At 67.7% G+C, this 228,886-nt stretch carries 205 protein-coding genes, 3 tRNA genes and 3 pseudogenes (1 of these 211 cut by a window edge); 101 read left to right on the forward strand and 110 right to left on the reverse strand.

All coding sequences use genetic code 11. The features are described 5' to 3' along the window. Positions 1-446: 446 nt before the first annotated feature. The 4 genes from U5A56_RS08555 (at position 447) to U5A56_RS08570 (ending at position 4,250) form a co-directional block, all read left to right on the forward strand. Positions 447-1,664, forward strand: a complete 1,218-nt coding sequence (locus U5A56_RS08555; protein ID WP_044844642.1) for a DUF2863 family protein — start codon at positions 447-449, stop codon at positions 1,662-1,664. 209 nt (positions 1,665-1,873) lie between these two features. After that, complete coding sequence (locus U5A56_RS08560) at positions 1,874-2,710, forward strand: response regulator transcription factor (protein ID WP_044844643.1); 837 nt, start codon at positions 1,874-1,876, stop codon at positions 2,708-2,710. 75 nt (positions 2,711-2,785) lie between these two features. Then, positions 2,786-3,460: an energy-coupling factor ABC transporter permease gene (locus U5A56_RS08565; RefSeq protein WP_044844644.1), complete on the forward strand. Its 675-nt coding sequence runs from the start codon at positions 2,786-2,788 to the stop codon at positions 3,458-3,460. Positions 3,461-3,596: 136 nt separating this feature from the next. After that, a complete protein-coding gene (locus U5A56_RS08570; RefSeq protein WP_321921863.1) occupies positions 3,597-4,250 on the forward strand; it encodes a BspC domain-containing protein in 654 nt (217 codons plus the stop codon). Between the two features lie 83 nt (positions 4,251-4,333). Here U5A56_RS08570 and U5A56_RS08575 read toward each other — a convergent pair whose 3' ends face one another. Both U5A56_RS08575 and yaaA read right to left on the reverse strand, forming a co-directional pair. Beyond that, positions 4,334-5,488: a M14-type cytosolic carboxypeptidase gene (locus U5A56_RS08575; protein ID WP_321921865.1), complete on the reverse strand. Its 1,155-nt coding sequence runs from the start codon at positions 5,486-5,488 to the stop codon at positions 4,334-4,336. Between the two features lie 88 nt (positions 5,489-5,576). Continuing rightward, positions 5,577-6,359 (reverse strand): peroxide stress protein YaaA, encoded by a 783-nt coding sequence (gene yaaA, locus U5A56_RS08580; protein WP_321810983.1) that lies wholly within the window; start codon positions 6,357-6,359, stop codon positions 5,577-5,579. Positions 6,360-6,416: 57 nt separating this feature from the next. Here yaaA and U5A56_RS08585 point away from each other — a divergent pair, with 57 nt between their 5' ends. Together U5A56_RS08585 and U5A56_RS08590 are read left to right on the forward strand one after the other, a co-directional pair. Beyond that, positions 6,417-6,914: a putative toxin-antitoxin system toxin component, PIN family gene (locus tag U5A56_RS08585; protein ID WP_321921867.1), complete on the forward strand. Its 498-nt coding sequence runs from the start codon at positions 6,417-6,419 to the stop codon at positions 6,912-6,914. Between the two features lie 33 nt (positions 6,915-6,947). Then, entirely contained in the window at positions 6,948-8,120 is a 1,173-nt protein-coding gene (locus U5A56_RS08590; RefSeq protein ID WP_044844649.1) for a pyridoxal phosphate-dependent aminotransferase, read from the forward strand. Positions 8,121-8,169: 49 nt separating this feature from the next. Here the strand turns inward: U5A56_RS08590 and U5A56_RS08595 are convergent, their stop codons facing one another. Continuing rightward, positions 8,170-8,826, reverse strand: a complete 657-nt coding sequence (locus U5A56_RS08595) for a glutathione S-transferase (RefSeq protein WP_044844650.1) — start codon at positions 8,824-8,826, stop codon at positions 8,170-8,172. A gap of 211 nt (positions 8,827-9,037) precedes the next feature. On the opposite strand from U5A56_RS08595, the gene U5A56_RS08600 reads away from it, so the two are divergent. Both U5A56_RS08600 and U5A56_RS08605 read left to right on the forward strand, forming a co-directional pair. Continuing rightward, positions 9,038-9,829: an oxepin-CoA hydrolase, alternative type gene (locus tag U5A56_RS08600; RefSeq protein ID WP_044844651.1), complete on the forward strand. Its 792-nt coding sequence runs from the start codon at positions 9,038-9,040 to the stop codon at positions 9,827-9,829. Positions 9,830-10,003: 174 nt separating this feature from the next. Continuing rightward, a complete protein-coding gene (locus U5A56_RS08605) occupies positions 10,004-10,696 on the forward strand; it encodes a glutathione binding-like protein (RefSeq protein ID WP_321802129.1) in 693 nt (230 codons plus the stop codon). Between the two features lie 51 nt (positions 10,697-10,747). Here the strand turns inward: U5A56_RS08605 and U5A56_RS08610 are convergent, their stop codons facing one another. From U5A56_RS08610 to U5A56_RS08745, 28 genes are all read right to left on the reverse strand, one after another. Then, on the reverse strand, positions 10,748-11,224 hold the full coding sequence (locus tag U5A56_RS08610; RefSeq protein WP_044844652.1) for a MaoC family dehydratase: 477 nt from the start codon (positions 11,222-11,224) through the stop codon (positions 10,748-10,750). Beyond that, complete coding sequence (locus U5A56_RS08615; RefSeq protein WP_321921872.1) at positions 11,221-11,682, reverse strand: MaoC family dehydratase; 462 nt, start codon at positions 11,680-11,682, stop codon at positions 11,221-11,223. Before U5A56_RS08615 ends, U5A56_RS08610 begins: the two co-directional genes overlap by 4 nt. A 34-nt stretch (positions 11,683-11,716) precedes the next feature. After that, complete coding sequence (locus U5A56_RS08620) at positions 11,717-12,850, reverse strand: acyl-CoA dehydrogenase family protein (RefSeq protein ID WP_044844654.1); 1,134 nt, start codon at positions 12,848-12,850, stop codon at positions 11,717-11,719. A gap of 19 nt (positions 12,851-12,869) precedes the next feature. Beyond that, positions 12,870-14,066 carry an acyl-CoA dehydrogenase family protein gene (locus U5A56_RS08625; protein WP_044844732.1) on the reverse strand — a complete coding sequence of 399 codons (1,197 nt, stop codon included), beginning with the start codon at positions 14,064-14,066 and terminating at the stop codon, positions 12,870-12,872. 54 nt (positions 14,067-14,120) lie between these two features. Further along, the gene (locus U5A56_RS08630) at positions 14,121-14,543 is read right to left on the reverse strand and encodes a DUF1178 family protein (RefSeq protein WP_006756910.1); all 423 of its coding nucleotides are present in this window, start codon (positions 14,541-14,543) and stop codon (positions 14,121-14,123) included. A 136-nt stretch (positions 14,544-14,679) separates the two neighbouring features. Then, a complete protein-coding gene (locus U5A56_RS08635) occupies positions 14,680-15,270 on the reverse strand; it encodes an NUDIX domain-containing protein (protein WP_044844655.1) in 591 nt (196 codons plus the stop codon). Between the two features lie 36 nt (positions 15,271-15,306). Further along, positions 15,307-15,603, reverse strand: a complete 297-nt coding sequence (locus U5A56_RS08640; RefSeq protein ID WP_044844656.1) for a DUF2818 family protein — start codon at positions 15,601-15,603, stop codon at positions 15,307-15,309. Then, the gene (nuoN, locus tag U5A56_RS08645; protein WP_193759852.1) at positions 15,603-17,057 is read right to left on the reverse strand and encodes an NADH-quinone oxidoreductase subunit NuoN; all 1,455 of its coding nucleotides are present in this window, start codon (positions 17,055-17,057) and stop codon (positions 15,603-15,605) included. The genes U5A56_RS08640 and nuoN overlap by 1 nt, the downstream gene beginning before the upstream one ends. A 36-nt stretch (positions 17,058-17,093) precedes the next feature. Then, positions 17,094-18,584 (reverse strand): NADH-quinone oxidoreductase subunit M, encoded by a 1,491-nt coding sequence (locus U5A56_RS08650; protein WP_321921875.1) that lies wholly within the window; start codon positions 18,582-18,584, stop codon positions 17,094-17,096. An 18-nt stretch (positions 18,585-18,602) separates the two neighbouring features. Next, positions 18,603-20,660 (reverse strand): NADH-quinone oxidoreductase subunit L, encoded by a 2,058-nt coding sequence (nuoL, locus tag U5A56_RS08655; protein ID WP_321921877.1) that lies wholly within the window; start codon positions 20,658-20,660, stop codon positions 18,603-18,605. A 17-nt stretch (positions 20,661-20,677) separates the two neighbouring features. Further along, positions 20,678-20,983, reverse strand: coding sequence for an NADH-quinone oxidoreductase subunit NuoK (gene nuoK, locus U5A56_RS08660; protein ID WP_004185739.1), 306 nt, complete (start codon positions 20,981-20,983; stop codon positions 20,678-20,680). An 18-nt stretch (positions 20,984-21,001) separates the two neighbouring features. Next, on the reverse strand, positions 21,002-21,652 hold the full coding sequence (locus tag U5A56_RS08665) for an NADH-quinone oxidoreductase subunit J (protein ID WP_044844660.1): 651 nt from the start codon (positions 21,650-21,652) through the stop codon (positions 21,002-21,004). 114 nt (positions 21,653-21,766) lie between these two features. Further along, complete coding sequence (gene nuoI / locus U5A56_RS08670; RefSeq protein WP_011885529.1) at positions 21,767-22,255, reverse strand: NADH-quinone oxidoreductase subunit NuoI; 489 nt, start codon at positions 22,253-22,255, stop codon at positions 21,767-21,769. 15 nt (positions 22,256-22,270) lie between these two features. After that, positions 22,271-23,338 (reverse strand): NADH-quinone oxidoreductase subunit NuoH, encoded by a 1,068-nt coding sequence (gene nuoH / locus U5A56_RS08675; protein ID WP_044844661.1) that lies wholly within the window; start codon positions 23,336-23,338, stop codon positions 22,271-22,273. Further along, entirely contained in the window at positions 23,339-25,669 is a 2,331-nt protein-coding gene (gene nuoG, locus U5A56_RS08680; RefSeq protein ID WP_321921880.1) for an NADH-quinone oxidoreductase subunit NuoG, read from the reverse strand. An 84-nt stretch (positions 25,670-25,753) separates the two neighbouring features. Then, on the reverse strand, positions 25,754-27,064 hold the full coding sequence (gene nuoF, locus U5A56_RS08685; protein ID WP_006756904.1) for an NADH-quinone oxidoreductase subunit NuoF: 1,311 nt from the start codon (positions 27,062-27,064) through the stop codon (positions 25,754-25,756). Then, positions 27,061-27,546, reverse strand: a complete 486-nt coding sequence (gene nuoE, locus U5A56_RS08690; RefSeq protein ID WP_006478266.1) for an NADH-quinone oxidoreductase subunit NuoE — start codon at positions 27,544-27,546, stop codon at positions 27,061-27,063. Before nuoE ends, nuoF begins: the two co-directional genes overlap by 4 nt. Positions 27,547-27,726: 180 nt before the next feature. Beyond that, positions 27,727-28,980 (reverse strand): NADH-quinone oxidoreductase subunit D, encoded by a 1,254-nt coding sequence (locus U5A56_RS08695; protein WP_044844663.1) that lies wholly within the window; start codon positions 28,978-28,980, stop codon positions 27,727-27,729. Positions 28,981-28,989: 9 nt separating this feature from the next. Beyond that, positions 28,990-29,592, reverse strand: a complete 603-nt coding sequence (locus U5A56_RS08700) for an NADH-quinone oxidoreductase subunit C (protein WP_044844664.1) — start codon at positions 29,590-29,592, stop codon at positions 28,990-28,992. Between the two features lie 21 nt (positions 29,593-29,613). After that, positions 29,614-30,093, reverse strand: a complete 480-nt coding sequence (locus tag U5A56_RS08705) for a NuoB/complex I 20 kDa subunit family protein (RefSeq protein WP_006398799.1) — start codon at positions 30,091-30,093, stop codon at positions 29,614-29,616. A gap of 62 nt (positions 30,094-30,155) precedes the next feature. Further along, positions 30,156-30,515, reverse strand: coding sequence for an NADH-quinone oxidoreductase subunit A (locus U5A56_RS08710; protein ID WP_006398798.1), 360 nt, complete (start codon positions 30,513-30,515; stop codon positions 30,156-30,158). A gap of 154 nt (positions 30,516-30,669) precedes the next feature. After that, positions 30,670-30,754, reverse strand: a tRNA-Leu gene (locus U5A56_RS08715). A gap of 111 nt (positions 30,755-30,865) precedes the next feature. Beyond that, positions 30,866-31,246 (reverse strand): preprotein translocase subunit SecG, encoded by a 381-nt coding sequence (secG, locus tag U5A56_RS08720; protein ID WP_042977371.1) that lies wholly within the window; start codon positions 31,244-31,246, stop codon positions 30,866-30,868. A gap of 72 nt (positions 31,247-31,318) precedes the next feature. Continuing rightward, positions 31,319-32,074, reverse strand: coding sequence for a triose-phosphate isomerase (gene tpiA / locus U5A56_RS08725; protein ID WP_321921882.1), 756 nt, complete (start codon positions 32,072-32,074; stop codon positions 31,319-31,321). A 140-nt stretch (positions 32,075-32,214) separates the two neighbouring features. Then, positions 32,215-33,234, reverse strand: coding sequence for an NAD(P)H-quinone oxidoreductase (locus U5A56_RS08730; protein WP_321921884.1), 1,020 nt, complete (start codon positions 33,232-33,234; stop codon positions 32,215-32,217). Between the two features lie 143 nt (positions 33,235-33,377). Beyond that, entirely contained in the window at positions 33,378-35,525 is a 2,148-nt protein-coding gene (gene pnp / locus U5A56_RS08735) for a polyribonucleotide nucleotidyltransferase (protein ID WP_044844667.1), read from the reverse strand. Between the two features lie 291 nt (positions 35,526-35,816). Next, the gene (gene rpsO, locus U5A56_RS08740; RefSeq protein ID WP_006398792.1) at positions 35,817-36,086 is read right to left on the reverse strand and encodes a 30S ribosomal protein S15; all 270 of its coding nucleotides are present in this window, start codon (positions 36,084-36,086) and stop codon (positions 35,817-35,819) included. A 117-nt stretch (positions 36,087-36,203) separates the two neighbouring features. Next, positions 36,204-37,463 (reverse strand): branched-chain amino acid ABC transporter substrate-binding protein, encoded by a 1,260-nt coding sequence (locus U5A56_RS08745; RefSeq protein WP_321922180.1) that lies wholly within the window; start codon positions 37,461-37,463, stop codon positions 36,204-36,206. A gap of 190 nt (positions 37,464-37,653) precedes the next feature. Between U5A56_RS08745 and U5A56_RS08750 the strand changes: the two genes are divergently transcribed. The 3 genes from U5A56_RS08750 to U5A56_RS08760 all read left to right on the forward strand — a co-directional run bounded on the left by U5A56_RS08750 (position 37,654) and on the right by U5A56_RS08760 (position 40,781). Next, entirely contained in the window at positions 37,654-38,166 is a 513-nt protein-coding gene (locus U5A56_RS08750) for a hypothetical protein (protein WP_321921886.1), read from the forward strand. Between the two features lie 386 nt (positions 38,167-38,552). Then, entirely contained in the window at positions 38,553-39,194 is a 642-nt protein-coding gene (locus U5A56_RS08755) for a carbonic anhydrase (RefSeq protein WP_044844669.1), read from the forward strand. Between the two features lie 36 nt (positions 39,195-39,230). Next, a complete protein-coding gene (locus U5A56_RS08760) occupies positions 39,231-40,781 on the forward strand; it encodes a SulP family inorganic anion transporter (RefSeq protein WP_321802124.1) in 1,551 nt (516 codons plus the stop codon). Positions 40,782-40,860: 79 nt separating this feature from the next. Here U5A56_RS08760 and U5A56_RS08765 read toward each other — a convergent pair whose 3' ends face one another. The 6 genes from U5A56_RS08765 to U5A56_RS08790 all read right to left on the reverse strand — a co-directional run bounded on the left by U5A56_RS08765 (position 40,861) and on the right by U5A56_RS08790 (position 47,878). After that, positions 40,861-42,405: a 2-isopropylmalate synthase gene (locus U5A56_RS08765; protein ID WP_044844671.1), complete on the reverse strand. Its 1,545-nt coding sequence runs from the start codon at positions 42,403-42,405 to the stop codon at positions 40,861-40,863. A 324-nt stretch (positions 42,406-42,729) separates the two neighbouring features. Continuing rightward, positions 42,730-43,602: a CDP-diacylglycerol--serine O-phosphatidyltransferase gene (pssA, locus tag U5A56_RS08770; protein WP_044844672.1), complete on the reverse strand. Its 873-nt coding sequence runs from the start codon at positions 43,600-43,602 to the stop codon at positions 42,730-42,732. A gap of 15 nt (positions 43,603-43,617) precedes the next feature. Then, complete coding sequence (locus tag U5A56_RS08775) at positions 43,618-44,262, reverse strand: phosphatidylserine decarboxylase (protein WP_039370565.1); 645 nt, start codon at positions 44,260-44,262, stop codon at positions 43,618-43,620. A gap of 127 nt (positions 44,263-44,389) precedes the next feature. Further along, positions 44,390-45,406: a ketol-acid reductoisomerase gene (ilvC, locus tag U5A56_RS08780; protein ID WP_044844673.1), complete on the reverse strand. Its 1,017-nt coding sequence runs from the start codon at positions 45,404-45,406 to the stop codon at positions 44,390-44,392. A gap of 104 nt (positions 45,407-45,510) precedes the next feature. Then, positions 45,511-46,002 (reverse strand): acetolactate synthase small subunit, encoded by a 492-nt coding sequence (ilvN, locus tag U5A56_RS08785; protein WP_034207977.1) that lies wholly within the window; start codon positions 46,000-46,002, stop codon positions 45,511-45,513. A gap of 112 nt (positions 46,003-46,114) precedes the next feature. Beyond that, entirely contained in the window at positions 46,115-47,878 is a 1,764-nt protein-coding gene (locus U5A56_RS08790) for an acetolactate synthase 3 catalytic subunit (RefSeq protein WP_044844674.1), read from the reverse strand. A gap of 352 nt (positions 47,879-48,230) precedes the next feature. On the opposite strand from U5A56_RS08790, the gene U5A56_RS08795 reads away from it, so the two are divergent. The 11 genes from U5A56_RS08795 to U5A56_RS08845 all read left to right on the forward strand — a co-directional run bounded on the left by U5A56_RS08795 (position 48,231) and on the right by U5A56_RS08845 (position 57,758). Next, a complete protein-coding gene (locus tag U5A56_RS08795; RefSeq protein ID WP_040144687.1) occupies positions 48,231-48,794 on the forward strand; it encodes an RNA polymerase sigma factor in 564 nt (187 codons plus the stop codon). Continuing rightward, positions 48,791-49,216: a DUF3619 family protein gene (locus tag U5A56_RS08800; RefSeq protein ID WP_044844675.1), complete on the forward strand. Its 426-nt coding sequence runs from the start codon at positions 48,791-48,793 to the stop codon at positions 49,214-49,216. Before U5A56_RS08795 ends, U5A56_RS08800 begins: the two co-directional genes overlap by 4 nt. Before the next feature lie 30 nt (positions 49,217-49,246). After that, positions 49,247-50,008: a DUF3106 domain-containing protein gene (locus tag U5A56_RS08805; protein ID WP_321921890.1), complete on the forward strand. Its 762-nt coding sequence runs from the start codon at positions 49,247-49,249 to the stop codon at positions 50,006-50,008. A 6-nt stretch (positions 50,009-50,014) separates the two neighbouring features. Then, entirely contained in the window at positions 50,015-50,527 is a 513-nt protein-coding gene (locus U5A56_RS08810) for an RDD family protein (protein WP_321921892.1), read from the forward strand. 260 nt (positions 50,528-50,787) lie between these two features. Then, on the forward strand, positions 50,788-51,726 hold the full coding sequence (locus U5A56_RS08815) for a UDP-2,3-diacylglucosamine diphosphatase (protein ID WP_044844678.1): 939 nt from the start codon (positions 50,788-50,790) through the stop codon (positions 51,724-51,726). Between the two features lie 30 nt (positions 51,727-51,756). Beyond that, entirely contained in the window at positions 51,757-52,791 is a 1,035-nt protein-coding gene (locus U5A56_RS08820; protein ID WP_044844679.1) for a glycosyltransferase family 4 protein, read from the forward strand. Further along, positions 52,788-53,324, forward strand: coding sequence for a diacylglycerol kinase (locus tag U5A56_RS08825; RefSeq protein ID WP_044844680.1), 537 nt, complete (start codon positions 52,788-52,790; stop codon positions 53,322-53,324). The genes U5A56_RS08820 and U5A56_RS08825 overlap by 4 nt, the downstream gene beginning before the upstream one ends. Positions 53,325-53,516: 192 nt before the next feature. Continuing rightward, positions 53,517-54,272 carry a TetR/AcrR family transcriptional regulator gene (locus tag U5A56_RS08830; RefSeq protein WP_044844681.1) on the forward strand — a complete coding sequence of 252 codons (756 nt, stop codon included), beginning with the start codon at positions 53,517-53,519 and terminating at the stop codon, positions 54,270-54,272. After that, on the forward strand, positions 54,269-54,850 hold the full coding sequence (locus tag U5A56_RS08835) for a TIGR00730 family Rossman fold protein (protein ID WP_321921895.1): 582 nt from the start codon (positions 54,269-54,271) through the stop codon (positions 54,848-54,850). Before U5A56_RS08830 ends, U5A56_RS08835 begins: the two co-directional genes overlap by 4 nt. Positions 54,851-54,872: 22 nt before the next feature. Next, the gene (locus U5A56_RS08840; RefSeq protein ID WP_124522480.1) at positions 54,873-55,634 is read left to right on the forward strand and encodes an SDR family oxidoreductase; all 762 of its coding nucleotides are present in this window, start codon (positions 54,873-54,875) and stop codon (positions 55,632-55,634) included. Between the two features lie 228 nt (positions 55,635-55,862). Next, positions 55,863-57,758 (forward strand): glycosyl transferase, encoded by a 1,896-nt coding sequence (locus tag U5A56_RS08845; RefSeq protein ID WP_321921897.1) that lies wholly within the window; start codon positions 55,863-55,865, stop codon positions 57,756-57,758. 101 nt (positions 57,759-57,859) lie between these two features. Here U5A56_RS08845 and U5A56_RS08850 read toward each other — a convergent pair whose 3' ends face one another. From U5A56_RS08850 to U5A56_RS08925, 16 genes are all read right to left on the reverse strand, one after another. Further along, complete coding sequence (locus U5A56_RS08850) at positions 57,860-58,477, reverse strand: DUF924 family protein (protein WP_321921899.1); 618 nt, start codon at positions 58,475-58,477, stop codon at positions 57,860-57,862. Then, entirely contained in the window at positions 58,474-59,205 is a 732-nt protein-coding gene (locus tag U5A56_RS08855) for an alanyl-tRNA editing protein (protein WP_321807912.1), read from the reverse strand. The genes U5A56_RS08850 and U5A56_RS08855 overlap by 4 nt, the downstream gene beginning before the upstream one ends. A 104-nt stretch (positions 59,206-59,309) precedes the next feature. Next, positions 59,310-59,720 carry a group II truncated hemoglobin gene (locus U5A56_RS08860; RefSeq protein WP_044844686.1) on the reverse strand — a complete coding sequence of 137 codons (411 nt, stop codon included), beginning with the start codon at positions 59,718-59,720 and terminating at the stop codon, positions 59,310-59,312. Positions 59,721-59,762: 42 nt separating this feature from the next. Continuing rightward, positions 59,763-62,267 (reverse strand): ABC transporter permease, encoded by a 2,505-nt coding sequence (locus tag U5A56_RS08865; RefSeq protein WP_321922181.1) that lies wholly within the window; start codon positions 62,265-62,267, stop codon positions 59,763-59,765. A gap of 107 nt (positions 62,268-62,374) precedes the next feature. After that, positions 62,375-62,992: a DUF4126 domain-containing protein gene (locus tag U5A56_RS08870; protein ID WP_044844688.1), complete on the reverse strand. Its 618-nt coding sequence runs from the start codon at positions 62,990-62,992 to the stop codon at positions 62,375-62,377. Between the two features lie 215 nt (positions 62,993-63,207). Then, positions 63,208-63,528, reverse strand: a complete 321-nt coding sequence (gene sugE / locus U5A56_RS08875; protein WP_044844689.1) for a quaternary ammonium compound efflux SMR transporter SugE — start codon at positions 63,526-63,528, stop codon at positions 63,208-63,210. 177 nt (positions 63,529-63,705) lie between these two features. Beyond that, positions 63,706-63,990, reverse strand: coding sequence for a DUF333 domain-containing protein (locus U5A56_RS08880; protein WP_044844690.1), 285 nt, complete (start codon positions 63,988-63,990; stop codon positions 63,706-63,708). A gap of 157 nt (positions 63,991-64,147) precedes the next feature. Then, on the reverse strand, positions 64,148-64,846 hold the full coding sequence (kdpE, locus tag U5A56_RS08885) for a two-component system response regulator KdpE (protein WP_040127870.1): 699 nt from the start codon (positions 64,844-64,846) through the stop codon (positions 64,148-64,150). Next, positions 64,839-67,682, reverse strand: coding sequence for a sensor histidine kinase KdpD (locus tag U5A56_RS08890; RefSeq protein ID WP_321820500.1), 2,844 nt, complete (start codon positions 67,680-67,682; stop codon positions 64,839-64,841). The genes kdpE and U5A56_RS08890 overlap by 8 nt, the downstream gene beginning before the upstream one ends. A 162-nt stretch (positions 67,683-67,844) precedes the next feature. Continuing rightward, complete coding sequence (gene kdpC / locus U5A56_RS08895; RefSeq protein WP_321921903.1) at positions 67,845-68,426, reverse strand: potassium-transporting ATPase subunit KdpC; 582 nt, start codon at positions 68,424-68,426, stop codon at positions 67,845-67,847. A 24-nt stretch (positions 68,427-68,450) separates the two neighbouring features. Beyond that, positions 68,451-70,535, reverse strand: a complete 2,085-nt coding sequence (gene kdpB / locus U5A56_RS08900; protein WP_321802118.1) for a potassium-transporting ATPase subunit KdpB — start codon at positions 70,533-70,535, stop codon at positions 68,451-68,453. 54 nt (positions 70,536-70,589) lie between these two features. Next, on the reverse strand, positions 70,590-72,395 hold the full coding sequence (gene kdpA / locus U5A56_RS08905; RefSeq protein ID WP_321921904.1) for a potassium-transporting ATPase subunit KdpA: 1,806 nt from the start codon (positions 72,393-72,395) through the stop codon (positions 70,590-70,592). Beyond that, the gene (gene kdpF / locus U5A56_RS08910; RefSeq protein ID WP_006752209.1) at positions 72,392-72,484 is read right to left on the reverse strand and encodes a K(+)-transporting ATPase subunit F; all 93 of its coding nucleotides are present in this window, start codon (positions 72,482-72,484) and stop codon (positions 72,392-72,394) included. Before kdpF ends, kdpA begins: the two co-directional genes overlap by 4 nt. Positions 72,485-72,863: 379 nt before the next feature. Further along, a complete protein-coding gene (locus U5A56_RS08915; protein WP_321921905.1) occupies positions 72,864-73,838 on the reverse strand; it encodes a quinone oxidoreductase in 975 nt (324 codons plus the stop codon). A gap of 182 nt (positions 73,839-74,020) precedes the next feature. Next, on the reverse strand, positions 74,021-74,413 hold the full coding sequence (locus U5A56_RS08920; RefSeq protein ID WP_044844698.1) for a methylglyoxal synthase: 393 nt from the start codon (positions 74,411-74,413) through the stop codon (positions 74,021-74,023). 55 nt (positions 74,414-74,468) lie between these two features. Continuing rightward, positions 74,469-75,248, reverse strand: a complete 780-nt coding sequence (locus U5A56_RS08925) for an SDR family oxidoreductase (RefSeq protein WP_321921908.1) — start codon at positions 75,246-75,248, stop codon at positions 74,469-74,471. 245 nt (positions 75,249-75,493) lie between these two features. On the opposite strand from U5A56_RS08925, the gene upp reads away from it, so the two are divergent. The 10 genes from upp to U5A56_RS08975 all read left to right on the forward strand — a co-directional run bounded on the left by upp (position 75,494) and on the right by U5A56_RS08975 (position 83,643). Next, the gene (upp, locus tag U5A56_RS08930; protein WP_006478229.1) at positions 75,494-76,144 is read left to right on the forward strand and encodes a uracil phosphoribosyltransferase; all 651 of its coding nucleotides are present in this window, start codon (positions 75,494-75,496) and stop codon (positions 76,142-76,144) included. Between the two features lie 218 nt (positions 76,145-76,362). Continuing rightward, positions 76,363-77,091, forward strand: coding sequence for a YebC/PmpR family DNA-binding transcriptional regulator (locus U5A56_RS08935; protein ID WP_044844700.1), 729 nt, complete (start codon positions 76,363-76,365; stop codon positions 77,089-77,091). Between the two features lie 105 nt (positions 77,092-77,196). After that, positions 77,197-78,474 carry a phosphoribosylamine--glycine ligase gene (purD, locus tag U5A56_RS08940; protein ID WP_321921910.1) on the forward strand — a complete coding sequence of 426 codons (1,278 nt, stop codon included), beginning with the start codon at positions 77,197-77,199 and terminating at the stop codon, positions 78,472-78,474. 118 nt (positions 78,475-78,592) lie between these two features. Continuing rightward, positions 78,593-79,513: an oxygen-dependent coproporphyrinogen oxidase gene (gene hemF / locus U5A56_RS08945; protein WP_321921912.1), complete on the forward strand. Its 921-nt coding sequence runs from the start codon at positions 78,593-78,595 to the stop codon at positions 79,511-79,513. Between the two features lie 41 nt (positions 79,514-79,554). Beyond that, positions 79,555-80,262, forward strand: a complete 708-nt coding sequence (locus tag U5A56_RS08950; protein WP_321922183.1) for a nicotinate-nucleotide adenylyltransferase — start codon at positions 79,555-79,557, stop codon at positions 80,260-80,262. Positions 80,263-80,266: 4 nt separating this feature from the next. Next, entirely contained in the window at positions 80,267-80,713 is a 447-nt protein-coding gene (gene rsfS / locus U5A56_RS08955; protein ID WP_044844704.1) for a ribosome silencing factor, read from the forward strand. 19 nt (positions 80,714-80,732) lie between these two features. Next, positions 80,733-81,203, forward strand: coding sequence for a 23S rRNA (pseudouridine(1915)-N(3))-methyltransferase RlmH (rlmH, locus tag U5A56_RS08960; protein WP_044844705.1), 471 nt, complete (start codon positions 80,733-80,735; stop codon positions 81,201-81,203). A gap of 51 nt (positions 81,204-81,254) precedes the next feature. Then, positions 81,255-81,887 (forward strand): Maf family protein, encoded by a 633-nt coding sequence (locus U5A56_RS08965; RefSeq protein WP_321921915.1) that lies wholly within the window; start codon positions 81,255-81,257, stop codon positions 81,885-81,887. 8 nt (positions 81,888-81,895) lie between these two features. Then, on the forward strand, positions 81,896-83,365 hold the full coding sequence (rng, locus tag U5A56_RS08970) for a ribonuclease G (RefSeq protein WP_044844707.1): 1,470 nt from the start codon (positions 81,896-81,898) through the stop codon (positions 83,363-83,365). A gap of 201 nt (positions 83,366-83,566) precedes the next feature. After that, positions 83,567-83,643: transfer RNA gene (locus U5A56_RS08975), tRNA-Met, on the forward strand. A gap of 60 nt (positions 83,644-83,703) precedes the next feature. On the opposite strand, the gene U5A56_RS08980 is transcribed toward U5A56_RS08975, so the two are convergent. Together U5A56_RS08980 and U5A56_RS37135 are read right to left on the reverse strand one after the other, a co-directional pair. Beyond that, positions 83,704-84,087, reverse strand: a complete 384-nt coding sequence (locus tag U5A56_RS08980) for a DUF1493 family protein (protein ID WP_044844708.1) — start codon at positions 84,085-84,087, stop codon at positions 83,704-83,706. Between the two features lie 2 nt (positions 84,088-84,089). Further along, positions 84,090-84,520: pseudogene (locus U5A56_RS37135) on the reverse strand (STM2901 family protein). A gap of 294 nt (positions 84,521-84,814) precedes the next feature. On the opposite strand from U5A56_RS37135, the gene U5A56_RS08995 reads away from it, so the two are divergent. The 5 genes from U5A56_RS08995 (at position 84,815) to U5A56_RS09015 (ending at position 89,940) form a co-directional block, all read left to right on the forward strand. Further along, positions 84,815-85,150: a YggL family protein gene (locus U5A56_RS08995; RefSeq protein WP_044844709.1), complete on the forward strand. Its 336-nt coding sequence runs from the start codon at positions 84,815-84,817 to the stop codon at positions 85,148-85,150. 465 nt (positions 85,151-85,615) lie between these two features. Then, positions 85,616-86,758 carry a collagen-like triple helix repeat-containing protein gene (locus tag U5A56_RS09000; RefSeq protein ID WP_321921921.1) on the forward strand — a complete coding sequence of 381 codons (1,143 nt, stop codon included), beginning with the start codon at positions 85,616-85,618 and terminating at the stop codon, positions 86,756-86,758. 346 nt (positions 86,759-87,104) lie between these two features. Continuing rightward, positions 87,105-88,070: a PRC-barrel domain-containing protein gene (locus tag U5A56_RS09005; protein WP_321921923.1), complete on the forward strand. Its 966-nt coding sequence runs from the start codon at positions 87,105-87,107 to the stop codon at positions 88,068-88,070. After that, positions 88,067-89,326, forward strand: a complete 1,260-nt coding sequence (locus U5A56_RS09010; RefSeq protein ID WP_321820509.1) for an MFS transporter — start codon at positions 88,067-88,069, stop codon at positions 89,324-89,326. The genes U5A56_RS09005 and U5A56_RS09010 overlap by 4 nt, the downstream gene beginning before the upstream one ends. Before the next feature lie 35 nt (positions 89,327-89,361). Next, positions 89,362-89,940 carry an FUSC family protein gene (locus tag U5A56_RS09015; RefSeq protein WP_321921926.1) on the forward strand — a complete coding sequence of 193 codons (579 nt, stop codon included), beginning with the start codon at positions 89,362-89,364 and terminating at the stop codon, positions 89,938-89,940. Positions 89,941-90,007: 67 nt separating this feature from the next. Here the strand turns inward: U5A56_RS09015 and U5A56_RS09020 are convergent, their stop codons facing one another. Both U5A56_RS09020 and msbA read right to left on the reverse strand, forming a co-directional pair. Next, positions 90,008-90,400 (reverse strand): RcnB family protein, encoded by a 393-nt coding sequence (locus U5A56_RS09020; RefSeq protein WP_321802112.1) that lies wholly within the window; start codon positions 90,398-90,400, stop codon positions 90,008-90,010. Positions 90,401-90,488: 88 nt separating this feature from the next. After that, positions 90,489-92,240 carry a lipid A export permease/ATP-binding protein MsbA gene (gene msbA, locus U5A56_RS09025; protein WP_260426288.1) on the reverse strand — a complete coding sequence of 584 codons (1,752 nt, stop codon included), beginning with the start codon at positions 92,238-92,240 and terminating at the stop codon, positions 90,489-90,491. A gap of 223 nt (positions 92,241-92,463) precedes the next feature. On the opposite strand from msbA, the gene U5A56_RS09030 reads away from it, so the two are divergent. The 3 genes from U5A56_RS09030 (at position 92,464) to U5A56_RS09040 (ending at position 95,618) form a co-directional block, all read left to right on the forward strand. Beyond that, positions 92,464-93,216: a glycosyltransferase family 2 protein gene (locus U5A56_RS09030; RefSeq protein WP_044844716.1), complete on the forward strand. Its 753-nt coding sequence runs from the start codon at positions 92,464-92,466 to the stop codon at positions 93,214-93,216. 144 nt (positions 93,217-93,360) lie between these two features. Beyond that, positions 93,361-94,203 (forward strand): glycosyltransferase family 2 protein, encoded by an 843-nt coding sequence (locus U5A56_RS09035; RefSeq protein ID WP_044844717.1) that lies wholly within the window; start codon positions 93,361-93,363, stop codon positions 94,201-94,203. A 134-nt stretch (positions 94,204-94,337) separates the two neighbouring features. Further along, positions 94,338-95,618, forward strand: a complete 1,281-nt coding sequence (locus tag U5A56_RS09040) for an O-antigen ligase family protein (RefSeq protein WP_321921929.1) — start codon at positions 94,338-94,340, stop codon at positions 95,616-95,618. A gap of 179 nt (positions 95,619-95,797) precedes the next feature. Here U5A56_RS09040 and U5A56_RS09045 read toward each other — a convergent pair whose 3' ends face one another. From U5A56_RS09045 to dnaE, 3 genes are all read right to left on the reverse strand, one after another. Continuing rightward, positions 95,798-96,976, reverse strand: coding sequence for a glycosyltransferase family 9 protein (locus U5A56_RS09045; protein ID WP_321921931.1), 1,179 nt, complete (start codon positions 96,974-96,976; stop codon positions 95,798-95,800). A gap of 380 nt (positions 96,977-97,356) precedes the next feature. After that, the gene (locus tag U5A56_RS09050) at positions 97,357-98,460 is read right to left on the reverse strand and encodes a glycosyltransferase family 9 protein (protein ID WP_321921933.1); all 1,104 of its coding nucleotides are present in this window, start codon (positions 98,458-98,460) and stop codon (positions 97,357-97,359) included. A 323-nt stretch (positions 98,461-98,783) separates the two neighbouring features. Further along, entirely contained in the window at positions 98,784-102,314 is a 3,531-nt protein-coding gene (dnaE, locus tag U5A56_RS09055) for a DNA polymerase III subunit alpha (RefSeq protein ID WP_044844722.1), read from the reverse strand. Between the two features lie 222 nt (positions 102,315-102,536). Between dnaE and U5A56_RS09060 the strand changes: the two genes are divergently transcribed. Together U5A56_RS09060 and gluQRS are read left to right on the forward strand one after the other, a co-directional pair. Continuing rightward, entirely contained in the window at positions 102,537-103,391 is an 855-nt protein-coding gene (locus U5A56_RS09060) for a sulfurtransferase (protein ID WP_044844723.1), read from the forward strand. Positions 103,392-103,413: 22 nt separating this feature from the next. Beyond that, positions 103,414-104,307, forward strand: a complete 894-nt coding sequence (gene gluQRS, locus U5A56_RS09065) for a tRNA glutamyl-Q(34) synthetase GluQRS (RefSeq protein WP_321921935.1) — start codon at positions 103,414-103,416, stop codon at positions 104,305-104,307. Positions 104,308-104,590: 283 nt separating this feature from the next. Here gluQRS and U5A56_RS09070 read toward each other — a convergent pair whose 3' ends face one another. From U5A56_RS09070 to purT, 4 genes are all read right to left on the reverse strand, one after another. Next, entirely contained in the window at positions 104,591-106,141 is a 1,551-nt protein-coding gene (locus U5A56_RS09070; RefSeq protein ID WP_321802105.1) for a DEAD/DEAH box helicase, read from the reverse strand. Positions 106,142-106,587: 446 nt separating this feature from the next. Continuing rightward, positions 106,588-106,971 (reverse strand): MliC family protein, encoded by a 384-nt coding sequence (locus tag U5A56_RS09075; protein ID WP_124487197.1) that lies wholly within the window; start codon positions 106,969-106,971, stop codon positions 106,588-106,590. A 91-nt stretch (positions 106,972-107,062) separates the two neighbouring features. Next, positions 107,063-107,257 (reverse strand): DUF6726 family protein, encoded by a 195-nt coding sequence (locus tag U5A56_RS09080; protein ID WP_044844727.1) that lies wholly within the window; start codon positions 107,255-107,257, stop codon positions 107,063-107,065. 18 nt (positions 107,258-107,275) lie between these two features. Then, positions 107,276-108,490, reverse strand: coding sequence for a formate-dependent phosphoribosylglycinamide formyltransferase (gene purT / locus U5A56_RS09085; protein WP_257772901.1), 1,215 nt, complete (start codon positions 108,488-108,490; stop codon positions 107,276-107,278). 237 nt (positions 108,491-108,727) lie between these two features. Here purT and U5A56_RS09090 point away from each other — a divergent pair, with 237 nt between their 5' ends. Beyond that, entirely contained in the window at positions 108,728-109,273 is a 546-nt protein-coding gene (locus U5A56_RS09090; RefSeq protein ID WP_321921938.1) for an META domain-containing protein, read from the forward strand. A 180-nt stretch (positions 109,274-109,453) separates the two neighbouring features. Then, entirely contained in the window at positions 109,454-114,511 is a 5,058-nt protein-coding gene (locus U5A56_RS09095) for a DNA translocase FtsK (RefSeq protein ID WP_321921940.1), read from the forward strand. 110 nt (positions 114,512-114,621) lie between these two features. Here U5A56_RS09095 and U5A56_RS09100 read toward each other — a convergent pair whose 3' ends face one another. Continuing rightward, positions 114,622-115,869 (reverse strand): lactonase family protein, encoded by a 1,248-nt coding sequence (locus U5A56_RS09100; protein ID WP_415749106.1) that lies wholly within the window; start codon positions 115,867-115,869, stop codon positions 114,622-114,624. A gap of 166 nt (positions 115,870-116,035) precedes the next feature. On the opposite strand from U5A56_RS09100, the gene U5A56_RS09105 reads away from it, so the two are divergent. Next, complete coding sequence (locus U5A56_RS09105) at positions 116,036-117,865, forward strand: glycoside hydrolase family 15 protein (RefSeq protein ID WP_044849192.1); 1,830 nt, start codon at positions 116,036-116,038, stop codon at positions 117,863-117,865. Positions 117,866-118,073: 208 nt separating this feature from the next. Beyond that, positions 118,074-119,561 carry a polyhydroxyalkanoate depolymerase gene (locus U5A56_RS09110; protein WP_124571307.1) on the forward strand — a complete coding sequence of 496 codons (1,488 nt, stop codon included), beginning with the start codon at positions 118,074-118,076 and terminating at the stop codon, positions 119,559-119,561. A gap of 138 nt (positions 119,562-119,699) precedes the next feature. Here U5A56_RS09110 and U5A56_RS09115 read toward each other — a convergent pair whose 3' ends face one another. Then, positions 119,700-120,332: a TetR family transcriptional regulator gene (locus U5A56_RS09115; RefSeq protein ID WP_044849194.1), complete on the reverse strand. Its 633-nt coding sequence runs from the start codon at positions 120,330-120,332 to the stop codon at positions 119,700-119,702. A 162-nt stretch (positions 120,333-120,494) separates the two neighbouring features. On the opposite strand from U5A56_RS09115, the gene rsxB reads away from it, so the two are divergent. After that, positions 120,495-121,490, forward strand: coding sequence for an electron transport complex subunit RsxB (rsxB, locus tag U5A56_RS09120; RefSeq protein ID WP_124521603.1), 996 nt, complete (start codon positions 120,495-120,497; stop codon positions 121,488-121,490). After that, positions 121,487-122,131: an endonuclease III gene (nth, locus tag U5A56_RS09125; RefSeq protein WP_321921945.1), complete on the forward strand. Its 645-nt coding sequence runs from the start codon at positions 121,487-121,489 to the stop codon at positions 122,129-122,131. The genes rsxB and nth overlap by 4 nt, the downstream gene beginning before the upstream one ends. Before the next feature lie 114 nt (positions 122,132-122,245). Here nth and U5A56_RS09130 read toward each other — a convergent pair whose 3' ends face one another. Then, positions 122,246-123,175: a DMT family transporter gene (locus tag U5A56_RS09130; protein WP_321811018.1), complete on the reverse strand. Its 930-nt coding sequence runs from the start codon at positions 123,173-123,175 to the stop codon at positions 122,246-122,248. Between the two features lie 134 nt (positions 123,176-123,309). Between U5A56_RS09130 and U5A56_RS09135 the strand changes: the two genes are divergently transcribed. Further along, entirely contained in the window at positions 123,310-123,777 is a 468-nt protein-coding gene (locus tag U5A56_RS09135) for a DUF1841 family protein (RefSeq protein ID WP_374692714.1), read from the forward strand. 72 nt (positions 123,778-123,849) lie between these two features. On the opposite strand, the gene U5A56_RS09140 is transcribed toward U5A56_RS09135, so the two are convergent. Both U5A56_RS09140 and U5A56_RS09145 read right to left on the reverse strand, forming a co-directional pair. Then, positions 123,850-124,209: a c-type cytochrome gene (locus tag U5A56_RS09140; protein ID WP_011885615.1), complete on the reverse strand. Its 360-nt coding sequence runs from the start codon at positions 124,207-124,209 to the stop codon at positions 123,850-123,852. Positions 124,210-124,249: 40 nt separating this feature from the next. Beyond that, complete coding sequence (locus U5A56_RS09145) at positions 124,250-124,609, reverse strand: c-type cytochrome (protein WP_011352793.1); 360 nt, start codon at positions 124,607-124,609, stop codon at positions 124,250-124,252. Between the two features lie 244 nt (positions 124,610-124,853). Here U5A56_RS09145 and U5A56_RS09150 point away from each other — a divergent pair, with 244 nt between their 5' ends. The 5 genes from U5A56_RS09150 to U5A56_RS09170 all read left to right on the forward strand — a co-directional run bounded on the left by U5A56_RS09150 (position 124,854) and on the right by U5A56_RS09170 (position 129,986). Further along, positions 124,854-125,696: an AAA family ATPase gene (locus U5A56_RS09150; protein ID WP_044846443.1), complete on the forward strand. Its 843-nt coding sequence runs from the start codon at positions 124,854-124,856 to the stop codon at positions 125,694-125,696. 21 nt (positions 125,697-125,717) lie between these two features. Then, positions 125,718-126,893, forward strand: a complete 1,176-nt coding sequence (locus U5A56_RS09155) for a vWA domain-containing protein (RefSeq protein ID WP_044846442.1) — start codon at positions 125,718-125,720, stop codon at positions 126,891-126,893. 56 nt (positions 126,894-126,949) lie between these two features. Further along, positions 126,950-128,161, forward strand: a complete 1,212-nt coding sequence (locus U5A56_RS09160; protein WP_044846441.1) for a benzoate/H(+) symporter BenE family transporter — start codon at positions 126,950-126,952, stop codon at positions 128,159-128,161. Between the two features lie 168 nt (positions 128,162-128,329). Further along, positions 128,330-129,283, forward strand: coding sequence for a transaldolase (gene tal, locus U5A56_RS09165; protein WP_321921948.1), 954 nt, complete (start codon positions 128,330-128,332; stop codon positions 129,281-129,283). 250 nt (positions 129,284-129,533) lie between these two features. Beyond that, positions 129,534-129,986: a VOC family protein gene (locus tag U5A56_RS09170; protein ID WP_321811020.1), complete on the forward strand. Its 453-nt coding sequence runs from the start codon at positions 129,534-129,536 to the stop codon at positions 129,984-129,986. Between the two features lie 90 nt (positions 129,987-130,076). Here U5A56_RS09170 and mctP read toward each other — a convergent pair whose 3' ends face one another. From mctP to U5A56_RS09185, 3 genes are all read right to left on the reverse strand, one after another. Beyond that, a complete protein-coding gene (mctP, locus tag U5A56_RS09175) occupies positions 130,077-131,627 on the reverse strand; it encodes a monocarboxylate uptake permease MctP (protein WP_044846438.1) in 1,551 nt (516 codons plus the stop codon). Next, the gene (locus U5A56_RS09180; protein ID WP_321921951.1) at positions 131,624-131,866 is read right to left on the reverse strand and encodes a DUF3311 domain-containing protein; all 243 of its coding nucleotides are present in this window, start codon (positions 131,864-131,866) and stop codon (positions 131,624-131,626) included. The genes mctP and U5A56_RS09180 overlap by 4 nt, the downstream gene beginning before the upstream one ends. Before the next feature lie 198 nt (positions 131,867-132,064). Continuing rightward, positions 132,065-132,982: a spermidine synthase gene (locus U5A56_RS09185; RefSeq protein WP_124487185.1), complete on the reverse strand. Its 918-nt coding sequence runs from the start codon at positions 132,980-132,982 to the stop codon at positions 132,065-132,067. Positions 132,983-133,130: 148 nt separating this feature from the next. Here U5A56_RS09185 and U5A56_RS09190 point away from each other — a divergent pair, with 148 nt between their 5' ends. The 6 genes from U5A56_RS09190 (at position 133,131) to U5A56_RS09215 (ending at position 138,071) form a co-directional block, all read left to right on the forward strand. Beyond that, positions 133,131-133,385 carry a hypothetical protein gene (locus U5A56_RS09190; protein ID WP_321921953.1) on the forward strand — a complete coding sequence of 85 codons (255 nt, stop codon included), beginning with the start codon at positions 133,131-133,133 and terminating at the stop codon, positions 133,383-133,385. Positions 133,386-133,712: 327 nt separating this feature from the next. Continuing rightward, complete coding sequence (locus U5A56_RS09195; protein ID WP_321921954.1) at positions 133,713-134,075, forward strand: type II toxin-antitoxin system RelE/ParE family toxin; 363 nt, start codon at positions 133,713-133,715, stop codon at positions 134,073-134,075. Next, entirely contained in the window at positions 134,072-134,395 is a 324-nt protein-coding gene (locus tag U5A56_RS09200; RefSeq protein ID WP_039319579.1) for a helix-turn-helix domain-containing protein, read from the forward strand. The genes U5A56_RS09195 and U5A56_RS09200 overlap by 4 nt, the downstream gene beginning before the upstream one ends. 110 nt (positions 134,396-134,505) lie before the next feature. Next, positions 134,506-136,308 (forward strand): alkaline phosphatase D family protein, encoded by a 1,803-nt coding sequence (locus U5A56_RS09205; RefSeq protein WP_321921956.1) that lies wholly within the window; start codon positions 134,506-134,508, stop codon positions 136,306-136,308. Positions 136,309-136,496: 188 nt separating this feature from the next. After that, a complete protein-coding gene (locus U5A56_RS09210) occupies positions 136,497-137,192 on the forward strand; it encodes a mobilization protein (RefSeq protein WP_321921958.1) in 696 nt (231 codons plus the stop codon). A gap of 75 nt (positions 137,193-137,267) precedes the next feature. Continuing rightward, complete coding sequence (locus tag U5A56_RS09215; protein ID WP_321921960.1) at positions 137,268-138,071, forward strand: hypothetical protein; 804 nt, start codon at positions 137,268-137,270, stop codon at positions 138,069-138,071. Positions 138,072-138,106: 35 nt separating this feature from the next. Here U5A56_RS09215 and U5A56_RS09220 read toward each other — a convergent pair whose 3' ends face one another. The 4 genes from U5A56_RS09220 to U5A56_RS09235 form a co-directional block, all read right to left on the reverse strand. Then, entirely contained in the window at positions 138,107-138,583 is a 477-nt protein-coding gene (locus tag U5A56_RS09220; RefSeq protein ID WP_044846432.1) for a DNA-deoxyinosine glycosylase, read from the reverse strand. Beyond that, positions 138,583-139,182, reverse strand: coding sequence for a chorismate--pyruvate lyase family protein (locus tag U5A56_RS09225; protein ID WP_044846453.1), 600 nt, complete (start codon positions 139,180-139,182; stop codon positions 138,583-138,585). Before U5A56_RS09225 ends, U5A56_RS09220 begins: the two co-directional genes overlap by 1 nt. 8 nt (positions 139,183-139,190) lie before the next feature. Then, a complete protein-coding gene (gene htpG, locus U5A56_RS09230; RefSeq protein ID WP_044846431.1) occupies positions 139,191-141,089 on the reverse strand; it encodes a molecular chaperone HtpG in 1,899 nt (632 codons plus the stop codon). Positions 141,090-141,247: 158 nt separating this feature from the next. Then, a complete protein-coding gene (locus U5A56_RS09235) occupies positions 141,248-142,708 on the reverse strand; it encodes a PLP-dependent aminotransferase family protein (RefSeq protein WP_124487178.1) in 1,461 nt (486 codons plus the stop codon). Between the two features lie 230 nt (positions 142,709-142,938). Between U5A56_RS09235 and U5A56_RS09240 the strand changes: the two genes are divergently transcribed. The 7 genes from U5A56_RS09240 to U5A56_RS09270 all read left to right on the forward strand — a co-directional run bounded on the left by U5A56_RS09240 (position 142,939) and on the right by U5A56_RS09270 (position 151,309). Next, a complete protein-coding gene (locus U5A56_RS09240) occupies positions 142,939-143,631 on the forward strand; it encodes a VOC family protein (protein ID WP_257772920.1) in 693 nt (230 codons plus the stop codon). 55 nt (positions 143,632-143,686) lie between these two features. Next, positions 143,687-144,595 carry a DMT family transporter gene (locus tag U5A56_RS09245; protein WP_321921962.1) on the forward strand — a complete coding sequence of 303 codons (909 nt, stop codon included), beginning with the start codon at positions 143,687-143,689 and terminating at the stop codon, positions 144,593-144,595. Between the two features lie 152 nt (positions 144,596-144,747). After that, positions 144,748-145,929, forward strand: coding sequence for a PLP-dependent aminotransferase family protein (locus U5A56_RS09250; protein ID WP_257772921.1), 1,182 nt, complete (start codon positions 144,748-144,750; stop codon positions 145,927-145,929). 50 nt (positions 145,930-145,979) lie between these two features. Then, positions 145,980-146,438, forward strand: a complete 459-nt coding sequence (locus tag U5A56_RS09255) for a RidA family protein (RefSeq protein WP_034190720.1) — start codon at positions 145,980-145,982, stop codon at positions 146,436-146,438. A 13-nt stretch (positions 146,439-146,451) separates the two neighbouring features. After that, positions 146,452-147,333: a PhzF family phenazine biosynthesis protein gene (locus U5A56_RS09260; protein WP_321820530.1), complete on the forward strand. Its 882-nt coding sequence runs from the start codon at positions 146,452-146,454 to the stop codon at positions 147,331-147,333. Positions 147,334-147,553: 220 nt separating this feature from the next. Then, positions 147,554-149,893, forward strand: a complete 2,340-nt coding sequence (locus U5A56_RS09265) for an EAL domain-containing protein (protein WP_321802092.1) — start codon at positions 147,554-147,556, stop codon at positions 149,891-149,893. 207 nt (positions 149,894-150,100) lie between these two features. Next, a complete protein-coding gene (locus U5A56_RS09270) occupies positions 150,101-151,309 on the forward strand; it encodes a chromate transporter (RefSeq protein ID WP_321802091.1) in 1,209 nt (402 codons plus the stop codon). 43 nt (positions 151,310-151,352) lie between these two features. Here the strand turns inward: U5A56_RS09270 and U5A56_RS09275 are convergent, their stop codons facing one another. Next, positions 151,353-151,799, reverse strand: coding sequence for a multidrug/biocide efflux PACE transporter (locus U5A56_RS09275; RefSeq protein WP_124487172.1), 447 nt, complete (start codon positions 151,797-151,799; stop codon positions 151,353-151,355). A gap of 113 nt (positions 151,800-151,912) precedes the next feature. Here U5A56_RS09275 and U5A56_RS09280 point away from each other — a divergent pair, with 113 nt between their 5' ends. Next, positions 151,913-152,797 (forward strand): LysR family transcriptional regulator, encoded by an 885-nt coding sequence (locus U5A56_RS09280; protein ID WP_044846425.1) that lies wholly within the window; start codon positions 151,913-151,915, stop codon positions 152,795-152,797. 67 nt (positions 152,798-152,864) lie between these two features. Here the strand turns inward: U5A56_RS09280 and U5A56_RS09285 are convergent, their stop codons facing one another. From U5A56_RS09285 to U5A56_RS09305, 5 genes are all read right to left on the reverse strand, one after another. Next, a complete protein-coding gene (locus U5A56_RS09285; protein ID WP_044846424.1) occupies positions 152,865-153,323 on the reverse strand; it encodes a CopD family protein in 459 nt (152 codons plus the stop codon). Positions 153,324-153,569: 246 nt separating this feature from the next. Next, the gene (parC, locus tag U5A56_RS09290; protein ID WP_044846423.1) at positions 153,570-155,891 is read right to left on the reverse strand and encodes a DNA topoisomerase IV subunit A; all 2,322 of its coding nucleotides are present in this window, start codon (positions 155,889-155,891) and stop codon (positions 153,570-153,572) included. Between the two features lie 62 nt (positions 155,892-155,953). After that, the gene (locus U5A56_RS09295) at positions 155,954-157,936 is read right to left on the reverse strand and encodes a DNA topoisomerase IV subunit B (protein ID WP_044846422.1); all 1,983 of its coding nucleotides are present in this window, start codon (positions 157,934-157,936) and stop codon (positions 155,954-155,956) included. Positions 157,937-158,202: 266 nt separating this feature from the next. After that, positions 158,203-160,188: an ATP-binding cassette domain-containing protein gene (locus U5A56_RS09300; protein WP_321921965.1), complete on the reverse strand. Its 1,986-nt coding sequence runs from the start codon at positions 160,186-160,188 to the stop codon at positions 158,203-158,205. A gap of 228 nt (positions 160,189-160,416) precedes the next feature. Beyond that, on the reverse strand, positions 160,417-160,824 hold the full coding sequence (locus tag U5A56_RS09305; RefSeq protein WP_124487169.1) for a DUF4399 domain-containing protein: 408 nt from the start codon (positions 160,822-160,824) through the stop codon (positions 160,417-160,419). Between the two features lie 199 nt (positions 160,825-161,023). Here U5A56_RS09305 and U5A56_RS09310 point away from each other — a divergent pair, with 199 nt between their 5' ends. Continuing rightward, the gene (locus U5A56_RS09310) at positions 161,024-161,206 is read left to right on the forward strand and encodes a rubredoxin (RefSeq protein ID WP_006478164.1); all 183 of its coding nucleotides are present in this window, start codon (positions 161,024-161,026) and stop codon (positions 161,204-161,206) included. Positions 161,207-161,354: 148 nt separating this feature from the next. Beyond that, positions 161,355-161,429 (forward strand) — tRNA-Arg (locus tag U5A56_RS09315). Positions 161,430-161,593: 164 nt separating this feature from the next. Here the strand turns inward: U5A56_RS09315 and U5A56_RS09320 are convergent. Beyond that, a complete protein-coding gene (locus U5A56_RS09320; RefSeq protein WP_415749107.1) occupies positions 161,594-162,712 on the reverse strand; it encodes a right-handed parallel beta-helix repeat-containing protein in 1,119 nt (372 codons plus the stop codon). A gap of 445 nt (positions 162,713-163,157) precedes the next feature. On the opposite strand from U5A56_RS09320, the pseudogene U5A56_RS09325 reads away from it, so the two are divergent. Beyond that, positions 163,158-163,422: pseudogene (locus U5A56_RS09325) on the forward strand (TetR/AcrR family transcriptional regulator); the annotation flags it as partial. A gap of 86 nt (positions 163,423-163,508) precedes the next feature. On the opposite strand, the gene eco reads toward U5A56_RS09325, so the two are convergent. Further along, positions 163,509-164,009, reverse strand: coding sequence for a serine protease inhibitor ecotin (gene eco / locus U5A56_RS09330; RefSeq protein ID WP_044846395.1), 501 nt, complete (start codon positions 164,007-164,009; stop codon positions 163,509-163,511). 143 nt (positions 164,010-164,152) lie between these two features. On the opposite strand from eco, the gene U5A56_RS09335 reads away from it, so the two are divergent. Beyond that, positions 164,153-164,527: a hypothetical protein gene (locus U5A56_RS09335; RefSeq protein WP_044846394.1), complete on the forward strand. Its 375-nt coding sequence runs from the start codon at positions 164,153-164,155 to the stop codon at positions 164,525-164,527. Positions 164,528-164,710: 183 nt separating this feature from the next. Here the strand turns inward: U5A56_RS09335 and U5A56_RS09340 are convergent, their stop codons facing one another. After that, entirely contained in the window at positions 164,711-165,112 is a 402-nt protein-coding gene (locus U5A56_RS09340) for a hypothetical protein (protein WP_044846393.1), read from the reverse strand. Between the two features lie 117 nt (positions 165,113-165,229). Between U5A56_RS09340 and U5A56_RS09345 the strand changes: the two genes are divergently transcribed. Both U5A56_RS09345 and U5A56_RS09350 read left to right on the forward strand, forming a co-directional pair. Beyond that, positions 165,230-165,610, forward strand: coding sequence for a DUF5594 family protein (locus U5A56_RS09345; protein ID WP_257772929.1), 381 nt, complete (start codon positions 165,230-165,232; stop codon positions 165,608-165,610). A 179-nt stretch (positions 165,611-165,789) separates the two neighbouring features. Beyond that, positions 165,790-167,157, forward strand: coding sequence for an MFS transporter (locus U5A56_RS09350; protein ID WP_321921967.1), 1,368 nt, complete (start codon positions 165,790-165,792; stop codon positions 167,155-167,157). A gap of 51 nt (positions 167,158-167,208) precedes the next feature. On the opposite strand, the gene U5A56_RS09355 is transcribed toward U5A56_RS09350, so the two are convergent. From U5A56_RS09355 to U5A56_RS09365, 3 genes are all read right to left on the reverse strand, one after another. Next, the gene (locus U5A56_RS09355) at positions 167,209-167,790 is read right to left on the reverse strand and encodes an AAA family ATPase (RefSeq protein ID WP_321922188.1); all 582 of its coding nucleotides are present in this window, start codon (positions 167,788-167,790) and stop codon (positions 167,209-167,211) included. A 4-nt stretch (positions 167,791-167,794) separates the two neighbouring features. After that, complete coding sequence (gene otsA / locus U5A56_RS09360) at positions 167,795-169,216, reverse strand: alpha,alpha-trehalose-phosphate synthase (UDP-forming) (RefSeq protein ID WP_321921969.1); 1,422 nt, start codon at positions 169,214-169,216, stop codon at positions 167,795-167,797. A 150-nt stretch (positions 169,217-169,366) separates the two neighbouring features. Beyond that, a complete protein-coding gene (locus tag U5A56_RS09365) occupies positions 169,367-169,552 on the reverse strand; it encodes a hypothetical protein (protein ID WP_059527452.1) in 186 nt (61 codons plus the stop codon). Positions 169,553-169,839: 287 nt separating this feature from the next. On the opposite strand from U5A56_RS09365, the gene U5A56_RS09370 reads away from it, so the two are divergent. Next, entirely contained in the window at positions 169,840-170,391 is a 552-nt protein-coding gene (locus U5A56_RS09370; protein ID WP_044846387.1) for a hypothetical protein, read from the forward strand. Further along, a complete protein-coding gene (locus U5A56_RS09375) occupies positions 170,388-170,882 on the forward strand; it encodes a hypothetical protein (RefSeq protein ID WP_321921971.1) in 495 nt (164 codons plus the stop codon). The genes U5A56_RS09370 and U5A56_RS09375 overlap by 4 nt, the downstream gene beginning before the upstream one ends. Before the next feature lie 70 nt (positions 170,883-170,952). On the opposite strand, the gene U5A56_RS09380 is transcribed toward U5A56_RS09375, so the two are convergent. Next, positions 170,953-172,290, reverse strand: coding sequence for an AAA-associated domain-containing protein (locus tag U5A56_RS09380; protein WP_044846385.1), 1,338 nt, complete (start codon positions 172,288-172,290; stop codon positions 170,953-170,955). Positions 172,291-172,312: 22 nt separating this feature from the next. Beyond that, positions 172,313-174,070, reverse strand: coding sequence for an ABC transporter permease (locus U5A56_RS09385; protein ID WP_124488434.1), 1,758 nt, complete (start codon positions 174,068-174,070; stop codon positions 172,313-172,315). A 495-nt stretch (positions 174,071-174,565) separates the two neighbouring features. Here U5A56_RS09385 and U5A56_RS09390 point away from each other — a divergent pair, with 495 nt between their 5' ends. After that, a complete protein-coding gene (locus tag U5A56_RS09390) occupies positions 174,566-174,832 on the forward strand; it encodes a hypothetical protein (protein WP_027786765.1) in 267 nt (88 codons plus the stop codon). Between the two features lie 40 nt (positions 174,833-174,872). Here U5A56_RS09390 and U5A56_RS09395 read toward each other — a convergent pair whose 3' ends face one another. Then, entirely contained in the window at positions 174,873-176,189 is a 1,317-nt protein-coding gene (locus U5A56_RS09395; protein ID WP_124488435.1) for an ATP-binding protein, read from the reverse strand. Then, on the reverse strand, positions 176,173-176,898 hold the full coding sequence (locus tag U5A56_RS09400; RefSeq protein ID WP_006755678.1) for a response regulator: 726 nt from the start codon (positions 176,896-176,898) through the stop codon (positions 176,173-176,175). The genes U5A56_RS09395 and U5A56_RS09400 overlap by 17 nt, the downstream gene beginning before the upstream one ends. A 225-nt stretch (positions 176,899-177,123) precedes the next feature. On the opposite strand from U5A56_RS09400, the gene U5A56_RS09405 reads away from it, so the two are divergent. Next, entirely contained in the window at positions 177,124-177,675 is a 552-nt protein-coding gene (locus U5A56_RS09405) for a Spy/CpxP family protein refolding chaperone (protein ID WP_044847746.1), read from the forward strand. Positions 177,676-177,745: 70 nt separating this feature from the next. Here the strand turns inward: U5A56_RS09405 and U5A56_RS09410 are convergent, their stop codons facing one another. Further along, positions 177,746-178,444 (reverse strand): pirin family protein, encoded by a 699-nt coding sequence (locus tag U5A56_RS09410; RefSeq protein WP_321922190.1) that lies wholly within the window; start codon positions 178,442-178,444, stop codon positions 177,746-177,748. A 368-nt stretch (positions 178,445-178,812) separates the two neighbouring features. On the opposite strand from U5A56_RS09410, the gene U5A56_RS09415 reads away from it, so the two are divergent. From U5A56_RS09415 to U5A56_RS09430, 4 genes are all read left to right on the forward strand, one after another. Beyond that, positions 178,813-179,589 carry an ABC transporter substrate-binding protein gene (locus tag U5A56_RS09415; protein WP_044847744.1) on the forward strand — a complete coding sequence of 259 codons (777 nt, stop codon included), beginning with the start codon at positions 178,813-178,815 and terminating at the stop codon, positions 179,587-179,589. Positions 179,590-179,817: 228 nt separating this feature from the next. Next, positions 179,818-180,507 carry an ABC transporter permease gene (locus U5A56_RS09420; protein ID WP_044847743.1) on the forward strand — a complete coding sequence of 230 codons (690 nt, stop codon included), beginning with the start codon at positions 179,818-179,820 and terminating at the stop codon, positions 180,505-180,507. Next, positions 180,504-181,217, forward strand: a complete 714-nt coding sequence (locus U5A56_RS09425) for an ABC transporter permease (RefSeq protein WP_044847742.1) — start codon at positions 180,504-180,506, stop codon at positions 181,215-181,217. The genes U5A56_RS09420 and U5A56_RS09425 overlap by 4 nt, the downstream gene beginning before the upstream one ends. An 18-nt stretch (positions 181,218-181,235) precedes the next feature. Then, positions 181,236-182,015, forward strand: coding sequence for an ABC transporter ATP-binding protein (locus U5A56_RS09430; protein WP_044847741.1), 780 nt, complete (start codon positions 181,236-181,238; stop codon positions 182,013-182,015). A gap of 58 nt (positions 182,016-182,073) precedes the next feature. Here the strand turns inward: U5A56_RS09430 and U5A56_RS09435 are convergent, their stop codons facing one another. Then, positions 182,074-182,571: a GNAT family N-acetyltransferase gene (locus U5A56_RS09435; RefSeq protein ID WP_044847740.1), complete on the reverse strand. Its 498-nt coding sequence runs from the start codon at positions 182,569-182,571 to the stop codon at positions 182,074-182,076. A gap of 143 nt (positions 182,572-182,714) precedes the next feature. Here U5A56_RS09435 and U5A56_RS09440 point away from each other — a divergent pair, with 143 nt between their 5' ends. Then, positions 182,715-183,641 (forward strand): LysR family transcriptional regulator, encoded by a 927-nt coding sequence (locus tag U5A56_RS09440; protein WP_321921975.1) that lies wholly within the window; start codon positions 182,715-182,717, stop codon positions 183,639-183,641. A gap of 569 nt (positions 183,642-184,210) precedes the next feature. Then, positions 184,211-185,296: a porin gene (locus tag U5A56_RS09445; protein WP_043174467.1), complete on the forward strand. Its 1,086-nt coding sequence runs from the start codon at positions 184,211-184,213 to the stop codon at positions 185,294-185,296. A gap of 168 nt (positions 185,297-185,464) precedes the next feature. On the opposite strand, the gene U5A56_RS09450 is transcribed toward U5A56_RS09445, so the two are convergent. Together U5A56_RS09450 and U5A56_RS09455 are read right to left on the reverse strand one after the other, a co-directional pair. Next, positions 185,465-185,803, reverse strand: a complete 339-nt coding sequence (locus U5A56_RS09450; RefSeq protein WP_006398637.1) for a P-II family nitrogen regulator — start codon at positions 185,801-185,803, stop codon at positions 185,465-185,467. Positions 185,804-185,906: 103 nt separating this feature from the next. Further along, a complete protein-coding gene (locus U5A56_RS09455) occupies positions 185,907-187,628 on the reverse strand; it encodes an NAD+ synthase (RefSeq protein ID WP_321921980.1) in 1,722 nt (573 codons plus the stop codon). Between the two features lie 109 nt (positions 187,629-187,737). Between U5A56_RS09455 and U5A56_RS09460 the strand changes: the two genes are divergently transcribed. Both U5A56_RS09460 and U5A56_RS37140 read left to right on the forward strand, forming a co-directional pair. Continuing rightward, on the forward strand, positions 187,738-188,916 hold the full coding sequence (locus tag U5A56_RS09460; RefSeq protein WP_321921982.1) for a GNAT family N-acetyltransferase: 1,179 nt from the start codon (positions 187,738-187,740) through the stop codon (positions 188,914-188,916). Between the two features lie 80 nt (positions 188,917-188,996). Beyond that, a pseudogene (locus tag U5A56_RS37140) lies at positions 188,997-189,158 on the forward strand (GIY-YIG nuclease family protein); the annotation flags it as partial. On the opposite strand, the gene U5A56_RS37145 reads toward U5A56_RS37140, so the two are convergent. Next, positions 189,107-189,937, reverse strand: coding sequence for a hypothetical protein (locus U5A56_RS37145; RefSeq protein ID WP_415749108.1), 831 nt, complete (start codon positions 189,935-189,937; stop codon positions 189,107-189,109). The pseudogene U5A56_RS37140 and the gene U5A56_RS37145 sit on opposite strands and share 52 nt — an antisense overlap. Before the next feature lie 48 nt (positions 189,938-189,985). Continuing rightward, positions 189,986-190,513 carry an inorganic diphosphatase gene (ppa, locus tag U5A56_RS09470; protein ID WP_011885693.1) on the reverse strand — a complete coding sequence of 176 codons (528 nt, stop codon included), beginning with the start codon at positions 190,511-190,513 and terminating at the stop codon, positions 189,986-189,988. A 322-nt stretch (positions 190,514-190,835) separates the two neighbouring features. On the opposite strand from ppa, the gene U5A56_RS09475 reads away from it, so the two are divergent. The 3 genes from U5A56_RS09475 to U5A56_RS09485 all read left to right on the forward strand — a co-directional run bounded on the left by U5A56_RS09475 (position 190,836) and on the right by U5A56_RS09485 (position 194,549). Further along, positions 190,836-192,275, forward strand: a complete 1,440-nt coding sequence (locus U5A56_RS09475) for an aldehyde dehydrogenase family protein (protein WP_044847737.1) — start codon at positions 190,836-190,838, stop codon at positions 192,273-192,275. A gap of 76 nt (positions 192,276-192,351) precedes the next feature. Next, positions 192,352-193,110 (forward strand): SDR family oxidoreductase, encoded by a 759-nt coding sequence (locus tag U5A56_RS09480; protein ID WP_044847736.1) that lies wholly within the window; start codon positions 192,352-192,354, stop codon positions 193,108-193,110. A 134-nt stretch (positions 193,111-193,244) separates the two neighbouring features. Beyond that, on the forward strand, positions 193,245-194,549 hold the full coding sequence (locus tag U5A56_RS09485) for an MFS transporter (protein ID WP_124488442.1): 1,305 nt from the start codon (positions 193,245-193,247) through the stop codon (positions 194,547-194,549). Positions 194,550-194,716: 167 nt separating this feature from the next. On the opposite strand, the gene U5A56_RS09490 is transcribed toward U5A56_RS09485, so the two are convergent. From U5A56_RS09490 to hemC, 3 genes are read right to left on the reverse strand one after another with little or no spacing between them, the layout of a single operon-like run. After that, positions 194,717-195,904, reverse strand: a complete 1,188-nt coding sequence (locus tag U5A56_RS09490; RefSeq protein ID WP_044847734.1) for a heme biosynthesis protein HemY — start codon at positions 195,902-195,904, stop codon at positions 194,717-194,719. 2 nt (positions 195,905-195,906) lie between these two features. Beyond that, entirely contained in the window at positions 195,907-197,877 is a 1,971-nt protein-coding gene (hemDX, locus tag U5A56_RS09495) for a fused uroporphyrinogen-III synthase HemD/membrane protein HemX (protein WP_321921986.1), read from the reverse strand. After that, positions 197,877-198,863, reverse strand: a complete 987-nt coding sequence (gene hemC, locus U5A56_RS09500; protein WP_044847732.1) for a hydroxymethylbilane synthase — start codon at positions 198,861-198,863, stop codon at positions 197,877-197,879. Before hemC ends, hemDX begins: the two co-directional genes overlap by 1 nt. Positions 198,864-199,080: 217 nt before the next feature. Between hemC and ppc the strand changes: the two genes are divergently transcribed. Beyond that, positions 199,081-202,086, forward strand: coding sequence for a phosphoenolpyruvate carboxylase (ppc, locus tag U5A56_RS09505; protein WP_124488446.1), 3,006 nt, complete (start codon positions 199,081-199,083; stop codon positions 202,084-202,086). A gap of 147 nt (positions 202,087-202,233) precedes the next feature. Here ppc and U5A56_RS09510 read toward each other — a convergent pair whose 3' ends face one another. Continuing rightward, positions 202,234-202,986, reverse strand: coding sequence for a class I SAM-dependent methyltransferase (locus U5A56_RS09510; RefSeq protein WP_321921989.1), 753 nt, complete (start codon positions 202,984-202,986; stop codon positions 202,234-202,236). Positions 202,987-203,148: 162 nt separating this feature from the next. Here U5A56_RS09510 and U5A56_RS09515 point away from each other — a divergent pair, with 162 nt between their 5' ends. Next, positions 203,149-203,958 carry a helix-turn-helix transcriptional regulator gene (locus tag U5A56_RS09515; RefSeq protein WP_044847729.1) on the forward strand — a complete coding sequence of 270 codons (810 nt, stop codon included), beginning with the start codon at positions 203,149-203,151 and terminating at the stop codon, positions 203,956-203,958. Between the two features lie 6 nt (positions 203,959-203,964). Here U5A56_RS09515 and U5A56_RS09520 read toward each other — a convergent pair whose 3' ends face one another. Beyond that, a complete protein-coding gene (locus U5A56_RS09520; protein ID WP_321921992.1) occupies positions 203,965-204,963 on the reverse strand; it encodes a spore coat U domain-containing protein in 999 nt (332 codons plus the stop codon). A gap of 299 nt (positions 204,964-205,262) precedes the next feature. Here U5A56_RS09520 and U5A56_RS09525 point away from each other — a divergent pair, with 299 nt between their 5' ends. The 5 genes from U5A56_RS09525 to U5A56_RS09545 all read left to right on the forward strand — a co-directional run bounded on the left by U5A56_RS09525 (position 205,263) and on the right by U5A56_RS09545 (position 211,246). Continuing rightward, positions 205,263-205,799 (forward strand): spore coat U domain-containing protein, encoded by a 537-nt coding sequence (locus U5A56_RS09525; protein WP_321921994.1) that lies wholly within the window; start codon positions 205,263-205,265, stop codon positions 205,797-205,799. A gap of 6 nt (positions 205,800-205,805) precedes the next feature. Then, a complete protein-coding gene (locus U5A56_RS09530; RefSeq protein WP_124894215.1) occupies positions 205,806-206,519 on the forward strand; it encodes a molecular chaperone in 714 nt (237 codons plus the stop codon). 24 nt (positions 206,520-206,543) lie between these two features. Next, positions 206,544-208,931 carry a fimbria/pilus outer membrane usher protein gene (locus U5A56_RS09535; protein ID WP_321921996.1) on the forward strand — a complete coding sequence of 796 codons (2,388 nt, stop codon included), beginning with the start codon at positions 206,544-206,546 and terminating at the stop codon, positions 208,929-208,931. A gap of 111 nt (positions 208,932-209,042) precedes the next feature. After that, entirely contained in the window at positions 209,043-210,452 is a 1,410-nt protein-coding gene (argH, locus tag U5A56_RS09540; RefSeq protein WP_044847728.1) for an argininosuccinate lyase, read from the forward strand. A 110-nt stretch (positions 210,453-210,562) separates the two neighbouring features. Next, complete coding sequence (locus U5A56_RS09545) at positions 210,563-211,246, forward strand: HAD family hydrolase (protein WP_044847727.1); 684 nt, start codon at positions 210,563-210,565, stop codon at positions 211,244-211,246. Positions 211,247-211,333: 87 nt separating this feature from the next. Here U5A56_RS09545 and U5A56_RS09550 read toward each other — a convergent pair whose 3' ends face one another. The 5 genes from U5A56_RS09550 to apbC form a co-directional block, all read right to left on the reverse strand. Continuing rightward, the gene (locus tag U5A56_RS09550) at positions 211,334-212,167 is read right to left on the reverse strand and encodes a lysozyme inhibitor LprI family protein (RefSeq protein WP_321921999.1); all 834 of its coding nucleotides are present in this window, start codon (positions 212,165-212,167) and stop codon (positions 211,334-211,336) included. After that, positions 212,167-214,446, reverse strand: a complete 2,280-nt coding sequence (locus U5A56_RS09555) for an arginine/lysine/ornithine decarboxylase (RefSeq protein WP_044847725.1) — start codon at positions 214,444-214,446, stop codon at positions 212,167-212,169. The genes U5A56_RS09550 and U5A56_RS09555 overlap by 1 nt, the downstream gene beginning before the upstream one ends. Before the next feature lie 81 nt (positions 214,447-214,527). Beyond that, positions 214,528-215,097, reverse strand: a complete 570-nt coding sequence (dcd, locus tag U5A56_RS09560; protein WP_006398615.1) for a dCTP deaminase — start codon at positions 215,095-215,097, stop codon at positions 214,528-214,530. A 193-nt stretch (positions 215,098-215,290) separates the two neighbouring features. Further along, positions 215,291-215,827: a superoxide dismutase [Cu-Zn] gene (gene sodC / locus U5A56_RS09565; RefSeq protein WP_321802870.1), complete on the reverse strand. Its 537-nt coding sequence runs from the start codon at positions 215,825-215,827 to the stop codon at positions 215,291-215,293. A gap of 133 nt (positions 215,828-215,960) precedes the next feature. After that, positions 215,961-217,052 (reverse strand): iron-sulfur cluster carrier protein ApbC, encoded by a 1,092-nt coding sequence (apbC, locus tag U5A56_RS09570; protein WP_044847723.1) that lies wholly within the window; start codon positions 217,050-217,052, stop codon positions 215,961-215,963. Positions 217,053-217,404: 352 nt separating this feature from the next. On the opposite strand from apbC, the gene U5A56_RS09575 reads away from it, so the two are divergent. Both U5A56_RS09575 and metG read left to right on the forward strand, forming a co-directional pair. Then, positions 217,405-218,046 (forward strand): OmpA family protein, encoded by a 642-nt coding sequence (locus U5A56_RS09575; RefSeq protein ID WP_044847722.1) that lies wholly within the window; start codon positions 217,405-217,407, stop codon positions 218,044-218,046. Positions 218,047-218,422: 376 nt separating this feature from the next. Then, a complete protein-coding gene (metG, locus tag U5A56_RS09580) occupies positions 218,423-220,585 on the forward strand; it encodes a methionine--tRNA ligase (RefSeq protein ID WP_321922001.1) in 2,163 nt (720 codons plus the stop codon). A gap of 195 nt (positions 220,586-220,780) precedes the next feature. Here the strand turns inward: metG and U5A56_RS09585 are convergent, their stop codons facing one another. After that, positions 220,781-224,866 (reverse strand): translocation/assembly module TamB domain-containing protein, encoded by a 4,086-nt coding sequence (locus U5A56_RS09585; RefSeq protein WP_321922003.1) that lies wholly within the window; start codon positions 224,864-224,866, stop codon positions 220,781-220,783. Positions 224,867-224,894: 28 nt separating this feature from the next. Then, positions 224,895-226,721 (reverse strand): autotransporter assembly complex family protein, encoded by a 1,827-nt coding sequence (locus U5A56_RS09590; protein WP_321922192.1) that lies wholly within the window; start codon positions 226,719-226,721, stop codon positions 224,895-224,897. A gap of 254 nt (positions 226,722-226,975) precedes the next feature. Here U5A56_RS09590 and U5A56_RS09595 point away from each other — a divergent pair, with 254 nt between their 5' ends. The 3 genes from U5A56_RS09595 to panC form a co-directional block, all read left to right on the forward strand. Further along, positions 226,976-227,164: a DUF3460 family protein gene (locus tag U5A56_RS09595; protein WP_044849219.1), complete on the forward strand. Its 189-nt coding sequence runs from the start codon at positions 226,976-226,978 to the stop codon at positions 227,162-227,164. Positions 227,165-227,168: 4 nt separating this feature from the next. Continuing rightward, the gene (locus U5A56_RS09600) at positions 227,169-228,041 is read left to right on the forward strand and encodes a segregation and condensation protein A (RefSeq protein ID WP_044849220.1); all 873 of its coding nucleotides are present in this window, start codon (positions 227,169-227,171) and stop codon (positions 228,039-228,041) included. A gap of 256 nt (positions 228,042-228,297) precedes the next feature. After that, positions 228,298-228,886: the 5' portion of a pantoate--beta-alanine ligase gene (panC, locus tag U5A56_RS09605; protein WP_044849221.1), read on the forward strand. Its footprint extends 251 nt past the window's final position; 589 of the gene's 840 nt are visible here — the first part of the coding sequence; its start codon is at positions 228,298-228,300; its stop codon lies beyond the right edge, outside the window.

The raw sequence follows: 228,886 nt of genomic DNA on the forward strand, positions 1-228,886 counted from the left end.
TTTCTGATCCGAGGATCAGCTCGCTACCATCAAGCGCCCACACTTATCGGCTGTTAATTTTTAAAGAGCATGTCTGCGAGAAACTTCGTGTTTCTCAGCAGCGCCGCGTTTTCAGCAGCAGAGAAGCGAGATTATGAACCGTCTTTTTCAGTTCGTCAACAACTTTTTAACTGCTTCGTTGTGACGGCTGGGGTTCAACTTCCTGCACCGCCGAGGCCGCTACGACCAGCCCGACAGCACCGCTTCCCTTCTTCCCCCGCGCCGCGTTTCCGTTAGCGCGAAAGAGGCGTGATTCTAAGCACCTGCCGGCAATCGCGCAAGGGGTTCGATGGATTTTTCTTTCATCCCCGCCGATTCGGCCTTCCGGCCATGCCGGAGCACGAGACCGCTTATGGCGCAAAGAACGGACTAGAATGTGAGGTTCTTCGCCTCTTTCTATACGTAATATGCGCCAGCGAATCGCCAAACGCCTCCCCCCCGACGCCGACAAACTGGTCGGCCTGTCGCTTGCGCTCTTCGCCTCGGGCAGTCGCATCGAGGATCGCTTCTGGGAAGCGAAGCTCGATGCGCTGCTTGCCAAGATTGTTCGCAACGGCAACCAGACCACGCTCGACGCAGCACTCGACCATCTGCAGCAGAACCACCCCGACGCCTATGGCGCGCTCGCCGACATGGCCGAGACGCATAGCGAATCGATGGTGATCGAACACGACGGCCAGCCGTACGATGCGCTGCTGGTCGCCGTTCCCGTTCTCGCCTGGACGCGCTACATGATTCCGTCGGGCCCGCTGAAAGGCGACGTCGCCGACGCACTGCGCACGCACCTGCAGGCGCACGTGCTCGCCACCGGCACGCTCGTCGGGCTGGCCCCGTTCCTGTACAGCATCGACCAGTTGCCGCGCCACCACGTCGAGACCTATCGGCTCGCCCAGCAGCTCGCGCACGCGGCGCTCGGCCAGCACGCCGCCAAGCTCAGCTTCGGCGACCTGCCCGAAACCTCACCGATCCTGGCCGACCCGCGCTTCCTGCTCGCCGTCGTCGCCGCGCCGGCCGGCGCACCGCTGTTTCGCTGGCAGGAGGAAGAACACGGCAACCGGATCGAACGCGGCCAGTGTCTCGAGCAATGGACTGCCCAGGGCGGCCCGAACCTGTCGGCTGCCCTGCCAGGCTGCGAGTTCGAATGCCTGCTTCCGGACGCGTACTACTCGGCCTGCCGCGATGCGGACGAGCGCATCCGTCCGCACACGGTCCGAACGGCCATCCGTTATCTTTTCGACACACTTGGTGCGGCACCGCAAGAGCTGCGCGCGGTGGTCGCGGGCTTTGGCGAGCGCCGGATCGACGAGTATCGCGTCGGCTTCACGCGACGTGCCAGCAACGACGTGATCTATGGCGTCGTGTGGCCGCTGTACGGTCGCGAGAACGGCGACGTGTCGATCGACAGCGCGACGCTCGAAGGCGAAGCACCGATCGAAGGGCCGCTCGAGGAGATCGTGAGTCTGTTGAAGGAATGCGGCGTAACCGACGTCCGCCGGCACGCAGGCCGCTTCGAGCCCGAGTACTGCGACGACTGCGGCGTGCCGCTCTATGCGGATCCGCTCGGCGAGATCGTCCACGCGGAAATGCCGGAAGACGCATCGCCCGCCCAGCCGCACTTTCACTGATCGTGCACGGCAGGCCCGCTGAGCCTGCCCAACGAAGCCGTTCCCGGTTCCTGCCGGAGCGGCTTTTTTTTCGTCCGCATTTCCCTCACGAGAAATTTCAGACTTTTCCTAATCCTTTCAGCCAAGCAGACATCGTGTAAGGTTTTTGTCATTATCGGAGCCACCCCATGCCGACGGCAGCTCAATGACTCACCTTACGGAGGTTGAATATGCGGTTCCTGGTGCTTAACTCAGACGCCGAACGGCGTGACGGACTGAAAGCCCTGCTGCGGCAGATCGACCGTCACGCCCGCATCAACGATGCGCCCGATGGTTTCCAGGCGCGCCGGCTGCTGCGCACCCAGCGTTTCGACCTCGTTGCCATCGACTGGCTGGACGTCGGGCGGCACAGCGAACTCCAGGCGCTCTGCAGCGCCTGCTCGCCGACGCCCGCCGCGGTGCTGATCGACGAATCCACGCCGGAGGCCATCCAGCGCTTCTACAACTACGGTGTCGCGGGCGTGATCCCGCACTCCACACGGCCGCACCTGATCGTGCGGGCGCTCGAAATGGTTCTGCTGGGCGGCCATTACATCCCGCCGATCGCGCTCAGCCTGCTGCCTTCCGCCGCCGCGGCGCGTCACGATGCCCATTTCCAGACGCTCGCCGGATCGCTGCCGCGCCGCCCGCCAAGCAGCCTCCTGTCGCCTAGACAGGCGCAGATCATGCGCTTCGTCCATATGGGCAGCACCAACAAGATGATCGCCCGCACGCTCGGCATCAGCGAAGGCACCGTGAAGATCCACCTCGCCAGCATCTTCCAGCAGCTGGGCGCGGCAAACCGCGCTGCCGCAGTCGCGATCTACAACGGCTGGCTGTCGCCCCATCTCGAGGTGCTGCTGGCGAACCGCGATCGTGCAAGCAAGCCCGTCATCGGCGAACGCGGCCCGGTCCCCCTGCGCAAGCAACGGAACGACCGTCCATACCCGCTGCCTGCCGCGGACACCAGCACTCGCGACCTGCCGCTCGCGGCCGAACCGCGGGCGCGGTTTCGGCGCGACCGCTGATCGGACAGTCTCGATATTGCGACGGTCGACATGTCCGGATTCCCACCTTTGATGCTCAACGAGTAATATGGACCCATGGGTTTTCTTTTCACACCGCTTCCGCTCTGGGTTGGCATCGGTGGCTGGATCGCCGCCGTGGCGCTGCTCGTGCTCGCGCTCTGGAATCGTCCCTTCGTCCGGCTGCAGGACGCAACGCTCCAGCACGTGTGGCTCGCGCTCGTCACTGCGATCACGGTGCTGTGGGCCTCGAATGCGTGGCTCGAAGATGGCATCGTCATGCACCTGCTCGGCGCGACGCTGCTCGTCACGCTGTTCGACTGGACGCTTGCGCTGATCGCGATGGGTGCCGTCACGGCCGTCGCCGCGATCGTCTTCGATGCGCCGTGGCAAGGCATCGGTCTCACCTATCTGATCTACGGTGCGCTACCGGTCGCCGTGTCCGCGTTGCTGCAACGCGCCGCGATCGCGTGGCTCCCGCACAACCTCGCATCGTTCATCATCGGCCAGGGGTTCCTGTCACCGGCCATCGCGATCGTCTCGGTCGCCGCGGCCGCGGCCGGTGTCCAGCTCGCGCTCGCGGACGGCGTGCCCGTCGTGATTCCCGCCGGCTATCTGCTGAACACCGCGCTGCTCGCGCTCGGCGAAGCGTGGTTCACCGGCATGGCCACCGCGCTCATCGCTGTCTATCGTCCGGCGTGGGTCACGACGTTCGACGTTCGGCGCTATCGCCTCGGCGGCCCGCGCGCCTGAACGCGGCGGCCCCGATGCGAGCGGTGCGCGCGGCGATCCGTTTGCGCAGCGCGGGAGAGTGCAACGCCTACTGCCGCACAACTTTTTTACGCTAAGATTGAACTCCTGATCTTCATCGGGCATCTATACGTGCCCGATGCCTCATTTGCTCCTCACCAATAACCAGATGGACAGCTCACCTGCCTCGCTCCGGATTTTCCGGGCGCTCGGCAAGCTGGCGGCCTGTGTCGCGGGCCTGTCGCTTGCGCTTCCGGCACCGGTATTCGCCGACCTCCTCGACCAGCGCTCCGAACTGATCAACAAATTCGTCAACGAGATGCACGCCGATCCGATCGTCGCCGATTGTGCGGCGCACGGCAGCTTCATCGCCAGCACGTCGTCGGCCTTCGATCGCGTCGACTTCGCGCCGAACGCGTTCGAAAGCGGCAAGGCGACGATCACGCCGTGGAACGATTCGTTCGATCAGGGCAAGCAGCGCGTGAAGGTCGACAACATCGTTACCGTGGATGGCCTCGGCGTCCACAGCGACGGCAGCGACCCGACACCGCTGAAATTCCGCTGCGGCTACGTCGGTCAGCAAATGCTTGCGTTCAGCTGGAACGATCCCGTGCCGCCGCTGAAGCCGCGCGTCGAGCGGCCGTCGTCGTCGACGAAGAAGTTCAACGGCAAGTCACACCGCGGCAAGGTGAAGGCCAAGGCATCCGGCCGCACCGGCAAGAAAGCCGTCGCAACGAAAAAATCCAGCGGCCAGAAGAGTGCCGTGAAGAAGAAAACCGCGAAGAAGTCCTGATACGACGGAGCGGCAACGACAGAAACCGAAAAGCCGGCACATCATGCGATGCGCCGGCTTTTTTCATATCGACGACGATGCGCTTACGCGAACGTCTCGACGTGCGCCAGGATTGCCGCCAGCATCGCAGCGCCAAGCGCCGCGCTCCGCTCACCATTCCAGCCGACCCGCTCGTCGGGCAGGTTCGCGTTGTCCTTGAACGGCATCTCGAGCGTCAGCGACAGGCAGCCGAACTGATGGCCGATGTACTTCGACGCGAGCTTGAGCGCGTCTTCCTTGTACTTGCTCGCCGCATAGCCGTGCTCGGTCTGGAAATCCGGGCTCGCGACCTTGAACGCCTCGATGAACGCGGTCTGCTCCCTGCCCTGCTGCTCGGTAAAGCTCGGCAGCATCTCCGAACCCGCAACGAACACGTACGGCAGATCCTCGTCGCCGTGAATGTCGAAGAACATGTCGCAGCCGATCGCATGGATCGCATCGCGCACGGCCAGCACTTCGGGGCTGCGCTCGGCATCGGGCTCCATCCACTCGCGATTCAGGTTCGCGCCCGCCGCGTTGGTGCGCAAGTTGCCGTGCACGCTGCCGTCCGGATTCATGTTCGGGACGATGTAGAACGTCGCGCGGTCGTACAGCTTGCGCGCCACCGGATCGCCCGCCCAGTCGCCCCATCCGGCGAGCCGCTTGACGAGCCCTTCGACGAACCACTCGGCCATCGTCTCGCCCGGGTGCTGGCGCGCGATGATCCATACCTTCTTCTTCGGTGCCCCGTCGACTTCCGGCGTACCGAGCGTCAGCAGCGACATCGGACGGCCTTCGACCGTGCGGCCGAGCTCGACGACGCTCGCCTGCGGCAATTGCTGAACCGCGCCGAGGAACGCCGCATGGCGCTCTTCCGAGTACGGCTCGAAATACGCGTAGTAGATGCTGTCGAACTCGGGCGTATGGTCGATGGTCATCGTCTTGCCGTCGAATGTCGTCGGCACGCGGAACCAGTCGACCCGGTCGTAGCTCGCGACTGCACTGTAGTTGCGCCATCCCGACGGATACGCGCATTCGGCTGCATTCTCGAACGACATCACGCACCGCTCGCCGCGCGCGCCCGTCAGGCGAAAGTAGAACCATTGCGCGAATTCCGAGCGGTTGTCGCCGCGTATGCGCAGCCGGATCGCGTCCGGGCTGTCGCACGACACGACGTCGACGGCGCCTGCGTCGAAATTGCTGGTGATCGAAAGGGTCATCTGTCTCTCCAATTGCGACCGGAGCGGGCGGTCTGCCACGTGTCCGGCCTCATGCATGCACCGGCCGTCTCGTGAACGGCCGGCTCGGTCACTCGCCGATTCGCCGGCGATATACGTAAGTCGAATCGTTCGACGCAGCGGCATCGAACGCGTAGTCTTCCACCGCGAAATCCTTCAGCGCGGCCGGCTCGGCGATGCGGTTCTCGACGATATAGCGCGCCATCAGGCCACGGGCGCGCTTCGCATGGAAGCTGATGATCTTGTAGCGGCCGCCCTTCCAGTCCTCGAACACCGGCGTGACGATCGGCGCGGCCAGCAGTTTCGGCTTGACCGACTTGAAGTACTCGGTCGACGCGCAGTTGACCAGCACACGTGCCGCGCCGCTGCGCGTCTCGAGCTGCTCGTTCAGTGCCCGCGTGATGCGGTCGCCCCAGAACGCATACAGATCCTTGCCGCGCGCGTTCGCGAAACGGGTGCCCATCTCGAGCCGGTACGGCTGCAGCAGGTCGAGCGGGCGCAGCAGCCCGTACAGGCCCGACAGCACGCGCACGTGCTGCTGCGCATAGTCGAGATCGGCGGCCGACAGCGATCTGGCATCGAACCCTTCGTACACGTCGCCGTTGAACGCGAGCACCGCCTGCTTCGCATTGGCCGTCGTGAAGGTCGGCGACCAGTCCGCGTAGCGCTGGAAGTTCAGCCGCGCGAGCGGATCGGAGATGTCCATCAGCGTCGAGATGTCCTGCGGCGACAGCTTGCGCAGGCCGTCGATCAGTTCCGACGCATCGTCGACGAATGCAGGCTTCGTGTAAGACGGGACGTGGGCGGGCGTATCGTAGTCGAGGGATTTGGCTGGGGAGAGAACGATTATCATAGAGGCTCGCTGGCACGCCGTGCCTTGCGGTCAGACGAAAACCACCGATTGTAACGAATGACCCGCTCCCTCGCCCCGCATGCCGCACATCGCGTCGTGCTCGACTCGAACGTCTGGATCGACATACTCGTATTCGACGACCCCGCCACCCGCCCGATCCGGGCGGCGCTCGAACGCGGCACGCTGGCCGCCGTGATCGACGGCCGCTGCCTGAACGAACTCGAGCTCGTGCTCGACTATCCGCAGTTCCAGGCGCGCGGAATCGACAAGGCCGAAGCGCTCGCGACCGTCGCCCGCCTGACGCGCCTCGTCGAGCCGCCGCCCGTCGACGCCGACGCGCCGCCGCTGCCGAAGTGCAAGGACCGCGACGATCAGAAGTTTCTCGAGCTCGCGCGCGCCGCGCAGGCCGACTGGCTCGTGTCGAAGGACCGTGCGCTGCTCAAGCTCGCGAAGCGCACCGCACGCGACTTCGGCTTCCGGATCGCGCAGCCCGCGCCATTTACCGAAGCCTGCGCGCTCGATGCCGCGTCGGCCACCCCCACCACGCCGGCCTGACGAGCCCGGCGCCACCCGCTTGCGACCGTATCGATGAACGCTCCTACCGACATGCCTACGACTCCCGTTTTCCCCTCGCGCCTGCCGAACGTCGGCACGACGATCTTCACGGTGATGAGCGCGCTCGCCGCCGAGAAAGGCGCCGTGAACCTCGGCCAGGGCTTCCCGGATTTCGACTGCGACCCGCGCATCGTCGACGCGGTCGCGGCCGCGATGCGCAACGGTCACAACCAGTATCCGCCGATGGCCGGCGTCGCGCCGTTGCGCGATGCGATCGCCGACAAGATCGCGCAGGTCTACGGCCGGCGCTACGATCCGGCCACCGAGATCACGGTCACGGCCGGCGCGACGCAGGCCCTGCTGACGGCGATCCTGTGCGCGGTGCATCCCGGCGACGAAGTGATCGTCGTCGAACCGACCTACGACAGCTATCTGCCTTCGATCGAACTGGCCGGCGGCAAACCCGTGTTCGTCACGCTGGAAGCGCCCGACTATGCGATCCCGTTCGATCGCCTGGCCGCCGCGATCACGCCGAAGACGCGGATGATCATGATCAACACGCCGCACAACCCGACCGGCACCGTGTGGCGCGAGGCCGACATGCGCAGGCTCGAGGAGATCGTGCGCGGCACCAACGTGCTGATCCTGTCGGACGAAGTGTACGAACACATGGTCTACGACGGCGCGCGGCACGAGAGCGTCGCACGCTACCCGGACCTGGCCGCGCGCAGCTTCATCGTGTCGAGCTTCGGGAAGACCTACCACGTGACGGGCTGGAAGGTCGGCTACGTCGCGGCGCCTGCCGCGCTGACCGCGGAGTTCCGCAAGGTCCATCAGTTCAACGTGTTCACGGTGAACACGCCGATGCAGATCGGGCTCGCCGACTACCTGCGCGATCCGGCGCCGTACCTGACGCTGGCCGGCTTCTACCAGAACAAGCGCGACTTCTTCCGCGCCGGCCTCGAGCGCACGCGCTTCAAACTGCTGCCGTGCACCGGCACGTACTTCCAGTGCGTCGACTATTCGGCGATCAGCGATCTGCCCGAAGCGGAATTCTCGAAGTGGCTCACGTCGGAGATCGGCGTGGCGGCGATTCCGGTGTCGGCGTTCTACCACGAGCCGCACGAGTCGGGCGTCGTGCGCTTCTGCTTTGCAAAGCAGGAAAGCACGCTCGCATCCGCACTCGAACGGCTCGCGCGCCTGTAAGGCTTGCCTCGGCGGCCGGGCGCGGCATGACACCGCGCCCGCACCGCGCTTACGAACGCGCGGCGCTCGCCGCCTCGACGTAGGCTTTGCGATCGGCCGCCACGCGCTGCGCGGCCGGCCGCTCGCCGACCAGCTTCACGTGCGCCTTCCAGTCGATGCCGGCGTCGAGCAGGAAATCGCGGCCGAAGACGGCCTTCGTCGCCATCCCGATCACCGGCAGATGGATCGCTGCCGCAATGTCCGCAAGACCGAACGTGTCACCGAGCACGTACGGCGAGAACTGCGTCATCCGCTTGAACGCATCGATCGCGCGCGGCAGGCGCTTCTCGACGTGCGCCTTCATCCCGTCGCTGACCTTGCCGCCGAAAAACGCTTCCGTATAGACCTCGCGCGCGGTCCATTCGAGATACAGCTCGAGCGTCTCGACGAGTTCGCGCACCTTCGCGGCCGCGAACGGCCCGGCCGGGAAAATGGCCTTGTCGGGATAACGCGCCGCCAGATACTCGATGATCACCTGCGACTCGAACAGCGCGCCCTCTTCCGTCTTCAGGAACGGAATCTTGCCGAGCGGCGAATCGGCAAGCAGTGCCGGATCGTTGATCGGCAGACCGCATGCCGATTCCTCGAACGGGATGCCATGCTCGAGCAGGACAAACTTCACCTTGTTGTAATAGTTGGACAACGGAATACCGCACAGCTGTAGCATCGGAGTCTCCTTCGTTGCTGAGGCGCGGCCGCAGTGATGCCGGCCGCATCGGGATGCGTCGCGCTGAAAAGCACGTTCGTGCTAGTCTAAAGCAGTTTCGCGTCCGTCAAGACAACGATACATCCGCTGCGGCATCATCCTCACGGGTAGGCGCGCAAGCCCGCACAACATGCGACGCCGCAACCCCGCCATTCGATGGAGACACACTCGCATGAGTGCTGAACTGCTGGCCTCGCGTCCGCCCGAAAGCGAATCGACGCTCGTCCTCACGCTGTCCAATCCCGGCGCGCGCAACGCGCTGCATCCCGACATGTATGCGGCCGGCGTCGAAGCGCTCGCCACCGCCGAGCGCGATCCCGCGATTCGCGCGGTCGTGCTCACGGGGGCCGATCGCTTCTTTTGCGCGGGCGGCAACCTGAACCGGCTGCTCGACAACCGCTCGAAGGATCCGTCCTACCAGGCCGACAGCATCGATCAGCTCGGCGCGTGGATCACGGCGCTGCGCGCAACGACGAAGCCCGTGATCGCGGCCGTCGAAGGCGCCGCGGCCGGCGCGGGCTTCTCGCTCGCGCTCGCGTGCGACCTGATCGTTGCCGCGCACGATGCGAAGTTCGTGATGTCGTACGCACGCGTCGGCCTCACGCCCGACGGCGGCGGCTCGTGGTTCCTCGCACGTGCGCTGCCGCGTGCGCTCGCCGCCGAAATCCTGTTCGAGGGCAAGCCTGTCGCGGCCGAACGCCTGCATGCGCTCGGCGTCGTCAACCGGCTCGCCGCGCCCGGTGCCGTGCTGTCCGACGCGCTCGCGTGGGCCGACTCGCTTGCCGGCATCTCGCCGAACGCGCTGACACGCATCAAGTCATTGCTCGACGATGCGACCGCGCAGCCGCTCGATGCGCACCTCGGCACCGAGCGCGATCACTTCGTCGCGTCACTGCATCACGCGGACGCGTTCGAAGGCATTACCGCATTCCTCGAGAAACGCCAGCCGCGCTACAAGCGCTGATCCGGCGCGCGGCCACCGCTCGAACGCCGGTTCCGCTGCCTCGGCGACACGCGCGCGCAGGCGCGTGGCCGCACGTTGCCGTCGCCTGCAGCCCGCATCGATCCATGCTCTAATGACCGCCTGTCGCGGCGCCCTGTCGGCGCCGTTTTCGCGCATGCAATAAAGGAGTTGACGATGATCGACGTCTACAGCTGGGCGACCCCGAACGGCCACAAGGTACACATCATGCTCGAGGAAACAGGCCTCGCGTATCGTGCGCATCCGGTCGATATCGGTGCGGGCGACCAGTTCGAGCCCGAATTCCTGAAGATCAGCCCGAACAACAAGATCCCCGCGATCGTCGACGCGGACGGCCCCGGCGGCAAGCCGATCTCGCTGTTCGAATCCGGCGCGATCCTCGTTTACCTGGCGGAAAAGACCGGCAAGTTCCTGCCGACCGAGCCGGCCGCGCGCTACGCGACGCTCGAATGGCTGATGTTCCAGATGGGCGGCGTCGGCCCGATGCTCGGCCAGGCGCATCACTTCCGGCTGTATGCGCCGGAGAAGATCGAGTACGCGGTCAATCGCTACACGAACGAAGCGAAGCGCCTGTACAACGTGATGGAAAAGCGCCTCGGCGAATCCGCCTATCTCGCGGGCGACACGTACACGATCGCGGACATTGCGACGTTCCCGTGGACGCGTTCGTGGCAAAACCAGGGCATCGTGCTCGACGAACTGCCGAACGTGAAGCGCTGGCATGAAGCCATTGCCGCGCGTGCCGCCGTGCAGCGCGGCGTCGAAGTACTCGCGTCGCTGCGCAAGCCGCTGCAGGACGACAAGGCACGCGAGATGCTGTTCGGCGCGACGCAATACGCGAAGCACTGAAGCACCGCGCGCCGTGCGACGCAGCGGCATCCGTCGCTGCCGCCGCGCGCATCAGAAGTAGTGCAGCGTAATGAATTCCGCCGAACAAACGGGCAACGGCGCATCCGGACGCTCGACCTGCATCGACACCGACCACGTCACCTGCACGCCGCCCCGCGCGGCCTGCGCGGCTTCCTTCACCGCGAACAGCGCGCGCACGCGTGCGCCGACCGGCACCGGCTTCAGGAACCGCACGCGGTTCAGTCCGTAGTTCACGCCCATCTTCTGCTCGAAGCGCATCGCATCGGTCATCAGCGCGGGAATCAGCGACAGCGTCAGGAAGCCGTGCGCGATCGGGCCGCCGAACGGCGACTCGCGCCGCGCACGCTCGGGATCGACGTGAATCCACTGGTGATCGCCGGTCGCGTCGGCGAACCCGTCGACCCGGCGCTGGTCGATCTCGACCCAGCCGCTCGCGAGCGGTTCCGCGCCGACTCGCTCGAGCAACGCTTGCGTCGACGCGATCAGCGGCAATGTCACGTCCGTCATGCACGCGCTCCTTGCGGATGGCGCAGCCCGAAGATCACCTTGGTATGCACGGTGATCACCGTGTCGCCGGCACCGTTGAGGCCGATCCACTCCGTCGACACGATGCCGCGATCGGGCTTGCTCGCCGACACGCGCTTGTCGTGGACCTTCTGGTACATCGTGATCGTGTCGCCGGCACGCACGGGCTTGAGCCAGCGGATCGAATCGATGCCGGGCGAGCCCATGCTGGTCGAATCCGGCCCGAGCTTCTTGATGAGCAGGCTCATGAACACCGAACACGTATGCCAGCCGCTCGCGACCAGTCCACCGAACGGCGAGGCCTTGCCGGCTTCCTCGTCGAGGTGGAACGGCTGCGGATCGTAGCGTTGCGCGAACGCCTTGATGTCGTCCGGTTCGAACGTATAGCGGCCGATTTCGGTCGTACTGCCGACTTCCAGATCTTCGTAACTGATACCCACTGTCTATCTCCTGTAGCGCGCTCGCACGTCGCCGTCATGCCGCGTCGGTCTGCGCGAAATCCGGCAGGGCCGCGATGCGCGCAAGGTGATGATCGGTGTCGCCGAGGGTCGTCTCGATGATCGACAGCCGCTTGAACAGGTGTGCGGCGGCGACCTCGTTGGTCACGCCCATGCCGCCGTGCAGTTGCACGGCCTGCTGGCCGACGAAGCGCGCGGCCGCGCCGACCCGCGCCTTCGCGGCCGACACCGCCTTGCGCCGCGCGTCGGCGTCGCCGCCCGCGTAACGAACGGCGGCCAGGTAGGTCAGCGAGCGCGCCTGCTCCGCGTGAATCAGCATGTCGACCATCCGGTGCTGCAGCGCCTGGAAGCGCGCGATCGGCACGCCGAACTGTTCGCGCGTCTTCGTGTATTCGACCGTCGCGCGGTTCAGTTCGTCGAGTGCGCCGACCGCTTCCGCGCAGAGCAGGAAGGTCGCGTAATCGGCAATCTGCTCGAGTGCGGCCGCATCGCGTGCGCCGCCCGTCAACTGCCGCGCGGGCGTTTCCTTGAACTCGATCGTCGCGGCGCGCTGGCCGTCGATCGTCCGGTAGTCGACGAGCTTCACGCCCGCGGCATCGCGATCGACGACGAACAGGCCGATGCCGCCGCCGTCGACGCGCGCGGGCACGATCCACACATGGGCCTGTGCGCCGTGCTGAACGATCGACTTGATGCCGGTCAGCCGGTACGTGCCGCCCTGCTCGCGCGCATGCGTTTCGAGTTCGTACAGGTCGTAGCGCGCCCGCGGTTCGTGGAATGCAACGGCAACGCGCTTCTGCCCTTGTGCGATCGCTTCCAGCAGCGCGGCATCGTCGCCCGTGCCGGACCCGGCGATGCGCAGCGCCTCGATACCGACCGCCGTCGCCCAATACGGCTCGACCACGAGTGCGCGGCCGAGCTCCTGCATCGCGACCAGCATGTCGACCGGGCCGCCGCCGAATCCGCCCTGTGCGTCCGGCACGGGCAGCGCGGTCAGGCCCAACTCCGCGAATGCGCTCCATTGTGCGTCCGACACGCCCGCCTCGCTGCGCACGATGGCCTGGCGCGCGTCGAAACCGTATTGCTCGCCGAGATAACGGCGCAGCGCGTCGGCGAACTGTTGCTGCTCATCGGTAAAGCTGAAATCCATGGTTGTCTCCGTTCCCTGATCACAGCCCCAGGATCATCTGCGCGATGATGTTCTTCTGAATCTCGTTCGAACCACCGTAGATCGACGTCTTCCGGTAATTGAAGTAGTACGCGGCGAGCGGCGCCGCATCGTCGTCGCCCGCGCTGCTGTGTTCGCGCTCGCCCTCGAGGAACGGGACATCGAACGGCGCGGCGAGCGGCCCGATCGCCTCGAACATCAGCTCGGTGAGCGCCTGCTGCACCTCGGTGCCCTTGATCTTCAGCATCGATGCCTCGGGGCCCGGCCCCTTGCCGCTCGTCTCGCGGCTCACGACGCGCAGCACCGTCACCTCGAGCGCCATCAGCTCGACCTCGAGCGCCGCGACCTTCGCGGCGAACACGGGATCGGCGAGCAACGGCTTGCCGTTCTTGCGCTGGTTCGATGCCACGCGCTTCAGGAATGCGAGCTCGCGCTTCGACGCGCCGACGCGTGCAATGCCGGTGCGCTCGTGGCCCAACAGGTATTTCGCGTAGGTCCAGCCGCGGTTTTCATCGCCGACGAGATTCTCGACGGGCACCTTCACGTCCTCGAAGAACACTTCGTTGACTTCGTGATCCTCGTCGAGCGTGATGATCGGACGCACGGTGATGCCGGGCGTCTTCATGTCGATCAGCAGGAACGAGATGCCCTCCTGCTTCTTCGCCGCCGGATCGGTGCGCACGAGACAGAACATCATGTCCGCATACTGGCCGAGTGTCGTCCAGGTCTTCTGGCCGTTGACGACGTAGTGATCGCCGTGGCGTTCGGCGCGCGTGCGCAGCGATGCGAGGTCCGACCCGGAGCCCGGCTCCGAATAGCCCTGGCACCACCAGTCGGTGCCGTCGAGAATGCGCGGCAGATAATGGCGCTTCTGCGCTTCGCTGCCGTATTTCATCAGCACCGGCGCGACCATCGACACGCCGAACGGCAGTACGGTCGGCGCGCCGATGCGTGCGCACTCCTCATCCCAGATGTGCCGCTGCGTCGCGTTCCAGTCCGGGCCGCCGTATTCGGCCGGCCATGCGGGCGCGGACCAGCCGCGCTGGCCGAGAATCCGGTGCCAGCTCGCGAAATCCTCGCGGTCGAGTCGTTTGTGATCGAGTACCTTGGCGCGCAGTGCGTGAGGCAGATTGGCCTCGAGCCAGGCGCGGACGTCGACGCGGAACGCGTCGTCGGCGGGGGAATAATCCAGATCCATGCGCAGTGTCTCCTGGCCGCGGCCGTCCGGGCCGCCAAGGACACACTGCATACGTCATTGCAGCGGTTCTTTCAGCGCGGCAGGAATCGGCAGCGGCATCACGTCGATGCCTTCTTCGGCCAAGGATTGCGCATCCTCCGGCGTCGTGACGCCACGAATGCTGCGTGCCGGCGCCTCGTTGTAATGGATGCGCCGCGCTTCCTCGGCGAAGCGCTCGCCCACGTTCTCGGTCTTCTCCAGCACCTCGCGCAGCGCGCGCATCACCTGCGCCTGCAGCGCACGCGGATCGGCCGGCTGGGCCTGCGTCGCGCCCGACAGGTTCAGGCGAGGCGCCGACGGCATCCGGTTGATCTCGGTCGTCCCGCACACCGGACATTCGACCAGCTTGCGGGACAACTGCGCTTCGAACTCATCGGCGGAAGCGAACCAGCCTTCGAACCGATGGCCGTGCGGGCACTGTAAATCGAGGACCTTCATGCTGAATCAGGGCGTGTGACGAGTGTAGCGCAAAACGCGCTTTTGTGAACGATCGTGCTAAACCAGGATCGCGCGGCCGGCCAGCAACCGCGTCACCCGATTGTAACGCGGCGCCCCACCCGCCGCTGACGCGTCGTCAGGGCTGCTCGACCGGACCCAGCGGCCAGGCGCCGGACAGCACCTTGTCGAGCCACATCGTGCCGATGATCGTCTTCACGTCGGTGATCTGGCCCGTGCGCACCCACTCCTGCAGGTCGGGCAGCGTCGCCGTGAAGGTTTCGAGGAATTCGCCTTCGTCGAGCTTGCGCTCGCCGGCCGTCAGGCCGCGCGCGAGATACAGGTCGATGAATTCGGTCGAATAGGAAATGATCGGGTGAATCCGGGCCAGGAACACGTATTCGCGTGCCGTGTAGCCGGTTTCCTCGCGCAGTTCGCGCACCGCGCAGGCGAGCGCGCCTTCGTTCGGATCCAGCTTGCCGGCCGGGAATTCGGCCATGACCTTGCCGATCGGATAGCGGTACTGGCTTTCCATCAGCACGCGGCCGTCGTCGAACAGCGGGATCACCATCACCGCGCCCGGGTGCTGGACGTATTCGCGCGTGGCCTGCTTGCCGTCCGGCAGACGGACGGTATCGCGCTTCAGCTTGAGGAACGAGCCTTCGAAAATCGCCTCGCTCTCGAGACAGGTTTCGGTCAGTGCGGCGTCGTGATTGGGTAGTTCGGCCATCGGCGGCTCCAAGAATGAGCGCGACGGCCGAAGCCGTCAGCGTCGTTTGACGAGATACTGGAACGTGAAGCCGGGGAACGCGAACACGACAAAGAGACTGAACGTGATCGCGTAAAACTGCCAGCCCTGTTCGAAGCGGTTGCCGGCGCGCGACTCGAGCCAGAAGCCGAGCGCGCCGACGACGAAATACAGCACGATCAGCTCGCCGATCCGAACCCACGCGTTCTTCTTCGTCGCACCGATCGGCACGACGGCGAAGAGGCGTTGGTTCAGGAACGGCAGGTTGGCGCAGACGAGCGCCAACAGCACGATGAACCAGCCGGCTGCCGACATTACAGCGGCAGCGTGTGACGAATCGCCTGCAGGCAGGCCGTCAGCAGCGGGCTCGGGATCAGGCCGAGCACGACGACCGCGAGGCCGTTCAGCACGAGGATCGTGCGCTTGCAGAAATCGCCGGTGACCGGAGCCGTATCCTGCGGTGCATCGAAGTACATCAGCTTGACGATGCGCAGGTAGTAGAACGCGCCGAACAGCGACGTGATCACGGCCAGCACGGCCAGCCACGTAAGACCCGCATTGACGGTCGCCTCGAGCACCGCGAGCTTCGCGTAGAAGCCGACGGTCGGCGGGATACCTGCCAGCGAGAACATCATGACCATCATCACGAACGCGAACACCGGGCTGCGCTTGTTGAGGCCCTTGAAGTCGTCGATCGTTTCCGCTTCGAAATCGCGGCGTGCGAGCAGCATCACCACGCCGAACGAGCCGAGCGTCGTGATCAGGTAGACGATCGCGTAGAACATCGCCGAGCTGTACGCGTTTGCCGGTGCGGCCGCGTCGCCCTTCACGATGCCGGCGAGCAGGCCGAGCAGCACGAAGCCCATGTTCGAGATCGCCGAATACGCGAGCATCCGCTTGATGTTGCGCTGGACGATACCGGTGATGTTACCGACGATCAGCGACAGCGCGGCGAGGATCACGAGCGCGGTCTGCCAGTTCTGTGCGAGCGGCAGCAGGCCCATCACCAGGAAACGCAGGCCCCACGCGAACGCGGCAACCTTCGGGCCGCCGCCGACGAACAGCGTCATCGCGGTCGGTGCGCCCTGGTAGACGTCCGGCACCCACATGTGGAACGGCACGGCGCCGAGCTTGAACGCGATACCGGCGACGATGAAGATCACGCCGAACATCAGCACGGCTGCGTCGGTGTTGCCGCCGACCGCCTTGTACACCTCGCCCAGCTCGAGCGAGCCGGTCGCGCCGTAGAGCATCGAGATGCCGTACAGCACGAAGCCCGACGCGAGCGCGCCCAGCACGTAGTACTTCATCGCGGCTTCGCTCGACTGCGCGGCATCGCGGCGCAGCGCGATGACGGCGTACAGCGACAGCGACATCAGTTCGAGGCCGAGGTACAGCGTCAGGAAGTTGTTGCCCGACACCATCACCAGCTGACCGAGCAGCGAGAACATGCCCAGCAGGAACACGTCGCCGCGGAACATGTCGCGGTCTTCGAGGTACTTGCGCGAATAGACGAGCGAGACCGCGAAGCCGATCGACACGACGGCCTTCATCATGCTCGCGAACGAGTCGACGACGACCATCCGCGAGAAGAAGTAGTACGGCTGCGGGTCGAGCGCCTGCACCGCGAACCACACGCCGGCGACGACCGACGAAACCACCGCGATCAGATAGGTCAGGCGGCGGCCAGCGGCACCGGTAAAGGTGTCGTTCAGCCATGCGACGACGATGGCGACCATCACCAGCGCGTCAGGCAACAGGACATTCATAGGAGCGTTCATGATCTTGAGTTCCTCCGCTCGCGATTACTGGGCCAGCGGCAGCTTCGACTGCGCGACTTGGGAGAGGAGGTTTTCCACGGAAACGTGCATCACGTCGGTGAAAGGCTTCGGATACAGGCCCATCAGCATCGTGAACGCGGCGAGCACGGCCAGCATCACGAATTCGCGACGGCCGATGTCCTTCAGCTTGGCAACGTGATCGTTCGCGACCGCGCCGAAGTACACGCGCTTGTACATCCACAGCGTGTAGGCCGCGCCGAGGATCAGCGTGAATGCCGCGCCGAATGCGATCCAGAAGTTGTACTGGACGGCCGCGAGAATCACCATGAACTCGCCGACGAAACCCGAGGTGCCCGGCAGGCCGCAGTTGGCCATCGAGAACAGCATCGCGAATGCCGCGAACTTCGGCATCACGTTCACGACGCCGCCGTAATCGGCGATCTGGCGCGAGTGTACGCGGTCGTACAGCACGCCGATGCACAGGAACATCGCGCCCGACACGAAGCCGTGCGAGATCATCTGGACGATCGCGCCTTCGACGCCGAGCTGGTTGAAGATGAAGAAGCCGAGCGTGACGAAGCCCATGTGCGCGATCGACGAATACGCGACCAGCTTCTTCATGTCGGCCTGCACCATCGCGACGAGACCGATGTAGATCACCGCGATCAGCGACAGCGTGATCACGACCGGTGCCAGGAAGTGGCTTGCGTCAGGCGTGATCGGCAGCGAGAAGCGCAGGAAACCGTATGCGCCGAGCTTCAGCATGATCGCCGCCAGCACGACCGAACCGCCCGTCGGCGCTTCCACGTGCGCGTCCGGCAGCCAGGTGTGCACCGGCCACATCGGCACCTTCACCGCGAACGCGAGGAAGAAGGCGATGAACAGCAGGATCTGCGGCGTCATCGCGATCTTGGCGCCCTGCCACGTCGCGAGGTCGAACGAATGCGTCTGCGTGTACAGGTAGATCAGCGCGACCAGCATCAGCAGCGAGCCGGCCAGCGTGTACAGGAAGAACTTGAATGCCGCATACACGCGGTTCGGGCCGCCCCACACGCCGATGATGATGTACATCGGGATCAGGGTCGCCTCGAAGAACACGTAGAACAGCAGGCCGTCAGCGGCCGAGAACACGCCGATCATGATCCCGGACAGGATCAGGAAGGCCGCCAGGTACTGCGCGACGTTCTCGGTGATCACTTCCCACGCGGCGATCACGACGATCACCGTGATCAGCGCGGTCAGCACGACGAACCACATCGAGATGCCGTCGACGCCGAGGTGGTACGAGATCTTGAAGCGTTCGATCCAGGTCGACTGCTCGACGAACTGCAGCGCAGCCGTGCTCGAGTCGAAGCCCGTGATCAGCGGGATCGTGACCGCGAGACCGAGCAGCGAGCCGATCAGCGCGACCCAGCGGGCCGTCCCCGGATTTTTGTCGTTACCTACCGCGAGTACCAGGAGGCCGAAAACGATCGGCAACCAGATCGCGGTACTGAGAATCGGAAAAGCGTGCATTGTTCTTGTCCCCTCGCCTTATTTGCCGCCGAGCGTTACAAACAGGGTCAGGAGCCCCAGCATGCCGATGATCATGGCGAACGCGTAGTGATAGATGTAACCGGATTGGAGGAAGCGGATCACGCCGGCGAACCAGCCGATGAACTTGGCGCTGCCGTTGACGAGCCCGTCGATCACGACGACGTCGCCTTCCTTCCACAGGCCGCGGCCGATCGCCACCGAACCACGGGCGAACACCACTTCGTTGATCTTGTCCATGTAGTACTTGTTGTCGAGCAGCGTGTAGATCGGGCCGAACGCGCGGCGGATCACGGCAGGCAGCTCAGGACGCTTCAGGTACAGGAACCACGCGACCACGACGCCGGCAATCGCGAGCCACAACGGCAGCGTCGTCAGCGAGTGCAGGCCCATCGCGGCCCAGCCGTGGAATTCCTTGCCCAGCTCTTCGAGGCCCGGGTGGTTTTCGCCGATGAAGATCACCTTGTCGAAGGCCACGCCATGTTCGAAGAAGCTGCCGTACAGCATCGGGCCGATCGCGATCGCACCGATGATGACCGACGGAATCGCGAGCAGCACGAGCGGCAGCCACACGACCCACGGGGTCTCGTGCGGTTCGTGCGCGTGGTCGTCGTGACCATGGCCGTGGCCGTGATCGTCGTGGCCGTGCGCGGCCGCCATGCCCATCGGCGATTCAGGATGCTTCGGGTTGCGGAAGCGCTCTTCGCCGTGGAACACGAGGAAGTACATGCGGAACGAGTACAGCGCCGTCACGAACACGCTTGCGACCACGGCGAAGTACGCGAAGCCCGAACCCGCGAGATGCGATTCCTTCACGGCCTCGATGATCGAATCCTTCGAGTAGAAGCCGGAGAAGAACGGCGTGCCGATCAGTGCGAGCGAGCCGATCAACGACGTGATCCACGTGATCGGCATGTACTTGCGCAGGCCGCCCATGTTGCGGATGTCCTGGTCGTGGTGCATGCCGATGATCACCGAGCCCGCGCCGAGGAACAGCAGCGCCTTGAAGAACGCGTGCGTCATCAGGTGGAACAGCGCGACCGGGTACGCGGATACGCCGAGCGCGACAGTCATGTAGCCGAGCTGCGACAGCGTCGAATACGCGACCACGCGCTTGATGTCGTTCTGGATGATGCCGAGGAAACCCATGAACAGCGCCGTGATCGCGCCGATCACCGTGATGAACGACAGCGCGGTATCCGACAGTTCGAACAGCGGCGACATGCGCGACACCATGAAGATGCCGGCGGTCACCATCGTCGCCGCGTGAATCAGCGCGGAGATCGGGGTCGGGCCTTCCATCGAGTCGGGCAGCCACACGTGCAGCGGGAACTGTGCCGATTTACCCATCGCGCCGATGAACAGGCAGATACAGGCGACGGTCAGCAGGCCCCAATCGGTGCCCGGGAAGTGCAGGCTGGCGAGCTCGGCACGCTTCGCGAACACTTCGCCGTAGTTCATCGAACCCGCGAACGCGAGCAGCAGGCCGATGCCGAGCAGGAAGCCGAAGTCGCCCACGCGGTTCACGAGGAACGCCTTCATGTTCGCGTAGATCGCGCTCTCACGCGTGAAGTAGAAGCCGATCAGCAGGTACGACACCAGACCCACCGCTTCCCAGCCGAAGAACAGCTGCAGGAAGTTGTTGCTCATCACGAGCATCAGCATCGAGAACGTGAACAGCGAGATGTACGAGAAGAAGCGCTGGTAGCCGTCCTCTTCCTGCATGTAGCCGATCGTGTAGATGTGCACCATCAGCGACACGAAGGTCACGACGACCATCATCATCGCCGTCATCGAATCGACGAGGAAGCCGACTTCGAGCTTCAGCGAGCCGACCCGCATCCATTCGTAGACGGTCGCGTTGAAGCTCGCGCCGCCCATCACGACGTCGGCGAAGACTTTCGCCGACAGGAGGAACGCGATCATTACGCCGAGGATCGTGATCCGGTGTGCGCCCTTGCGCCCGACTGCGTTCCCGAACAGCCCCGCAATCAGCGAGCCGGCCAGCGGAGCGAGCGGAATCGCCAGCAGCAGGTTTTCATTGAGTGTCGTTGACATAACAGCGTTGCCTGAAATTAACCTTTGAGCTGATCGAGATCCTCGACATTGATCGTGTCGAGCTTACGGAACAGGGTCACCAGAATCGCGAGACCGATCGCGGCTTCCGCTGCGGCGACGGTCAGCACGAAGAACACGAAGATCTGGCCGTGCACGTCGCCGAGGTAGTGCGAGAACGCGACGAAGTTGGTGTTCACCGCCAGCAGCATCAGTTCGATCGCCATCAGGATGATGATGATGTTGCGGCGGTTCAGGAAGATCCCGACGATCGCGATCGCAAAGAGGATCGCGCCGAGCACGAGGTAATGAGCAAGAGTCAGCATGGTTTTCCTTTCCTCCGCTTAGCCGTTGGTGCTCGTACCGGCTTCGCTCTGCGCCGTTTCCGGCTGCGGCTTGTCCGCTTCCATCTTCACGAGGCGCACGCGGTCGTCGCGGCGCACCTTGACCTGATCCGACACGCGCTGGCGCTTGCTGTCCTTGCCCTTGCGCTCGGTCAGCCCGATCGCGGCGATGATCGCGACCAGCAGCACCAGGCCGGCGATTTCAAACGCGAAGATGTAGTCGGTGTAGATCACCTTGCCGATCAGACGCGTGTTCGACCAGTCGGCCATCGCGCCCGTCGCCATCGCGTGCACGGTGTGCGTGTCGCCGTAGCCACGCCACAGGATCAGCGCGGTCTCGACCACGATGATCGCGCCGACGACCGTCGCCATCGGCACGAAGCGCTTGAAGTCGCGGCGCAGGTAATCGATGTTGATGTCCAGCATCATCACGACGAACAGGAACAGCACCATCACGGCGCCCACGTACACCAGCACCAGCAGGATCGCGAGGAACTCCGCTTCCAGCAGCATCCAGATCGCGGCGGCGTTGAAGAACGCCAGCACAAGGAAAAGCGCAGACGCCACCGGGTTGCGCGAAGTGATCACCTTCAGCCCTGATACCACCAGGAGCAGCGCGAAGATGTAGAACAGTACGGTCGTGAATTCCATGATTACCGGTTCATCGTTAGGCCATAGTCAGGCGCGGCTTGCGGGACGCTCTCGCGTGCCGCACCCGTCGCGGCGGCTCGGCCCGTTCATGCCGGGCCGGCACTGCAAACACAATCAACGATACGGCGCGTCGGCGGCCTTCGCCGCAGCGATGTCCTTCTCGTAGCGATCGCCCACCGCGAGCAGCATTTCCTTCGTGAAATACAGGTCGCCGCGCTTTTCGCCGTGATATTCGAGAATCTGCGTCTCGACGATCGAATCGACCGGGCAGCTTTCTTCGCAGAAACCGCAGAAGATGCACTTCGTCAGGTCGATGTCGTAGCGCGTCGTGCGGCGCGTGTTGTCCGCGCGCGTTTCCGATTCGATCGTGATCGCCATCGCGGGGCACACGGCCTCGCAGAGCTTGCACGCGATGCAGCGCTCTTCGCCGTTTTCGTAGCGGCGCAGCGCATGCAGCCCGCGGAAACGCGGCGAAATCGGGGTCTTCTCTTCCGGGAACTGCACGGTGAACTTGCGCCGGAACGTGTAACGACCGGTCAGCGCGAGCCCCTTCAGCAGCTCCGTCAGGAAGAAGGTCTTAAAGAAGTGTTGGATTGCCGTCATGATTTCGTCCGATCTTTACTTCACCCAGATGTTGAGCGGCGACATCATCCAGAAGCCGACCACGACCACCCAGATCACCGTGACGGGCAGGAACACCTTCCAGCCCAGACGCATGATCTGGTCGTAACGGTAGCGCGGGAACGTCGCGCGCACCCAGATGAACACCGACAGCAGCGCGAATACCTTCAGCACCAGCCAGAAGATGCCCGGAATGAACGACAGGAATTCGAACGGTGCGTCCCAGCCGCCGAGGAACAGCGTCGAGGCCAGTGCCGAGATCACGATCATGTTGATGTACTCGGCGAGGAAGAACAGCGCGAACGCCATGCCCGAGTAATCGATCATGTGACCCGCGACGATCTCCGACTCCCCTTCCACCACGTCGAACGGGTGACGGTTCGTTTCGGCGATGCCGGACACGAAGTAGACGACGAACGCCGGCAGCAGCGGCAGCCAGTTCCACGACAGGAAGTTCACGCCGTGGCCGGCGAAGAAACCGTGCTGCTGCGAGCCGACGATTTCCGACAGGTTCAGGCTGCCGGCCGTCATCAGCACGAGCACCAGCGCGAAGCCCATCGAGATTTCGTACGAGACCATCTGCGCCGCGGCGCGCATCGCGCCGAGGAACGCGTACTTCGAGTTCGATGCCCAGCCGGCGAGAATCACCGCGTACACGCCGATCGACGAGATCGCCATCGCGTACAGCAGGCCCGCGTTCACGTTCGCGAGCACGGCTTCGGCCTGGAACGGGATCACCGCCCACACGGCGAACGCCGGCACGACGGTCATGACCGGTGCGATCAGGTACAGCCAGCGGCTGGCGGCGCTCGGCTGAATCACTTCCTTCAGCAGCAGCTTCAGCACGTCGGCGATCGGCTGCAACAGGCCGGCGGGGCCGACGCGGTTCGGGCCGAGACGCACGTGCATCCAGCCGATCAGCTTGCGTTCCCACAGAATCAGGTACGCGACGCACAGCAGGATGACGACGGAGACGACGAGGATGCGCACGATTGCCCACACCGTCGGCCACGCGACGCCGAGAACCTGGGCGCCGCCCGCGTTGATCGTATCGAACAAGCTCATTTACGCCTTCTCCACCACCAGTTCACCGGACAGGCTGCCGAGCGCTGCGCCGGCAGGCGTAGCCGCCGACACGCGAACGACCGTCTCCGCAAGATTCGCGTCGCGCACGGCCGGCAACTGCACCGCACGCTCGCCCTGGCGCACGCGCACCGCGTCGCCTTCCTTCAAGCCCAGCTTGTCGAACAGCGCGGCCGGCAGGGCTGCGGCGTTCGCTACCTTCGCGGCGGCCGTCAGGTGCAGCGCACCTGCGCGGCGCACGAGTGCGTCGGCATGATAGATCGGCACGTCGGCGAGGCGCTCGAAGCCGCCGTTCGCGGCAGTTGCCGCGACGCGGGCCGGTGCGGCCGACGCCTGGTTCGACAGACGCTTCGCGACACCTGCGTCGCCGAGCGCCGCGAGACGCACTTCTTCCGCCGTTTCGTATTCGAAGTTCGGCAGGCCGAGCAGGCTGCCGAGCACGCGCAGCACCTTCCATGCCGGACGCGTGTCGCCGAGCGGGCGCACGACGCCGTTGAAGCTCTGCACCGAGCCTTCCGCGTTCACGTACGTACCGGCCGTTTCCGTGAACGGCGCGATCGGCAGCAGCACGTCGGCGTAATCGAGGCCGTGCTTGAACGGCGACATCACGACGACCATCTCGGCCTGGTTCAGCGCGGCAAGCGCCTGCGCCGGATCGGCCGTGTCGAATTCCGGTTCGACGTTCAGCAGCACGTAACCCTTGCGCGGCTGCGCGAACGCTTCGCGTGCGTTCAGGCCGCCTTCGCCCGGCAGTGCGCCGACGACGTGCGCGCCGACCGTGTTCGCCGCTTCCGTCAGGAAGCCGAACGTGGCGCCGGTGTTGTCGGCGATCCACTGTGCGACGGCGTGCAGCTTCGCGAATTGCGGATGACGGACGGATGCGTTGCCGAGCAGCACCGCGCGGCGCTCGCCGTTCACGAGCGACTGGGCGACCGCTTGCGCAGCCGGCGATGCGGCGACGCCCGCGAGCGCGTCCGGCAGCGCGACGCCGCGCAGTTGCGCGACGGCTGCGGCCACGCCGGCCAGTTCGTCGAGCCATGCCGACGGCGCGGCGACGATGCGCTTCGCGGTCGGGATCAGCGAGTCGTCGGCGGTCGCGTGCAGGAAGTGCAGCTTCGCGCCGTTCTTCGCGGCCTGTCGCAGGCGTGCGGCGAACAGCGGGTGGTCACGGCGCAGGAACGAACCGACGACGAACGCGGCATCCACGTTCGACAGGTCGGCGATCGGCATGCCAAGCCACGGTGCGCCCTGGACCGGCGCCGAGAAATCCTGCTGACGCAGACGGAAGTCGACGTTCGGCGTCTTCAGTTCGTTGGCGAGCTGCTTCACGAGGAACAGCTCTTCAGCGGTGCTGTGCGCGCTCGCGAGCATCGCCAGCGCATTCGCGCCGTGATCCGCGGCGATGCCCTTCAGGCCCTTCGCGACGTATTCGAGCGCGGTCTGCCAGTCGGTTTCGATCCACTGGCCGCCCTGCTTCAGCATCGGCTTCGTCAGGCGCTCTTCGCTGTTCAGGCCTTCGTACGAGAAACGATCCTTGTCCGAAATCCAGCATTCGTTGATCGCTTCGTTCTCGAACGGCAGCACGCGCATCACGCGGTTGTTCTTCACCTGCACGACGAGGTTCGCGCCGACGGAATCGTGCGGGCTCACCGACTTGCGGCGCGACAGTTCCCACGTACGGGCGCTGTAGCGGAACGGCTTGCTGGTCAGCGCGCCGACCGGGCACAGGTCGATCATGTTGCCCGACAGTTCGGAGTCGACCGTCTTGCCGACGAACGTCGTGATTTCCGAGTGCTCGCCGCGGCCCAGCATGCCGAGCTCCATCACGCCGGCGACTTCCTGGCCGAAGCGGACGCAGCGCGTGCAGTGGATGCAGCGCGACATTTCTTCCATCGAGATCAGCGGGCCCACGTTCTTGTGGAACACCACGCGCTTTTCTTCCGAGTAGCGCGACGACGACTTGCCGTAGCCGACCGCCAGATCCTGCAGCTGGCATTCGCCGCCCTGATCGCAGATCGGGCAGTCGAGCGGATGGTTGATGAGGAGGAATTCCATCACCGACTGCTGCGCCTTCACGGCCTTGTCGGACTGCGTGTGCACGATCATGCCGGCCGACACGGGCGTCGCGCAGGCAGGCACGGCCTTCGGCATCTTCTCGACTTCGACGAGACACATCCGGCAGTTGGCCGCGACCGACAGTTTCTTGTGATAGCAGAAGTGAGGAATGTACGTATCCGCCTTGTGCGCAGCCTGGATCACCATGCTGCCTTCGGGCACCTCGACCTTCTTGCCGTCTATTTCAAGTTCAACCATGATGGTGAATGGTCCTTAACCTATTTCCGCCCGTTCGCGCCTTCGCCCGACCGTGCGCTCAAATTCCGCAACCGGTGCTTCGCTTCAGGCTGCCGCCGCGTGCGCGTGGCCGCCGACCATGCAGTGCTTGTGCTCGACGTGGTACGCGAATTCGTCCCAGTAATGCTTGAGCATCCCGCGAACCGGCATCGCCGCCGCATCGCCGAGCGCGCAGATCGTGCGGCCCATGATGTTCTCGGCAACCGAGTTCAGCAGGTCCAGATCTTCCTGGCGGCCTTCGCCGTGCTCGATACGATTCACGACGCGATACAGCCAGCCGGTGCCTTCACGGCACGGCGTGCACTGGCCGCACGATTCCTCGTAGTAGAAATACGACAGGCGCAGCAGCGAACGCACCATGCAGCGCGTCTCGTCCATCACGATCACCGCGCCGGAGCCGAGCATCGAGCCCGCCTTTGCGATCGAGTCGTAATCGAGATCGGTCTGCATCATGATGTCGCCCGGGATCACCGGCGCCGACGAGCCGCCCGGAATCACGGCCTTGATCTTGCGGCCGCCGCGCATCCCGCCGGCGAGCTCCATCAGCGTCGCGAACGGCGTGCCGAGCGGCACTTCATAGTTGCCCGGACGCTCGACGTCGCCCGACACCGAGAAAATCTTCGTGCCGCCGTTGTTCGGCTTGCCGATCTCGAGGTAATTCTGCGGCCCGATGGACAGCAGGAACGGCACCGCGGCGAACGTCTCGGTGTTGTTGATCGTGGTCGGCTTGCCGTACACGCCGAAGCTCGCCGGGAACGGCGGCTTGAAGCGCGGCTGGCCCTTCTTGCCTTCGAGCGACTCGAGCAGCGCCGTTTCCTCGCCGCAGATGTACGCGCCGTAACCGTGGTGCGCGTGCAGCTGGAACGAGAATTCCGAGCCCATGATGTTGTCGCCGAGGAAACCCGCGGCACGCGCTTCATCGAGCGCGGCCTCGAAGCGTCGATACACTTCGAAGATTTCGCCGTGGATGTAGTTGTAGCCGACGGTGATGCCCATCGCGTACGCGCCGATGGCCATGCCTTCGATCAGCGCATGCGGGTTCCAGCGCAGGATGTCGCGATCCTTGAACGTGCCCGGCTCGCCTTCGTCCGAGTTGCAGACGAGGTACTTCTGTCCCGGGAACTGGCGCGGCATGAAGCTCCACTTCAGGCCGGTCGGGAAGCCCGCACCGCCACGGCCACGCAGGCCCGACGCCTTCACGTCGGCAATCACCTGCTCCGGCGGAATCTTTTCTTCGAGAATGCGGCGCAGCTGCTTGTAGCCGCCGCGTGCAACGTAGTCTTCGAGATGCCAGTTCTCGCCGTTCAGACCAGCGAGGATCAGCGGTTTGATGTGACGGTCGTGGAGGGACGTCATTTCGAGAGCTCCTCAAGCAGCTGGTCGATCTTCTCGCGGCTCATGAAGCTGCACATTCTGTGATTGTTCACCAGCAGCACCGGCGCATCGCCGCACGAGCCCATGCATTCGCCTTCCTTCAGCGTGAACTTGCCGTCGGGCGTGGTCTCGCCGAAGCCGATGCCCAGCTTCTGTTTCAGGTAGTCGGCAGTCGCTTCCGCGCCGCCGTGCGGGCCAAGCTGGCACGGCAGGTTCGTGCAGAGCGTGATCTTGTGCTTGCCGACCGGTTTGAGCTCGTACATCGTGTAGAACGTCGCGACTTCCTGCACGGCGACGGCCGGCATGCCGAGATAGTCCGCGACGAACTGCATCAGTTCGGGCGACAGCCAGCCGTGCTCTTCCTGAGCGACGGCCAACGCCGACATCACGGCGGACTGTTTCTGATCGGCGGGATACTTCGTCAACGCTCGATCGATTTCCTTCAGGCCTTCAGCTGAGATCATTTTCAGACACGACTCTTTCAATTCCTACCGAACGAACAACCTGCCGCACTGCTGTGCATGGACGGCAGACCTGGCGCTCACTGTTGACAGCTTGCGAAGCCGCGCCGGCTCGGCGCATACCGCATGTGACTTCGCGTGTGACTGACTGCTCGCCGCCCGCTCGCGCAGGCGGCGCAACCATTAGCGATCGATTTCGCCGAACACGATGTCCTGCGTACCGATGATCGTGACGGCGTCGGCAATCATGTGACCGCGCGCCATTTCGTCGAGCGACGCGAGGTGCGCGAAGCCCGGTGCGCGGATCTTGAGGCGATACGGCTTGTTGGCACCGTCCGACACGAGGTAGATGCCGAATTCACCCTTCGGATGCTCGACTGCCGCGTACGCTTCGCCTTCCGGCACGTGAAAACCTTCGGTGAAGAGCTTGAAGTGGTGAATCAAGTCTTCCATGTTGGTCTTCATGCCGACGCGCGACGGCGGCGCAACCTTGTGATTGTCGGTCATCACCGGGCCCGGATTCTTGCGGAGCCACTCAATACACTGTTTCGCGATACGGACCGACTGGCGCATTTCTTCCACGCGCACCAGATAGCGGTCGTAGCAATCGCCGTTCACGCCGACCGGCACGTCGAAATCCATGCGGTCGTACACTTCGTACGGCTGCTTCTTGCGCAGGTCCCAGGCGATGCCCGAGCCGCGCAGCATCGGGCCCGTCAGGCCCATCTGCAGCGCACGCTCCGGGCTGACGACGCCGATCCCGACCAGACGCTGTTTCCAGATCCGGTTGTCGGTCAGCAGCGTTTCGTATTCGTCGACGCACTTCGGGAAGCGCGTGAAGAAGTCGTCGATGAAGTCGAGCACCGAGCCGCTGCGCGCTTCGTTCATCTTCGCGAGCGCCTTCTCGTTGCGAATCTTCGACGCCTTGTATTGCGGCATTGCGTCAGGCAGGTCGCGATAGACGCCGCCCGGACGGTAGTACGCCGCGTGCATCCGGGCACCGGACACCGCTTCGTACACGTCCATCAGGTCTTCGCGCTCGCGGAATGCATACAGGAACACGGCCATCGCGCCGACGTCGAGTGCGTGCGCGCCGATCCACATCAGGTGGTTCAGCACGCGGGTGATCTCGTCGAACAGCACGCGGATGTACTGCGCGCGCTCCGGCACGTCGATGCCGAGCAGGCGCTCGATCGCGAGCACGTAGCCGTGCTCGTTGACCATCATCGACACGTAGTCGAGACGATCCATGTACGGCACGGACTGGATGAAGGTCTTGCTTTCCGCGAGCTTTTCGGTCGCGCGGTGCAGCAGACCGATGTGCGGATCGGCACGCTGGATGACTTCGCCGTCGAGCTCGAGCACCAGGCGCAGCACGCCGTGCGCTGCCGGGTGCTGCGGGCCGAAGTTGAGGGTGTAGTTCTTGATTTCTGCCATGACGCCCCCTTAATGTTTCAGACCGCCATAGCGATCCTCGCGGATCACGCGCGGCGTGATTTCGCGCGGCTCGATCGTCACCGGCTGGTAGACGACCCGCTTCTCTTCCGGGTCGTAACGCATTTCGACATAGCCCGACACCGGGAAGTCCTTGCGGAACGGATGGCCGATGAAGCCGTAGTCGGTGAGGATGCGGCGCAGGTCGGGGTGACCCTCGAACACGAGGCCGTACAGGTCGAACGCTTCGCGCTCGTACCAGTTTGCGGAGGTCCAGATGTCGACGAGCGACGCCACGATCGGCAGATCGTCGTCCGGCGCGAACACGCGCAGGCGCAGGCGCCAGTTGTTCGTGACCGACAGCAACTGCGACACGGCCGCGAAACGCGGGCCGTCGTAGGCGCCGTCGCCGTACGTTTGATAGTCGATGCCGCACAGGTCGATCAGCTGCTCGAAACGGAGCTTCGGATCGTCGCGCAGCGTCTTTGCGACTTCGAGGTAATCGCTCGCCTTCACGACGAGCGTCAGTTCACCGATCGCTTCGGTGAGGCTCACCACGCGCGCGCCGAGCGCGGCTTCGAGGTTGGCCTTGAGGGTCTCGATTTTGCTTGCCATATTGAGGGGACGCTCGGGGCTTTATTGACGGGCGATGGTGTTGGTGCGGCGGATCTTCGCCTGAAGCTGGATCACGCCGTAGACCAGCGCCTCGGCCGTGGGCGGACAGCCCGGCACGTAGACGTCGACCGGCACGATCCGGTCGCAACCGCGGACCACCGAGTACGAGTAGTGGTAGTAGCCACCACCGTTCGCGCACGACCCCATCGAGATCACCCAGCGCGGCTCGGCCATCTGGTCGTACACGCGGCGCAGTGCGGGCGCCATCTTGTTGCACAGCGTGCCGGCGACGATCATCACGTCCGACTGACGCGGGCTCGGACGGAACACGACCCCGAACCGGTCCAGGTCGTAACGGGCCGCGCCCGCATGCATCATCTCGACGGCGCAACACGCGAGCCCGAACGTCATCGGCCACAGCGAGCCGGTACGCGTCCAGTTGATCAGCTTGTCAGCCGTCGTGGTGACAAACCCTTCCTTCAAGACCCCTTCGATACTCATTTGCTTTCCACTCCAGACGAGCGGCCCAGCGTGGCCGCCCATGCAAACCGGCGATTAACCCATCACTCCCAGTCGAGGCCGCCTTTCTTCCAGATATAGGCAAAGCCCAGCAGGAATTCGAGCAGAAAAATCATCATTGCGATGAAACCCGGCCAGCCGATGTCCCGGAGCGCGACGCCCCACGGAAACAGGAATGCGGTTTCGAGATCGAAGATGATGAACAGGATGGCGACGAGGTAGTACCGGACGTCGAATTTCATCCGGGCGTCTTCAAAGGCTTCGAAGCCGCACTCGTACGGTGCGTTCTTCTCGACGTCCGGCTTGTTGGGACCAAGGAGCTTGCCGATGCTGACCAGCGCTATACCTAAACCAGTGCCCACGAGGAGGAACAACAAGACGGGGTAATAGGCTGCGAGGTTCAAGGCAATCCTCTATCGGTTGGTTCTGAGCGTCCGGAGAATACCACTTCCGGCGGAAGGAATCATTTCGGAGTGCGTGCAATCACAAGACAATCGCAAGGCACACCCCACAAATGAAAAATGCCAGCCACTAGAAGCGGCTGGCATTGAGTAACTTTGGTGCCGACGGCGAGACTCGAACTCGCACAGCTTTCGCCACTACCCCCTCAAGATAGCGTGTCTACCAATTTCACCACGTCGGCACTGCATGCAACTCGGGTTGTACTGCTTGTTTCCCGCGAATCGCTTCAAGAATTAAATTCTAACCCGAGTTCCAGATTTGTTCAACGCACAACCGCAAAAAATTTAACTTTTTATTTCGGGACGTCCTGGCCCGGCGCGCTTGCGGCCGACCCCGCAACCGCGGCGGACGCCGCGACTGCCGGTGCCGATGCTGCAGGCGCCGATGCCGGCGCGGTCGCTGCCGTGCCGAGCACGCCGGCCGACGGCGTCGACTTGTACGAACCGAGATACGTCAGTGCGAGCGTCGCGACGAAAAAGATCGTCGCGAGAATGCCCGTCGTGCGCGACAGAAAGTTCGCGGAGCCCGTCGCACCGAACAGGCTGCCCGACGCGCCGCTGCCGAATGCAGCGCCCATGTCGGCACCCTTGCCGTGCTGGAGCAGCACCAGCCCGATCACACCCAGTGCAGACAGCACCTGCACGACAATAATCAGCGTCTTGAATAACAGCATCACACCCACCCAATTGGATCAGGCGACCGGACCGACCGGCCGCCATCATGGTTCAATTCGACCCCGGACCGCTCAACGTGCGGCCCGGCAGATCGCCAGGAAATCTTCCGCCTTCAGCGACGCGCCGCCGATCAGGCCGCCGTCGATGTCCGGCTGCGCGAACAGCTCTTCCGCGTTGTCCGGCTTCACGCTGCCGCCGTACAGCACCGATACGTCCGCCGCCCCCTTCGCCGCGAGACGCGCACGCAGGAATGCGTGCACGTCCTGCGCCTGCGCCGACGTCGCGCTCTTGCCCGTGCCGATCGCCCAGACCGGCTCGTACGCGACGACGATGCGCGCCGCCTCCTCGGCCGTCAGCACGCCCAGCACGGCGTCGAGCTGCGCACCGACCACCTGCTCGGTCGCACCGGCTTCGCGCTCGTCGAGCGTTTCACCGACGCACACGACGGGCGTGAGGCCTGCCGCGAGCGCGCGCCGCGTCTTCGCAGCGACGGTTTCGCTGCGCTCGCCGTGATACGCGCGACGCTCCGAGTGACCGACGATCGCATACTGCGCGCCGAACTCCGCCACCATCGCGGCCGCCACTTCACCGGTGAACGCGCCCTGCTCGTGCGCGGACACGTCCTGCGCGCCGAACGCGACACGGCCGCCGGCGAGCTGCGCCTGAACCTGCGCGAGATACGGGAACGGCACGCACACGCCGATCGACGTCTCGGCCGCCACCGCGCCTGCGCCCTGCACCACTTCGTTCAGCAATGCCTGGTTGCCGGCCAGCCGGCCGTGCATCTTCCAGTTGCCGATCACTCGCTTCGTTCGTTGTTTCGACATCGTGTCTGTCTCGTCACTATCTTGTCATTAACGCACCGGAAACCGGCCGTCAGGTTGGATCTGGCGAAGCAAACCCGCGATTTTACTGCGCACGGCTTGAACCGGTCAAACCGCGCATGTCAAGTCCGGCCGCACGGCCGTCAGGCGGTCGTACCCCAATCGAGCACGATCTTGCCGATGTGCTCGCCGCTTTCCATCAGCGCATGCGCCTGCGCGGCCTCGCCGGCCGGCAGCACGCGGTAGATCACGGGCTTGATGCGGCCGTCCGCGAGCAGCGGCCAGACGCGCGCCTTCAGCTGCGCGGCGATGCGCGCCTTGAACTCGACCGGACGCGGACGCAGTGTCGAGCCCGTCACCGTCAGCCGGCGGCGCAGGATCTCGTTCAGATTGACCTCGGCCTTCGCCCCGCCGAGCAGCGCAATCAGCACGAGGCGGCCGCCATCCGCGAGCGCGGACAGTTCGCGCGGCACGTACGAGCCCGCGACCATGTCGAGGATCACGTCGACACCGCGATCGTGCGTCAGCGACTTGACGACCTCGACGAAGTCCTCGGTCTTGTAGTTGATCGCGCGCTCGGCGCCGAGCGCCTCGCATGCCCGGCATTTGTCGGCATTCCCGGCCGTCGCGAACACGCGATAGCCGAGCGCGTGCGCGATCTGGATCGCCGTCACGCCGATCCCGCTCGAGCCGCCTTGCACGAGCAGCGTTTCCTGCTCGCCGCCCTCGCCCGCGCCGAGCAGCGCGCGGTCGAACACGTTGCTCCACACCGTGAAGAACGTTTCGGGCAGCGATGCGGCTTCGATGTCGGTCAGCCCGTCGGGAACCGGCAGGCATTGCGGCAGCGGCGCGACCGCGTACTCGGCGTAGCCGCCGCCCGCGAGCAGCGCGCAGACGCGATCGCCCAGCTTCAGGCCGAACGGGTTCAGCGCCGCATCCGACAGATCGCCGCCGACGATCTCGCCCGCGACCTCGAGGCCCGGCAGATCCGATGCCCCCGGCGGCGGCGCATAGGCGCCCTTGCGCTGGAATACGTCGGGCCGGTTCACGCCGGAAGCCGCCACCTTGATCAGCACTTCGCCGCGCTTCGGTTCGGGGCGCGGACGCTCCGCGAGCTTCAGCACGTCGGGGGCGCCGAATTCGGTGATTTCGATGGCTTGCATGGTGGTCGCTCCAGGATCGGAATCGGGTGGCGCACCCGTGCGCGGCACGGGCGCCTCGCCGGCGCTGCTGCGCCGCACAACGATGCTACAGAAAAAACGGCCGGCACGCTTTCGCACTGCCGGCCGTTCTCACGCCTGTCCGCTTACTGCTGCGGCGGCGTATCCGAATGCGACGCCGCCGCTGCTTCGTTCAGCAGCGCCTTCGCCGACAGACGCACGCGACCCTTCTCGTCCGTCTGGATCACCTTGACCTTCACCTGCTGGCCTTCCTTCAGGTAGTCGTTGATGTCCTTCACGCGCTCGTTGACGATTTCCGAGATGTGCAGCAGGCCGTCCTTGCCCGGCAGCAGGTTCACGATCGCGCCGAAATCGAGCAGCTTGAGCACCGTGCCTTCGTACACCTGGCCGACTTCGATCTCGGCCGTGATTTGCTCGATGCGCTTCTTCGCTTCGGCCATGCCTTCGCTGTTCGTGCTCGCGATCGTCACGACGCCGTCATCGGAGATGTCGATGGTCGTGCCGGTTTCTTCGGTCAGCGCGCGGATCACCGAACCGCCCTTGCCGATCACGTCGCGGATCTTTTCCGGGTTGATCTTGATCGTGATCATGCGCGGCGCGAATTCCGACAGTTGCGTGTTCGCACCCGAGACCGCCGAGGTCATCTTGCCGAGGATGTGCATGCGGCCTTCCTTCGCCTGCGCGAGCGCGACCTGCATGATTTCCTTCGTGATGCCCTGGATCTTGATGTCCATCTGCAGCGCCGTCACGCCTTGCTCCGTGCCGGCCACCTTGAAGTCCATGTCGCCGAGGTGATCTTCGTCGCCGAGGATGTCGGTCAGCACCGCGAACTTGTTGCCTTCGAGGATCAGGCCCATCGCGATGCCCGCGACGTGCGCCTTCATCGGCACGCCGGCGTCCATCAGCGCGAGGCAGCCGCCGCACACCGATGCCATCGACGACGAACCGTTCGATTCGGTGATTTCCGACACGACGCGGATCGAATAGCCGAATTCGTCGGCGCTCGGCAGGCACTTGACCAGCGCGCGCTTCGCGAGACGGCCGTGGCCGATTTCACGACGCTTCGGCGAGCCGACGCGGCCCGTTTCGCCGGTCGCGAACGGGGGCATGTTGTAGTGGAGCATGAAGCGCTCGCGGTATTCGCCTTCGAGCGCGTCGATGATCTGCTCGTCACCCTTCGTGCCGAGCGTCGCGACGACGAGCGCCTGCGTTTCGCCACGCGTGAACAGCGCCGAACCGTGGGTGCGCGGCAGCACGCCGGTGCGGATCTCGATCGGACGCACGGTGCGCGTGTCGCGACCGTCGATGCGCGGCTCGCCGTTCAGGATCTGCGAACGGACGATCTTCGCTTCGATGTCGAACAGGATGTTGCCGACGGTCGCCTTGTCGGCCGCGACCGTGCCGGCCGCCAGCGCGTCTTCCTCGAGCTTCGCCGAGGTTGCCGCGTAGACTTCCTTCAGCTTCGTCGAACGCGCTTGCTTGTCGCGCAGCTGGTAAGCGGCGAGCAGGTCGCCGTGCGCCAGTTCCGTCACGCGCGCGATCAGCGCTTCGTTCTTCGGTGCCGGCTGCCAGTCCCACTCGGGCTTGCCGCCTTCGCGCACGAGTTCGTGGATCGCGTCGATCGCCGTCTGCATCTGCTCGTGGCCGAACACGACCGCGCCCAGCATCACGTCTTCCGGCAGCTGGTCGGCTTCCGATTCGACCATCAGCACCGCGCGCTCCGTACCGGCGACGACGAGGTCGAGGCTCGATGCCTTGATCTGGTCACGCGTCGGGTTCAGCACGTAGGCGTTGTCGATGTACGCGACGCGCGCGGCACCGACCGGACCGTTGAACGGCAGGCCCGACACGGCGAGCGCGGCCGATGCGCCGATCAGCGCGGGGATGTCCGCCGGGATTTCCGGGTTCACGGACAGCACGTGGATCACGACCTGGACTTCGTTGTAGAAGCCTTCCGGGAACAGCGGGCGCAGCGGACGGTCGATCAGGCGCGACGTCAGCGTCTCGTGTTCCGACGGACGGCCTTCGCGACGGAAGAAGCCGCCCGGGATCTTGCCGGCCGAGTAGGTCTTCTCGAGGTAGTCGACGGTCAGCGGGAAGAAGTCCTGACCCGGCTTCGCCGACTTCGCGCCGACGACGGTGGCCAGCACGACGGTGTCTTCCACGTCGACGATCACGGCACCGCTCGCCTGGCGGGCGACTTCACCGGTTTCGAGGCGCACCTTGTGCTGGCCCCACTGGAATTCCTTCACGACCTTGTTGAACATGGACATGGTTGCTCCTTTGAATTCATTCATTTCATTCGCCGTGCGGGCCATCCCGCGCGGCGGCGTCCCGACCGAATCACCCGGAGCAAGGTGTGTTTTTTATGCCATTCCAGCACGCCGCTCGACGAGCGGCGCGCTGGAATGACACAAATCCCGACCCCGGTATCAGCCGTTCCGGCAGCCCGGCACCCACGTGCCGGACGACCTGCGGTGCGCGTGACGCTACGCACCGCGCAAAAACAAAATGCCTGCATCAGCGGACTGACACAGGCATCTTGCTGGCGGCAATCGCCTCGATTACTTACGCAGACCCAGCTTCTCGATCAGCGCGCGGTAACGGTCGGCATCCTTGCCCTTGAGGTAGTCGAGCAGCTTGCGGCGGCGGCTCACCATGCGCAGCAGGCCGCGGCGGCTGTGGTGATCCTTCGCGTGGGTCTTGAAGTGACCCGTCAGTTCGACGATACGTGCGGTCAGCAGTGCGACCTGGACTTCGGGCGAACCCGTGTCGTTGGTACCGCGGGCGAACTGAGCAACGACTTCCGACTTCTTGATATCTGCAACAGACATGAGATTTCCTTTGTTTCCTACTGGCTAACTAACAGGCGGACACGGAAGAATGGCCGTGCCGTGACTTACAACCGGCGGGCATTGTAGCACAACTGCACGCCGTTCCATCGCCTCCTGTCACGGGCGCGTCATCGAGCAGGTCGACGGCATCTGCGTGCGCTGCGCGGGCACCGCGAGGACGGTCCGGAAACCATATCCCGAGCCCTCGTTGTCGAAGCGCACGCCCGGCGTGCCGGCCTTGTCCATTTCCATCACATAAAGGGGCTGGATCAACTGGTGATCCTGCGCCCGCATCGCCGACGCGTGGAAGCCGTCGTCGAGCGACAGCCCTTCCAGCGCGCGCGCCACTGCGACGGGGTCGGACGAGCCGGCGCGATTCATCGCCGCCGCGAGCATCTCGATCATCAGGCTCATCCGTCGCACCGGATAGTCGTCCGGGGCAGCGGGAAAACGGGTCCGGAACGCGCGGTAGAACGCATCCGATTGCGCGCCGCCCGCGTTCGGATGCCAGTCCGCGACGGCGACCACCCGGCCGACGCCCGCATCGCCGAGCGCGGCCGGCGCGCCGAGACTGTTGCCATAGAACGTATAGAACTTCGCGTTCAGCCCCTGCTCGCGCGCCGCCTTCACGAGCAGCGTGAGGTCGTTGCCCCAGTTGCCGGTCACGACGGCGTCCGCGCCGCTCGCGCGGATCTTCGCGATGTACGGCGAGAAATCCTTGATGCGGCCGATCGGGTGGAATTCGTCGCCGGCGATCGTCACGTCGGGGCGCCGCTCGGCCAGCGCCTGCCGCGCCAGCGCGCTGACGTCGTGGCCGAAGCTGTAGTCCTGGTTCAGCAGGTAGACCTTGCGCAGCGGGCGGTCGCGCGCCATCACGTCCGCCAGCGCGGCCATCCGCATCCCCGCGTGCGCGTCGAAGCGGAAATGCCAGAAGCTGCAGCGCGCACCGGTCAGCGCCGGATCGTCGGCCGAATAGTTGAGGAACAGCATCCGGCTGTCCGGATTGCGCGCGTTCAGCTTGTCGAGCGCCGCGACGAGCGCGGCCGCGACCGCCGAGCTGTTGCCCTGCGCGACGAAACCGATGTGCCGGTCCGCCGCTGCGCGCAACTGCACCAGCGCCTCCTCCGGGCTGCCCTTGCTGTCGAGCACGACGAGTTCGAGTGGGTGCGCGCCATCACGCAGCTTCACGCCGCCCGCTGCGTTGACCCGCTCGACGCCGAAGCGCAGGTTGCGCTCGACGGCCGCGCCCGCGTTCGCGAACGGGCCCGACATCCCTTCGATCAGCGCGATCCGCACCGGCTCGCCTGCCGCGAACGCGGACGACGCCAGCATCCACCCGGCGCTCCATGCGAGCGCGTACCGTTTCCACAGCTGCATCGGCTCCCTGCCCTTCAACCTGTCCGAGAAGCGCGGATCATAGGACGCGGGCGGCGCCGGCCGCAAGCCCGGCGCGCAACGATAGCCCGACGACACCCGGCCGGCGATCCGCACCGATTTTTTCGGCACGATGCGCCGGCGCGCGCCGTCCGTGATACAACTGAACGGTTAGAGCGTTCTGGAGGATCCCATGCGCATTCGCATTTCCGCGCGCCTGCCGGTGCTGGTCGCCTGTGCGGCGGCGCTGCTCGCCGGCTGTGCGCAACCGTGGCAGCAATACCAGGCCGGCCAGGACGAGTCGGCGATCGTCGCGCGCATGGGCCCGCCGCGCGAGATCTACGACCTGCCCGGCGGCGGCAAGCGCCTGATGTGGCCGACCCAGCCGATGGGCGAGATCACGGTCGCGGCCGACGTCGACGCGGCCCACCGGATCGTCAACGTGCGCCAGGTGCTGCAGCCGAGCGAGTTCTATCGCGCGGATATCGGCAAGTGGACCAAGACCGACGTGCTCGTCAATTTCGGCCGCCCGGTCGAGACGTCCTACTTCCCGCTGATGAAGCGCGAGGTATGGACCTACCGCTATCTCGAAGACAACGTCTGGTACATGATGTACAGCTTCTACTTCGACCCGCAGGGCATCCTGCGCACCACGCAGAAAACACCGGACCCGCTGCACGATCCCGACCGCCGCAATCTGTTCTGATCGGATCGATTGCGCATTTACGCGAAATTTTCACAATGGCCATTCACGAATCGTTGCGTGAATGGCCATTTCATTTTTTCCGTCATATTCGATTAATTTCGAATTGAAGCAGCAATCCTTTCCGATCGAATATGCGCCCAAAGCATCGCGGTGAGCCCCGCGCCACGCGGCCGCCGGCGAGAAACAGGCATGCACGATACATGTCATGCGTTGCATTGGTGCATTCGGTGCACCTCTCCAGATCGAGTTGAAACAATTTGTATCATTGGCACCGGATGTTAGGGCATACCCCTAATATCGGATGAAATTGAACCTTTCAATTTAGAAAGCATCCTATTGCTCCACTTCGTCCGGTATTTGTTTGTCCTTATCAGAAAGGAGTCCTCATGAATCGCCCCAAGAGCATGCTGGTTGCCAACATCGCCTGGGCCCGCGAGACGCACGAGCACACGCCCGGTTTCTTCGACGCACTCGCGCGCGGCCAGAATCCGCGCGTGCTGTGGATCGGCTGCGCCGACAGCCGGGTGCCAGCCGAAACCATCACGCATTGCGTGCCCGGCGAGCTGTTCGTCCATCGCAACATCGCGAACCTGTTCCATCCCGACGACGACAATTCCGCGAGCGTGCTCGAGTACGCCGTGCGCGTGCTCGAAGTCGACCACGTGATCGTGTGCGGCCACTACGGATGCGGCGGGGTGCGCGCGTCGCTGCTGCCGCCGCCGGCCGACCTGCCGCACGTCGCGCGCCGCATCGCGCCGCTGTGCGCGCTTGCACGGCGCCATCGCGACACGCTCGACGGACTCGACGACACGGCCGCCGCCGACCGTCTGGCGGAACTCAACGTGCTCGAACAGGTGCGGCTGCTGCGCGCTTCGCCGATCGTGCATGGCCGGCAGCGGCCGCCGCTCGTGCACGGCTGGATCTTTTCGCTCGCCGACGGCCGCCTGAAGGAACTCGATTCCGGCTACACGACAGCGCCGGCCGAAGCCGAACCGGAGCATGCCGCCATGGCCGTCGCTCTCGGCTGATCCGCCCCTCCCTACGCCAATGAAATCACCCCAACCATGAAACTGAACGACCGCCTGTCCACCCTGCCGCGCGACATCGTCGCCGGCATCGTCGTGTTCCTCGTCGCGCTGCCGTTATGTCTCGGCATCGCCAATGCGTCCGGCGTCGAGCCGTTCGCCGGGCTCGTGTCCGGCATCGTCGGCGGGATCATCGTCGCGCTGTTGAGCGGCTCGTCACTGTCGGTCAGCGGGCCGGCCGCCGGCCTCGTCGTGATCGTCGTCGAAGGAATCGCGCAACTCGGCAGCTTTTCCGCGTTCCTGCTCGCGGTGCTGCTGTCCGGCGTGCTGCAGTTCGGCTTCGGCATGCTGCGCGCCGGCCGCTTCGCCGCGTACGTACCGTCGCCCGTCATCAAGGGCATGCTCGCGGCGATCGGCCTGCTGCTGGTCGTGAAGCAGATTCCGTTCGCATTCGGCATCGGCGGGCCGGCCGCGCAATCGTTTGCATCGTGGCCCGGCCTGCCGACCGCCTGGGCCGCAACGGCCATCGCGCTCGTCTCGCTCGCGCTGCTGGTCGCGTGGGACACGCCCGCGCTCAAGCGCTTCGGCTGGGTACGCGCGGTGCCTGCGCCGCTCGCGGTCGTCGTGTTCGGCATCGGTGCGACGCTGGTGCTCGGCGTCGTTGCACCGTCGGTCGCGCCGGGCGCCGCGCATCGCGTCACGCTGCCGGAGCTCGAATCGTTCGCGGCGCTCGCGGCATCGCTGAAGCATGCCGAGCTCGGCCCGAACTTCGCGCAACTCGTCAATCCGGACGTGTGGCGCGTCGCGATCACGCTCGCGGTCGTCGCGAGCCTCGAGACGCTGCTGAGCCTGGAGGCGGTCGAACAGATCGATCCGAAGCGCCGGCCGACCCAGCCGGACCGCGAACTCAAGGCCCAGGGCGTCGGCAATCTCGTCGCGGGCGCGGTCGGCGGGCTGCCGATCACGTCGGTGATCGTGCGCAGTTCGGTCAACGTGAACGCGGGTGCCCAAAGCCGGATGTCGGCGATCGTGCACGGGATCCTGCTGCTCGCCAGCGTGTTCGCGCTCACCGGGCTGATCAACCTGATCCCGCTCGCGAGCCTCGCGGCGATCCTGATCCACACCGGCTTCAAGCTCGCGAAACCGGCGCTGTTCCGCTCGGTGCTGAAGCAGGGCCCGGCCGCGTTCGTGCCGTTCGCCGCGACGATCGCGGGCGTGCTGGCGGTCGACCTGCTGTTCGGCATCGCGCTCGGCCTCGCCTGCAGCGTGCTGGCGGTCGCAGTGGCGAACCTGAAGAGCCCCGTCACGCTCGCGCAGCACGACGACCACTTCCTGCTGTCGTTCCGCAAGGACGTGTCGTTCCTCGGCAAGGTGCAGGTCAAGCATCACCTGCGGCACATTCCGGACCGCGCGGCCGTGATCATCGACGCGACGCGCGCCGACTACATCGACCACGACGTGCTCGAACTGCTCGACGCGTTCATCGCCGATGCGCCGCGGCGCGGGATCGCGGTCGAATTCCGCCGCCGCAGCCCGGCGCCCCGCCCGGCCGCTCGCCGCTGGTCGTTCCGCGCGCCGGCCGCCGAATGAGCGGCGCATGAAAAACGCCCCGCGCGGCGCGAGGCCGCACGGGGCGTTTCGTCTACTTCGGGCGCTCGACGCGCAGCGCTTACGCGCGCTGCGGGTTGACCTTGTCGTCCTTCGAATGCAGCTTGTTCAGCGCCGAGATGTACGCCTTCGCGGACGCGGCGACGATGTCCGGATCGGTGCCGACACCGTTGACGATCCGCCCGCTCTTCGACAGCCGGACCGTCACTTCGCCCTGCGCCTGCGTGCCGGTCGTGATCGCGTTCACCGAGTACAGCAGCAGTTCGGAACCGCTGCCGACTTCACCCTCGATCGCGTTGAACGTCGCGTCGACCGGCCCGTTGCCGCGTGCCTCGCCGGTCACTTCCTTGCCTTCGACCGCGAACACGATCTTCGCCTGCGGCTGCTCGCCCGTCTCCGAACGCTGCGACAGCGACACGAACTTGAAGTGCTCCTGCTCGTGCGCGAGCGCCGATTCTTCCGAGACGATCGCGATGATGTCTTCGTCGAAGATCTCGGCCTTGCGGTCGGCGAGGTCCTTGAAGCGCATGAACGCGGCGTTCAGTTCGGCTTCGCTGTCGAGCGACACGCCAAGCTCCTGCAGGCGCTGCTTGAACGCGTTGCGACCCGACAGCTTGCCGAGCACGATCTTGTTCGCGGTCCAGCCCACGTCTTCCGCGCGCATGATTTCGTAGGTGTCGCGCGCCTTCAGCACGCCGTCCTGGTGGATGCCCGACGCGTGCGCGAACGCGTTCGCGCCGACCACCGCCTTGTTCGGCTGCACGACGAAACCGGTGATCTGCGACACGAGCTTCGAGGTCGGCACGATCTGCGTCGTGTCGATGCCGACGTCGAGGCCGAAGTAGTCCTTGCGGGTCTTCACGGCCATCACGATTTCCTCGAGCGACGTGTTGCCCGCGCGCTCGCCGAGACCATTGATCGTGCACTCGACCTGGCGCGCGCCGCCGATCTTCACGCCGGCGAGCGAGTTCGCCACCGCCATCCCGAGATCGTTGTGGCAATGCACGGAGAAGATCGCCTTGTCCGAGTTCGGAATGCGTTCGCGCAGCGTCTTCACGAGGTTGCCGTAGAGCTCCGGCACGCCGTAGCCGACCGTGTCGGCGATGTTGATCGTCGTCGCCCCCTCGGCGATCACCGCTTCCAGCACGCGGCACAGGAAGTCGAGATCCGAACGGCTGCCGTCTTCCGGCGAGAATTCGACGTTGTCGGTGAACTTGCGCGCGAAGCGCACCGCGAGGCGCGCCTGCTCGAACACCTGGTCCGGCGTCATGCGCAGCTTCTTTTCCATGTGCAGCGGCGACGTCGCGATGAACGTGTGGATCCGCGAACTGTTGGCCGGCTTCAGCGCGTCGGCCGCACGCTGGATGTCCTTGTCGTTGGCGCGCGCCAGCGAGCAGATCGTGCTGTCCTTCACGAGACCGGCGATCGTGTGGATCGCGTCGAAGTCGCCGTTCGAGCTGGCCGCGAAACCGGCCTCGATCACGTCGACCTTCATCCGCTCGAGATGCTTCGCGATGCGGATTTTCTCTTCCTTCGTCATCGACGCGCCGGGCGATTGTTCACCGTCACGCAACGTCGTATCGAAAATGATCAGCTTGTCTGTCATGGGGGGCTCCAGGGCTCTTTATACGGGAATCGAACGTAATGAGATCGCGCCACCGCTGGCGACGCTCAACAACAGACGAGGCTTGACGGAGGGCGAGAACGGTCAGCGCGGCAGGCGCGCCAAAGCTAGCGCGCGTAGCGGCGCACCGGCTAGAAGGAGGGAGAGGCGGGGAAATGCAGTCATGCCAAAGACTATAGCGACATTCCGCCGGGTGCGCAATCGGACGGCACCCGGGATACCGGGCTCCGACGCACGAAAAAGGGGCAAATGAAAACGGCGACCCGGAATCATCTCCGAGGCCGCCGTTTCCGGACAGGTTGCGCGTCAGTGGTCGCGTTGCGACGAGCGTGCGGGATTCGCCCGCCCGCGCACGGCCATGTAGGCCCAGAACACGTAGCCGGACAGCCCGTACAGCACGAACAGGCAGAACAGCATCAGCGGCGGATCGGACGACACGAGCACGAACGCGACGACGACCAGCAGGATCGCCGCGAACGGCACGCGGTGCCGCACGTCGAGCGCCTTGCCGCTGTAGAACGGCGCGTTCGACACCATCGTCACGCCCGCATAGATCGTCAGTGCGAACGCGACCCACGGCAGCCAGCCGAGCTTCATCGGCACGCGGTTGTCGGTCGCGAGCCAGACAAAGCCGGCGATCAGCGCGGCGGCGGCCGGGCTCGGCAGCCCCTGGAAGAAGCGCTTGTCGACGCTGCCGATGTTCGTGTTGAAGCGCGCGAGACGCAGCGCGGCGCCCGAGCAATAGACGAACGCGGCAAGCCAGCCCCAGCGGCCGAGATCCTTCAGCACCCACTCGTACATCACGAGCGCGGGCGCGACGCCGAACGACACCATGTCCGACAGGCTGTCGAACTGTTCGCCGAACGCGCTTTGCGTATGCGTCATGCGCGCGACGCGCCCGTCCATCCCGTCGAGCACCATCGCGACGAAGATCGCGATCGCGGCGATCTCGAAGCGCACGTTCATCGCCTGCACGACCGCGAAGAAGCCGCAGAACAGCGCGGCGGTCGTGAATGCGTTCGGCAGCAGATAGATGCCACGTGTCTTCAGGAACCGCTGGCGCGCGGCGCGGCGGCTCTCGAGCGGCGCGGGATCGGGCGCCATTCCCTTGTTGCGGCGGAACGGACGTGGCGTCTGGCCGGAGCCGTTACGCGGCCGACGCGGTTTGAATGCGGCCATCGTGCGCCCCGCCGCTTACTGTTCGAGCTCGGCGAGGATCGTCGACGACGCGTAGACCTTCTCGCCGATCGACACCTTCGCGCGGCTGCCGAGCGGCAGATACACGTCGACGCGCGAACCGAAGCGGATGAAACCGTAGCGCTGGCCGCGCGACAGCGGCTCGCCGGCGCGCACGTAGCAGAGGATCCGGCGGGCGACGAGGCCGGCGATCTGCACGGCGGTGACGGTCTTGCCGCTCGCCGTCTGGATCACGACCGCATTGCGCTCGTTCTCGGTCGACGCCTTGTCGATCGCCGCGTTCAGGAACGCGCCCGGGAAGTACTCGACCTTGGAGATCGCGCCGTCGACCGGCGAACGCTGCGAATGGACGTTGAAGACATTCATGAACACGCTGATCTTCAGCGCTTCGCGGTTCGCGTACGGATCCTGCGTGGTCTCGACCGCGACGATGCGGCCGTCGGCCGGGCACAGCACCGCATTCGGCTGCGCCGGGATCGGGCGCTGCGGATCGCGGAAGAACTGGACGACGAAGACGAGCAGCAGCCAGAACGGCCACGCGAAGCCGAAGCCCCCGACGGCGTGGATCAACAACGCGATGACGGCTGCAATCGCGATGAACGGCCAGCCTTCGCGCGCGATGATCGGATGAGGATAGTTCATGGGTTCGTTCGGTGTTCGGTGAATTGCAAAGCCCGTAGGATAGCAAAAGCCGCCCGGGGCACTGCTGCCTTCGGACGGCTTTTTGAAACCGACCCTCCACTCGAAGGGCCGGAGCAGCACGCGGTGCTTAGTTCTTCGTCTGGTCGACGAGCTTGTTCTTCGCGATCCACGGCATCATCGCGCGCAGCTTCGCACCGACCTGCTCGATCTGGTGCTCGGCCGTCAGGCGGCGGCGCGACTGCAGCGTCGGGGCGCCTGCCTTGTTCTCGAGGATGAAGCTCTTGGCGTACTCGCCCGTCTGGATGTCGGTCAGGCACTGCTTCATCGCCTTCTTCGTCTCTTCCGTGACGACGCGCGGGCCCGTCACGTACTCGCCGTACTCGGCGTTGTTCGAGATCGAGTAGTTCATGTTCGCGATGCCGCCTTCGTAGATCAGGTCGACGATCAGCTTCAGTTCGTGCAGGCACTCGAAGTACGCCATTTCCGGCGCGTAGCCGGCTTCGACCAGCGTCTCGAAACCTGCCTTGATCAGCTCGACGGTACCGCCGCACAGCACGGCCTGCTCGCCGAACAGGTCGGTTTCGGTCTCTTCACGGAAGTTCGTCTCGATGATGCCGGCACGGCCGCCGCCGTTCGCTGCCGCGTACGACAGCGCGATGTCGCGTGCCGCGCCCGACTTGTTCTGCGCAACCGCGATCAGGTGCGGCACGCCGCCACCTTGCGAGTACGTGCCGCGCACGGTGTGGCCCGGCGCCTTCGGCGCGATCATGATCACGTCGAGGTCGGCGCGCGGGATCACCTGGCCGTAGTGGACGTTGAAGCCGTGCGCGAATGCCAGTGCGGCGCCCTGCTTGATGTTCGCGTGCACTTCCTTCGCGTACACGTCGGCGATCTGCTCGTCCGGCAGCAGCATCATGACGACGTCCGCGCCCTTCACCGCTTCCGCGACTTCCTTGACCGCGAGGCCTGCGTTTTCAGCCTTGCTCCACGACGCGCCGTCCTTGCGAAGGCCGACCGTCACGTTCACGCCGCTGTCCTTCAGGTTCAGTGCGTGTGCATGGCCTTGCGAGCCGTAGCCGATGATCGTGACTTGCTTGCCCTTGATGAGGGAGAGGTCAGCGTCTTTGTCGTAGAAAACGTTCATGATGGTTCCTTCGCTAATTCAAAAATTCAACAATTCGTTCAGATGGAGTACTGCGGGCCGGGACATGACGGCGCACCCGGCGTGCCTCTTTGGCAATTTCGGCATCACACCTTCAGGATGCGCTCGCCGCGTCCGATGCCGGAGCTGCCGGTACGCACGGTCTCTAGGATCGCGGTGGCGTCCAGCCCCTGGATGAATGCGTCGAGCTTGTCGCTCGCGCCCGTCAATTCGATCGTGTAGGTCTTTTCGGTCACGTCGATGATGCGGCCGCGGAAAATGTCCGACATCCGCTTCATTTCTTCGCGCTCCTTGCCCACTGCACGTACCTTGATCAGCATCAGCTCGCGTTCGATGTGTGCACCGTCGGTCAGGTCCACCACTTTCACCACCTCGATCAGGCGGTTCAGATGCTTCGTGATCTGTTCGATCACGTCGTCGGAGCCAATGGAAACAATGGTGAGCCGCGACAGCGATTGGTCTTCGGTCGGCGCCACCGTCAAGGTTTCGATGTTGTAGCCGCGTGCGGAAAACAGACCGACCACGCGCGACAGCGCGCCCGGTTCGTTTTCCAGCAGGACGGAAATGATGTGTCTCATGTTCGCTTCTTCCAGAATGTGTCCGTGTCGATTCACTCGCGCCGCGCGCCGCCCGGTGCCGCACCGCCCTTCGTGAAGGCGGCCGCTCCCGGCCTGGACGCGCGTCGCGCCGTTACAGATCTTCCGATCCGAGCAGCATCTCGGTGATGCCCTTGCCGGCCTGTACCATCGGCCAGACGTTTTCGGTCGGATCGGTCTGGAAGTCGAGAAACACGGTGCGGTCCTTCAGGCGCAGCGCTTCCTTCAGCGCCGGCTCCACATCCGAGGTCTTTTCGATCCGCATGCCGACATGGCCGTACGCTTCGGCGAGCTTCACGAAATCGGGCAGCGCATCCATGTACGAATGCGAATAGCGCTTGCTGTATTCGATCTGCTGCCACTGGCGGACCATGCCGAGATAGCGGTTGTTCAGCGAAATGATCTTCACGGGCGTGTCGTACTGCAGGCAGGTCGACAGTTCCTGGATGCACATCTGGATCGAGCCTTCGCCCGTGATGCACAGCACGTCGTCGTCCGGATGCGCCATCTTGACGCCCATCGCTGCCGGCAGGCCGAAGCCCATCGTGCCGAGGCCGCCGGAGTTGATCCAGCGACGCGGCTTGTTGAAACGGTAGAACTGCGCAGCCCACATCTGGTGCTGGCCGACGTCCGAGCACACGAACGCGTTGCCGTCCGTCAGCTCCCACGCCTTCTCGACCACGTACTGCGGCTTGATGATCTCGCTGTCGCGGTCGAACTTCAGGCAGTCCTTCGCGCGCCAGCTTTCGATGTCCTTCCACCATTGCGCGAGCGCGTCGGTGTCGGGGCCATGCTCGGCCGTCTGCAGCTGCTCGATCAGTTCCTTCAGCACTTCCTTCACGTCGCCGACGATCGGGATGTCGACCTTCACGCGCTTCGAGATCGACGACGGGTCGATGTCGATGTGGATGATCTTGCGCGGACGCGACGCGAAGTGCGCCGGGTCGCCGATCACGCGGTCGTCGAAGCGCGCGCCGATCGCGATCAGCACGTCACAGTGCTGCATCGCCATGTTCGCTTCGTAGGTGCCGTGCATGCCGAGCATGCCGAGGAATTTCTTGTCCGACGCGCGATAGCCGCCGAGGCCCATCAGCGTGTTCGTGACCGGGTAGCCGAGCAGGTCGGCGAACTGGTTCAGTTCGCGTGCCGCATCGGCGAGGATGATGCCGCCGCCCGTGTAGATATAGGGACGCTTCGCCGACAGCAGCAGCGACACGGCCTTGCGGATCTGACCCGAATGGCCCTTCGTGACGGGGTTGTACGAACGCAGCGACACGCTCTTGACCGGCTCGTACTGGCACGGCGTCTTCGAGATGTCCTTCGGGATGTCGATCAGCACCGGGCCCGGACGGCCGGTGCGGGCGATGTAGAACGCCTTCTTGACGGTTTCCGCGAGGTCGCGCACGTCCTTCACGAGGAAGTTGTGCTTCACGCACGGACGCGTGATACCGACCGTATCGCATTCCTGGAACGCGTCCTGGCCGATCGCGGCAGTCGGCACCTGGCCGCTGATCACGACCATCGGGATCGAATCCATGTAGGCCGTCGCGATGCCGGTCACCGCATTGGTGACACCGGGGCCGGACGTCACGAGACAGACGCCGACATTGCCGGTGGAACGCGCATACGCATCGGCTGCGTGCACGGCCGCCTGTTCGTGGCGCACCAGCACGTGCTGAATCTTGTCCTGCTTGTAAAGCTCGTCGTAGATGTAGAGTACCGAGCCGCCGGGGTAGCCCCAGATGAATTCGACGTTCTCGTCGGCCAGTGCCTTCATGAGCACGGTGGCGCCGATGGAGTCGCTATCGGGAGGGGAAAGGGGTTCCGACGTGGAGAATTCCGCGCTGGGCATGTTCATTTTGACCTTTCGAATTTTCGGCAAAAAATTGATCGGGTGCTCTCTGCCGGGCTTGTGGCTCGGGTTCAAGCGGCGCGTCCAGTTTGAAGGGCGGGCTTCTTGGGCCAGCCTCAAATGAGACCATCACTTCATGTTGCGAATCGCTGACGATAGCTGGTCATGATTGGGTCGTCAAGCAAAATATCCCGCAGCGCATCATGGGCCCCGCCCGGCGCGCCGCGGACGCGGCTCGCAAGCAACGGAGCGAGCCGCAACCGGTGCCAAGTCGCGCGAAAATTTGTTAGCATCCGCGGGTTTTACGAAATTTTTCGACCTTTCACACGCCGCAGTCCGCAGCGCATACCTTTACGGAATGGCATCAGACAAGGAACTCGCCGACTTTCTGGCGGGCGTCGAAAGGCGCGCGTTCAAGCAGGCTGCGTACGCCGTGCGTGACGACGATGCGTCGCTCGACATCGTGCAGGACGCGATGATCAAGCTGGCGGAGAAATACGGCGACCGGCCGGCGGCCGAACTGCCGCTGCTGTTCCAGCGGATCCTGCAGAACGCGATCCACGACTGGTTCCGCCGGCAGAAGGTCCGCAACACCTGGGTCACGCTGTTCTCGTCGCTCAACAATACGGACGACGAGGACTTCGATCCGCTGGAAACGCTCGAGTCCGCGGACGACAATGCAGGTGTCGAAAGCACCGAGCACCGCCTCGAGCGGGAGCAGGTTCTGGCCCTGATCGACGAAGAAATCCAGAAACTTCCGACGCGTCAACGGGAAGCGTTCCTGATGCGTTATTGGGAAGATATGGATGTCGCCGAGACTGCTGCCGCAATGGGGTGCTCCGAAGGCAGCGTCAAGACGCACTGCTCGCGAGCCACCCATGCCCTGGCGCAAGCGCTCAAGGCCAAAGGAATCACGCTATGAGCTCCGCTCCCGTAAATCGAGAACACGAATTCGCGCTGAAGGTCCGCCGCGCACTGGACGAACGTGCCGCGGCGCTGCCTGCCGCGACCACCGATCGTCTGGCCGTCGCGCGCCGGGCCGCGCTCGCGCGCAAGAAGCCGGAAGCCGCCACCGCGCCGGTGTTCGTGCCCGCCTTCGCCGGTGCCGCCGCCGCATACGGCACGCCGCCCGCGAGCCGTCCGCAGACGTCGTTTGCGCGCCGCCTGCTGCGCGCGTGGCCGCTCGCGCTGCTGCTCGCGGGGCTCGTCGGCATCGCGTACTGGGAAGACATGCAGCGCACCGCCGAACTCGCCGACATCGACGCGGCGATGCTCAGCGACGACCTGCCGCTCAACGCGTATCTCGATCACGGGTTCAACGCGTATCTTTCGCACACACGCTAACAAACAGACAATAACGAGGGGATCGCACGGGTGAGTCAGAAACGCGGCCTGGCCGTATTTTTCGGATGCGTGATCGCGATCGCCATTTCCTACGTCGCCACCTATTCCCGATTCAACCCGCCCCCCGCGACGGTCTCCGCCGCGGCCAGCAGCGCGCCCGCGCCGACCTCGGCCGCAGCCGGCCTGACCACCGAACTCGCCCCGCTGCCCCTGCCGCTGCCGGCCGCCAACGGCCCGCTCTCGTGGGCGCGCCTGACGCCCGCGCAACGCGAGGCACTCGCGCCGTTCGCCGATCAGTGGGATGGCTTCAGCGACGCGCGCAAGCGCAAATGGCTGAAGATCGCGTCCCGTTTCGCGAAATTGACGCCCGATGAGCAGAAGCACCTGCAGGACAGGATGTCCGAGTGGGCGCGGATGACGCCCGAGCAGCGCCGCGTCGCGCGCGAGAATTACCAGAGCGCGAAGGAGCTTTCCGCGCAGGCGCGCGAGCGCGCATGGAAGGCCTACCAGCAACTGCCCGAAGAACAGAAGCAGCGCCTCGCCGCGACCGAGCGCCGGCGCCGGCCGAGCGTCGTCAGTGCACCGCCGACCGTCGCCGACCGCGACGTGCGCCGTCTCGTCAATTCGCACGAACATCCGGCGAGCAACCCTGTTGCGGCACCGGCGCCCGCATCGGCCGGCGCCGGCGCGCCGCCGGTGACCGCATCGGCCACGTCCGGCACCGCGCCCGCACCCGCGACCGTCACGCCCGTGTCGCCGGCCGACGCGCCGTCGATGTTCAAGGGCTCCTGACCCGCCGTGGCAAGCGCCCCCGCACCCGAGGCCCCGGCCGTCGCCGCCGCGCCGTCCGTGCGGCGGCGCCTCGCGGCGATGCTGTACGAAGCCGTGCTGCTGTTCGGCGTCGTATTCTTCGCCGCCCTCGCCTTCAGCCTCGCGACGCAGCAGCGCAACGGCCTCGTCCATCACAACCTGCTCGCCGCGTGGATCGCACTCGTCGTCGGCGCGTACTTCGTCTGGTTCTGGACCCATGGCGGCCAGACGCTGCCGATGAAGACCTGGCGGCTGCGGCTCGAATCGTCGAGCGGCCGGCCGCTGAACGCCGGCCACGCGCTCGTCCGCTACGCGCTCGGCTGGCTGTGGTTCCTGCCGCCGCTCGCACTGCATCCGCTCCTCGGCCTGTCGGTGCCCGTCACGCTCGCGCTCGCCGCCGCGTGGATCATCGTATGGGCCGGCGCCGCCCGCCTGCATAGCGATCGCCAGTTTCCGCACGACCGCATCGCCCGCACGCGCGTCGTCGCGATTCCGCGCTGACCCGCGCGGTTCGCGTGATCGCGGGACGGCTTCGTGCATTCGTGCTTCCGTCAGACAAAACCCCTCGAAACCGCCCACACGCCCGCCCCGCGCGGCTTGCACGGGAACCGCAGGCCGGTCGGTTCGGCAGGTTACGCAACACCGCCACATTCACTGCTAAACACGCCGCGACGACAGTAATAAGAACGTCTCGTGACTGTCACGGCATGGTCACGCCCGCATGGCGCAATGCCGGTAATGTCAACCGGCGCGAGTCATGCATGGGCCAGAAAACGTCCGCGACCTCCCTGTTCCGTCAACCCCTCGGCGCCCGCGCCGTCACCGCCTTCCTGTCCGGCTCGGCCGCAACCGATGCCCTTTCGCCGCACGAACCGGCGGCCGCACACGTCACGCAGCGCGACGACCCCGAGCCGTCCACGCATCGCTACCGCACGATCTGGCTGTCCGACATCCATCTCGGCTCGAGCGGCTGCCAGGCGCCGTACCTGCTCGATTTCCTGCGCCACAACGATTCGGAATACCTGTACCTCGTCGGCGACATCATCGACGGCTGGCAGCTGAAGAAAGGCTGGTACTGGCCGCAGGCGCACAACGACGTCGTGCAGAAGGTGCTGCGCAAGGCGCGCAAGGGCACGCAGGTCGTCTACATCCCGGGCAACCACGACGAAGGCGCGCGGCAGTTCTGCGACCTCGCGTTCGGCGACATCCAGGTGCGCGGCGAGGCGTTCCACACGACGCTCGCCGGCAAACGTTTGTGGATCGTGCACGGCGACCTGTTCGACGGCGTGATCCAGCACGCGAAATGGCTCGCGTATCTCGGCGACACGCTCTACACGCTGATCCTCGTGCTGAACCGCTGGTTCAACCGGATCCGCAGCCGGCTGGGCTTCCAGTACTGGTCGCTGTCGCAGTACCTGAAGCATCAGGTGAAGAACGCGGTGAACTTCATCTCGCAGTTCGAGACCGTGATGACCGACGAGGCGCGCCGCCGCGGCTGCGACGGCGTCGTGTGCGGGCACATCCACAAGGCGGAGATCCGCGACATCGACGGCGTGCTGTACTGCAACGACGGCGACTGGGTCGAGAGCCTGTCCGCGCTCGTCGAGACGATGGAAGGCGAACTGAAGGTCGTCTACTGGACGGCGATGCGCACCGCGCCGTCCGCTGCCCCGTCGCGCAAGGCCAAGGCCACTGCCTGACACAACTCCACTTACAGGACACATGCCGCGATGAAGATCATGATCGTCACCGACGCGTGGGAACCGCAGGTCAACGGCGTCGTGCGCACGCTGAAGAGCACCACCCGTGAACTCACCGCGCTCGGCCACCGGGTCGAAATGCTGACGCCGCTGGAATTCCGCACGGTGCCCTGCCCGACCTATCCCGAGATCCGCCTGTCGATCCTGCCGTACCGCAAGCTGCGCGCGCGGATCGATGCGTTCGCCCCCGACGCGCTGCACATCGCGACCGAAGGCCCGCTCGGCCTCGCCGCGCGACGCTATGCACGCGCGCGCAAGCTGCCGTACACGACCGCGTATCACACGCGCTTTCCGGAATACGTGCAGGCGCGCTTCGGGATTCCGCTGTCGGCGACCTACAAGTTCCTGCACTGGTTCCACGGGCCGTCGCTCGCGGTGATGGCGCCGACCCCGGTCGTGAAGCAGGACCTCGAGAAGTTCGGCTTCACGAACGTCGTGCTGTGGACGCGCGGCGTCGATCTCGACATCTTCCGGCCGATGGAGTCGAAGGTGCTCAACACCGCCCGGCCGATCTTCCTGTACGTGGGCCGCGTCGCGATCGAGAAGAACGTCGAGGCGTTCCTGCGCCTCGACCTGCCCGGCTCGAAGTGGGTCGCGGGCGAAGGTCCGGCGCTCGCCGAGCTGAAGTCGCGCTACCCGGAAGCGAACTATCTTGGCGTACTGTCGCAAGCCGAGCTCGCCAAGGTGTATGCTGCGGCCGACGTGTTCGTGTTCCCGAGTCGCACCGACACGTTCGGCCTCGTGCTGCTGGAAGCGCTCGCGTGCGGCACGCCGGTCGCCGCCTACCCCGTCACGGGCCCGATCGACGTGCTCGGCGGGGGCGCTGCCGGCGCGATGCACGAAGACCTGCAGGAAGCCTGCCTGGAGGCGCTGAAGATCGAACGCGAGACGGCCCGCGCGTGGGCCGAACGCTTCTCGTGGCGCGCGGCGTCCGAGCAGTTCGCGTCGCATCTGAAGCCGCTGCCGAAGACTGCGTACTCGCCCGCCGAAGGTGCCGCCGTTTGAAACGAGACCTGAACGACAAGACCCCGTCCCCTGCCATCACGGCGCCACTGCATCGTCCGTTCGACGAAGAAGAGCCGCACGCCGACGCGGACGTGCACCCGCACGAACCGCTCGGCCCCGACGATCGCCTGGCGCCGCTGCCGCCGAACCCGTACAAGCGCCACCGCGGCATCACGCGCGCGTGGTACGCGCTCAAGCATTCGCTGAACGGGTTTCGCGTCGCGATCCGCGAGGAGAGCGCGTTTCGCCAGGAGCTCACGCTCGCCGCGCTGATGCTGCCGATCGGTGCGTTCTCACCGGTCCCCGCCGCATCGCGCGCGCTGCTGATCGCGTCGGTGCTGCTCGTGCTGATCGTCGAGCTGCTGAACTCGAGCGTCGAGGCCGCGATCGACCGCATCTCGCTCGAGCGCCACGAATTGTCGAAGCGCGCGAAGGACCTCGGCAGCGCGGCGGTCACGGTCGCGCTGTTCGCGTGCGTGACGACGTGGGGCTTCGTGCTCGGGCCGGTGATCGCCCGCTGGCTCGGCTTCTAGCAACCCCCGCGCCGCCGCCCGCGTGCGGCGGCGCACCATGCGCGGAACGCATCGCGATCACGAAATGCGCCCGATGCAAGGAAACCGCGGTTTATAATCGTCCGCCAGACTTAGAACAGCAACCCGCGCCGGACGAATCCCGCAGCATCGATTGCAGCGCCCGCCAGTCCGGCACACACAGGGCCGGACGACATGGAAGCGAAACCTCCCCGCCGCACCCGCGAACGGATTCTCGAGTTGTCGTTGAAACTCTTCAACGAGATCGGCGAGCCGAACGTCACGACCACGACGATCGCCGAGGAAATGGAAATCAGTCCAGGCAACCTGTACTACCATTTCCGCAACAAGGACGACATCATCAACAGCATCTTCGCGCAGTTCGAGCAGCAGATCGAACGGCGGCTGCGCTTCCCCGAAGATCACCGTCCGACGATCGACGAAACCTGGTCGTACCTGCAGTACATGGCCGATTTCATGTGGACCTACCGGTTCCTGTATCGCGACCTCAACGACCTGCTCGCGCGCAACCGCACGCTCGAGACGCACTTCAAGCAGATCATCAGCCACAAGGTGCGCTTCGCGCACGAGATGTGCGAACTGCTCGTGTCGGACGCCGAAATGGTCGCGACGCCCGCCGAGATCGAAGTCATCGCCACCAACATGGCGGTGATCTCGACGTACTGGCTGTCGTATCAGTACGTGATGCATCCGCGCAAGTACAACGACCAGGACGCGATCCGCGAAGAGCTGCACCAGGTGAGCATGCACGTGATCTCGATCATGGCCCCGTACCTGCGCGGCCGTTCGCGCCAGCTGTTCGACGATCTCGTCTCCGGCAAGCTGCCCAAGCGGCAGTTCACCGACTACCTGCCGCCTCGCGACGGTTCGCCGCGCCCCGCGGGCAGCCCGGTCGCCGCCAAGCCCGCCGCGAAGGATACGAAACAATGAAGGCAGTCTGTGTTTACTGCGGCTCGTCGTCCGGCGTGCGGCCCGTCTATGCGGACGCTGCGCGCGCATTCGGCCGTGCGCTCGTCGATGCGGGCCTCGCGCTCGTCTACGGCGGCGGCCGCGTCGGTTTGATGGGCGTGATCGCCGACGAAGTGATGGCGGCCGGCGGCCGTGCGGTCGGCGTGATCCCCGAGTTGCTCGTCGACAAGGAAGTGGGCCATACGGGGCTGTCCGAGCTGCACGTCGTACCCGACATGCACCACCGCAAGAAGATGATGGCCGACCTGTCCGACGCGTTCGTCGCGATGCCCGGCGGCGCCGGCACGCTCGAGGAATTATTCGAGGTCTATACGTGGGCGCAACTCGGTTATCACCGCAAGCCCGTCGCGCTGTACAACATCGATTCGTTCTACGATCCGTTGATCGCGCTGCTGCGCCATACGGTCGACGAAGGCTTCATGCGCCCGGCCTACTTCGACGCACTGTGCATCGACGCCGAACCGGTCGCGCTGATCGAACAGCTGCGCCGCTACCAGCCGCTCGCCCAGGACAAATGGGCAACCGACGCGGCCAAGTAACGTTCATCAGGAGCCGCACGCGATGCCCGCACCGTCCGAGCGCAAGGCCGTCCTCATCACCGGCGCGAGCCGCGGCATCGGCCGCGCGACCGCCGTGCTCGCGGCCGGGCGCGGCTGGGACGTCGGCATCAACTACGCGCGCGACGCGGCGGCAGCCGAACTGACCGCGCAAGCCGTTCGCGACGCCGGCGCCCGCGCCTGCGTCGTCGCCGGCGACGTCGCGAACGAAGCGGACGTCATCGCGATGTTCGATACGGTCGCGACCGCGTTCGGTCGCCTCGACGCGCTCGTCAACAATGCGGGGATCGTCGCGCCGTCGCTGCCGCTCGCCGACATGCCGGTCGAACGGCTGCGGCGGATGTTCGACACCAACGTGCTCGGCGCCTACCTGTGCGCGCGCGAAGCCGCGCGCCGGCTGTCCACCGATCGCGGCGGGCGCGGCGGCGCGATCGTCAACGTGTCGTCGATCGCGTCCCGGCTCGGCTCGCCGAACGAGTACGTCGACTACGCGGGCTCGAAGGGTGCGGTCGATTCGCTGACGATCGGCCTCGCGAAGGAACTCGGCCCGCACGGCGTACGCGTCAACGCGGTGCGCCCCGGCCTGATCGAGACGGAAATCCACGCGAGCGGCGGCCAGCCGGGCCGCGCGGCACGCCTCGGCGCGCAGACGCCGCTCGGCCGCGCCGGCGAAGCGCAGGAGATCGCGGAAGCGATCGTCTGGCTGCTCGGCGACGCGGCGTCTTACACGACGGGCGCCCTGCTCGACGTCGGCGGCGGCCGGTAATCCCGCCCCAAAAGGCGGAAAAACGGCCGACCGCGGCCGACCGTGGTCACGACACCACAAATCTCCACAATATCGCGGCTGTTTCAGTAAACATCCGTAACGGTTCCGTGTTCTACTAGCGCCAAGCCAAAAACGGCCGGTCATCCGGCTGTCATTTCGCCTCGATGCGACCCTTATTGGTCCCGGCCCATGTCGCCGGACCGGCTTGACCCGACCGAGATCTTTTCCATGCCAGGAACCGCAGCGCCCGGCCGGCGACGCACGGCCGTGCCCGCTTCGGCCGCGCACGCACGCTCAGCCGCCGATCCCAACCTCAGCGCGACACTCGATGGCGCCGGCACGCCTGCCGTGGCCGGCGCCACCGCGCCTAACGCCACCCGCGATCGCGTCCTCCGGCTCGGCTGGCGCGTCTGGCTGCTGGTTGCCGCGCTGGTGTGCGCGTATACGCTGCCGGGCGTGCTCGGCCACGATCCGTGGAAGCAGGACGAAACCTATACGTTCGGCATCATCCAGCACATGCTCGAGACGGGCGACTTCGTCGTGCCGACCAGCGCCGGCCAGCCGTTCATGGAAAAGCCGCCGCTCTACGCATGGGTCGCGACGAGCCTCGCGTGGCTGCTGCAGCGGGTGATGCCGCTGCACGACGCGGCACGGCTCGCGAGCGCGCTGTTCGCGGCGCTCGCGTTCGGCTTCATCGCTCGCGCGGCCCGCAGTGCCAGCCGGGCCGACAGCTGGCTCGACCTGCGCGTGATCGGCCCCGTCGTGCTGAGCGCGGGCACGCTCGTCGTCATCAAGCACGTGCACGACATGATGACGGACGTCGCGCTGTTCGCCGGCACCGCAATGGGCTTCTGCGGCCTGCTCGAGCTCGTGATGCGGCACGTCGCGCAGGCGCGGCAGATGCGGCACGGGCTGCCGGTGCGGCCGTCCGGCCGCTGGGCCGCGCCGCTCTTCGGCGCGGGTGTCGGCATCGCGCTGATGGCGAAGGGGCTGTTCGTGCCGCTCGTGTTCGCGGCCACGCTCACGGGCGCGCTGGTGCTCTACCCCGCCTGCCGTACGCGCGCGTTCGCACGCTCGCTCGGCGTCGCCGCGCTGGTGTTCGCACCGTTCGCGCTCATCTGGCCGACCGCGCTGTTCCTGCGTTCCGAGACGCTGTTCATGACTTGGTTCTGGGACAACAACGTCGGCCGCTTCTTCGGTTTCTCGGTGCCGGAACTCGGCGCGGAAAACGACAAGCCGTTCTTCATCCTGCGTGCGTTCCTGCTGCTCGGCTTCCCGGTCGCGCCGCTCGCGATCGTCGCGCTGGCGCGCGGCGCATGGCGCGACTGGCGCACGCCGCGCATCGCGCTGCCCGTGCTGTTCGCCGGGATCGGCCTCGCGGTGCTGCAAGTGTCCGCGACCTCGCGCCAGCTCTACATCCTGCCGTTCTTCGCGCCGCTCGCGCTGGTCGCCGCGCAGGCGATCGACCGCCTGCCGCGCGGGCTGCATCTCGCATGGGACTACCTGAGCCGCCTGCTGTTCGGCACCGTCGTCGCGCTCGCGTGGATGATCTGGGCGGTCATGGCCGATCCCGGTGCATCGCGTGCGAACCTCGCGGTGCTCGGCCGCTGGCTGCCGCTCGACTGGACCATGCCGATCGTGCCCGGGCTCGTGATCGGTGCGCTCGCGCTGACGGTCGGCTGGCTGTCGCTGCTGCCGAAGCTGCGCACGACCGGCCTGTGGCGCGGCGCGCTGTCGTGGGGCGCAGGCGCGCTGGTCGCGTGGGGTCTCGTTTATACGCTGCTGCTGCCGTGGCTCGACGTCGCGAAGAGCTACCGATCGGTGTTCGACGACCTGAACGCGCATCTCGCGCTCGAGTGGAGCGACGGCGACTGCATGGCGAGCCTGCACGGGCTCGGCGAATCGGAAGCGCCGATGATGTACTACTTCTCCGGTATCCAGCACACGCCGATCGACGACGCGAAGACGACGCGCTGCACGTGGATGATCGTCCAGGGCGTGCGGGCCGTCGATCCGGCACCGGGCAGCGAATGGAAACTGTTCTGGACCGGCGCCCGCCCGGGCGACGACGAGGAGCTGCTGCGCGTCTACGTGCGCACGCCCGAAGCGCACGAAACGAAGTAATGCAAGGCGGCGCCGCGAAACGGCGCCGTCGTCATTTCCGCAAAACCAGGCAAGCGGCGCGCGAGCGCGGCTTCATGCCCGCCATCCCGCCACCCTGCCCGTCAAAACGACGAGCCGGGCTCGCGCAGGAATGCCGCCTCCGCATCGGTCGATGCACGGCCGAGAATCGCGTTCCGGTGCGGAAAACGGCCGAAACGCCCGATCACGGCCGCATGACGCAACGCGAAGTCGTGATAGCTCGCACACCCGGCCTCGCCGCGAATGCCAGCGCACAGGCGCACGGCCTCGCGCTGGCTCGCGTCCGACTCGTCATGTTCGAACGGCAGGTACGCAAACGCGCGGTGATGGCCGCTCGGCAACTGCGCGTCCCACCCGGCCGCGACGACGCGCCGCGCGAGCGCCAGCGCTCTCTGATCGGCGGCGAACGCGCGCGGCGTGCCGCGATGAATGTTGCGCGAGAACTGGTCGAGGACCACGATCAGCGCGAGTGCGCCGAGCGGCGTGTCGGCCCAGTGATCGCACGCGCCGTCGCACGCGGCGTCGAGCAACGCACCGTAGCGCGTACGAAGCACGTCGTCGAACGCCGCGCCGCCGTTGAACCACACCTTGCGCGCGTGGCCGAACGCCGCCGAATCCGGTTCGCCGAACCAGAAATCGAGAATCTCGCGCGCTTGCGGATCGAGCGCCGCGGCGCTGTCCGTCAGGTTGTCGATCGTCATGCAAACTCCAGCACGAGGCGCCGTGTCCGCGCACTCTTCTTTTCAAGTCTGGCGACCCGCAGGTCGCCGATTTCCGACGTATTGCGCACATGCGTGCCGCCGCACGGCTGCAGATCGACACCTTCGATGCGCAGCAGCCGCACGCGGCCCAGCCCCAGCGGCGGCTTCACGCTCATCGTGCGCACGAGTTCGGGGCGCTCGGCCATCTCCGCGTCGGTGATCCATTCGGTCGTGACCGCATGCGCGCCGTGGACCAGTTCCGCGAGACGGCGCTCGACGTCGACGCGGTCGATCGTGTCCGACGTCGCGAAATCGAGCCGCACGTAGTCGGCCGTCACGCTGCAGCCGTCGACCGGGTAAGGCAGCACCGCGCACATCAGGTGCGCGGCCGTATGCAGCCGCATGTGCCGGTAGCGGCGCAGCCAGTCGATGTCCGCGACCACGCGCGCGCCGGGTGCGAGCGCCGCGACGCGCGCTTCCTGGCCCGCCTCGGGCACGTGCACGGCATCGTCGGGGGTTGCGCCTTCGAACTTCGCCTTGCGCGTGTCGACGATCGCGATCGTGCTGCCGTCGGGCAGCGTCAGCGTGCCGCTGTCGCCGGCCTGCCCGCCGCCGAGCGGATAGAACACGGTGCGGTCGAGTCGGATGCCGTCTTCGCCGACGGCCGCGACGACGGCCTCGCACTGCGTCAGATAGGCATCGTCGCGAAACAGGGCCTGGGTCATCATCGGGCGAACCTCGTATCGATGGGGAAACGACCAGTGTCGCGCCGCACCGCGCCGGCCGCCCAGACGCAGTTCGCCCGGCGTCCGGACAGCAGCGTACCGGTCGATCAACCGGGCCGGTTGCGCATCCAGTCGGCCGTGTCGTAGAACGAATGCATGAGCCGTTCGCGCAGCGGCTCGGGCAACCCGACGTCCTCCATCGCCCACGCCATGCAGCGCAGCCACTGATCGCGCTCGACCGACGCGATCGGGAACGGCAGGTGCCGGGCGCGCAGCCGCGGATGGCCGAACCGGCTGATGTAGTGATCGGGGCCGCCGAGCCAGCCGCACAGGAACCAGAACAGCTTGTCGCGCGAGCCGTCGAGCGACGCCGGATGCAGCGCGCGAATCTCCGCGAACTCGGGCTCGAGGTCCATCAGGTCGTAAAAACGGTCCACCATCTCGCGCACGCGGGCTTCGCCGCCCACGAGCTCGAACGCCGTCGGCTGCGACGGCGCTTCATCATTCACATCGGTCATACGGATAATCGGAAACGGGATAGTCGGGGCCGCCGGCGACGCTCAGGCGTCGCGCAGCGACTGCAGCGCCGGGCGCCGCAACACATTATGCAGGCTCAGCCAGCCGGCCGCACCGGCGCACGCGACGCCGGCCGCGATGCCGGCCGGCACGAGCCACGGATCGACGGCGAGCCGGAACTCGAACACGCGCGACGCGAGCACCCAGCCGACCGCGATCGCCCCCGCCGCAGCCAGTGCGCCGGCCAGCGCGCCGACGACGATGAATTCCGCGCGCTGCACCGCATTGACCTGCGCGCGCGACGCGCCGAGCGCGCGCAGCAGCGCGGCCTCGCGCACGCGCTCGTCGCGCGAGCCGGCCAGCGCCGTGTACAGCACCAGCACGCCCGCCGCGAGCGTGAACGCAAACAGGAACTGCACCGCGCCGACGACCTGCAGCATCATCCGTTGCAGCTGCGCGAGGATCGGCGCGATGTCGATCGCGGTCAGGTTCGGGTAGCGCGCGATCAGCGGATCGAGCAGCGCCGCCTGCTCGGCCGGCAGGTGGAAGCTCGTCAGGTAGACGGCCGGGAAATCCTTCAGCACCGGCGGCGGCATCAGCACGAAGAAGTTGACGCGGAACGTGCCCCAGTCGAGCTTGCGCACGCTGGTGATCGGCGCATCGACCGTCAGCCCCGTCACGTCGAAGCGCAGCGTGTCGCCCGGCTTCACGTTCAGCGTCTGCGCCAGCCCGGCCTCGATCGAGATCTGCGGGCTGGCCGAATTGCCGAACCAGTCGCCTGCGACGATCCGGTTGTCGGGCGGCAGCTCGGTCGTATACGACAGGTTGAACTCGCGGTCGACGAGCCGGCGCGCCTCGTCGGACGGATACGCGTCCGGGTTCACCGGCTTGCCGTTGATCGCGACGAGCCGGCCGCGCACCGTCGGCGCGGGCACCGCATCGCGCACGCCGTGCGCGGCGAGCCACGCCGCGACGTCGTCGCGCTGGTCGGGCTGGATGTCGATCAGGAACTGGTTCGGTGCATCGGGCGGCATCGACTGCCGCCAGCCGGCGACGAGATCGTTGCGCGTGATCGCGATCAGCAGCAGGCACATCAGGCCCAGCGCGAGCGCGGTGATCTGCAGCGCGCTCGCCGTGCCGCGCCGGTGCAGCGACGCGAGCGCATAGCGCCAGCCGATGCCCGCCGCCACGCGCGCATCGCGCACCGCGCGCGCCGCCGCGTACAGCACGAGCCGCGCGATCAGCGAGAAACCGACCAGGGCGCCGGCGAACCCGCCCGTGACGATCAGCCCGAGCTTCAGGTTGCCCGCCGCGACGATCAGCAGCCCCGCGAACAGCACGACACCGAGCGCATACGCGGCCCACGCGGTGCGCGACGCGTCGCCCCAGTCGCGCCGCAGCACGCGCACCGGCGGCACGCGCGTGAGCGGCGCGAGCGGCGGCAACGCGAAGCCGAGCAGCAGCACGAGCGCGGTGCCGATACCGACGAGCGCGGGCCAAAGCGTCGGCGGCGGCAGCGCGACGTCGATCAGGCCGCCGAGCGCCGCCAGGAGCGCCCAGTGGCCGCCGTAGCCGAGCGCCGCGCCGGCGACGCCCGAGACGACGCCGAGGCCGGCGAATTCGAGCGCGAACAGCGCGCCGAGCGTGCGCCGGCTCACGCCGAGGCAGCGCATCGTCGCGCAGCCGTCCAGATGGCGCCGCATGTAGCGCTGCGCGGCCATCGCGATCGCGACCGCCGCGAGCAATGCGGTCAGGAGCGCGACGAGCGTCAGGAAATGGCGCGCGCGATCGAGCGTCTGGCGCACTTGCGGCTGGCCTTCCTGCAGCGATTCGAGACCGACGCCGCGCAGCTTGCCGCCGTCGACGCGCCCGTGCGCATAGGCCTCGAAGCGCGCGACGGCCGCCGGGTCGCCGGCGACCAGCAGCCGGTACGTGACGCGGCTGCCGTAGCCGGTGAGCCCGGTCGCGGCGAGCTCGTCCGCGCGCATCATCAGCCGCGGCGAGAAATTGACGAACGAGAAGCCGCGATCGAGTTCGCGGGAGATCGACGCGGCGACCGTGAACGTGCGCAACCCGACACGCACGGTATCCCCCGCCTTCAGATGCAAAGCATCGAGCAGCGCGGGATCGGCCCACACGGTGCCGGGCGCGGGAATCGCGGCCGCCTTGTGCGCGGCGGCGGCGCCCGCCGGCACGATCTCGACCGCGCCGCGCAGCGGATAGCCGGGCGACACGGCCTTCACGGCCGCGAGGCGCGCGGGCGCCGCGTCGCTCGCCTGCCCGCCGGCGGCCGACGCGATCATGCTCGGGAAGATCGCGGTCGTCGCGGTGCGCAGGCCGAGTGCGCGCGCCTCGCGATCGAACGACGGATCGACGGGATGGTCGGCACGCACGACGAAATCGGCGCCGAGCATCTGGCGCGCGTCGCGCTCGAGCCCCTGGCGCAACCGGTCGGCGAGGAAACCGACGCTCGTCAGCGCGGCGACCGCGAGCACCAGCGCGAGCACCAGCAGCGTCAGTTCGCCGGCACGCCAGTCGCGTGCGGTCATCCGTGCGGCCTGGCGGATCAGGTCGTGCCAGCCGAAGCGGCCGGCATGGCCGGGCCGCCCGGCCGGCGAAGGGTCAGGATGCTGCCGCTCGGCGGTTGATGGCGCCTTCAATCGCGCTTGCCCCCGATCGAGTTGAGCCGCGACACCATGTGGTTCGCCATCCCGCGGAAGCCGCCCGACACGCCGCGCCACAGACGCGGCAGCGCCCAGGCCGACGCCGCGATGAACGCCGCGAGCAGCACGAGGAATGCGAGCGGAACGAAGAACGCGAGTGCGAGGCCGCCGAACACGAGGCCGTCTTCGGTGGACGATGCGACCCAGTTCGAGATCGGCTCGGGAGACAGGTTGATCAGCGCGCGCGTGCCGGCCTTCGCGACGTGCGCGGCACCGGCGAGCGTGCCGCCGGCCAGCCCGGCGACCGCAAGCACGGTCGGGTCGGCATGGCCGAGCGCACCGGCGGCCAGCACCGCGCCGGCCGGAATGCGGATGAAGGTGTGGACCGCGTCCCACAGCGAGTCGAACGCGGGAATCTTGTCGGCAAGGAATTCGGTGACGGCGAGCACGGCGGCGGCGCCGATGACCCACGGCGACGTCAGCACCGCCAGCGTGTCGGGCAAATGGAGCCAGCCGACCCGCGCGAGCACGCCGGCGATCAGCACCGTCAGGTAAAGGCGCAGCCCGCTCGCCCACGCGAGCCCCGCGCCGAGCGAAATGGCTTCGATCATGGCCCTCTCCTTGCACTTTCCGTGCGCTTTGCCGATTGATCGGATCGAGTCGGTATGACCGGCCGCGCGGCGCGTGGCAACCGGTGCCGCCTGCCGGGAACAGCGCAGCGGCATTCAGGCCCGAATGCGTTCCATTATAGACAGGCTGGCAGGCGGGCCGCCGCAATTCCGCAGTGCGTCACGGCCGGGCGCGGGCGCCGGCCGGCGCGGCGGCGTCACGCAGCCGACGACAGCTTCAGGCCGATCAGCCCGAGCACGATCAGCGACGCGCTCGCGACGCGGGCGGCGGTGAGCGCCTCGCCCATCATCACGATCCCGAACACGAACGCGCCGACCGCGCCGATGCCCGTCCATACCGCGTACGCGGTGCCGAGCGGCAACTGGCGCATCGCGACCGCGAGCAGCCCGAAGCTGGCGAGCGCCGCCACGATCGTCACCACCGACGGTCCGAGCTTCGTGAAACCCTCGGACGATTTCATGCCGGCCGCCCAGGCCACTTCCAGCAAACCGGCGATCAACAACCATACCCACGCCATCTCGACGTACTCCGGATCGGATGGGGCCGTCCCCGTTGAAGCGAATGGCCCGGGGTCGTCCCCGGGCGGCGCCGAGTATAACAACACGCTTACGGGCATGCCGGATGCGCCGGCCGGGGGCAAACGGGGGATCGCTGCGACGCATGGCCCGCGCGCCGCCGCCCGGCCTGCCCGGTCTCAGTTCGACACGCGTTTGGCGCCGCCGCCGCCGACGCAACGGTCGTCGCGGTACAGCGCCCATTCGTCGCACACCCGGCCGTCCTTGAACACGCACATGCCGACCTGCCCGCTCGACAGGTTGCGGATCACATGGCGGCCGCCGAGCTTCTCGCAGTTGACCGACGCGGGATTGGCGAGCGCCTGTTGCGGCGCCGAAGGCTGCTGCCCGGGCGGCAGCGGCTGGGCAAACGCGCCGGGCGCAGCGAGCGCCAGCGCACAGATGACGACCAGACGGACGGACATTGCACGCTCCTCGATTTCGTTCGCGGAACGGTCAGCATAGCGGGGAATCCGTGGCCGGTGTGCGCGGCCCGCGCATGCGGCGGCAATGTCGCGCCGAAGCAACTTCACCGGCGTGCGGCCTTGCATTCCGGCCGCATCGCGCGGCATGCCGCGGACGTCACGCAGCGCCGACGAGCCGGTAGCCGACGCCCGTTTCGGTGACGATATGCTCGGGCTGCGCGGGATCGCGCTCGAGCTTCTGGCGCAGGTGCGCCATGTAGATGCGCAGATAGTGATGGCTCTCGACGTGCGACGGCCCCCACACGTCGCGCAGCAGCTGGCGATGCGTGAGCACGCGCCCCGCGTGCCGCACGAGCGTCGCGAGCAGCCGGTACTCGAGCGGCGTCAGGTGCACGATCTCGCCGTCGCGCCACACCTGGCGCAGCGCGAGATCGACGCTCACCGTGCCGAAGCTCACCTTCGGCGACTCGTTCGCGCCGCCCTGGTTGCGCCGGCGCAGTTGCGCGCGGATCCGCGCGCGCAGCTCGGACACGCCGAACGGCTTGGTCAGGTAGTCGTCGGCGCCGGCATCGAGCGCGGCGACCTTCTCCTCTTCCTGGGTGCGCGCGGACAGCACGATCACCGGCACCTCGGACCAGCCGCGCAGCTCGCGGATCACGTCGAGGCCATCGGTGTCGGGCAGGCCGAGATCGACGATCACGAGATCGGGCTTGCGGGTCGCCGCGTCGATCAATCCCTGCTTGCCCGTCTCCGCCTCGAACACGGCGATGTCCTCCTCTTCGAGCGCGGCGCGCACGAAGCGGCGGATCTGTTTTTCGTCCTCGATCAGGACGACGGTCAGGCTCGGTTCACTCATGATCTGGCAATGGCTCGGAGGGAGACGACGCGCCGGGCACGTCGATTTCGTCGTCGGGTACGGCAGGCACGGCCGGCGGCGTGTCGACCGGCAGCGTGAACCAGAAGCGCGCGCCCGTCACGCGGCCGTCGGGCGCGGTACGGTTGAGCGCGCCGATTCTACCGCCATGCGCCTCGACGATCGCGCGGCAGATCGCGAGGCCGAGCCCGATGCCAGGCGTCGCCGATTCCTTCTCGCCGCGCGTGAACTTGTCGAAGATCCGCGTTTCCATCCCGGCCGGCAGGCCCGGGCCGTGATCGTCGACGTGCACGCGCACGAAGGGCTGGCCGTCGTCGGTCACGCGTTCGGCGCCGATGTCGATCGGCGCATCGGGCGGCGTGTATTTCGCCGCGTTCTCGAACAGGTTGGTGAACAGCCGCTCCATCAGCACCGCGTCCATCTGCAGGAGCGGCAGGTCGGCCGGCAGCGACACGCGCGCCGGATGCCGCGCGAGCACGCGCTTGCACGCGGCGAGCGCGGCGCCGACGGTTTCCTCGAGCAGCGACCACTGGCGCTTGAGCTGCAGGCTGCCGGCCTGCAGCCGCGCCATGTCGAGCAGGTTGGTGACGATGCCCGTCATCCGCAGCGCCTCGTCGTGGATCGCGTCGACCAGCTCGCCCTCGCGCTGCGCGAAGCGTTCGGCCGCCGCGGCGTCGCCGTCCTGCGCGGCCGCGCGACCGTTCGCGAGCATCGACGAAAAGCCGACGATCGTCGTGAGCGGCGTGCGCAGGTCGTGCGAGATCGCCGACAGCAGCGAGTTGCGCAGCCGCTCGGATTCCATGTTGACGAGCGCGTCGCGCGCGATCTCGACGTAGTGCACGCGCTCGAGCGCAAGCGCGATCTGCGCGGCGAACGCGTCGAGCATCCGCTGCTGCTCGGGCACCTCGAGCTCGCGCGGCTCGCGCGACGCGACCGCGAGCACGCCGCGCGTACGCATCGGCGCCTTCAGCGGCAGGTACAGCGCGGCGGCGGCGGGCAGCGTGTCGGTGCCGCGGCCGGCCGGCTTCTGCTGGTCGTACACCCACTGGCCGACGTCGCTGTCGAGATCCGCGCCCGTCAGCGTGACGGCCGCGTCGGGTTCCTCGATCTTCTGCCGCACCTGGTCCGCGCTGTCGGGCAGCAGGAACGCGACGCGCGCGCGGAACACCTCGCCCACGTGGCGGCTGCCGATCTCGACGATCTGCTCGGTCGTCAGCGCCGCGCCGAGCTCGCGCGCCATCGCGTAGATCGCGCCGGTGCGGCGCTCGCGGCGCTGCGCGATGCTCGCCTGGCGCGTCAGCGTCGACGTCAGGTGACTGATCACGAGCGACGTCAGCAGCATCCCGAAGAAGGTCAGCAGGTACTGCGTGTCGCTGACCGAGAACGACATGCGCGGCGGCACGAAGAAGAAATCGAACGCGGCGACCGACAGGAACGACTGCAGCACGCCCGGGCCGCGCCCGAGCCGCACGGCCGAGAACACGACGCCGAGCAGGTACAGCATCACGAGGTTCGTGAGGTCGAGCCGCTCGGACACGACGCTCGCGACACCGGTGATCGCCGCGCAGATCGCGGCGGCGTACAGGTAGTGGCGCGGCGGCGAACGCCGCAACCCGAATTGCGCGAACGCGTCGCGCCAGTCGCGTGCGCGCGCGTCGAGCGGCGCCGCGCGCACTTCGTCGCTCGCCGACGCGCGGATCAGCATCAGGTCGACGTCGCCCGCGCGTTCGGCGAGCTGTTCGCCGAACGGCCGCGCGAAGCGGCGCGCGAGCCCGACTTTCGGCGAGCCGCCCGCGACGAGCTTCGACACGTTGCGCACCTTCGCATAGCCGATCAGCGCGGCGACCGCGTCGTCGCCCGCGAGCGTGGCCGTCTCCGCGCCGAGCTCGGCCGCGAGTTTCAACGCGTCGAGCGTGCGCTGCCGTCGCGCGTCGGGCAGCCGCTGCAGCCGCGGCGTCTCGACGTATACGGCGATCCAGTCGGCCTTCAGGCTCGCCGCGAGCCGCGCGGCCGCGCGCACGAGCGTCGGCGCCTCGGGGCCCGGCCCGACGCACACGAGCAGCCGCTCGCGCGCCTGCCAGATGCGCTGGATCGAACGGTCGGCGCGGTACTCGCGCATCTGCGCGTCGACGCGATCGGCCGTGCGCCGCAGCGCCAGCTCGCGCAGCGCGATCAGGTTGCCCTTGCGGAAGAAGTTGCGCACCGCGCGCTCGGCCTGCTGCGCGAGATAGACCTTGCCGTCGCGCATCCGCTCGAGCAGCTCCTCGGCCGGCAGGTCGACCAGCGTGACTTCGTCGGCCGCGTCGAACACGCGGTCGGGCACGGTCTCCCACACGCGGATGCCGGTAATCGCGCCGACCACGTCGTTCAGGCTTTCGAGGTGCTGGACGTTGACGGTGGTGTACACGTCGATGCCCGCGTCGAGCAGTTCGTAGACGTCCTGCCAGCGCTTCAGGTGGCGCGCGCCCTGCACGTTCGAATGCGCGAGTTCGTCGACGAGGATCAGTTGCGGTGCGCGCGCGAGCGCGCCGTCGAGATCGAATTCGGCGAGCGTGCGGCCGCGATACTCGATGCGCGCGAGCGGCAGCACGTCGAGGCCGTCGAGCAGTGCGGCGGTTTCGCCGCGGCCGTGGGTCTCGACGATGCCGACGACGACGTCGACGCCGTCCTGCAGCCGCTGGCGCGCGGCCTGCAGCATCGCATAGGTCTTGCCGACGCCGGCGGACGCGCCGAAGAAGATCTTGAGCTGGCCGCGCCGCTGCTTTTCTTCGTCGCGCTGCAGCTTGTCGAGGAGTTGGTCGGGATCGGGGCGGTTCATGCGTCAGGAAGGCGAAACGCGGGATGGCGAACGAGTACTGTCATTGTGGTTCCAAATCGCCGCAAAAGGCAAAGACGGCGCATGCGCCGTCGGACAAGCGCGTGCGGCGCGGATCGGGCCGCGCCGCACGCCGGTTGCCGCGCCGGGAGCCCGGCCGCGCGTTCAGTGCGCGGCCTGCGCCGCGTCGAGCGCGAGATTCAGCTTCAGCACGTTCACGCGCGGCTCGCCGAGCACGCCGAACTGGCGGCCCGCCGTGTTCGCGGCGACGAGCTGCGCGACCGCGTCGGCGGTCAGGTTACGCGCCTTCGCGACGCGCTCGACCTGGTACGCGGCGGCGGCCGGCGTGATCTCCGGATCGAGGCCGCTCGCCGACGCCGTCACGAGGTCGACCGGCACGGGCTTCGACATGTCGGTGCCGGCGTCGCGCAGCGCGGCGATGCGCGCCTTCACCTGGTCGGCGAGCGACGGGTTCAGCGGGCCGAGGTTCGAGCCGCCGGAGCCGGTCGCGTTGTACGGCATCGGCGCGGTGGCCGACAGGCGGCCCCAGAAATACTTCGGCGCATCGAACGGCTGGCCGATCAGCGCGGAGCCGACCGCGCGGCCGCCCTGCTCGATCAGGCTGCCGTTCGCCTGCGACGGAAACACGGCCTGGCCGAACACGGTCATCACGGCCGGATAGGCGAGCCCCGTCACGGCGGTCAGGACGACAAAGATCACGACGAGCGGGCGAATCAACGTTTTCATGAGGGTTCCTTCAAATGCGGCGCATCAGGCCCAGCCGAGCGCGGCGAGCGTCATGTCGATCAGCTTGATGAACGGGAACGGCAGCAGCACGCCGCCGAGGCCGTACACCAGCAGGTTGCGGCGCAGCAGCGACGCGGCGCCGAGCGGCCGGTAGGTGACGCCCTTCAGCGCGAGCGGGATCAGCGCGACGATGATCAGCGCGTTGAAGATCACCGCGGACAGGATCGCGGAGGCCGGCGACGTCAAATGCATGATGTCGAGCACGCGCAGTTGCGGGTACGTCGTCACGAACGCGGCCGGGATGATCGCGAAGTACTTCGCGATGTCGTTCGCGATCGAGAAGGTCGTCAGCGAGCCGCGCGTCATCAGCATCTGCTTGCCGATCTCGACGATCTCGATCAGCTTCGTCGGGTTCGAATCGAGGTCGACCATGTTGCCGGCTTCCTTCGCCGCCTGCGTGCCGGTGTTCATCGCCACCGCCACGTCGGCCTGCGCGAGCGCCGGCGCGTCGTTGGTGCCGTCGCCCGTCATCGCGACGAGGCGCCCCGCCGCCTGGTGCTCGCGGATCGTCGCGAGCTTGGTTTCCGGCGTCGCTTCCGCGAGGAAGTCGTCGACGCCCGCTTCCGCCGCGATCGCCGCGGCCGTCAGCCGGTTGTCGCCCGTCACCATCACGGTCTTGATGCCCATCTTGCGCAGTTCCGCGAAGCGCTCCTTGATGCCGCCCTTCACGATGTCCTTCAGCTCGATCACGCCGAGCACGCGCGCAACGCCGTCGTGCAGGTCGGCCACGACGAGCGGCGTGCTGCCGCGACGCGCGACGTCGTCGACCGCGCGGCGCACTTCATCCGGGAAGCGGCTGCCGTGCGTCTCGACGTAGCGGCGGATCGCATCGGCCGCACCCTTGCGGATCTCGCGACCCGGGAGATCGACGCCGCTCATCCGTGTCTGCGCGGAGAAGCCGAGGAAGGTCGCATGCAGCTGCGCCATGTCGCGCTGGCGGATGTTGAAGCGTTCCTTCGCGAGCACGACGATGCTGCGGCCTTCCGGCGTCTCGTCGGCGAGCGACGACAGCTGCGCCGCATCGGCCAGCGCCTCCTCGCTCACGCCCGGCGCGGGCACGAACATCGACGCCTGGCGGTTGCCGAGCGTGATCGTGCCGGTCTTGTCGAGCAGCAGCACGTCGACGTCGCCGGCCGCTTCCACCGCGCGGCCCGACGTCGCGATCACGTTCGCCTGCATCATCCGGCTCATCCCGGCCACGCCGATCGCCGACAGCAGCCCGCCGATCGTCGTCGGAATCAGGCACACCAGCAGCGCGACGAGCGCGGTGATCGTCACTACGTGGCCGGCCTTCATCGCTTCGACCGAGAACATCGAGAACGGCAGCAGCGTCGCGGTCGCGAGCAGCATCACGATCGTCAGCGCGACGAGCAGGATCGTCAGCGCGACCTCGTTCGGCGTTTTCTTGCGCTTCGCGCCCTCGACCATCGCGATCATCCGGTCGAGGAACGCCTCGCCGGGGTTCGCGGTGACCGTCACGACGATCCAGTCGGACAGCACGCGCGTGCCGCCGGTCACCGACGAGAAGTCGCCGCCCGATTCGCGGATCACCGGCGCGGATTCGCCGGTGATCGCCGATTCGTCGACCGACGCGACGCCGTCGACGACTTCGCCGTCGGCCGGGATCACGTCGCCGGCCTCGACCAGCACGACGTCGCCTTTGCGCAGGTCCGACGCGGTCGTGATGCGGATCGGCGACTTCGGATGCGGCTCGTTGAGCTTCTTCGCCATCACGTCCTTCTTCGCGCTGCGCAGCGACGCGGCCTGCGCCTTCGAACGCCCTTCGGCGAGCGCTTCGGCGAAGTTCGCGAACAGCACGGTGAACCACAGCCACAGCGCGATCGCGAGGATGAAGCCCGCGGGCGCCTCGGCCTGGCCGGCGAGCGCCGCGATCCACAGGATCGTGGTCAGGATGCTGCCGACGTACACGCAGAACATCACCGGGTTGCGGAACTGCGTGCGCGGCGTGAGTTTCTTGAACGAATCCACGATCGCCGGGCGCAGCAGCGCCGGATCGAACATGGACCGTGTTGCGGAATGTTGAGTCATTGCGATCTCTTCAATCTCTTCAGTCTTTGCAAGGTGTCGCCATGCGCTCGTGCGTCATGCGCCCAGCCACATCATCAGATGCTCGACGCCCGGGCCGAGCGCGAGCGCCGGCACGTAGGTCAGCGCGCCCACCAGCATCACGGTGCCGAGCAGCAGCACGACGAACAGCGGGCCGTGGGTCGGCAGCGTGCCGCTCGTCACCGCGATGCGCTTCTTCGCGGCGAGCGAGCCGGCGATCGCCAGCACCGGCACGATCGTGCCGAAGCGGCCGAACCACATCGCGATCGCGGTCATCCAGTTGTAGAACGGCGTGCCGACCGTCAGGCCCGCGAACGCACTGCCGTTGTTGTTTGCGGCCGAGCTGAACGCGTACAGGATTTCCGAGAAGCCGTGCGGGCCCGGGTTCGCGATGCCGGCACGGCCCGCGTCGGCCAGCACCGCGATCGACGTGCCGACCAAGACGAGCAGCGGCGTGAGCAGCACGACGATCGACACCATCTTCATCTCGTACGACTCGATCTTCTTGCCGACGTATTCCGGCGTGCGGCCGATCATCAGGCCCGCGACGAACACCGCGAGCAGCGCGAACACCAGCATTCCGTAGAGACCGGACCCGACACCGCCGTAGATCACCTCGCCGAGCTGCATCAGCAGCATCGGCACGAGACCGCCGAGCGGCGTCAGCGAATCGTGCATCGTGTCGACCGCGCCGCACGACGCGGCCGTCGTCGCGACCGTGAAGATGCCGGTCTGCGCGATGCCGAAGCGCGTTTCCTTGCCTTCCATGTTGCCGCCCGGCTGCAGCGCGCTCGTCGACTGGTCGACTTGCAGCGCGGCGAGCGTCGGGTTGCCGGCCTGCTCGGCGCTCACCTCGACGCCGATCGCGACCGCGAACGCGACCGTCATCGCCGCGAGCACCGCGATGCCCTGCCGGCGGTCGCCGATCATCCGGCCGAACACGAGGCACAGCGCGGCCGGAATGATCAGGATCGCGAAGATCTGGATGAAGTTCGCGAACGGCGTCGGGTTCTCGTACGGATGCGCAGAGTTCGCGTTGAAGAAGCCGCCGCCGTTGGTGCCGAGCATCTTGATCGCTTCCTGCGACGCGACCGGGCCCATCGCGAGTGTCTGCTTCGTCAGCTGCGTCGGCACCGTGACCGCGTTACCCTTGTCGTCCTTCACCGGGTTGCCCTGCGCGTCGAGCTTCGGCGCCGCATAGGTGCTCGTCTGCAGCACCGGCACGTCCTGGTAGGCCTTCATGTTCTGGATCACGCCCTGGCTCATCAGCAGCGCGGTGATCACCACCGACATCGGCACGAGCACGTACATCGTCACGCGCGTGAGGTCGACCCAGAAGTTGCCGATCGTCTGCGCGGTGTGGCGCGCGAAACCGCGGATCAGCGCGATCACGACGACGATGCCGGTCGCGGCCGACAGGAAGTTCTGCACGGTCAGGCCGAGCATCTGCGTCAGGTAGCTGACGGTCTGCTCGGGCGTGTAGTCCTGCCAGTTCGTGTTGGTGACGAAGCTGACGGCCGTGTTGAATGCGCCGTCAGTCGTCATCGCGCCGAACTGCTGCGGATTGCCGGGGAGGAAACCCTGCAGGCGCAGCAGGCCGTAGAGAAACAACGCGCCGAGCGCGTTGAATGCGATCGTGGCGACTGCGTAGCGCTTCCAGTTCATCTCGGTGCCGGCGTCGACGCCGGCGATGCGGTACAGCGCGCGCTCGAGCGGTCCGAACACGCGCACGACGCGCGAGCTGCCGTCCATCACGGCCGTCAGGTAGCGCGCGACCGGCACGGCCGCCGCAAGCAGCACGACGATGAACAGCAGCGTCTGCAACAGGTTGTTCGCGTTCATTCGATGTCCTCCGCGCGCAGCAGCGCAAAGACGAGATACGCGAACAGCAGGGCCGTCGAGGCACCCGCCAGCCAAAGCATCCAGGTCATGCGCGCCCCCCGCGGCCGTATTGCACGAGCTTCTCGCAACCGGCAAGCAAACCGAGGATCAGCGCTGTGAACAGCACCAGTGCGCCGATGAAAACCCCATCCATTTTTGTGTTCTCCGTCGTCGAAATCGGACGACTAGAACCTTATGGGAACGCGCGTAAAGGACGGGTCAAAGGTCATCGGGCCGGTATAAAAAACGCGTAAACGCGTGCGGCGGGGGACGGCGGGTGGAACGGCGGGTGGGACGGCGGCGGGACAGCTGGCGGGACGTCGGGCGGAACAGCGAACCGAACGTCGGTCGAGACGAAGACTGGACGGACGGCGACCGGCGCCGCCCGCCAGGGTGCGCGCCGGCGCGGTGCCGGCGCGAAGGGATGCGTCAGGGAACGAGGATCGTCGAGCCGGTCGTCTTGCGCGACTCGAGGTCGGCATGCGCGCGGCCGACTTCCGCGAGCGGATAGCGCTGGTTGATGCTCGTCTTCACCTTGCCCGACAGGATCACGTCGAACAGCTCGGCGGCCGCGGCTTCGAGATCGGCGCGCTTCGCGATGTACGAGAACAGCGTCGGCCGCGTGAAGAACAGCGAACCGCGCGACGAGAGCTCCTTCGAGTCGATCGGCGGCAGCGGGCCCGACGCGTTGCCGAAGCTGACGAACAGCCCGAGCGGCGCGAGGCAGTCGAGCGAACCGATGTAGGTGTCCTTGCCGATCGAATCGTAGACGACCGGCACGAGCGCATCGCTCGTGATCGCCCTCACGCGCTGCGTGAAGTTCTCGCGCGTGTAGACGATCGGGTGGTCGCAGCCGTGCGCTTTCGCGAGTTCGGCCTTCTCGTCGGAGCCGACCGTGCCGATCACCGTTGCGCCGAGCGCCTTCGCCCACTGGCAGACCAGCAGGCCGACGCCGCCCGCCGCGGCATGGATCAGGATCGTGTCGCCGGCCTTGACCGGATACGTGCGGCGCAGCAGGTAGTGCGCGGTCAGGCCCTGCAGCATCACCGACGCCGCTGCGTCGTAGCTGATGCCGTCCGGCAGCTTGACGAGGCGGTCGGCGGGCAGCACGCGCTCCTGCGCGTACGCGCCGGGCGACGACCACACATAGGCGACGCGGTCGCCGGGCTTGAACGCGGTCACGTCATCGCCGACCGCCGTCACCTCGCCGGCCGCCTCCATCCCGAGCCCGGCGGGCAACGGCTGCGGATAGAGGCCGGTGCGGAAATACACGTCGATATAGTTGAGCCCGACCGCATGCTGCTTGACGCGGACCTGGCCCGCCTGCGGCTCGCTGACCTCGACGTCGACCCACTTCATCACGTCCGGGCCGCCTGCCTGGTCGTATCGGATTGCTTTCGGCATCGTTTCGCTCCTCGTTTCTGAATCGGTCAGGGGGATATTCGGGTCGCCGACGCACGGGCCGACGCCGACCGGTGCAGGCAGGAACCGGCGGCCGATGCGCGTCGCGACGCCCGATTCTCGCGCGTCGCCGCCGGGCGTGCATGGCCCTGCCATTAGCAGGGGCAATCGGGCTGGCCGAACGCCTAGCAAACGTCCTGCATGTTGCGCGCCAGATCGTCGAGCAGCATCCGCGCGGTCGCGACGTTGGTCGCGACCGGCACGTCGTGCACGTCGCATGCGCGCACCAGCGCGGTGATGTCCGGGTCGTGCGGCTGCGCGGTCATCGGGTCGCGCAGGAACACGACGATGTCGACGCGGCCTTCGGCCAGCTCCGCACCGATCTGCAGGTCGCCGCCTTGCGGCCCCGACAGCTTGCGCTCGACCTCGAGCCCGTGCGCGGCGGCGATGCGGCCGCCCGTGGTGCCGGTCGCGACCAGCCGGCATTGCGCGAGCGTCGCGCGGTACTGGCCCGCGAGCGCGACGATCTCGTCCTTCTTCGCGTCGTGCGCAATCAGTGCGATGCGGGGTTTGCTCATCTCCGTTTCCTTCGTGGGTCGATTGTTGTCGTATGTTTGAACGGCGGTGCGCGCGTCAGAACGTGCCCGGATACGCGCCGCCGTCGAGCAGCCAGTTCTGCCCGGTGATATAGCCGGCATGCACGCTGCAGAGGAACGCGCACGCCGCACCGAATTCGGCGCGCGTGCCGAGGCGCCCGGCCGGGATTTCCTTCGCGCGACGCGCGCGCATCTCGTCGACGCTCACGCCGTGCGCCTTCGCCGACGCGGCGAGCGTCGTCGCGATCCGGTCGGTGTCGAACAGCCCGGGCAGCAGGTTGTTGATCGTCACGCCCTGCCCCGCGACCTTGCGCGACAGCCCCGCGACGAAGCCGGTCAGCCCCGAGCGCGCGCCGTTCGACAGCGCGAGCACGTCGATCGGCGCCTTCACGGCCGAGCTCGTGATGTTGACGATCCGGCCGAAGCCGCGGCCGATCATCCCGTCGACGGTCGCGCGGATCAGCTCGATCGGCGTCAGCATGTTCGACTCGAGCGCGCGGATCCAGTCGTCGTGCGAGAAATCGCGGAAGTCGCCGGGCGGCGGCCCGCCGGCATTCGTCACGAGAATGTCCGGCTGCGGGCACGCGGCGAGCGCGGCCGCGCGGCCGTCGGGCGTCGTGATGTCGCAGGCGACGGCGGTGATCGACACGTTCGACCCTGCGCGGATCTCCTCCGCGGTTTCCTCCAGCGTGTCGCGCGTGCGCGCGACGATCACGAGGTTCACGCCCTCGGCGGCCAGCGCTTCCGCGCAGCCGCGCCCGAGCCCCTTGCTCGCCGCGCACACGAGCGCGGTCTTTCCTGCGATGCCGAGATCCATCGTCGATTCCTTTATGGCGACGCGCGCCGGCCGGGCCGGGTCGCCGACGGGTCGCAGGCCGGTTCGCCGGGCGGGCGAACGGTCGCGAACGGTCGCGAGCGGGCGAACACGGCGCGCGGATTGTCGTGAGACGTCGATAATATCCGGATCACGTGGCGCGCCTTGGTAAAATTGCGGCCATGAGCGGCGGCCGGCCTGGCGCCGGCGCCGCCCCCGATCCCCTTTTGCCGCCAAGGCACCCCGTCATGAAACAGGACAGCCGTTTCCCGAATCTCTTCATCACCGATCACCCGCTGATCCAGCACAAGCTGACCCACATGCGCGACAAGGACACGTCGACGCGCACGTTCCGCGAACTGCTGCGCGAGATCACGCTGCTGATGGGCTACGAGATCACCCGCAACCTGCCGATCACGACCAAGCGGGTCGAAACCCCGCTGGTGGCGGTCGACGCACCGGTGATCGCGGGCAAGAAGCTCGCGATCGTGCCCGTGCTGCGCGCCGGCATCGGGATGTCGGATGGCCTGCTCGACCTGGTGCCGTCCGCGCGCGTCGGCCACATCGGCGTGTACCGCGCGGAAGATCACCGCCCGGTCGAATACCTGGTGCGCCTGCCCGATCTCGAAGATCGCATCTTCATCCTGTGCGACCCGATGGTCGCGACCGGCTATTCGGCCGTGCACGCGGTCGACGTGCTCAAGCGCCGCAACGTGCCGGCCGCGAACATCATGTTCGTCGCGCTGGTCGCCGCGCCCGAGGGCGTGCAGGTGTTCCAGGACGCGCACCCGGACGTGAAGCTGTTCGTCGCGTCGCTCGACTCGCACCTGAACGAGCATGCGTACATCGTGCCGGGCCTGGGCGACGCGGGCGACCGCCTGTTCGGCACCAAGAACTGACAGACGATGCCGCCGGGCCGCGCGGCCCGGCACGCCGCAACGGCCCGCCCGGCCGTTCGGCCATGCGCGGCGGCCCCGAAGCGACGGTCGCCGCGTGATAAAATCACGTTCCACTCGACACGCGCGGCCCCGCGGCTTCATGCCCGCCCAGACGGCCGCCGATTCAACGACACATTGGCACAATCGCCCGCGCAGCGCGCCCGGGCACGGAGAAAGGTATGGCTGGTCATTCGAAATGGGCCAACATCAAGCATAAGAAGGCAGCAGCCGACGCGAAGCGCGGCAAGATCTGGACCCGACTGATCAAGGAAATCCAGGTCGCGGCCCGCCTCGGCGGCGGCGACGCGAGTTCGAACCCGCGCCTGCGTCTCGCGGTCGACAAGGCGGCCGACGCGAACATGCCGAAGGACAACGTCAAGCGCGCGATCGACCGCGGCGTCGGCGGCGCGGACGGCGCGAACTACGAAGAAATCCGTTACGAAGGCTACGGCATCAGCGGCGCGGCGATCATCGTCGACACGCTGACCGACAACCGCACCCGCACGGTCGCGGAAGTCCGTCACGCATTCTCGAAGTTCGGCGGCAACATGGGCACCGACGGTTCGGTCGCGTTCATGTTCGATCACGTCGGACAGTTCCTGTTCGCGCCCGGCACGTCGGAAGACGCGCTGATGGAAGCGGCGCTCGAAGCCGGCGCGGACGACGTCAGCACGAACGACGACGGCTCGATCGAAGTGCTGTGCGACTGGCAGGCGTTCTCGGCAGTGAAGGACGCGCTCGAAGCCGCGGGCTTCAAGGCCGAACTCGCCGAAGTGACGATGAAGCCGCAGAACGAAGTCGAATTTACCGGCGACGATGCGGCGAAGATGCAGAAGCTCCTGGACGCGCTCGAGAACCTCGACGACGTGCAGGAGGTGTATACGAACGCCGTCATCGTCGAGGAATGAGATGCCGGCCGCCGTGCGCAGCGTTGCGACGGCGGCCCGACCGATTTCGCGGCCGGCGCGCCTGAGCGTGCCGGCCGCCCTGTTTTCTAGTCTGCGGGGAATCCCATGAAACTACTCGTCGTCGGTTCCGGCGGTCGCGAACATGCACTGGCGTGGAAGCTCGCGCAGTCGCCGCGCGTCCAGATGGTCTACGTCGCGCCCGGCAATGGCGGCACGGCGCAGGACGAGCGTCTGAAGAACGTCGACATCACGTCGCTCGACGCGCTGGCCGATTTCGCGGAAAGCGAAGGCGTCGCGTTCACGCTCGTCGGGCCGGAAGCGCCGCTCGCGGCCGGCATCGTCAACCTGTTCCGCGCGCGCGGCCTGAAGGTGTTCGGCCCGACCCGCGAAGCCGCGCAACTCGAAAGCTCGAAGGATTTCGCGAAGGCGTTCATGAAGCGCCACGGCATCCCGACCGCCGACTACGAAACCTTCTCCGACGCGGCTGCCGCGCACGCATACATCGACGCGAAAGGCGCACCGATCGTCGTGAAGGCCGACGGCCTCGCGGCCGGCAAGGGCGTCGTCGTCGCGATGACGCTGGAAGAAGCGCACGCCGCGGTCGACATGATGCTGTCGGGCAACAAGCTGGGCGACGCCGGCGCGCGCGTCGTGATCGAGGAATTCCTCGATGGCGAGGAAGCAAGCTTCATCGTGATGGTCGACGGCAAGCACGCGCTGGCACTGGCGTCGAGCCAGGACCACAAGCGCCTGCTCGACGAGGACCGCGGCCCGAACACGGGCGGCATGGGCGCCTACTCGCCCGCGCCGATCGTCACGCCGCAGATGCACGCACGCGTGATGCGCGAGATCATCATGCCGACGGTGCGCGGGATGGAGAAGGACGGCATCCGCTTCACGGGCTTCCTGTACGCAGGCCTGATGATCGACAAGGAAGGCAATCCGCGCACGCTGGAATTCAACTGCCGGATGGGCGACCCCGAGACGCAGCCGATCATGGCGCGCCTGAAGAGCGATTTCTCGAAGGTCGTCGAACAGGCGATCGCGGGCACGCTCGACACGGTCGAGCTCGACTGGGACCGCCGCACCGCGCTCGGCGTCGTGCTGGCCGCGCACGGCTATCCGGACGCGCCGCGCAAGGGCGACCGCATCACCGGGATCCCGGCCGAGACTGAACAGGCCGTGACGTTCCATGCGGGCACGACGCTCGACGGCGACAAGCTGACGACGTCCGGCGGCCGTGTGCTGTGCGTGGTCGGCCTCGCCGATTCGGTGCGCGAAGCGCAGCAGCATGCGTACGACACGATCAACCAGATCAATTTCGAAGGCATGCAGTACCGCCGCGACATCGGCTTCCGCGCGCTGAATCGCAAGAGCACGTAACACCCTGACCGCCGCTTTGCCGTCGCAAACGGCGGCCTCCTCTGCCGGGGTTCGATAGAATGCCCGGCAGATGCCTTTTTTACGGCCCCCGCTTCGCGCGGGGGCAGCCAGTCCAGACATGACCGATTCGACCTACGACGTGGCGCGCGTGCGCACGTATCTCCAGGGCCTGCAGACACGCATCGCCGATGCGCTCGGCGCGCTCGACGGCACGCCGCTCGCGACCGACGCGTGGCAGCGCGGGCCGGAAGAGCGCCTGCGCGGCGGCGGCTGCACGCGGATTCTCGAAGGCGGCCGCGTGTTCGAGCGCGCGGGGATCGGTTTTTCCGACGTCGCGGGCGATGCGCTGCCGCCGTCGGCGAGCGCCGCGCGCCCGCAGCTGGCCGGCCGTGGCTTCGAGGCGCTCGGCGTGTCGCTCGTGCTGCATCCGCGCAACCCGTACTGCCCGACCGTGCACATGAACGTGCGGATGCTGATCGCGACGAAGCCCGGCGAGGCGCCGATTTTCTGGTTCGGCGGCGGCATGGATCTGACACCGGTTTATCCGTTCGAGGACGACGCGCGGCATTTCCACCAGACCTGCAAGGACGCGCTCGAACCGTTCGGCGCCGAGCTCTACCCGCGCTTCAAGACGTGGTGCGACGAGTATTTCTTCCTGAAGCACCGCAACGAGACGCGCGGCATCGGCGGGATCTTCTTCGACGATTTCTCCGAGCCTGGATTCGAACGCTCGTTTGAGATGATGCAAAACGTCGGCGACGCGTTCCTGAACGCGTACCTGCCGATCGTCGAACGCCGTGTCGCGCTGCCGTACGGCGAGCGCGAACGCGACTTCCAGGCTTACCGGCGCGGCCGCTACGTCGAATTCAACCTCGTGTTCGACCGCGGCACGCTGTTCGGGCTGCAAAGCGGCGGCCGGACCGAGTCGATCCTGATGTCGATGCCGCCGGTCGCGCACTGGCGTTACGACTGGCAGCCCGAGCCGGGCTCGCCGGAAGCGCGCCTGAGCGAGTTCCTCGTGCCGCGCGACTGGGTCTGAGCCCGTCGCGCCCCGCCGCCTCAAGAACAGGACACGTTTTTCTGGACACCACCACCCGCCCCGCCCCGCAGCCGCTGTCACGTCGTATCGGCCTGCTGGGCGGCACGTTCGATCCGATCCACGACGGCCACCTCGCGCTCGCGCGCCGGTTCGCCGACGTGCTCGGCCTGACCGAACTCGCGCTGCTGCCCGCCGGGCAGCCGTACCAGAAGCGCGACGTGTCGGCCGCCGAGCACCGGCTCGCCATGACGCGCGCCGCTGCCGGCTCGCTGTCGCTGCCCGGCGTGACGGTCACCGTCGCGACCGACGAGATCGAGCACGCGGGGCCGACCTATACGGTCGAGACGCTCGCACGCTGGCGCGAGCGGATCGGCCCCGATGCGTCGCTGGCGCTGCTGATCGGCGCCGACCAACTGGTGCGGCTCGACACGTGGCGCGACTGGCGCAAGCTGTTCGACTACGCGCACGTGTGCGCGTCGACGCGCCCGGGCTTCGACCTCGGCGCGGCGCCGCCGGACGTCGCGCGGGAAATCGCGCGGCGGCAGGCCGGTGCCGACGTGCTGAAGGCGACGCCGGCCGGCCACCTGCTGATCGACACGACGCTGGCGTTCGATATCGCCGCAACCGACATCCGCGCGCACCTGCGCGAATGCATCGCGCGTCACGCGCAAATGCCCGATGCGTCGGCCGAGCATGTGCCGGCCGCCGTCTGGGCCTATATTCTTCAACATCGTCTCTACCATTCCTGATTCCATGGATATCCGCAAACTGCAGCGCGTGATCGTCGACGCTCTCGAAGACATCAAGGCGCAAGACATCAAGGTGTTCAACACCAGCCACCTGACCGAACTGTTCGACCGCGTGATCGTCGCGTCGGGCACGTCGAACCGCCAGACCAAGGCGCTCGCATCGAGCGTGCGTGACAAGGTCAAGGAAGCCGGCGGCGACATCGTCAGCTCCGAGGGCGAAGACACCGGCGAATGGGTGCTGGTCGACTGCGGCGACGCGATCGTGCACATCCTGCAGCCGGCGCTGCGCCAGTACTACAACCTCGAGGAAATCTGGGGCGACAAGCCCGTGCGGATGAAACTCGGCGGAGGCAAGGGTCCGAACGGTCTCGCGACCGCCAGCGAAGAAGAGGACGACGAGGAAGAAGCGCCCGCACGCCCGGCGCGCAAGACGGCTGCCCGCCGCCGCTGAGCCGCAGCGAGTCGTCCCGATGAAGCTTTTCATCCTCGCGGTCGGCCACAAGATGCCCGGCTGGATCGCGTCCGGCTTCGACGAATACACGAAGCGGATGCCGCCCGAGCTGCGCATCGAGCTGCGCGAGATCAAGCCCGAACTGCGTTCGGGCGGCCGCAGCGCGGAAAGCGTGATGGCGGCCGAGCGGCAGAAGATCGAGGCCGCGCTGCCGAAGGGCGCACGCATCGTCGCGCTCGACGAGCGCGGCCGCGACTGGACCACCATGCAGCTCGCGCAGGCGCTGCCCGGCTGGCAGCAGGACGGCCGTGACGTCGCGTTCGTGATCGGCGGCGCCGACGGGCTCGATCCGGAACTCAAGGCGCGCGCCGACCTGCTGCTGCGCATCTCGAGCATGACGCTGCCGCACGGGATGGTGCGCGTGTTGCTTGCCGAACAGCTTTACCGCGCGTGGAGCATCACGCAGAATCACCCCTACCATCGCGCATGACGTGCCGTCCTCGGGACGCGCGCCGCGCGCGCTCAACGAGATAACGACACCATGCCGTCCAGCACGCCCCCTGCCCTTTTCCCGACCCTTTACCTCGCTTCGCAAAGCCCGCGCCGCCAGGAGCTGCTGCAGCAGATCGGCGTGCGCTTCGAATTGCTGCTGCCGCGCCCCGACGAGGACGCCGAGGCGCTCGAAGCCGAGCTGCCCGGCGAAGCCGCCGATGCGTATGTTCGGCGCGTGACCGTCGCGAAGGCCGAGGCCGCGCGCTCGCGCCTCGTCGCGAGCGGCAAGCCGGCCGCGCCGGTGCTGGTTGCGGACACCACGGTGACCATCGACGGTGCGATCCTCGGCAAGCCGGCCGATGCCGACGACGCGCTCGCGATGCTGACCCGCCTCGCAGGCCGCGAACACGAGGTGCTGACCGCCGTCGCGGTGGTCGGCGCCGACGGCGAACTGCTGCCGCCCGCGCTGTCGCGCTCGTCGGTGCGCTTTTCGGCCGCGCCGCGCGACGCGTTCGAGCGCTACGTCGACACCCGCGAACCGTTCGGCAAGGCGGGCGCCTACGCGATCCAGGGACGCGCGGCCGAATTCATCGAGCGAATCGACGGTTCCCATTCGGGTATCATGGGTCTGCCCCTTTTTGAGACTGCCGCGTTGCTGCGCACCGCGCGCGTCGCCTTCTGAATCGCACCATGAACGAAGAAATCCTGATCAACCTCACGCCGCAGGAAACGCGGGTCGCACTCGTCCAGCAAGGCGCGGTGCAGGAGCTTCACGTCGAGCGCACGCTGTCGCGCGGGCGGGTCGGCAACATCTACCTCGGCAAGGTCGTGCGCGTGCTGCCCGGCATGCAGTCGGCGTTCATCGACATCGGTCTCGAGCGCGCGGCGTTCCTGCACGTCGCCGACATCTGGCATCCGCGCCTCGCGGGCGAGCCGCAGTCGGGCGCGCCGCACCAGCCGATCGAGAAGACCGTGTTCGAAGGCCAGACGCTGATGGTCCAGGTAATCAAGGATCCGATCGGCACGAAGGGCGCCCGACTGTCGACGCAGGTCAGCATCGCGGGCCGCACGCTCGTCTACCTGCCGCAGGAGCCGCACATCGGCATCTCGCAGAAGATCGAGAGCGAGGCCGAGCGCGAGGCCGTGCGTGCGCGGCTGACCGCCGTGATCCCGCCGGACGAGAAAGGCGGCTACATCGTGCGCACGATCGCCGAGGACGCGACCTCCGACGAACTGGCCGGCGACGTCGCCTACCTGCGCAAGACCTGGACGACCATCGTGGCCCAGGCGCAGCGGCTGCCGGCGACGAGCCTGCTGTACCAGGATCTCGATCTCGCGCAGCGCGTGCTGCGCGATTTCGCGAACGACGACACGACGCGCATCCAGGTCGATTCGCGCGAGACGTACCAGCGCCTCGCGGAATTCGCGAACGAATTCACGCCGGCGGTGAGCCCGAAGCTGCATCACTACACCGGCGAGCGGCCGCTGTTCGACCTGTACAACATCGAGACGGAGATCCAGCGCGCGCTGTCGCGCCGCGTCGACCTGAAGTCGGGCGGCTACCTGATGATCGACCAGACCGAGGCGATGACGACGATCGACGTGAACACCGGCGGCTACGTCGGCGCGCGCAACTTCGACGACACGATCTTCAAGACCAACCTCGAGGCCGCGCATACGATCGCGCGGCAGCTGCGGCTGCGCAACCTCGGCGGGATCATCATCATCGACTTCATCGACATGGAGAACGCCGAGCATCGCGACGCGGTGCTGTCCGAGTTGAAGAAGGCGCTGTCGCGCGACCGCACGCGCGTGACGGTCAACGGCTTCTCGCAGCTCGGGCTCGTCGAGATGACGCGCAAGCGCACGCGCGAATCGCTCGCGCACGTGCTGTGCGAGCCGTGCCCGACCTGCCAGGGCAAGGGCCAGGTGAAGACGTCGCGCACGGTGTGCTACGACATCCTGCGCGAGATCCTGCGCGAGTCGCGCCAGTTCAATCCGCGCGAATTCCGCGTGATCGCCGCGCAACAGGTGATCGACCTGTTCCTCGACGAGGAGTCGCAGCATCTCGCGATGCTGATCGACTTCATCGGCAAGCCGGTGTCGCTGCAGGTCGAGTCGAACCTGAGCCAGGAGCAATACGACATCGTGCTGATGTAAGGTCATGCGCGGCGATCTCCGAATCGGGAGATCGCCCCCCCACCCTTGCCGCGGGCATCGAGCAAAAATATCAATTGGCACGCCGAGCTGCGAGGGCTCGGGCAACGTAAGCGCCCCCTGGCGAGCGAAGCACGGCCGCTTGATTTCAACTTTGGTCACTAAGCGTTTGACGCACCGCAGCAGTATCACTATAATTCGCGCCGCGGGGTGGAGCAGTCTGGCAGCTCGTCGGGCTCATAACCCGAAGGTCATAGGTTCAAATCCTATCCCCGCAACCAAACATCGAAGCCCGCTTTGCGACAGCAAGCGGGCTTTTTGCATTTCGCCGATTCGTGGGCTCATTTCCCACGAGCGACCTGGTCTCGTGCAACGCTCTCGATCGCGTCCGTATCCCATCGGCCGATGCGCATTGCTTCTTCCAGCATGCCGAGGGTAAGGGGCACACGCGGTCGCTTCCGGTAACGCTCGGAAAACAGCGCGAGAAACGTCGTCACCATCTCCTGCCCTTCAGGGCCGAAGTAGCGGTCGTAAGGGAATTCGGCAGCATTCACACCGAACGTTTCGGCCCATTTGTCGATGAATTCGATTGCATCGATTCCCGTCACGCGCAGATCCTCCTCGAGACGTGACGACGGCTCGATTCGCAATTGGCCGCCGAACAACGGGCGACCGAGCTCTTCGCGCGCAAATGCGGCAAGCTTTTCCCACCTAGCGGCAGACACGATCAGAACACCCTGTTTTCAAGTTTGACGACGGCGTTGTAGCGACGCACCGTGTTGAACATGATGACGGCCGCGTCGGCGGCCAAGAACAACTCCCCGACCACGGGGATGGTTCGGCCGACCCATGCACCGAGATTCCGCGTGGACGCGATACGTACACCCTGAGCGCCCACCGACATGATCATTGGCAATCGCATTCTCATCTGAATCGGCAACAGCTTGCGCGCAGCAATTGAGGCGACCGATGTGCCCTTGGTCGCCGCAGCGAATTTCCTGGTGCCGGCACATCGGCTTGACCCAGCAACATGGCCGAAGCGGCCGCAAGGTCATCGAACCCGACGCGCCGCTGGATCTCATCGATCGCGATCCAGAAAAACAAATCCGCCGGCTTGAGATCGACACGACCATTGTACGAATAGCGATTGTCCGACATACGGCCCTCGTTGTTGTTCGAATAGCCGCCGACCTTAGCAAAGCCGAAGCGGCTCGCCATCCCTGTATCATTCGGTCATACGCGCGATGAGCCGCCGGGCCAAGCCACGCCGAGAAATCCCGGTCGACCGATTGTTTAACAATGGTTTCATGATCAACCGCGCGACAAACCGGTATCGCGACGACGCAACGCTCGGGCCACTCGCTGCGTGCTCGAGCTGCGCGGCACGTCGACATCGTGCCAGCAGCGGCCGCCGCGCTATCCTTTCCCCCTCACATTCACTCACCACACACCATGAGCCAACGCCACAACCGCCGCCAGCGCAAGAAACTCCACATCGCCGAGTTCCAGGAACTCGCGTTCAACGCGGCCGCGCAATACCGCAACGAGCTGTCCGACCTCGAGCGTGGCCAGCTGATCGATGCGTTCATCGATTTCGTCGAAGCGAACGGGCTGCTGACCGTCGCCTCCGCTGACGAAGGGATCGGCGCCTACGTGATCTCCGGCGCGCCGCGCGGCACGACCACCGATGCCGACCGCGAGAACGTGCGTGCGTGGCTGGCCGCACGTCCGGAGCTGACCGACGTCCGGGTCAGCGAATTCACCGACGCGTGGTATCCGGACGCCTGACGCCCCCGTTACGCCGCCCCTCGGGCAGCGCCCCGCGCCTGCCCGCCGCGCCTGCCCGCCGCGACGGCGGGCCACGCAGGCGCCGCCGTCCCGCCTTCCCCTCGCACCGTCCCTCCCGCCTCCATCACACGACTCACCTCGTGTCGATCGTGATTACCCCGATTCCGGCAGTGAATCGGACGCTTACTTCAATTTAACGATCATTAAAAGACGTCTCGCCGCCGTGGACCTACTCTGATCGTACGAATCCGGTGATTTCCGGCACGATCGGCAAGCAAGACGAAAGAATGCAACGCAATGCGTCCTGCAAGCGCTCCGGGTTCCGACTCAGGCGAATACGCGGCACGGCGACAGGCCAATCAGGGAGACAACGACGATGCGCCCGCCGCGTCCCTTCCGCAGCGACGACACACCGGCGCACACGAAGGCCGCCTGATCCATTTCCATAATCGAGACGAGGACGACATGAACACGCCCACCATTCATCAAGAAGGACTCCGAATGATCATGATCGCGGCCGGTACCGCGGCGCTGATGTCGCTGTCCGCGTGCGGCGGCTCCGGCTCGCTGAGCCAGGGCACCGGCGGTTCCGGGTCGGGGTCCGGCGATCCGACGGCATCGACCGGCGGCACGGGGAACGGCTCGAGCGGCACGTCGGCCAACGGCGTCGGCCAGACGACCGCGGCGTCGAGCAACATCGTGACGGCCGGCGGCGGCGCGATATCGGGTGTCGGCACGGCAATCGCGTCGCAAACGCTGCCCGGCACGAACCCCGCGACGACGCAAGGGCTCGGCACGGTGGTGCAGGACGTCGGCGCGGCCGTCACGACGCTCGGCACCGGCCTCGGTTCGGGCCTCGGCCAGCTCGGCGCATCGTCGGATCCGGTCGGCACGACGGTCGCCAGCACGGGTGGCGTGGTCACGAATCTCGGCCAGGCCGTCGCCGCGACGGGTGGCGTCGTGTCGAGTCTCGGCGCGAGCGGTTCGGCGCTGGCGCCGCTCGCGCCCGTCACGTCGCCCGTCGGCGGTGCCGTGACGACGCTCGGCAACACGATCGCGGGCGGCGGCGGGACGCTCGGCACGCAACTGTCGACCGGCCCGGTCGCACAGGTGACGGGCGCGGCCAGCTCGGCGATCACGCCGATCACGACGACGGTCGGCTCGCTCACACAGACGGCCGCGGCGAGCACGCCGCTCGGCGCACCGCTGACGAATCTCGTGACGACCGTCGGCAACGGTGTCGCGAACGCCGGCACAACGCTCGCGAACACCGGCAACAATCCGGTCACGACCGGCGTCGGCAACGTCGTGACCGCGACCGGCAACACGGTCGCCACCGCGGGCACGGCGCTGCTCGGCGGCGGCAGCGCCGCGACGAATCCGCTCGCCCCGGTGACGGGGCTCCTGTCGACCGGCGCCCTCGGCGGCGCGACGGGCGGCGGCAATCCGGCAGGCGCGCTCACCTCGGCGGTCGGCACCGTGACGGCGGCGGCCGGCAGCGCGCCGGTCGGCGGCCTGGCGGGCGGCAGCGGCACCGGCGCGCTGTCGAAGACCGGCGGCGGCCTGCTCGCCCCGGTGACGACGACGCTCGGCGGGCTGGTCAAGTAACGCCACGCCGGCGGCCCGTGCGGCGCCCGACCTGTCGTCAACGGTCGGGTGCCGTGCGCGCTGAGGGATCCGATGGCGGGCGCCCGCTCTCGGCGATCGATCCCCGCCCGTTTACCTGCCCCTTTCCCTGCCCTTTACCTGTCGTTTTCCTACTTCGCCGTTTTCCTGCTATTCCCTGCCCTGTTCCGGTCCTTTCCCCCCATCCCGCGTCCAATCCTCCGCAGAAATCGGTCCTGAAAGGAAGACACGTTAAACTCTCACCTCGCGTGGTGCGCCGCCCGCACCCGCCATCCATCGCCAGCCGCGCCCCTCCGGGCCCGGCCCCCGACCCATGGAGTGAGTGTCAATGAGCGGCGGACTTCCGTTTCCCGCATCCCGCATGTCGTTCCCGTCCTCGACGGTCTTCCTCGTTCTCGCCGCCGCGCTGCTGTCCGGCTGCGGGCTGCTGCCGACGCAGAATCCGCCCGCGCCGATCAGCGAGGCGCTCGTCGAGCCCGTCGAGGAAACCGCCGGCGAACCGCTGACGATGCCGCCCGTGCCGGCGCCGACGCAGCCGGAAGCGCCGGAAGCACCGAAGAAACCGCACCGCGAAGTGACGCGGCCGAAACCCGTGCAGCGCCCCGAAACACCGACGCCTCCGCCACCACCGCCCGCCCCGATCGTCGCGACGCGCCCGCTCGACCGCACCCAGATCCATGCGCTGCTCGACAGCGAGGTCGCGCGCCGCAACGGCAAGGTGATCGGCCGCGCGGTCGACATGGTGGCCGACGCGAGCGGCAAGCCGCGCGAGATGATCGTCAACCTGCAGGGCTTCATGGGCGTCGGCGACCGCAAGGTCATCTTCCCGTGGAACGTGTTCCGCTTCACGCCGGGCGGCAAACAGGAGCCGATCGTGCTCGACGTGCCGTCGGGCGACCTGCCCCCGGCCGCGCGGCCGAAGGCCGTGCCGCTGTCGGGTTCGGCCGCGGCGTCGCCCGCGACGCGACTGCCGATGCTCGACAGCGATGTCGAGCGCCCGAACGGCACGAAGATCGGCCGCATCGTCGACGTGCTGATCGACCGCGCCGCGCAGCCGCAGGCGGTCGTGCTCGACCTCGGCGGGCTCGTCAACACCGACCGCCGCTCGATCGCCGCGAGCTGGGGCGCGCTGCGCTTCGTCACGCGCGACAAGGCGCTGCATCCGCAGCTCGACCTGAACGATGCGCAGATCAAGGCGTCGCCGCCCTACGCGGCCGACAAGCCGATCGTCGCGGTCTTCCCGCCCGTTGCCCCGGCACCGGTGCCGGCTTCGTCTGCGAGTGCCACCCGATGACGATCAAGCATTCCGTCAGCGTGCGCAGTCTGCGGTCCCTCGACTGGCTCAACTTTTTCGTTGCAAACGTTCAAACCGGGTTCGGTCCGTTCATCGCGTCCTACCTCGCGTCGCACAAGTGGACGCAGGGCGAGATCGGCATGGTGCTGTCGATCGGCACGATCAGCGCGATGGTCAGCCAGGTGCCGGGCGGCGCGGCCGTCGATGCGCTGAAGAACAAGAAAGGCGCGGCCGCGTGGGCGATCGCGGCCATCATCCTGTCCGCGGTGCTGCTCGCGTCGAGCCCGACGATCGTGCCGGTGATCGCGGCCGAAGTGTTCCACGGCTTCGCGAGCTGCATGCTCGTGCCGGCGATGGCCGCGATCTCGTTCTCGCTGGTCGGCCGTGCCGATCTCGGCGACCGGCTCGGCCGCAACGCACGCTGGGCGTCAATCGGCAGCGCGGTCGCGGCGGGCCTGATGGGGCTCACCGGCGAGTATTTCTCCGCGCGCGCGGTGTTCTGGCTGACCGCCGTGCTGGCGTTGCCCGCGCTGTTCGCGCTCGCGATGATCCAGCCGACGCACGAAGTGATCCCGCATTCGTCGAAACCCGACGATCACGACGAAGGCGAGCACCGCGAGACGCTGCTCGAACTGCTGCGCGATCGCCGGATGCTGATCTTCGCGGCGTGCGTCGTGCTGTTCCACCTGTCGAATGCGGCGATGCTCAACCTCGCGGCCGGCGAAGTGACGGCCGGGATGGGCGAGAACGTGCAGCTCGTGATCGCCGCGTGCATCATCGTGCCGCAGGCGATCGTCGCGATGCTGTCGCCGTGGGTCGGCCGTTCCTCGCAACGCTGGGGACGCCGGCCGATCCTGCTGCTCGGCTTCTCCGCGCTGCCGGTGCGCGCGCTGCTGTTCGCCGGCGTGAGCAGCCCGTACCTGCTCGTGCCGGTGCAGATGCTCGACGGCATCAGCGCGGCCGTGTTCGGCGTGATGCTGCCGCTGATCGCGGCCGACGTCGCGGGCGGCAAGGGCCGCTACAACCTGTGCATCGGGCTGTTCGGGCTCGCGGCCGGGATCGGCGCGACGCTCAGCACGGCCGTGGCCGGCTATGTCGCCGATCACTTCGGCAATGCGATCAGCTTCTTCGGGCTAGCCGCCGCCGGTGCCCTCGCGGTCCTGCTCGTCTGGCTCGCGATGCCCGAAACGCGCGTCGAGAACGGCGACGCACCCGAGGGCACGCCGGCCGCCGCCTCGTCCGAACAGGCGCACTGACACACGCACCGCCGCCCCGCTTCTTGGCCGACACGATGGATACGATCAGGACCCTCAACGAAGCCCGCCAGCAGATCCAGCAGTCGATCTTCGATCTGTTCAAGGGGCTGACTTTCGGCGAACGCCTCACGCAAGGCGCGCTGATGGCGCTGCAGGCCGTGTGCGGCGCGTGCCTCGCATACGCGATCGGCCGCGCGTTGCACACCGAGCAGGCCGTGTGGGCGGCGATCACCGCGATCGCCGTCACGCAGCACAACTATTCGGACACGATGTCGCTGTCGCGCGACCAGTTCATCGGCGCGATGATCGGCGGCGTGGTCGGCTTCGCGGGGGCCGCGCTCGGCGGCGATCGCCTCGTCGCCTATGCGATCGCGCTCGCGATCACGATCGTCGGCTGCTGGTGCCTGAACGTCGGCAGCGCGGCGCGGCTCGGCGGCGTCACCGCGACGATCGTGCTGCTGTTTCCGGGTAACGGCCCGCTGTGGGACATTCCGCTGATGCGGCTCGGGGAAGTCGCGCTCGGCACCGTCTGCGCGCTGGCGGTGTGCTGGGCAATGTCGCGGATCGAGCGACGCTGGTTCCGCCGGGCGGCGAAGTCGGACCAGGACAAGTGACGCGGATGCCGGGACGCACGCCCCGGCATCCGGATGAAGCGATGAGCGGCGGCAGGTGTGGCCGGTGTTACGGACCGACCCGCAGCACGATGCCCGAGCCGATCTGCACGAGCAGATAGTCGCCGCCGACGCCGACCCAGTGATAGCCGCGCGGCGGCGGGCTCAGCCGATAGCCGCGCCAGTCGTCGACCACGTACTGGCGATCGCGGAATTCGTCCGGGAGCCGGTCGCCCTTGTGCCAGTCGCGGCGCGGCTGGTCGGCCCAGCGCGGCGGTACGTCGTCGTCGCGATGCATCGCCTGGCCGGGCGGCATGTGCTTCGGGCCGTGACCGCGGTGCATGCCGTGATTGCCGTGGTCACCGTGGTTGTCGTCGTTGCCGTGCCCCTGCGCCATCGCGACCGGCGCGGCGAAACCCGCCGCAACCAGCGCGGCCAGCATCATCCCGTGCATCTTCCTCATCGTCCTTCCCTCCGTGTTGTCACGTCGAACCGGAAACAACTGGACTTGCCCAATCAAGACTAGCACACGGGTGCGACCCGACTTTGTGTCACGCCGCCTGCTGCTGGTACTGGATCCGGTGCAGGTGCGCGTACAGCCCGCCGTGGCGCAGGAGTTCTTCGTGGCTGCCCTCTTCGACGATCTTGCCGGCTTCGAGCACGAGGATCCGGTCCGCGCGCTCGATCGTCGACAGCCGGTGCGCGATCACGAGCGTCGTGCGCCCTTCCATCAGCCGCTCGAGCGCGGCCTGCACGTGACGCTCGGATTCCGAATCGAGCGCGGAAGTCGCCTCGTCGAGGATCAGGATCGGCGCGTCCTTGTAGATCGCGCGCGCGATCGCGAGCCGCTGCCGTTGACCGCCCGACAGTCGCATCCCGTTGCCGCCGACCAGCGTGTCGAGCCCGTCGGGCATCGCGGCGACCGCGTCGGCGAGGTTCGCGGCCTCGAGCGCCGCCTGCACGCGTGCGCGGTCGGGCGTCTGCCCGTACGCGACGTTCGCGGCGATCGTGTCGTTGAACAGCACGACGTCCTGGCTGACCATCGCCATCTGGCCGCGCAGCGCGTGGATGTCGTAGTCGGCCACCGGCACGCCGTCGACCAGGATCGCGCCGCCCGTCGGATCGAAGAAGCGCGGCAGCAGGTTCACGAGGGTCGTCTTGCCGCTACCGGACGGCCCCGCGAGCGCGATCATCTCGCCCGGCGCGACCTTGAACGAAATGCGGTCGAGCGTCGGCCGCTCGGAGGCGCCGTAGTCGAACGACACGTCGCGGAATTCGATCTCGCCGCGCGCGTGCGCGAGCGCACGGCCGCCGCCCTGCGGCTCGGCGGGCTCGTCGATCAGCCCGAAGATCAGCTCGGCGGCCGTCATCCCGCGCTGCAGCGGCTGGTTGACGTCGATCAGATGCTTGAGCGGCGAAATCACCAGCAGCATCGACGTGACGAACGCGACGAAACCGCCGACCGTCGTCTGGTCGTTGGTCGACTGCACGACCGCGATCGTGATCACGACCGCGAGCGCGATCGACGCGAGGAACTGCGTGAGCGGCTGCGCGAGCCCGCCCGAGATCGTCATGCGCATCGCGTAGCCGCGCAGGCGCTTGCTCATCGTCGTGAAGCGGTCCATCTCGTACGCTTCGCCGTTGTGCACCTTGACGACCTTGTAGCCGCCGACCGTCTCCTCGACGATGTACGACAACTCGTTGGTCAGCGTCTGGTGCTCGCGGTTCAGGCGGCGCAGGCGGCGGTTGATCTTGCTGACGAGCCAGCCGATGCCCGGCAGGATCACCGCGACGATCAGCGTGAGCCGCCAGTTCAGGTAGAACAGGTAGCCGAGCAGGAACACCACGGTCAGCGAGTCGCGCACGAGCGTGACCATCACGCCGGTCAGCACCGACAGGATCTGGTTGACCTCGAACACGATCGCGTTGATCACCGTGCTCGCGGTCTCGCGCTGGAAGAACGACGCGCCGGTGTGGAGCATCCGCTGGAACATCTCGAGCCGCAGTTGCAGCAGGATGCGGTTCGATACGTAGTTGAGCAGGTAATTCGACGTGTACTGCGACACGCCGCGCACGAGCGCGAGGCCGATCACCGCGATCGGCACGTACCATTTCGCGCTGTCGCTGCCGTGCGAGCCGAAGCCGTGGTCGAGCAGCGGCTTGAGCAGCGCCGGGATCCCGGCTTCCGTGGCCGCGACGACGCCCATCGTCATCACGGCGAGCAGCACGATGCCGATGAGCGGCCGGATGTACGGCCACAGGCGCTTGAGGACCGTGAGCGGCGAGGTACCGGTGCCGTCCATCGGTTTGCGAAGAGTGTTCTGGGTTTCCAAGGCAATCCTTCTTGAGCCGCGACGCGGCGCCCGGGGCGTGACTGCCCGGAATTCGCCCCGTCCGGCGGGTGCCGAAAAAGGCCCAACATTATAGCTGGACCGCCCCCGCCGGCATGGCCGTCGCCGAAGCGGCCGGCTGCCTGAGCGCGGGTATACTGCCGCTCACCGTTTTCTCCGCCTTTTCGACGATTTCATGGCAGAACCCACCCTCGGCGTCGCCCTCATCGCCCTCAACGCGGCCGCGCGGCTCGCGCAGTGCCTCGACGCGCTGACCTTCGCCGACGACGTCGTCGTGATCGACGGCGGCAGCACCGACGATACGGTCGAGATCGCCCGCGCGCACGGCGCCCGCGTGATCGTCGAGCGCGACTGGCCGGGCTTCGGCCCGCAGAAGAACCGCGCGCTCGACGCGCTCGACACCGACTGGATCCTGTCGCTCGACACCGACGAGGTCGTCAGCCCGGAACTCGCACAGTCGATCCGCGCGGCCATCCGCACGCCGGCCGCGCAGGTCTACGCGCTCGACCGGCTGTCGAGCTTCTGCGGCCAGTGGATCCGCCATAGCGGCTGGTATCCGGACTGGGTGCCGCGCCTGTTCCGGCGCGGCACCGCCCGCTTCTCCGACGACCTGGTGCACGAACGGCTCGTCTTCGACACGCCCGCGCAGCGGCTGCCGGGCAAGCTGATGCACTATTCATACGAGGATTTCGAAACCGTCGTGCGCAAGCTCGATGCGTATTCGACGGCCGGCGCGCGCCAGCGCCGCGCGGCCGGCCAGCGCGGCGGCTTCGGCAAGGCGCTCGCGCGCGCCGCATGGGCGTTCGTGCGGACCTACGTGCTGCGGCGCGGGTTTCTCGACGGCCGCGCGGGCTTCATGATCGCCGTGTTCAACGCGGAAACCGTCTACTACCGGTTCCTGAAGCTCGGCCACGAAGCGGCCCGCTGAGCGCGCCCGCCCTGCCGCCACCCTGAGGCCGCCGGCATGCGGCCGGCCCGGCGTTACAATGCCGGGCTGCCCGCGCGCCATGCGCGTCCGAGCACGGCGCAGCGCTGCGCGCCGCCGATACGACGACCACCGAATCCGACCGCCATGTTCTCCATCATCATCCCGACCTGGAACAACCTGCCGTACCTCAAGCTCGTCGTCGACAGCCTGCGCCGTCATTCGGCGTACGACCACCAGATCATCGTGCACGTGAACGACGGCGCGGACGGCACGCTCGACTGGGTGCGCAGCGAAGGCATCGAGCACACCGCGTCGCCGGCCAACATCGGCATCTGCCATGCAGTGAACCTGGCCGCCGCCCGCGCGACGCGCGACTACGTCGTCTACATGAACGACGACATGTACTGCTGCCCGGGCTGGGACGCGGCGCTCGTGCGGCGCATCGAGCAGATGCCGACCGACCTGTTCATGCTGTCCGGCACGATGGTCGAGCCGGTCGACACGCGCAACCCGTGCGTCGTCGTCAGCAACTTCGGCCGTGACGCCGAACAGTTCGACGCGGCCGGCCTCGTCGCGGCCACGCCGCGGCTCGCGCGCGCGGACTGGCTCGGCTCGACCTGGCCGCCGACGCTCGTGCACCGCGACTGGTGGAACCGCATCGGCGGCTACAGCAGCGAACTGTCGCCGGGGATGAGCAGCGACAACGACTTCTCGATGAAATTCTGGGACGCCGGCTGCCGGATCTTCCTCGGCGTCGGCGACAGCCTCGTCTATCACTTCCAGCAGAAGAGCACCGGCAAGATCGTCAAGAACGACGGCCGCCGCCAGTTCCTCAACAAATGGGGCATGACGCAGGCCACGTTCGACCGCTATTACCTGCATCGCGGCGAGCCGGCCGGCGCGCGCGTCGCGCTCGACACGCCGGCCGTCGAAGGCCGCCTGAAGCGTGCGCTGCTGCGCTCGCGGATCAAGCGCGCGTTCAGCTGACCCGACCCCGGAAACGGCACGGAAACGCCCGCGGCTTCGCGTATACTGCGCGCTTCGTCCCGCGCGGTGCCGCCGGGACGCGCGGCGCGCAGCACGGTGCCCGCATGCCGCATTCGTCCATTCGACAGGTTCCGATGCTTTCGTTTTCCGCTCCCGCCTCGCGGCGCCTGACCGCCGCCCGCGCCTTCGCCGTCGTCGCGCTCTGCATGGTGCCGGTCTCGACCGCGCTGACCAACGTGTTCTGCGGGCTGTTCGCGGCCGCGCTCGTCATCTCCCCCGAATTCTGGCGCGACCTGCGCACGTTCGTCACCGAACCGGCGTCGCTCGCGGCGCTGCTGATCCTCGCGGCACTGGCCGCGAGCGTCACCTATACGGTCGCGCCGCACCCGAAGGCGTGGAACTGGGTCGCCAAGTACGACAAGCTGTTGCTGCTGCCGTTTGCCGTGCTGGCCTTCCGCCATTCGAACTGGGCGCCGATCGTGCGGCGCGCCTGGTTCGGCACGCTGTGCGTGATCCTGCTGCTGTCGACCACCAACTATCTCGGGCTGACCGCGATCGGGCCCGCGCATTCGAGCGAGCTGCCGCTGTCGCGCGCCTGGGTGTTCAAGAACCACATCGCGGCCGGCATGTTCGGCGCGCTGCTGTTCTACCAGGCGGCCGACCTCGCGCTGTCGGCCCGCACCGCGCTGTCGCGTGCCGCGTATGCCGCCGTGGCCGCATGGTCGCTGATCAACGTGTTCGTGATGCTGCAGGGACGCACCGGGCAGGTCATCGCGCTGCTGCTGATCCTCGTCGTCGCGGTGCGCTTCGTGCTGCTGCTGCGCCGCCAGTCGGCGCTGCGCGCCGGGCTCGCCGCCGGGGCGCTGGTCCTGGCCGGCGTCGCGCTCGTCGTCGCCGCGTGCACGGTGCACAACGGCCGGCTCGTGAAGGTCGTGTCGGAAGTGCAGCAGTATCGGCAGACCGATGCGGTCACGTCGACCGGGCTGCGTCTCGAGTGGTACAAGAAGGGGCTCGAGCTGTATCGCCAGCGCCCGGTGATCGGCTACGGCGCCGGCGGCCTCGAGTTCGAGTTCGAGAAGCTCACGGCCGGCAAGACGGCTGCCGAAGGCCAGCTCACGTCGAATCCGCATAACGAATACCTGCTGATGGCCGTGCAGCTCGGCACGCTCGGCGTATTGCTGTTCGTGAACCTGATCGTGCAGATCGCGCGCGGCAGCCGCGCGCTCGACCCGCGCTCGCGGCATGTGCTGCTCGCGTGGCTCGCGATCTTCGCGATCGGCAGCCTTGCGAATTCGCTGCTGCTCGATTTCGCCGAAGGTCACCTGCTGGTGCTGCTCGCCGGGATCCTGCTCGGCTGCGGCACGCGCACGGAAGCGCTGCCGCGCGAAACGTCGGCGATCCGGCGCAGCGCGTAACGCATCATGCGGCGGGTTGGCGGGCAGCGCGCATTGCCGCCTGCCGCCGGTTCGGTTTCTACGGCTTCTACGGCTTCAGTGGCGGCGCATGCGTGCCGCTTGTCGGAAGCACGGCCGCGCGGCGGCGCCGCGTCGCCACTCCCCGCTTTTCGACTCAGGAAACGTACGGCTTGCGCGCGTCAGTCCGGGCGCGCGCGATGCAGTCGCGACGTGTCGACGATCGCGTCGGCGGCGCCCGGCGGATTCAGTCCGAGCATCTCGGCGGCCGCCGCCTTCACACGCTGCGTGCCGAGGTTGACGAGACAGTCGCTGTGGCTGTCGACATGGCGCTCGCAGCCTTCGTGCCGGCACGGCACGCAATCGCCCTCGCCCTGCAGCAGCCATACGTTGCCGTGCCGCGCGGAGCCGCGCAGCGCCCACGGGTTTTCGGTCGCCGGCCAGTGCTGCGGCCACGGCCCCCAGCGCACCGGATCGGACGGACCGAACAGCGCGATCGTGTCGGTGCCCGTCGCGGCCGCAACGTGCGTCGCGCCCGTATCGGGCCCGATGAACAGCCGCGCGCGCCGCACCAGCTCCGCGCTTTCGCCGAACGTGAGGCGGCCGACCAGGTTCAGCACGTCGCCGCCCGCCTCGGCCGCGACCTGCTCCGCGTACTCGCGCTCGCGATCGGCCGGGCCACCCGACAGCGCGATCGCAAACCCCTGCGCGCGCAGCCATTCGATCATCTCGACCCAGCCTTCGAGCCGCCATTGCTTGTAGCGGAACATCGGATACGGATGCAGCACGACGAGCGGCTTGCCGTCGCGGATCGCCGGCGACTCGGCGAGCCACGCGTCGAAACGCGCGCGCCGCGCGGGATCGTCGCCGATGCCCGGCGCGACCACCTCGGATACCGGCTCGATGCCGATCACCGGCGCGAGCGCGAGCGTGCTGACGACCGTATGCGCGGACTCGTGGTGATTGATCGCGATGCCGTTCAGCATCATTCGAGTCAGCCACGTGACGCGGTTCGGATCGACGAGGCCGACGCGCTTGCGGCCGGCGAACCAGCTATAGAAGCGCGGCCTGTCGGAGCTCAGTGCCGCGCATGCGAGATCGTAGCGGCGCCACATCGACAGCGCGTCGCGCAGCCGCTCGCGGAACCCCGCGCGCTGCGCGACGACGATCACGCGCCGCACGTCGGGGTTGTGCTCCAGCACACCCTCGGTGCCGCGAAACACCAGCATGTCGATCTGCGCATCGGGCCAGCGCGCCTTCAGCGAACGCACGAGCGGCGTCGTCAGCAGCACGTCGCCGATACGGCGCGGGGCTGCGACGAGGATGGTTCGGGGCGGGCGGGCGGAAGAAAACAGGGCCACGGCGATCGTTCCGTCTAGCTGGCTGGACAAGGCTCGCAATGTACAGGATTTTGCGGCCGGTGGCGTGGCGTCGGGTGCGGGCGTCGGCGACATGCCGTGGTTGGTGGTTGGTGGTTGGTGGTTGGTGGTTGGCGGTTGGCGGTTGGCGGTTGGCGGTGGGCGGTGGGCGGTGGGCGGTGGGCGGTGGGCGGTGGGCGGTGGGCGGTGGGCGGTGGGCGGTGGGCGGTGGGCGGTGGGCGGCGGCCGGTTGCCGGTGGCCGGCGGTTGGCAACACGGCAGGCAACGACGCACGGCGGGGCCTGCCGCCGCCGCGCCGCGTGGCCCCGTTTGCGCGTCCGATGGCGGTGCCGGCAATGCAGGCGCCGCCGGCCTTCCGGGGGCTATGAAACGATCGCGCCGACCGCGGGTGCCGCGGGTGCTGCGAGCGTCGCGGCCGCAAGCGGCATCGCAAGCCCCATCGCATCGTCGAGCTGTCCGGCCTGCGTCAACAGATGAAGCACCGCGCGCTCGAGCGCGTCGACGCCGATCGCGTCGACCGTCGCGCCGGCCCGCAGGATCATGTGCGGCACGCCGAGCGGATGCCAGCGCCGGTATTTCTCGGGGCGGTCCTCGAACAGCGCGGCGACCGGCACGCCGAGCGCCGACGCGAGATGCACGGGGGCGCTGTCGGCCGACACGATCGCGTCGAGCAGGCTCGCGGCGGCCACCAGTTCGACGACCGACGACGGCGCGACATGCCGGGCGTTGACGTCCCGCCACGCATCGCGGTCGGCGCCGGCCTCGGCCGACACGGCGGAATCGCGGAACACGATCACGTCGGCGAACGGTGCGAGCCGCCGGCCGAGGTCGCGCCATCGATCGGCCGGCCAGCGCCGCTCGGCCGCCTTGTTCGACACGAACAGCCCGACGCGCGGTTTCGTGCGCGGCCCGAGCAGCCGATACCACGTGTCCTGCAGCGCGCGGTCCGGGTGGACAGACAGCGCGAGACCGTCGAGATCGGCGCGGCCAAGTTCGGGCACGAGCCGGAATCCCGACAGCGCTTCATGGCAAATCGGCCGCGACGCGACATGGTCGGGCTTGCGGTCGTCGAATTCGGAATCGGCATCGTGCCAGCGGCAATCCTTCACGCCGAGCTGCCGCGCGAACCGGATGCTGCTGCGATGCATGCCGCCGTTCGGCACGACCACGAGGTCGAACCGCAGGCGGCGCAGCCGGCGCACGAGCCGCAGCCGGTCGAAGAACGCGCGCATCCGTCCGGGGCGGTCGTTGCGCTCGCACTGACGGCTGTACACGTAGGTATGGACCGTGTGCACGTCCGGGTTGCCGGCCAGCGCGGCCGCGTTGTAGCGGTTCGCGACCACGTGCAGCTCCTTGCCCGGCCAGCGCTGTTTCAGCGCGCCGAGAAAAGCGGTCGTGCACAGCATGTCGCCCAGAAAATCAATCCGGATCACGAGGATCCGCCCCGTCGGTTTCCCGTTGGCCATCGTTGTTGTGATGCTGTCGATTTTTTATCGTCGCGCACCAGCCGGCATCCTGGCGTTCTTTACCGTGCCGGCTTCGTCGCGTGGTCGCTCGCGGCACCGCGACGCATCGCGTGCCGCGCGGAACCGTCCCCGTCTGATTCGCGCGCGCGATGTCGCCGCCGGCCGGCGGACAGACCGCAACCGGCGCCGTATCGGCGTCGCGCGACGGATTGTATAGCGTCCGGATGACGGCCCCAAGCATCCGCCGACATGAAAACGGCCCGCCGCACCGCACGATGGCGATGCGACGGGCCGCGCAGGCAACGACCGTCCGGCGGGGACCGTCAGTACGTGATTTCGACGATGCTGCCGTCGAACGTCGCGCGCAACTCCGCGAGCAGCGTGTCGCTCGGCTTCACGCGCCACGCGTCGCCAAGACGCATTTCCCCTTGCGCGCGCGCGTTGCTGTAGTGAACCTGGACCGCGAGCCCGTTCGGCAGCGGCGCCTGCGGGCGACGCCCGCCGTCGCGCCCGCCGCCGCGCGGCGCGGGTACCTCGACCGCGGGCGCGGCCGAATCGTCCTTCGACACGTGCGGCTCGAGCACGCGGCGCAGCGCCGCCGCATCCGCATTGCCGTTCATCGTGAGCCGCACCGCCTGCGCGTAGCGGCTACGCGCGCGTTCGAGATCCATCACCGTGTCGGCCGTGAAGCGGATGCCGCCGGTGAACGCATCGTTGCGCGCCTGCCCCTGCACGATCAGCAGTTCGTCTTCCTTGAACAGCGCCTTGTTCGCCTCGAACTGCTCGTTGAAGATCGTGATCTCGCACTGACCCGAGCCGTCGTCGAGCAGCGCGATCAGCATCTTGCCGCGCTGGGTCATCTGCGTGCGCAGCGATGCGATGATGCCCGCGACGAGCTTGTCGCGCCCTTCCTTCAGGTCGCCGACCTTCTGCCGCACGAACCGGCGCACTTCGTCGCGATACGCGTCGAACAGGTGGCCGGACAGGTAGAAGCCGAGTGCGCCCTTCTCCTCCTGCAGGCGGCGCTTGTCGTCCCACGCGGGTTCGTCGACGAGCGCATGCGCGTGCGGCGACTCGGCGCCCATGTCGAACAGCCCGGCCTGCATCGCGTTCGCTTCGGCCTGGTCGGCCGCTTCCATCGCGAGCGGCACCGACGCAATCAGCTGCGCGCGGTTCGCGTTCAGCGAATCGAACGCGCCGGCGCGGATCAGCGCCTCGACCGTGCGGCGGTTGACGACGCGCCGGTCGATCCGCTCGCAGAAGTCGAACAGGTCGGTGAACGGCTTTTCGTCGCGGGCGCGCAGGATCTCCTCGATCGCGTTCTGGCCGCTGCCCTTCACCGCGCCGAGACCGTAGCGGATCGTGCGCGAGCGCTTGCCGTCGGCTTCGGCGACCGGCTCGAACCGGTAATGCGATGCGTTGATGTCCGGCGGCAGCACGGCGAGGTTGTTCACGACGCAGTCGTCGTACAGGATCTTCACCTTGTCGGTGTCGTCCATCGCGAGCGTCATGTTGGCCGCCATGAATTCGGCCGGATGGTGCGCCTTCAGCCACGCGGTGTAATACGCGAGCAGCGCATAGGCGGCCGCGTGCGACTTGTTGAAGCCGTAGCCCGCGAACTTCTCCATCAAGTCGAAGATCTCGTCGGACTTCTCGCGCGTCAGGCCGTTCTTCGCCGCACCCTCGGCGAAGATCTCGCGGTGCTTGGCCATTTCCTCGGGCTTCTTCTTGCCCATCGCGCGACGCAACAGGTCGGCGCCGCCGAGCGAGTAGCCGCCGATGATCTGCGCCATCTGCATCACCTGCTCCTGATAGACCATGATGCCGTAGGTCTCTTTCAGGACGGGTTCGACGCGCGGATCCGGATAGTCGACCTTCTCGCGGCCGTGCTTCCGTGCGCAGAAGCTCGGGATCAGGTCCATCGGGCCCGGACGGTACAACGACACGAGCGCGATGATGTCCTCGAAGCGGTCGGGCTGCGCATCCTTCAGCATGCCCTGCATCCCGCGGCTTTCCAGCTGGAACACGGCGACCGTGTTGGCCTTCTTCAGGATCTGGAACGACGCCGGATCGTCGAGCGGCACCTGCGCGAGCGACCAGTCGGCCTTCGACGCATCGAGGCGGCGAATGTAGCGCTCGGCCCAGTCGAGGATCGTCAGCGTCGTGAGACCCAGAAAGTCGAACTTCACGAGGCCGACGGCTTCGACGTCGTCCTTGTCGTACTGGCTGACGACGCCGCCGTCGTCGCCCTGCGTGTACAGCGGGCAGAAATCGGTCAGCTTGCCGGGCGCGATCAGCACGCCGCCCGCGTGCATCCCGACGTTACGCGTCAGGCCCTCGACGCGCTGCGCGAGGTCGAGCAGCTGGTGCACTTCGTCCTCGTGGTCGTAGCGCTCCTGCAGCTGCGGCTCTTCCTTCATCGCGTCGGCGATGGTCACGTGCTTGCCCGGCTTGAACGGGATCAGCTTCGCGACGCCGTCGGTGAACATGTAGCCGAGATCGAGCACGCGGCCGATGTCGCGCACGGCCGCCTTCGCGGCCATCGTGCCGAAGGTGGCGATCTGCGACACGGCATCCGCGCCGTATTTTTCCTTCACGTACTGGATCACGCGATCGCGGCCGTGCTGGCAGAAGTCGATGTCGAAGTCGGGCATCGACACGCGTTCCGGATTCAGGAATCGCTCGAACAGCAGGTTGTAGCGCAGCGGGTCCAGATCGGTAATGCCGAGCGCGTACGCGACCAGCGAACCGGCACCCGAGCCGCGGCCCGGACCGACCGGCACGCCGTTGTTCTTCGCCCAGTTGATGAAGTCGGCCACGATCAGGAAGTAGCCCGGGAAGCCCATCTTCGTGATGGTCCCGCACTCGAATTCGAGCCGCTTGTAGTACGTGTCGCGCTGCGCGTCGCGCTCCGCCGCATCCGGATACAGCTGTTCGAGGCGCTTCTCGAGCCCCTCCTTCGACAGCTGGACGAGGTAATCGTCGAGCGACATGCCGTCCGGCGTCGGGAACAGCGGCAGCTTCGGCTTGCCGAGTTCGAGCTTCAGGTTGCAGCGCTTCGCGATCTCGACCGTGTTCGCGACCGCCGACGGCAGGTCGGCGAACAGCGCGACCATCTCGTCCTGCGTGCGGAAGTACTGATCGGTCGTGAAGCGCTTCTGGCGCCGCGGATTCGCGAGCATGTCGCCTTCCGAGATGCACACGCGCGCTTCGTGCGCGGTGAAATCGTCGTCGGTCATGAACTGCGTCGGATGCGTCGCGACGACCGGCAGCTTCAGCGACGCGGCGAGCGTCGCGGCCTGCTGGATGTACGCCTCGGCGCCCGGCTGGCCGTAACGCTGCAGCTCGATGTAGAAGCCGCCCGGGAACACCTTCGCCCAGCGCTCGGCGTGCCGGCGCGCGGCCTCCTCGTTACCGGCCGCGAACGCGAGCCCGATGTCGCCCTGCTGCGCGCCCGACAGCGCGAGCAGCCCTTGCGACAGCTCGCCGTCGAGCCAGCTCGCGTCGAGCTCTGCGCGGCCGCGGTACTGGTTCGTGAGCCATGCCTTCGACAGCAGTTCGCACAGGTTCAGGTAGCCGGTCTTGTCCTTCACCAGCAGCAGCAGGCGCGACGGTTTGTCGCGATCGTCCGGATTGGTGATCCAGACGTCGCAGCCTGCGATCGGCTTGATGCCCTTGCCGCGGGCTTCCTGGTAGAAACGGACGAGGCCGAACGCGTTGCCGAGATCGGTGAGGGCGAGCGCGCCCTGGCCGTCCGCGGCCGCCGCCTTGACGATGTCGTCGAGACGCACGATGCCGTCGGCAATCGAGAATTCGGAGTGAACGCGAAGATGGACGAAGCGGGGATCTGACATGGGCGTTATTGTAGCCGCGTCGCCGCGCAGGCTGCCCAAAAAATCCCCGCGCCCGGCCGTTCGGCCGATGCGCGCGACGCCGGCCGAACGGCCGGGTGCCGGCAGACGTGCAGTTTGCGGGATAATACGGGTTTTCGAATCACCGCCCCGGCTTCGCACCCTTTTTTGCGGGGCCACCGTGCGCCCGCCGCACGGTCGCGGCCGTTTTCCCGTCGGACCATCATGACCATCGTCAACCTCGCCGCCTACCACTTCGTGTCGCTCGACGCGACCGAGCAATGGCGCCCGCTCGTCACCGCCCGCTGCAACGAACTCGGCCTGCGCGGCACGATCCTGCTCGCGCCGGAAGGCATCAACCTGTTCATCGCCGGCCCGCGCGACGCGACCGACGCATTCATCGACTACCTCCGCCACGATCCGCTGTTCGAAGGCAAGTTCGCGACGCTGCAGTTCAAGGAGAGCCTGTCCGACTCGCAGCCGTTCCGCCGGATGCTCGTGCGCCTGAAGCGCGAGATCATCACGATGAAGAAGCCCGCGATCAAGCCGGAGCTCGGTCGCGCGCCGTCGGTCGACGCGCACACGCTGAAGGCGTGGCTCGACCGCGGCCACGACGACGCCGGCCGCCCGGTCGTGATGCTCGACACGCGCAACGCGTTCGAAGTGGACGTCGGCACGTTCGACGACGCGCTCGACTACCGGATCGACAAGTTCAGCGAGTTTCCGGAAGTGATCGACGCGAACCGCGCCGATCTCGAGGGCAAGACGGTCGTGTCGTTCTGCACCGGCGGCATCCGCTGCGAGAAGGCGGCGATCCACATGAAGGAAATCGGCATCGAGAACGTGTACCAGCTCGAGGGCGGGATCCTGAAGTACTTCGAGGAAGTCGGCGGCGCGCACTATCACGGCGACTGCTTCGTGTTCGACTACCGCACCGCGCTGAACCCGCAACTGCAGCCGACCGAGAACGTCACGTGCTTCGCGTGCCGCGCGGTCGTCACGCCGGAAGCCCAGCAAGCGCCGAGCTACGTGCCCGGCAAGTCGTGCCCGGCCTGCGCGCAGGCAGCCAGCGCCGCGTAAGCGCGCGTCGCACCGCGTCCCGATGAACGGCTACCGCGGCCGCTTCGCGCCGTCGCCCACCGGCCCGCTGCATTTCGGCTCGCTGGTCGGCGCGCTCGCGAGCTGGCTCGACGCGCGCGCGCACGGTGGCGCATGGCTCGTGCGCATCGAGGACATCGACGGCCCGCGCACGGTGCCCGGCGCCGCCGACGACATCCTCGCGACGCTCGCGCATTTCGGCATGACGCCCGACGAGCCGCCCGTGTGGCAAAGCACGCGCGAGGCCGACTATGCGGCCGCGCTCGAACGGCTCGTCGCCGCGGGGCTCGTCTATCCGTGCGGCTGCACGCGCAAGGAAATCGCCGATTCGCTGCGCGCCGCGCACGAGCGCCACACGACGCTCGCCTACCCGGGCACGTGCCGCACCGGCCTGCACGGCAAGCCCGCCCGCGCGTGGCGGCTGCGCGTGCCGGACGGCGACGCGGCGCTCGTCACGTTCAACGACCGCTGGCAGCACACTCAAGCGCAGAACCTCGCGACCGAGGTCGGCGATTTCGTGCTGAAGCGCGCCGACGGCCAATGGGCGTATCAGCTCGCGGTCGTGGTCGACGATGCCGACGCGGGCATCACGCACGTCGTGCGCGGCGCCGACCTGCTCGACTCGACCGCGCGCCAGATCTACCTGCAGCGCTGTCTCGGCGTGCCGACGCCGGCGTACCTGCACGTGCCCGTCGTCGTCGACGCGAACGGCGAAAAGCTCAGCAAGCAGACGGGCGCGATCGCGCTCGAGCGCGACGATCCGCTGCCGGCGCTGCGCGCCGCCGCCGCGCATCTCGGCCTGTGGGCCGATGGCGATCCGTCGATCGATACGCTCGATGCGTTCTACGCGGCCGCGACCGATGCGTGGGCGCGTCGCTTCGGGCCACGCGCCGGTTGAGAGGCGCTCGCGGGACACCCGTTCGTGTCGACCGCGTTCCTGCGTCCGTCAGCGGTGAGTCCGGTCGCATGCAAGCGTGATGGCAGCCTGAACGGAACGCCCGCCGGCGACACGGCATCGGACTAGTCCTGCAGGCTGCCCCGCCCCACGCGGCAAGTCGTCGCCCATCTCGCCCGCTCCTTCACGAATCGTCTCGCCCAATGAAAAACGGGCACATGCTCATCGCATGTACCCGTTTCCGCGGCAGCGCTCGCGCGCCGCACCGACCGCCTGAACCGCCCGCTTACGCCGACGGCTTGCGCGGCATCCCGAAGCCGCCCAGCAGCGCGGCGACCTGACGCTTCGGCCCCTTCTTCTCGGGCTGCTGCGCGGACTTGGTCTCTTCCGGCTGTTTCGCCGGCGCCGACGGTTCGTACGGCTTCAGGAAGAAGTCGTCGACCGGCGCCTCGTGGCGACGGTGATGGCCGCGCTCGGACCCGCCCGGACGACGCCCCGACGCGCCGCGATGCTCGTCGCGATCGCGACGGCCGCCGCGATCACCGCGCTCACTACGGTCGCCCCCGCGCTCGCCGCCACGATCGTCGTGACGATGGCGCGCCGGCTTGTCGAGCGCGAGCGTCTGCACCTCGAGCGGACGCTTGATCAGTTTTTCGATATCGGCGAGCTGCTTGCGCTCGTTCGGGCTGCACAGCGACAGCGCATCGCCCGTCGCACCCGCGCGGCCCGTGCGGCCGATCCGGTGCACGTAGTCTTCCGCGTTGAACGGCAGGTCGAAGTTGATCACGGCCGGCAGTTCGGCGATGTCGAGGCCGCGCGCGGCCACGTCGGTCGCGACCAGCGCCTCGATCTCGCCGCGCTTGAACGCGTCGAGGGCCTGCATCCGCTCGATCTGCGTCTTGTCGCCGTGGATCGCCGACGCGACCACGCCGTCGCGCTCGAGGTTGCGGGCCAGCCGGCTCGCGCCGATCTTGCTGTTGCAGAACACGATCACCTGCTTGAGCCCGCGATCGCGCAGCAGCTGCACGACAGCGGCCTGCTTGTCGCCTTCGGCGACGTCGTAGACGATCTGCGTGACGTTCGCGTTGGTCGAGTTGCTGCGCGCGACCTCGATCGTCTGCGGGTTGCGCAGGTAGGTCGACGCGAGCTTCTTGATTTCCGGCGAGAAGGTGGCCGAGAACAGCAGCGTCTGGCGTTCCTTCGGCAGCAGGTTCAGGATGCGCTGCAGGTCCGGCAGGAAGCCCATGTCGAGCATCCGGTCGGCCTCGTCGAGCACGAGCATCTGCACCTGCCCGAGGTTCGCGGTCTTCTGCTGCACGTGGTCGAGCAGGCGGCCCGGCGTCGCGATCAGGATCTCGACGCCGCGGCGCAACTCGGCCATCTGCGGGTTCATGTCGACGCCGCCGAACACGACCGCGCTGCGCAACGGCGTGTGCTTCCCGTACGCATGCACGTTCGCGGCGACCTGGTCGGCGAGCTCGCGGGTCGGCGTGAGGATCAGCGCGCGCACCGGGTGGCGCGCGGGTGATGCGCTCGTGTTGGCCTGCGGCAGCAGGCGCTGGAGGATCGGCAGCGAGAAACTCGCGGTCTTGCCGGTGCCCGTTTGCGCGGCGCCCATGACGTCGCGGCCGGCGAGCACGACCGGAATGGCCTGCGCCTGGATCGGCGTCGGCGTCGTATAGCCCTGCTCCGCAATGGCTTTCAGGATATCGGCGGCAAGGCCGAATTGATCGAAGGTTGCGTCGACTGGCTTGGCGACAGAATCGGACATGGTGGCGTTTCGCTCAAAAGGCGCGGCGGGGACTTCGTGCGTCAGGCCGGCCGGGCCTGCGCTCATCACATTTCGGAAGTAGACGGAGCCGCGGCGCGCCGCGCGGCGCCGCTCTGGCGCTCGGGACCGGTTCAATTCGAACAGCGGGCGCCACAGGCCGTGCGGACTCCGTTCGGCGCGAATGCCGGCGGAAAGGGCCGTATTGTAGCACTGCGCAGCAATCTGTCCGTGACAACGCCGCGAACGGCCCCGGCGGCGGCTCACGGCGTGCGCCGGCAGGCCGGCGCGGGGCGGATGCGTCGTGCGATCGGGCTATCTCGATCGGCTGATGGTGGAAATACGGGGTCGAATCTCGGGCATCTGCCGCGGGGCAGCTGCCGCGAGGAATCAACCGGCGGCCGGCGAGCCCGGGCGCCGCCGGCGCCACCTTCCGGTCCGAGGTCGAACCCGGCTGCCCGCATCGATCGCGGCAACCGGCACGCCCGCGCGGCGTAGCCGATCGCGCGCCGCGTTCAACCCTTCTTCTTTTTCTTCTTCTCGACCTGCACGCAGTCGCCCAGCAGCGGTGCCGCGTTCTGGTCGGCGATCTCGTCGCGCAGCGTCCCTTCCTTGCCCTTCGTCCACCAGGTATAGCGTCCGGCCTGGTAACGCGCGCCCGACGCCGAAACGGTATCGACGAACAGCAGCTGCTGCCCGTTGACCGGCACCAGCGCGAAGCTCTGGCCGTTGCCCGCGCGCCAGTACGACACGCGTACCGGCTGCTTCTGGTTCGCGCACTGATAGAGGGTCTGCACGCGCGCATCGGCGTCGATCTCCTCGACGGTCAGTTGCGCGGCCTGCGCGACGGAAACGGCGGTGCCGGCCAGCGCGAGCGCGGCAAGGGTGTGGCGAATCATGCAGTTCCTCTCACGAGACGGGTGGAAGCAGCCCTCGCGGGACGCGCGATTGTCGTTGGTTATGGTTGGCTACGGATCGAGGGTTCGCCGGTCAGGGATCGATGACGTCGGCGCACGCGTCGGTCGGCGCGGCCGCGACGTGGCCGACGAGCGGCACGATCTTCAGCCCGGCCGATGCGACCCGGCACGGCGCGGCCGCGAGGCCGCACCCCGCGAGACTCGCGACCAGCGCCAGCGCGGCGCCCAGCTTGCCGAGCCGTCCGATCCGCTGCCATGTCGACGCCATCGCGCTCTCCTGGTCCGGTCAGCGTGCCGACACGGGCCGCACGGCCGCCGCGGCGCGCTTCGCGCGTTCGCGGGCTTCGTCGACGGTCGCGCCGGTCGCGAGCGCGACGCCCATGCGCCGCTTCGCGAAGCTTTCCGGTTTGCCGAACAGGCGCAGGTCGGCGCCCGGCACGGCCAGCGCGTCGCGCACGCCCTCGAACGCGATACCGCGCTCGTCGAGCCCGCCGTAGATCACCGCGGACGCGGCCGGCGAGCCGAGCGTCGGATCGACCGGCAGCCCGAGAATCGCGCGCGCGTGCAATTCGAACTCCGACTGGCGCTGCGATGCGAGCGTGACGAGGCCGGTGTCGTGCGGCCGCGGGCTCACCTCGGAGAACCAGACTTCGTCGCCGCGCACGAACAGCTCGACGCCGAACAGCCCGCGCCCGCCGAGCGCCTCGGTCACCTTGTGCGCGATCTCGCGCGACTTTTCCAGCGCGACGGCGCTCATCGGCTGCGGCTGCCACGATTCGACGTAGTCGCCCGCCACCTGCACGTGGCCGACCGGCTCGCAGAAGTAGGTGCGCGTCTCGAGCGTCGCGGGGTCGATCGCGCGCACGGTCAGCTGCGTGATCTCGTAGTCGAAATCGACGAAGCCCTCGACGATCACGCGGCCGTGGTTCACGCGGCCGCCCGCCATCGCGTAGTCCCAGGCGGGCTTCACGTCGGCCTCGGTCCGCACGACCGACTGTCCCTTGCCCGACGACGACATCACCGGCTTCACGACGCACGGCATGCCGATCTTCGCGACGGCCGCGCTGAACGCGTCGAACGAATCGGCGAACGCGTACGGCGAAGTTGCCAGCCCGAGTTCCTCGGCCGCGAGACGGCGAATGCCTTCGCGGTTCATCGTGAGCTGCGTCGCGCGTGCGGTCGGGATCACCTCGGCCAGGCCGGCCGCCTCGATCGCCGCGAGCGCATCGGTTGCGATCGCCTCGATCTCCGGCACGATCAGGTGCGGACGCTCGGCCTCGACGACCGCGCGCAGCGCGGCGGCGTCGGTCATGTCGATCACGTGCGCGCGATGCGCGACCTGATGGCCCGGTGCGTCCGGATAGCGGTCGACCGCGACGACTTCGACGCCGAGCCGCTGCAACGCGATGATGACTTCCTTGCCGAGTTCGCCCGCGCCGAGCAGCATGACGCGCGTGGCCGAGGGTGAGAGCGGCGTACCGAGCCGCTGACCGATCTGCATGTGATTTCCCGCTGGTTCTGTTGGAGGACGAAAACGGCTTCGATGTTAACACGCACACCCGACGCACACCTCACGCGCACCCGCGCCGGTCCGGCCGGTTTCGTCGCATCGCCCCCCGCAGCGCGAGGCTCGCGGGCGGATTGCGAACGTTTTCACGCGCGAAGTGTCGGCTCGCCTCGCGCGGGGCGGGTGCGTTACTCTTACGCCTTGATCAGAATCCGATGAGGAACGAGGCTCATGTCCCACCTGTCCGCCGCCGCACGCGCACGCACCGGCCTGCTTCGCCCGCTGCGCGCGCCGCTCTGCGCGTTGACGCTTGCCACGCTTCTCGCCGCCTGCGCGATGCCGACCCACCCCGATTCCGCCGCCCCCGCACCCGACCCGTACAACCCCGCCGCCGTCCAGCTGCTCGACGACACGAGCTGGGAGCTCACGAGCTGGGTGAACGCCGACGGCACGCCGCGCACGATTCCGCACGGCGACAACGGCGAGCCGATCAAGCTCGCGCTGTCCACCGAAGCGGGCGTCCGGCGCGCCAGCGGCTTTTCGGGCTGCAACCGCTATACGGGAACCTATGCGCTGAAGAACGGCCTGCTGAGCTTCGGGCCGCTCGCCGGCACGCGCATGGCATGCACGAACACGCTCGGCGGCCAGCTCGAGCACGCGTACCTCGATGCGCTCGCGCACATCGGGAAGACCGGCGTGCAGATGCGCGAGCCGCAGCAGTTGCAGATCGTGACCGAAGCCGGCGCGACGCTGACCTTCGCGCGCCGGAGCCCCTGATGCAGCGCGCGGGCGAAGGCCGATCGGCCGCCTTCGCCGCGCGCGGATCCCGGACGCATGCGTCCCGCGGCCTGGAAGCGCTTCGACGCCTTCAAACTGCCTTAGAGTCCTGTTCGTCGGCCGGTTAAACTCGGCGGGTCGCGCACCGCGCTCCCCGCCCTCTTCCTGTTTCATCAAAGCATGCACACGGTTGTCTTCGGCTGGTTCGGCATCTCCGCCGTCTGGTTCCTCCTTCTCATCTGGCGTCTCGTTCAGGCGATGCTGCCCGGCGGCGGCGGACTCGCCGGCCGCGGCTCGATTCGCCTGTGGCTCGGCTTCGCGGCCGTGTTCGTCGCGAGCTGCGCGCTGACGAGCCCGCTGTCGGGCCCCGACTCGAATGCGCTCGGCCACGCGTTCTCGAACGGCTTCGCGCATGTGCTCGGCCCGATCGGCACGCCGGTCGCGATGGTCGTGCTGTTCTTCGCGGGCCTGCCGTGGCTGACCGGCATCGGCTGGCGGCAGTTCGCCGCCTGGGTCGACACGTCGTTCGGCGTCAAGCTCGCGCGCGACGTCGACGACGACGACGTGCGCGGCGTTGCCGACCTGCCGCGCAGCGCGCTGCATCGCGACGACGACATCGTGCAGCCGACCACCGCCCATACCGTCAACTCGATGGCGCCGCGGCAAAACGGCCGGTATTCGCGCCCGACGTTGTGGAAGCCCGATCCGCAGGCGCGGCCGAAGCCGCGCAGCAAGCCCGCGCCGCGTCCGCTCGCCGAGCCGGTCGCGCCGACGGGCTGGCTGAAGCCGACGTCGGCCAATCGCATGCCGCCGCCGCCCGCACCGGGCGCAACGAGCGCCATGCCGCCCCCGACGACCGGCAGCACCGCCAGCCTCGCGCGCGCCGCCGCGAACAGCCAGGTGCCGCGCCCGAGTCCGGCCCCGCTGCCGGCCGGGTTCGAGCCCGTGCGGCCGCAACCGACCGCCGCGCGACCGGCCGCAGCCGCGCTGAAGCAACCGGCCGCGCCGCGCACCGCGGTCACGCCGCGCCCGGCCGCCGCGACGCCGCCGCGCACGCCCGCCCGCCCGGTGACGGGCGTCGGCGCCGCCGGCCAGTCGCCGGACGCCGCACGACGCCGCCCCGCGCCGCCGGCCCCGGCACGCGCGCCGCTCTACGCGTGGGTGCAACAGCCCGCGGAGCCGATTACGCCAGCACCGAGCGTTCACGACACGCTGCGCTCGATCGAAGCCAGTACCGCGCAGTGGGCGACGCTGGACGGTGTGCGGCAGGCCGATGCGTCGTCGGCGCCGGCCGCCGCGGCGACCGTGGCCGGCGCGGTTGCAGCGGCGGGCAGCGTCGCCGCGTCGGCGTCGACGGCCGTACCGGCCGGGATCGTTGCGAACGCGCATCAGGCCGCGCCCCGCGACGCAGTCCGTCCGGACGCGCACGAAGCCGCGCCGGCCTATGACGACGCACCGATCGTGCTGGATGCATTCATGCCGGCGGAGCCGAGCATGCGCGTGCCTGCCGTCGATACGGATGGCGTGGCATTCGACGAGGCCGTGACGCCATCCGACGACGCACCGATCGTGCTGGATGCGTTCATGCCGGCCGAGCCGGGCGTGCGCGTACCTGCTGTCGATACGGGTACCCCGGTGTTCGGCGAGGCCGTGCGGCATGCCATGCCGGATCCCGGCGTCGAAACCGATGCGCCGACGCGTCACGCGGACCGCGAGCATCGGCATGGCGCCGATGCACCAGCCGCGCCGGCATTCGATGCCCCGATCGACTTTGCGCCTTGGGAAGACATCGTCAGCCCGCCGGTTTCCGGGCTCGGCGCGTCGCATGAAAGCCCGATTGCCGTGCCACCGTCGGACGCGGACGAGTCGGTGGCCGAGAGCGCAGCGGTCGAGACGCCTTCGGCCGCTGTCACGTCGACCGTAAGCGCCACGGGCCGCACCGTCGATGCGAAGGATACGGCAACGGCCGCCGGAATTGCCGGCCAGGTCCAATCGCAAGCTACGGCGCTTGCCGATACCGCCGTATCGGTCGTCGCGAAAGAACACGCGCACGCGACGCAGGATGTCGTGAAGCCGGTCCAGCCGGTCACGCCGCCTCCCCTCTCCGCTTCGTCGATCGCGGCAACGCCGACGCAGCCGCGTGCCGATGCAGTGCCCGTCGCAGCAGCGACGACGGCAGCCTCGGCCGCGTCGAACACGGCACCGGCCGGCGCCGTGACGGGAACGGTCTGGCACGCGGCAGCAAAGCACGGTGGCGAAACCGCTCCGTTGCCTGCAGGCATGCAACGCGCCACGCCACCGGCACCGGCGGCACCGGCCACCGCGGTCATGGAACCTGCGTCCGTCGACGCCGCGCCCTCCCCCGCATCATGGTCGAAGCCTTTGTCCGCTGAGCCCTTCGCTGGCGCGCAGACGACCTCGGCAGCTGACGCGTCGTCGCCCGTCGGCAGCGCATCCGGTTCTGCCGCGCCGGTGCCCGCGAACACGCCGAACAGCACACCTGTCGCGGCAGCGCCTGCGTTTACCGGCATGACAAACCCGGGCGCCGGTTCGCTGTCGCGACCGGCCGCATCGGAATCGTCTGTTGCACCTGCTGCTCCCATTGCACCGTCCACGCCGGTGAGTGTCACGGGTACTGCGTACGGTTCCGGCATTCACGCGCCGGCTGCCGCGGCGTCGACGATCGACGCCACGGATCCGGCATCGAGCACGATCACGCCGGCGCCCTCACCGACGACGCCTGCCCGAACGCCTTCGACAAGTGCCGCCGCCCCGTCCGCCGCGCAGGCGTCCGCACCCGCTCCGACCGCGGCAGCGGCGACATCCGCCCCCATGCCCGTGACTGGCGTCTCCGACCTGACAACGGCACAACCTTTTGCGGCCGCGCCAAACGCAGCCGCTGCGGCTTCCGCCCTGACGTCTGCGGCGGGCGCTTCCGGCCCGGCCACCGCGCAGCCTTTCGCATCCGCGCCGACCGTGGCAGCCGCCACGGCGCCCGCATCGACCGGCACGTCCTTCAGCGCAACCGGATCGCAACCTGCGCAACGCACGCCGGTGTCGCCTGCCGCCGCGTCTTTCGCCTCGTCGGGCAGCGCATTGGCCGCAACGTCGACCGCATCGGCGACGCCTTCGGCAGCATCGACCACCCGCATGCCTGGCGGTTCGGCATTCGGTGTGCCGGCCGCGACGACTGGAGCGACGCAGACGACAACCGGCGCCGCGCCTGTCGCTGCCACTGCCTTCGCCCAGACACCGTCTTCCGGCGCACTCGCCCCGATGAACACGGTCGCCGTTGCCGCGCCCGCCGCGTTCGGCGCCACGCCTGCCGCGACAAATGGCGCGACGGCATCCTTCGCCGCTGCCCCGGCCACGACGGCACCGGCCGCGTCGCCGACTTCCGCGCCCCCGTCGGTCTCGGCATTGCCGACCTACTCCGCGCCGGGCGGCTCCGTCGACACGGCGACACCGGCGCAATCCATCGCGTCCGCACCGCTGCCGCAGGCCCCGTCGTTCACCACCCCGCCGGCTCCCGCCGCTGCGCCGGCGAGTTGGTCCATGTCCGACATCGGCACGACGCCCGCGACAACCGGCATCACGATCCCGGCCGCCACGACCGTGCCGCTTCCGACCGCAACGCCTCCCGCGGCCACCGTGCCGCCGGCACCGGCGGAATCGGGCGCCCCGGCCGCCGACGCATCGGCCGCGCCCGCGCGCCAGCCGCGCCCGAACGCGTTCGAATTCCACGCACCCGCGTCGTTCAACGTGGAGCTGCCGACGCTCGACCTGCTCGAGCCCGCGTCCGACGACGTCGAAACGATCACCGAGGAACACCTCGCGCAGACGGCCCAGGTCATCGAGCAGCGCCTGCAGGAGTTCAAGGTGCCGGTGACGGTGGTCGGCGCATCGGCCGGCCCGGTGATCACGCGCTTCGAGATCGAACCCGCGCTCGGCGTGCGCGGCAGCCAGATCGTCGGCCTGATGAAGGACCTGTCGCGCGGCCTCGGCCTCACGTCGATCCGCGTCGTCGAGACGATTCCCGGCAAGACCTGCATGGGCCTCGAGCTGCCGAACGCGAAACGCCAGATGATCCGCCTGTCGGAAATCCTCGAGTCGCGCCAATACCAGCATTCGGCGTCGCAGCTGACGATCGCGATGGGCAAGGACATCACCGGCCACCCGGTCGTCACCGATCTCGCGAAGGCGCCGCACATGCTGGTCGCCGGCACGACGGGTTCGGGCAAGTCGGTCGCGATCAACGCGATGATCCTGTCGCTGCTGTACAAGGCGACGCCCGAGGACGTGCGGCTGATCATGATCGACCCGAAGATGCTCGAGCTGTCGGTCTACGAAGGCATCCCGCACCTGCTCGCGCCGGTCGTCACCGACATGAAGCTCGCGGCGAACGCACTGAACTGGTGCGTCGGCGAAATGGAGAAACGCTACCGGCTGATGTCGGCCGTCGGCGTGCGCAATCTCGCGGGCTTCAACCAGAAGATCCGCGACGCGGAGGCGAAGGAAAAGAAGATCGGCAACCCGTTCTCGCTGACGCCCGACGATCCCGAGCCGCTGTCGAAGCTGCCGCTGATCGTCGTCGTGATCGACGAGCTGGCCGACCTGATGATGGTCGCCGGCAAGAAGATCGAGGAGCTGATCGCCCGTCTCGCGCAAAAGGCGCGCGCGGCCGGCATCCACCTGATCCTCGCGACCCAGCGCCCGTCCGTCGACGTGATCACCGGCCTCATCAAGGCGAACATCCCGACGCGCGTCGCGTTCCAGGTGTCGTCGAAGATCGACTCGCGCACGATCCTCGACCAGATGGGCGCCGAATCGCTGCTCGGCCAGGGCGACATGCTGTTCCTGCCGCCGGGCACGGGCTACCCGCAGCGCGTGCACGGCGCGTTCGTCGCGGACGAGGAAGTGCACCGGATCGTCGAATACCTGAAGCAGTTCGGCGAGCCGCAGTACGAGGAAGGGATTCTGGACGGCCCGGCCGCCGACGGCGCGACGCAGGACCTGTTCGGCGAAGCGCCGGATGCGGAGGCCGATCCGCTGTACGACGAAGCGGTCGCGTTCGTCGTGCGCACGCGGCGCGCGTCGATCTCGTCGGTGCAGCGCCAGTTGCGCATCGGCTACAACCGCGCCGCGCGCCTCGTCGAGCAGATGGAGGCGGCCGGACTGGTGTCGCCGATGGGCATCAACGGCAGCCGCGAGGTGCTCGTGCCGGCCGCGGCCGACTGAGCATGGCGGCCGCACGGCCGCCGACGATCGATCCGGGCGCCCCGCGCAAGCGGCCGCCCGGACGAACAAGGGCGCTGCCTCGGCAGCGCCCTTTTTTCATGAACGGCGCTTTACAGCGCCGCCGGCACCAGCTTGAAGTCGACCGGGCTGCCGACCGCCACCTTCTGCGGATTCGCGCCGAGCTGCCCCGTCTGGACGTCGCGGCTGAACACGTAGAACGTGTCGCTGTCCTGGTTGCCGACGATCAGCCACTTGCCGGTCGGATCGATCAGGAATTCACGCGGCGTCCTGCCGAGGCTCGACTGGCGCCCGACGGTCTTCAGCCGGCCGTCGGCCTGGTTCACCGCGTAGATCACGATTTCGTTCACGTCGCCGCGATTGCTCGCGTACAGGAAGCGGCCGTCCGGCGACAGGTGGAGCGCGCCGCCGCCGACCTTGCCCTTGAAGCCCGGCACCGTCATCGGCAGCGTCTCGACCGGTGTCAGCTTGCCGTCGCGGTAGCCGAACACCTCGACCGACGCGTTGAGTTCGCTCGTCACGTACGCGAACCGGCCGTCGGCGCTGAATACCATGTGACGCGGGCCGGAGCCGGCCTTCACCGGCGTGTAGCGCGTGTCGGTCGGGCTGATCAGCCCGCGGCTGCCGTCCACCGTGTAGCGGTAGCCGTAGAGCTTGTCCGCGCCGAGGTCCTGCACGAACAGGTAGCGGCCGTCGGGCGAGAACACCGTCGAGTGCACGTGCGCGCCGTCCTGGCGCCCCTTCACGGGCCCCTTGCCCTCGTGATGCACCGTCAGCACGGCCGGGCCGGCCGCGCCGCCGTCGCGGATCGGGAACACGGCGAAGCTGCCGCCCGGATCGGCCGCGACCGAGTAGTTGGCCGTGACGAGGTACTTGCCGTCCGGTGACAGCGCGAGATAGCAAGGATCGTTCCCTTCCGACGACACGCGGTCGATGAACGTGAGCGCCCCCGTCTTCGGATCGAAGCCGAACGCGCTGATGCCGCCGCGCTGCGCGGCCGGCCCGTTGTCGCCGGGCAGTTCGTTGACCGCGTAGACGGTGCGACCGTCGCGGCTCGGCAACAGGTAGGACGGATTCACGGTCTTCGCCGACGACACGGGCGCGATGCTGCCCGTTTTCGTATCGAAGCGGTACACGTAGATCCCGTCGCTGCCGTGCCCCGTATAGGTGCCGACGAGCAGGTTGTAGACGCCGTCGGCCGGTGCCGGCGATTGTTGCGCGAAGGCGTGGGTCGCGGACAAGGAAAGCACGAGCGCGAAACCTTTCATCCAGTGAGCGAACCTAAGCGGGAACCCTCGTGTCGAAGCGCGCGCGTCACGCTCGCGTAAACGGTTGGGCATTGAATCCTCCTTGCATCGAGTCGCTTCAAGTGTTGAGATAGGACGAAACGCCGGCCGTTCATGCGCTCCGCCGCCCGGGCGAGTATACGGGGCGCGACGCCGGCGCGTGAAGCCCGGGCGCCGCAGCCCTGCATCGTGAACTCGAATATCCAAGGACCGCTTGCCCATGCCCGCCCTGATCGAAGACTACGCCCTCGTCGGCGACGGCCACACCGCCGCGCTGATCTCGAAAGACGGCTCCGTCGACTGGCTGTGCTGGCCCCGCTTCGATTCGGGCGCCTGTTTCGCGGCGCTGGTCGGCACGCCCGAGCACGGCCGCTGGCTGCTCGCGCCGGCCGCCGACGCCGCGATCACGCACACGACGCGCCGCTATCGCGGCGACACGCTGATCCTCGAAACCGACTACGAAAGCGCCGACGGCGCGGTCACCGTGATCGACTTCATGCCGCCCGGCAACGGCTGGTCCGAACTGGTGCGGATCGTCGTCGGCCGCCACGGCACGATGAAGATGCGCATGGAACTGGTGTTGCGCTTCGACTACGGTTTCTCGATCCCGTGGGTCACGCAGCTGACGCGCGAGGACGGCATGAAGGCGATCGCCGGCCCCGATACCGTCGTGCTGCGCACGCCGGTGCCGCTCACCGGCAAGAACCTCCATACGCTCGCGGAATTCACGGTGAGCGCCGACGAACGTGTGCCGTTTTCGCTCAGCTATGCGGCGTCGCACCTGCGGCTGCCGCCCGCGCGCGATCCGCTATCGATGCTCGCGCGCACCGAGAACTACTGGCTCGAATGGTCGGGCCGCTGCCAGGTGCAGGGCCGCTACGCGGCCGCCGTGCGCCGTTCGCTGATCACGCTGAAGGCGCTCGCGTACGAGCCGACCGGCGGCATCGTCGCGGCGCCGACCACGTCGCTGCCCGAGAAGATCGGCGGCAACCGCAACTGGGACTACCGCTACTGCTGGCTGCGCGACGCGACGATCACGCTGCTCGCGCTGATGCGCGGCGGCTATTACGACGAGGCGCGCGCGTGGCGCACGTGGCTCGGCCGCGTGATGGCCGGCTCGCCCGAGCAGATCCAGATCATGTACGGGATCGCGGGCGAGCGCCGGCTGCCGGAAATGGAGCTCGACTGGCTGCCCGGCTACCAGGATTCGAAACCGGTGCGCGTCGGCAACGGCGCCGCGAACCAGCTCCAGCTCGACGTGTTCGGCGAAGTGATGGCCGCGCTGCACCTCGCGCGCGTGGGCGGCCTGCAGGCCGACGACACGGTGTGGTCCGTCCAGTGCTCGCTGCTCGACCATCTCGAGAAGATCTGGCGGGAACCCGACGAGGGCATCTGGGAAACGCGCGGCGGCCGCCGCCACTTCACGTTCTCGAAGGTGATGGCGTGGGTCGCGTTCGACCGCGCGATCAAGTCGGCGGAGATGTTCCGGCTGCCCGCGTCGCTCGACCGCTGGCGCGCGCTGCGCGACCGGATCCACGCGGACGTGTGCGACAACGCATGGCATGAAGGCAAACAGGCGTTTGCCCAGAGCTACGGCAGCGACGAGCTCGACGCGAGCGTGCTGCTGCTGCCGCTGCTCGGCTTCCTGCCGCCGGAAGACCCGCGCATCGTCGGCACGGTCGACGCGATCGAGCGGGAATTGCTGCACGACGGCCTCGTGATGCGCTACCGCACTACCGAGTACGACGACGGCCTGCCGCCGGGCGAAGGCACGTTCCTCGCGTGCAGCTTCTGGCTGGTCGACAACTACGCGCTGCTCGGCCGGATCGACGACGCGCATCGGCTGTTCAGCCGGCTGCTCGCGCTGTCGAACGACCTCGGGCTGCTCGCCGAGGAATACGATCCGGTCGATGGCCGGCTCGTCGGCAATTTCCCGCAGGCGTTCTCGCACGTGGCGCTCGTGCATACCGCGATGAACCTGATGCACCACGAAGAGGCGATGGCGCGCGCGGCCGGCCAGCCGGCACCGGCCGTGGCGACGGGGCGCTGACCGGGGGTGGAGCGGCTTCTTCAGAGATCGTCAATTCGCAAACGTTTGATGAAAAATCGGAAAAATGTTGCATTGCAACATTGATCGTTGTCCGATATGATCGACTCGATTGTCCGGCCGCACTGCAACATGGCCGGTCGCTGACCCACACGGCACGCCGCGACGCCACACGCCCCTGCGCACCGTCCCCCAAGCGGGAGTAGTCTGCATGCTTTACCAACTGCACGAATTCCAGCGGGCGATGCTGAGCCCGCTCACGGCCTGGGCCCAGGCCGCCTCCAAGTCGTTCGCCAATCCGTCCAGCCCGTTCTCGCTGATGCCCGGCGCGCCGCGGATGGCCGCCGCGTACGAACTGATGTACCGGCTCGGCAAGGATTACGAGAAGCCCGAATTCAACATTCACCAGATCGTCAAGGACGGCCACAACATCCCGATCGTCGAGCAGACGATCATCGAGAAGCCGTTCTGCCGGCTGCTGCGTTTCAAGCGCTATTCGGACGACGCCGATGCCGTCACGCAGCTGAAGGACGAGCCGGTCGTGCTGGTCTGCGCGCCGCTGTCGGGCCACCACTCGACGCTGCTGCGCGACACCGTGCGCACGCTGCTGCAGGATCACAAGGTGTACATCACCGACTGGATCGATGCGCGGATGGTGCCGGTCGAGGTCGGCCCGTTCCACCTGCACGACTACATCGCGTACATCCAGGAATTCATCCGCCACATCGGCGCACGCAACCTGCACGTGATCTCCGTGTGCCAGCCGACCGTGCCGGTGCTCGCGGCAATCTCGCTGATGGCGAGCCGCGGCGAGGACACGCCGCTCACGATGACGATGATGGGCGGCCCGATCGACGCGCGCCGCAGCCCGACGTCGGTGAACTCGCTCGCGACGCAGCACTCGACCGCGTGGTTCGAGAACAACGTGATCCACACGGTGCCCGCGAACTATCCGGGCGAAGGCCGCCACGTGTATCCGGGCTTCCTGCAGCACACGGGCTTCGTCGCGATGAACCCGGAACGTCACGCGCAATCGCACTGGGACTTCTACCAGAGCCTGCTGCGCGGCGACGAGGACGACGCCGAGGCGCACCGCCGCTTCTACGACGAGTACAACGCGGTGCTCGACATGGCGGCCGAGTACTACCTCGAGACGATCCGCGTCGTGTTCCAGGAATTCCGGCTCGCGGAAGGCACGTGGGATGTCGAAGGCGAGCGCGTGCGTCCGCAGGACATCAAGCACACCGCGCTGATGACGATCGAGGGTGAACTCGACGACATCTCGGGCAGCGGCCAGACGCACGTCGCGCACGAGCTGTGCACGGGCATCCCGCAGGACGACCGCCGCAGCCTGACCGCCGAGAAGTGCGGTCACTACGGGATCTTCTCGGGCCGCCGCTGGCGCACGATCATCTATCCGCAGTTGCGCGACTTCATCCGCGAGCATGCGCCGGAACCGAAGAACGGCACGACGAAGTTGCCTCCCGATGCACAGGACGCGACCACGATCGGCGCCGTGCCGGCCGCCACGCCGCAGCCTGAAACGACGGCGCGCGCCACCGCCGCGAAACGCACGCGCCCGAAAGCGCCGGCCGTGACGGTCGCACCCGCCAGGACGGCCGTCGCGAAGGCCGCCCCTGCCGCGAAACGCGCAGGCAGCACGCGCGCCAAGCCCGCGCGGGCGCGCAAGGCCGCCTGACGCACCGCGTCCCGACGCAAAAACGCCGCCGTTGCTTGCGCACGGCGGCGTTTTTTTATCCGGCGGTCGCGCTCGCGGCGACTCATCGATTCATCGGCGCGTCGGTTCATCGGCGCGTCGGTTCGACGGTTCGTCGACTCAGCGCCGCAGCAGATACGCGAGCAGCAACTCGGTGTTCATCCTGACCATCTCCGCGCGCTCGTCGGCTTCGCTGAAGTCGCGGCCGAGCGTCGCGGCGAGCGTGAAGCGGTTCGACACGATGTAATAGCCGAGCCCCGACAGCGTCACGTAGAAGCGCAGCGGATCGACGTCGCTGCGGAACAGCCCGGCCTTCTGGCCGCGCATCAGCACGTTGCCGAGCTTCGCGACGATCGGCGACATCATCTCGCGGATCCGCGTCGACTTGTGCAGGTAGCGCGCTTCGTGCAGGTTCTCGTTGTTGATGAGCCGCAGCAGCTCGGGATGATCGCGGTAGTAGTCCCACACGAAATGCGCGAGCCGCGTGACGGCCTCGACGGGCGCGACGCCATCCAGATCGAGCACGCGCTCGGCCTCGGTCAGCGCGGAGAACGCGTGTTCGAGCACGGCCGTAAACAGCTGCTCCTTGCTGCCGAAGTAGTAATAGAGCATGCGCTCGTTGGTCTCGGCCCGGCGCGCGATCTGGTCGACGCGTGCGCCGAACAGCCCTCCACCCGCGAACTCTTCGGCTGCCGCCATCAGGATGCGGCGGCGTGTACCTTCAGGATCTCTTTTGATTTTTGGCTGATTCATGGTGGCGTTTTGCTATGTGAGCCGCGTGATCCTGATCCGGACCGGCACCCCCACCGCCTCGGCGCCGGCTGCCCTGGAACGAGCGCGCCGCATGCGGCCGCCCTCCTGCTGAGCCCCTGCAAAAAAGCGGTTCGATTATGCGCACAGACAGCGTCCAGCGCAATGCGGGAAATCGGCGATAATCAAGGTTTGGCAAACCTTTCCGGCCGCGCCAGACGCGGCCGAGAGCCATTCGGCGCTGCTGCGCCCGTTGTCACCGTGACCGATTCCAAGACCCTCGCGGATCGCATCGAAGATCTGCTTCCCCAGACGCAATGCACGAAGTGCGGCTATAACGGCTGCCGTCCGTACGCCGAAGCGATCGCCGCCGGCGACGCGAACTACAACCAGTGCCCGCCCGGCGGCGCCGAAGGCATCGCACGCCTCGCGCGCCTGCTCGGCAAGCCCGTGATCCCGCTGAATCCCGTCAACGGCGCCGAGCATCCGCGCGCCGTCGCGTTCATCGACGAAAGCCTGTGCATCGGCTGCACGCTGTGCATGCAGGCGTGCCCGGTCGACGCGATCATCGGCGCACCGAAACAGATGCACACGATCGTCGAATCGCTGTGCACGGGCTGCGACCTGTGCGTACCGCCCTGCCCGGTCGACTGCATCGCGATGGTCCCCGTGACCGACGAGCGCACCGGCTGGGACGCGTGGTCGCAGGAACAGGCGGACGCCGCGCGCGAGCGCCACGACCGCCGGCTCGCGCGCCAGCGTCGCGAACGCGAGGCCGCCGAGGCGCGCGCCGCCGCCCGCCGCGCGGCCAGCGCCGGCGCCGGCGCGGCCAAGGCTGCGCCGGCCGCGGAACAGCCGGGCGCACCGGGCGCGGCACCAGCCGACGACGCCGACGCGAAGAAGCGCGCGATCATCGCCGCCGCGCTCGAACGCGCACGCAAGAAGAAGGAAGAACTGTCCGGGCAAGGCGCCGGGCCGAAGAACACCGAAGGCGTGAGCGCGGCCGTGCAGGCGCAGATCGACGCGGCCGAAGCCCGCCGCAAGCGGCTCGCCGAACAGCAGGCGCAGCGCGACGCCGAGGCCGCCGGCGACACCCGCGACGATCCGAACCACGACGACCGGAACGGCCCGTCCGCGCCGCCCGACAAGAACCGTCCATGAACGCCACGAAACGACGCGCGATCTACGAAACGCTGCAAAGCCTCAATCCGCATCCGACCACCGAGCTCGAATACACGACGCCGTTCGAGTTGCTGATCGCGGTGATGCTGTCCGCGCAGGCGACCGACGTGTCGGTCAACAAGGCGATGCGCAAGATGTTCCCGGTCGCGAACACCCCGCGACAAATCGTCGCGCTCGGTGAAGAAGGTGTCGCCGACTACATCAAGACGATCGGCCTGTACCGCACCAAGGCGAAGAACGTGATCGCGACGTGCAACATCCTGCTCGAGCGCTACGACGGCGAGGTGCCGGCCGATGGCGAAGCGCTCGAGAGCCTGCCGGGCGTCGGCCGCAAGACCGCGAACGTCGTGCTGAACACCGCGTTCGGCCAGCCGACGATCGCGGTCGACACGCACATCTTCCGCGTCGCGAACCGCACGGGGCTCGCGCCGGGCAAGGACGTGCGGGCCGTGGAGGCCGCGCTCGAGAAGTTCACGCCGAAGGAATTCCTGCAGGACGCGCATCACTGGCTGATCCTGCACGGACGCTATGTGTGCAAGGCGCGCAAGCCCGAATGCTGGCACTGCGTGATCGAGCCGCTGTGCGAATTCCGGCCGAAGACGCCGCCGCCGAACGAGTGAGCGTCAGCCGCGGCTGACGCCCTGCACGCGGCCGCTCGTGCCGCTCGTGCCGAGGGCAGCGCGCGGCACGACCAGCGGACGCCATTGCGGCGCCCGCGGCTTGTCCCTGCCCTGCTATGCGTTGGACGTCGCCGTCGCGTCGTCGGCCGCCGCGCCGCCCGCGCGCACGAGCGCGAGCACGGCCGCGAGGATCGCGACGCCGCCGATCCACTGCAACGGCGACAGCGCCTCGCCGAACAGCAGCGCCGCGAGCGCGACCGTCACGACCGGCTCGAGCGTCGACAGCATCGACGTGCGCGCGGCCCCCAGCCGCTCGAGCCCGGCGAAGAACGCGAGCATCGCGGCGACCGTCGACACCAAGGCGATCGCGAGCATCGACGCCCAGCCGGCAGCCGTCGCCGGCCAGCGCGGCGGCGCGCCGAACGCCGCGGTCCGCACGATCGCGATCGCGACGAGCGTCGCGGTCGCCGACAGGCAGATGATGGCGGTCGTCGCGAGCGGATCGACGCCGCGCGTCGCCTTCGTGCCGCCGACGATGTACAGCGAATAGATCACCGCGGCGGCCAGCGCGAGCGCGATGCCGAGCGGCTCGCCGTGGCCGCCGCCGACCATCAGCGCGGAGCCCGCGACGCAAAGCACGAGCGCGACCGCCTTCGCGCGCGTGAGGCGCTCGCCGAGCCACCATGCGGCCAGCAGCGTGACAAAGGCCGGATACAGGTACAGCAGCAAGGCGACGAGGCTCGCCTGCGCATGCTGGAGCGCACTGAAATAGCAGAACGACTGCCCGACATAGCCGAGCGCCCCCATCGCCACGAGCGGCGCGAGCGTGCGGCCGCGCGGCCATGCGACGCGGCGGTGCCGCGCGATCGCGGCAAGGATCGCACCGCCGATCGCGAAGCGCACGATCAGCAGCCCGAGCACGTCGACGCCGGCCGCATACGCATAGCGGCCGAAGATCGCCATCGCGCCGAACGCGGCGGCGGACAACGCGACATAGAGCGCGCCCTGTAGCGCGGCGGACGATGAGCGGACGGTGGCGGACATGATGGAGTGGTGCGAGCGCGACGACGGGAATCGTCGGAGTGTAGCGGCGCGGCGGCCGGCAGCCTAGCCCGCGCTTACCCGTTGCGCGGCGGCCAGCGCCGCACGCCGACCCGGCGTACAATGCGCGACGCGGCATGACGCCGCCCGAATCACGACGTTTCCCCACCATGTTCAATCCGAGTCGCGACGAAGTCCGTCGCTTTTTCACCGAGACCTGGCGCAAGCAGCGCGCCGGCGAGATCCTGACGCCGCTGGAAGCGATGGCAGCCGACTGGATCGTCGAGCATCCGGAATACCACGACGACCTCGCGGACGCCGACGGCGCCGCCGCGCGCAACTACACGCCGGAGGAAGGCCGCACGAACCCGTTCCTGCATCTGTCGATGCACCTCGCGATCAGCGAGCAGCTGTCGATCGACCAGCCGCCCGGCATTCGCGCCGCGCACGACAAGCTGGCCGCGAAGCTCGACTCGACCCACGAGGCGCAGCACATGATCATGGAGTGCCTCGGCGAGACGATCTGGGAAGCGCAGCGCACCGGCACGCCGCCCGATACGGACGCGTACCTGCAGCGCATCCTGCGCCGCGCGTCGCGCGACTGAGCGCCGCGGACAAAAAAATACCCCGCCGCGGCGGGGTATTCCGGCTGCACGGACCGGCAAGGTCCGGCGCGCTTACTTCTTGAAGACGAGATCCGTCTCTTTCAGCGACTCGATGTAGGCCGCGATGTCCTTCATGTCGCTGACCGACAGGTTCTGCACCTGCGCCTGCATGATCGCGTTGTTGCGACCGAGCAGCGGGTTCGTCAGCCCCATCTGGTACTGGCGCATCGCCCACACGAGGTAGTCGGCGTGCTGGCCCGCGAGGCGCGGATATTCTGCGTTGATCGGCTTGTTCAGCTGCGCGCCGTGGCAGGCCGCGCAGTTGTGCGACTCGACCAGCTCCTTGCCCTTCGTGGTGTCCGCCGCATGCGCGGTACCGATCGCGAGGCCGGCCGCCAGTGCAACCGCCGCCGTCTTGAATGCGTTGTTCATGAATGCTCCTGTCCCGCCGGTCAGATCGGCGGCGCGCGCTTTACTTGTAGGGATTGTCCTTCGTGTCGGCCTTCTGGACGGCGTAGTAAGCCGCCAGATCCGCGATGTCCTGGTCCGTCAGCGAACCGGCGATCGCGTTCATCGACGGGAAGTGACGATCTTTCTTGCGGTAGGCCTTCAGCGCGTTCTCGAGGTATTGCTGGTTCTGGCCGCCGAGGACGGGCACCCGGTAGACCTCCGGATACGCCGCGCGGTAATCCTGGATGCCGTGGCAACCGATACACATGGCGGCCTTGCTTGCCCCGTCCTTCGGGTTGCCGACCACACCGGCCGCCTGCGCGCTGCCCGCGAGCGCCACGAGCGCTGCGACAACGACGTGTTTGCCGACGAATTTGTTCATAGCTCTTGTAACCTAGCTTGAGGGGAAACTGGCGCCGAAGCGGCAACGGCCCGCGCCGTTTTGCTTGTCGGTCGCCACGCAGGCCAAAAAAAACGGCCAGATTGTACCGCGTCGGCGGGGAATGCGTCCATACGGCGCCCCGGTCCGCCCCGCCGCAGCCCCGCAACGATACGCGGCCCCGGCCCAACCGGACAGCCCTTCTGACTTATACTGGGTTTTTTTGCGACCAGGAAAGAGCGCCGCCATGCGTTTCGAAGGATCCTCGCACTACGTCGCCACCGACGACCTGAAGCTCGCGGTCAATGCCGCGCTGACGCTGCAGCGCCCGCTGCTGATCAAGGGCGAGCCCGGCACCGGCAAGACCATGCTCGCCGAGGAAGTGGCGGCCGCGCTCGACATGCCGCTGTTGCAGTGGCACATCAAGTCGACGACGAAGGCGCAGCAGGGCCTGTACGAATACGACGCGGTGTCGCGGCTGCGCGACTCGCAGCTCGGCGACGCGCGCGTGAAGGACATCGCGAACTACATCGTGAAGGGCGTGCTGTGGCAGGCGTTCGACGCCGAGCGCCCGAGCGTGCTGCTGATCGACGAGATCGACAAGGCCGACATCGAATTCCCGAACGACCTGCTGCGCGAGCTCGACCGGATGGAATTCCACGTGTACGAGACGCGCGAGACCGTGCGCGCGAAGCACCGCCCGCTCGTGATCATCACGTCGAACAACGAGAAGGAGTTGCCCGACGCATTCCTGCGCCGCTGCTTCTTCCACTACATCCAGTTTCCCGATCCGTCGACGATGCAGCAGATCGTCGCGGTCCACTTCCCGGACATCCGCGAGGAACTGCTGCGCGCGGCGCTCGAGAGCTTCTTCGAGCTGCGCGCCGTGTCGGGGCTGAAGAAGAAGCCGTCGACGTCCGAGCTGCTCGACTGGCTGAAGCTGCTGCTCGCCGAGAACATCCCGGCCGACGCGCTGCGCGGCGTCGACGCGAAGCAGATCGTGCCGCCGCTCGCGGGCGCGCTGCTGAAGAACGAGCAGGACCTGAGCCTGCTCGAGCGGCTCGTCTACATGAACCGGCACAACCGGTAACCCACCCGCGAAGGCCCGGCCATGCTGCTCAATTTCTTCTACGCGCTGCGCGCAGCCAAGCTGCCCGTCTCGGTGAAGGAATACCTGACGCTGCTCGAATCGCTGAAGGCCGGGCTGATCTCGCCGTCGATCGACGCGTTCTACTTCCTCGCGCGGATGACTCTCGTCAAGGACGAGCAGTACTTCGACAAGTTCGACCAGGCGTTCGGCGCGTATTTCCACGGTGTGTCCGCCCTGCCTTCCGACGCGTTCGACGTTCCGCTCGACTGGCTCGAGAAACGCCTCCAGCGCGAGCTGTCGCCGGAGGAAAAGGCGCAGATCGAAGCGATGGGCGGCCTCGACAAGCTGATGGAGCGCCTGAAGGAACTGCTCGACGAGCAGAAGGAACGCCACGAAGGCGGCAACAAGTGGATCGGCACCGGCGGCACGTCGCCGTTCGGGCACGGCGGCTACAACCCAGAAGGCATGCGCATCGGCGGCCCGTCGAACGGCAACCGCACCGCGGTCAAGGTGTGGGAAGCGCGCGCCTATCGCGACTACGACGATTCCGTCGAGATCGGCACGCGCAACATCAAGGTCGCGCTGCGGCGCCTGCGCCGCTTCGCGCGCGAAGGCGCGGCCGAGGAGCTCGACCTGCCCGGCACGATCCGCAGCACGGCCGCGAACGCCGGCTGGCTCGACCTGCGGATGGTGCCCGAGCGCCACAACAACGTGAAGGTGCTGATGCTGCTCGACGTCGGCGGCTCGATGGACGACCACATCAAGCGCACCGAGGAGCTGTTCTCGGCCGCGAAGGCCGAGTTCAAGCACCTGGAGTTCTACTACTTCCACAACTGCGTGTACGACCACCTGTGGAAGAACAACCGCCGCCGCCACGCGGAGCGCACCGCGACGTGGGACGTGCTGCACAAGTTCACGCCCGACTACAAGCTGATCTTCGTCGGCGACGCGACAATGAGCCCGTACGAGGTGCTGCAGCCCGGCGGCTCGGTCGAATACAACAATCCGGAAGCCGGCGCCGTCTGGCTGCGCCGCCTCGCCGACCAGTTCCCCCACCATGCATGGCTGAACCCGGAGCCCGAGCGGCTATGGGAATACCGGCAATCGGTCTCGATCATTCGCGACGTGCTCGGTCAGCGCATGTACCCGCTCACGCTCGCGGGCCTCGAAACCGCGATGCGCGCACTCAGCAAGTAACGAACCCACCCTGCAGACACGAAGGCCGCGTCCAGGCGGCCTCCCCCGGAGATAGCATGAACCCTTCGCCCACCGCGAGCGCTGGCCGCGCCGGCGGCCGCCGCTTTTTCACCGATACGTCCGTCTCGGCGCTCGTCGCCGGCTTCGTCGCGATGATGACGGGCTACACGAGCTCGCTCGTGCTGATGTTCCAGGCCGGCCGCGCCGCGCACCTGACCGACGCGCAGATCTCGTCGTGGATCTGGGCGCTGTCGATCGGCATGGCGCTGACGACGATCGGCCTGTCGCTGCGCTTTCGCGCGCCCGTCGTGGTCGCGTGGTCGACGCCCGGCGCCGCGCTGCTGATCGCGTCGCTGCCCGGCGTACCGTATCCCGAGGCGATCGGCGCGTTCGTCGTGTGCGCACTGCTGCTGACCGCGGTCGGCCTGAGCGGGCTGTTCGACACGCTGATGCGGCGCATTCCGGCCGGCATCGCTGCCGCCCTGCTCGCGGGCATCCTGTTCGAGATCGGCATCGAGATCTTCCGCGCCGCGCAGTTCCAGACCGCGCTCGTGCTCGCGATGTTCTTCACCTACCTGATCGTCAAGCGGCTCGCGCCGCGCTACGCGATCGTCACGACGCTGCTCGTCGGCACCGTGGCGGCCGGTGGCCTCGGCCTGCTCGACTTCAGCCGCTTCCACATCGCGCTCGCGCAACCCGTGTTCACGATGCCCGCGTTCTCGATCGCGTCGATCGTCAGCATCGGCATTCCGCTGTTCGTCGTCGCGATGGCGTCGCAGAACGTGCCGGGCATCGCGGTGCTGCGCGCGGACGGCTATTCGACCCCGTCGTCGCCGCTGATCGCGTCCACCGGCCTCGCGTCGCTGCTGCTCGCGCCGTTCGGCTCGCACGGCGTGAACCTCGCGGCGATCACCGCGGCGATCTGCACGGGCCCCGAAGCGCACGAGGATCACGCGAAGCGCTACACGGCCGCCGTGTGGTGCGGCACGTTCTACCTGATCGCCGGGATCTTCGGCGCGACGATCGCCGCGCTGTTCGCGGCACTGCCGAAGGCGCTCGTCGTGTCGGTCGCCGCGCTCGCGCTGTTCGGCTCGATCATGAGCGGGCTCGCGAACGCGATGCAGGACGTGAAGCAGCGCGAAGCCGCGCTCGTCACGTTCATGGTCACCGCGTCGGGTCTGACGCTGTTGTCGATCGGCTCGGCGTTCTGGGGCCTCGTCGCGGGGATCGTCACGCAGGTGATCCTGAACGCGCGGCGCCCCGCGTGATGCGGCGCGACGCCCGCCACGGCAGGCGCCGGACCCGCCAAAACGTGCCCGACACGAATCGGGCCTAAAATGATGGATCGAAGGCGGCGCCGGGCGCCGCCTCGCTTCGCCGCCGCGCTCGCGCGGCCCGTGAGAACCCGGCGCGCCGCGCCCTTCTTCCGAATCGCCATGACTACCGCACTCGACCAGCTGAAGCAGTACACGACCGTCGTCGCCGACACAGGCGATTTCCAGCAGCTTGCGCAATACAAGCCGCAGGATGCGACCACGAACCCGTCGCTGATCCTGAAGGCCGTCCAGAAAGACGCGTACAAGCCGATCCTAGAGAAAACCGTCCGCGATCATCGCAACGAAAGCACCGATTTCATCATCGACCGCCTGCTGATCGCATTCGGCACCGAGATCCTGAAGCTGATTCCGGGCCGCGTGTCGACCGAGGTCGATGCGCGCCTGTCGTTCGACACGCAGCGCTCGATCGACAAGGGTCGCGAACTCATCGCACTGTACGAAGCCGCCGGCGTCGGCCGCGAGCGCATCCTGATCAAGCTCGCATCGACGTGGGAAGGCGTTCGCGCGGCCGAGGTGCTGCAGAAGGAAGGGATCAAGTGCAACATGACCCTGCTTTTCTCGCTCGTGCAGGCCGCCGCGTGCGCGGAAGCCGGCGCGCAACTGATCTCGCCGTTCGTCGGCCGCATCTACGACTGGTACAAGAAGCAGGCCGGCGCCGACTGGGATGAAGCGAAGAACGGCGGTGCGAACGATCCGGGCGTGCAGTCGGTGCGCCGCATCTACACCTACTACAAGACGTTCGGCTACAACACCGAAGTGATGGGCGCGAGCTTCCGCACGACGAGCCAGATCACCGAGCTCGCGGGCTGCGACCTGCTGACGATCAGCCCCGATTTGCTGCAGAAGCTGCACGACAGCACCGACACGGTGGCGCGCAAGCTGTCGCCTGACGCGCTGCAGGACAAGCCGACCGAGCGCGTCGCGATCGACGAGGCATCGTTCCGCTTCCAGGTGAACGACGAAGCGATGGCGACCGAAAAGCTGTCCGAAGGCATCCGCGTGTTCGCCGCCGATGCGGTGAAGCTCGAAAAGCTGATCGACGGGCTGCGCTGAACCACGCCGCACCTGACGTGACGGCCGGCAGTTGAACTGTCAGCAACCCTGACAACAGCCGTCAGCAGCGTGACGAACGGCCGCGAACCGCGTGTTCGCGGCCGTTTTTATTTTTCATTCCATCGTCAGAGGCGCGCACTACAATCCACGTCACGAGTGCGCCGGCCGCATCCCGGCGTGCTCTTCCCGGTCAATCTTGGAAGTACCCGCGCCGGCACCGACACGCCGGCCCGGTCAACAGGAGACAACGATGCAAGTCCAACCGTATCTGACGTTCTACGGCCGCGCGGAAGAGGCCCTTCAGTTCTACGAAAAGGCGCTCGGCGCGAAGACGATGTTCAAGATGCGCTTCAAGGATGCTCCACCGAATCCCGAACACGCGATCACGCCCGAGATGGCCGACAAGGTGATGCATGCGAGCTTCACGATCGGCGACTCGATGATCATGTGCTCTGACGGCGACTGCAGCCAGCCGGGCGGCACGCACGCCGGCTATTCGCTGTCGCTGAACCCGGCGACGGTCGAGGAAGGCCAGAAGCTGTTCAATGCGCTCGCCGATGGCGGCGAAGTGACGATGCCGTTCGGCAAGACGTTCTGGGCGCTCGGCTTCGGGATGGCGAAGGACCGTTTCGGCGTGCACTGGATGGTCAACGTCGAAGACCTGTCGCAACGCGAGGATCTCGTGAAACGCGCGCAGGGCTGACACCCGCGAAAACGCCCGCCACTTCGCAGTGACGGGCGTCGTTGCCGCTGCGCGATGCGCGGCCCGCGACACGCGGCCGCGCCGCCCGCATCAACCCTCGACGACGTCGAGATAGTCCTCCGGCCGCGTGCGATCCTCCGCATGCGCCATGCCCATCGCGCGCACCAGCACGCTCACCGCCACCGCCACCACCAGGTTCACGACCAGCGACCACACGGCCGCGTAGCCGGGAATCGCGAGGCCGAACAGGTGGATCGTGAAGATCGAGCTCGCGAGCTTCAGCGACACCGCCATCCACGTGCCGCACACGATGCCTGCCGCCCAGCCGGCCAGCAGGCCGCGATGGTCGAGCAGCCGCGTGTACAGGCCGAGCACGATCGCGGGCAGCGTCTGGATGATCCAGATCCCGCCGAGCAGCTGCAACTGGATCGCATAGGTGAGCGGCAGCCCGAGGATGAACGCGACCGCGCCGACCTTCACGATCAGCGACGTGAGCTTCGCGACGTGCGTCTCCTGGTCGTGCGTCATGTCGCGGTTGATGAACTCGCGGTGGATGTTGCGCGTATAGAGGTTCGCGGCCGCGATCGACATGATCGCCGCCGGCACCAGCGCGCCGATGCCGATCGCCGCGAACGCGACGCCGACGAACCACGACGGGAAATACTCGAGGAACAGCGCGGGCACCGCGAAGTTCGGGCCGAACGCCTTGAAGTACGGCGCGTACTGCGGCATGTCCTTCACGCCCGCCGCAAGCGCCATGTAGCCGAGCAGCGCGAGCAGGCCGAGCACGAACGAGTACGCGGGCAGCATCGCCATGTTGCGGCGGATCGAGTTGCCGGACGACGACGACAGGATCGCCGTGACCGAGTGCGGATACAGGAACAGCGCGAGCGCCGAGCCGATCGCGAGCGTCACGTACGCGCTGTAGCCGTTCAGGCTCGCCGCGTCGGGTGCCTTCAGCAGCAGCTTCGCGGGCGGCACGCTCGCGAAGATGTGGCCGAAGCCGCCGAGCTTCGCCGGGATCACGATGACCGCCGCGGCGATCGTGATGTAGATCAGGATGTCCTTCACGATCGCGATCATCGCGGGCGCGCGCAGCCCCGACGTGTACGTGTACGCGGCGAGGATCGCGAACGCGATGATCAGCGGCAGGTCGCCGACGAAGCCCGTCGTGTCGAAGCCGAGCGCGCCGATCACGACTTCGATGCCGACGAGCTGCAGCGCGATGTACGGCATCGTCGCGAGGATGCCCGTCACCGCGATCGCGAGCGCGAGCATCCGGCTGCCGTAGCGTGCGTTCACGAAGTCGGCGGCCGTCACGTAGCCGTGACGCTTCGCGATGCTCCACAGCTTCGGGAACACGACGAACGCGAACGGGTAGATCAGGATCGTGTACGGCAGCGCGAAGAAGCCCATCGCGCCGGCGCCGAACACGAGCGCCGGCACCGCGACGAACGTATAGGCCGTGTAGAGGTCGCCGCCGAGCAGGAACCACGTGACGATCGTGCCGAAGCGGCGGCCGCCGAGGCCCCATTCGTCGAGATGGGCGAGATCGCCGCGCCGCCAGTTGGCGGCCAGGAAACCGATGATCGTGACACCGATGAACAGGAGCACGAAAACGAAGGTCGCGCCGAGATTCATCGCGCACCTCCCTGCGGGCCGCTCGCCTTCCACGCGTTCCTGGTCTTGAAATAGACGAACGCGGTAATCACCGCGCTAATGAAGACCCAAAGGAGCTGGTACCAGTAGAAGAACGGAAATCCGAACCATTGCGGTTCGATCTTGCTGTACGACGGTACCCACACCATCGCGATCAGCGGCAGTACCAGCAGCCAGAGCCAGCGCTTGGCGGCCCGATTGGCGTCGGCATCGTGAGCCATGACGTCTCCTCATCTTTCCCGGTTATCGATCTTGTCAAGCGGGTGCGGCGGCGAGAGGAGCGGCAAAACGGGTAAGCTGCGGCTCCCCTGGCTTCGCGCCAGTATAGGAGCCGCGAACGCGCGGTCAAGCGGGGGCGAACCCGAGGTGATCCGCCCCCAGTCATGCGATTGCACCGGCATGCGGCCGGCGCATGAGCGTCAGATCGCGAACGAGGATTCGCGTGCGCCGATCGTTTCTTTCAAAGCTTTCACCCACTTGCGCGCGGGCAGCTTCAGCGTGTCCTCGATCAGTTTCGCGCGCGCTTCCAGCTGCGCGAACGACACGTCGAGCGCGGGGCCCGAGAACGCGATCGCGATCCGGTTGCCGTCGTGCACTTCCGGCAGCGCGATCACGCGATGGTCGAACGCCGCGTTCAGGTGCTTCATGTTGCGCACGAAGCTCGGATGGTCGCCGAACAGGTTGATCGTCGCGATGCCCGCGTCGGCGAGGCAGCCGCGCACCGCGCGGTAGAACGCGACGCTGTCGAGCACCGGGCCGCGTGCGGTCGCGTCGTACAGGTCGATCTGCAGAGCGCCCGTCGTGCCGCGGTTGGCCGGATCGTTGACGAAGTCCCACGCGTCGGCTTCGTGCACGACGAGGCGTGCGTCGTCGGGCGGCAGCGCGAACATCGTGCGTGCGGCGACGATCACGGCCGGGTTCAATTCGACGGCCTCGACCTTCGCGTGCGGCAGGAAGCGGTGCGAGAACTTCGTCAGCGCGCCGGTGCCGAGCCCGAGCTGGACGATCCGCTCGGGCGTTTCGAGGAACAGCAGCCACGCCATCATCTGCTGCGCGTATTCGAGCTCGATGGCGAGCGGCTTCGAAATCCGCATCGCGCCCTGCACCCATTCGGTACCGAAGTGCAGGAAGCGCACGCCGCGCTCTTCCGAGAACGTGACGGGCGCGAAGCGCGGCTTGCGCGGTGCGTCGAGGACGGGCACGTCGTCGTGTTCGTCGATCTCCGGGCGGCGCTTCACGCGCGGCGGCTGGAGCTGTTCGGAGCCGTTGTAGGCGGACGGCTTGCGTTTTTTGAACGCGCGCGCCTCGGCGGACGCGCGCTTGATCAGTCGGGTCATGATTGAATCTCGCTGGGTGACGCTGGATGAGCGGACGAGAGGATAGCATTGGTGGCAGCGGGAACCGTACCGAACGCCTGGTCATGCACGACTTCGACTTCACCGCGCCGTTGGCGCTACGCCGCGTTCATTGATCGAAGGAGGACGCATGACCTCGAACGGCAAGAAGATCTGGTTTCCCGCGAAGCGCTACGGCTGGGGATGGGGTTTGCCTGTCGCGTGGCAAGGTTGGGTCGTGCTGCTGCTGTTCGCGATCGGGATCATCGCGAGCGCGTGGCTAGTGCCGCCGCACCAATCGCCGATCGCATACGGTGCCTGCATCGTGGTACTGGTCGCGCTGCTGACTGCCGTTTGCCGGCTCAAGGGCGAGAAGCCCGGGTGGCGATGGGGCAAGGACGATTGATCGTCCGGCGCGACACGCACGCACGTACGATCGCCGTTCTTCGGTAACGAACAACCCGCTTCCCGCCGTCATCGCCCCAAATCGATCGCCCTCTGTCGAACGGCTGAATTGCCCCGGTCTCCCCGCGACGCAAAGATGTGAAGGAACGGCCATCAGCCGGAAGATCACGCGCGCGCTCGCCTTCGTCAACACGCACCGCGGTGCCGAGCCGGCATCGCCCGTCGGCGTTCACCTCCAGCCTGCCCCGCCCTCACACCGCATGCGAACGGTCGCACCGGGTTCCTGCGCGCACCTTGAAAATATACCCAAATAGGGATAAATTCATCGATGGATCCGTACATCAAACCGCTGTATTGGCTCGGCTCGGCGCGCAAGGACCTCAAAGCGATGCCCGAAGCCGTGCAGGACACGTTCGGTTATGCGCTGTATCTGGAGCAGACCGGACGCAAGCACGAGCAGGCGAAGCCGTTGCGAGGATTCGGATCGGCCGGCGTGCTCGAGATCGTGGAATCGGAAGACAACGGCACGTACCGCGCCGTCTACACGGTGAAGCTCGGGAGCAGCGTCTACGTGCTGCACTGCTTCCAGAAGAAATCATCGTGCGGCATCGCGACGCCGAAGCCGGACGGCGATCTCGTCCGCGCACGCCTGAAAGCAGCCGAAGCACACGCACAAGGAGCAAGACGATGATCGAAATCGAACCGGGCAGCGGGAACGTCTACGCTGATCTGGGCATGCGCGATGCCGACGAAATGCGCGTGAAGGCTCAACTCGCCGCCAAGATCGCGGAGATCATCAAGGCGCGCAAATGGACGCAGCAGCAGGCGGCCCGGCTGCTCGGCATGACGCAGCCGAAGCTGTCGAACATGCTGCGCGGGCAGTTTCGCGGCGTGAGCGAAACGAAGATGCTGGAATGTCTGGCGAAGCTCGGACGCGACGTGCAGATCGTCGTCGGGCCTGACCGTCAGTCCGAAGTCGAAGGGCATATCGAAGTCGTATTCGCCGCCTGACGGCAACGTCGTGCCGATGTTCCGGATTGCAGGGCGAGCGACGCGATCGCGTACTGCTGCGTCGCGACGCTCCTCTCCTGGCATCCTTGGTATGTCGATCGGGAGGATCGATGGATCGCCGCCATTTCCTCAAGTCGTCGACCTTTTTCACGGTTGCGGCAGCCACCGGTACGCTCGTCGCTCCGCTGTCGGCCCGATCTGCCGGCACCGCGCGCAAGGGCCGGTATCGGTTCCCGCAAGGCGTCGCCAGCGGTGATCCGCGCGATCGCTCCGTCGTGTTCTGGACGCGCTGCGTGCCCGTCGCCGAGAACGCGCGGCACCGCGCGAAAGGCGTCGCGCACACGATCCCGTTACGACTCGAAGTATCGACGCGGCCGGATTTCTCGACGCTCGTCGCCAGCGTACCGTTGGGAGCACGCGCCACCTATGACTTCACCGTGCGCGCGAAGGTAACGCAGCTCGCACCGAATCTCACGTACCACTACCGGTTCGTCGCCGGCGGCGACGTGAGTGCCACCGGCGTCGCGCGCACGGCTCCCGATGCCGACGAGGCCAACCACCGCGTTCGCTTCGCATGGCTCACCTGCCAGGACTGGAGCATCAATCACTGGCAAGCCATGAGCCTGCTGGCAGCCGAAAGCGATCTCGATTTCGTCGTGCATGTGGGCGATTACATCTATGAGACGGTTGGGGCCTCGAAACCCGGCACGGTCGAGGCGGCGCACCCTCCGCTGCGCCTGCCTGACGGAAAGCCGCTCGCCGATGGCCGCGTGTATGCCGATACGCTCGAAGACTATCGGACGCTCTATCGCACCTATCGTACCGACCCGCGCTTGCAGACGCTGCACCAGCGCCTGCCGATGATCGCGATATGGGACGACCACGAGTTTTCCGACGACTGCTGGCAGGATCATCAGGTCTACACCAACGAGGAAAGGCAGGAGACGCAGCGCCGCCGCAACGCCAGTCGCGCGTGGGCGGAGTACATGCCGGTGGACTGGAGCGACGTGCGCTTCGAACCGGACAATCCGTCGTACACCAACATTCGTATCTATCGCGAATTTCGCTTCGGCACGCTGATGCATCTCGTGATGACGGACGAGCGGCTGTATCGCGACGACCATGTCGTCAGCGAGGCGTCTGTCGCGCGTACACGCGGGCACGACCCGGTCAACGGCGACGACGCAGCCGGCTCGCGCTACTTCGTCAACCAGGGTGTGCTGCAGCGCCTGGAGGCGCAGGCTACCGCGCAGCTTGGTCGCGCGCCGTCGATGCTCGGCCCGGAGCAGACGCAATGGTGGAAGGCCACGATGAAGGGTTCGCCCGCGACCTGGAAGGTGTGGGGCAACGAGGTGATGTTGAATCGCCTGTGGGCGGTGATGCCAGGCGCGCCGCAGACACCGGCGGCACGCCTCGTGGTCGATTGCGACGCATGGGACGGCTATCCGGCGCACAAACGCGAGCTGCTCTCATACCTGAACGAGCAGGGAATCCGCAACGTCGTCGCGATCAGCGGGGACCTGCATGCGTTTCAGTGCGGCGTCGTGCGGGACGACCCCGACCCTGCAAAAGGCACGCCCGTGGCCGTCGACTTCGTCTGCGCAGGCATCAGCAGCGCGTCCTTCTATTCCTACCTGAAAGCCGCATGGAGCGGCACGCCGTTTGCATCGCTGGCCTCCACCCCGGCCAAACTCGACACCTTCCTGACGACGAACAACCCCGATCTGCGCCACGCCGACCACGACGCACAGGGCTATGCGTCAGCCACCGTCACGCCGGAGCTTTTTTGCGTGGTGTTCAACAAAGTGAGGCCGCTGAACCCGGACGGCACCGCGCCCGCGGAGGCCCTGCTCGACCGCACGCGGCTGACCGTGCCCAAGGACTCGGTCGAGGTGCGCGTCGAGCGCTTCTAGGTTCACGCTTCAGAGATGGCGCATGCTGGCGCTGCCATTTTGTTCAGTTTGACATCGGCGTCGAACAGACAGCATGCTGCTGTCGCACCTGCATATTCTTTCGACGTGACCTGTTACGCCGTAACGTCATCGAAGCCTGCCAACATCTGCTCGGCCATACCGGCTCCATCACACGGGATTTCGTCATCATGAGTCACATCCACTTCATCGGCGGGGAAAAAGGCGGCGTCGGCAAATCGCTCGCCGCCCGTGTGCTGGCCCAGTATTTCATCGATCGGAGCGTGCCCTTCATGGGCTTCGATACCGACCGATCGCACGGCGCGCTGCTGCGGTTCTATGCCGATTTTGCCGCGCCTGCCGTGCTCGACCAGCATGACAGCCTCGATCCGGTCATGGAATCGGCGCTCGAAGATCCGCAGCGGCGCATACTGGTCGACCTCGCGGCCCAGACGCGGCAGTCGCTCGCAAGATGGCTCGACGATTCGGACGTGCTGGATTTTGCCGAAGAACACGGCCTCACGTTGACGTGGTGGCACGTGATGGACACCGGACGCGATTCGGTCGATCTGCTGCGGCATTGGCTCGACGAATTCGGTGGACGCATCAAGCTGGTGCTGGTACTGAATGAAGTCCGCGGCGATCGCTTCGAGATTCTGGAGGCGTCCGGCGAACGCGAGCGGGCCGAGGCCCTCGGCGCCAGCGTGATTACGCTGCGCCGCCTGCCCGACACGACGATGCAGAAGATCGATCGTCAAAGCGCGAGCTTCTGGGCGGCGGTCAATCATCGCGACCGCGCCGCCACGGGGCTCGGCTTGCTGGAGCGGCAGCGCGTCAAGGTCTGGCTGCATCGTACTTATGAGGAGCTGGGCACGCTCGCGTTGTAGTGCGGGCCCCTGCGACGGCGCGGAGGGTGCGGCGCGTTGCCGGAATGGCTCATACACGGAAACCTGGAGGTTGCGATGGCCGATCACGACAGACTGCATCCACTCCGTCCGTTCCTGAAGAATTGGGTTTGGGAGCACGGCCGAATCGGGACGCGCTATCTCGACTGCGTCGATGGCGAAATCAAGTTCGATGCAGGCAAGAAATCGCATTTCGCTGCCGAGCAATATATCTACGTGCCGCTGGGCAAGAACACTGACGAAGACGCATCCGCGGAGGGTCCTGCGATCCACGAGGAAGGACTTGCCCGCTTTTTGCGGGCTGCGCAACTGGGCACGCCTGGGGAAGCCGGTTCTGTAGCGGAGGTTCAGCGCGCGGTGCAGGACTGCGTGGAGATCGGCCTGTTCAGCGCGTATCAACGGGAGGCTCGACAGGCATTTGCCCGCTACGCGCAGGAACCCATGTTCGACGACGAAATCCGCGCGGCGGTTGTCGACGACATCCGTCGAATTTACGTCGCCATGCGAGAGCAGCTGGCGCTGTACGATTTCAGTGTGCTCTACGGCTTGCCCGCGCCGCTGCTGATCAGCGACACACCGTTCATCGACTGGCGCGTGAGCGCCAGTCCGGCACTTCCGTTCGTATCGCTTCCGCTTGGACCTTACTGCCTGCTGGTAGGCGCGCCGTCGGGCAGGAGTAGCCGAATCGGCCCGGTGGTCTGGAAGGCCGCTGCCGCGATGGGTCCGTTGAAGGACCACAACCGCCGGATCGAGGAGCACGCACGTCTGTGGCTGGTGGCGACCACCGACGACCAACTCGTCGCAGCACAAGGTCGCATTGCCGCGGCCGGGGGCGCCAGGCACCTGCCGCCGCCCACCTGATACCGCTTCACCGGATACCCGGAATCCGGCGCGCCTCAGGTGCGAAGGGCGCGCCAGAGCACCAGTTTCTGTTCGAACGACAACGTCGCATTCGCCGGACTCGACGAAGGCAACACGAGCGTTTCATAACCCGCCGCGCCGATCACATCGGCAAACCGCCCTGCCGTCTTGCCGTTGAAGCAGACTTTCTTCAGCAACGGCGCATGCTCGCGCAACGAAGCAAAGTCGTTCGGCTTCGCATTCCGGATCGCCGAATCGAGACTGCCTTTGCGATGGCATGCATCGAGCACGTCCCAGATGCCGATGCCGTGCGCAAGCACGCGTTCGAGCCGCGCGTCATACACGAGTTCGTGCAGCCCGGGTTCGCCGAGCACCGCACCGAGCAACCGCCAGAACTGGTTGCGCGGATGCGCGTAGTACTGCGCGGCATCGAGCGACGCCTCGCCCGGAAAGCTGCCGAGAATCATCGTATGCGTATGCGGCCCGACGACCGGTGGAAAGCCTTGCAGCATCACGCTGCTCCGCGCGGCCCGACGGAGCGCGGCCCGTCGCCGTGCGCATCGAGATGGCGCCACAGCGCGGGCAGCATGCATTCGGTGACCATCAGCGGCTTGCCGCGCCGCTGGAACACCGAGCGCCGCGCGGCGAACGCATGCGGCGCGCGCACGCCCGCGCCGAGCGCATGGCTCGCGAGCGCATACAGCGGATGACCTGCGATCACGCGCCGGCTGACGAGCGCGGAGCGCTCGACCTGCGGATCGCTGTACAGCAGCTCCGCGAGCGGCCGCGTGCGCAGCCGCCGCATCGCCTGCCACACGCCCTTGCTGGCCGCGAGCGGCGCGATGCTGTGCGCGGCGACGTACGGCGTGCCGTCGACCGACAGGATCACCTCGCGCACCCACATCGGCGCGCGCGGCGCACTGTCGAGCGCGTCCGGCTCGTCGAACCACGGACAGTCGACGGCCTCGCGCGTCACGCGCACGCTCACACTGCCGAGCCGCGCGAGATGCGCGGTCAGCGAACCGCCGCGCGTGAGCCAGTCGCGTTGGTCGAGCGTGCAGCCGGGCCGGGGCGTGTCGCGCCAGCCCGCCCGTGCGCCGTCGAATCGCATCCGCGCGTTCACGCGCTGCGCGACAGCAGCAGCGCGTTGGTCCGCTTCACGAAGCTCGCCGGATCGTCGAGCATCCCGCCTTCGGCCAGCAACGCCTGGTCGAACAGCAGATGGCACCAGTCGCCGAAGTTGGCGCTATCGGCGTTCAGCTGCTTCACGAGCGCATGCTCCGGATTGATCTCGAGGATCGGCTGCATCGCCGGCGCGTTCTGGCCGGCCGCCTTCAGCATCCGCTGCAGATAGCCGCTCATGTCGTTGTCGTCGGCGACGAGGCACGACGGCGAATCGGTCAGGCGGAACGTGACGCGCACTTCCTTCACCTTGTCGCCGAGCGCTTCCTTCATCTTCTCGACGACCGGCTTGATTGCCTCGCCCGCCTGCTCCTGCGCCTTCTTTTCCTCGTCGTTCAGCTCGCCGAGGTCGAGATCGCCGCGCGCCACGCTCGCGAGCGGCTTGCCGTCGAATTCGTGCAGGAACGACAGCATCCATTCGTCGACGCGATCGGTCAGCAGCAGCACCTCGACACCCTTCTTGCGGAACACCTCCAGGTGCGGGCTGTTCTTCGCGGCCTGCCACGTATCGGCGGTCACGTAGTAGATCTTGCTCTGCTCGGGCTTCATGCGCGACACGTAGTCGGCAAGCGACACGTCCTGCGCGTCGGTGTCGCCGTGCGTCGACGCGAAGCGCAGCAGCTTCGCGATGCGCTCGCGGTTCGCGTGATCCTCGCCGAGGCCTTCCTTCAGCACCTGGCCGAACGCGCTCCAGAACGTCTTGTACTTCTCCTTGCCGGCATCCTCTTCCGCGTTCGCGAGCTCCTCGAGCATCGACAGCGCGCGCTTGGTCACGCCTTCGCGGATCGCCTTCACGTCGCGGCTTTCCTGCAGGATTTCACGCGATACGTTGAGCGGCAGGTCGGCCGAATCGACGACGCCCTTCACGAAGCGCAGGTATTGCGGCAGCAGCTGCTCGGCATCGTCCATGATGAACACGCGCTTCACGTACAGCTTCAGGCCGCCGCGGTAGTCGCGGTTCCACAGGTCGAACGGCGCGTGCGCCGGCACGAACAGCAGCTGCGTGTATTCGCTGCGGCCCTCGACGCGGTTGTGGGTCCACGTGAGCGGATCCTGGTGGTCGTGCGCGATGTGCTGGTAGAACTGCGTGTACTGTTCGTCGGTGACGTCGCTCTTCGAGCGCGTCCACAGCGCGCTCGCCTGGTTGACCGTCTCGTCCTCGTCCTTCAGGACCATCTCGCCCTTTTCCTGATCCCACTCTTCCTTCTGCATCAGGATCGGCAGCGCGATGTGATCGGAATACTTCTGGATGATCGACTTCAGGCGGTGCGACGACAGCAGCTCGTCCTCGCCTTCGCGCAGGTGCAGCGTGATCTTCGTGCCGCGCTGCGCGCGCTCGATCGCGTCGATCGTGAAATCGCCCTCGCCCGCGCTTTCCCAGCGCACGGCTTCGTTCGCCGGCAGGCCGGCGCGGCGCGTCTCGACGGTGATCTTGTCCGCGACGATGAAGCCCGAGTAGAAGCCGACGCCGAACTGGCCGATCAGCGCCGCATCCTTCTGCTGGTCGCCGGACAGCTTCGTGAAGAATTCCTTGGTGCCCGAACGCGCGATCGTGCCGAGGTTCGCGATCGCCTCGTCGCGGCTCATGCCGATGCCGTTGTCCTCGATCGTGATCGTGCGTGCCGCCTTGTCGAAGCCGATGCGGATGCGCAGGTTCGGATCGTTCTCGTACAGCGCGTTGTCCGCGAGCCCTTCGAAACGCAGCTTGTCGGCCGCGTCGGACGCGTTCGACACCAGTTCGCGCAGGAAGATTTCCTTGTTGCTGTAGAGCGAATGAATCATCAGGTGGAGGAGTTGCTTGACCTCTGCCTGAAAGCTCATCGTTTCGTGTGCCATGGATGCTGTTTCCTCTTACTTGAACTTGAATGGTGTAGCGCGGGTGCGCCGGCGCGCGATGCCGGCGAGCCCGTCAAGGACGACCGCCTGGCGCAGGCGGTTTGCGCGGGTATCTGGGGACGAGCGAGCGGATTTCAAGGGCGGCGTGCCGCCCGCCGTCACGACGCGCGCCGCGCCGCCGATTCGATATAGCGCGCGAGAAACCCCGGCAGCGCCGGATCGCCGCAGTTCGCGACATTGAAGCGCGTCCATGTCGACGACGACTGCTGCGGCGAGAACAGGCTCCCCGGCGTCAGCAGGAAGCCTTCCTCGTGCGCGGCGGCCGCGAGCGCATCCGAATCGACGCCCGTGTCGGCCCACAGGAACATCCCGGCCGCCGGCATCGTGAAGAGCCGCAGCCCGGTACGCTCGAGCATCCGCGCGGTCTTGTCGCGCACGCCGTCGAGCCGCGCGCGCAGCCGCTCGACGTGGCGCCGGTAGTGCCCTTCGGTCAGTATCTTGTACAACACGCGCTCGTTGAGCTCCGGCGTCGTCATCCCGACCAGCATCTTCTGGTCGGTGACCGCCTTCGCGATCTCCGGCGCGCAGGCGACATAGCCGACCCGCAAATTCGCCGCGAGCGTCTTCGAATAGCTGCCCAGGTAGATCACGCGCTTCAACTGGTCGAGGCTCGCGAGCCGCGTGGCCGAATAGCTCGGCGGGCACAGGTCGCCGTACACGTCGTCCTCGACGACGAGGAAATCGTACGCCTCCGCGAGCTTCAGGATCCGGAACGCCTGCGCGGCCGACAGCGACGTGCCGGTCGGGTTCTGCAGCACCGAATTGATCACGAGCATCTTCGGCCGCCACATCTGCACGAGCGTTTCCAGCGCGTCGAGATCGGGGCCGTCGGGCGTATAGGGCATCCCGACCAGTTGCGCGCCCTGCGACGCGAAGCGGCCGAACATCTGGAACCACGCGGGATCGCCGACGATCACCGCATCGCCGGGACGCACGTAGATCCGCGAGATCAGGTCGATCGCCTGCGTGATGCCCGACACCAGCACGAGCTGCTCGGGCTTCGCGCCGATCTCGACTTCCGCGAGCCGCGTCTGCAGCTGCTGGCGCAGCGGCAGGAAACCCTGCGCGGTGCCGAAACCGAGCATCTGCGCGCCGGACTGGCGCCCGAGCGCGCGCAGCGCACCGGTGATCAGCTCGCCGTCGAGCCAGCGGCCCGGCAGGTAGCCGAGACCCGGCCCTTTTTCCGGGCTGGCGGTATGCAGCATGTTGCGCAGCAGCCAGACCACGTCGATCGTGTTGTGCACCGGCGCGGCCTCGGCCACGCGCACCACGTTGTCGGCAGGCAGCGGGCCGGTGGCCGTGCGCTCGCGCACGTAAAAGCCCGAGCCGCGCCGCGAGTCGAGGTAGCCCTGCGCGACGAGCCGTTCGTACGCTTCCACCACGGTGAAGCGCGACACGCTCTTGTCGAGCGCGAGCTTGCGGATCGACGGCATCCGCATGCCGGGCCGGAACACGCGTTCGTCGATGCGGCGCCGCGCCCACTGGACGAGCTGGTCGACGAGCGTGAGCGTGGCCGTATCGTGCGGCGCGGGAATCTGGGCGAGTGGGACGGTGGACATGGGCGGCGGCTCCAACTGTACCGAAGGCTATCGCGCCGATTGTACCGTTACTGTGCCGGTGCCGACGATTACAGTTGACCGGAATGGCGATCGTGCGGCCGCCGTTCCGGCCCTGCCGTATGCGGCGCAGCCCCGTCCGGCCTGCATTCGCGGCCGGGCACCGGCCGGCCGCCCAACCGTCCCGCGCGTCGTCCGCCCACCATGACACTTTCGCTTCCCGACCGACGTTGATGCCAGCCCGCTCCCTGACCCTCGACCATCTCGTGATCGCCGCGCGTACGCTCGACGAAGGCGTGCGCCACGTCGCCGACGCGCTCGGCATCGAACCGGCCGGCGGCGGCCGCCATCCGCTGATGCGCACCCACAACGCGCTGTTCGGCGCGTGGGGCGGGCTGTACCTCGAAGTGATCGCGATCGATCCCGACGCGCCCGCGACAGGCGACGACGCCACGCCGCCGCGCGCGCGGCTCTTCGCGCTCGACGATCCGGCGATGCACGCGCGGCTCGCGCAGGGCCCGTTCCTCGCGCACTGGGTCGCGCGCGTCGACCGCCCGCGCCGGCTCGCGCTGTGGCAAAGCCAGTACCCGACGCGCATCGCACCGGTCGTCGCGATGCGGCGCGGCGACCTGAGCTGGGGCCTCACGGTGCCCGACGACGGCGCGTTCCCCGCGTGGCAAGGCGCCGGCGACGGCCTCGTGCCGTCGCTGATCCAGTGGGACAGCCCGCGCCATCCGGCCGAATCGCTGCCGGACAACGGCGTCGCGCTGAAGGCGCTCAAGGGCGTCCACCCGCGTGCGGATGCCGTCCGCGAGCAGCTCGACTGGCTCGGCGCCGGCCATCTGCTCGACCTCGACACCGGCGACGGCCCGCCGGCGCTCGTCGCCGAATTCGACACGCCGCAGGGCGCACGCACGCTGCGCTGACCGCCCTGGCGCCCTTTCGATTACCCGAACCCTGCAATACGGAGACACCCAGTCCATGAATTCGCGCGAAACCCGGGGCATGCTGCTCGGCCTCATCGGCGTGATGATCTTCAGCCTCACGCTGCCGATGACGCGTATCGTCGTCTCCGAACTCAACCCGCTGCTGAACGGGCTCGGCCGCGCGCTCGCCGCGTCGGTGCCGGCCGGCCTGCTGCTGTGGTGGCGCCGCGAACGGCTGCCGACCCGCGCGCAGCTGAAAAGCCTCGCGGTCGTGTCGGCCGGCGTGATCATCGCGTATCCGGTGTTCTCCGCGTGGGCGATGAAGACCGTGCCGGCGTCGCACGGCGCGGTCGTCAACGGCCTGCAGCCGCTGTTCGTCGCGCTGTACGCGGCGTGGCTGTCGCATGAACGGCCGTCGAAGGCGTTCTGGGCCAGTGCGCTGGCCGGCAGCGCGCTGGTGATCGCGTTCGCGCTGCGCGACGGCGGCGGGACGGTGCAGGCCGGCGACGCGCTGATGCTCGTCGCGGTCGGCATCGGCGCGCTCGGTTATGCGGAAGGCGCGCGCCTCGCGCGCCAGATCGGCGGCTGGCAGGTGATCTGCTGGGCGCTCGTCGTGTCCGCGCCGTTCCTCGTGCTGCCGGTCGGCTGGCTCGCATGGACGCAGCACATCGCGCATCCGGCCCCGCTCGCGCTGCGCACGTGGCTCGCGTTCGGCTACGTGACCCTCTTTTCGCAATTCATCGGCTTTTTCGCGTGGTACGCGGGGCTCGCCATGGGCGGCATCGCGCGCGTCGGCCAGGTGCAACTGCTGCAGATCTTCTTCACGATCGCCTTTTCCGCGCTGCTGTTCGGCGAAACGGTGACGCCGTCGACGTGGCTGTTCGCGGCCGCCGTGATCGCGACCGTGATGCTCGGCCGGCGCTCGGCGGTGGCCACGGCCCCGCGTCCCGCTCGCGCCGGTTGATGAGGTGCGCCATAATGTCCGTTTTGCCTGAACGGTTTTGCCCACCCGGCCGCGACGGCCCGATCGCGCTCCCGCACGCCCACCCGGCTGCGTCGACGCAATCTGCCTGACCGACCTTTCTTGACTGACCACGATATCCGAACGAGGAGACTATGAATCCGAGCGACCTGCATCCGCCGCACTGGCAGCTTTCCGAACGCGCCCGCAAGCTGACGAGCTCTGCGATCCGCGAGATCCTGAAGGTCACGGAACGCCCCGAGGTCATCTCGTTCGCAGGCGGCCTGCCCGCTCCCGCGACGTTCCCGGCCGAGCGCATGCGCGCCGCGGCCGACCGCGTGCTGCGCGATGCGCCCGCCGCCGCACTCCAGTACAGCGCGACCGAAGGCTACCTGCCGCTGCGCGAATGGATCGCCGAGCGCTACAGCGTGCGCGTGTCGCAGGTGCTGATCACGACCGGCTCGCAGCAGGCGCTCGACCTGCTCGGCAAGGCGCTGATCGATCCGGACAGCCCGATCCTCGTCGAAACCCCGACCTACCTCGGCGCGCTGCAGTCGTTCTCGCTGTACGAGCCGCGCTACGTGCAGGTGCCGACCGACGAGCAGGGCCTGCTGCCCGAAGGCCTCACGCCCGAACTCACGCAAGGCGCACGCCTCCTGTACGCGCAGCCGAACTTCCAGAACCCGACCGGCCGCCGCCTGCCCGTCGAGCGCCGCCGCGCGCTCGCCGCGTTCGCGCAGTCGAGCCCGTTCCCGGTGCTGGAAGACGACCCGTACGGCGCACTGAACTACCAGGGCGAGCCGCTGCCGACGATGCTGTCGATGGCGCCGGATCACGTCGTGCACCTCGGCACGTTCTCGAAGGTGCTCGCGCCGGGCCTGCGGATCGGCTACATCATTGCCCCCGAGGAACTCCACTTCAAGCTCGTGCAGGCCAAGCAGGCCACCGACCTGCACACGCCGACGCTCACGCAGCGCATCGCGCACGAAGTGATCAAGGACGGCTTCCTCGACGAGCACATCCCGACGATCCGCCAGCTGTACGGCGCGCAATGCGAGGCGATGCTCGCGTCGCTCGCGCGCCACATGCCGGAAGGCGTCACGTGGAACCGCCCGGACGGCGGCATGTTCATCTGGGTGAACCTGCCCGCGCAGATCGACAGCATGAAGCTGCTCGAGGCCGCGGTCGCCAACCACGTCGCCTTCGTGCCGGGCGCGCCGTTCTTCGCGAACGACCCGCAGCAGAACACGCTGCGCCTGTCGTTCGTGACGGTGCCGCCGGAGAAGATCGAGGAAGGCGTCGCGCGCCTCGGCAAGCTGCTGCGCGAGCGTCTCTGATCCGCTTTTTCCCTGTCACGACTCTCTACGATCCACGAGGAATCGAATCCATGGCTAACGTCTACGACAAGCTGAAGTCGCTCGGCATCGAGCTCCCGACCGCCGGCGCACCGGCCGCCGCCTACGTGATGAGCGCGCAAAGCGGCAACACGGTCTACCTGTCGGGCCACATCGCGAAGAAGGACGGCAAGGTCTGGGCCGGCAAGCTCGGCGCCGACCTGCAGACGGAAGACGGCAAGGCGGCTGCGCGCGCGATCGCGATCGACCTGCTCGCGACGCTGCACGCGCACACGGGCGACCTGAACAAGGTCACGCGCATCGTGAAGCTGATGAGCCTCGTCAACTCGACGCTCGACTTCACCGAACAGCACGTCGTGACGAACGGTGCGTCGGAACTGATCGCCGAGGTGTTCGGCGACGCCGGCAAGCACGCGCGTTCGGCGTTCGGCGTCGCGCAGATTCCGCTCGGCGCGTGCGTCGAGATCGAACTGATCGCCGAAGTCGCGTAACGGGGGCATCGAGGTGACCGGTCGTCTCGTCCGCTTCAAGCAGGTCGACGTGTTCACGTCGGTGCCGTTCAAGGGCAACCCGCTCGCCGTGGTGTTCGACGCCGACTCGCTCGGCGACGACGCCATGCTCGCGATCGCCCGCTGGACGAACCTGTCGGAAACCACGTTCGTCTGCACGCCGACCGATCCGGACGCCGACTACCGCGTGCGGATCTTCACGACGGCGGGCGAACTGCCGTTCGCCGGCCACCCGACGCTCGGCACCGCGCATGCGTTCCTGGAAAGCGGCGCGCGGCCGCGCACGCCGGGCCGGCTGGTCCAGCAATGCGGGGTCGGCCTGGTCGAACTGCGCGAACAGGCCGATGGCTGGGCATTCGCCGCGCCGCCGGCACGGTTCACGCCGCTCGACCGTTCGGACTACCCGGCACTGGCGGCCGCGTTGCGCAGCGACGCGATCGACCTGGAAGCCGAGCCGTGCGCGATCGACAACGGCGCGCCGTGGCTGGTCGTGCGGCTGAAGTCGGCCGACGCGTGCATCGGCCTGGCGCCCGATCCGGCCGCGCTGGAGGCGCTCACGCGCCGCTACGGCACGGACGGCCTCGCGGTCTACGCGCCGCATGCCGAAGGCGGTCCCGCGACCTTCGAAATCCGCTGCCTGATGACGGGCGGCGACTTCGGCTTCGGCGAGGACCCGGTCACCGGCAGCGCAAACGCCGCGCTGGCCGGGCTGCTGACGCGGCAGGAACGCCGCCCCGGCCAGTCGTATACGGCCCGCCAGGGCACGGCGATCGGCCGCGACGGCCGCATCTTCGTCAGCTATGCCGAAGACGGCACTACGTGGATCGGCGGCCACGTCGTCACGGTCGTCGACGGCACCTTCCGGTCCCCCGTGTAACATTTCGCGATGTGCGATGGCGCCGGCCCGGCCGGCGCCCTACGATTCCCCCGGCTATCGCAAAAACGTTCCAGCCAGTAATATCGGGCCTAATCCGTCGCTTCGGCGGGTCTGTCCATGGTTGCGCATCCCGCGTACGAACAGACGCCGGTGCGACCCCAACCATAGCCGGCCATCCCGACGCGGGATGGCGCACGCGAGCAGGACGCCGCCCTCTTCGATGAGCTCCGCCCGGTCAAACCACCCGCCGCCGAACCGGCCGCTACGCGCGCCACGCAAGTCGCGCCGGCGCGCGCTGTTCGCGATCCCGCTGCTCGGGATGCTCGCGCTCGCGCTGCTGTGGGCCGTGATCATCGCGCGGCTGTCGGTCGAAAAGGACAGCGCATACAAGGAAGCGGCGGCTTCCGCGGCGATCCTGTCGTCCGCGCTCGAACAGCACACGGTCAAGGCGATCCACCAGGTCGACCAGATCACCCGCTTCGTCAAGTTCGAATTCGAGAAATCGCCCGCGCGCTTCAACCTCGCGAGCACGGTCGAAAAAGGCGTCGTGCCGAGCGACACGCTGATCCAGGTTTCGCTCGTCAACGCGAAGGGCATCCTGTTCGCGAACACGGCCGAACTCCACCCGAAGCCGATCAACCTGTCCGACCGCGAGCACTTCAAGGTCCACCTCGCGCACAACGACGATCGCCTGTACATCAGCAAGCCCGTGCTCGGCCGCGTGTCGAGCCACTGGACGCTGCAGATGACGCGGCGCCTGAACAACCCGGACGGCAGCTTCGCCGGCATCGTCGTGGTGTCGGAAGACCCGAGCTACTTCACGAACGACTTCTACAACAACGCGGCGATCGGCAAGGAAGGCGTGATCTCCGTCGTGTCGGATACGGGTGCCGTGCTCGCGCGGCGCACCGGCTCGCTCAACAACGCACCGGGGGCATTCTCCGCATCGGGCGTCTATCCGATCGCCGAGCGCGTCACGGGCACGATCATCGACCCGATCGACGGCGTCACGCGCATCGTGTCGTACCGCCATCTCGACGGCTACCCGCTCGCGGTGATGGTCGGGCTGTCGCAGACCGAGGAATACGCGGACTACTACCATACGCGCAACGTCTACCTGCTGATGACGAGCTTCATCACCCTCGCGATGCTCGCGTTCTTCGGCGTCGCGACGGGGCTGATCGGCAAGCTGCTCGGACGCGAGCGCGAGATGACCCAGCTCGCCGAATACGACCTGCTCACCGGCCTCGCGAACCGTTACGCGACGCTGCGCGGGCTGCGCAACGACGTGTCGATGCCGGCCAGCCTGTCGCGGCTCGGCCTGCTGTTCATCGACCTCGACAACTTCAAGACCGTCAACGACACGCTCGGGCACAACGCCGGCGACATCGTGCTGCAGATGACCGCGTCGCGCCTGTCGGATGCCGTCGGCGACGAAGGCTCGCTCGCACGGATCGGCGGCGACGAGTTCGTCGTCGTGATGAAGGGCGACGACGTCGAACGGCGCGCGGTGCGGCTCGCGGAAGCGATCATCCGGATGTTCGGCGAGCCGTTCGACGTGCGCGGCAGTTCGTTCGTGCTGCATGCGAGCATCGGCATCGCGCTGCACACCGTCGCGAACGAAAGCGAAATCGACCTGCTGAAGAAGGCCGACCTCGCGATGTACAGCGCGAAGGATGCGGGCAAGAACTGCTACCAGTTCTACGCGCCGCACCTGTCGCATCGCGCGGATCACCTGATGCGCTGGGAACAGCAACTGCGCGTCGCGCTCGCCGAGGGGCAGCTGTTCCTCGCGTACCAGCCGAAGATCGACCTGACGCACCGCACGATCACCGGCTTCGAGGCGCTCGCGCGCTGGGACCACCCCGAGCACGGGGTCATCTCCGCGAACGAATTCATTTCGATCGCCGAATCGACGGGCCTGATCGTGCCGATCGGCGACTTCGTGATCCGCACCGCGTGCGAGCAGATCGCGCGCTGGCGCGACGACGGCCACGACACGCTGACGCTCGCGGTCAACATCTCGCCGGTACAGTTCTGGCGCGGCGACCTGATCGAGACGATTTCGCAGGCGCTGCAGGACACCGGCATCGACGCGAACCGGCTCGAGCTCGAGATCACCGAGACCGCGATGATGGAATATCCGGAGCTCGTGTCCGAGAAGATCGTCGCGTTGAAGAAGCTCGGCATCCGGATCGCGCTCGACGACTTCGGCACCGGCTACTCGTCGCTGTCGTACCTGCACCGCTTCTCCGTCGATACGTTGAAGGTCGACCGCTCGTTCGTGCAGGCGATCCCGAACGATCGCAGCGTGTGCGTGATGGTGTCGTCGATCGTGCATCTCGCGCGCTCGCTCGGCCTGACGGTCGTCGTCGAAGGCACCGAAACCGAGGAGCAGATCGCATGGCTGTCCGCGCTCGGCGAGATCGAGGCGCAGGGCTTCCTGTTCTCGCGCCCCGTGCCGGCCGACGCGATCCCCGCGCTGATCGCGCGCTTCGGCGTGCGCGGCAACCGGCCGAACGTCCTCGCGCACCGCGCGACCGGCAGCACCGGCGCCTGAACCCGCAACCTGCAACCCGCACGGCCCATGTTGCGCGGCACATCGATCATTTCGGCTTCCGATGCGGTTGTTTAGTTCATTTACTAGCGTTTTCGCGCATGGCAGTGTCATGACTCGCGGCGGACAATCGGGAGGGCCATCGTGTCGGCGGGCCGCCGGCACGTCCCTATGCGCGAGACCAGGCCCGGCGCCAACCGCAACACCATCATGACCACCGTCGAAGTCGAAGCGGCCGAACGTGTCGAACAGGCACAGGCATCCCTGTGGGCCTTGTTCAAGGTCGTCGCCGGCATTTCCGCGCTGTCGTGGGGTGGGCTTTCGATGATGGCGCAGCTCGAACGCCACTACGTCGAGCGGTGGCAGCGCATCGAGCCGCACGTATTCGCCGATCTCGTCGCCCTTGCATGGCTCGTGCCAGGCCCCGTCGGCTGTAATGTCGCCGTGCAGGTCGGCCAGACGCTGCACGGCCGCGCAGGCGCGTGGGTCGCCGGCATCGCGAGCGTCCTTCCGTTCTCCGTGCTGATGACGCTGTTTGCGATCTTCTACCGCACGCCGGTCGTGCGCTCGCTGGCCGCGCCGGTGCTGATCAATCACTTCGGGATGGTGCTCGCCGCGCTGATCGGCGTCACGTGGGTCAAGCAGTGGCGCGCGCTCGCGCGCACGCGGCTCGAACAGGTGATCGCCGCGCTGTCGACGATTCTGCTCGCTTTCGCGCATAGTCCGGCCGCTTTCGTCGGGATTCTTTTCGCGGCGTTTGCAGCTGGCTGGCTCACCGGGCCGCCGCAACACGCCACGGTCGACGTCACGCTGTCGAAACGCGACCGCAACCTGCTCGTGCTGCTGGCCGTACTCGTCGCGGTATTCGCACTGCCGCTGCCCGGCGACTACCAGGAGACGCTGCTGTGGCCGCGGCTCGCCGGCGCCGGCATGACGCTGTTCGGCGGCGGCTTCTCCGCGCTGCCCGTGCTCAAGACGCTGTTCGTGTCGCCGGCCACCGGCATCTCCGATCGCGACTTCACGCTCGCGTTCGCGCTGTCGCCGGTGGCGCCCGGCCCGCTGCTGAACGTCGTGCCGTTTCTCGGCTACCTGACCGACGGCTGGAGCGGTGCGCTGCTCGCGACCGCCGCGCTGTTCATTCCGTCGGGATGTCTCGTCGTGTTCGCGCAGAACCATCTGTTCCGGCTCAAGCGCCATTCGCGCTTCGAGCACGGGATGCGCCTGCTGCGCGCGGCGACGACGGGCTTTCTCGTCGTCGCCGTCGTGAAGATCCTGCATCGCGAACCGGCCGATCCCGTCTATTGGCTCACGGGCGCCTTCGCGACGCTGTGTTTCACGCGCTTCAAGGTGCCCGTGTATGCCGTCTACGGTGCGGTCGCGATCGCATGCGGCGTGTGGCTGTGGGCCGTCGCCCACTGACGGCCGGCCCCGGTCGCCGCCCCCGCCGCCGGACGCTTGCCGCTCAGCCCGCCGGTACCGCGACGCGGCGTGCGGCCCAGCGTGCGCGCAGCGCGTCGTACGCGAGGTTGAAACAGAACGTGTAAGGCAGGAAGAACAGCACGATGCCGAGGTCGAGCAGCAGCGCCTCGACGAGGCTCACGTTCAGCCACCACGCGGCGACCGGCACCACCATCGCGACGAGGCCGAGCTCGAACATGACCGCATGCGCGATCCGCATGCCGAGCGTGCGCGTGAGGCCCGCCCGCCGCTCGAAGCGGTCGAACAGCGTGTTGAACGTCATGTTCCAGGCCATCGCGATCAGCGACACCATCACCGTCAGCACGCCGACGTGCGACACCGGCATGTCGAGCAGCCACGCACCGATCGGCGCGCACAGCGCGATCGCCACCAGCTCGAACGTCAGCGCATGAACGAGACGTTCCGTCACCGTTTTGTTGATCTGTTTCATGGTTCCCTCCGATGCGTTCGTACAATCGATGCCGGCCATTTTGATCGGCGAAACCGCGTGAATCCAGTTTGATATCATCGGTTTTACCGATATAAAGCCCTGAGACCCGCCGCATGCGCCATGCCCCCGAAGCCCTGCTCGCCTTCGCCGAAGCGGCGCTGCTCGGCTCGTTCACGGCCGCTGCCCGCAAGCTCGGCAAGCGCCAGTCGACGGTGTCCGAAGCGATCGCGAACCTCGAGATCGATCTCGGCGTGCAGCTGTTCGACCGCTCGACGCGCACACCGACGCTGACCGATGCCGGCCGCGCGCTGCTCCCGCAGGTGCAGCGTGCGCTGGAGGCCGGCGCGGCGATCGACCGCACCGCCGCGCGGCTCGCGCAGGGCGAGGAAGCGCGGCTGACGCTCGTCGTGTCCGACACGTACCAGTCGAAGCGTTACGAGGAAACCTTGATGGCGCTCGAGCGGCGCTTTCCGGCGCTCGAGCTCGAATGCCAGATTGCCGAGCACGAGGACGTGCTCGACCTGATCCAGCAGGGTCGCGCACAGCTCGGGCTGATGGCCGCGCGCGCGGTCTATCCGCCCGATATCGGCGCGGCGACGGTGGCGGAAGAGTCGGAGATCGGCCTGTTCGTCGGGCGCACGCACGCGCTGTCGGCCTATGGCGACGCCGACGTGCCGCATGCGGCGCTGCGCGACGCGCGCGAGCTGCGCCTCAATACGTATGTGAAACCGGAGGATCGCGGCGCCGCCGACCGGATCGTCGTCGGCACGCAGCGCTGGCTCGCGCCGAGCTACCTGATGCTGCTGGAGATGGCGGTGCTGGGGTTCGGCTGGGCCGAGCTGCCGCGCTGGATGGTCGAGCACTTCGCGCGCGATCGGCTGTGCGAGCTGCGCGCGCGCGGCTGGCCGCGCCGCGTGCGGGTCGATGCCGTGTGGTCGCGCAACCGGCCGCTCGGCCCGGCCGGCGCGTGGCTGCTCGACGCGATGCTGGCCGCGTAGCGGCGCGCGGCACCGCGCCGGCGGCGGGCGCCGAACGGCGCCGCTAAATCAGAGGCCGGCGAGGCGATCAGAAGCCGCGCGACAGCACGGCCGCGCCGATCGTCACGACGCCGAGCACGAGGTTGACGACGACCAGGAGGCGCACCGTGTTCACCGCGCGCGCACCGTCCGGCCAGTTCTGCGCCTGCACCGCGCGGCGGATGCGCGGGAACAGCGCGAAGCGGATATGGCCGAAGATCAGCATCATCACGACGCCGAGCCCCGCCATCGCATGCAGCGTCCACGTCGCGTGCGCGCCGCCGAAGGCCGTGAGCAGGAAACCGCCGGACAGCAGGATCACGATCACCGAGCCCGACACCCAGTTGAAGAAGCGGCCGAACACGCCCTCGATCAGCGGCAGCCGCAGCTGTGGCGTCAGGTCGGACAGCGCCGGGCGCAGGCAGAAGTGCGCGAAGACCATCCCGCCCACCCACACGGCGACGGCCAGCAGATGAAGAAACAGCGCGACGGCAACGGCGTGGGACATGGCGGCAATCCTGTTATGAGTTGAGTGCAACGAACAGCCGCGTCACGCGCGGTCTCGAGCGACGTTCGACCGGCGGACCGCCGGTCGGTTCAGACCCTTGGCGGTATTTCACAATATTTGCAAGTTCCGCGTGACGGCGCCACGCTCGCTTTCCTGCATGCGTCGCCCCAAAAGAAACAGGCCGCACGCCCGCTGAAGCGGAGGTGCGGCCTTCGATGCCGGTCGAACCGGCGACCGGGTGCGGCGTCAGCCGAGCAGCGGACGCAGCTCGTTGACGACCTTGAGCTTCGTTTCCGGCGCGCGGCCCTTGCGTGCGCGCTTGCCGACGTGCGGCGCGAGCCCCGCGTACGACAGCGTTTCGTCCTGCGCCTTGCCGCCGCGCCCGGTGCCGATCAGCACGACACCGGCCGGGTCGATCGCGAGCGCCTGCACGAGCGTTTCCTTGTCGTCGAGCGCCATCAGGATCACGCCGCGGCCACCGCCCGACAGCGTCTTCATCTCGTCCATCCCGAACACCAGCAGACGGCCGCCGCTCGACAGACACGCGACCTGCGTCGCGTTCGGCAGTACCGGCATCGGCGCGAGCGGCACCGCGCCTGCATCGATCGTCATGAACGACTTGCCGGCCTTCACGCGGCTCACCATGTCGCCGACCTTCGCGAGGAAGCCGAAGCCGTTGCTCGACGCGAGCAGCAGTTGCTGATCGGCCGGCGCCGCGTAGTAGTGCATCAGGTGCGAGCCCGATTCGAGCTCGATCAGCGATGTGACCGGCACGCCGTCGCCGCGCCCGCCCGGCAGCACCGACACGTCGACCGAGTACACGCGGCCGCTGCTGCCCCATGCGATCAGGCGATCGGGCGTGCGGCACTGGAACGCCGCGTACAGGTGATCGCCGGCCTTGAACGTGAAGCCGGCCGGGTCGAGCCCGTGGCCCTTCAGCGCGCGCACCCAGCCCTTCTGCGACACGACGACCGTCACCGGCTCGTCGACGACCTTCGCCTCGAACGTCGCGCGCTTTTCCTGCTGGATCAGCGTGCGGCGATCGTCGCCGTACTGCTTCGCGTCGGCCTCGATCTCCTTGATCATCAGCCGCTTCATCGCGCTTTCGTTCGCGAGCAGTTCCTCGAGCTTCGCCTTCTCGTCGCGCAGCGCCTCGAGTTCCTTCTCGATCTTGATCTTCTCGAGCCGCGCGAGCTGACGCAGGCGGATTTCGAGGATGTCTTCCGCCTGGCGGTCGGAGAGGCCGAACGCGCTCATCAGCGCGGCCTTCGGCTCGTCCGACTCGCGGATGATGCGGATCACCTCGTCGATGTTCAGGAAGACGATCATCCGCCCTTCGAGGATGTGGATGCGGTCGTCGACCTTCGCGAGACGATGGCGGCAGCGGCGCGTCATCGTCAGCTGGCGGAACTTCACCCACTCGTCGAGGATCGTCAGCAGCCCCTTCTGGCCCGGCCGGCCGTCGGCGCCGATCATCACGAGGTTCAGCGTCGCGTTCGATTCGAGGCTCGTGTACGCGAGCAGCGTGTTCACGAATTCCGTCTGGTCGATCGTGCGCGACTTCGGCTCGAACACGAGCCGCACCGCCGCTTCCTTGCCCGACTCGTCGCGCACCGCGTCGAGCAGGTCGAGCATCGCCTTCTTGGTGTTGAGCTGCTCGGGCGTGAGCGTCTTCTTGCCGAGCTTGAGCTTCGGGTTGGTCAGCTCCTCGATTTCCTCGAGCACCTTCTGGCCCGACGTGTTCGGCGGCAGCTCGGTGACGACGAGTTGCCACTGGCCGCGCGCGAGATCCTCGATCTTCCAGCGCGCGCGCACCTTCAGGCTGCCGCGGCCGGTTTCATAGGCCGCCGCGATCTCGGTGTCGCTCGAGATGATCTGGCCGCCGCCCGGGAAATCCGGGCCGGGAATCAGGTTCATCAGCTCCGCGTGCGAAAGCTTCGGATTGCGGATCAACGCGACCGCCGCCGCCGCGACCTCGCGCAGGTTGTGCGACGGGATTTCGGTGGCCAGGCCGACCGCGATGCCCGACGCGCCGTTCAGCAGCACGAACGGCATGCGGCTCGGCAGCGTCTTCGGCTCCTCGAACGAGCCGTCGTAGTTCGGCATGAAGTCGACCGTGCCCTGGTCGATCTCGTCGAGCAGCAGCTTCGAGATCGGCGTGAGCCGCGCTTCGGTGTAGCGCATCGCCGCCGCGCCGTCGCCGTCGCGCGAGCCGAAGTTGCCCTGTCCGTCGATCAGCGGATAGCGCAGCGAGAAATCCTGCGCGAGACGCACGAGCGCGTCATACGCCGACTGGTCGCCGTGCGGGTGATATTTACCGAGCACGTCGCCGACCACGCGCGCCGACTTCACCGGCTTCGCGTCGGGCCCGAGGCCCATTTCGTTCATCGCGAACAGGATCCGGCGCTGCACCGGCTTCTGGCCGTCGCACACGTCGGGCAGCGCGCGGCTCTTCACGACGCTGACCGCGTAGCTGAGATACGCCTGCTCCGCGTAGTTGCCGAGCGTCAGCGCATCGGCTTCCGGTGCGTCGGACCCGGCGAAGAGATCGGAAGTATTGTCGTCCATCTGTATTCCGTATTCGTAAGTGGCGTGAGGCCGGGCCGGGCGTCATGCCCGGCCGCGCGGGTTTAGATGTCCGCTTCGACGTCGTTGCCCTTTTCCTCGAGCCAGCCGCGTCGCGCGGCTGCCTCGCCCTTGCCCATCAGCATCGTCATGCGCGCAACCGTCGCCTCGTAGTCGAGTTCGCCGAGCTTCACCGGCATCAGGCGGCGCGTGTCGGGATTCATCGTCGTGTCCCACAGCTGCTCCGCGCTCATTTCGCCGAGACCCTTGAAGCGGCTGATGCTCCACTGCGTTTCGCGCACGCCGTCCTTGCGCAGCTTGTCGAGCGTTGCCTCGAGTTCGCCGTCGTCGAGCGCATAGAGCTTCTGCGCGGGCTTCTTGCCGCGCGCGGGCGCATCGACGCGGAACAGCGGCGGCCGCGCGACGTGCACGTGACCGCGCTCGATCAGCTGCGGGAAATGCTTGAAGAACAGCGTGAGCAGCAGCACCTGGATGTGCGAGCCGTCGACGTCCGCGTCCGACAGGATGCAGATCTTGCCGTAGCGCAGGTTCGACAGGTCGACGGTGTCGTCCGGGCTGTGCGGATCGACGCCGATCGCGACCGAGATGTCGTGCACCTCGTTGTTCGCGAACAGGCGATCGCGCTCGGTTTCCCACGTATTCAGCACCTTGCCGCGCAGCGGCAGGATCGCCTGGTATTCCTTGTCGCGGCCCATCTTCGCCGAACCGCCCGCCGAGTCGCCCTCGACGAGGAACAGTTCGTTGCGCGCGATGTCTTCGGTCTCGCAATCGGTCAGCTTGCCCGGCAGCACCGCGACGCCCGAGCTCTTGCGCTTCTCGACCTTCTGGCCCGCGCGCGTGCGCGCCTGGGCCTGCTTGATCACCAGTTCGGCAAGCTTCTTGCCGTGCTCGACGTGCTGGTTCAGCCACAGTTCGAGCGCCGGACGCGAGAACGACGACACGAGCTTCACCGCGTCGCGGCTGTTCAGGCGCTCCTTGATCTGCCCCTGGAACTGCGGATCCAGCACCTTCGCGGACAGCACGAACGACACGCGCGCGAACACGTCTTCCGCGAGCAGCTTCACGCCCTTCGGCTGCAGGTTGTGCAGTTCGACGAAGCTCTTTACCGCCTGGTAGAGGCCGTCGCGCAGGCCCGACTCGTGCGTGCCGCCGGCCGGCGTCGGGATCAGGTTCACGTACGACTCGCGCACGAGCGAACCTTCCTCGCTCCATGCGACGACCCACGACGCGCCCTCGCCCTCGGCGAAGGTTTCGTCGGTCGAACGCGCATCGGCGAAACGCTCGCCTTCGAACAGCGGGATCAGCAGCTCGCTGCCGTTCATCTCGTCGAGCAGGTAGCCGCGCAGGCCGTCCTCGTATTTCCATGCCTGACGCTCGCCGGTCTTCTCGTTGACGAGCACGACCTCGACGCCCGGCAGCAGCACGGCCTTCGAGCGCAGCAGACGCTGCAGCTCGCCGAGCGGCAGGTTCGGCGAATCGAAGTACTTCGGATTCGGCCACACCTGCACGCGCGTGCCGGATTTCTTCTCGCCGCGGCCCGCGCCTTGCGTCGCGAGCGGCTTCACGACGTCGCCGTCGGCGAAGCCGAGTTCGGCGATCTTGCCGTCGCGCCAGACCGTCACGTCGAGACGCGTCGCGAGCGCGTTCGTCACCGACACGCCGACACCGTGCAGGCCGCCCGAGAACGTGTACGCGCCGCCGGCAGCCTTGTCGAACTTGCCGCCTGCGTGCAGGCGCGTGAACACGATCTCGACGACCGGCACGCCCTCTTCGGGATGCATCCCGAACGGGATGCCGCGGCCGTCGTCCTCGACCGACACCGACTGGTCGGCGTGCAGCGTGACCGTGATCTGCTTGCCGTAGCCGCCGAGCGCCTCGTCGGACGCGTTGTCGATGACTTCCTGGATGATGTGCAGCGGATTTTCGGTACGGGTGTACATGCCGGGCCGCTGCTTGACCGGCTCGAGGCCCTTGAGCACCTTGATCGATGCTTCGCTATAGGCCGCGCTGGGCTTCTTCGTTGACATAGGCGCTGAATTTCGTCATTCATCGGGACGTTGTCCACACCTCGTGTGGATAACGTCGTGGACAAAACGTTGAGTTCCGTAAAAAAGCGAATCGAAACAACGGTGTGCTTGGACTGCTCCGAAAGCGGGCGCGCGGCGTGCGCCGAGCGACCCGGGACGCGCGGTATTTTACTGGTTCCGCGTGGCGCGCCGTCGCAAGATCGTCGCACGGCGCTGCCGGCCGCCCGGCCGGCGCTCCGACGCGCCGGGCCGCCATGCGCGGTGCGTCAGACCGGCTTGCGCTTTGCCTCGAGCGTCTCCCACCGCTCGAGCGCGGCGAGGAGCTCGTCGTCGATCGCCGCGAACCGCTCGGTCAGGCGCGTGCCTTCCTGCGGATCCTTCGCGAAGATCGAGCCATCTTCGAGTTGCGCGTTGATCGTCTTCTGTTCTTCCTCGAGCGCCGCGATCTTCTCGGGCAGCGCATCGAGTTCGCGCTGCTCGTTGAACGACAGCTTCACCGTGCGCTGCGCGTTGCGGCCGGCCGCGCCTTTCGCCGCGTCTTCCTTGACCGGCGCCGCTTCCTTCACCGCGCGCTTCGCCGCTTCCTGCTGCGCGAACTGCTGCGAACGCTCGCTCTGGATCTGCCAGTCGGTGAAGCCGCCGACGTATTCGCGCCACTTGCCGTCGCCTTCGGCCGCGATCACCGACGTCACGACGTTGTCGAGGAACGCGCGATCGTGGCTGACGAGCAGCACCGTGCCGTCGTAGTCGGCCAGCAGCTCTTCGAGCAGTTCGAGCGTCGGGATGTCGAGGTCGTTGGTCGGTTCGTCGAGCACCAGCACGTTGGCCGGACGCGCGAACAGGCGCGCGAGCAGCAGCCGGTTGCGCTCGCCGCCCGACAGCGACTTCACCGGCGAGCGCGCACGCTCCGGCGCGAACAGGAAGTCGCCGAGATAGCTCATTACGTGCTTGCGCACGCCGCCGATCTCGACCCATTCGCTACCGGGGCTGATGGTGTCGGCCAGGCTCTTTTCCTGGTCGAGCTGCGCGCGCATCTGGTCGAAATACGCGACCTGCAGGTTCGTGCCGGTGCGCACCGTGCCCGCGTCGGGCTTCAGCTCGCCGAGGATCAGCTTGAGCAGCGTGGTCTTGCCGGCGCCGTTCGGGCCGACGAAGCCGATCTTGTCGCCGCGCATCACGGTCGTCGAGAAGGTGTCGACGACCGTGCGATCGCCGTAGCGCTTCGTCACGTCCGTCAGTTCCGCGACGATCTTGCCCGACTTCTCGCCCTGCGCGACGTCGAGCTTCACGTTGCCCTGCGAATTGCGGCGCTCCGCGCGCTCGTTGCGCATCTGCACCAGCCGCGCGATGCGGCCGACGCTGCGCGTGCGGCGCGCCTCGACGCCCTTGCGGATCCACACTTCTTCCTGCGCGAGCAGCTTGTCGAACTTCTCGTTTTCCACGCGCTCGACTTCGAGCTGCTGCGCCTTGCGCGTCTGGTACGCGGAGAAATTGCCCGGATACGACAGCAGCCGGCCGCGATCGAGCTCGACGATGCGGGTCGCGACGCGGTCGAGGAACGCGCGATCGTGCGTGATGAACAACAGGCCCGCACGCTGCGCGACCAGCAGTTCTTCCAGCCAGCGGATGCCGTCGAAGTCGAGGTGGTTGGTCGGTTCGTCGAGCAGCAGCACGTCGGGCTGCAGCACCAGCGCGCGCGCCAGCGCGACGCGCTTCTGCATCCCGCCCGACAATGCGTCGACCTGCGCGTCGCCGTCGGTCAGGCCGATCTGCGCGAGCGTCATCGATACGCGCGTGCGCCAGTTCCATGCGTCGTGCGCATCGAGCGACGACTGCAGCGCGTTCATCCGCGCGAGCAGCGCGTCGTGTTCGGCGCCTTCCGGTGTTTCCGCGAGGCGATGCGCGATCGAATCGTATTCTTCGAGCACTTCGCGCGTGTGCGTGAGCCCCGATGCCACGGCGTCGAACACGGTCGCGCCGGGTTCGAATTCGGGCTCCTGCGGCACATAGACGGTCACGAGCTCCTGCTGACGCGTGATCAGCCCGTCATCGGGCTTCGCGAGCCCGGCGACGATCTTCAGCAGCGACGACTTGCCCGCGCCGTTGCGACCGATCAGGCCGACGCGCTCGCCGGCCTCCAGCGAGAAGTCCGCGTGATCGAGCAACGCGACGTGACCGAACGCGAGTTGCGCGCCGGTAATGGAATAAAGCGACATGGGGAGACGGCGAAGAGAGAAATCGGAAGCGCCCATTGTACCGGTGGCGGACGCCTGCGCCGGGATGGCCGGATGGACTAGGCCGGAGGGCGAATCATTTTGTGCTGCTTAAGCGTTGCGTTGGCGCTGCGTTTTTGCTGCAGCGGCATGACGGCGCGCGCTCGGCGGACGAGGCCGGCATCGCGTGCTTCGACGTCACGGGGGGCCGGCGGCGGGCATCCGGCCGCAGCTTCCCGGCCGGGCGCCCGCAGGCGGAACGCGCGATTACTTCACGTTGACCGTGATCGTCGAGCTCAGCTCGGGACCGTACGAGCGGTGTGCGCCTTCGCCGAGCTGCAGCGTCAGCGTGTGCTGGCCGGGCGGCAGCTTCAGGTCGGTTTCGGTCTGGCCCTTGCCGAAGTGCAGCGAATGGTCGGTGGCGGGGATCACGTCGCCCTTCGGCACCGGCTTGCCGTCGACCAGCAGGTGATGGTGGCCCGTGTCCGGCGTCATGTCGCCGGCCGGCTTGAGTTCCATCCCTTCAAGGCCGAACTTCACGTGCACGGGGCTCGAGACCGTCGCGCCATCCTTCGGCTCGGCGAAGTACACGCGCGCCTCGGCACGCGCGAGCGTCGACGCGGCCAGCGCCGCGACACAAACCACACCCGCGATCCATTTCTTCTTGTTGAGCATCGTTTTTCTCCTTCAGATTTGAAAGGCTCACGAAGCATACACTGCGCGCCCGGCCCGCGCGATGACGGTCGTTGTTCGCGATGCGTACGTTTAAAACGACGTTGCGGAGGCGTTCGGCGAAATTCCGGTACCATTGCGCCTTTCGTCCGCCGGCCACGCCGCGGACGGCGTCACCGACTTTCATCATCCCGAGCGCCACATGAGCGAAGTAACCGAATACCAGAGCTGGGTCTGCCTGATTTGCGGGTGGGTCTACAACGAAGCGGAAGGCCTGCCCGACGAGGGCATCCCCGCCGGCACCCGTTTCGCCGACATTCCCGCCGACTGGCGCTGCCCGCTGTGCGACGTGGGCAAGGAAGATTTCGTCGTCGTCGATTTCTGATTCGGTTTTTTCGGACACGACCGGGCGCGCGCGGCACGTATCGGCACGCATTCCGTCCGCCGATGCGCGTCGCGTTTGCTATACTCTGCGCGCTGTCCACATCGCCGTCCCGGTCGCGTCTTCCGCACGCGATATCGCGGACATGGCTCTCCCCGTAGTTCAATGGATAGAACAAGCGCCTCCTAAGCGCTAGATACAGGTTCGATTCCTGTCGGGGGGACCAGCAATTTCCCGAAATTCCGCCTCAGCCTGAAAATCGCACCGTCGGCACGCACAGCGTCCGAACGTCGGGTGCCCACGCTCACGCCTGGCCGCGTGTTCCGCCGAAGCCGCGTATGCCGTGCTGTGCCAGCGAATAGCCGTCAGGCCTGAGCCCTGACCGCCCCGTCACTGCATCAACCCCGTCCTGAACTGCGGTATCAGACTCGCATTCGCGCCCGTCACGGCAAACGTCCCCGTCGACGACGCCCCCGCCGGCAGCGCCAGCACACTGCCGTCCGCGAGCCGGTTCGCATCGACGACGATCCGGTTCGACGCGCAGCCGTTCGTCAGCAACGAGACCGGCAACCCGGCGATCGACGAGAACGTGTTGCCCGTCACGCTGAACGAACACACGTTTCCGTACGCCCGGAACCCCGCATATCCGGAACCCGACACGCGGTTGTTCGCCACCGTGACATCCGACACGGCTCCCGACCACGTATCCAGCTCGATCGCGCCCTGCTGCGTCGGCTGCAATCCGTTGTTCACGTTCGCGTTCTGAATGTTGGTCACGGTATTGCCCGTGATGACGACGTTCGAAGCCCCGTAGGTTTTCCAGCTGTCCTCCTGCGCGACGAGAATCCCCGCCGCCTTCTCGACGCCGTCGACCGTATTGTTCGAGATCGTCACCGCCTGCCCGCCGACAACGGTGATGCCGCGCCCCCAAGAATTGCCCGATACCGCGTTATGGTCGATCAGCACGTTGCTGCTCAGGCGACCGTCGCCGAGATAGCTGACCACGGCGATCAGATCGTCGCCGGTGCCGGTCACCGTATTGTTCTGCACCAGCACGTTGGTCGACCCGTAGGTCGTATGGATGCCGTCGGCGAGCGTCGCCCGCACGGTATTGCCCACGATCGCGATACCGTTGCCGCCGAACACGAAGATCCCGGCGCTCGCGCCGCCCTGGATCGTCACCCCGAGCACCTGAACCTCCGAGCCCGTCACCTCGGCCTTGGTCGACTCGGGCGTCGTGAGCCGCGTGGTGCCGGTGCCGGCCAGCGTCACGCCGACGAGCGTCGAGCCGGCGCCGCTCATCACGATCGTCTGGTCGGCGGGATTGGTCGCGGCCAGCGTCGCGCCGTATCCCGAGATCACCGCCTGCGGCACCGTCACGGCAAGCGAATGCCCGACGACGTAGCGGCCCGGCGCGATGACGAGGCGCTGGCCGGCACGCAGGCTGTCGAATGCCTTCTGCAACGCGTCGGCCTGGTCGCTGCCGTCGGCAGCCGGGGAGACCGTCACATCGGCGACCAGAATCGGTTTGGCGCCACTGGACGGCAGAAGCGTCGTGCCGGACGCGGAACCGGTCGGCGCAGCGGTCGGTGCCGGGCTGCCGGAATTCGTCGATGCAGCCGATGCGCCGGATGCGGCGCCGGCGGGAGCGACGGGTGATGTCGATGTGCCCGCAACGGTCTGCGATGCCGGAGCCGCGCTGCCGTCACCGCCGCCGCATGCAGCAAGCCAAAGGCAGAGCGCGGCAAGCATCGCCCGATCGACCGTACGCATACGAAGTTCCGCTAGCCCAGATTGGCGTCATCGTAAGTACGCTTGATTACTTTGTAAATGAATTCCGCCGTGCGCCTGCAAAACCGTTCGTTATCCTCTTCCATTCATCATCGCGCCATCACGGTGACATGCGGCACACGTCACATCGCGCGTCACCCCTTACGCATTCGCCCCGCCGTCGGCCGAGCGCTCGGACACGGTCCGGCAAATGCTGATCGCGATGCGCGAGCAGACCGTCACCGCGTTACACGCGCGGCTGGGCGAAGGCGTTGCGACCGGAGAGCGCTCGGCACACGAACCTCGACGCGATCGCGCGCTACTACGTGACGGTGCAACAGGGGATGTCGATTCAGGCGCGCGACGGTGCGAGCCGTCGCGATCTGGAGGCGGTCGCGCAAGCCGCGCTGGCCGCATGGCCGGCGCTCGCACACCCGAGCGGCGGATAAAACGGCGGCCCCCGGAAAGAAGCCCGCAAGCGAAACCACACGCGGTCGTGCAGCGGCAAGCGCTCCTGCACGACCGCGCCGATGCGTTACTGCGTCACGGCGTGCTGCACGTCCTTCGACGCATGCCACACGCGATAGCGCACGTCGAAACCGTCCGGCACGTACACGACGAGCGGCAGGCGGCTGTTGTAGCGCAGCAGCTGGCCGTCGCCGCGCACCTGCACGAAGCGCTGCTGCGGCGCCTGGCCCGGGCAGGCCATCAGCGTCGACGCCGGCCCCTTCACGTCGGTCAGGCGATAGTACGTATAGCCCCAGCCCTTCACGTCCTCGGCGGTCAGTTCCCCGCCGAACCATTGCTGGTTGCAGTCGGTCTGCAGCGTCTTGCCGATCATCAGCTCGACGCGCGCGTCGCCTTCGTTCTCGAGCGCGGGCAGCGCGATCACCGCGCGCTGCTGGCCGGCCGTCGGCTGCGGGAACATCTTGATCGACTCGGCCGGCACGGCGGGCGCCGATGCGGGCCCGGCCGCGCAGGCGGCGGCGGTCGTCACGCACAGGGCGGCCAGGACGGCCCGGATCGCGAATTTCATCGATGTGCTCCTGAAAAACAAATAGGCCCCGGATGCTAACACTTTCGCCCCAAGACCTTACGGCGCTGTAATTTCGCGACACAATTGCATACAGCCGGCGATCCCCGCGCGCGGTACTTATACGGAAACCAACGGAGATCATCATGCTGAAGCTCATTGCTGCCGCCGGCGTCGCCACGCTGCTGGCCGGGTGCGTCGTCGGTCCGGACGCCGGATACGGCTACGGACAGCCCTACTATTCCGATCCCGGCTACGCGTACGGGCCGGCCTACGGGGCGTCGCCCGTGTACGGGACGGTCAACATATGGGGCGGTGGCGGCGGGCGCGACTGGGACCGCGGACGCCGCGACTGGGATCGCGGACGCGACGGCTGGAATCGTGACCGCGGCGGCTGGGATCGCGACCGCGGCGAACGCGCCCGTCACGGCGGCTGGGGCCGCGGCGACGGACGCCGCGCCGACTGGAATGACGACGGCGGCGGGCGCGGCCAAGGCAACGGCGGCGGCCATCGCCACTGATGCAATTGCAACCGTTTGTATCCACGCACTGCCCGCGCGAGGCCGATACGAGCCGATAGACAACCGTCAAAAAGCAAGGCCCTCGCATCACCGCGAGGGCCTTTTGTCGTCCGCTCCACCGGAAACCGGGCGGCCGGCTACGCAACGCCGAACCTGCCCGCGCCTCATGCGCGTGCCCGCCTCTTACCACCCCGCCGGCTGCGCATAGCCGCCCGACACGGGCGCACCGCACACATACGCGCGCTGATAACGGTCGTAGCAATAGCTCGGGCCGTCGTCCTGGTATTGCGCCTGCTGGTAGGTCGGATAAGCCGGCTGCTGGTAGGCCGGTGCCTGGTAGTACGTCGGCGGCTGATAGGCCGGTGCCTGATACACGGGCGCCTGATACGCGACGGGCGGATTCATCGCCGACGTCACGATCGCGCCGAGCACCGCGCCGCCGATCAGCGCGCCGATGACGGCGCCCCCGTCGCGGCCATGCGCGGACGCCGGGCCCGCCACGGCGAGCGAACCGGCGAGGACACATACAGCGGCAATCTTTTTCATGATGGACTCCCACGCGAAGTGGTACTGGATGCGATGCATTGTGGCCGCGCCCGGCCGTAATAGATGCAGCAAGTGGTAACGCGCCATTACGGGTATCACGCACGCCGAAACGCGGCACGGCCGTGCTACGATTTTCGGCACACTGGAGACGCCTTCATGCAGCCCGAAACCGCCCGCCGTTTCGATACCGAATTCGCGCCGCGCATCGCGCAGGCGATCGCCGCCTTCTTCGCCGATCACGTGCTGACCGACGTCGTCCCGTACGGCGGCCACGGGCAACCGACGCGCGTGCAGATCCGCAGCGCGCCGCACGAGCACGTGAGCGGCTTCGTGCATCCGCTGAACCTCGAACTGACCTGGGACACCGACGAGATCGAACGGTTGATGGAGCCCGACGGGCCCGTGCGCTTCGAGCACTACCTGAGCGCGCTGCCGAGGAAGCTGAGCGCATGGGAGGGCGCGCGCGACATCGACCTCGCGTCGCGCACGCAGGCCGACCCGCTCGTGCGGCTCGGCGGCCTCGATTTCGAAGGCTGAACGCGCGCCGGCCGGCGGCGGTGTCGGCGTCGCGCGATTCGGCCCGGTGATACACTCGACCGGTCCCGCGCCAGCGCCGCCAGGCCGGCCGGACCGTTCACCGCCGCCTCCACCCGCAAGCATGGTTGCGCACGCAACCGGCACCCGGGCACGCGGACAACCACGCTTTCGCTCCCGCCATGAACGCCGATACCGGCCTGCCGCTTCCGCAACGCTACTGGGCGATCGTCTGCGTCGCACTGGGCATCACGCTCGCCGTGCTCGACGGCGCCATCGCGAACGTCGCGCTGCCGACGATCGCGCGCGACCTGCACGCGTCCGATGCCGCATCGATCTGGATCGTCAACGCGTACCAGCTCGCGGTCACGATCACGCTGCTGCCGCTCGCGTCGCTCGGCGAACGCGTCGGCTATCGCCGCATCTACATCGCGGGGCTTGCGCTCTTCACCGCGGCGTCGCTCGGCTGCGCGCTCGCCGGATCGCTGCCGACGCTCGCGGTGATGCGCGTGATCCAGGGGTTCGGTGCGGCCGGCATCATGAGCGTCAACGCGGCGCTGGTGCGCATGATCTACCCGTCGTCGATGCTCGGGCGCGGGCTGTCGATCAACGCGATGGTGGTCGCGCTGTCGTCGGCGATCGGCCCGACGGTCGCATCGGCGATCCTGTCGTTCGCGTCGTGGCCCTGGCTGTTCGCGGTCAATGTGCCGATCGGCATCGCCGCGGTGTTCGGCAGCCTGCGTGCGCTGCCGGCCAACCCGCTGCACGACGCGCCGTACGATATCCCGAGCGCGCTGATGAACGCGTGCGTGTTCGGCCTGCTGATCATGGCCGTCGACGGGCTCGGTCACGGCGAAAGCCACGCGTACGTCGCCGCCGAGCTGGCCGTCGCGTTCGGCGTCGGCTACTTCTTCGTGAAGCGCCAGCTGTCGCAGCCGGCGCCGCTGCTGCCGGTCGACCTGATGCGCATCCCGATGTTCGCGCTGTCGATCTGCACGTCGGTCGCGTCGTTCACGTCGCAGATGCTCGCGTTCGTCGCGCTGCCGTTCTGGCTGCAGCATTCGCTCGGCTTCTCCCAGGTCGAAACCGGCCTCTACATGACGCCATGGCCGCTCGTGATCGTATTCGCCGCGCCGCTCGCGGGCGTGCTGTCGGACCGCTACTCGGCCGGCATCCTCGGCGGCATCGGGCTCGCGCTGTTCGCGGCCGGGCTGCTGTCGCTCGCGACGATCGGCGCGCACCCGGGTACCGTCGACATCGTGTGGCGGATGGCGCTGTGCGGCGCAGGCTTCGGGCTGTTCCAGTCGCCGAACAATCGCGCGATGCTGTCGTCGGCGCCGCGCGAGCGCAGCGGCGGCGCGGGCGGGATGCTGAGCACGGCGCGCCTGACGGGCCAGACGCTCGGTGCCGCGCTCGTCGCGCTGATTTTCGGGCTGGCGCCCGACCGCGGTCCGACGATCGCGCTTTATGTCGCCACGGTGTTCGCGGCGGTCGCCGCGGTGGTCAGCATGCTGCGCATCGCGTCGCCACGCCCCGACGCTGCGGCCTGATGCGGCGACTTCACGCTGCGACCTGACGCCGCAGCGCGCCGCGCCCACGGCTCACGTGGCGTCGAGCGCGTCCATCACGAAGCGCACGCGCGCCTTCACGCTCACGCGCGGCAGCTCGATCAGCCGATAGCCATACGCCGTATAGCAGTCGACCATCGCGTCGTAGGTGCGCACGGCCTCCGCGAAATCCTGCCGGCGCTCGGTGTCCTGCGCGTAGATCTCGGGCCACGGCGGCGCGATGAACACGCGCCGGTGATAGCGGAAGCGCCGCGCCGCGGCCTCCGCGTGTGCGGGCACCGCAAGGCCCGTCAGCCGCAGGTAACCGATCACGTCCGGCACGCCGCGATCGAAGAACACGGGCCCGCGCGCGCCTTGCGCGAGATGGTGCGAGCGCATCTCCCAGTTCAGCATCAGTTCGGCGAATGCGGCCCGGTCGCGCCACGGCAGCGCCGGGCCGTCGATCGCCATCTGGTCGCGGATCACGCCGCGCCCGGCCTCGTGCGAGCGCGCGAAACCGGTACGCTCGAGCGCATCGAGCAACGTGCTCTTGCCGGAGCCGGGGCCGCCCGTGACGATGAAGAAGCGGGCGGCCGCATCGTCCGCCGCGCCACCCGCCTCGACGCGCTCGGACATCCGCTCAGACATGCGCGGCCCGCCGGCCCGCGCGCCGCGTGACCGACGCGGCCGCCGCGACGCTGCGCAGGTCGGCGACGAACGTGTCGCGCCAGACCGACAGGTTGTTCTCGCGCAGCCGCGCGAGGTTCGCTTCGTGCCGCGCCCGCCGCTCGGCGAGCGGCATCGACAGCGCGCGCTCGAGCGCATCGGCCATCTGCGACAGGTCGTACGGATTGACGAGCAGCGCGCCGCTCAGCTCGGCCGCCGCGCCCGCGAACTCCGACAGCACGAGCACGCCCGGATCGTCCGGGTCCTGCGACGCGACGTATTCCTTCGCGACGAGATTCATCCCGTCGCGCAACGGCGTCACGTAGCCGACCTGCGACATCCGGAAGAACGCCATCAGCAGATTGCGCTCGTACTTGCGGTTCAGGTACTGGATCGGCGTCCAGTCGAGCTGCGAGAAGCGGCCGTTGATCCGGCCGGCCTCGCCTTCGAGCGTCTCGCGAATGCGCTGGTAGGTCTGCACGTCGGAGCGCGTCGGCGGCGCGATCTGCACGAGCGACACGCGCCCCTGCCAGCCCGGCTGGTTGGCGAGCATCCGCTCGAACGACTGGAAGCGCTCGACGAGCCCCTTCGAATAGTCGAGCCGGTCGACGCTCATCACGAGCTTGCGGCCCCCGAGCGCGTCGCGCAGCATCTTCACCGGCTTGCGCGAGCCATACTGGACGGCCGCCTCGGCGATCGCATCCGGATGCACGCCGATCGGATAGGCGGCGACCTTCACGACACGGCCGTGCGCATGCAGCATCCCGTCGTCGCTCGCCGCGCCGATGCCGCGCCGCTCGATGTAGTCGGTGAACGCCTGCTTGTCGGCATCGGTCTGGAAACCCGCGATGTCGTACGCGCACATGAACTTCACGAGCTCGTCGTGCGGCGGCACGACGCGCAGCATGTCGGGCGACGGAAACGGAATGTGCAGGAAGAAGCCGATCGGATTCCTCACGCCGAGCTCGCGCAGGCAATGCGCGAACGGCAGCAGGTGATAGTCGTGCACCCAGATCAGGTCGTCGGGCCGCAGCAGCGCGGCGAGCTGCTTCGCGAGCATCGCGTTCACGCGCAGATAGCCGGCGTACTCCTGCCGGTCGAAGCGCGCGAGATCGCTGCGGTAGTGAAACACCGGCCAGAGCGTCGCATTCGAGAAGCCGCGGTAGTACTGATCGTAGTCGCGCCGGGTCAGCCCGACCGTCGCATAGGTGACGTTGCCGTCCCGCTGGATCGCCGGTTGCGTGTCGGGCGTACCGACGATCTCGCCGTTCCAGCCGAACCAGACGCCGCCGGTTTCCTTCAGCGCATCCATCACGCCGACCGCGAGACCGCCTGCGCTCGGGCGCGTGTCCTCGCCGGCGGCGACACGGTTCGATACCACGATCAATCTGCTCATGCGGCTTCCCCTCCTCGATTCGATTGAATGACGCGCGGCGCGCGCCAAGGCGGACACGACGGCCCGAAGGCAGTCGCGCGGCGATTCAGATGTGAACGATGCAACCAGGCGCGCAATGAAATGCGGCAGCGGAATACGGCGGCGACGGGCTCAAGCGTCCTGCTCCTGGCCGAGGTCGCGTTGATAGTCGAGCCCTTCCGGGCGTGCGCCGCCCTGGTTGTGATCGCCGTCGGACGGCGTCTCGTCGGGCGCGCCGGCCGGCGCGTCGGTCTGTGGACGCGGGCGCTCGGCACCCGCATCGGGCGGCCGGGGAGAAAACCGTTTCGAACGGCGCATGGCTGGGTGTCTCATATGGCGCGCGGCTCGGAGCCGTCGTAGAAACATTCCATAACAGAACAGTCTAGGTCGCTTCCTCGCATGCCACGGTAACAATTACCTTCAATTTGTAACGCTTCGACCCCGGCTCCGCCATCTGTCCGACAATAGCGCCGCGCGTACGCGCGCGACCCGCCGCCGGCCATTTGTCAAAGCTTTGCAGTTTTCCTATGACCATTGCGAAACAATGACGCGGCAAGGGGGCGCGCATGCGTCGCCGCTCACCCAGACAGGACTTGCACTCAGGGATGAACATGGGTTTCGAACCGCCGCGCCGGGCCACGCCGGCGCGCATCGTGCTGGCCGCGCTCGCCACGGCCGCACTGCTGTCCGGCTGCAACTCGCTGTACAGCGAAGGCGCGACCGCCGGCGCCGGTATCGCGGGCGCCGCGATCGCCTCCAAGGTCACCAACAACGCCGCCGTCGCGACGGGCATCGGCCTCGGCGCCGTCGCCGGTGCGCGTGCGGGCGTCCAGTACACGCAGCGCGTCGCGCACCGCTACACGCAGGAACAGATCGCGAAGGCGGCCGGCCCGCTCGACGTCGGCGGCGTCGCGCCGTGGACGACGCACCATTCGTTTCCTATCGAGGATGACGAACAGGGCCGCGTGACGGTCAGCCGGATGATCAGCATCGGCCCGCTCGACTGCAAGGAAATCGTGTTCGCGGTCGACACGCCGGCGAAGGCCGACAAGGCCGCGCAATCGGCGTTCTACGTCGCCACGATCTGCCGCGACGGTCCCGTGTGGAAATGGGCGTCGGCGGAACCGGCGACCGAACGCTGGGGCGCGCTGCAATGAGCGTCGCGATCCGAATCGCTGCGATCTGCGCACTGTGCGCGGCCAGCGCCGCGCTATCGGGCTGCGGCTCGGTCGGCGCGGCGAGCGGCGCGCTCGCCGGTGCGGCGACGGGCCTCGTCACCGCGAACCCGGCCGTCGGCGTCGGTGTCGGGATCGCCGTGCAGGCGGCGACCGACGAGGCCGTCAACCGCACGATGAAACAGCTCCATCAGAACCAGCAGGACGCGATCGCGAAGGCGGCCGGCAGCCTGGCCGTCGGCGAAGTGAAGCCGTGGAACGTGAAGAACACGCTGCCGCTCGAAAACGGCGAAGGCGAGGTGCGCGTCACGCGCGCGTACTCGACGGCGCTTGCGCTGTGCAAGGAATTCGCGTTCTCGGTGAAGGACGGCGACAAGGCCGCCTGGTATTTCGCGAATGCGTGCCAGCAAGGCACGCACTGGAAGTGGGCGTCGGCCGAACCGGCGGTCGATCGGTGGGGTAACCTGCAGTAACGATGCGATGCGCGGCGCCTGGCAGGCGCCGTGCGTGCGGATGCCGGGCCAGATGGCCCGGCTCGGCGGCTCAGGACTCGACGTCCTCGAGACTGAAGATTTCGGTCTGGTCGTTGTACGAGAAGATCTCGCCGTAACGACCCCAGTCGATCACCGCGTCGAGCGTTTCCTCCGCCGCGCCGTCCGACAGGAAATCCTCCAGCTCCTGCTCGAAACGCACACGCGGCGCACGATGGCCCGGGCGCTCGTTCAGCACCTTCTTGATCCGCGCGGCGAGCGGCACGTGCTTCAGCAGGTGATCCGCGAACATCAGCTTGCGTTCCTGCGTGCCGAATTCCGCGAACACACGCCCCGGCGGCGTCAGGAACACGTCGCCTTCGCGCACGTCGGCGAAGCCGAGGTACTGCAGCACTTCGGCGATCGGGAACAGGTCGTCGACCTCCAGATGCAGCGTGCGCGCGATTTCCGGCATGTCGGCACGGCCGTGGTACGGCGCCATCGCGAGCGTCTCGATCAGGCCGGCCATCAGGTTGGTCGACACCTGCGGCAGCCAGCTGCCGAGCTCGAGCCCCTTCTTCGTCGCCTCGCCGGTCTGGCGGGCCGTCATCTTCGCGTAGATGTCGTCGACCAGCTTGCGGAAGGCCGGATCCAGCCGGTTGCGCGGATGCTTGAACGGCACCTTGATCTCGGCGATCACGCGGCCCGGGTTCGACGACAGCACCAGAATCCGGTCGCACATGAACACCGCTTCCTCGATGTTGTGCGTGACGATCAGCACCGACTTGATCGGCATGCGACCTTGCGTCCACAGGTCGAGCAGGTCGGTACGCAGCGTCTCGGCGGTCAGCACGTCGAGTGCCGAGAACGGCTCGTCCATCAGCAGGATCGTCGGGTCGACCACGAGCGCGCGCGCGAAGCCCACGCGCTGGCGCATGCCGCCCGACAGTTCGCGCGGATACGCGTTCTCGAAGCCGTCGAGACCGATCAGGTCGATCGCGGCGAGCGCGCGTTCGCGCCGCTCGCGCGCGCCGACGCCGAGCGCCTCAAGCCCGGCCTCCACGTTCTGCAGCACGGTCAGCCACGGAAACAGCGCGAAGGTCTGGAACACCATCGCGACGCCTTCGGCCGGGCCGCGCAGCGGCTTGCCGAGATAGGTCACGTCACCGCCGGTCGGCTCGATCAGCCCGGCGATGATCCGCAGCAGCGTGGACTTGCCCGAGCCCGAACGGCCGAGCAGCCCGACGATCTCGCCTTCGCGCAGCGACAGGTTCGCGTCGTCGAGCACGAGCAACTCGCCCTGCGTCTTGTTGAAGCCGCGGCAGACATGATCGACGCGCAGGATTTCCTCACCGAGGCGCGGCGGCTGGGACGTCTGGACGGGGGCGTTTACAGCATTCGGATTGTGCATCGCGTTTCGCTCTCAATCGGTCTCAGTCGAGCCGCAGCTTCGCTTCGGCGAAGGCATACAGCGGGCGCCACAGCAGGCGGTTGAACAGGGTGACGAACAGGGACATCACGGCGATGCCCAGGATGATCTTCGGAAAGTCGCCGGCGGCGGTGGTCTGCGCGATATACGCGCCGAGGCCGTGCGCCTCGATCTTGGTCGAGCCCCACTGCACCGCTTCCGACACGATGCTCGCGTTCCATGCGCCGCCCGAGGCGGTGATCGCGCCGGTCACGTAGTACGGGAAGATGCCGGGCAGGATCGCCTGGCGCCACCACTGCCAGCCGCGGATCCGGAAGTTCGTCGCGGCTTCGCGATAGTCGTTCGGATAGGACGTGGCGCCCGCGATCACGTTGAACAGGATATACCACTGCGTGCCGAGCACGATCAGCGGCGACAGCCAGATGTCGGGGTTCAGGTGGAAGCGCGCGATCACGATCACGAACACCGGGAACAGCAGGTTCGCCGGGAACGCGGCAAGGAACTGCGCGAGCGGCTGCAGCTTCTCGGCCAGCTTCGGGCGCAGCCCGACCCACACGCCGATCGGCACCCAGATCACCGACGCGATCGAGATCAGCACGACCACGCGCAGCAGCGTGATGAGCCCGAGCGCGACGACGTGCCCGACCTCCCCCATCGTCACGCCGGTCGACACGAAGCTGACGACGCGCCACACGATATAGGCCGTGCCGAGCAGCAAGAGCGCCGCCCATGCGATGTCGACCGTGCGCGATGCCTTCTTCTCGACCTTCGGCAGCGAGAAGCGCATTGCGCCCGACAGCGGCAGGCGCAGCGGAATCCGCGCCGCCTTCGCGAAGAACCAGCCGGCCGGCACGAGCAGCTGGTGAATCAGGCGCGTGCGGCGCACGAGGTCGAGCAGCCAGGATTGCGGCGCATCGCCCGATGCGGTGTTCTCCATCCGGAACTTGTCGGCCCATGCGATCAGCGGGCGGAACAGGAACTGGTCGTACGCGAGGATCACGACCGTCATCGTCAGGATCACCCAGCCGATCGCGCCAAGGTTCTTGTCCGAGATCGCCTGCGCGAGATACGCGCCGATGCCCGGCAGCGTGATGGTCTGGTTGCCGACGGTGATCGCCTCCGACGCGACGACGAAGAACCAGCCGCCCGACATCGACATCATCATGTTCCAGATCAGCCCCGGCATCGAGAACGGCACCTCGAGCTTCCAGAAGCGCTGCCACGACGTCAGGTGGAAGCCGCGCGACACTTCGTCCAGGTCGCGCGGCACCGTGCGCAGCGACTGGTAGAAGCTGAACGTCATGTTCCACGCCTGGCTCGTGAAGATCGCGAAGATCGCCGCAAGCTCGGCGCCGAGCACGCGGCTCGGGAACAGCGCGAGGAAGAACGTGACCGTAAACGAGATGAAGCCGAGCACCGGCACCGACTGCAGGATGTCGAGGATCGGGATCAGCACCATGCCGGCCCGGCGGCTTTTCGCGGCGAGCGTGCCGTACACCAGCGTGAACGCGAGCGACGCGACCATCGCGGCGAGCATCCGCAGCGTGGTGCGCAACGCGTATTCGGGCAGGTTCGACGGGTCGAGCGAGATCTTCTGGGTCTGAAGGGTCCCGATCGGCGCCATCGTTTCATGAAAGCCGACGACCGCCATCGCGATCAGGCAGATGATCAGCGGAAACGCGATGAAGTCCCACCGGTTCGGCAGGACGCGCCACGCGGACGCGTTGGCGGTCCGGTTCGGATTGAAGAATCCGACGTCCATCAGGCGCCCTCCCCGGTAAGGCCGAACGAAGCCGGCAGACGATGTTGATTCATGGCAAAGCGCACGGGCGCGGTAATTCGACGCGGTAATTCGATTGATTCACGATCTCACGCCGGCGCGGGGCGCCGTGCGTGCAAGCTGCGCCCCCGGGCGCGGCGAGTCGGGCCGCGACGGCACGACACTACACCAACCTGTATTTCAGGTTCAACCGTGCGGGGCCGGCGCGGCGCGCGGGCGGCGCACGGATCGTGCCCGGCACGCGGGCGAACGGCAGGCGTGCGGTGCGGAGCAGCCCGGCCGCGGTCGTGCGGCCGGCATGCAGGCCCCGAATTATGCCGTGATCCGGGCCGGCCGGGAACCCGCCAGCCGCACACGGGCGCAAACCATGGCGGATGTCAGCGGACGATTGCGGCGAAGCAGGTATGATCGGGGCTAGCCCCTGGCGTCGCTAGCCCCATAGCCGCCAGGGATCGACCGACCAGCGGGAGGAAGCGAATGGCAGGAAACTTGGTGATCGTCTGCCGCGATCAGGACGCCGATGCGTTCTACGAGCTGATGCAGGAGTACGGGTCGTTCCAGACCCGGCTGTCGTCGACGGCGTGGTACCTGAACATGAACGTCGTGCCGGAATCGCTGCAGGAGGAGATCCTGGAGCGCCTCGGCCGCTATACGACCGTCTATATCTTCGAGGCCACGAGCGTGACCTACAACACCATCGACAGCAACGCCGCCGAGACGCTCGGCACGCTGTTCGGCGAATGATGCCGCGCGGCGCCTGCCCGGCAGGCGCCGCATGCGCCGCTTACGCGGCCTGGGCGTGAAGTTCGTCCTTCGGCACCACGTCGAACGGGAACGTCATCGCCACGCGCAGGCCGCCCTCGGGACGATTGCCGATCTCGCACGCCCCGCCCAGCCGCAGCACCAGCCGCTCGACGATCGCCAGCCCGAGCCCGCTGTGGCCGTTCCCGCCGCGCGCGGGGTCGAGCCGCACGAACGGACGCGTCGCGGCCGCCAGATCGCGCGGCGCAATCCCGCCGCCGCTGTCGCTGACCGACAGCACGTAACCCGCCGGCGTACGCGCCGTCTCGATGAGCACGGGCGGCGCGCCGTACGCATGCGCATTGTCCAGCAGGTTCGACAGGATCCGGTCGAGCGTCGCGGTCGGCAGGCGGAAGCCTTCGTCGGCGGCCAGATGCGTCTGGACCGCCGGCGCGTTCGGTGCGACCGCGCGATAGCTGCGGGCGATCCGCTCGCAGGTCTGGTCGACCGGCACGGGCTCGCTGCGGTCCGCCCCGCCGTGCGCGAACACGAGGAACTGGTCGACGATGTGCGACATCGAGTCGACATCGCGCACCACGCCGTCGCGCAGCCGCGCGTCGTCCATCATTTCCGCGCGCAGGCGCATCCGGGCGAGCGGCGTGCGCAGGTCGTGCGCGACGCCGGCCAGCATCACCGCGCGGTCGCTCTCGGCCTGCGACACCTGTTCCACCATCTGGTTGAAGCCGTGCGTGAGCTGGCGCAGCTCGCGCGGGCCGCGCTCGCGCAACGGCGGCACCGGCTGGCCGCGGCCGAAGCGCGCGACCGCGCGCGCCAGCGAGCGCAGCGGCTGCTGCAGCTGCCAGGCCGCGAACAGCGCGGCGATCACGCCGGCCGAGAAAATCGTGCCGAGCCACAACAGCATCCGGTCGAGCGAGCGCGGCGGGCGCAGCGGCTGCACCGGCACCACGATCCAGTTGCGGTCGCTCGGCTCCTTGACCCACAGCACCGGCGGATGGCCGGGCGCGCCGATCTCGACCAGCGTGCCGGGCGGCATCCGCTCGCTCACGTCGTCGCGGAAACGCTTGAGCGGCGCCGCCAGGTTCGAATCGGCGTCTTTCGGCACATCGGGACTGTCCGGCGACACCAGCCGCACCCGCGACGGCAGCGGCTGGTCGGGCGTGCGCTCGACGTGCTGGCGCACGGCGTCGACGAGGAACGCGGCTTCCTCGACGGCATAACGCGTCTGCATCTGGTTGCGCTCGAGGCGCATCGCGAAGAACCACGCGAAGTGCGACAGGAGCAACACGCCGACGACCAGCAGCGCCAGCCGCCCGAACAGCGAATCAATGGGCTTGCGCATGGGCCTCGCCGTCGGGCACGAACACGTAGCCGCGCCCGCGGACCGTCTGGATGAAGCGCGGCGTCGACGGATCCGTTTCCAGGATGCGGCGCAGGCGCCATACCTGGACGTCGATGCCGCGGTCGGTGCCGTCGTACTCGGGCCCGTGCAGCAGCTCGAGCAGCCGTTCGCGCGTGAGCGTGCGCAGCGCGTGATTCACGAAGATCTTCAGCAGCGCGAATTCGCTGCTCGACAGCGTCGCCGGCTTGCCGTCGACCGACAGCGTGCGCGCCTGGAAATCGAGCACGAAACGGCCGAACGCGAACGGCTCGCGCTGCTCGGGCGCCGCCGCCGACGGCGTCGCGCGGCGGCGGCGCAGCACGGCCTGCACGCGCGCGAGCAGCTCGCGCGGGTTGAACGGCTTGCCGAGGTAGTCGTCCGCGCCGAGCTCGAGCCCGACGATGCGATCGACGTCGTCCGCGCGCGCGGTCAGCATGATCACGGGGATGTCGTCGCCGGCCGCGCGCAGCTGGCGCAGCGCGGTCAGGCCGTCCACGCCCGGCATCATCAGGTCCAGCACGATCAGGTCGGGCCGCTCGCGCTCGAGGCGCTTCTCGAGCGTCGCCGCGTCGTGCAGCACGGACACTTCCATCCCCTGGCGCACGAGATAGTCGCGCAGCAGGTCTCGGAGTTCTTGGTCGTCGTCGACGATGAGGATCTGGGTAGTCATGCTCGAAGTTTAGCGCGCGAGTGCAGAGTCGAAGAACGAAACAAAGGGACGAAAGGGTTACTGCGGGTTACGGCGCAAGGGAACTGTAATGCGCCGTAACCCGGCAGCCATCCCGCGTAACACCCGCCGGAGCGCGCGCCGCTAACCTGCGTCTTACCGGATGCGGCACCCGGGTCACCCCGCGCGCCGCATCGCCGGACCCTTTGGATACAAGGAGTTTCTGAAATGTATAAGAACACTTCCCGCGTGGCCATTGCGGCCGCCACCGTGCTCGCTCTCGCATTCGGCACCGCGCATGCCGCGCAGCCCAACGACATGCCGCCGCCGGGCGGCCCCGGCATGCACCAGATGCACGGCGGCCATGACGGCGGCCCATTCGGCGTGATCATGAAGCTGCACGACCAGCTCAAGCTCAACGCGTCGCAGGAACAGCAGTGGCAGACGGCCGTCAACACGATGAAGCAGAACCATGAAGCGATGCGCAAGAGCCACGAGCAGATGCGCGAGCAGTTCAAGGCGCAGCAGAACCAGCCGATCCTCGACCTGAACGCGATGCACGCCGCCCGCCAGCAGGCCGAGCAGCAGAACGCGCAGCTGCGCGAGCAGAGCTCGGCCGCCTGGCTCGCGTTCTACAACGGGCTGAACGACCAGCAGAAGACGACGGTCAGCACCGCGCTGAAGCAGCAGTTCGCGCGGATGGAGCAGCGTCACGAGAAGATGAAGGAACGCTGGGAGCAGCACCGCGCGGCCAAGGGCGCGTCGGCACCGGCGCAGTAAGCCGGCGGGCCGCCTCCCCGGGCGGCATCGCGGGGGACGCGGGCACCCGGCCCGCGTGCCCCGTTTCATTTCAGGCGACGTCGAACAGCAGCACCTCGGCCGCCCGGCCGCGTGCGAACGCGACCGCTTCTACCCCGGCGATCCGCGCGCCGTCGCCCGCGGCCAGCGCGTGGCCGTTGACCTCCACGTCGCCGCGCACCACGTGCACATAGGTGTTGCGCCCGGCCGGCACGGCGAATGCCGCCGCCTCGTCGCCATCGATCAGCCCCGCGAAGATCCGCGCATCCGCACGGATCGACAGCGCACCGTCGTCGCCGTCCGGCGACGCGACGAGCCGCAGGCGGCCGCGCTTCTCGTCGTCGGCGAAATGCCGCTCCGCGTAGCCGGGCCGTCCGCCCCGCTCCGCCGGCTGCAGCCAGATCTGCAGCAGATGCAGCACCCGGTCGCGCGACGCATTGGTTTCGCTGTGCATCAGCCCCGTGCCGGCGCTCATCCGCTGGACGCCGCCGGCCCGCACGATGGCGCCGTTGCCGAGGCTGTCGCGATGCGCGAGCGCGCCGTCGAGCACGCAGGTGACGATTTCGAGGTCGCGGCGCGGCTGCATCCCGAAGCCGCGCGTCGGCGCGATCCGGTCCTCGCTCAGCGCGCGCAGCGCGCCGAACGGCGGATGCCCGGCCCCGGCGTCGCCGGCGAGCGCAAAGCTGTGGCTCGATTCGAGCCAGCCTTGGCGCGTGTGGCAGCGCTCGGCGGCGCGACGGATCTGGAACATGGGGCGGGCACTCCGGCAGGCAGATATTCTTTCTTCGGGTTTACCTGCACTGTAGGGGCGTGCCGGGCGCGCCACAATCCGCCGCCCGCGCACCGCATCGTTGCACCCGCGAACCCAATCGGCGTGATGCCCGTCGCGAATACCGCGATTGCCGCAACGCCCGAATCGAAGAATCGATCGGTCGCGCCGGATTGCCGTTTTCCGGGTATCGCGTTCGGGTAAAATACCGCCCTTTTGGCGTTCGCCCGTCCGGCGAGCGCCGTTGCCTGCGCGCCGAAACACGAATTTTGGCCGTCTAGAATACGCCGCGGCGCCCGGCCCGACCGGCCGCGAGCGCCTCCCCGGAAGTGAGCGACAAAAGGATGGAAATGAAGAAGGCCGCCCTGTGCGCCGCCCTCGCCCTCGTGGCGGGCAGCGCCTTCGCGAAAGAGTGGAAGACCGTGCGGATCGGTGTCGATGCCAGCTACCCGCCGTTCGAGTCGACCGCGCCGAGCGGCGAGATCGTCGGTTTCGACGTCGATCTCACCAAGGAAATCTGCAAGCGGATCAACGTGAAGTGCGTGTGGGTCGCGCAGGATCTCGACGGGATCATCCCCGCACTGAAGGCGAAGAAGTACGACGTCATCGTGTCGTCGCTGACCGTCACGGACAAGCGTCGCGAGCAGATCGACTTCTCCGACAAGGTGTACGACGCGCCCGCGCGGATGATCGCGAAGGCCGGCTCGCCGCTGCTGCCGACGGTCGCGTCGCTCAAGGGCAAGCACGTCGGCGTCGAACAGGGCTCGACGCAGGAATCCTACGCGAAGGCGTACTGGGAACCGCAGGGCGTGACGATCGTTCCTTACCAGAACCAGGACCAGGTCTATGCCGATCTCGGCTCGGGCCGCCTCGACGCGACGCTGCAGGATGAACTGCAGGCCGACTACGGCTTCCTGCGCACGCCGCGCGGCAAGGGCTTCGCGTTCGCCGGCCCGGAGGTGAAGGATCCGAAGACGATCGGCGACGGCACCGCGATCGGCCTGCGCAAGGACGACACGGACCTGAAGCTCAAGATCAACAAGGCGCTGGCCGACATGCACAAGGACGGCACGTACGACCGGCTGTCGCACAAGTATTTCTCGTTCAGCGTCTACTCGGCGCGCTGAGCGCCGACAATACCGGGAAGCGGATGCGGGGGCGGCCCCGCGTCCGGCACGACAGGCAGTCAACCACGCGCCGCCCGCCCCCTCGCCCGCCGCTCGCGCGACGGGCTGGCCCGGCACCGTTGCCGGGGCGGACGGTCATGATACGTACGGGGCGTTCCGCGCAGCTCGGCGGGCGCGTCTTTCGCGGCGCACCGCGTGCGCCGTCCGGGACCACACCAGGGACCACATATGTTTCTACAAGGCTACGGCCCGCTGATCCTCGCCGGCACCTGGCAAACCGTCAAGCTGGCGGTGCTTTCGCTCGCGCTGTCGTTCCTGCTGGGCCTGCTCGGCGCGGGCGCGAAGCTGTCGCGCAACCGCTTCACGAACGGCGCCGGCACCGTCTACACGACGCTGATCCGCGGCGTGCCCGACCTCGTGCTGATGCTGCTGCTGTTCTACAGCCTGCAGATCTGGCTGAACATGGCGACCGACGCGCTCGGCTGGGACCAGATCGACATCGACCCGTTCCTCGCCGGCGTGCTCGTGCTCGGCTTCATCTACGGCGCGTACTTCACCGAGACGTTCCGCGGTGCGTTCCTGTCGGTGCCGCGCGGCCAGCTCGAGGCCGGCAGCGCGTACGGGATGACCAACTGGCAGGTGTTCACGCGGATCATGTTCCCGCAGATGATGCGCTTCGCGCTGCCCGGCATCGGCAACAACTGGCAGGTGCTCGTGAAGTCGACCGCGCTGGTGTCGATCATCGGCCTCGCGGACGTCGTGAAGGCGTCGCAGGACGCCGGCAAGGGCACGCTGCGGTTCTTCTTCTTCACGCTGATCGCCGGTGCGGTCTACCTCGCCATCACGACGATCTCGAACTTCGTGCTGATGTGGCTCGAAAAGCGCTACTCGACCGGTGTCCGCAAGGCTGACCTATGATCGAACTCATCCAAGAATACTGGCGCAACTACCTCTACACCGACGGCTTCCGGATCACCGGCGTCGCGATCACGCTGTGGCTGCTGGTCGTGTCGATCGGCCTCGGCTTCTGCCTGTCGGTGCCGCTCGCGGTGGCCCGCGTGTCGAAGAGGAAGTGGCTGTCGAGCGCCGTGTGGCTCTATACGTACGTGTTCCGCGGCACGCCGCTCTACGTGCAGCTGCTGCTCTGCTACACCGGCCTCTACAGCCTGCAGGTCGTGCGCGGCACGCCGCTGCTCGACGCGTTCTTCCGCGACGGCATGCACTGCACGCTGCTCGCGTTCACGCTGAACACCTGCGCGTACACCACCGAGATCTTCGCGGGCGCGATCAAGGCGACGTCGTACGGCGAGATCGAGGCCGCGCGCGCGTACGGGATGTCCACCTTCACGATGTATCGCCGCGTGATCCTGCCGTCCGCGCTGCGCCGCGCGCTGCCGCTCTACAGCAACGAAGTGATCCTGATGCTGCACGCGACCACCGTCGCGTTCACCGCGACCGTGCCGGACATCCTGAAGATCGCGCGCGACGTGAACTCGGCGACCTACATGTCGTTCCACGCGTTCGGCATCGCCGCCCTGCTCTATCTCGTGATCTCGTTCGCGCTCGTGTGGCTGTTCCGCCAGGCCGAGCGTCGCTGGCTCGCGTATCTGCGCCCGCAAGGCAAGTAAGTTTCCGCAGGACTATTCATGAATTCCCAGACTCAGAAGCTTTTCGTCGACGATCTGCACAAGCGGTACGGCGACAACGAGGTGCTCAAGGGCGTATCGCTGAAGGCGAACTCGGGCGACGTGATCAGCGTGATCGGCTCGTCCGGTTCCGGCAAGAGCACGATGCTCCGCTGCATCAACTTCCTCGAACAGCCCAACTCCGGCCGCATCTTCGTCGACGGCGAGGAAGTGCGCACCGCGCTCGACAAGACGGGCGCGCTGCGCGCCGCGGATTCGAAGCAGCTGCAGCGCGTGCGCACCAAGCTGTCGATGGTGTTCCAGCACTTCAATCTCTGGTCGCACATGAACGTGATCGAGAACGTGATGGAAGCGCCCGTCAACGTGCTCGGCATCCCGAAGAAGGAAGCCGAAGACCGCGCGCGCGAGTACCTCGAGAAGGTCGGTCTCGCGCCGCGCGTCGAGAAGCAGTATCCGTCGCACCTGTCGGGCGGCCAGCAGCAACGTGTCGCGATCGCGCGGGCGCTGGCGATGCATCCGGACGTGATGCTGTTCGACGAGCCGACGTCGGCGCTCGACCCGGAACTGGTCGGCGAAGTGCTGAAGGTGATGCAGAAGCTGGCCGAGGAAGGCCGCACGATGATCGTCGTCACGCACGAGATGGGCTTCGCGCGCAACGTGTCGAACCACGTGATGTTCCTGCACCAGGGGCGCGTCGAGGAAGAAGGCGTGCCGTCCGAGGTGTTCGCGAACCCGAAGAGCGAACGCCTGCGCGGGTTCCTGTCGGGCAGCCTCAAGTAACGCGCGCTCCTCCGCGCCGCACTGCACGAACGGGCGCCATGCGGCGCCCGTCTTGCGTTTACGCGGCGTCCACCGGCGCGCCGTCGGCGAACGCGCGCAACGCGTCGCCCGCGAGCCGGTAGCGCACCCATTCACTCTGCGGCGCGGCGCCGACGCTTTCGTAGAAGCGGATCGCCGGCTCGTTCCAGTCGAGCACGCTCCATTCGAAACGCCCGCAGCCGGTATCGACCGCGACGCGCGCGAGCGCCTTCAGCAGCCGCAGCCCGGCGCCCGCGCCGCGAAAGCGCGGCGACACGTACAGATCCTCGAGATACAGGCCCTGGCGGCCGAGCCACGTCGAATACGAGAAGAAATACACGGCGAAGCCGGCCGGCTCGCCGTCGACCTCGCAGATCAGCGCACGCGCGGGTGAACCTTCGCCGAACAGGCTGCGCTCGAGCGATGCAGGCGTCGCGACCACTTCATGCTCCGCCTTCTCGTAGATGGCCAGCTCGGTGATGAAACGCAGGATCTGCGGCACGTCGGCGACGGTGGCCGAACGGATGTCGATTTGCACGGTGGGGAGCCCTCCTTCGGCCCGGACTGAAAACGGAATGCGGCGGCGCTCGCTCGCGCAATCGCGCGTGACGCCGCCCGGATCGACATGCTACGTTCACGAGACAACTGCAGGAAGTGCAGTTTCTTCATCCTGACATGAACATGATGCATCCAGAGCTGCGCCGTCTCGACCTGAACCTGCTGCTCGCGTTCGACGCGCTGTACCGCCACCGCTCGGTCGCCGCGGCCGCGCACGAGCTGGCGATGAGCCCGTCCGCGCTCAGCCACGCGCTCGCCCGGCTGCGCGAAGCGATCGGCGATGCGTTGTTCGTGCGCCTCGGCAACGAGATGCAGCCGACCGTGCGTGCCGACGACATCGCCACCTGGGCCGGCGACGCGCTCGACACGATGTCGAAGGGGCTCGCCCGCGCACGCCGCTTCGATCCCGCGCAAAGCGACCGCACGTTCGTGTTCGCCGCGAGCGACTACACGGCGTTCGCGGTGCTGCCGGCGTTGCTCGCGCGTATCGAGCAGGTCGCGCCGCGGCTGCGGATCCGCGTCGTCCACTCCGACCGGAAGATCTCGATCGACGAACTCGCGGCCGGCCGCATCGACTTCGCGCTCGGCTATCACGAGGAGTCGGCCGCCGACGCGCCGGGCATCGAGGATTTCGACTGGTTCTCGGACGACTACGTGGTGATCGCGAGCGCCACGCATCCGGACATCCGCCGCCGGCTGACGCTCGACCAGTACCTCGCGGCACGCCACGTCGTCGTCACGCCGTGGAACGAGTCGCGCGGCGTCGTCGACTACGTGCTCGACCGGCTCGGTCTCGCGCGGCAGGTCGCCGTGCAGTTGCCGAGCGTGCTGGCCGCACCGTTCGTGATCGCGGAATCGGCACTCCTGATGACGGTGCCGAACCGTGCCGCACAGGCGCTGCGCCACGCGGCGCCGATCCGCATCTTCCCCGCGCCGTTCGAGATCCCGCGCTACACGGTGAAGGTCTACTCGCACGCGAAGCATGCGCGCACCGACGCGCACCGGTGGCTGCGCGCGCAACTGCTAGACATCCGGCCGGCGGGCGGTTGAGTTCGCCGCTCCGGTGCGGCGCGCGGCGCGCCCGCCGCACCAGCGTTTCCGGCGCCCGGGCGGCGGCGGACCACCGCCAATTCATTACGAAATACTTACCAATTCCGCGCGTCCTGCGCTTACGCTCGCGCCCCGGCAACGTCAATAGTGACAATCCTTGACCCACCGGCGCCGAATCCGTGTCTCCCTTGTCTCACAAGGGTTTTCCGGGAGTCGAAGGCCCCTTGGGCACCCGCTGCGCACTGTGTTGCATGGCAAATTGGCGACACGTGTTAGTCAAACAACGATTTCCATCGCCACAAAATTGTATTTTTGCTAAATTAGTAACCAAAGTAGCAAAACGAAGTTCGTGAAATGTAGTTTAGCTTCACGACACAACAAGGAGACCCCGCAAGCCGACCCGGCCGCGCGGGACCGCTCAACGGTTTTCCGTCCGCTTGCCCGCGTGCCGCGCTTACCGGCCCTGCACGAGGTCTCCCTGGTTATCCCGCTTTTCGCTTTTGCCCGGCGCTCGCTGCTCCGGGCATCTCGTGCAGTCTGGGTTGACTTTTTGACAGGGTATGGAGGAGATGATGAAGAAAGCTTTGGTCGCGGCCGCGCTGATGGCTGCTGGGGTGGTTACGGCGCACGCGCAGAGCAGCGTCACGCTGTATGGTCGCCTGGATGCCGGCCTCGAGTACCTGAACGGCCTGCAGAACGGCCACCAAGTGCGCGCGGAAAGCGGCGACTGGGGCACGAGCCTGTGGGGCTTGAAGGGCAGCGAGGACATCGGCGGCGGCAACAAGGTCCTGTTCCACCTCGAAGGCGCGTTCAACACGATGAACGGCGGCCTCGGCACGAGCGGCTCGATCTGGGATCGTTTCGCGACCGTCGGCATCTCCAACGACCGCTACGGTACGCTGCTGCTGGGTCGCGAACTCGCGATCGCGAACGGCGTGTGGGACTTCGATCCGCTGGGCCAGTCGAGCTGGTCGTCGGCATCGCTCGTGCGCGGCCGCAACTGGAACAAGACCAGCAACAACGTGTCGTACCAGTCGCCGCAGTTCTACGGCCTCGACTTCTACGGCCAGTTCGCGTTCTCGAACTCGACCAGCTTCAACGGCAACACGACGGCCGGCCAGCCTGGTCGTGCAGCCGGCGCACAGGTCACGTACACGAACTCGCTGTTCCAGTTGCGCGGCATCTACGACGAAACGCGCGACAGCAACGGCCGCTTCTCGGACGTGTTCAACTACTCGCGTGAATACTTCGCGGGCCTGAACGTGTTCCTCGGCCAGTTCAAGCTGCAGGCGGCTTACCAGTCGTCGCACGCGGACGGCAGCGGCGGCCCGGCCGTCAACAACGGCATCACCGGCACCCAGCAGGTCTGGGGCGGCGTGACGTGGCAGGCCACGCCGGCGGCAGCGCTGATCGCGGCCGTGTACCACGTGAACGCCAACCACGGCGGCGGCAACGCGAACATCTACACGGTCGGCGGTTCGTACAACATCTCGAAGCGCACGCTGTTCGACGTGCAGGTCGCGACGGTGCGCAACAGCTCGACGGCCAACTTCGGCCTGAACGCGAACGGTGCAGGCACCGCCGTGTCGACGGGCAACCCGCATCCGGGCGGCAGCCAGACCGGCGTCTACGCCGGCATCCAGCACCTGTTCTGATCAGGCGCCGTCCAGAGAACGATTCGACAACACTTTCCACGCTGCTGCGAGAGGCGCGTATCGGTGCGGTACCCTCCCGGGTATCCGCACCGTTTTTTATTGGCGGCCCGGGATCGTGCGATCCGCGGCCCGCTCTGCCCGCTCTGCCGAACGGGCCGGATGCGGCGCTCAGACCGCCGCTTCGTTCTCTTCGCCGGTGCGGATGCGGATCACGCGCTCGACGTCCGACACGAAGATCTTGCCGTCGCCGATCTTGCCCGTGCGCGCCGCGCCGATCACCGCGTCGATCACCTGGTCGACCTGCGCTTCCGCGACGACCACCTCGATCTTCATCTTCGGCAGGAAGTCGACCACGTATTCGGCGCCGCGATACAGCTCGGTGTGCCCCTTCTGGCGGCCGAAGCCCTTCACTTCCGTCACGGTCAGGCCGGTGAGGCCCACTTCGGCGAGCGCTTCGCGGACTTCGTCCAGCTTGAACGGCTTGATGATGGCGGTGATGCGTTTCATGATGGTTGTCCCTCAATGCTCGTTTGGATGAAAAATCGCAATCCCGATTTTAAGCCGTAAGTGTAAGCCGTAAGCCGGCCGGCCGCGCACGGCGCGGCACGGCTCAGTCGAGACGTTCGGTAAAGCGTGACGTGATCGGATAGCGCCAGTCGCGTCCGAACGCGCGATGCGTGACGCGAATGCCGATCGGCGCCTGGCGGCGCTTGTATTCGTTGATCTTGATGAGCCGCGTCACGCGCGCGACGTCGGCCTCCGCATAGCCGGCCGCGACGATCTCCGCGAGCGGCCGGTCCTCCTCCATGTACATCCGCATGATCGCGTCGAGCACGTCGTACGGCGGCAGGCTGTCCTGGTCCGTCTGGTTCTCGCGCAGCTCGGCCGACGGCGCGCGCGTCAGGATCCGCTCGGGGATCACGTCGCGCAGCCCGTAGTCTGCCGTGTCGTTGCGATAGCGGCACAGCCGGTAGACCAGCGTCTTCGCGATGTCCTTGATCACCGCGAAGCCGCCGGCCATGTCGCCGTACAGCGTGCAGTAGCCGACCGCCATCTCGCTCTTGTTGCCGGTCGTCAGCACGATCGAGCCGAACTTGTTCGACAGCGCCATCAGCAGCGTGCCGCGGATGCGCGCCTGGATGTTCTCTTCCGTCGCGTCCTCCGCGCGGCCCGCGAATTCGCCCGCGAGCGTCGCGCGGAACGCGTCGAACATCGGCGCGATCGCGATCTCGTCATAGCGCACGCCGACGCGCCGCGCCATCTCCGCCGCGTCGGTGGTCGAGATGTCGGCCGTGTAGCGCGACGGCATCATCACCGCGCGCACGCGCTCGGGCCCGAGCGCGTCGCAGGCGACCGCGAGCACCAGCGCCGAATCGACGCCGCCCGACAGCCCGATCAGCACGCCGGGGAAACCGTTCTTGCCGATGTAGTCGCGCACGCCGGTCACGAGCGCGCGATAGACCTGCGCGTCGACCGGCAGCTCGGGCGCGATCGCACCCGGCAGCGGGCGCGCGCCGTCGAACTCGACGATCGCGTGCCCTTCGTCGAACTGCGGCATCTTCGCGACGAGCGCGCCCTCGCCGTCGAGCACGAACGAGCCACCGTCGAACACGAGCTCGTCCTGGCCGCCGACGAGGTTCACGTACACCATCGGCAGCCCGGTTTCGCGGATCCGCGCGCGCAGGATGTCGATGCGCAGCGCTTCCTTGTTCATGTGGTACGGCGAACCGTTCGGGATCAGCAGCACCTGCGCGCCGGCGGCCTTCGCGATCTGCGCGGCCGACGCATGCCATGCGTCCTCGCAGATGATCACGCCGTATCTGACGCCGTCGAGCTCGAACACGAGCGGCTCGGTGTCGGTCGCGAAGTAGCGCTTCTCGTCGAACACGTCGGCGTTCGGCAGATCCTGCTTGCGGTAGGTGCCGACGATCTCGCCGCCGACGATCAGCGACACCGCGTTGTAGGTGTCGGCCGGCGGCACGCCGCGCTCGATCGGGCGGTTTGCATTACCATCGACGGCTGGCGCGTGCGGAGCGCCCCCCGACGGATCGCCGCCCGCGCTGCGCAACGGATGGCCGACCAGCACCGCGAGCCCGTCGAACGCACGCAGCGCATCGGCGAGCGCGTCGAGCGCGGCGGCCGCCGCCGTGTAGAACGCGGGCCGCAGCAGCAGGTCTTCCGGCGGATAGCCGGACAGCGCGAGTTCGGGCGCGATCATCAGGCGCGCACCATCGTTGTGCGCGGCGCGGGCGGCGGCAATGATCCGCGCGACGTTGCCGGCGAAATCGCCGACGGTGACGTTGATCTGGGCGAGAGCGAGTCGGGTCTTCATGACGGGATCGGCGCAGCCCGGCGGCGCGCCCTGAACGGCTGACGAAAACGCCTCGGAAGCGGGCCACTGCGGCACGCATCCGGCGGCATCCAACTGTACGGATTCACGCTTGAAACACGAACGCATCGATTATCGCACGGGCATCCTGTCGTCCCCCGCCGAGGTGCCGGCCGACGAATGGAACGCGCTGCTCGAGCGCGACGCGCAGCCGACGCCGTTCCTACGCCACGAATTCCTCGACGCGCTGCACGTCGCGCGCTGCGCGGTCGACGACACCGGCTGGTCGCCGCACTTCGTCACGCTGACCGACGCGCGCACCGGCCGGCTCGCGGCGGCCGCGCCCGTCTACGCGAAACAGCATTCGTACGGCGAATACGTGTTCGACTGGGCGTGGGCCGACGCGTACCAGCGCAACGGGCTGTCCTACTATCCGAAGCTGCTGTGCGGGGTGCCGTTCACGCCCGTGCAGGGCACGCGCCTGCTCGCGGCCGACGACGACGCGCGCCGCCGGCTCGCGGCCACGCTGCTCGCGTTCGCCGAGCAAAGCGACGTGTCGTCGCTGCACGTGCTGTTCCCGACCGGCGACGAGGCGCGGCTGCTCGAGTCGATGGGGATGATGTTGCGCGAAGGCGTGCAGTTCCACTGGCTCAACGACGGCTACCGCGACTTCGACGACTTCCTCGGCACGCTCGAGCAGAAGAAGCGCAAGAACATCCGCGCGGAACGTCGCAAGGTGCGCGATGCCGGCGTCACGTTCCGGCGGCTCGCCGGCGAGCAGATCACCGACGCCGACTGGCGCTTCTTCTCGCGCTGCTACCGGCAGACCTATCGCGAGCACTATTCGAGCCCGTACCTGAATCTCGACTTCTTCCGCGCGATCGGCGCGACGATGCCGGAGAACCTGCTGCTCGTGATCGCCGAAGCCGACGGCAAACCGATCGCGAGCTCGCTCGCCGTCTACCGGCGCGGCGCGAACGGCCGCGGCGGCACGCTGTACGGCCGCTACTGGGGCGCGCTCGAACACGTGCCCTGCCTGCATTTCGAAACGGCCTACTATCAGTTGCTCGAATTCTGCATCGAGGCCGGGCTCGACACGTTCGAGGGCGGTGCGCAAGGCGAGCACAAGCTCGCGCGCGGCTTCCTGCCGACCGTCACGCATTCCGCGCACTGGCTCGCGCACCCGGCGTTCTCCGATGCGGTCGCGCGCTTTCTCGAACGCGAGACCGAGCATATCCACGCGTACGTCGACGAGCTGCGCGAGCACGATCCGTTCCGGCGGGGGCCGTGACGGCGGGCGTGAATCATGTCGCTTGCGGCGGCACGCGCCAATTCTGAGACACTGACGGCTTCGCATCCCGCCGCCTCCCCATGTCCTGGTTTCTGTATCTGATCGAGTGTGCCGACGACAGCGTCTACACCGGCATCACGACCGACGTCGCTGCGCGCTTCGACGAGCACGCATCCGGCAAGGGCGCGCGCTATACGCGCTCGCGCAAGCCGCGCGCGGTGCTCGCGTCGTTCCCGCTGCCCGACCGGTCGATCGCGTCGCGCGCCGAGTACTGGGTGAAGCGGCTGACCGCCGCGCAGAAGCGCGAACTGGCGGCCGGAATCCGGACGCTGGAATCGGTGCTGCCGGCCGGGATGTCGATCGACGGGGAAGTCGACGCGGACGGTTTGAAGGCCGGCACGCGGCGACGGATGAAAGTGATGAAGAAGGCGCCGCAGCCCGCCGAAATCGCGATGCAGGCGGTCGAAACGGAACGACCCGTCAGGAAAGCCGCGAAGGCCGGTAGTGACGGGAAAGCATCGCGGTCCGGCAAGACCTCGAAGTCCGGGCAAAGCGCGCAGGTTCGTGCGAAGACGAAGGCAGCTCCAGCCAGCAAGCGTGCGACGAACGGCGACGCTGCCGAAGCAAAAAAGGCCGCGTCGCGCAGCACGGCGGCAAAGCAGGACGAGCCTGCCGTCAACTCGACGCCGAAACGGAAAGCGCCGGCGGCCGGCGGCAAGTCCGTCGCGAAGGCACGCGCCGGCAGCGGCTCGACATCGCTGGCGCGCCGCGGTACGTCGGCGGCCGGAAAGGCCAGAACCGAAGCCGTCGAAGCCGCTGCTCCGGCCACCACCGAGCGCGGCGCAACGGGCGCAATTCGCTCAAGCGGCTCAACTCGATCAACCACCTCAACACGAGCGAAGCGTACGAAAACCTCGCCGAACACCGCCGCGCTGCCCGCGCCCACCCGCACACGAAAGAACACCACCACCGGCGCCAAACCGCGCACAAAACAAAACCGCGCGGCCTCCTGAGGAGACACGCGCGGTTTGCGTTCCGAACGAGCCGGCCGCGAGGCCGGCCAGCCGGCTTACTTCTTGTAGTTCGCGGCGCCGTCGGCGATTTCCTTGTGCGCGGCGTCGATGCCGGCCCAGCCTTCGACCTTCACCCACTTGCCCTTCTCGAGCGCCTTGTATTGCTCGAAGAAGTGCTTGATCTGGTCCTTCAGGTACTCGGGCACGTCGTCGATCGACTTCAGGTTCGCCGTCATCGGGCAGACCTTGTCGTGCGGCACGGCGACGAGCTTCGCGTCGACGCCCGACTCGTCGGTCATCTGCAGCATGCCGAGCACGCGCGAACGCACGATCGAGCCGGCCAGCAGCGGGAACGGCGTGATCACCAGCACGTCGACCGGATCGCCGTCGCCCGACAGCGTCTGCGGGATGTAGCCGTAGTTCACCGGATAGCGCATGCCGGTACCGATGAAGCGGTCGACGACGAGGAGACCCAGCTCCTTGTCCGCCTCGTACTTCACCGGATCGCTTTGCGCGGGGATCTCGATGATCACGTTGAAATCGTGCGGCAGGTCCTTGCCGGCCGGAACATGATTGAAGCTCATAGCGCTCTCTGTTGGTCGATGGAATTCGGGACAGGGGCGCCGCGGCCGTTGCACCGCCGCGGGCGTCCCCGCAGGGAATGCGCCATTATAGCCAATCGACCGGTGGCGTCCGGATGACGATCGGCGCGATAATCGTTCCGGATGTCCGGCCATCGAACCCCGGGTGATGTTGCATGGAAGCCGAGTAGGCGCTGAAGCGTCAACCCGGGTCGACCGCGAAGCATGGGACCCGAGTAGGCGCTAAAGCGCCAACTCAGGTCGACCGCGAAGCATGGGACCCGAGTAGGCGCTAAAGCGCCAACTCGGGTCGACAGGAGCACGCATGGAAGAAGCGAAGCACTTCATCGCAGGCGAATGGACGTTGCCCGCGCAACTGGAGACGATTCCGGTCGTCGACCCGTCCGACGGCCAGCCGTTCGCGACGATCGCGCGCGGCACGGCACCCGACATCGAACGCGCGGTCGCCGCCGCCCGCGACGCATTCGCGGGCCCGTGGGGCGCGGCGAGCGCCGCAGAGCGCGGCCGGGTGCTAATGCGGCTGTCCGCGCGCGTCGCCGACCATCTCGAGGAACTGGCCGCGATCGAGGCACGCGACACCGGCAAGCCGCTGAAGCAGGCGCGTGCCGACGCCGCCGCGCTCGCCCGCTACTTCGAGTTCTACGCGGGCGCCGCCGACAAGCTGCACGGCGAAACCCTCCCCTATCAGGCCGGCTACACGGTACTGACGGTGCGCGAGCCGCACGGCGTCACCGGCCACATCGTGCCGTGGAACTACCCGATGCAGATCTTCGGGCGCAGCGTCGGCGCGGCGCTCGCGGCCGGCAACGCATGCGTCGTGAAACCGGCCGAGGATGCGTGCCTGTCGGTGCTGCGCGTGGCCGAACTCGCCGCCGAAGCCGGGCTGCCGGCCGGTGCGCTGAACGTGGTCACCGGCTACGGCCATGAAGCGGGCGCGGCACTCGCGCGCCATCCCGGCATCGATCACATCTCGTTCACCGGCTCGCCCGCGACCGGCAAGCTGGTCACGCAGATGGCCGCCGAAAACCACGTGCCCGTCACGCTCGAGCTCGGCGGCAAGTCGCCGCAGATCGTGTTCGCCGACGCCGATCTCGAAGCGGCACTGCCCGTGCTCGTGTCGGCGATCGTACAGAACGGCGGGCAGACCTGCTCGGCCGGCAGCCGCGTGCTGATCGAGCGCGCGGTGTACGAGCCGCTCGTCGAACGGCTCGCCACCGCGTTCAACGGGCTGCGGGTCGGCCCGAGCCGCGCGGATCTCGACTGTGGCCCGCTGATCAACGCGAAACAGCAGCAGCGCGTGTGGGATTTCCTGTCCGACGCGCAGCACGACGGCATTCCGATGGCCGGGCACGGCCAGGTCGTCGCCGACGCGCCCGAAAGCGGCTTCTACCAGGCGCCCGCGCTGCTGCGCGACGTGCCGGCGTCGCACCGGCTCGCGCAGGAGGAAGTGTTCGGCCCGGTGCTCGCCGCGATGCGCTTCGTCGACGAAGACGAAGCGGTCGCGCTCGCGAACGGCACGCCGTATGGCCTCGTCGCGGGCATCTGGACCCGCGACGGTGCACGCCAGCTGCGTCTCGCGCGCCGCCTGCGTGCCGGCCAGGTGTTCATCAACAACTACGGCGCGGGCGGCGGCGTCGAGTTGCCGTTCGGCGGCGTCGGCCACTCGGGCCACGGCCGCGAGAAAGGCTTCGAGGCGCTGTACGGTTTCACGACGCTGAAGACGATCGCGATCCGGCACGGCTGAACCAGACGAACGCGGCCGGCAACGGACCGGCCGTGTCCCGCAGCACCCTGCACGCATCCAGCACAGGAGACACACCATGCGGTTGAGCGGCAAGACGGCCCTCGTCACGGGCGGCGGTTCGGGCTTCGGCGAAGGCATCGCGAAGACCTATGCGCGCGAAGGCGCGAACGTCGTCGTCAACGACCTGAACGGCGCGGCGGCCGAGCGCGTCGCGAGCGAGATCGCGCTGGCGGGCGGCAAGGCGATCGCGGTCGCGGGCGACGTGTCGAAGGACGCCGACTGGCGCGCGCTGCTGCAGGCCGCGCTCGACGATTTCCATTCGGTGCAGATCGTCGTGAACAACGCCGGCACCACCCATCGCAACAAGCCGGTGCTCGACGTGACGGAAGCCGAGTTCGACCGCGTGTACGCCGTCAACATGAAGAGCCTGTTCTGGAGCGTGCAGACCTTCGTTCCGTATTTCCGCACGCAGGGCGGCGGCGTGTTCGTGAACGTCGCGTCGACGGCCGGCGTGCGGCCGCGCCCGGGCCTCGTCTGGTACAACAGCACGAAGGGCGCGATGATCACCGCGAGCAAGTCGCTCGCGGCCGAGCTCGGCGCCGACCGGATCCGCGTGAACTGCATCAACCCGGTGCTCGGCGAGACGGGCCTGATGACCGAGTTCATGGGCTGCGAGGACACGCCGGAGAATCGTCGCCGGTTCCTCGCGACGATTCCGCTCGGCCGCTTCTCGACGCCGCAGGACATCGCGAACGCGGCCCTGTACCTCGCATCCGACGAAGCCGAGTTCATCACCGGCGTCTGTCTCGAAGTCGACGGCGGGCGCTGCATCTAGCCGCACGGCCGTGATGGCGCCGCGCCGGCAGCGCCGGCCGGCGCCGCATCCACGCATCGTCATTGCTTCGCACGACACCGGATCGGGCGCCGCCGCGCCGGCTCCGGCCACCACAAGAAAGGACAGGAGACAACATGGCAACATCGACGCAGTCGCTGCCGGGCTCGTCCGGCGCATTCGAGGAAGCAACCTACCGCAAGGTGTCGTGGCGGCTCACGCCGCTCCTGCTGCTGTGCTACGTGGTCGCGTATCTCGACCGCGTGAACGTCGGCTTCGCGAAGCTGCAGATGGCGAGCGACCTGAATCTCAGCGACACCGTCTACGGGCTCGGCGCCGGGATCTTCTTCTTCGGCTACTTCCTGTTCGAAGTGCCGAGCAACATCATCCTGCACAAGGTCGGCGCGCGCGTGTGGATCGCGCGCATCATGGCGACGTGGGGCGTGATCTCGATCCTGACGATGTTCGTCACGACGCCCGCGATGTTCTACGTGATGCGCTTCCTGCTCGGCGTCGCCGAGGCCGGCTTCTTCCCCGGCGTGATCCTGTACCTCACCTACTGGTATCCCGCGCACCGGCGCGGCCGGATGACGACGTTCTTCATGACGGCGGTCGCCTTGTCCGGGGTGATCGGCGGGCCGATCTCCGGCTTCATCCTGAAGGCGTTCAACGGCGTGAGCGGCTGGCACGGCTGGCAATGGCTGTTCCTGCTCGAAGGGATCCCGTCGGTGCTGGCCGGCGTGCTGGTATTCTTCGCGCTCGACGACCGGATCGCGAAGGCCAAATGGCTCACCGACGACGAAAAGGCGCTGCTCACGCGCAACGTCGACGCGGAGGAAGCGACCAAGGAGGACCTGCCGCTCGGCGCGGTGATGGCGAGCCCGCGCGTGTGGCTGATGGCGCTCATCTACTTCTCGTTCGTGATGGGGCTGTACGGCGTCGGCTTCTGGCTGCCGACGATCATCAAGGCGACCGGCGTGACCGACACGTTCATGATCGGGCTGCTGTCGGCGGTTCCGTATGCGGCGGCGGTGGTCGCGATGATCCTGATCGCGCGCAGCGCGGACAAGCGCCGCGAACGACGCTGGCACCTCGCGATTCCGGCCGCATTCGGCGCGCTCGGGCTCGTGCTGTCGGTGATCTGGGCGCACCAGACGGCGCTCGCGATGCTCGGCCTCACGCTCGCGACGATGGGCATCCTGACGACGCTGCCGTTGTTCTGGAGCCTGCCGACCGCGTTCCTCGGCGGCGCGGCGGCCGCGGCGGGCATCGCGATGATCAACTCGATCGGCAACCTCGCGGGCTTCCTGAGCCCGTACATGATGGGCTGGCTCAAGCAGGCGACGGGCGCCAACGACGCGGGCATGTACATGCTCGCCGGGTTCCTCGTGCTTGGCGGGCTGCTCGCGCTGTCGGTGCCGAAGCGGCTCGTCGACAAGTGACGCGGCGCGCCGCGATGCGGTTCGTCGCGAGCGAGGACGACTTGCCGCGCCGGCTCCGCGCGTAGCGCGTCCGGTCCGGTCCGGCGAGCCGGGAACGCATAAGAAAAGCCCCGAAGGCCATCCGGCGTTCGGGGCTTTTTTACGCGCGGCGGGCGAGCGCCGCCGCGTCAGACCACGGTGATCGCGAGCGCGCTTTCGCGGTAGTGCTTCGCCGCCTTGTCGGTTTCGCCGAGGTGCTCGAACAGGCGTGCGAGCGCACGGTGTGCACGCACCTTCAGCGCCTCGTTGTCGGCCTGCTTCAGCGCGGCTTCGAGGAACGACTGCGCCTTGCCCCACAGCTGCTGCTGCTGGCAGAGACGGCCGAGCGCGAACAGCAGGTCGGCATCGTCCGGGTGATCCTTCTTCCAGCCTTCGGCCTTCTGGATAAGCGGCAGCGCATCGCCGCCGGCCGTGTCCGGATAGCGGCGCAGCAGGCGCGCATCCCAGTTGTGCGCGAGCGCGTCCTCGACGATGCGGCGCGCTTCGGTGCGGCGCTCGAGCGTCACCAGCAGCTCGGCCGCGAGATCGGCCAGGCGCGGCGACTGGCGCTCGAGCGGCGACAGCGACTGCCACACCTCGAGCAGCGCGTCCGGGTCGTGCCGGCGTTCGCGCAGCAGGTTCTCCGCCGCCTGCTGGCGCAGCCGCACGGCCGCGGCCGGATGCAGCGCCTCGCGTTTCTCGAGCGCCTTTGCGAGCTTCAGCACCTCGGCCCAGTTCTTCAACTGCTGCTGCGCGCGCAGCGCGACCTGCTGCGCATGGATGCGCTTGCCGCCCGCCTGCAGGTCGGCCAGCGCGGCGAGCGCGCCGTCGGCATCGCGCGCATCCGCGCGCATGTCGGCCGCGGCGAGCAGCCGTGCGTCCTGCCATTCCGGCGCGTCGACCTTCGACAGCCAGTCGTCGCGGCGCGTGTACTCGTGCATCCGGTGCGCGGCGGTGGCCCCGACGAGACTCGCGGCGCCCTGGTTCGCATCGACCGCGAGCGCGTCGCGCGCAGCCTTCTCGGCGCGCGAGAAGCGGCCCGCGTACAGGTTCGCGATCGCGTCGCGCAGCGACGCTTGTGCCTTCTCGTTGCGCGAACGCGCACGATACGCGGCGACCCGCTGCGGCATGCGCCAGATGTTGCGCACGATGCGCAACAGCGCGTACACGACGATGAACAGCACGACGATGGAGATCACGAACAGGTTCAGCGACACGTCGACGCGGTACGGCGGATAGACGAGCAGCACCTGCCCCGCGTCGAAATGGCCGACGGTGGCGAGTGCCGCGGCGATCGCGAACAGGATCGCGAGCCAGACGATTCCTCGAAGCGTCATCGTTACCCCCGGCTCTTGAACTGCTGAACGGCGTTCAGGCTCGTGTTCAGGTTCGGCACCGCAACCGTCAGCGATGCACCGTCGACCTGCTTGAGCAGATCCTCGACGGTCTGCGTGTCCTTCGATGCCTGGTCGAAATACTTGCCGAGCGACGCCTGCGCGGCGTGCAGGTCGGCCTTCATCGCGCCGTCGTTGCGCGCGAGCAGCGACAGCCGCGCGGTGAGCAGGCGCAGCTTCACGTTCTCGCGCACGAAGTAGCCCTGGTCGGGCGACGCGAGCATCGCGTCGGCATTGTCGATCCGGCGCACCTGCACGAGGCCCTTCAGCTGCTCGCCGAGCCCGGCCGAGAAGTCATGCCACCACACCTTCCAGCGCGGCGTGTCGGCTGCCACCGGCGACGCGGCCTCGGCCGGCGCGGCCTTCGGCGACGCGTGCGGAACCATCGCCTCGCCCGACAGCGGCAGCGCGTCGATCTTCGCGATCGCGTCGTCGAGCTTGATCGCGAGGCCCGTGAGGTCGGCCGACGGCGCGGCCTTCAGCTTCTCGATGTCCTGCGCGAGCGCCTTGCGCACCGTGACGGCTTGCGCGCTCTGCGACGTCGCGAGGCGCGCGTCGGCATTCTGCAGCGCGATCAGCGCGAGCTGCGTGTTGCCGGTGAGCTGCAGTTGCTGGCTCGCGCTCGACAGCATCTGGTCGACTTCCTCGAGCATCCACGCGTCGCGGTTGCGCGACAGGTCCTGGTATTGCTGCTGCAGCGCCTGCTGCGCGCTCTGCGCGTCGGCGAGCTTGCCGTCGAGCTGCGCGAGCTGCGTGTCGACCTGGTGCGTGCCCGCGAGCGCCTGCTCGGTCTTCATGCGGATCTCGGCCGTCTGCGCATCGAGCGCCTTCTGGCGTGCGACGAACGAATCGTCGAGCCGGTCGACCTTGCGGTTCAGCGCATAGCCGCCAGCGCCCGCCGCGCAGCCGAGCACGACGACGACGAACCACAGCACCGCGCTGCCGCCGCGGCGCGCAGGCGGTTCGGACGCCATATAGGCGGGACGGGACGGCGGTGCGGAAGCAGCGGCCGGCTGGGAAGCGACGCTTTTGGAATCGTTGGTATCTGTCATGCGTTTAGTCACCGGTGCGGCTGTCGCCGGTTGGACGGCCTCGTCGGCCATCGTTCGAAACGCGCGGACGATGCGCTCATCGCCCGCGCCGGTCAGCGTAATCCTATCAAAACCCAGTGCGCGCGCGGTCTGCTCGATGCGCGGGTGCGGCGTCACGAGCGGCGCGTGCTTCAGCGCCTCGATCTCGGCGTCGTTCAGGTGCGTGCGCGCGAGTTCGTGCAGGTTGCGCACGCCCTCCGAGCTCGTGACGAGCCACCCGTGCGGCGCGCCGGCGAGCAGCGCATGCACGCGCTCCCACGCGCCGACGCGCGGCTCGGGCACGACGCGCCGGTACGCGGCCACCAGCGTGACGTCCGCGCCGGCTTCGCGCAGCCGCTCGGCGAGCCATTCGCGCCCGCCGTCGCCGCGCACGATCAGCACGCGCTTGCCCGCCAGCGCCTGCGCGCCGCCGAACGCGGCCTCGATGCTCGCGAACAGGCTTTCCGAATCGTAATGCGGGACGCCGCCGTCGGCGGGCGCCTGCGGCGCGATCACGCGATGCGCGGGCGCCGCGATGGCGTGGCGCTCGAGCGCCGCGACGCTGCCGGGCCCGACGACGCCGACCGGCAGCGCATTCGGCCAGATCGCGCCGTACTGCGCGAGTGCGCGGTCGATCGCGTTCGGCGACACGAAGATCACGAGCGCGTAGTCCGCGAGCGCCGCGAACGCGGCGTCGAGCGGCGCCGGATCGTCGACCGGCGCGATGTCGATCAGCGGGAATTCGAGCACGTCGCAACCGGCCTCGGCCAGTTGGGCCGCCAGCGCGGCCGACTGGCCGTCCGGGCGTGTCAGGACGGCGGTGAACGCGCGCGCGCCGCCCGCCATCAGGCGTCGCCCTTGCCGGCCTGCGAGCCGGCGAGCAGTGCGTTGACGATGTCGAGCGCGCCCTGCGCCTCGAGCTCGTCGGACACCGCGCGGCCGAGCGCGAGCGCATCGGCGACGGTCATCACGGCGCCGCACTCCTCGGCGGTCAGCACGCGCCGGCCGTCGGTCGTCGACACGCGGCCCGTCAGGTACAGCTCGCCCGCGCGCCACACCGCGTGCGCGGCAAGCGGCACCTCGCAGCTGCCGCCGAGCGCGCGCGACACCATCCGCTCGGCCTCGACCGCGAGCGCGGTCTGCGGGTCGTGCAGCGGCGCGAGCCATCCGGCGACGTCCGTGCGGTGCGCGGCGATTTCGATGCCGAGCGCGCCCTGGCCGGCGGCCGGCGGGCTGTCCTCGACGTCGATCAGCGCGCGGATCCGCGCTTCGAGGCCGAGACGCTTCAGGCCCGCGGCCGCGAGGATGATCGCCGCGTAATCGCCGCGATCGAGCTTCGACAGGCGCGTGTCGAGGTTGCCGCGCAGCGGCAGCACGTCGAGGTGCGGATAGCGCGCGCGCAGCATCGCCTCGCGGCGCAGGCTCGACGTGCCGACGACGGCGCCGGCCGGCAGCGCGTCGAGCGACGCGTAGTCGTTCGACACGAACGCGTCGCGCGGATCCTCGCGCTCCATGATCGCGGTCAGCGCGAAACCGTCGGGCAGCGCCATCGGCACGTCCTTCAGCGAATGCACGGCGAGGTCGGCACGGCCGTCGGCGAGCGCATTCTCCAGCTCCTTCACGAACAGGCCCTTGCCGCCGACCTTCGACAGCGTGCGATCGAGAATCTGATCGCCACGGGTCGTCATCCCGAGGATTTTCACGTCACAAGCTGGATATAATTTGCGCAGCGCATCACGCACATGTTCGGCTTGCCACATCGCGAGGCGGCTCTCGCGCGAAGCGATCGTCAGCGTCGCGGGAGCTTGTGCCGCAAGAGTCTCGGAATTCATTGCTGGAACATCGAAGGACGGGATTGAAGATCGAACAATGGTAGCACGCACGCCCCGGCCCGCCCGGGCCCGGAGCCTGCGCCCGCCGCGCTTCGGCGCGGGCGGCGACACCGATGCGCGGATGTGCCGCACGTAGCTGGTTGCTTGACCGCAGTTCCCGTAGTTTCCGCAGTCCCCGCAGTCCCTTTTGACTCGAGCTTTCCCAAGGAAACCCATCGTGAAGTCTTCCGGATCGGCGCGTACGGCGCGCCGCAATGCTGCCCTGCCCTCCTCCGATGCCCCGACGGGCACCATCGCCACCGCCGCGAACGGCCGTGCGAAAACGGCAACGAAACCGAAAGACCCGATACGTCAGACAAAACGCGCGATCAAATCCGCCGCCCCGGCCGCCCGCAAGGCCGGCGCGGCGAAGCCCGGCGCCCGCACGCGCGAGGACAAGGACGGTCCGCTGTTCGAGGACATCCGCTACCTCGGCCGCCTGCTCGGCGACGTGGTGCGCGAACAGGAAGGCGACACCGTGTTCGACGTCGTCGAGACCATTCGCCAGACGGCGGTGAAGTTTCGCCGCGAGGACGACAGCGAGGCCGCGCAAACGCTGGAGAAGAAGCTGCGCAAGCTGACGCCTGAGCAGACGGTGAGCGTCGTGCGCGCGTTCAGCTATTTCTCGCACCTCGCGAACATCGCGGAAGACCGCCACCACAACCGCCGCCGCCGCATCCACGCGCTGGCCGGCTCCGCGCCGCAGCCCGGCACCGTCGCATACGCGCTCGAGCAGCTGAAGACGACCGGCAACGCGTCGAAGCGCCTGCTGCAGCGCTTCTTCGACGATGCGCTGATCGTGCCGGTGCTGACCGCGCACCCGACCGAAGTGCAGCGCAAGAGCATCCTCGACGCGCAGCACGACATCGCGCGGCTGCTCGCCGAGCGCGACCAGGAACTGACCGCGCGCGAGCGCCAGTACAACGAATCGATGCTGCGCGCGCGCGTGACCGCGCTGTGGCAGACCCGCATGCTGCGCGACGCGCGCCTGACGGTCGGCGACGAGATCGAGAACGCGCTGTCGTACTACCGCGCGACGTTCCTCGACGAACTGCCCGCGCTGTACGGCGACATCGAGGCCGCGCTCGCCGAGCACGGCCTGTCCGCGCGCGTGCCGGCGTTCTTCCAGATGGGCAGCTGGATCGGCGGCGATCGCGACGGCAACCCGAACGTGACCGCCCCGACCCTCGAAGAAGCGATCAACCGCCAGTCCGCGGTGATCCTCGAACACTATCTGGAACAGGTGCACAAGCTCGGCGCCGAGCTGTCGGTATCGAACCTGCTGGTCGGCGCGAACGACGCGGTGAAGGCGCTCGCGGCCGCGTCGCCCGACCAGTCGCCGCATCGCGTCGACGAGCCGTATCGCCGTGCGCTGATCGGCATCTACACGCGGCTCGCCGCAAGCGCGCGCGTGCGGCTCGGCGAAGGCACGGTGCCGGTACGCAGCGCCGGCCGCGGCGCGCCGCCGGTGCGCGCGGTGCCGTACGCCGATTCCGAAGCCTTCGTCGCCGACCTGAAGGTGCTGACCGCCTCGCTCGACGAGCATCACGGCGCGTCGCTCGCCGCACCGCGCCTTGCGCCGCTCGTGCGCGCGGCCGAAGTGTTCGGCTTCCATCTCGCGAGCATCGACCTGCGGCAGAGCTCCGACATCCACGAAGCCGTGGTCGCCGAGCTGTTCGCGCGCGCCGGCGTCGAAGCCGACTACGCGGCGCTCGCCGAGGAAGACAAGCTGCGCGTGCTGCTAGCCGCGCTTGCCGATCCCCGCCCGCTGCGCTCGCAGTACCTCGAATACTCGGCGCTCGCGCAGAGCGAGCTCGGCGTGTTCGAGAAAGCCCGCGAGGTACGCGCGCAATTCGGCGCGCGTGCGGTGCGCAACTACATCATCTCGCACACGGAAACCGTCAGCGACCTCGTCGAGGTGCTGCTGCTGCAGAAGGAAACGGGCCTGCTCGAAGGCACGCTCGGCCACCATGCGAAGAACGGCCTGATGGTGATTCCGCTGTTCGAGACGATTCCCGACCTGCGCGACGCCGCGCGCATCATGCGCGAATACTTCGCACTGCCGGGCATCGACGCGCTGATCGCGCACCAGGGCGCCGAACAGGAAGTGATGCTCGGCTACTCGGACAGCAACAAGGACGGCGGCTTCCTGACGTCGAACTGGGAGCTGTATCGCGCGGAACTCGCGCTCGTCGACCTGTTCCGCGAACGCAAGATCACGCTGCGCCTGTTCCACGGCCGCGGCGGCACGGTCGGCCGCGGGGGCGGCCCGACCTACCAGGCGATCCTGTCGCAGCCGCCGGGCACCGTGAACGGCCAGATCCGCCTGACCGAACAGGGCGAGGTGATCGCGAGCAAGTTCGCGAACCCCGAGATCGGCCGGCGCAACCTCGAGACGGTGGTCGCCGCGACGCTCGAGGCGTCGCTGCTGCCGCAATCGAACGCGCCCGCGCAACTGCCCGCGTTCGAAGCCGCGATGCAGACGCTGTCCGACGCCGCGATGGCGTCGTATCGCGCGCTCGTCTATGAAACGCCCGGCTTCACCGACTACTTCTTCTCGTCGACGCCGATCACCGAGATCGCCGAGCTGAACATCGGCAGCCGCCCGGCCTCGCGCAAGCTGCAGGATCCGAAGAACCGCAGGATCGAGGATCTCCGCGCGATTCCGTGGGGCTTCTCGTGGGGCCAGTGCCGGCTGCTGCTGACGGGCTGGTACGGCTTCGGCAGCGCGGTGAGCGCGTATCTCGACGGCGCGCAGGACGCGGCCGAGCGCACGAAGCGCGTCGCGCTGCTCAGGAAGATGAACAAGACCTGGCCGTTCTTCGCGAACCTGCTGTCGAACATGGACATGGTGCTCGCGAAGACCGATCTCGCGGTCGCGTCGCGCTACGCGCAGCTGGTCGCCGACCGCAAGCTGCGCAAGCACGTGTTCGAGCGGATCGTCGCGGAATGGGAGCGCACGTCGCAGGCGCTCGCGGAAATCACCGGGCACGAAGGCCGCCTCGCGACCAACCCGCTGCTCGCGCGCTCGATCAAGAACCGCTTCCCGTATCTCGATCCGCTGAACCACCTGCAGGTCGAGCTGATCAAGCGTCACCGCGCGGGCGACTCGAACGCGCGGCTGCGCCGCGGGATTCACCTGACCATCAACGGGATCGCGGCCGGCCTGCGCAACACGGGCTGATCCGAGCGCGGTGCGGGCCTGCCCCGCGCCGCGCCGTCATCGCGAAACGAAAGCCGCAAAACGAAAGCCGCGATACGCGACCACGCGTATCGCGGCTTTTTTCATCGAACGGCGCGACGGCACCGGCCGCCGTGCCGTCCGTCGCGCTCATTGCGCGTCGATCAGCAACGCGTCGTGCTCGAACGACCCGTCCGGCTGCACCGCGTAGTAGCCGTGCACCTCGTCGGGCGCATGCGCCCACAGCGCACGAATGCCCGCGACGCTGTCGGCCGGCGTGCGGATCCGCTCGACCCACGTAGCGAAATCGATCGGCAGGCGCCAGCGGCTCTGCACGTGCGCGTCGAACCCGGCGTCGCGGAACATCGCGAGCCATTCGTCGGCTCGGTAGTCGCGCACGTGCGACGCATCGCGCAGCACTTCCGCGGCCTGCAGATACGTGTCGAGCAGCGGATGGTCGTTGCCCGCGATGTCGATCATCAGCACGCGGCCGCCGGGCTTCAGCACGCGGCGCACCTCGGCAAGCGCCGCGCGCACGTCGTGCCAGTGGTGCGCGCTCATCCGGCTGATCACCCAGTCGAAGGTGCCCGCGTCGAACGGCAGTTGCTCGGCCGGGCCCTGCTGCGTGCGGATGTTCGCGAGCCCGCGCGTGCGCGCGGCGGCATCGACGGTCGCGAGCATCGGCGCGGCGAGATCGTACGCGACCACGTCGCGCACGTGCGGAGCAACCGCGAAGCTCGCGTGGCCGGCGCCGCAGCCGAGATCGAGCACCGCGGCTTCGGGCGTCGCGCGCACGGCATCGGCCAGCGCCTGCAGATCGGCACCCGTCGCGTGGACCGTGCTCGTCAGGTAGGCGGCGGCCGTCGTGCCGAATGCGTCGGCGACCTGGTCGTGGTGTTTCATCGTTCGCTCCTTCCTTGGGTGGGGTGCTCGCTGCCTGTCAGCGCGCGAATCGCTACAATAGGGCCGCGCTTGTACCAGTACAAGTTAAGCAGTTATTCTGGTATTTGTTACACCTGCCTGATCCTTGCCGCGCACTCAGCGCCCCTTTTCAGCCGTTTCCGCATGAACCAGCCGTCGTCCGCCCCCACCCCGCCCCTCGATGCGACGCCCGCCCGCGCGCTCGGCGAATTCATCCGCGCACACCGCGAGCGGCTGTCGCCGCAGGCCGTCGGCCTGCCGCCCGGCCCGCGCCGCCGCACGCCGGGGCTGCGGCGCGAGGAAGTCGCGCAGCTGTGCGGCGTCAGCCCGACCTGGTACACGTGGATCGAGCAGGGCCGCCCGGTGTCGGCATCGGCCGACGCGCTCGCGCGGATCGCCGTCGCGCTGCAGCTGTCGAAGGCCGAACGCGCGTACCTGTTCGAACTGGCCGCACAGCGCGATCCGGCCGAGCCCGACGTCGCGGCCGGCGACTTGCCGCCGACGCTCGCCGCCACCGTCGCCGCGATCGCCACGCCGGCGTACGTGCTCGACCGGCAATGGAACGCGCTCGCATGGAACGCGCCGGCCGCCGCGCTGTTCACGGGCTGGCTCGACGACGAGCACGACCGCAACCTGCTGCGCTTCACGTTCATGGCGCCGGCCGCGCGCACGCTGATCGTCGACTGGGAAACCCGCGCGCGCCGGCTCGCGGCCGAATTCCGCGCCGACTCGATCCGCCACCTCGCCGATGCGCCGACCCGCGCGCTGATCGACGCGCTGATGGCCGGCAGCGATGCGTTCGCGCAGTACTGGGCGTCGCAGGACGTGTTCGAGCGCGAAGGCGGCCTGCGCGAATTCGACCATCCGGCCGACGGCCGCCTCGTGTACCAGCAGATCACGCTGAAACCCGCGCACCGCGAGGACCTGAAGCTGGTCGTACTCGTGCGCGATTGACGCGGCTCAGAAGCTGATCGTCGCGGTGATGGTGTCGCTGTAGTTGCCGGGTGCCGGTGTCGCCTGTGCAGGTACGCGGCCGTATATCGCGATCGCCTGCGCGAACCCGCTGCCGGTTCCGGTCGCCATCGTCGTGCCGCCGGTGCCGTCGCCCCACGGCTGCGTGTGGCCGCTGTCCTGATAGAGCTGATAGGCGACCGAGCCGCCGCCCGTGCGCTGCATCGTGCGAGCGGCGACACTGCCGCTGGCGCCGCCGTTCAACGCGATCTGGAATGCATCGCCGTTCGTGCATCGCGCACTGATCGAGCCGCTCGCGGTCAGCGCCGACGCCAGCACGCCCGACGCCGGAAACGCAACGCCGGTCGCGCTGATGATGCAGTTGTTGATGACGGTGGCCGTGGCCGTAACGGTCATCGTGCCGGCCGTCGATTGCGACGCGCACGGCGTCGGCGACACGACGCCGAGCAGCGAAAAACTGTAGCTGTAAGCGGCCTGGTTGCCGCTGAAACTCTGCGAATAGACCGTGCTGGCATTGTTCACGGTCGGCACGGTGGGCTGGTTCGACGCAATGCGGCCGTAGATGGTCACGTTCGTACTCGCGGACGTGCCGAGCAGCGGCTTCGTCAACGAGACGGATATCGGCGTCGTGCCGGTGCTGACGGCGCCCCAGGGCTGCGCGTAACCCGAGTCCTGATACAGGTCGTACTGCATCTGGTTCGCTCCGTTGCTCAGGTAGCGCGGGCTCGTGCCGCCGAGGTTCACGCAAACGAGCACGCCGGTGTTCACGCTCAGCGCGTCCCACGTGCAGCTCACGGTCATCGTGCTGTTGGTCGTATAGGCCTGCTGCGTAATCGGGCTGACCGAGCCGAAGCTCGGCACCGGCGGCGTCACCGAACACGTGTCCGCGCGGGCCGGCAGCCACGGCATGCCGAGCAGCGCGGCCAGCAACAGGCACGATAGCGCGCGCATCCAGCGGCGCGCCGTGTCGACTCCGTGATCCGCCATGCATTCCCCCGAAATTGCCCGCCCGTTCGACCCGGCTTCCAGCCCGGGCAGCGCCCCCATGGTATCCGTCCGCGCAGCGATCATTCGCATTGTTGCTTGATCCATGTCAAAAGCGCCGATGGCATTCCGCGAGGAACCGCGGACAATGCGCTCCGGATCGGCGTTTTCTCCAATGCGCGCGACCGAGTCCGTGGAGTAGTCTTGCACCAACGACAGAGCGGTAACGGCGACCGGCGACAGACCACGCGGCAGGCACTCCGCGGCCGGGCGACCCCATTAAACGGCAGGAGACAATCATAATGAACGATTCCCGACGTCGTGTTCTTTCAGCCATGCTCGCGGCCACCTTCGCGTTCGCGCCCGCGCTGCAGCCCGTCACCGTTGCCGCAGTCTATTCGAACGGCACCGCCACCGCCCAGTTCAACGTCACGCTCACGATCCAGGCCAACTGCGCGATCTCCGCGAACCCGCTTGCATTCGGCACGTCCGGCGTGCTCACGTCGGCACTCAACCAGCAGACCACGGTCTCCGTCACCTGCTCGAACTCGACGCCATACAACATCGGACTCGACGCCGGCTCGGTCAGCGGCTCGACGGTCGCCAGCCGGCTGATGGGCGGGACGACGAGCGGCAATACCGGCACGACGGTCGGCTACCAGCTCTACCAGGACTCGGGCCACACGACGATCTGGGGCAACACGCAGGGCACCGATACGGTCGGCGGCACCGGCACCGGTTCCGTGCAACTGCTGAACGTGTACGGCCAGGTACCGACGCAAGCGACGCCGAAGCCGGACACCTATCAGGCCGCCGTCACCGCCACCGTCTACTTCTGACGCGCCGTGGCATCGTTCCCGCGCGCCCTGGTCGCGCTGTGCGTCGCGTCGGCGTGCGCGGCCGCATCCGCCGCCACGCTGCAGATCATGCCCGTGACGATCGAGCTGCCGCCGTCGGCCGCCGCCGCGAGCATGACGCTCAGCAATCCGGGCGGACAGCCGATCTACGGCCAGGTCCGCGCCTATCGCTGGACGCAGGAAAACGGCGACGACGTGATGACGCCGACCGATGCGCTCGCCGCCTCGCCGCCGCTGCTGCAGATCGGCGCGAACGCCGAGCAGTTGATCCGGCTCGTGCGCACGGGGCGCGGCGCGCCGGCCGCCGAGGAAAGCTATCGCGTATTGATCGACGAACTGCCGTCGCCCGGTACGCCGGTCGAGAACGGCATCACGATCCGGCTGCGCTATTCGGTGCCCGTATTCGTCGAGCCCGAAGGCACCCGGGCAGCGCCGCGCCTCGACTGGCGCGTCGAGCGCGACGGATCCGGCACGCGGCTCGCGGTCGCCAACCGCGGCGAACGCCGTGCTCAGATTGCCGCGGTTCGGCTCGTCGACGCGCGCGGCACCGTGCACGACGTCACGCGCGGCCTGCTCGGCTACGCGCTCGCGGGCAGCACGCGACGCTGGCCGCTCAAGCTGGATGCGGGCGCGGCGGGATTCGTCAGGATCCAGGCGACCGTCAACGCGCAGCCGGTCGAGGCCCGGCTGACATCGCCCTGATCCACGCCGGAGGATCGCACGACGTTGCCCGTTCCGACGACGAGCACGGCCCTCCGGGCTGCCTGCCCCGCGCGACATGCCCGGCCCGCCGCTGCTGCGCTTTCGCTGGCGTTTTCACTGGCACTCGCGCTGGCCGTGCACGCAGGCGCCGGATGCGCACAGACGGCGCCGCAGGCGGCAGCGGCAGCCGCGCCTGCGCCTGCTCAGGACACACTGTTTCTCGACGTGTCGCTCAACGGTGAACCGACGCACCGGATCGCACGCTTCCAGCAAATCGACGGCCGGCTGTACGCGGCGTCCGCCGACCTGAACGACCTGGGCATCGCGACCGGCGACCGGGCGACCGCGCCGTCGAACACGCCCGTCGCGCTCGACACGCTCGCGGGGCTGCGCTACGACTACGACGCGGGCCGGCAGACGCTCGACCTGCGCGTGCCCGACGCGCTGCGCATCCCGCACACGTTCGATACGCGCGCACTGGCAGCCGCGCCGCCCGCCACGTCCGGCCGCGGCTTCGTGCTGAACTACGACGCCTACGCGCAGACCGTCGCCCATGCGCCGCTCGCGGTCTGGAGCGAGGCGCGCTACTTCGATCCCGCCGGCGTATTCAGCAGCACCGGCATCGCGTACCTGTACGACGACCGCCGGCGCTACGTGCGCTACGACACGTCGTGGAGCCACTCGAATCCCGGCACGCTCACGACGACCCAGATCGGCGACACGATTTCGTCGTCGTTGTCATGGACGCGCTCGCTGCGCCTCGGCGGCGTGCAGTGGCGCAGCAACTTCGGCCTGCGCCCCGACCTCGTCACGTTTCCGGTACCTGCGCTGTCCGGCAGCGCGGTCGTGCCGACCTCGGTCGACCTGTACGTGAACAACGTGCGCCAGTTCAGCGGCGACGTGCCGAGCGGGCCGTTCGTGATCAACAGCGTGCCCGGGATCACCGGCGCAGGCAACGCGACGGTCGTCACGCGCGACGCGCTCGGCCGCTCGATCGCGACGTCCATTCCGCTGTACGTCGATACGCGCCTGCTCGCGCCCGGCCTCGCCAGCTATTCGGCGGAAGCCGGGTTCCTGCGCCGCGCCTATGGCGACGATTCGTTCGACTATGCGCGCACACCGGCGGCGAGCGGCTCGCTGCGCTACGGCATCAGCGAGCGGCTGACCGTCGAGGCGCATGCGGAAGCGACGGCCGGCGTCTACAACGCAGGTGCCGGCGCGCTCGCGCGCCTCGGCGAACGCGGCGTGGCGAATGCGTCGCTCGCGGTCAGCGCCCCGGGCCGCGCGGGCGTGCAGGCCGGCGTCGGCTACCAGTACGTGACGCCGCGCTTCTCGATCGATGCGCAGACGCTGCGCGCCTTCGGCGACTACAGCGACCTCGGCAGCCGCGAAGGCGTGCCGGTCTCGCGCGCCACCGACCGCGTCACGATCTCGTTCCCGTTCCTGCGCGCGCAGACCCTGTCGTTCAGCTATCTCGCCCTCAAGTATCCGGGCGTCGCCGCGTCGCGCATCGGCTCGATCGCATACCTGGTCAATCTCGGCGGGCTGACATCGATCACGTTCAGCGGCTTCCAGGACTTCCGGCAGCACGACGCACGCGGCTTCTTCGTGAGCCTGAGCGTCGGGCTCGGCGGCAACACGTCGGTCTCGGCGAACGCCGGGCGGCAGAACGGCGACTCCACCTACACGCTGAACGCGACACGGCCTCCCGACTACGGCGGCGGCGTCGGCTGGAACGTGCAGGCGGGCGCCAACGCGGGCATCCGCTACGCGCAGGGGCAACTGCAGTATCTCGGCCGCGCCGGCCAGGTCGCGCTGCTCGCGCAATCGTTCGACGGGCGCGGCAACGCGTCGGTCGACGTCACGGGCGCGCTCGTGCTGATGGACGGCCGGCTGCTGACGGCGCGCCGCGTCGACGACGGTTTCGCGCTCGTCTCGACCGACACCGGGCACGTCCCCGTGCTGCACCAGAACCGGCTGATCGGCGAGACGGACCGGGCCGGCTACCTGCTCGTGCCCGACCTGAATGCCTATCAGAGCAATCGCGTCGCGATCGACGGCACCGCGCTGCCCGCCGACGCACGGATCGCCGACACGACGCTCGACGTCGTGCCGCAGGCGCGCTCCGGCGTGCTCGCGCACTTCGCGGTGACCCGCTACAGCGCCGCGTCGATCGCGCTGCGCGCGCCGGACGGCACGCCGCTGCCGCCCGGGCTCGAGGTTCGCCACGTCGAAAGCGGCCAGCGCACGATCGTCGGCTATGACGGCCTGACCTTCGTCGACGGCCTCGTCGCGAACAATCACCTCGAAATCTCCGGCGACGGCCGCGGCTGCGCCGTCGCATTCGCGTATCGGCGCCCGGACGACGGCACGCTGTCGCGGATCGGACCGCTGACGTGCAGCCCCCCGTGAGCCGCGCCCGTTCGCGGCCGGCGCACGCGTCGGCCGCCCGCCCCACGAATGCTAGAATTGCGGGATTCCCTCGGCGGCGCACGCCGCCCAACTCCCCTTCGAAGAATCGCCATGACGTCCCAACTGCACAAAAAGGGCGAGGCCTGGTCGGCCCGCTTCTCGGAACCGATGTCGGAGCTGGTCAAGCGCTACACGTCGTCGGTGTTTTTCGACAAGCGCCTCGCGCTCGTCGACATCGCCGGCTCGCTCGCGCACGCGAGCATGCTCGCGGCGCAGAAGATCATCAGCGCCGACGACCTCGCCGCGATCGAACGCGGGATGACGCAGATCAAGGGCGAGATCGAGCGCGGCGAATTCGAATGGCAGCTGGATCTCGAGGACGTCCACCTGAACATCGAGGCGCGCCTCACCGCGCTGATCGGCGACGCCGGCAAGCGCCTGCACACGGGCCGCTCGCGCAACGACCAGGTCGCGACCGACATCCGTCTGTGGCTGCGTGGCGAGATCGACCGCATCGGCGGCCTCCTGAACGACCTGCGCGGCGCGCTGATCGACCTCGCGGAGCAGAACGCGGACACGATCATGCCGGGCTTCACGCACCTGCAGGTCGCGCAACCGGTCACGTTCGGCCACCACCTGCTCGCGTACGTCGAGATGTTCACGCGCGACGCCGAGCGCATGCGCGACTGCCGCACCCGCGTGAACCGCCTGCCGCTCGGCGCGGCCGCGCTCGCCGGCACCAGCTATCCGATCGACCGTCACGCGGTCGCGAAGACGCTCGGCTTCGACGGCATCTGCGCGAACTCGCTCGACGCGGTGTCGGATCGCGACTTCGCGATCGAATTCACGGCGGCATCCGCGCTCGTGATGACGCACGTGTCGCGCTTCTCCGAGGAGCTCGTGCTGTGGATGAGCCCGCGCGTCGGCTTCATCGACATCGCCGACCGCTTCTGCACCGGCAGCTCGATCATGCCGCAGAAGAAGAACCCGGACGTGCCCGAGCTCGCGCGCGGCAAGACCGGCCGCGTGAACGGCCACCTGATGGCGCTCCTCACGCTGATGAAGGGCCAGCCGCTCGCGTACAACAAGGACAACCAGGAAGACAAGGAACCGCTGTTCGACACGGTCGACACCGTCGCCGACACGCTGCGGATCTTCGCCGAGATGGTCGCGGGCATCACCGTGAAGCCGGACGCGATGCGCGCGGCCGCGCTGCAGGGCTTCTCGACCGCCACCGACCTCGCCGACTACCTGGTGAAGCGCGGCCTGCCGTTCCGCGATGCGCACGAAGCCGTCGCGCACGCGGTGAAGATTTGCGACGACCGCGGGATCGATCTCGCCGACCTGACGCTCGACGAAATGAAGCAGGAACTGCCGAACGTCGCGCACCTGATCGGCGACGACGTGTTCGGCTACCTGACGCTCGAAGGGTCGGTCGCGAGCCGCAACCACCCGGGCGGCACGGCCCCCGATCAGGTGCGTGCGGCGGTCAAGGCCGCGCGCGCCGCGCTCGGCAAGTAAGCCTGCCGTCGCGGACGGACGCCTTCGGCGTCCGTTCTTCATTCGGGCGGCCGTCGCGCCGCCCGACGCCTTCCCCGCCGTTCCGTTTTCCCGCTTTCCGGACACCGCCGATGACCTTCTCCGCCGCGCTCTTCGACATGGACGGCCTGCTCGTCGATTCCGAGCGGACCATCATGAACACGTGGATCGACGTGTCGAACGCGCACGGCGTCGTGCTGACCGAGATCGACTACCTGCAGATCGTCGGCCGCTCGTTCGCCGAAGGCCAGGTGATTCTCGCGCGGCTGATCGGCCACGCCGACACGTTCGACGCCGTACGCATCCGCGTGCGCGAGCAACTCGCTGCGCCCGAACCCCATCCGAAGTTTCCGCTGAAGTCCGGCGCGCTGGCGTTGCTCGAGACGCTCGCGCAGGCCGGCATTCCGTGCGCGGTCGCATCGTCGTCCGCGCGCGACGTGATCCGTGCGCGGCTCGACGCGGTCGGCGTACTGCCGTTCTTCCGCGCGATCGCGGGTGGCGACGAAGTCGCGCGCGGCAAGCCCGACCCGGCCGTGTACCGGCTCGCGGCCGAACGCCTCGGCGTGCCGGCGCACGCGTGCGTCGCGTTCGAGGACAGCGACTTCGGCGCGCAATCGGCCGCCGGCGCCGGCGCATCGGTCGTCACCGTGCCCGACCTGAAGGCGCCGACGCCCGAGATCGTCGCGCTGAGCCTGCACGTGCTCGCGTCGCTCGACGATGCGGTCGCGCTCGTGCCGTCGTGGTTCGGCCGGCTGGACACCCAGCAGCCCGCGTAAGCGCCACGCGGCGCGCCACATGCAAACGGGCACCCGCGGGTGCCCGTTTTGCGTTGCCGCGCCGGATGACCGGCATCGCGGCGATCCTCAGTCGTTGCCGGCCGTCTCCGACAGCCGCTTCATCGTCGCGATGCGCGCGCCGATCAGGTCGACGCGACCGTCCTCGCCGACGAGCGGCGCAGTCGAATCGCGGAACGCCTCCCACGCGCGTTGCGCGCGCACGAGCGTCGCGGCCGAATGCGCAGGCATCTTGCGACGCAGCTTCTGGTAATAGCGGTTCAAGTCGAACAGCGCGTGCTCGCATGCGGCATCCTGCACGCACGGCCGCACGCGGCGGATCGCCGGATCGCGCGGCGCGTTCGCCGGCTTGCCGCCGGCTGCCGCGGCGGCGCTTGGCGCCGCGACCGCCCCGCCGCGGGTGCCGCCCTGCGCACCGCTCGTGGCCGCCACCGGCACGGCGGCAGGCGGCGGTGCATAACGGTCGGCCGCCGCGCGCAGCGCCAACGCGCGATCGCGCACCGGCTGCAGCTGCATGTCGGCGCTCGACATCGCGTACGACGTGCCGCGCGTCGTGTCGTACACGGCCTTCAGCAGATGAATTTCATCCTTGCGCCACGTGACCCAGCGGCGCTGGCTGTCCTGCCAGCCGCGCTTCGCGTCGGCCGGCGCGTCGTTCGACAGGCGCTGGTACGCGCCGTCCATCACCGCCTGCCACTGCTGCTGCGCTTCGCCCATGCACTGGATCTGGCCGGCCGTCGACGACCGGTCGCGCCGCGCGAGACACTGCCGCATCGCGACGTCGATCGGGTCGGCCGCCGCCACTTCCGCATGCGCGACGGTCAGCCCTGCCGACCAGCTCGCCCAGGCGACGAGCGCGGCCAGCGCCGCGCGTATCGTCCGGATTCGTCCCTGCGTCGCCATCAGTCGCGCACGCAGTCGACGAAGTACTCGACGCGCCCGTTCACCTCTTCCGCGACGAGGCCGTGGATATCGGTGTGGAAGCCCGGGAAGCGCTCGTTGAAGTCGCGCGCGAACCGCAGGTAGTTCACGATCGTCTTGTTGAAGCGCTCGCCCGGGATCAGGAGCGGAATGCCCGGCGGGTACGGCGTCAGCAGGATGCTCGTCACGCGGCCTTCGAGCTCGTCGAGCGGCACGCGATCGATCTTGCGGTGCGCGAGCTTCGCGAACGCGTCCGACGGCTTCATCGCCGGCTCCATGTCCGACAGGTACATCTCGGTCGTCAGGCGTGCGATGTCGTTCGCGCGGTACACGTCGTGGATCTGCGTGCACAGGTCGCGCAGGCCGACGCGCTCGTAGCGCGGATGCTGCGCGACGAATTCCGGCAGCACGCGCCACAGCGGCTGGTTGTTGTCGTAGTCGTCCTTGAACTGCTGCAGCTCGGTCACCATCGAGTTCCAGCGGCCCTTCGTGATGCCGATCGTGAACATGATGAAGAACGAGTACAGGCCCGTCTTCTCGACGATGATGCCGTGCTCGGCCAGGTACTTCGTGACGATCGCGGCCGGAATGCCCGTCTCGCCGAACTCGCCGTCGACGTCGAGCCCCGGCGTGATGATCGTCGCCTTGATCGGGTCGAGCATGTTGAAGCCTTCCGCCAGCGGGCCGAAGCCGTGCCAGTGGTCGTTCGGCTTCAGCATCCAGTCGTCGCGCGAGCCGATGCCCTCTTCCGACAGGTCGTCCGGACCCCACACGCTGAAGAACCAGTCGTCGCCGTATTCGGCGTCGACCTTGCGCATCGCGCGGCGGAAGTCGATCGCCTCGGCGATCGATTCCTCGACGAGCGCGGTGCCGCCCGGCGGCTCCATCATCGCGGCCGCGACGTCGCACGACGCGATGATCGCGTACTGCGGGCTCGTCGACGTGTGCATCAGGTACGCCTCGTTGAAGCGGTGCTTGTCGAACGTGCGGTTCTCGGAATCCTGCACGACGATCTGCGACGCCTGCGAGATGCCGGCGAGCAGCTTGTGCGTCGAGTGCGTCGCGAACACGAGCGCGCCCGTGCGCGGGCGGCCGTCGCCGATCGCGTGCATGTCGCGGTAGAAGTCGTGGAACGTCGCGTGCGGCAGCCACGCTTCGTCGAAGTGCAGCGTGTCGAGCAGGTCGCCGAGCAGGTCCTTGATCATCTCGACGTTGTAGACGACACCGTCGTACGTGCTCTGCGTGATCGTCAGGATGCGCGGCTTCATGTCCGGGTTCTGGCGCATCGCCTCGCGCGCGAACGGGTTCGCCTCGATCTTCCGGCGGATGTTCTCCGGCTTGAATTCGTCGCGCGGGATCGGGCCGATGATGCCGAAGTGGTTGCGCGTCGGCGTGAGGAACACGGGAATCGCACCCGTCATCGTGATCGCGTGCAGGATCGACTTGTGGCAGTTGCGGTCGACCAGCACGATGTCGCCGGGTGCGACCGTCGCGTGCCAGACGATCTTGTTCGACGTCGACGTGCCGTTGGTCACGAAGAACAGGTGGTCCGCGCTGAAGATGCGCGCCGCATTGCGCTCGGACGCCGCGACCGGGCCCGTGTGATCGAGCAGCTGGCCGAGTTCGTCGACCGCGTTGCAGACGTCGGCGCGCAGCATGTTCTCGCCGAAGAACTGATGGAACATCTGGCCGAGCGGGTTCTTCAGGAACGCGACGCCGCCCGAGTGGCCCGGGCAGTGCCACGAGTACGAGCCTTCGTCCGCGTACTTCACCAGTTCCTTGAAGAACGGCGGCGCGAGCGAGTCGAGATAGACCTTCGCCTCGCGGATGATGTGGCGCGCGACGAACTCCGGCGTGTCCTCGAACATGTGGATGAAGCCGTGCAGTTCGCGCAGGATGTCGTTCGGCAGATGCCGCGACGTGCGCGTTTCGCCGTACAGGAAGATCGGGATGTCCGCGTTGCGGCGGCGCACTTCGGTGACGAACGCGCGCAGCTCGATGATCGCGGTCGCGAGCTCGGGCAGTTCGCCGTCCGGGCCCGTTTCGCCGAGCATGAGTTCGTCGTCGTCGATCGACAGGATGAAGCACGACGCGCGGCTCGATTGCTGCGCGAACGACGTCAGATCGCCGTAGCTCGTGAGGCCGAGGACTTCGACGCCCTCCTTCTCGATCGCTTCGGCCAACGCCCGGATGCCGGAGCCCGAGATGTTCTCGGAGCGGAAATCTTCGTCGATGATGACGACGGGGAAACGAAACTTCATGGGCGATTCTCCAAAAAGAACGACCGCGGCGCGTCACGCGCAGCGGTCACCCGGAAACTGGTGAGACGTTATGCAACCAGATCAGGTTTTCGGCAGCGTGACACCGCGCTGACCCTGATACTTGCCGCCGCGATCGGCGTACGACACGTCGCACACTTCGTCGCTTTCGAAGAACAGCACCTGCGCGACACCTTCGTTCGCGTAGATCTTCGCGGGCAGCGGCGTGGTATTCGAGAATTCCAGCGTGACGTAGCCTTCCCACTCGGGTTCGAACGGCGTCACGTTGACGATGATCCCGCAGCGCGCGTAGGTCGACTTGCCGAGGCAGACGGTGAGCACGGTGCGCGGGATGCGGAAATATTCGACGGTGCGGGCCAGCGCGAACGAGTTCGGCGGGATGATGCACACGTCGCCCTTGAAATCGACAAACGAACCCTCGTCGAAGTTCTTCGGATCGACGATCGTCGAGTTGATGTTCGTGAAGATCTTGAATTCGTCCGCGCAGCGGATGTCGTAGCCGTAGCTCGACGTGCCGTAGCTGACGATCCGGCGGCCGTCCTCGGACGCGCGGACCTGATCGGGCACGAACGGCTCGATCATCTTGTGTTCTTCGGCCATGCGCCGAATCCACTTGTCGGACTTGATGCTCATGCCAGCCTCCGCCGGGCCGTCCCAAGAAGGCTGGCCGTCCCCTCGGGGGACAGCGGACGAAGTGAGCGTTGGGGTCGTTTCATATCGGGGCGCCAGGAAACGCTGCGTGACAGTCAGGAAGGGTCGCTCGCGACGCGGCGACCCGGAAAGGCGCACATTTTACGCGATCATCGGCTCGCGTACGCGGCGGCCGTCAACGGATCACGCCACAGGCGAGCGCGGGTCCCGCGCCATGCTGCGGAAACGCCGGATCGCTCGGCTCGCGGTGCACCAGCGCCGCGCGGTTCAGCGCGGAGCGCACGCCGTCGAGGGCCAGATCGGGCGCGACGATGAAACCGGCGGCGACGCCGTTCGCATCCGCATGGATGTTGCCGAGATCGCCGGCGACGCGCGCGCCCGCGCGCAGCCGGTCGGCGGCCGGCGCGAACACCTGGCCGGCGCTCGAGCCGTCGCCCGCGTTGCAGTCGCCGCGCTCGTGCACCTGCAGCGCGTGATCGCTGTTCGGCGGCAGGCCGGCCAGGTTGTACGTGACCTGGACGCCATCCGGGCGTTCGACGAACGTCACCGCGCCGCGCGCCTGCGAGCCGACGGTCGGCTGCAACTGCGCATCGGCACGCTTTTCGTGCGACGAGGAAAAAGAGGTACAGCCGGCCAGCAGGCCCAGCGCGGCGGCGGCCAGCAGCGCGCGCCGCGCGCGGCCGGCGCGCACGCCGTGATGTCGTTGGTTCATTCGATCCTCATGCCGGCTGGCGGCCGTTCGACACGGCGGCCATGCCGGGCGGGTAAAGGGACCCGGGAAAAGTCGCCATGATACCGCGCCTCGCGGCGCCGTAAACAGCGTGAGGCCCCGCCCCGCAAGGGTTTTACGTATTTTGAACAACGATCGACGGGAACTTCGACGTCATGTCGCGTGCGCGCTCGGCGATCGCCAGCGCGACCCCGCGCGCGATGTCGCGATAGCGCCGCGCCAGCGCGCCGTCCGGTTCGGCCGCGACCGTCGGCGTGCCGCTGTCGGCGCGCTCGCGGATCGCGATGTCGAGCGGCAGGCTGCCGAGCACGGTCACGCCGTAGTCCTGCGCCATCCGCTCGGCACCGCCCGCGCCGAAGATGTGCTCTTCGTGGCCGCAGTTCGAGCACACGTGGATGCTCATGTTCTCGACGATACCGAGGATCGGAATCCCGACCTTCTCGAACATCTTCAGGCCCTTCTTCGCGTCGAGCAGCGCGATGTCCTGCGGGGTCGTGACGATCACGGCGCCGGTCACCGGCACGCGCTGCGCGAGCGTGAGCTGGATGTCGCCCGTGCCCGGCGGCATGTCGACGATCAGGTAGTCGAGCTCGCGCCAGTTGGTCTGTCGCAGCAGCTGCTCGAGCGCCGACGTCGCCATCGGGCCGCGCCACACCATCGGGTTGTCTTCCTCGATCAGGAAGCCGATCGAGTTCGCCTGCAGCCCGTGGCCGACCAGCGGGTTCATCGACTGGTTGTCGGGCGACTCGGGCCGCTGGCCGTGAATGCCGAGCATGGTCGGCAGCGACGGACCGTAGATGTCGGCGTCGAGAATGCCGACCGACGCGCCTTCCGCGGCGAGCGCGAGCGCGAGGTTGACTGCCGTCGTGCTCTTGCCGACGCCGCCCTTGCCCGACGCGACCGCGACGATGTTCTTCACGTTCGGCAGCAGCTTCACGCCGCGCTGCACCGTGTGCGCGACGATCTCCTGCGACACGGCGACGCGTGCGTCGCGTACGCCCGGCACGGCCTTCAGCGCAGCGGCGATGCGCGCGCGCACGTCGTCGTGCTGGCTGCGCGCGGGATAGCCGAGCACCACGTCGACCGCCACGGCGTCGCCGTCGATCGCGACGTTGCGCACGCCCTTGTTCGCCGCGTAAGGACGGCCCGTATTGGGGTCGACGACAGCCGCCAATGCGGCGTCGACTTGTGCCCGGTCAATGCTCATCGAAACTCCGTGAAAACGTTTTTCTCTCGCGCAAACGTCAAGAAATATCAAATAACGCTGCGAAAATCGGGAAAAGTGAAAGAATCTGTTGCACGCCATTGCGCGAACGCGCGCGGCGGAGCAATCTTCGCGTGCGGCATGCTATGGGGCCAAATCGGCCACGAACCGCCTATATTGTAGAGGCTGACGCATCACCCTGTCCGGAACAGCCACGCTGGCGAACAGGGCATGCAGCCGCCTCGGCGGCTGCCGCGGGCACGGGCCCGCCCGCCTTTTTCGGGCGTCCGTGCCGGGAGCCGTAACTGTTGTTTGTCGTCGTTGTCGACTCGTTCAACCAAGAGAGGAATTCAAGATGAACATGAAAATCGCGACTCGCCTGTCCGTCTTCGCCTTGGCCGGCGCACTGCTGGCAGGCTGCGCCACGCAGCAAGGCAACAACACGGCCGTCGGGACCGGCACGGGCGCAGCGCTCGGCGCAGGCATCGGCGCGCTGGCCGGCGGCGGCAAGGGCGCGGCGATCGGCGCGGGCGTCGGCGCACTGGTCGGCGGCGTGACGGGTTACAACTGGCAGGCGATCAAGAACAAGCTCGCGCCGTCGGCAGCCAAGACGGGCACGCAGGTGACCGAGCAGCCGGACGGCTCGCTGAAGCTGAACGTGCCGAGCTCGGTGACGTTCGCGACCAACCAGTACGCGATCACGCCGGCCTTCACGCCGCTGCTGAACGACCTGGCGACGACGCTGAACCAGAACCCGCAAGTGACGGCATCGGTCGTCGGCTACACGGACAGCACGGGTTCGCAGCAGCTGAACCAGACGCTGTCGCAGAACCGTGCGCAGAGCGTCGTCAACGCGCTGGTGCAGCGTGGCGTCGCCGGCGGCCGCCTGGCGGCACAGGGCATGGGCCCGTCGAACCCGATCGCGGACAACGCGACCGAAGCCGGCCGCGCACAAAACCGCCGCGTAGAGATCTACCTGCGCGCAGCCCAGCAGTAAGCATCGTCGCGAGAGGAAACGGGGTCGCGCGCCGGGCGCGCGGCCCCGCCGCACAAGGCTTTCAGCGGGCTCCGTAACAAATCGAAAAAAATTTCGAACTTCTGTCGCGACCCGCGGTCTGTCTTTACGGTACGCGGCTGGCGCTGCCGGCGCGTCACCATTCTCCTCTTGTCGTTGTTGCTCCGGGGCCGAATTCGCCCCGGTTTTTTTTGCCCGGAATTCGCCTGCTGCATCGCAGCATCGCACCGCCTGGCACGCCGCCGCCGCGGCCCCGCCCCTTCCGGCGCCCGATCCACGGCGCCCGCGCCGGCTGACCTGCCCGCGCCCCTGCTAGAATCGCAGTTTCCGTCGTTTCCGCCGTTCTTCTACAGACCCTATGTCCGCATCCGACCTCACTTCCGTGCAGGCTGCGGCGCCGCAAGGCAGCCGCCAGATCCTCGTTACGTCCGCACTGCCCTATGCCAACGGCCAGATCCACATCGGCCACCTGGTCGAGTACATCCAGACCGACATCTGGGTGCGGACGCTGCGAATGCACGGTCACGAGGTCTACTACATCGGCGCCGACGACACGCACGGCACGCCGGTCATGCTGCGCGCGGAGAAGGAAGGCCTGACGCCGAAGCAGCTGATCGAGCGCGTGTGGACCGAGCACAAGCGCGACTTCGACAGCTTCGGCGTGTCGTTCGACAACTTCTACTCGACCGACTCGGACGAGAACCGCGTGCTGAGCGAGAAGATCTACCTCGCGCTGAAGGAAAACGACCTGATCGCCGAGCGCGAGATCGAGCAGGCGTACGACCCGGTCAAGGAAATGTTCCTGCCGGACCGCTTCATCAAGGGCGAATGCCCGAAGTGCCACGCGAAGGACCAGTACGGCGACAACTGCGAAGTGTGCGGTTCGACCTACCTGCCGACCGAACTGCTGAACCCGTACTCGGTCGTGTCCGGTGCGACGCCGGTGCGCAAGACCTCGACGCACTACTTCTTCCGCCTGTCCGATCCGCGCTGCGAGTCGTTCCTGCGCGAATGGGTCAGCGGCCTCGCACAGCCCGAAGCGACCAACAAGATGCGCGAATGGCTCGGCGACGCCGGCGAGGCCAGGCTCGCCGACTGGGACATCTCGCGCGACGCGCCGTACTTCGGCTTCGAGATCCCGGGCGCGCCCGGCAAGTACTTCTACGTGTGGCTCGACGCGCCGGTCGGCTACTACGCGAGCTTCAAGAACCTGTGCGACCGCAACGGCATCGACTTCGATGCGTGGATCCGCCCGGGCACGAAGGCCGAGCAGTACCACTTCATCGGCAAGGACATCCTGTATTTCCACACGCTGTTCTGGCCGGCGATGCTCGAGTTCTCGGGCCATCGCACGCCGACCAACGTGTTCGCGCACGGCTTCCTGACGGTCGACGGCGCGAAGATGTCGAAGTCGCGCGGCACGTTCATCACCGCGCAGAGCTACATCGACACGGGCCTGAACCCGGAATGGCTGCGCTACTACTTCGCCGCGAAGCTGAACGCGACGATGGAAGACATCGACCTGAACCTCGACGATTTCCAGGCGCGCGTGAACAGCGACCTCGTCGGCAAGTACGTGAACATCGCGAGCCGCGCGGCCGGCTTCCTGCTCAAGCGTTTCGACGGCCGCGTGCAGGACAGCGCGATGAACCATCCGCTCGTCGCGACGCTGCGCGACGCGATTCCGGCGATCGCCGCGCACTACGAAGCGCGCGAATACAGCCGCGCGCTGCGCCAGACGATGGAGCTCGCGGACGAAGTGAACGCGTACGTCGACGGCGCGAAGCCGTGGGAACTCGCGAAGGATCCGGCCAACGCGGTCGCGCTGCACGAAACCTGCAGCGTGAGCCTCGAGGCGTTCCGCCTGCTGTCGCTCGCGCTGAAGCCGGTGATGCCGCGCGTGGCCGAAGCCGTCGAGGCCTTCTTCGGGATCGCGCCGCTCACGTGGGCCGACGCCGCGAAGCCGCTGTCGTCCGCGCAGCCGATCAAGGCGTACCAGCACCTGATGACGCGGGTCGATCCGAAGCAGATCGACGCGCTGCTCGCCGCGAACCGCGATTCGCTGCAGGCCGAGGCCGCCGGCGCCGCTGCCGCGGGGGCAACCGCCGCCAACGCCGCGAAGGACGCGAAAAACGCCAAGGCGAACGCGAAGGCGGCTGCGGCGAACGGTGCCGACGACGGTCCGATCTCGATCGACGATTTCGCGAAGATCGACCTGCGCATCGCGAAGATCGTCGCGTGTCAGGCCGTCGAGGGCTCCGACAAGCTGCTGCAGCTCACGCTCGATGTCGGCGAGGAAAAGACCCGCAACGTGTTCTCGGGCATCAAGTCCGCGTACCAGCCCGAGCAGCTCGTCGGCAAGCTGACGGTGATGGTCGCGAACCTCGCGCCGCGCAAGATGAAGTTCGGGCTGTCCGAAGGGATGGTGCTCGCCGCGTCGGCGGCCGACGAGAAGGCCGAGCCGGGCCTCTACATCCTCGAGCCGCACAGCGGCGCGAAGCCCGGCATGCGCGTGAAGTAAGCCGCACGCGCCGCTGCTTGCACACGAAGCCCCGCACCACGTGCGGGGCTTTTTCATGGGCGGCAGCGAGCGGCGCCGCGGCCGGTGGTTGCAGGTCGGCGTGACGCTCGCCGCTGCGCGGGCAGGCTTCGGCGCGTGCGCACGCGCGAACCGGGGCGCCGGCGCGCGTGGCCGACCGGCCGGGCGCCCGCTTCGTCACCGCTGGCCGAACCAGCGATCGAAACGCCGCGTGTAGTTCAGGTCGACGCCCTGGAACGTGCCGCCGTACGCGGACACCGACCAGAAGCGCGTCAGGTTGATCGTCGCCTTGAACGCGTTGCTCGCCGATTGCAGCCCTTGCTCGTAACCGAGCACGAAGCGCTCGTTGATCGCCTTCGAGATCTGCACGACCTGCGCATCGGTCAGGCCGACGTCGCTGCGGCCGATCGAGAATTCGTCGAGACCGATGCTCTGCGCGACGCGCTTGCCGGTCGCGCTGCCGAGCAGCCCGAGCGCGGCCGTCATCGCGTTCTGCTGGCCGACGTTGTTGCCTTGGTCGGTGCCGTGCCCGAACAGCAGCCACGACAGCTTTTCGTTGTCGGTGACGTTCGGCTCGGACACGAGCTTGACCGTCGGCGACTGGATCGTGCCGGTGACCTGCACGCCGGCCTCGACCTCCTGGTTGCGCCGCATCGCGAGGATGTTCACGCCCGGATTCGACACCGGGCCATTGAACGTGAAGAAGCCGTTCTCGACCGCGAGCTTGCGGCCGAACGACGTATACGTCGAGCCTTCCGTCACGCGCACGTTGCCGACCGCGCGCAGCGGCACGCCCGGCGCGCTCATCACGGTGATCGTGCCGCGCAGGCCGAGATCCGCGCCGTGGCCCTTGAAGCGGAAGTTGTTGCCGAGCCCGATGTCGATGTTCGCGCGCGGCGCGAGCGACGGCGCCGGCTTGTCCTCGACCTTCTGCGGCTTCGCGACCGCCGTACCGGTCTGCACGTCGCCGCGCACCGTGCCGTCCGGGCGCACGATCACGACGTCGTCGGACAGGTGCGGCGCCGACTCCTCCGGCAGGTCGAACAGCGCGCGGTCGACGACGAACTTGCCGTCGATCGACAGTGCGCCGCGCGGCCCGTCGTTCGCGACGGTCGCCTTGCCCGACAGCGATAGCTTGCGATCCGGCGCCGCGAACAGCTCGAGCTTGTCCGCGACGATGCTCGCGGTCAGGTCGGGCGCCGCGCCGTCGAGACGCACGCGACCGATCGCGCGCAGCGTGCCGTCGCCGCCGTGGAACTCGACCTGCTGGAATTCGACGAGGTTCTCCGCGAGCTTCACGCGCACGATGCCGTCCTTCAGCTGCACGCCCTGATCGACGAGCGTCGCGGACAGGTCGTCGCCGGTCAGCATCCCCGACACGTTCGGCTTCACCGGCGTGCCCGCGACCGTCAGCTTCAACGCCGCGCGCCCGCCGAGCAGGTAGCTCGGCCCGAACAGGTTGCCGGTCGCCTTCAGCGACGGAATGTCGGCGTCGATGCGGCCCGACAGCGGGCCGTCGTCGACGACACCGAACACGCCGTCGCGCAGCGCGAACGGCACGGTGACGTTCGCGTCGAGCGTGCCGACCCGGTTCGCCTTCGCGAGCGCCACCACGTTGAGCCGGTTGCCGGGTGCAAAGCTCGCGCGCGCGGACAGGTCGGTCAGCCCGAGCGACGCGATACCGCGCCCGGTCTCGATCGTCACGTCGCCGCCGCGCCGCTTCACCTGCACGTAGCCCGTCGCGTTCGCGCCGAGCGAGAAATCCCAGTCGGCATCGAGCACGACGTCGGTGCGCACCGGCGGCCGCTGGCCCGTCAGTTCCTGGCGGATCTCGAGGAAACGGGCGACCGATGCATCGCGCACGGCGCCCGCCGAGCGCATCTGGCCGTGGTCGAACACGAACGACTTCAGGTCGATCGCCGCGCCTTCGAGCGTGAGCCGCGTCGCGCCGAGCGTCACGCGGCCGGCGCCGGCCGACACCGCAAGCGGCGCCTGCAGCGCCACCGCCGGCGTGCCGCGATTCGCGAGGCGTGTGACGGTGCCGTCCCAGCGCGTTCCGTCGCGGCTCTCGACCACGCCGCCGTTCGCCGCGAGCGTCAGGTCGATCACGCGGCCGCCGGCCGTCCCCATCGCCGACGCGTCGAGCGTGTGCTTCGCGCGCGTGCCGTCGAGGTTCGCGCGCAGCGATTTCAGTTGCAGCGAACCGAGTGCGATGTCGGTCGCGTCGGCCGTGAATACGAGCGCGCCGTGCGCGCCGTCGCGGATGTCGGCGCGCCCCTGCGCGGCACCGATCCGGTTCGAGCCGACCACGACGTGCTGGGCCTTGTAGGTGGCCGTGACGTTCGGATGCGCGAAGCTGCCGGTCAGCTCGCCCTGCGCCTGCACGAGCCCCTGCACGCCGAAGCCGAGCCGGTCGAGCTCCGGCGCGTCGACGACGAAGCGCAGCCGGTCGCCCGGCGCGCCGAAACTGCCGCGCAGGTCGACGTGGTTGCCCGCGATCGACAGCGTCGCATTGCTCGGCAGGATCCGCGAGCCGGCGAACTGCACGACGCCCGCGCCGGTCAGCGGCACGCCGTCGTACAGGCTGTCGCCGAGCTTGAAGGTCGCCTTCGTCGACACCTGCGGCGCGAACGCGCCGGATGCCGTCAGCGTGCCCGATACGCGCGTCTCGCCGCGCCTGGCCGGCGCCTTGGCCGCGGCGGCGGTTTTGGTCGCTGTTTTGGCCGCCGTTTTGGCCACTTTTGCCGCCGGCTTGCCGCTACCGGCCTTCGGCGCGCCCATCGCCGCGAGCAGCAGCGGATCGAACGCGGTCAGCGTCGCCTTCGCGTCGTAGCTCGAATGCGCGTCGTGACGGAACACGCCGGTCAGGTCGATACGGCCCTTGCCCGCCGTCACGCGTGCATCGGTCAGCACCGTCTGCTGCGGCGTCAGCGCGACCTTCGCACGCGCGCCGAGCGCGAGCTTCGGATCGTTCAGGTCGAAGTCGACGGTCGTCACGTCGCCGGCGAGCGTCACGCCGAGCGGCCCGCCCAGGCGCATCGGCCGCAACTCGGCAACGAAGGCGTTCAGGTCGAGATTCGCGACCTTCAGCTCGAAGCGGCCCTTGCCGCCCGTCAGCGTGCCGTTGCCGGTCACGCTGCCGTCGCGGATCAGTTTCAGCGCGAGGCCGTCGATTCGCTGCGCGTGCGCGTCGAGATTGACGATCGCATGCGCGTCGATCACCGGCAGCAGGTGCTCGCCGAGCGTGCCGGGCTTCGCGTTGACGATCGACACGGGGCCGGTCACCGCGAACCCCTTCGCCGGGGCAGTGCCGGCCGGCGCGGTCACGGGCGCCAGCTCCGCGCGCACCGCGAGATCGGCGGCCGGCGCGCCCGGCGCGATCGCCTGCGGGTTCACGTGATCGAACGCGAGCGACGCGCGCGTGAGCGGCACTGTGCCGAACGGCGCGGCCTCGACGTGCGCGCGCCCGTTCAGCTTCATCCCGCTCGCGGTCACGTCGGCGACGAGCGCTTCGAGCGAACCCGATACGTTCGCGCTCGCGTTGACCGCTTCGTTGGCCAGCTTGCCCACGTAGGTCGCATTGCCCGTCAGCGCGAACGGCTTCACGCCGTCGAGCTTCGCGCGCGCGGTCAGCGCGCCGTACGGCGTGTCGACGCCGTCGAGCGCGAGTTCATGGTGACGGCCGTCGCTGCGGCCGTTCAGCGCGAGATGGTCGAGCTGCGTCGTCGATGCGCCTTCGTGGATCGCCAGGTGGTCGACACGCAGGTCGTCGATCCGCAACTGCAGCGGCAGGCTCAGGTCCTGCGGCGTCGCGGCCGGCTTCGACGGCCCCGGCACGATCCGCACGTCGACCGTGCCCGCGCGCAGGTAAGCGACCGACAGCCGCCACGGCGCGCGGGTCAGCACCCAGCGGCCGTCGAGCCGGTCGATCCGCACTTCGGTGCTGGTGCCGCCGGGGCTCGTCCACGCGAAGCCGCGCAGCCGCACGCCGGTCGCGAGCGCGCCGCCGTCCAGCGTGCCCGCCAGCCGGCCGCCGAGTACGCGCACGGCCGTCTGCCACGCGAGCCGCGTGCCGCGCTCGGTCGTCGCCGCGGCCAGCACGAGCCCGGCCGCCAGCACGACGAGCAGCACGGCCGTCACGAGCGTCCACGCGACGATCCGGCCCGCACGCCCGCGCCGCGGCGCGCGCGGCGGTGCGTCGGGCGCGCGCTCGGGCGAGTCCGGATCGTTCGGCGGCGGCGTGTCGTTCGGGTCCTTCGTCATGCGGTTCGTCGTGGCTCGTGCAACAAGGTCAGAAGGCGATGCCGAGCGTCAGGTACGGGCGCACGCTGTGGTTGCGCAGTCCGTACGCGACGTCGACGTTGATCGGGCCGACGGGGCTGCGCCAGCGCGCGCCGATGCCGACGCCCGGGTAGAACACGCGCTCGCCCCACGCATCGGTCGCGGTGCCGATGTCGAAGAAGGTCGCGGCGCCCCAGTCGCGGTTGAACCAGTGCTGGTATTCGGCGGTGCCCGTCATCAGGTACTTGGTCGGCAGCACCGAGCCGGCGACGCTGTTGCCGATGCTCTGGTAACCATAGCCGCGCACCGAGTTCGAGCCGCCCGCGCGGAACAGCAGCGACGCCGGCACGCCGGTCGAGCTGCCGCTCGTGAATACGCCGCCGAGTTCCGCGCGGAACACGAACAGGTCGCGCTTGCCGACCGGCACGTACTGCTGGCCGCGCGCGTAACCGCGGATGAAGGTCTGGTCGGTCAACACGCCCTTGATCGCGAAGCCGGCCTCCGCGTGGATCAGGTTGCCCGAGCGCGGGAACAGCGGATCGTCGACGTTGCGGCGCGTCCATGCCCACTGCGGCACCAGCGCGCGGCTCGTGGTCGGGCCGGCGCCGTTCTGGTCGAGCCGGTCCTGGTAGAACATCAGCGAGTACGCGTAGTCGATGAACTGGCCGGTGCGCGTGCGCTGCGCGCCGATCCGCGCGCTGTAGATGCGCGTGTCCGACACGTTGGTGTTCGTGTACGACGCGAGCACGCTGTTGGTCCACCCTTTCGCGCCGGGCGGCATCGACAGCTGGACCTGGCCGTACTGCTGGATCTGGTCGAGCCGGCCCGACACGGTGAACGGCCACGCGGCGCCGAACGTGTCGAGATACGTGTAGGAGCCCTGCACGTGCGGGCCCGTATCGGTCGCGTAGCCGACGCCGCCGCGAATGTTGTTGTACGGGAACTCGCTGACCTTCACGTGCACGGGCGTGCGCTCGGGCTTCGACGTATCGTCGCCGACGTCGATCGCGACGCTCGCGTAGTACGGCGTGTTCTGCAGTTGCCGCTGCAGCTCGGTGATCCGCTGCACGTCGTAGATCTCGCCTTCCGACAGCGGATTGACGTTCGTGACGATCTTCTCCGGGTAGCGGCGCACGCCGTCGACATCGACCTTGCCGATCGTGAATGTCGGGCCGCTGTCGAACGTGACGGCCAGCGTCGCGCGCTGCGTGCGCGGGTCGATGCGCGCCTCCGACGACGCGATCTTCGCGCCCAGGTAGCGGCGCGCCTGCAATTGCCTGAGCGCCGCGCCCTTCGCGACGTCCCAGTCCGATTGCGTGAACGGGTCACCCGGCTTCAGCGAGAACGCGAAGCGGGTCGCGGCCTCCTGCTTCGGATCCTCGGTGCCGACCGGGCCCTTGAACGTCAGGTCGACCGTCGACACGACGGTCTGCGGCCCCGGATCGACGGCGACGCGCACGTCACGCTTGCCGTCGCGCGTGCGCACGTCGGTGCGCACGACCGGCGAAAAATAGCCGGCCGTCGCGGTCAGGTCGCGCACCTGCTGCGGTGTCGCGGTCACGAGGAAGTCGAACTGGTCGTCGCTGATGTCGTCGCGCTTCGCGAAGCGCGCGATGTCGAGATGGGTCTTGAGTAGCTTGCGGATCGAGCGCGGCGCGTCGATGTCGACGTCGTACTTCGCGTAGGCCGGCAGCACGACGAACGCGGCGAGACAGCCGACGAGGGCTGCCCGGACCGCCGCACCGGCGCCGCGCCGCGCGCGACGACCGGGGTGTCGGGCCGCGCGCGGGCTCGCCTCATGCGTCGTGTGTGCTTGCTGGTTCGCGTGACCCGCCAAATATGACCTCACCCTCGGTTGTCGTGATTCCGTGGAAAACCCTGTATTTGACCACAGGGCGGCGGCCCTGCCCGCGCGGACCCCGCTTTGACGCTTGCGCGCAACGACGCGCGCACGGGCCCGGCCGGTCGCGCCGCGGGCACCGGCCAGCGGATTCGACGCGCGATTGCCGCCGGCTGTTCCCCGCGATGCGGTAAAATCCCGCCATCGCGAATCCGGCGCATCGTGCGCCGCCCGAAACGGAAAGCCAAGCCATGCCGTACCAGTCCGACGTCACGCAATTCCTGAACCAGCTCAAGCAACAGAAGCCGACGCTCGAAGAAGAGCAGCGCAAGGGCCGCTCCCTGCTGTGGGACAAGCAGCCGATCGACCTCGACGAGCGTGCCGAGCAGCAGGAATCGCGCGTGAAGCAAACGTCCTACGTCTACTACCAGAACTTCTGACGACGTGAGCGCCGCCGACGAGGCCAGCGCCGCCCGGCAGGACGACGCGATCGCCGCGCCCGCGGGCGCCGATTCGACGCCCGACACGGTCGACGGTGTCGCGGCGTTCGCACGCCTGTACGGCGAGCCGCTCTTCAAGCTGCCGCAGGACCTCTACATCCCGCCCGATGCGCTCGAGGTGTTCCTCGAGACGTTCGAAGGCCCGCTCGACCTGCTGCTGTACCTGATCCGCAAGCAGAACTTCAACGTGCTCGACATCCCGATGGCGCAGGTCACCGCGCAATATCTGGGTTACGTCGACCAGATCCGCACGTCGAACCTCGAGCTGGCCGCCGAATACCTGCTGATGGCCGCGATGCTGATCGAGATCAAGTCGCGGATGCTGTTGCCGGTCAAGAAGGCCGACACCGGCGAGGAAGCCGAGGATCCGCGCGCGGAACTCGTGCGCCGCCTGCTCGAATACGAGCAGATGAAGCTCGCCGCGCAACGTCTCGACCAGTTGCCGCAGCTCGGCCGCGACTTCCTGCGCGCCGAGGTCTACATCGAGCAGAGCATCACGCCGCGCTTTCCCGACGTGAACTCGGACGACCTGCGCGCCGCGTGGGCCGACGTGCTCAAGCGCGCGAAGCTCGTCCAGCACCACAAGATCTCCCGCGAGGAGCTGTCGGTGCGCGAACACATGAGCCTGATCCTGCGCAAGCTGCAGAACGCACGCTTCATGGAGTTCGCCGACCTGTTCGACACGTCGCGCGGCGTGCCGGTCGTGGTCGTGAACTTCATCGCGATGCTCGAGCTCGCGCGCGAATCGCTCGTCGAGATCACGCAGCCCGAACCGTTCGCGCCGATCTACGTGCGCCTCGCCTACCTGCCCGCGTAAGGCGCCCGCCGCCCCGCCTCACCCCGCACACCGAAACACGCCGCATCCCGCCGCCGGGCCCGCCCGCGCGGGCTGCCTGCGGCGCGCCCGCGTAAAAAGTGAACGCTCGTACTTTTTTCGATGCGTCCGGCGGCCAAATCCTCTACAATCCGCCGACGCCCGATGCGCCGCCCGCGCGCCGGCGTTCTCCGCTTCGACCCCGACGCCGCTGTTGCGGCGCCAACGCGCGCCTGCGCGAGGAACCCGCTACCCGATCATGAAAGTCATCAGCTCGATCCAGGAACTGCGCGACCAGTTGCGCGGACAGAACCGCACGGCGTTCGTGCCGACGATGGGCAACCTGCACGAAGGTCACCTGTCGCTGATGCGCCTCGCGCGCCAGCACGGCGACCCGGTCGTGGCGAGCATCTTCGTCAACCGGCTGCAGTTCGGCCCGAACGAGGATTTCGACAAATATCCGCGCACGCTGCAGGACGATATCGAGAAGCTGCAGAAGGAAAACGTCTACGTGCTGTTCGCGCCGACCGAGCGCGACATGTATCCGGAGCCGCAGGAGTACCGCGTGCTGCCGCCCGACGACCTCGGCGGGATTCTCGAGGGCGAGTTCCGCCCCGGCTTCTTCGCCGGCGTGTGCACGGTCGTCACCAAGCTGATGTCCTGCGTGCAGCCGCGCGTCGCCGTGTTCGGCAAGAAGGATTACCAGCAGCTGATGATCGTGCGCCGCATGTGCCAGCAGCTCGCGCTGCCGGTGGAGATCATCGCGGCCGAGACCGTGCGCGACGAGGACGGCCTCGCGCTGTCGTCGCGCAACCGCTATCTGACGACCGACGAGCGCAAGGAAGCGC

The organism is Burkholderia sp. BCC1998 (genome assembly GCF_905339875.1).
Taxonomy (GTDB): Bacteria; Pseudomonadota; Gammaproteobacteria; order Burkholderiales; family Burkholderiaceae; genus Burkholderia.

Bases quoted from the DNA above. Each gene is read 5' to 3' on its own strand.
- U5A56_RS08555 (WP_044844642.1), top strand. From the start codon at position 447: ATGCGCCAGCGAATCGCCAAACGCCTCCCCCCCGACGCCGACAAACTG.
- U5A56_RS08560 (WP_044844643.1), top strand. From the start codon at position 1,874: ATGCGGTTCCTGGTGCTTAACTCAGACGCCGAACGGCGTGACGGACTG.
- U5A56_RS08565 (WP_044844644.1), top strand. From the start codon at position 2,786: ATGGGTTTTCTTTTCACACCGCTTCCGCTCTGGGTTGGCATCGGTGGC.
- U5A56_RS08570 (WP_321921863.1), top strand. From the start codon at position 3,597: ATGCCTCATTTGCTCCTCACCAATAACCAGATGGACAGCTCACCTGCC.
- U5A56_RS08575 (WP_321921865.1), bottom strand. From the start codon at position 5,488: ATGACCCTTTCGATCACCAGCAATTTCGACGCAGGCGCCGTCGACGTC.
- yaaA (WP_321810983.1), bottom strand. From the start codon at position 6,359: ATGATAATCGTTCTCTCCCCAGCCAAATCCCTCGACTACGATACGCCC.
- U5A56_RS08585 (WP_321921867.1), top strand. From the start codon at position 6,417: ATGACCCGCTCCCTCGCCCCGCATGCCGCACATCGCGTCGTGCTCGAC.
- U5A56_RS08590 (WP_044844649.1), top strand. From the start codon at position 6,948: ATGAACGCTCCTACCGACATGCCTACGACTCCCGTTTTCCCCTCGCGC.
- U5A56_RS08595 (WP_044844650.1), bottom strand. From the start codon at position 8,826: ATGCTACAGCTGTGCGGTATTCCGTTGTCCAACTATTACAACAAGGTG.
- U5A56_RS08600 (WP_044844651.1), top strand. From the start codon at position 9,038: ATGAGTGCTGAACTGCTGGCCTCGCGTCCGCCCGAAAGCGAATCGACG.
- U5A56_RS08605 (WP_321802129.1), top strand. From the start codon at position 10,004: ATGATCGACGTCTACAGCTGGGCGACCCCGAACGGCCACAAGGTACAC.
- U5A56_RS08610 (WP_044844652.1), bottom strand. From the start codon at position 11,224: ATGACGGACGTGACATTGCCGCTGATCGCGTCGACGCAAGCGTTGCTC.
- U5A56_RS08620 (WP_044844654.1), bottom strand. From the start codon at position 12,850: ATGGATTTCAGCTTTACCGATGAGCAGCAACAGTTCGCCGACGCGCTG.
- U5A56_RS08625 (WP_044844732.1), bottom strand. From the start codon at position 14,066: ATGGATCTGGATTATTCCCCCGCCGACGACGCGTTCCGCGTCGACGTC.
- U5A56_RS08630 (WP_006756910.1), bottom strand. From the start codon at position 14,543: ATGAAGGTCCTCGATTTACAGTGCCCGCACGGCCATCGGTTCGAAGGC.
- U5A56_RS08635 (WP_044844655.1), bottom strand. From the start codon at position 15,270: ATGGCCGAACTACCCAATCACGACGCCGCACTGACCGAAACCTGTCTC.
- U5A56_RS08640 (WP_044844656.1), bottom strand. From the start codon at position 15,603: ATGTCGGCAGCCGGCTGGTTCATCGTGCTGTTGGCGCTCGTCTGCGCC.
- nuoN (WP_193759852.1), bottom strand. From the start codon at position 17,057: ATGAATGTCCTGTTGCCTGACGCGCTGGTGATGGTCGCCATCGTCGTC.
- U5A56_RS08650 (WP_321921875.1), bottom strand. From the start codon at position 18,584: ATGCACGCTTTTCCGATTCTCAGTACCGCGATCTGGTTGCCGATCGTT.
- nuoL (WP_321921877.1), bottom strand. From the start codon at position 20,660: ATGTCAACGACACTCAATGAAAACCTGCTGCTGGCGATTCCGCTCGCT.
- nuoK (WP_004185739.1), bottom strand. From the start codon at position 20,983: ATGCTGACTCTTGCTCATTACCTCGTGCTCGGCGCGATCCTCTTTGCG.
- U5A56_RS08665 (WP_044844660.1), bottom strand. From the start codon at position 21,652: ATGGAATTCACGACCGTACTGTTCTACATCTTCGCGCTGCTCCTGGTG.
- nuoI (WP_011885529.1), bottom strand. From the start codon at position 22,255: ATGACGGCAATCCAACACTTCTTTAAGACCTTCTTCCTGACGGAGCTG.
- nuoH (WP_044844661.1), bottom strand. From the start codon at position 23,338: ATGAGCTTGTTCGATACGATCAACGCGGGCGGCGCCCAGGTTCTCGGC.
- nuoG (WP_321921880.1), bottom strand. From the start codon at position 25,669: ATGGTTGAACTTGAAATAGACGGCAAGAAGGTCGAGGTGCCCGAAGGC.
- nuoF (WP_006756904.1), bottom strand. From the start codon at position 27,064: ATGACGTCCCTCCACGACCGTCACATCAAACCGCTGATCCTCGCTGGT.
- nuoE (WP_006478266.1), bottom strand. From the start codon at position 27,546: ATGATCTCAGCTGAAGGCCTGAAGGAAATCGATCGAGCGTTGACGAAG.
- U5A56_RS08695 (WP_044844663.1), bottom strand. From the start codon at position 28,980: ATGGCAGAAATCAAGAACTACACCCTCAACTTCGGCCCGCAGCACCCG.
- U5A56_RS08700 (WP_044844664.1), bottom strand. From the start codon at position 29,592: ATGGCAAGCAAAATCGAGACCCTCAAGGCCAACCTCGAAGCCGCGCTC.
- U5A56_RS08705 (WP_006398799.1), bottom strand. From the start codon at position 30,093: ATGAGTATCGAAGGGGTCTTGAAGGAAGGGTTTGTCACCACGACGGCT.
- secG (WP_042977371.1), bottom strand. From the start codon at position 31,246: ATGCTGTTATTCAAGACGCTGATTATTGTCGTGCAGGTGCTGTCTGCA.
- tpiA (WP_321921882.1), bottom strand. From the start codon at position 32,074: ATGTCGAAACAACGAACGAAGCGAGTGATCGGCAACTGGAAGATGCAC.
- U5A56_RS08730 (WP_321921884.1), bottom strand. From the start codon at position 33,234: ATGCAAGCCATCGAAATCACCGAATTCGGCGCCCCCGACGTGCTGAAG.
- pnp (WP_044844667.1), bottom strand. From the start codon at position 35,525: ATGTCCATGTTCAACAAGGTCGTGAAGGAATTCCAGTGGGGCCAGCAC.
- rpsO (WP_006398792.1), bottom strand. From the start codon at position 36,086: ATGTCTGTTGCAGATATCAAGAAGTCGGAAGTCGTTGCTCAGTTCGCC.
- U5A56_RS08745 (WP_321922180.1), bottom strand. From the start codon at position 37,463: ATGCAGCTGTGGAAACGGTACGCGCTCGCATGGAGCGCCGGGTGGATG.
- U5A56_RS08750 (WP_321921886.1), top strand. From the start codon at position 37,654: ATGCGCATTCGCATTTCCGCGCGCCTGCCGGTGCTGGTCGCCTGTGCG.
- U5A56_RS08755 (WP_044844669.1), top strand. From the start codon at position 38,553: ATGAATCGCCCCAAGAGCATGCTGGTTGCCAACATCGCCTGGGCCCGC.
- U5A56_RS08760 (WP_321802124.1), top strand. From the start codon at position 39,231: ATGAAACTGAACGACCGCCTGTCCACCCTGCCGCGCGACATCGTCGCC.
- U5A56_RS08765 (WP_044844671.1), bottom strand. From the start codon at position 42,405: ATGACAGACAAGCTGATCATTTTCGATACGACGTTGCGTGACGGTGAA.
- pssA (WP_044844672.1), bottom strand. From the start codon at position 43,602: ATGGCCGCATTCAAACCGCGTCGGCCGCGTAACGGCTCCGGCCAGACG.
- U5A56_RS08775 (WP_039370565.1), bottom strand. From the start codon at position 44,262: ATGAACTATCCTCATCCGATCATCGCGCGCGAAGGCTGGCCGTTCATC.
- ilvC (WP_044844673.1), bottom strand. From the start codon at position 45,406: ATGAACGTTTTCTACGACAAAGACGCTGACCTCTCCCTCATCAAGGGC.
- ilvN (WP_034207977.1), bottom strand. From the start codon at position 46,002: ATGAGACACATCATTTCCGTCCTGCTGGAAAACGAACCGGGCGCGCTG.
- U5A56_RS08790 (WP_044844674.1), bottom strand. From the start codon at position 47,878: ATGAACATGCCCAGCGCGGAATTCTCCACGTCGGAACCCCTTTCCCCT.
- U5A56_RS08795 (WP_040144687.1), top strand. From the start codon at position 48,231: ATGGCATCAGACAAGGAACTCGCCGACTTTCTGGCGGGCGTCGAAAGG.
- U5A56_RS08800 (WP_044844675.1), top strand. From the start codon at position 48,791: ATGAGCTCCGCTCCCGTAAATCGAGAACACGAATTCGCGCTGAAGGTC.
- U5A56_RS08815 (WP_044844678.1), top strand. From the start codon at position 50,788: ATGGGCCAGAAAACGTCCGCGACCTCCCTGTTCCGTCAACCCCTCGGC.
- U5A56_RS08820 (WP_044844679.1), top strand. From the start codon at position 51,757: ATGAAGATCATGATCGTCACCGACGCGTGGGAACCGCAGGTCAACGGC.
- U5A56_RS08830 (WP_044844681.1), top strand. From the start codon at position 53,517: ATGGAAGCGAAACCTCCCCGCCGCACCCGCGAACGGATTCTCGAGTTG.
- U5A56_RS08835 (WP_321921895.1), top strand. From the start codon at position 54,269: ATGAAGGCAGTCTGTGTTTACTGCGGCTCGTCGTCCGGCGTGCGGCCC.
- U5A56_RS08840 (WP_124522480.1), top strand. From the start codon at position 54,873: ATGCCCGCACCGTCCGAGCGCAAGGCCGTCCTCATCACCGGCGCGAGC.
- U5A56_RS08845 (WP_321921897.1), top strand. From the start codon at position 55,863: ATGCCAGGAACCGCAGCGCCCGGCCGGCGACGCACGGCCGTGCCCGCT.
- U5A56_RS08850 (WP_321921899.1), bottom strand. From the start codon at position 58,477: ATGACGATCGACAACCTGACGGACAGCGCCGCGGCGCTCGATCCGCAA.
- U5A56_RS08855 (WP_321807912.1), bottom strand. From the start codon at position 59,205: ATGATGACCCAGGCCCTGTTTCGCGACGATGCCTATCTGACGCAGTGC.
- U5A56_RS08860 (WP_044844686.1), bottom strand. From the start codon at position 59,720: ATGACCGATGTGAATGATGAAGCGCCGTCGCAGCCGACGGCGTTCGAG.
- U5A56_RS08865 (WP_321922181.1), bottom strand. From the start codon at position 62,267: ATGACCGCACGCGACTGGCGTGCCGGCGAACTGACGCTGCTGGTGCTC.
- U5A56_RS08870 (WP_044844688.1), bottom strand. From the start codon at position 62,992: ATGATCGAAGCCATTTCGCTCGGCGCGGGGCTCGCGTGGGCGAGCGGG.
- sugE (WP_044844689.1), bottom strand. From the start codon at position 63,528: ATGGCGTGGGTATGGTTGTTGATCGCCGGTTTGCTGGAAGTGGCCTGG.
- U5A56_RS08880 (WP_044844690.1), bottom strand. From the start codon at position 63,990: ATGTCCGTCCGTCTGGTCGTCATCTGTGCGCTGGCGCTCGCTGCGCCC.
- kdpE (WP_040127870.1), bottom strand. From the start codon at position 64,846: ATGAGTGAACCGAGCCTGACCGTCGTCCTGATCGAGGACGAAAAACAG.
- U5A56_RS08890 (WP_321820500.1), bottom strand. From the start codon at position 67,682: ATGAACCGCCCCGATCCCGACCAACTCCTCGACAAGCTGCAGCGCGAC.
- kdpC (WP_321921903.1), bottom strand. From the start codon at position 68,426: ATGAAAACGTTGATTCGCCCGCTCGTCGTGATCTTTGTCGTCCTGACC.
- kdpB (WP_321802118.1), bottom strand. From the start codon at position 70,535: ATGACTCAACATTCCGCAACACGGTCCATGTTCGATCCGGCGCTGCTG.
- kdpA (WP_321921904.1), bottom strand. From the start codon at position 72,395: ATGAACGCGAACAACCTGTTGCAGACGCTGCTGTTCATCGTCGTGCTG.
- kdpF (WP_006752209.1), bottom strand. From the start codon at position 72,484: ATGACCTGGATGCTTTGGCTGGCGGGTGCCTCGACGGCCCTGCTGTTC.
- U5A56_RS08915 (WP_321921905.1), bottom strand. From the start codon at position 73,838: ATGCCGAAAGCAATCCGATACGACCAGGCAGGCGGCCCGGACGTGATG.
- U5A56_RS08920 (WP_044844698.1), bottom strand. From the start codon at position 74,413: ATGAGCAAACCCCGCATCGCACTGATTGCGCACGACGCGAAGAAGGAC.
- U5A56_RS08925 (WP_321921908.1), bottom strand. From the start codon at position 75,248: ATGGATCTCGGCATCGCAGGAAAGACCGCGCTCGTGTGCGCGGCGAGC.
- upp (WP_006478229.1), top strand. From the start codon at position 75,494: ATGAAACAGGACAGCCGTTTCCCGAATCTCTTCATCACCGATCACCCG.
- U5A56_RS08935 (WP_044844700.1), top strand. From the start codon at position 76,363: ATGGCTGGTCATTCGAAATGGGCCAACATCAAGCATAAGAAGGCAGCA.
- purD (WP_321921910.1), top strand. From the start codon at position 77,197: ATGAAACTACTCGTCGTCGGTTCCGGCGGTCGCGAACATGCACTGGCG.
- hemF (WP_321921912.1), top strand. From the start codon at position 78,593: ATGACCGATTCGACCTACGACGTGGCGCGCGTGCGCACGTATCTCCAG.
- rsfS (WP_044844704.1), top strand. From the start codon at position 80,267: ATGGATATCCGCAAACTGCAGCGCGTGATCGTCGACGCTCTCGAAGAC.
- rlmH (WP_044844705.1), top strand. From the start codon at position 80,733: ATGAAGCTTTTCATCCTCGCGGTCGGCCACAAGATGCCCGGCTGGATC.
- U5A56_RS08965 (WP_321921915.1), top strand. From the start codon at position 81,255: ATGCCGTCCAGCACGCCCCCTGCCCTTTTCCCGACCCTTTACCTCGCT.
- rng (WP_044844707.1), top strand. From the start codon at position 81,896: ATGAACGAAGAAATCCTGATCAACCTCACGCCGCAGGAAACGCGGGTC.
- U5A56_RS08995 (WP_044844709.1), top strand. From the start codon at position 84,815: ATGAGCCAACGCCACAACCGCCGCCAGCGCAAGAAACTCCACATCGCC.
- U5A56_RS09000 (WP_321921921.1), top strand. From the start codon at position 85,616: ATGAACACGCCCACCATTCATCAAGAAGGACTCCGAATGATCATGATC.
- U5A56_RS09005 (WP_321921923.1), top strand. From the start codon at position 87,105: ATGAGCGGCGGACTTCCGTTTCCCGCATCCCGCATGTCGTTCCCGTCC.
- U5A56_RS09010 (WP_321820509.1), top strand. From the start codon at position 88,067: ATGACGATCAAGCATTCCGTCAGCGTGCGCAGTCTGCGGTCCCTCGAC.
- U5A56_RS09015 (WP_321921926.1), top strand. From the start codon at position 89,362: ATGGATACGATCAGGACCCTCAACGAAGCCCGCCAGCAGATCCAGCAG.
- U5A56_RS09020 (WP_321802112.1), bottom strand. From the start codon at position 90,400: ATGAGGAAGATGCACGGGATGATGCTGGCCGCGCTGGTTGCGGCGGGT.
- msbA (WP_260426288.1), bottom strand. From the start codon at position 92,240: ATGGACGGCACCGGTACCTCGCCGCTCACGGTCCTCAAGCGCCTGTGG.
- U5A56_RS09030 (WP_044844716.1), top strand. From the start codon at position 92,464: ATGGCAGAACCCACCCTCGGCGTCGCCCTCATCGCCCTCAACGCGGCC.
- U5A56_RS09035 (WP_044844717.1), top strand. From the start codon at position 93,361: ATGTTCTCCATCATCATCCCGACCTGGAACAACCTGCCGTACCTCAAG.
- U5A56_RS09040 (WP_321921929.1), top strand. From the start codon at position 94,338: ATGCTTTCGTTTTCCGCTCCCGCCTCGCGGCGCCTGACCGCCGCCCGC.
- U5A56_RS09050 (WP_321921933.1), bottom strand. From the start codon at position 98,460: ATGGCCAACGGGAAACCGACGGGGCGGATCCTCGTGATCCGGATTGAT.
- dnaE (WP_044844722.1), bottom strand. From the start codon at position 102,314: ATGTCAGATCCCCGCTTCGTCCATCTTCGCGTTCACTCCGAATTCTCG.
- U5A56_RS09060 (WP_044844723.1), top strand. From the start codon at position 102,537: ATGACCATCGTCAACCTCGCCGCCTACCACTTCGTGTCGCTCGACGCG.
- gluQRS (WP_321921935.1), top strand. From the start codon at position 103,414: ATGAACGGCTACCGCGGCCGCTTCGCGCCGTCGCCCACCGGCCCGCTG.
- U5A56_RS09070 (WP_321802105.1), bottom strand. From the start codon at position 106,141: ATGAGCGCAGGCCCGGCCGGCCTGACGCACGAAGTCCCCGCCGCGCCT.
- U5A56_RS09075 (WP_124487197.1), bottom strand. From the start codon at position 106,971: ATGATTCGCCACACCCTTGCCGCGCTCGCGCTGGCCGGCACCGCCGTT.
- U5A56_RS09080 (WP_044844727.1), bottom strand. From the start codon at position 107,257: ATGGCGTCGACATGGCAGCGGATCGGACGGCTCGGCAAGCTGGGCGCC.
- purT (WP_257772901.1), bottom strand. From the start codon at position 108,490: ATGCAGATCGGTCAGCGGCTCGGTACGCCGCTCTCACCCTCGGCCACG.
- U5A56_RS09090 (WP_321921938.1), top strand. From the start codon at position 108,728: ATGTCCCACCTGTCCGCCGCCGCACGCGCACGCACCGGCCTGCTTCGC.
- U5A56_RS09095 (WP_321921940.1), top strand. From the start codon at position 109,454: ATGCACACGGTTGTCTTCGGCTGGTTCGGCATCTCCGCCGTCTGGTTC.
- U5A56_RS09100 (WP_415749106.1), bottom strand. From the start codon at position 115,869: ATGCCCAACCGTTTACGCGAGCGTGACGCGCGCGCTTCGACACGAGGG.
- U5A56_RS09105 (WP_044849192.1), top strand. From the start codon at position 116,036: ATGCCCGCCCTGATCGAAGACTACGCCCTCGTCGGCGACGGCCACACC.
- U5A56_RS09110 (WP_124571307.1), top strand. From the start codon at position 118,074: ATGCTTTACCAACTGCACGAATTCCAGCGGGCGATGCTGAGCCCGCTC.
- U5A56_RS09115 (WP_044849194.1), bottom strand. From the start codon at position 120,332: ATGAATCAGCCAAAAATCAAAAGAGATCCTGAAGGTACACGCCGCCGC.
- rsxB (WP_124521603.1), top strand. From the start codon at position 120,495: ATGCGGGAAATCGGCGATAATCAAGGTTTGGCAAACCTTTCCGGCCGC.
- nth (WP_321921945.1), top strand. From the start codon at position 121,487: ATGAACGCCACGAAACGACGCGCGATCTACGAAACGCTGCAAAGCCTC.
- U5A56_RS09130 (WP_321811018.1), bottom strand. From the start codon at position 123,175: ATGTCCGCCACCGTCCGCTCATCGTCCGCCGCGCTACAGGGCGCGCTC.
- U5A56_RS09135 (WP_374692714.1), top strand. From the start codon at position 123,310: ATGACGCCGCCCGAATCACGACGTTTCCCCACCATGTTCAATCCGAGT.
- U5A56_RS09140 (WP_011885615.1), bottom strand. From the start codon at position 124,209: ATGAACAACGCATTCAAGACGGCGGCGGTTGCACTGGCGGCCGGCCTC.
- U5A56_RS09145 (WP_011352793.1), bottom strand. From the start codon at position 124,609: ATGAACAAATTCGTCGGCAAACACGTCGTTGTCGCAGCGCTCGTGGCG.
- U5A56_RS09150 (WP_044846443.1), top strand. From the start codon at position 124,854: ATGCGTTTCGAAGGATCCTCGCACTACGTCGCCACCGACGACCTGAAG.
- U5A56_RS09155 (WP_044846442.1), top strand. From the start codon at position 125,718: ATGCTGCTCAATTTCTTCTACGCGCTGCGCGCAGCCAAGCTGCCCGTC.
- U5A56_RS09160 (WP_044846441.1), top strand. From the start codon at position 126,950: ATGAACCCTTCGCCCACCGCGAGCGCTGGCCGCGCCGGCGGCCGCCGC.
- tal (WP_321921948.1), top strand. From the start codon at position 128,330: ATGACTACCGCACTCGACCAGCTGAAGCAGTACACGACCGTCGTCGCC.
- U5A56_RS09170 (WP_321811020.1), top strand. From the start codon at position 129,534: ATGCAAGTCCAACCGTATCTGACGTTCTACGGCCGCGCGGAAGAGGCC.
- mctP (WP_044846438.1), bottom strand. From the start codon at position 131,627: ATGAATCTCGGCGCGACCTTCGTTTTCGTGCTCCTGTTCATCGGTGTC.
- U5A56_RS09180 (WP_321921951.1), bottom strand. From the start codon at position 131,866: ATGGCTCACGATGCCGACGCCAATCGGGCCGCCAAGCGCTGGCTCTGG.
- U5A56_RS09185 (WP_124487185.1), bottom strand. From the start codon at position 132,982: ATGACCCGACTGATCAAGCGCGCGTCCGCCGAGGCGCGCGCGTTCAAA.
- U5A56_RS09190 (WP_321921953.1), top strand. From the start codon at position 133,131: ATGACCTCGAACGGCAAGAAGATCTGGTTTCCCGCGAAGCGCTACGGC.
- U5A56_RS09195 (WP_321921954.1), top strand. From the start codon at position 133,713: ATGGATCCGTACATCAAACCGCTGTATTGGCTCGGCTCGGCGCGCAAG.
- U5A56_RS09200 (WP_039319579.1), top strand. From the start codon at position 134,072: ATGATCGAAATCGAACCGGGCAGCGGGAACGTCTACGCTGATCTGGGC.
- U5A56_RS09205 (WP_321921956.1), top strand. From the start codon at position 134,506: ATGGATCGCCGCCATTTCCTCAAGTCGTCGACCTTTTTCACGGTTGCG.
- U5A56_RS09210 (WP_321921958.1), top strand. From the start codon at position 136,497: ATGAGTCACATCCACTTCATCGGCGGGGAAAAAGGCGGCGTCGGCAAA.
- U5A56_RS09215 (WP_321921960.1), top strand. From the start codon at position 137,268: ATGGCCGATCACGACAGACTGCATCCACTCCGTCCGTTCCTGAAGAAT.
- U5A56_RS09220 (WP_044846432.1), bottom strand. From the start codon at position 138,583: ATGCTGCAAGGCTTTCCACCGGTCGTCGGGCCGCATACGCATACGATG.
- U5A56_RS09225 (WP_044846453.1), bottom strand. From the start codon at position 139,182: ATGCGATTCGACGGCGCACGGGCGGGCTGGCGCGACACGCCCCGGCCC.
- htpG (WP_044846431.1), bottom strand. From the start codon at position 141,089: ATGGCACACGAAACGATGAGCTTTCAGGCAGAGGTCAAGCAACTCCTC.
- U5A56_RS09235 (WP_124487178.1), bottom strand. From the start codon at position 142,708: ATGTCCACCGTCCCACTCGCCCAGATTCCCGCGCCGCACGATACGGCC.
- U5A56_RS09240 (WP_257772920.1), top strand. From the start codon at position 142,939: ATGCCAGCCCGCTCCCTGACCCTCGACCATCTCGTGATCGCCGCGCGT.
- U5A56_RS09245 (WP_321921962.1), top strand. From the start codon at position 143,687: ATGAATTCGCGCGAAACCCGGGGCATGCTGCTCGGCCTCATCGGCGTG.
- U5A56_RS09250 (WP_257772921.1), top strand. From the start codon at position 144,748: ATGAATCCGAGCGACCTGCATCCGCCGCACTGGCAGCTTTCCGAACGC.
- U5A56_RS09255 (WP_034190720.1), top strand. From the start codon at position 145,980: ATGGCTAACGTCTACGACAAGCTGAAGTCGCTCGGCATCGAGCTCCCG.
- U5A56_RS09265 (WP_321802092.1), top strand. From the start codon at position 147,554: ATGAGCTCCGCCCGGTCAAACCACCCGCCGCCGAACCGGCCGCTACGC.
- U5A56_RS09270 (WP_321802091.1), top strand. From the start codon at position 150,101: ATGACCACCGTCGAAGTCGAAGCGGCCGAACGTGTCGAACAGGCACAG.
- U5A56_RS09275 (WP_124487172.1), bottom strand. From the start codon at position 151,799: ATGAAACAGATCAACAAAACGGTGACGGAACGTCTCGTTCATGCGCTG.
- U5A56_RS09280 (WP_044846425.1), top strand. From the start codon at position 151,913: ATGCGCCATGCCCCCGAAGCCCTGCTCGCCTTCGCCGAAGCGGCGCTG.
- U5A56_RS09285 (WP_044846424.1), bottom strand. From the start codon at position 153,323: ATGTCCCACGCCGTTGCCGTCGCGCTGTTTCTTCATCTGCTGGCCGTC.
- parC (WP_044846423.1), bottom strand. From the start codon at position 155,891: ATGGACGACAATACTTCCGATCTCTTCGCCGGGTCCGACGCACCGGAA.
- U5A56_RS09295 (WP_044846422.1), bottom strand. From the start codon at position 157,936: ATGTCAACGAAGAAGCCCAGCGCGGCCTATAGCGAAGCATCGATCAAG.
- U5A56_RS09300 (WP_321921965.1), bottom strand. From the start codon at position 160,188: ATGGGCGCTTCCGATTTCTCTCTTCGCCGTCTCCCCATGTCGCTTTAT.
- U5A56_RS09305 (WP_124487169.1), bottom strand. From the start codon at position 160,824: ATGCTCAACAAGAAGAAATGGATCGCGGGTGTGGTTTGTGTCGCGGCG.
- U5A56_RS09310 (WP_006478164.1), top strand. From the start codon at position 161,024: ATGAGCGAAGTAACCGAATACCAGAGCTGGGTCTGCCTGATTTGCGGG.
- eco (WP_044846395.1), bottom strand. From the start codon at position 164,009: ATGAAATTCGCGATCCGGGCCGTCCTGGCCGCCCTGTGCGTGACGACC.
- U5A56_RS09335 (WP_044846394.1), top strand. From the start codon at position 164,153: ATGCTGAAGCTCATTGCTGCCGCCGGCGTCGCCACGCTGCTGGCCGGG.
- U5A56_RS09340 (WP_044846393.1), bottom strand. From the start codon at position 165,112: ATGCATCGCATCCAGTACCACTTCGCGTGGGAGTCCATCATGAAAAAG.
- U5A56_RS09345 (WP_257772929.1), top strand. From the start codon at position 165,230: ATGCAGCCCGAAACCGCCCGCCGTTTCGATACCGAATTCGCGCCGCGC.
- U5A56_RS09350 (WP_321921967.1), top strand. From the start codon at position 165,790: ATGAACGCCGATACCGGCCTGCCGCTTCCGCAACGCTACTGGGCGATC.
- U5A56_RS09355 (WP_321922188.1), bottom strand. From the start codon at position 167,790: ATGTCCGAGCGCGTCGAGGCGGGTGGCGCGGCGGACGATGCGGCCGCC.
- otsA (WP_321921969.1), bottom strand. From the start codon at position 169,216: ATGAGCAGATTGATCGTGGTATCGAACCGTGTCGCCGCCGGCGAGGAC.
- U5A56_RS09365 (WP_059527452.1), bottom strand. From the start codon at position 169,552: ATGCGCCGTTCGAAACGGTTTTCTCCCCGGCCGCCCGATGCGGGTGCC.
- U5A56_RS09370 (WP_044846387.1), top strand. From the start codon at position 169,840: ATGAACATGGGTTTCGAACCGCCGCGCCGGGCCACGCCGGCGCGCATC.
- U5A56_RS09375 (WP_321921971.1), top strand. From the start codon at position 170,388: ATGAGCGTCGCGATCCGAATCGCTGCGATCTGCGCACTGTGCGCGGCC.
- U5A56_RS09380 (WP_044846385.1), bottom strand. From the start codon at position 172,290: ATGCACAATCCGAATGCTGTAAACGCCCCCGTCCAGACGTCCCAGCCG.
- U5A56_RS09385 (WP_124488434.1), bottom strand. From the start codon at position 174,070: ATGGACGTCGGATTCTTCAATCCGAACCGGACCGCCAACGCGTCCGCG.
- U5A56_RS09390 (WP_027786765.1), top strand. From the start codon at position 174,566: ATGGCAGGAAACTTGGTGATCGTCTGCCGCGATCAGGACGCCGATGCG.
- U5A56_RS09395 (WP_124488435.1), bottom strand. From the start codon at position 176,189: ATGCGCAAGCCCATTGATTCGCTGTTCGGGCGGCTGGCGCTGCTGGTC.
- U5A56_RS09400 (WP_006755678.1), bottom strand. From the start codon at position 176,898: ATGACTACCCAGATCCTCATCGTCGACGACGACCAAGAACTCCGAGAC.
- U5A56_RS09405 (WP_044847746.1), top strand. From the start codon at position 177,124: ATGTATAAGAACACTTCCCGCGTGGCCATTGCGGCCGCCACCGTGCTC.
- U5A56_RS09410 (WP_321922190.1), bottom strand. From the start codon at position 178,444: ATGTTCCAGATCCGTCGCGCCGCCGAGCGCTGCCACACGCGCCAAGGC.
- U5A56_RS09415 (WP_044847744.1), top strand. From the start codon at position 178,813: ATGAAGAAGGCCGCCCTGTGCGCCGCCCTCGCCCTCGTGGCGGGCAGC.
- U5A56_RS09420 (WP_044847743.1), top strand. From the start codon at position 179,818: ATGTTTCTACAAGGCTACGGCCCGCTGATCCTCGCCGGCACCTGGCAA.
- U5A56_RS09425 (WP_044847742.1), top strand. From the start codon at position 180,504: ATGATCGAACTCATCCAAGAATACTGGCGCAACTACCTCTACACCGAC.
- U5A56_RS09430 (WP_044847741.1), top strand. From the start codon at position 181,236: ATGAATTCCCAGACTCAGAAGCTTTTCGTCGACGATCTGCACAAGCGG.
- U5A56_RS09440 (WP_321921975.1), top strand. From the start codon at position 182,715: ATGATGCATCCAGAGCTGCGCCGTCTCGACCTGAACCTGCTGCTCGCG.
- U5A56_RS09445 (WP_043174467.1), top strand. From the start codon at position 184,211: ATGATGAAGAAAGCTTTGGTCGCGGCCGCGCTGATGGCTGCTGGGGTG.
- U5A56_RS09450 (WP_006398637.1), bottom strand. From the start codon at position 185,803: ATGAAACGCATCACCGCCATCATCAAGCCGTTCAAGCTGGACGAAGTC.
- U5A56_RS09455 (WP_321921980.1), bottom strand. From the start codon at position 187,628: ATGAAGACCCGACTCGCTCTCGCCCAGATCAACGTCACCGTCGGCGAT.
- ppa (WP_011885693.1), bottom strand. From the start codon at position 190,513: ATGAGCTTCAATCATGTTCCGGCCGGCAAGGACCTGCCGCACGATTTC.
- U5A56_RS09475 (WP_044847737.1), top strand. From the start codon at position 190,836: ATGGAAGAAGCGAAGCACTTCATCGCAGGCGAATGGACGTTGCCCGCG.
- U5A56_RS09480 (WP_044847736.1), top strand. From the start codon at position 192,352: ATGCGGTTGAGCGGCAAGACGGCCCTCGTCACGGGCGGCGGTTCGGGC.
- U5A56_RS09485 (WP_124488442.1), top strand. From the start codon at position 193,245: ATGGCAACATCGACGCAGTCGCTGCCGGGCTCGTCCGGCGCATTCGAG.
- U5A56_RS09490 (WP_044847734.1), bottom strand. From the start codon at position 195,904: ATGACGCTTCGAGGAATCGTCTGGCTCGCGATCCTGTTCGCGATCGCC.
- hemDX (WP_321921986.1), bottom strand. From the start codon at position 197,877: ATGGCGGGCGGCGCGCGCGCGTTCACCGCCGTCCTGACACGCCCGGAC.
- hemC (WP_044847732.1), bottom strand. From the start codon at position 198,863: ATGAATTCCGAGACTCTTGCGGCACAAGCTCCCGCGACGCTGACGATC.
- U5A56_RS09510 (WP_321921989.1), bottom strand. From the start codon at position 202,986: ATGAAACACCACGACCAGGTCGCCGACGCATTCGGCACGACGGCCGCC.
- U5A56_RS09515 (WP_044847729.1), top strand. From the start codon at position 203,149: ATGAACCAGCCGTCGTCCGCCCCCACCCCGCCCCTCGATGCGACGCCC.
- U5A56_RS09520 (WP_321921992.1), bottom strand. From the start codon at position 204,963: ATGGCGGATCACGGAGTCGACACGGCGCGCCGCTGGATGCGCGCGCTA.
- U5A56_RS09525 (WP_321921994.1), top strand. From the start codon at position 205,263: ATGAACGATTCCCGACGTCGTGTTCTTTCAGCCATGCTCGCGGCCACC.
- argH (WP_044847728.1), top strand. From the start codon at position 209,043: ATGACGTCCCAACTGCACAAAAAGGGCGAGGCCTGGTCGGCCCGCTTC.
- U5A56_RS09545 (WP_044847727.1), top strand. From the start codon at position 210,563: ATGACCTTCTCCGCCGCGCTCTTCGACATGGACGGCCTGCTCGTCGAT.
- U5A56_RS09550 (WP_321921999.1), bottom strand. From the start codon at position 212,167: ATGGCGACGCAGGGACGAATCCGGACGATACGCGCGGCGCTGGCCGCG.
- U5A56_RS09555 (WP_044847725.1), bottom strand. From the start codon at position 214,446: ATGAAGTTTCGTTTCCCCGTCGTCATCATCGACGAAGATTTCCGCTCC.
- dcd (WP_006398615.1), bottom strand. From the start codon at position 215,097: ATGAGCATCAAGTCCGACAAGTGGATTCGGCGCATGGCCGAAGAACAC.
- sodC (WP_321802870.1), bottom strand. From the start codon at position 215,827: ATGAACCAACGACATCACGGCGTGCGCGCCGGCCGCGCGCGGCGCGCG.
- apbC (WP_044847723.1), bottom strand. From the start codon at position 217,052: ATGAGCATTGACCGGGCACAAGTCGACGCCGCATTGGCGGCTGTCGTC.
- U5A56_RS09575 (WP_044847722.1), top strand. From the start codon at position 217,405: ATGAACATGAAAATCGCGACTCGCCTGTCCGTCTTCGCCTTGGCCGGC.
- metG (WP_321922001.1), top strand. From the start codon at position 218,423: ATGTCCGCATCCGACCTCACTTCCGTGCAGGCTGCGGCGCCGCAAGGC.
- U5A56_RS09585 (WP_321922003.1), bottom strand. From the start codon at position 224,866: ATGACGAAGGACCCGAACGACACGCCGCCGCCGAACGATCCGGACTCG.
- U5A56_RS09595 (WP_044849219.1), top strand. From the start codon at position 226,976: ATGCCGTACCAGTCCGACGTCACGCAATTCCTGAACCAGCTCAAGCAA.